Here is a 227,440-nt window from a genome sequence, read left to right as displayed (position 1 = left end):
AGGCCGCCCAGCACCATCGCCAGCTGCGTCTTTCCGGCACCGTTGGGGCCGGTCAACACCGTCGAGGCGGCACGGAGCAGGCACAGATCCGGCGCGGGGCCCGCCGCCGTGGCGATGCCCTCGCAGCGCAGCAGCGCGGGGTTGCTTCCCGCTTGCGGCCGGGCCGGAGGCAGCTCCGGGCGGCGCGGCCACTCCCGCGGGGTGATCTCGCGCAGCCCCTCGGCCCCCAGGTGCAGGCAGCGGGTGGCCAGATCGGCCCACAGCTCGGGGCGATGCTCCACGATCAGCAGCGTGGCCCCGGTGTGCGCCACCAGCTTATCGACGGCCCCCCGCACCTCCGCGCACCCTTGCGGGTCAAGGTTGGCCGTGGGTTCGTCGAGAAGCACCACGTCCGCGCCCATCGCCGCAACCCCCGCCAGGGCCAACCGCTGCTTCTGCCCGCCGGAAAGGTAGCGCGTGGGGGTATCCAGCGGCAGATCCAGGCCCACCAGGTTGAGGGCCCGGCGCACCCGGGGCCATATTTCCCCCTGCGGCACGCCCAGGTTCTCGCAGCCAAAGGCCACGTCATCGCCCACACGGCTGGCGATCACCTGGGAATCGGGATCCTGGAGCACCAGCCCCACCACCCCGTCCACCTCCAGGGAGCCGGTGAACTCCCCCTCGTCCTCCCCGCCGAGCAGCCCGGCGATCGCGCCCAGGAGGGTGGACTTGCCCGCCCCGGAATCCCCGGTGAGGATCACCCGCTCGCCGGGAGCAATATCCAGGTCGATGCCGCTCAGCGCCGGTTCTCTGCGCGTGGCGTGCCGCCAGGAGAAGCCCCGGGCGCGAACCGTTCCCCTCCCGGTCATACGGTGCCGCGTACTTCCCGCCCGGCGGCGAAGCGATCCAGCGCCCCCGTGCGCGCCAGTGCCCGCACCAGCCCGTAGCCCAGGGCACCGGCGAGCAGCGCCCCCGAGATCATCAGGCACACCAGGTAGATCGCGTTATATTCCAGGGAACGCGCCAGGTGACCGGCGGTGAATAATTCCAGGATAAAGACCCCGATCCCCGCGCCCACCCCCGCCAGCATGGCGGTGGGTAGCCGGAAGGAACGGTACGCAAAGAGTGCAAAGATCAACTCCGCCCCCAGGCCCTGCGCCAGGCCCGAATACACGGTGGACGCCCCCCACTGGCTGCCCAGCAGCGCGGAGGCCACCGCCGCCAACAGCTCCGTAAACAGCGCGGACCCCGGCTTGCGGATCACCAGCCCGCCGATCACCCCGCCAAGCAGCCACACCCCCGTGGCCAGGCCGCCCAGCCCCGGGGTGAGCGCGTTCATCGCCTCCAGCCACAGCGCGCCCGCGGAGTTCCACACCACAAAGATCAGCCCACAGGCCAGGCCCAGGATCGCGGCCACCACGATGTCCACCACGCGCCACTGAGACGTACTCTTGGCCATGATTTATCCTCCCTAGCGCCGGTACTAACCGGATCAGGTTCATACGGTTCGCCGCGCCCAGCGGCATCTCAGCCCGATGGCATACCGGGCACCCGTGTCTATATCTCTTCCGCCGTTATTGTAGGCGAAACTCCCCGCTAATCCAGATCCTCCACGCCCCAGGCGCTCCCCGCCTCGCCCCCGGCACGACGCCAGCGCACCACCAGCTCATCCTTGCGGCCAAAGCGCACCAGGTGCACGGCCACCACCTTCTCCAAGGTCGCGCAGGCCTCCTCCGTATCACACTCCAGGTGCATGAGCAGCACCCCCTCGCCCGCCACCAGAGAAACCTCGCCGCGCACCGGGCGCTCGGGATCGTCAAAAATCAACGCCCCCTGGCCCGCCGCCTCATCCCAATGGGCGGTGATCTTGCGGCCAAAGTGATCGGCCATCTGCTTGGCATAACGCGCGGGGCGCTCGGTACTCACCCGAGCCGTGGAAGTGGTCATACAAAGCAATGTACCCCTCATCCCGCCCCACCCCGCGCGCCCTCCCGTACCTTTTGTATGCTCCCCGCCACAGTATCCGGCCGCACCTCCCCTCCCAACCGGGTACCGTGGATCACCATGACGATTGATGCGCCCCATACCGCACTCGTCCTCGAAGGCGGGGGAATGCGAGCCTCCTACACCGCCGCCGTGGTGGACAGACTCCTAGCCGAGGACGTTCGCTTTGGCTGGGTGGGAGGCATCTCCGCCGGGGCCACCCACACCATCAACTACCTCTCCGGCGAGCGCGAACGCGCCCGCCACAGCTTTGTGGACTTTGCCGCCGACCCCCAGTTCGGCGGCATGACCTCCCTGCTGCGGGGGCGCGGCTACTTCAACGCGGAATACATCTACGGCCGCGCCCCCACCCTCAATCTCCCCGGCCCCCTGGATTACGAGGCCATCGCCCACCACCCCGCGGACTTCCGCATCGGGGCCGTGCAGGCGCACTCCGGGCGCTCCGTCTACTGGGGGCGGCAGGACATAGACGATTCTGAGGCCCTGCTGGCTCGCGCCCGCGCCTCCTCCACCCTCCCGCTGCTCATGCCCCTGCCGGAGATCGACGGCGTCTCCTACGTGGACGGAGCGCTCGGCCCCTCCGGCGGGATCCCCCTCGACGCCGCCGAGGCCGACGGCTACACCCGCTTCTTCGTGGTGCTCACCCACCCGCGCGGCTACACCAAGACACCCATCAAGCGCCCCGGCCTGCTGCGCAACCTCTTAAGCGATTACCCGGTGGTGGCCGAGCGCCTGATTACCCGCCACACAAGGTACAACCGCACCATCGCGCGGCTGCTGGAACTGGAAAAGCAGGGCCGGGCCTACCTCTTCTTCCCCACGGGCAGGCTGGTGGCCTCCACGGAACTCAACGGCAAGAAACTACAGGGCTCCTTCGACCGCGGGGCCCTGCAATCCGCCCGCGAGTGGCCGCAGTGGCGGCGCTTCTTAGAGGCGGAGGGGGCTTAAGAGCGGTTTTACCCCTGGCTTTTATCGTTGGCTCCCTAACTCCACGCGCTGCTCGCAACTGCGGGCAAAGTCCAGGTCATGCGTGGCCACGATGATGGTGGCGCCCTTCTCCGCCGCCTCGCGGAACAAGGTGCGCACCAACCCCTGATTATCCGCGTCCAGCGAGGCCGTGGGCTCATCGGCAAACCACACCTGGGCTCCCTTGTACAGCGCCCGCGCGATAGCCACGCGCTGTTTCTCCCCGCCGCTGAGCCGCGCGGCGGTCTCCCCCGCCCGGCCGGATAACCCCACGCGCGCTAAAACCTCATCGAGTTTGGAGTGGTCAGGGACGATCGTGCGGCCCCACAGGGAACTACGCATGGTGACGTTGAAGGCCACACTTTCCTCCTCCACCACGCCGTAATCCTGTTGAATAAAGGCGGCGGACTCCCGCCAAAAGCGGAGCCGCCGGGTATCCGACCACGCCGAGGATTCCTCCCCGTCCACATACACCGCCCCCCGATCTGGGGTTATCATCCCACCCAGGGTGTGCAGCAGGAGCGTCTTGCCGCTGCCGCTGGGCCCCACCAAAGCCGCGATGGTGCCGGGATTTACCTCCATGTTTATGCCCTGAAACACCACCTTATCCCCAAAGGAAAATCCTAGCCCCGCGCCGCGAATCATCATATCTATTCCCCTCTTTCCTTAAATTTTCCTCTGCATGGCGGCCGCGATAGATCTCTTTGCCATGGCGGAGTATGCCCACAAGGAGGCAAGCGCGATCCCCAGCGCCACGGCGGGCAGAAACACCGCACCGTGCTTTCCAAAGAGTACGGCCAGCACCGCAGATAACACCCCCAGCGCGCCAATGAGAATAACGTCTGTGCACACTGCGGAAAACGCGATTTTCCACCGGGGATAGCCCGCAAGATTCTGTAGCATATTCCGCTTTGCATTGAGCACCGAGTCAACCGCCGCTGCGCTCAGAATCAACATTATAAAGGTAATCAAGAGAACCGCGAGGGAAAGAACCATGACCCGTTCACGGTACTCCAACATCTTGGCGGGATACATAGCATTTTCACCAACATAATAGACGGAAAGATACTCTCCGATTTTACTATTATCGCGGGCACGGTACGCCGCATCAATATTGTTGGCCGCGATATTACCCATAGAAAGAACGGAGGTCAGGAAGCTATCGTTAAAATCCGCAATGGTGGAAACCTCCACCAAAACCATATCGTGTACCAGTTCCACCCCCTCCATGCTCGGAGATAGCATTCCGATACCGGAATGGGACTTTACGATGTGATACGTCCACCCCTCCGGCGGGGTATCCCCCTGCCGCAACCAAATCTCCGCAGGGATACTTTCCCGATACTTCCCCGGCAACTCCTCCCAGGCCACCACCTCATCACTTTCCACCCGACCAGAGAACCCTACGGCCTCCAACCATGCCGCATTGGCAAAGCCCAGCGCGCTGTCCTCTTCCGATAACCCCACGGACATGGACGGGGCAAGGAAGCTAAATACCACGGATCCCTCTTGCTGAAGCATCAGTCCCACCTCACCAAATTCAGCAAGATTATTCTCAAAATCCTCATCCGGAATATCCCCAACACCAAATCCAACGAATGGCTCAATTCCATAGGAAATGTCATGAGCCCGCCGCGCTTCTACAGAATCAGTGTAGGCAGAAATAACACAGGGGAAGGACAGGAGGATACACGCGATAGCCATCGCCTTTGAGGGGATAATGATCGGCCTCAATCGCCTCATCCACGCCGTGCGGCGCCCCGCCACCGCTATCTGGGGACGCACCATCCACAGGACAAGGAACAGAAAAACCAGAAGGGAAGCGGTGAGAAAGAAGAATATCTTTGCCGCCACTATCAATACCACACGGTTGAAGGGGGCACCCACGGAGAGAAAAATCACCAGACCGCCCAGAACCAAGACCGAAGAAAAGGGTAAAACAAGGGTAATCACGTCCCGCGAGATGATGGAGCGGGCCGACCGGCCAAAGAATAGTTCCTGCTGACGGCGCCTCCCCCGCACCCCCGCCCAGTACACCGCGAGGGCACCGAGCAGGAACAATAAGGCACACAGAGAAAATAAAATCATCGGCTGCCGCGCCAGATAAAACCGGAAGATGCTTGCCGCGGAGACCTCATCGATCCGGCCCAGTTCTGCGTTCATATCCTGGAGGCCCCGAGAGAATCCCTCCAGGTCAGCATCGCCCTCAAGCAGGAGATAAACGCCACCGGGCACCGAGTGTTCAAGGGCTTCCACCGAGGCAGTGGCCGAGGTTGATCCGTCCATACGCGGAACTTCTCCCGGAATCCCCTCCGTACCATGTTGAAAGAAAACAAACGTCTCCGATTCCGAGCGGCGAATCGGCTTCACCAACCCAAGCCCCAGTTCCTCATTCAATTCCACCAGGCGCTCGTGCGCGGCAGCGGCCGGAGCATCGCTCCGGGAGAAGTCAAGCTCCGCGATATACTTGGGTTCAAGCGCAAGGGAGGCGTTCTTATCGTCTAGTTCCGCCACCAAGAGAGCCAACACGGAGGTAATCGCCACGACGATGACCCCGCACAGAAGAACAGCCACTCGTTGAATATATTTATTCATGGAAAACCTCTTCTATTGATAGATAGAAAAAGGTTGGGCCACGCCCCACAGGACGAAACCCAACCACCCCTCAATCAGCAGAATCGGTAATAGTACTGATCGCGCGAGTTAGGAAGATTGTAGGCCCATTTGGCCGCATACGAAAACTTCCCCGGTTCAGTATCTACACTCCGCACCTTATTCCCATTAAGAATCACGGTACTCCCATGACACTTGCTGGGATGATTGAAATAGGATCGGACGTTATCGCTCCAGAATCCATATTCCCACCGGCCTCCGCCGTTCGGATACTCCACCCTCTTCCCTACGGCGAGAAATCGGAAGGGGCGGGGGTGATCGTTTTCCCGAATCTCCTTCAGAACGCCATCATCATATCCTGCGTAGTCGCTCTCCACGGAAGAATCAGAAATCCCCTCTTCCGCATGAACCGACGGAACCCACAGGCCAAAGAACAATCCAGAAGAAAGAATAGCCCCCGCGATCTTTTTTCCCATCACGGCAACCTCCTCATACGTGGGGCGGCACGCGGCCACCAACTTGGGTTGGATCGCACCCATACTTTTGATCGTCGAAACTGATAGTACAGCAGGGGAAAATAACACCGCAATAGTTTTCACTAAAGTTTATAGTTTAAATCATAGATTTTTCCATCGCTCCCCTCCAAGCCTCCTATAATTACTGGTCACCCCACCACCCACAGCCCCACAACCACCACTCCATCGCGCGTCCAAAGCCGCGTAGGACCTACCCCCCCATCACCCCCGGTTCGGCCCGTCGTTCGGCTCCTCCAGATATTCCCCCGTCTCGTAGTCATAACCCACGCGGTTGCCCTCCTCGTCGGTGCGCGCGTACCAATCCACCACCTCCTCGGCGGCGGAGTCGAAGCCCGCCCCCGTGGCGTATTCCTCCTCCCGGCTCGGCTCTACGGCCAGGGCAAAGTTGTCCCCGTATTCGCGCACGCCGTGCACTACGGCGTTGGCCACGGCGCGGCGTTGATAGTCCTGTCGGATCGCGGCGGGGTCGTGGCGCAGTTCCCGCAGGAGCGCCACCACCATGGCCACCAGAATCAGGGCAAAGGGCAGGGCGGTGATGGTGACGAGGTTTTGCAGGCCTTTGAGCGCGTTGTCTCCGCCGCTGAGCAGGATCACCACGGCGATTCCCGCCATGCACAGCGCCCAGAATGCGGTGACCGCACGGCGCGGTTTCGGGTTGCCCTGCTGGGAGAGCTGGGAATTGACCAGGGAGGCGGAGTCGGCGGTGGTGATGAAAAAGACCGCCAGCATCACGATCACGATGGGAGCCACGATCTGCGCCCCGGGGAGGTGATCGAGCACCACAAAGAAGATGCTTTCCGGGCTGGGCAGGGCGGCGGGATCATTACCGGGGGCGATAGTGCCGTCGCGGCGCTGCAACCAGATGGCGGTGCCGCCCAGGATGCTAAAGGCCAGGATGATGATGGTGGAGGGGATAAAAAGCACGCCAAAGATGAATTGGCGAATGGTGCGCCCGCGCGAGATCTTGGCCACGAATACTCCCACGAAGGGGGACCACGATACCCACCACGCCCAGTAAAAGGTGGTCCACCCGGAGAGGAATTGCTGCATCTCCTCCCCCTGGCCCATGTTGGCCGCCAGCATGTCCGGCATGGAGCCCAGGTAGGTCACCAGCACCCCGGGCAGCATGTTGATGAGGAAGGCGGTGGGTCCGACGAGGAAGAAGAACAGGGCGAGGCCCAGGGCCAATACCAGGTTGATGTTGGAGAGCCAGCGGATTCCCTTGGCCACCCCGGAGACGGCGGAGGCGATGGTGCCTATGGTCAACACCACGATCACCCCAATGGCCAGCGCGTTGCCCTCCGGAGACCAGCCGCTAACCACCTCCACCCCGGTGCTGATCTGCGCGGCCCCGATGCCGAGGGAGGCCGCCGTGCCAAAGAGAGTGGCGATGATCGCCAGGGAGTCGATGATCCGCGCGGGAACGGAGGTGGTGGAGCGGTGACCCACAAGCGGCATGAGGATGGAACTCATCAGCGGCACCCGCCCGCGCCGGTAGGAAACATATCCCACGCACAACCCCACCACGGCGTAGATCGCCCAGGCGTTGATGCCCCAGTGCAGGGCGGATTGGGCGAGCGCACCCAGCACGGCGTCCTGGGAGGCGGCGTCGTAAGCCCCGGGGCGGGGGCTGAGGTAGAAGCTCATTGGCTCGAAGGGGCCAAAGAAGATGATGGCGATGCCGATGCCCGCGGCAAAGAGCATGGCCGCCCAGGAGAGCGTGGAATACTCCGGTTCCTCCCCGTCCAGCCCCAGGGGAATGCGCCCGTACCGGGACACCGCGAGCACCAGCAGAACCACCACCAGGCCGATGGCCAGGCTGCTGAATACCCAGCCGAGGTTGAGCATGACCCAGTTCAGCGCGGCGGTAGAGACCCGCAGCACCTGTTCGGGGGCCAGCACGCCCCAGGTCACGAAGGCCAGGATCAGCCCGCCCACGGTGAGCGTGATGGGGCGGTCGATGCGGTAGCGAATCTTCTGGTCCTCCACGCTCACGCCGGGTACGAGGGCCGGGTGAATGCTGTGGGGGTAGGTCACCTCCCGCAGGAAGGCGCGGGCGCGCCCCGGGCGCTGGGGCTTTTGCGAGGGCTTTTGCGGGGCCCTTTCGGGCTGGGTGGCCGCCGGGACGGCGTCGTGAGTGTCGTGAGTATCAGACATATCTATCGAACATAGCCCGTCCCACCCGCCTAGTAGGATCGCGGGCATGGCCACACACGACCTTCATGAGACCATACGCATCATCGGCGCGCGCGAGCACAACCTGCGCGGGATTGACCTGGATCTGCCCAAACGCACGCTCACGGTGGTCACGGGGGTGTCCGGCTCCGGCAAGTCCTCGCTGGTGTTTTCCACCATCGCGGCGGAGTCGCAGCGGCTCATCAATGAGACGTATTCCTCCTTCGTGCAAGGCTTCATGCCCTCCCTACCCCGGCCGGACGTGGATCTGCTCCAGGGCATCACCACCGCCATCGTGGTGGATCAGGAGCCGCTGGGGGCCAACCCGCGCTCCACGGTGGGAACGGCTACCGACGCCACCGCCATGCTGCGCATTCTCTTCTCCCGCATGGGCAGCCCCAGCGCGGGCGGGCCCGGGGCATACTCCTTTAATGTGCCCTCGGTGAGCGCCTCCGGGGCCATCTCTGTCAACGGCAGCAAAAAGGAGCGCCAGGATTTTCACCGCACCGGCGGCATGTGCCCGCAGTGCGAGGGCACGGGACGCGTGACGGACTTTGACCTTGACGAGGTCTTTGATTCCTCCCTCAGCCTGGCGGACGGCGCGCTGAAGGTTCCCGGCTATAAAACCGGCGGATGGTCCTACCGCATGTACGCGGAGTCCGGCCTCTTCCCCGCGGATAAGCCCATCGGTTCTTTTAATAAAAAGGAATTGGCGGAGTTCCTGGATAAGGAACCCACCAAGATGGAGATCGCCGGGATCAACATGACCTACGAGGGGCTGCTTCCCCGGCTGCGGCGTTCCATGCTGGCCAAGGACCGGGAGGGAATGCAAAAGCACATCCGCGAGTTCGTGGATCGCGCCGTCACCTTCATCGCCTGCCCGGCCTGCGGCGGCACCCGCCTGGCCCCGCACGCCCTGGAATCCACCATCGAGGGCAAGAACATCGCGGATCTGTGCAGCATGGAGATCGCACAGCTGCGTACATGGGCCGAACGGCTAGAACACCCCAACCTTGCCCCGCTTATCGACGCCCTGCGCGCCACCCTCGATAACTTCGTCGCCGTGGGGTTGGGGTATCTCACCCTGGATCGCGCCACCGCCACGCTTTCCGGGGGCGAGGCCCAGCGCGCCAAGATGGTGCGTCACCTCGGCTCCGCGCTCACGGACATCACCTACGTGTTCGACGAGCCCACCGCCGAGCTCCACCCGCACGACGTGGAGAAGATGAATCGCCTGCTGGGCAGCCTGCGCGATAAGTCCAACACGGTGCTGGTGGTGGAGCACAACCCCCAAACCATTCTCGCCGCCGATCACGTGGTGGACATGGGGCCGGGGGCCGGCACCCAGGGCGGCACGGTGTGCTACTCCGGGCCTGTATCCGGCCTGGAGGCTGCGGGAACCATCACCGGCCAGCACCTCTTTGATCGCGGCCGGTTCAAGGAGCAAGTGCGTAAGCCCCAGGGTTTCCTGGAGATCCGCGAGGCCCGGCGCAATAACCTGCAAGGCGTGAACGTGAACGTACCTCTGGGCGTGCTCACCGCGATCACCGGCGTGGCGGGTTCCGGCAAGTCCTCCCTGGTGCGCTGCCTGCCCCGCGACGAGCACACCGTGTACATCGATCAGAGCGCCATCAAGGGATCTCGCCGCTCCAACCCCGGCACCTACACCGGCGTGCTCGATCCCATCCGCAAGGCCTTCGCCAAGGCCAACGGCGTCAAGCCGGGGCTGTTCTCTCCCAACTCCGATGGCGCCTGCCCCCCACTGCAAGGGGGCCGGGGTGATCTACGTGGACCTGGGCATCATGGCCGGGGTGGCTAGCCCGTGTGAGGTGTGCGAGGGCCGCCGCTTCGAGGAATCCGTTCTGGAATACACCTTTGGCGGTTTGACCATCGCGGACGCGCTGGAGCTTTCCGCAGACCAGGCCGCGGACTTCTTTGCCGCCACGGAGTCCAAGGTGCCCGCCGCCGCCAAGATCTGCCGCAGGCTGAGCGACGTCGGCCTTGGCTACATCACCCTCGGGCAGCCGCTCACCGAACTCTCCGATGGGGAGCGCCAGCGCCTCAAATTGGCCACGCACATGGCAGATAAGGCCACCCGCTACATCCTGGACGAGCCCTCGCGCGGCCTGCACCTGGCGGACGTGGAGAACCTGGTGAACGTGCTGGATCGCCTGGTGGATCAGGGGATCAGCGTGATCGTGGTGGAGCACTCCCTCTCCGTGATCTCTCGGGCGGATCACGTGATCGACCTCGGCCCCGGTGCCGGTTCCCAGGGTGGCCAGGTGGTGTTCAGCGGCACCCCGGCTGACCTCGCGGCCTCCGGGACGGTAACCGGGCAGTACCTGGCGGAGTTCGTGGGAGAACCAGGCGATGAAGCCTAAGTGGGGCGACGCCTCCCTGGGCGCCCTCGGGGTACTCGCGGCGCTGGTCTATCTCCTCACCGCCATTGAGCACCCCACCCCCGTGCTGTGCGTTCAGGCGGCGCTGGCGGTGGGGTTCATCGCGCCCCTGTTCCTATGGCGCACCCGGGTACTGCCCTCCGCCGTGGCCATGCTCGCCCTGCTCCTCGGGTGGGCGCTGTCCGTCCTCGCGGCGGTTCCCGCCAACACAGGGGTGCCGCCCTATCTCCTCGCCGCTCCCCTGGCGGTGTATTCCACCACCCGGTACCTTCACGATCGCCGCGTGGGGCTGGGGGCCTTGGTGGTCTGCCTCGTGGGTAGCCCGCTGAGCCCCGCGATGTGGCGGATCGCCGGGGTGGACGATCTGCGCTATCGCTCCGGGGCGGACTGGCTCGTTTTTGTCTCCTGGCACTGGGCGATCCTCGGGTGCGCGTACCTTTGGGCCCTATACCGGCGCAGCGGTCAGGAGCGCCGTGCCCAGGAGGAGAGGGCCGCCCGCCAGGGTGAGCGCATTCTCATCGCCCAGGAGATTCATGACGTTCTGGCGCACAGCCTCACGCTCATCACGGTGCAGTCCTCGGCCGGGATCGTCGCCGCGCGCAGCGACCCCGCTGCCGCCACGGACTCCCTGCGCACCATACGCGGGGTCAGCGCGGAAGCCCTCGCTCAGGTGCGCGGGATCGTCGCCACGCTGCGCAACGCCGATGTTCCGGCACACCACCCCGGCACCCTCGCGGAGGTGATCGAGCGGTTCCGTGAAGCAGGGCTCGCCATTAACACGGACTACCCGCCCGCTATCTTGTCCGAGATTCCGGTGCAACACGCCCTCGCGCTTCACCGGATTAGCACCGAGGCACTCACCAACGTGCTTCGCCACCAGGGAAAACAGGCCACGGTAACCTACCGCCTGCGCCGTGCTCCCCGCGCGCTGAGCATGACCATCGCCAGCACCGGCCCGCCCCAGCCCCATTCTTCCGGCACCGGCACCGGGATCGTCGGCATGCGCGAACGCGCCGAGTCCCTGGGCGGCCAACTGCACGCGGGCCCCACGGACAACGGCTGGCGGGTGTCCGCCTCTCTTCCTCTTCAGGAGGTCCCCCATGACTAGGCCCATCCGCGTGCTCATCGCGGACGATCAGCCGCTGCTCGCCTCCGCGCTGAGCACCATCGTAGGCGCGGAGCCGGACATCGCCGTGGTGGCCACCTGCCACGATGGCTCCCAGGCCCTCGACGCCGCGCACGCGCACCTCATCGACGTGGCGGTTCTGGACATTCGCATGCCCAACGTCACTGGCATCGAGGCCGCCCGCGCGCTGGTAGCCCGGAGGATCACGGTGCTGATGCTCACCACCTTCAACGAGGAATCCCTCATCCGGGAGTCCATCGCCGCCGGCGCGGCCGGGTTTCTGCTCAAGGACGCGGAACCGGAGGAACTCGCCCAGGCTATTCGCGCCGTCGCGCGCGGCGATTCCGTTTTGAGTTCCGGGGCCGCCGGGCACCTCTTCCGCGCGTACCGGCAGGCGGTAGCCGGGGCCGGAGACCTGCCACCCCAGCAGCGCCAAGGGCTGAGCCTGCTCACCCCCCGCGAACTCGATATTCTCACCCTCATCTCGGCGGGGAAAACCAACGCGGAGATCGCCCGGGAACTCGTCATCGGAGCCGCCACGGTGAAAACCCACGTCTCGCACCTGCTCTCCAAGCTTCACTGCCGCGACCGCGTGGCCCTCGTGGTGCTCGCGCACCGCGCGCGCCTGAGCCCTCCCTCCCCAGGGGGATAAAACTCCACCCGTATTTCCCCCTCTGCGGGGATCACGCGGCGTCGCCCGCGCGCAAAAATCGGCGGCATGACCTCATCTCTCGCTCTCTCCTGTCGCGGGCTCTCGGTGAACCTCGGCGGACAGCCAATCTTGCAAGACTTCGATCTTTCCGTGCGGCGCGGCCGCGTCCACGCCCTCGTGGGGCGCAACGGCGCGGGAAAATCCACCACCTACCGCGCCATCCTCGGGCTCATCGCCCCCGATGCCGGTTCCGTCACCGTTCTTGGGAAGTCGCGCACGCGCACCAGCCTGCGGCACATCGGCGCCAGCATCAACGGGCCCGCGCTCTACCCCCACCTTTCCGCGATGGATAACCTCATGATCCACTGCCGCCTCCTCGGGCTGCCGCGCGGCGAGGCCCGGCGCGCCCTGGCCGCCGTGGAATTACCCGATACCCGCAAGCGCGCCTCCGCGTTCAGCACAGGCATGAAGGCCCGGTTGGCGCTGGCCATCGCCGTGCTGGGGTCACCGGAGATTTTGCTTCTCGACGAACCCCACAACGGCCTCGATCCCCAGGGCATCGTGGAACTGCGGGGGTTCCTGCACCAGTGGGCCGCGCGCGGCGGGGCGGTGCTCATGAGTTCCCATCAACTCCACGAGGTAGCCCACATGACCGACGATCTCACGGTACTTTCCCAGGGGCGAGCCGCCTATTCCGGGCCCCTGGCGGAGTTCGCCGCACCCGAGCAGTTGGAGGAGCGATTCTTCTCCCTGACCGCACCCGGCGCGTCCAACCCGACGGGAACGGAGGGGCACTCATGATCCCCCTCACTCGTTCCCTGCGCGCGGAGTGGCTGCGCACCAAGGGCAGCGCGGTGATGTGGCTTCCGCTTTTGGGCCTGGTGATCGGGGTGCTCAGCGGCATGTCCGCCCTCTCCGTATCCGAGGCCCAGAACGCGAATGCCCTCCTCACCTGGCAGGGCCTCTATATCACCGGCATGTCCACGCCCCTCACCGCGCTCTTCGCCGGCCTGGTGGTGCGGCGCGAGCGCCGCACCCGATCCGGGGGCACCCGGTGGCGGCCCGTTTCTCCCCTGACGTTGCGCGCCGCGCAATGCGCCGTTCTCGCGGTCCTCCTAGGTGTGTTCCTGGCCCTATGCTTTGGTACCACCTGGGTGATCGCCCTTGCACGGGGATACCACGGCACCCACGAGATCCTGCTTGCCGGGGCGCTGTGCTGGCTGGCGCAGGCCGGAGTACTGGGGATGTTTTTGTTATTCGCTAAGGCCACGGGCCTGATCCCCGCCCTCTTGCTCTCCGCGGTGTGGCAGGCCCTGGGCGTTCTTTACTCGGAATCCACCCTGTGGTGGCTCTGCCCACCCGCGTGGCCGGTGCGGCTCCTGCTGCCCAGCCTGGGAACCCACGTCAACCTGGTTACCCTGGAGCCCGGGGAGGCTCCCCTCGCGGCGGAGCCGGTGTTCGTGGCGTGTTTCTTGTTCGCGGCCATAGCGCTCCTCGCCGCGATGGTCTTTGAGCCCACCCCGTTTTCCCTCCGGCCTCGCCGCCGCGTCCACAGGGCTGCCCCAGGGGGCTTCCTCTCCTATTCTCTCGGGCCACGCTCCCGCCCCACCGCGCTCGGCGCCCTGGGCGCGGCCTTTTCCGCTACCCGACGGCGCGGAATATACCTCCTCATTACGCTCACCGTCCTCGTGCTTTGCTATGCCGCCGTCAGGTATCCTGCGCCGCTTCTCACCGGGCTCACCACCTTTCTCCTCCTGCCCCTGGGCACCGCGCTCCTGCCGGTGATCGCGTGGGGTGCAGCCGCCCCGGCGTGGAATATCAGCGTGGCCCATAATCCCGCGTTGCGGGCCGCCTTCACCGCCTGGAACCTGATCGTCACCGACGCGCTGTGTCTCACCGCCGCCGGGCTCACCCTCGTCGCGGGCATATCCCCGGGCCAGGCGGCGCTCCGCGCCGTGCTGTGGTGCGCCACCGGGGCGGTCTTGGTATTGACCTGGCTGCTGCTCACCGTGCGATTCTCGGCGGCCGTCCCCCTGGGGTGCGCCGTGATCCTCACAATATTCTCCGTGACCTTGGGCGGCGATGTCCTGGCCGCCACGCCGCTGTGGCTGGCCGCGCTGCCCTCCTGGGGAGAATCGGCGCTCAGTGGTACTCGCCCGCTGCTCGCCATAGGCGTCTGCGGTGTTCTCTTGGTTGCCTTAGTGCCGCTGCTGCGCCGGGCGTATCGGCGGGTGGAGGGGCGGTGAGGGGCCTGGTTTCTTAGGGGTTCTGGTGCCTTAGTGGTTCTGGTGCTTTGGCGGCGTGCTTTTCCGCATTTTCCACGCCACTGTGTGACTGGTGGGGTGCGCTCCCGTCACGCACCGCAAGCACACCACCCAAAGCACACCTTTCCCTGCCACTGCGTGACCTCTGTGGTTCCCATCCACTCCCGTGCCCCACCAAAAGATCTTTCCTCGCCACCGTGTGACGGGAGTTACTCCCACCAGCCCCACGCCCCTCCTACTATGAAAGCCATGTCCACCCAGCATCACTTTGAGATCAAGGTTCCCGGCGGAAAGCTCGTGGTAGCGGACGTCACGGAGGACGGCCACTCCATCACCCAGGCCCGCATTTCCGGCGACTTCTTCCTCGAACCAGAAGAGGCCTTCCCCGCCATATCGGAGGCCCTGACTGGCGCGAAGATCACCGACACCACAGAGGAATTACAACAACGCCTCGATTCCGCCCTCGCCCCGCTTGAGGCCCAACTCCACGGCTTTTCCACCAGGGACATCGCCGCCGCCACCCGCCGCGCAGTGCTCGGGGCCGCGCACCTGAGCGATTATGAGTGGGAGGTGCTGCGCCCCGGCGTACTCCCCACGCCCCTGAACGTGGCTCTTGATGAATACCTGCTGCACGAGGTTGCCTCCGGGCGACGCGGCCCGATCCTGCGGTTCTGGGATTGGGAGGATCGCGCGGTGGTTTTTGGCTCTTACCAGAGTTACTCCAATGAATTGAACCAAGAGGGCGTGGATAAACACGGGATTATTCCGGTGCGGCGCATCTCCGGCGGCGGGGCCATGTTTATGGAGGGCGGAAACTGCGTGACCTATTCCCTCTACGTACCCGAGGCCACCGTGCGGGGCCTCAGTTACGTGGAATCGTATGAGTACCTCGATCAGTGGGTGCTGGCCGGGCTGCAATCCCTGGGGGTGAACGCCTGGTACGTGCCGATCAATGACATCACCTCGGATCACGGCAAGATCGGAGGCGCGGCCCAAAAGCGGGTACCCGGCGCGGTGCTGCACCACACCACCATGAGCTATGACATCGACGCCCAGAAAATGATGGAGGTGCTGCGCATAGGCAAGGTGAAAATCTCCGATAAAGGTATTCGCTCCGCCGCCAAGCGCGTGGATCCGCTGCGCAGGCAGACCGGCGTGAGTCGGGAGGAGGTCATCGCCGCGCTTATCGACGCCTTCCAAACCCGCTTCCCCTCCCACCCCGGGGAACTCAGCGCACAAGATATGGCTGCGGCGGAGAAACTGGTGGCGGAGAAGTTCAGCACGGAGGAGTGGACGCACCGGGTGCCGTAATCGCACTCATGGCCCAAGGAGGGCAAGGGGAACCACGGCCACTCCGTCCTGGCGGCGATAAGCGTGCCTGCCCGTGGTCACCACCACCTTGTCCGCCACTCGATCCCCAATTCTGTCCTCTAACCAGTGCAGATGCCGCACGTCACGGTCGTCCACGGCTTCCTTCATCTTGACCTCGATGGGAAGCACCTTGCGGTTATCCAACTCCACGATGAGGTCTATTTCCTGCCTCCCGCCCTTGGTGCGTAAGTGGTAGAGATGTGCGCGTAGGGGTTCGATCATCACGCGAACAGAAAGAGTGACCAGAGATTCAAACAGAAGTCCCAGGAGCGAACCATCCTTGGGGGTAAAAGTTCCACCCTCATATGCCAGCAAGGCCTCCTCATCAATCTTCATGAGGCGCGCCGCTATCGCCGGATCAACCATCTGGTGCTTAGGGGATTGCGTGGCCCGCGATAACGGAGCCAGTGCGGGAGACCATCCAGGAATAGGATCAAGAATAAAGATCCTTTCTAGCGTCTCCCGATATTCCAATGCAGCCGACTTGGACGGCTTATTACTTTCACCGGGCGTGGCCGCGTCCAATATCTCCGAGTATCCAGCAGTGGTGGAACTAGCCGCAGCATAGGCCTCCATCCATTTTCTTAACGCTTGCGGTCTACGGACGGTATGCCCGGTCTCAGTCATGTCATGGTCACAGATTCTTTCTATATACCCGTCCAGTTCCGCTAGTCGGACTTCATGGGGCAGATCTCTCATTCCTGGGAAACCCGATTGGATAATCTCTTCCACGTAGGTACTCAGCCCGCAATTCGCCACTCCCTTAATCTTTTCTCTTCGCCCGCTCACAAGTTCATTCATACTGACAGTCGGCGGACAAATCCCTCGTTCAAAAAAGGACAACGGCCTGAGCCTCATGCGCAGTATCCGCCCCGCACCGGAGTGTATTCGAACATTCCTTGTGGGCCCCGCCGATCCCGTAAGCAGAAAGCGCCCTCCGCGCCGATCCTCGTCCACACTATGACGCACCGCGTCCCAAATCGGAGGATAGAGCTGCCACTCGTCGATGAGCAGCGTATGGAGAGAATCTATCTCCCCTTCCACGTTGCCCTGCACACGTTCCATATCAATGCTTCGCGTCAGCCGCAGAACATCGTGTGCCCGTTGCAAGGCTGTGGCCGTTTTTCCCACCGCCTTAGCCCCCTCGATCGCTATCGCGGGAGCATACGGCAGGAGGCCATCCAGCACCTCATCTATCACTCGCCGGTTATACACCGTTTCCACCCGCTCTCACCTGTCTAAACTACCTCTCGCCCACTTCCTACGCTACCTCTGGACCACTTTCTAAACTACCTCTCGCCCACCCTGCACCCCGCTCCTCACCCGGCTTAGGGCGGCGTCGGCAAGCATGAGCCCTGCGCCGCGCCCGAGGTTTCGTTACCGTGGAGGGGAAACACAGCTGACTCCCCGACCCCAGCCAAGGAATCGCCCGTGCCTCATTCCCCCCTCAATCGCCCCGTTTTTGCTGCCTCCGCCTCCTTGATTCTCGCCTTCGTGGTGTGGGCGTGGTTGGCTCCGGGGCAGGCGGAGCGGGTGATCTTCGGGGCGATGGAGTGGGTTTCCACCAACCTCGGCTGGTATTACATTCTCACCGCCGGAATCGTGGTGGCGTTTGTTCTGTTGGTGGCGCTCTCGCGGATTGGCCGCACTAAGTTGGGCCCGGATCATTCGGAGCCGCGCTTTAATCTGTTTACGTGGGCCGCCATGCTTTTTGCGGCGGGCATCGGCGTGGACTTGATGTTCTTTGGGGTGTCCGGGCCCGCCACCAATTATCTCACTCCCCCGGACGTTTCGCCTTTGTCCGAGGAGGCCGCGCGCATGGCCCCCATCTGGACGATGTTCCATTATGGCGTGCCGGGCTGGGCGCTATATGCGCTCATGGGCATGGCCTTTGGCCTTTTTGCGTACCGCTATCACCTGCCGCTGTCGGTGCGTTCGGCGCTGGCCCCGATCTTTGGCAAGCGGATTCGCGGCCCCTTGGGCGATGGCGTGGAGGTGGCGGCCACCCTGGGCACTGTGTTCGGCGTGGCTACCTCCCTGGGGATCGGGGTGGTGTTCCTTAATTATGGTCTGAATTTCCTGTTTGGCCTGCCCACGGGCACGGTGGTGCAGGTGGCGCTGATCGTGCTCTCGGTGGCCATCACCATCGTGTCCACGGTCTCGGGCGTGGATAAGGGTATTCGCCGCCTTTCGGAGTTAAACGTGGTACTGGCCGTGGGGCTCATGGCCTGGGTGTTGTTTTCTGGGCGCACCAGTCATCTTCTGGACGCCTTGGTGCAAAACATCGGGGATTTCCTGAGTTCCTTCCCCTCGATGATGCTCAATACCTTTGCCTATACCTCGGGCACGGAGGCCTATCCGGCAGATCAGTGGCTGGCGGATTGGACGCTTTTCTTCTGGGCCTGGTGGATCGCCTGGGCGCCCTTCGTGGGCCTGTTCTTGGCGCGCATCTCGCGCGGCCGCAGCCTGCGGGAGTTCATCCTGGGCGTGCTGATTATCCCCTTCGGCTTCATCTTGCTGTGGGTCTCTATCTTCGGCAACGCCGCCCTGGCCGCCTTTGGCACCGAGCCCGGCCTGGCCCAGCGGATCGTGGACACCCCGGAATCCGGCTTTTTCGAGGTTTTGCAGCAGTACCCCGGAACCACGGTGACCATCGGCCTGGCGGTGCTCACCGGCCTGCTCTTCTACGTCACCTCGGCGGACTCGGGTTCGCTGGTGATGTCCACCATGACGTCGAAAGCCCCGGAGCACAACGGCGATGCCCCCGCGCCGGAGCAGGACGGCCCGCCCTGGCTGCGGATCGTGTGGGCGGTGATGACGGGCCTGCTCACCCTGGTCATGCTCTTCATCGGCGGGGTGTACACCTTGCAGGCGGCCACGGTGCTCATCGGCCTGCCGTTTTCCCTGGTGCTGTACCTGTTGATGTTTTCCCTGTGGAAGGTACTGCGCGGCGAGCGTTATTCCGCGCAGGCGCGCCGCCACGCGCTCGTGGGCGCGCAGCCCACCACGGAGCCGCGTGGTTCCTGGAAGCAACGCCTCACCCGGAAAATGACCTTCCCCACCGCCGAGCAGACCGCCCGCTTCATCGAGGACACCGCGCAGCCCGCCCTGGAGGCGGTGGGCGCGGAACTAGAGGAACTGGGGGTGGAGGTGCACTATCACCGTGGCAGGCACCCGGAGTACCCCATCCCGTACGCGGACCTGGTGGTGTGCTTCCCCGACCAGGATGACTTCAAGTACCAGGCGTACCCGGTGGCCCATGCGGTGCCCAACTTTGCCGCTAACCTGGCCGTGGTGCGTGACGTGTACTTCCGGGTGGAGATCTTCTCCGCCACGGGCTCGCGCGGGCACAGCATCATGGGATACACGCGCGATCAAGGTGATCGCGGATGTCCTGGATGCCTACGAGGCCCACATGAACTACATGACGCTGACCGGCGACGCCGGTGCCCCCACCGGGGAGATTCACGCCGCCGCGCCGCAGAAATGGGAGGAACAAGAATGACCAAGACCCTGTACATCAACGGCGAATGGGTGGGCGCCACCAACAACGCCACCCGCACCATCACCTGCCCGGCCGATGGCTCCGAGGTGGGCACCGTCTCCGAGGCCAGCCGGGAGGACACCGAGCGCGCCATCGCCGCCGCCCGCGCGGCCTTCGACGCCGGGGAGTGGCCCGCCCGCCCGGCCGCCGAGCGCGGCGACCTGCTCCTGGCCGTGGCCGAACAGATCAAGCAGCGCTGCGATGAGTTCGCCCGCGCCGAAGCCTTAGATACCGGCAAGCGCCTGGTGGAGGCCGAGGGCGATATGGACGATATCGCCGCCTGCTTCCGTTACTTTGGCAAGATCGCAGATCACCACCCCGGCCGCCTGGTGGACGCGGGAAATAACGCGGTGATCTCCCGGATCGTGTACGAGCCGGTGGGCGTGTGCGGCATGATTACCCCGTGGAACTTCCCGCTGCTTCAGGCCGCCTGGAAGATCGCCCCGGCCTTGGCGGCGGGCAATACCTTCATTCTCAAGCCCGCCGAGCTCACACCGCACACCTCCATTCTCATCATCGACGTGCTCGATAAGCTCGGCCTGCCCAAGGGGGTGGCCAACCTCGTGCTCGGCGCGGGAGCGGAGGCGGGCGCACCACTCTCCAAGCACCCCGACGTGGACATGGTCTCCTTTACCGGCGGGCTGGTCACCGGGCGGGCCATCGCGGCCGCCGCCGCCCCCACGGTGAAGAAGGTGGCGCTGGAACTGGGCGGCAAGAACCCCAACATCGTGTTCGCGGACTCAGACTTTGACGCCGCCCTGGATAACGCCCTCAACGCCGGGTTCCTGGACTCCGGCCTGGTGTGCTCTGCGGGCACCCGGCTCATCGTGCAGGATTCCATCGCCGAGCGCTTTACCGACGCCATGGTGGCCCGCGCCGGGCAGATCACCATGGGCGGCCCCTTTGACCAGGCCGCGCACACCGGCCCACTGATCTCCGCCGCGCACCGGGACAAGGTGACCGATTACGTCCGACGCGGCGTGGAGGCCGGGGCGCGGCTGCGCGTGGGCGGAGACTGGGGCGGCCCCGAGCACGAGGAGGGCTACTTCTACTCCCCCACCGTGCTCGATCAATGCACCGCCGAGAACCCCGCCGTGGTGGAAGAGGGCTTCGGCCCGGTGATCACCGTGGAGACCTTCAGCACCGAGGCCGAGGCCATCCGGCTTGCCAACCACACCCGCTACGGCCTGGCCGGGGCCGTGTGGACCTCCGACGCCGGGGTGGCCAACCGCGTCTCCCGCGCCCTGCGCCACGGCACCGTGTGGATTAACGACTACCACCCCTACCTCCCCCAGGCCGAGTGGGGCGGCTTTGGGGAATCCGGCACCGGGCGGGAACTCGGCCCCACCGGCCTCGACGAGTACCGCGAGGCCAAGCACATCTACCAGAACACCGAACCGGCCGTGACCGGCTGGTTCCCCGTGAAGGAGGATTAACATGAGCGATCAGACCTATGACTACATCGTGGTGGGCGGCGGCTCCGCCGGTGCCGCCCTGGCCTCCCGCCTCAGCGAGGACCCCGCCGTGACGGTGGCCCTACTGGAGGCCGGGCCGACGGACGTCGATAAGGCCGAGGTGCTAGACCTCCAGCGCTGGCCGGAACTCCTGGAATCCGGGTTCGACTGGGACTACCCCATCGAACCGCAGGAAAACGGCAACTCCTTCATGCGGCACGCCCGCGCCAAGGTGCTCGGTGGGTGTTCCTCCCACAACTCCTGCATCGCCTTCCACCCGCCCACCGAGGACATGGATCTCTGGGAGGAACTGGGAGCCACCGGCTGGAACGCTCAGACCATCCTGCCGCTGATTAAGCGCCTGGAAAACAACGCGCGCGGCGGCGAGCACGGCACCGAGGGCCCAGTGCACCTCATGGACGTGCCTCCGAATGACCCCGTGGGTGTGGCCCTGCTGGAGGCCTGCGCGCAGGCGGGCATTCCCACCGCCACCTTCAACGAGGGCGAGACGGTGGTCAACGGCGCGGGCTTCTTCCAGATCAACCGCAAGGCGGACGGCACCCGTTCCTCCTCCTCCGTCTCCTACCTCCACCCCGTGATGGACGAGCGAGACAACCTCACCGTACTCACCGACCACTGGGTTTCCCGCGTGCTCTTCTCCACCGGGGATGGGGAACCGCGCGCGGTGGGCGTGGAGTACTGCGATAACCCGCATAATCGACGCCGCGAACTGCGCGCCCGCCGGGAGGTGATCCTCTCCGCCGGGGCCATCGACACGCCCAAGCTGCTCATGCTCTCCGGGATCGGCCCCGCCGAACACCTGCGTGAGGTGGGCATCGACGTACTGGTGGAGTCCCCCGGCGTGGGCTCCGGCCTCCAAGACCACCCCGAGGCCGTGATCTCCTGGGAGGCCACCGAACCCATGACCCGGGACGCCACCCAATGGTGGGAGATCGGCATCTTCACCCCCATCGACGGCGATGACCTGCCGCTTCCCGACCTCATGATGCACTACGGCTCCGTGCCCTTTGACATGCACACCGCGCGCCACGGCTACCCCAGCGCGGACGAGTCCTTCGCGCTGACCCCCAACATCACCCACGCCCGCTCGCGCGGCACCGTGCGGCTACGCTCCCGCGACTACCGCGACAAGCCCAAGGTAGACCCCCGGTACTTCACCGACGAGCAAGGGTATGACATGCACATCGCCGTGGAGGGGATCAAGAAGGCCCGCGAGATCGTCTCCCAGCCCGCGATGGCGAAGTACGTGAAGCGGGAACTCTTCCCCGGCGCGGACGTGCGAACAGACGAGGAGATCGCGGAATATGTGGCCAAGACCCACAACACCGTGTACCACCCGGCGGGCTCCTGCCGCATGGGCGCGACAGACGACGCTGAAGCACCGCTTGACCCCGAGCTGCGGGTGAAGGGCGTGGCGGGGCTGCGCGTGTGCGACGCCTCCGCCATGCCGCAGCTGACCGCCGTGAACCCCAACATCACGGTCATGCTCATGGGCGAGCGGGCGGCGGACCTGATTCGGGGGGAGTAGGTTTTTGGGGTGCCGCCGGACGGGAGGCGCGGCTACCCTGAGGCGGGTGAGCATTATTTCTGAGATAAACGTGATCTCCCACCCGGCCACCCCCACCGTGGTGGTGCGAGGCACCGGGGTGCCCTTCGAGGGGCTGCGGGAGTTCTTCGACTCCGCGTTCGGGACGCTAGGTTCCCTGATCCAGCGCGGCGACCTCGTACCCACCGGCCCCGCCTTTGCCCTCTACCACGGTGCTCCCCCGGAGCCGCTGAACCTAGAGGTGGGATTCCCGGTGGCGACCGGGTTTACCGGGGGTGGCTCGGAAGATACCTCCTGTGTGGAGGCCAGCGAACTCCCCGACAGCCGGTGCGCCACCACCACCCTGCGCGGCGAGTATGACCTACTGGTCATAGGCCGGACGGGCCTTAGTGCGGTCAGTGGCGGACTTCGACTGATCGACGTAGGTTTCGACAACCTCCCACTGACGATACGCGGCAAGCGCCTCACACTGCTCACGCTGACGGTCGATCGCCAGGCCGTCCATCTCACGGTCTAGCGAGATGCGTAAGTAGATAGCCGCCTTGCGTGGCTAGTCAGAGGGGAGATCCATGACCTCCAGAATACCACTTAGACGTTAGTCCCGTTCGGAACTAATCTCATGGGAACCCCATATGAGACCAGAACTACTACAGCCCTAATGCATATCGATCAGCAATATGGACCAAGAAACCTCTCCCCATTGAGGTGAATCATGTGCGTGGGATCAGACGCGCACCATGCCTCGGTCTCCCATGCAAGGTCCGCCAGGAACTTCCGCATAGTTGGACGGTCCGGGAAGCAGGAGACATACACCAAGCCAGCAGTCGAGCCAGCGAACAAGGACTGAAGCTCCCCGTGGCGCTTGGCATCGACGGGGCCATGCGTCGACGCTGCTTCCATGAGGAACAACCAATTCTTGTCCTTTTGGTAGACCACAAGATCGGGGAGCTTACCGTGTTTGTCGACAGTGACACCTAATGATGCGAGCTTGTCCTCGTCGAAGTGCATGAGCTTCTCGTCCGCGTCACCGATGTACAACACCTCCCCGCCGGGAATGAAGTACGCACAGAAGTCGTCAATCATCTGCTTAATCAGCACGTTCTGCCCTCCACCACCAAGAGTGAGTTCCATACTCCCGGGCAACCGAACAGGGATGCGAGTGAGCGCGCGGGCAGCCTGGTACATCCAGCGGAGCCCTGGGGCTTCAGCAAGGTACTTTTCGAGCGCTTCGTCGAAGTCCAGTGTGCCATAAAGCCTAATGATCGATAGCGCCTGAGGGTTGAGACGGTAGTTGTTCGCGCTTGAGTTCGTTGGACGACCTGGGTCATCGTCGTTATAAATCACAAAGCCAGCATCACGAAACTGGTGCAGCGTCTGACGGCGATAGGTCTCGCGCGTATTCTCAGCAACCTCGAAGTTGAGGCGTTCTCGGATCCAATCGAGAATACCCCGCACGCCCAGCATGGGATTCGTCGCCTCAGACCACGACGAGGTCTCATCAAGCTGGGCAAGAGCCAGGAGAGTTCGTCCAGCCCTCTCATTCGTTCGAGCTTTGTCGAAGCCGAACGCTTCAAGTATCTTCCGCGCCTCGTCAAGCCGGGTCATGCGGGCACCCCGGTCTGGGCGAGCACGCTCTCGACGGTGTCATCAATCGCCTGCTGGTCATGCAAAGCAAGCCTCGACAATGTACGAAGCTGGGTTAAGGACGGGAATCGCATCTGACGCAGGTCGGTAGCGTTCACCTGTGTATGCCCCGAGAACACACGGAAGTAGTCGTCAACTCGGGTCGAGTTTAGAAAGACAGAAAGTCCAGCGGCAATCTGCGGGTCTAGCCCGTGACCGTCCTGATGAATGTAGTTGAGCTTGTTATCAAAAGCGACGCTCCCCTCAGAGTGCCACACTGCACTGACAACGCGGCGCTTTTCCTCTTTCGCAGAAAAGCGCTTGATTAGCACATAGTTGCCGCCGGGGACGAGAAGCTTCTTCATCGAGGCTGGATCGGCATGGAACCACTCCGGTTTCTTAGCACCGATCGGATGGTGGGCGATACCACCACGCAGGTGCGCGGCATTCACCATGGGGACCGCATCACTCACACGGTCACGATGAAGCATCTCCCGCGAGCGAAAATCTACGACCCGCCCCGTCGAAACTGTGAGTCCTAGCTCCTCCAACGTGCAGTGGGCGTAAGAAGTCATCCACGCAACCGCCTCGGCATCCTTCTCGGTCGCAGGGACGTGGATGAAATCCGGCGTAACAACGTCCGAGTACACCACGGTGCGCGAGGATGGCGGGTTGTTGTGGTCGTGGGAGGTGTGAACGACAACTTCCTCAGGAACTCGTCCCCGTGTTGCAGACACGATGATGGCCTCCTGAAGCACTCCAGTATCGCCAAACACCTTCGAGCGACTCTCGAAGGTGTGCATCGCGTCAATCCCAGCATTACGGATGAACTCGCGCCGGAACGCCGAGTAGTAGGTGCCGTTCATCCACGATCGAGGTGCAATAGCGACCTGTTGACCACCCTCAACTAACAGACGAATGCCCAGTGTGAGGAACGCCGCGTAGATGTTTGGGACAACGATGCCATTCCGCCGAATGAGGTTCTGCCCATCACTACCCGACCGGAGCTTTGCGTAGGGCGGGTTCTGGATTACCAAATCAAAGCGCTCATCGGTGGAGAGCGCCCATGTCAGAAAGTCTGCGTCGACGAGTTCTGCCGAGACACCGTCAATATGTTCGAGTTCCGACAGCGTCTCGTTCAGAGCCTCGTGCAGGACGCCGTCATTCTCGACGGCCACAATATGCACGGACACGTCTGGAGACTCACTTCGGATCCTCTCGACGAGGGCTGCCGATAGAATACCGACGCCAGCTCCAGGATCAAGCACACGGACGGTTCGACCCCCGGGCAGCCGAGGCAGACTAGCCATAATGCGCGCAGCCAGGTATGGAGTGAAATACTGACCGCGCTGGGCCTGCTCGTCAACGTAGAGGCGGGCTAGAGTCGCTCTGCGACGCTGCTCAACGACCTCCAGCAAGTTCACCTTCATCAGAGGTATCTACTTCTTCTTACTTCCAGACGTTAGCCCTGTACGGAATTCGACCACGTCCCCGTCCACCATCACATACTCTTTGCCCTCCTGCCGTACCTTGCCCGCAGCACGCGCCTCGGCCATGGAACCAGCAGCGTCAAGATCAGAGTAGGAAACGATCTCGGCCTTGATGAAGCCCTTTTCAAAGTCGGAGTGAATCACACCCGCCGCCTGGGGCGCGGTAGATCCCTTGCGGATGGTCCATGCCCGCGCCTCCTTCGGCCCGGCGGTGAGGTAAGTCTGCAAGCCCAGGGTGTCGAACCCGGCGCGGGCGAGCGTCGCCAGCCCCGGCTCTTCCTGCCCTACGGAGGCCAGCAGTTCCATGGCCTCCTCCTCGTCTAGTTCCAGCAGTTCCGCCTCGGTGGCGGCGTCGAGGAACACACAGTGGGCGGGGGCGACCAGTTCCCGCAGCTCGGCCTTTCGGGAATCAGAGGTCAGCACGCCCTCATCCGCATTGAACACATAAAGGAAGGGCTTGGCGGTCATCAGATGCAGTTCCCGCAGCGGAGCCAGTTCGATCTCCCCCGCCGCAGACGCCGCATAAAGGGTGCGATCATCCTCCAGGATCGCCTGCGCCTTTTTCGTAGCATCCACCAGCGCAGCCTTTTCCTTATCCTTGCGCGCCTCCTTTTCCAGGCGCGGCAGGGCCTTCTCAATGGTTTGAAGATCGGCCAGGATCAGTTCCATCTGAATCACGGAGATGTCAGCGGCGGGATCTACCTTGCCGTCCACGTGCACCACGTTATCGTCCTCAAAGGCGCGCACCACTTGGCAGATGGCGTCGGCCTCGCGGATATTCGCCAGGAAGGCGTTGCCCATGCCCTCCCCCTCGGAGGCACCCTTGACAATGCCTGCGATGTCTACAAAGGAGACGGTAGCGGGCAGGATTCGCTCGGAACCAAAGATCTCCGCCAAGCGGTTCAGGCGCGGATCGGGTAGTTCCACCAGACCTACGTTCGGCTCAATGGTGGCGAACGGGTAGTTGGCCGCCAGCACATCGTTGCGGGTCAGTGCATTGAACAAGGTGGACTTTCCGACGTTGGGCAGACCGACGATTCCAAGAGTAAGGCTCACGGAGACCTATTCTATCAAGCCTGGCTCACACGTCCGGTTCCAGCACCTCCAGCGGGTGCCAGGGCTGGGTGAAGGCGTCGGCGTCGCCCCGCGCTTTCTTAGTCACCACGGTGAACGCCGCAGATACCCCATCCCAGGGCCGCCGTGCCACGAGCCGTTCCATGCGCTGTGCTACCTCCCCATGAGGCTCGGCCCGGATGGCTGCAAAGAAAGGCCGCCAGTCCTCTATCCCGCCATAATCCAACACGGCGTTATATACCTCCGTGCCCCATGTTTCGATGGGGTCGCTCGGTTTGCTCACACTGTTGCGGAACATCAGCGGGTCGATCATGAGGCCGCCTCCGCGATCTTCTTACACACCGCTATCACTCGTTCCCAGTTCCACTTCGGGTCGATCCCCTTGTACCCAGGTATATCGTCAATTACGCCCGCATCTCGCGGATCAGGGTGGAATAGCAGTGCTAGTGTCTCCGTCAGCACCGGTGCTCCCGTACTGCTGCCTGCCCCGTAATAATGATCCAGCTCACACAAAACATGCCCGACTTGTGCAATCCCCAAAGCATTTCCCAACGCCGCCACATCAAGGTAATCGCGCACTTGATTACGCGACATCACCAAGTACGCCTTGATTCTTAACGTCTCCGGCAAAGTGGGAACCACCACCGTACTACCGCTGGGCAGGACTACTTGTTCTACCTCCAGGGCTTTTTCCCTACGCAGATTCCTCAGACCTGCTTGAAACCCGTCCAGCGTTCCCATGATCGTCATAGGTGGACGTGAAGCGCGCGAGGATTTTCTCCACTCCGGCATAGTCGCTAGGGCATCGTCCAAGGCCCGATACCTATTTTTCAGATCACGCACCACGTGATCGTGGTCTTGGGAAAATCTGTGACCAGCGTGGGGCGCTGCCGCCGTTCCACCAACTAGCACGGCATCGGGGATAACAGATTGAAGCCGCGCAGCGGATTCCAAAAGTTCCTGGAACTCTTCTTTCATTTTCCCCATCCTACGATCATTCCCTACCCCCGAGTAACCTCAACACTATGAGCAACCCGATGAGCCTCACGCTCTCCAGCCCCGCCCTCACCGCCATTCTCGCAGGTGCAGGCATCCTCCATTTCCTCAAGCCTCAGCCTTTCGATCAGATCGTGCCCGGCTGGGTGCCGGGTTCCGCCCGTCGGGCCACCTACCTCAGCGGTACGGCGGAACTGGCCGTCGCCGCAGGCCTCGCCTATCCCGCCACCCGCAAGCACGCCGCTAAGGCGGCAGCCGCGCTGTTCGTGGCGGTGTTCCCCGGCAATATCGAGATGGCCCGTCAGTGGGTTCCGCAGTCTCGTACTAAGGCCGCGATCTCCCTGCTGCGCCTGCCGCTGCAAGCCACGCTCGTTCAGAGCGCCCTCAAGATCGCCCGCTAACCACGCCACGGCTCACACCGCAACGTCACGACGCCGCAGCACCTCAGCACCACCCCCAAGCCCACAGTCTTACAGCCCCACCACCCAAACACACTAAGAACCCCCAAAGCACAACCCAACAAGCACCCACACATGCCCACACCACAGCCATTCGAACAGAAAACCACTAGCCCCGCCCTACCCCCATCGGGCAAAATGGCTCCTGTGACGGATGAGGAAGCAACGCAAGCAGACCCGGCAGCCCAGTCCACCGAGGAGTCTCCGCAGGTGCAGGGCCCGCCCCCGGTGGATCGCTCCGTCATCATCAGCGATTCTCTGCGCACCACCGCCCGGCTGTGCCTGCGGGTGCTCATCATCGTGGCCACGGCCTTTGTGGGGTCCATCATTCTGCGGGAGTTCTGGCAGGGCATCCTCCCGGTGATCCTGGCGATCATCGTGTGTACCGTGCTCTCTGGCCCCACCAATTGGCTGCGCCGCCACCGCGTGCCCGCAGCCTTAGCGGCCCTGCTCACGCTGCTTTCCTTTTTCCTGCTCATCAGCGCGGTCTTTGTGTTCATTGCACCAGACATTGTGCGCCAGTCCGGGGTGCTGTATCTTCAGGCCTTCGACGGCATCCAGCGCCTGCGCCTCTGGCTGGAGCAACCCCCGCTGAACATCGGTTCCTCGGAGTTGGACGTGGTGATCAATGAGGCCGCCACCTGGCTCCAGGAGCAGGCCGGGGCCATCGCAGGCGGGATACTCTCGGGTGTGTCCACCGTGACGTCGATAGCCGTCACCCTGGGTGTGGTGCTGGTGCTCACGTTCTTCTTCCTCAAGGACGGCCACCGTTTCCTGCCGTGGGTGCGCGGCATCGCGGGGCAGCGCCAGGGGTGGCACGCCACGGAGTTGCTGACGCGCGCCTGGCGCACCCTGGGTGGTTTTATCCGGGCGCAGGCGTTGGTATCCCTGGTGGACGCGATCTTCATCGGCCTGGGCCTGATCATCATCGGGGTACCCATGGCCCTCGCTTTGGCCGTGATTACCTTCGTGGCGGGTTTTATTCCCATCATCGGTGCGTTCACCGCCGGCGCGCTGGCGGTGCTCATCGCCTTGGTGTCTCTGGGCGTGCCGCAGGCGGTGGCTACCTTGGTTGTGGTGGTGGCGGTGCAGCAGTTGGAGGGCAATATCCTCTCCCCTATCTTGCAATCGCGCGCGATGAACCTGCATCCGGTGATTATCTTGGTTTCCGTGACCATCGGCGGCAGCATCTTCGGGATCGTTGGCGCGTTCCTCGCTGTGCCCGCCGCCGCGATGTTTGCGGTGGCTTTCCGCTATCTCCAGGACATCACCATGCTGCGCTCGGGCGAGAAGGCGCTAAGCGACGTCCCCTTTGTCACCAAGGAGGGGGCCGCTGTGGGCGAGATGAGTGTGGAGAGCGGCTGGGAGCTACGCACCCAGTATCACAGTTCTGCTGACGTAACGGCGCGCTAAGATTGATCGACGTGTCTCATATGACCCATCAAGCACGTACCGCCCCCGGCAAACTTGCCGCCGGGCTGCCCACGTGGTCGGGTGTGTCGATCATGGTGGCCGCCCTCCTCACGGGGTTGCTGCTGAGTATGCTCAACCACACCATCGGCGCGCCGTACATCATTCTCTTTGTGTTGGCCAGCCTGGTGGTGGCGCTGCTGACGGAGGTGCGCGGCCTCTTTATCACGGTGGCCTCTATTCCGCTTTCCTTTGCGGCGGTCACGGTGCTCACCTCCTGGTTCAACGGGCGTGCGCTCAGCCCCAATATCTCCGGGTTGTCCACCACCGCGCTGGTCACTGCGGTGTACCCGTTGCTTCAGCTCTTCCCGGTACTCTTTTTTGTCACCCTGGGCAGCGCCGCCATTGCCTTTTTGCGCATCTCTCTGTTGCGCCGTCGGGCGGCGGAGATGGAAAAGAAGGAGCGGGAGTTGCGGCGTCGTACCGCCAAGGCCGAACAGCGCAACCAGGAGACTGTCAGTAGGCTCAACTCCGCCTCCGCCGCCCGCCGTGTCCGATATAGCGCCCCCATTCAACACCCACCGCGCACGGCGGCTCCGCCGGAGGAATCCTCAGGTTCCCCCTGGCCTTCCGAGCGGGCCCGGGTCTCCTCCCGGCCGCGTCCTGCCACGCCTCATTCCCACCAGCAGCCGCGTCAGCAACCCCACGGCCGCCACGAGGCCCGCAGCGAGCAGCGCCGAACCCCCTATCCGGGCCAGCCCCGGGATAGTTATCCCAGCTCACGGCGCACCCCTCCGCAGCGGGATCGCTAAAGCACCCACCCCGGCATAAGCACGGCATAAACACATGCATGAATGCCAGGGTGGGTGTTTTTTCTTCGCCACCGTGTGACGGGAGTGATTCACTCCAGCCCCAGGCCCAAATAAAGCACCATTCCCCGCCATTGTGTGACGCCCGAGCACCCCACCGGCCACACAACCACCCCCGCAGGGCCCACCCCCACCAGGGCCTACACAACCGCCTATAAAAGCAGCCTGTGGCAGCAGCCTACGTCCGCGCCGGCCGCAGATCCCTCGGCAGGGCAAAGGTGATCTTCTCGCTGGCGGTGGTGATCTCCTCCACGGAGGTGTACCCGCGCTGTGCCAGGGATTCCACCACCTCGCGCACCAGGATCTCGGGCACGGACGCCCCGGAGGTCACGCCCACGGTGTCCACGCCGTCAAACCAGGAGTCCTCGATCTGGTTGGCGTAGTCGATCAGGTAGGCGGCCTGGGTTCCGTGTTGGAGGGCCACCTCCACCAGGCGTTTGGAGTTGGAGGAGTTCTGCGAGCCCACCACGATCATCAGTTGGCAGCGCTGCGCGATCGCCTTGACGGCCACCTGGCGGTTCTGGGTGGCGTAGCAAATATCGTCGCTCGGCGGGTCCTGGAGGTGCGGGAAGCGCTGGTGGAGTTTCTCGCGAATCTGCATGGTCTCGTCCACGGAGAGGGTGGTCTGGGAGAGCCAGATGAGTTTTTCCCCGTCCAGGAAGTCCGGGAGAGTGTCCACGCCGTCGAGCCCGTCCACCAGGTGCGTGACCTCGGGGGCCTCGCCTGCGGTGCCCTCCACCTCCTCGTGGCCCTCGTGGCCGATGAGCAGGATGTGGTAGCCGTCGCGGGCAAAGCGCTTGACCTCGTTGTGCACCTTGGTCACCAGGGGGCAGGTGGCGTCGAGGGTCTTAAGCTGTAGCCCCTTGGCCTCCCCACGCACCTGGGGGCTCACCCCGTGGGCGGAAAAGACGAGGTGGGAGCCCTCGGGTACCTCGTCGGTCTGGTCCACGAAGATGGCTCCGCGCTCGGAGAGGGTATCCACCACATAGCGGTTATGCACGATCTCTTTGCGCACGTAGACGGGGGCACCGTACTTTTCTAGGGCGCGCTCCACCGTTTCCACGGCACGGTCCACGCCCGCGCAGTAGCCGCGCGGGGCGGCGAGCAGCACCTTTTTGTCTCCGTCTGTCATGGTCGCGGTCATGGTGACCACAGTATCCAAAGCGGGGTTCACGGGCATAGACTAGGTGAGCATCTGTCCGCCACCATAGGGGAACGCATGGCTAAAACCGTCACCACCGCCCAGGCGCCGCTGCCGGTGCGCGAGGTCAATGCAATGGTCAAGGGCTGGATCGAGCGCCTGGGCCATATCTGGGTGGAGGGGCAACTCACCCAGGTGAACATGAAGCCCACCTGGAAGCTCTCCTACCTCACCCTGCGCGATACCCAGGCGGAAGCCTCCGTCCAGCTCACCTGCCCCACCTCCCTGCTGCGCGACGCCCCCTCTCCCCTCAAGGACGGCGACCGCGTGGTGGTGTACGGCAAGCCCGCCTTTTATGCCGGGCGCGGTTCTTTTTCCCTCTGGGCCACGGAGATCCGCCACGTGGGCGTGGGCGAGCTCCTGGCCCGCATCGAGCACCTGCGCCGCGCCCTGGCCGCCGAGGGGCTTTTCGACGCCTCCCGCAAGCACCCCCTGCCCTTCCTGCCCAACCGCGTGGGCCTGATTACCGGGCGCGGCTCCGCTGCGGAGCGCGACGTTCTCTCCGTGGCCCGTGATCGCTGGCCCGAGGTGGACTTCCGGGTCATCAATACCGCCGTGCAGGGGGCAAGCGCGGTGCCCGAAATTATTGAGGCGCTGCGTGACCTCGACGCCGACCCCGAGGTGGACGTCATCATCATCGCCCGAGGCGGCGGCTCCGTGGAGGATCTGCTGCCCTTCTCCGAGGAGGCCTTGCAGCGCGCGGTAGCCGCCGCAACAACCCCGGTGGTCTCTGCCATCGGGCACGAGCCGGATACCCCGGTGCTCGATAACGTGGCGGATCTGCGCGCCGCCACCCCCACGGACGCCGCCAAGCGCGTGGTGCCGGACGTGGCGGAGCAGCGCGCCCTGCTCGCGGAGCTGCGCGCGCGCTCGGCCGGGGCGCTGCGCGCGTGGGTGCGTCGGGAGCAAGAACGCCTGCACCAGGTGCGCTCGCGGCCGGTGCTGGCCGACCCTGCGACCCCCATCACCCACCGCCGCGAGGAGATCCAACGCGCCTTAGGCACCATGCGCCGGGACGTGACGCACCTGTTGGACGCGGAGCGCTCCCGGGTGGCGGCGCTGCGCGCCCAGGTCTCCGCACTAGGCCCCTCGGCCACGCTGGCGCGCGGCTACGCCGTGGTGCAGGTTCTTCCCCGCGACGGCTCCGAGGCCCAGGTGGTCACCACCATCGAGCAGTCTCCCCCCGGCAGCCAGCTGCGTATCCGCGTGGCCGACGGCTCCATCACCGCCGCCGGCATGTCCACCACCCCCGCGAACTAGGAGCAAAAACACGATGAGTAATCCCAATACCTTTGGCAGCGGCCAGGCCGCCGAACTCCCCGAGGTCTCCACCCTGAGCTATGAGCAGGCCCGCGACGAGCTGGTGGAGGTAGTCAAGATCCTCGAACTCGGGCAGATGGGCCTCGACGAATCACTGGCCTACTGGGAGCGCGGCGAGGCCCTGGCCGCCCGCTGCGAGGAGCACCTCGCCCGCGCCTCGGCCAAGGTGGAGGAGGCGCTGGCTCAGCGCGGTTCCTCTTCTGCTGCCGAAGCCCCCACGGCCCCCGATACCGATCTCAACGGCTGAGCCTTGGCCGTGGCCTCGATCAGGGTGCGGAACTCCTCCTCGGTGGCCGCGCCGCTGATGAGCAGGCGCGCGTCCCCCAGATCGGCCGCCCAGAGATCGCGCACCTCCCGATCCGGCGAGGTGTACACCTCCACAGGCGTGCCCGCGACGTCGATAGCCCGCTCGCGGTCGCGCACCTCGCCGTCATAACCGCGCACCGCCTCGGCCAGGGGCAGGTCGGTCTGGCTGAGTTGCAGGTACCCCTCCTTATCGGTGATGTACCCCACCACCGGCGCGGGCTGGCCGCCCAGCAGGGAGCGGCGCGCGGAGTTGGCCGTCCACCCCTCGGGCACCTCCGGCAGGCGCACCGGGAAGGAGGCACCGGCGGCCTCCATGTGCAAAAACGCCGAGGCGTCCGCTGTGGGCACCGGGCCGTTCTCCGGGTTGCCGGGATCGAAGGAACACAGGCCCGTGGCGCCCACCCCCACCACCATCATCACCACGATGGCACCGAGGGAGAGCATCATGTCTCGGCTGTCCTGGAAGAGCCTTGGTTTTTCTGCCACGCGCCCCAGTATCGCATTAGCCCGTGGCCCGCTGAAACCCACGCCGCCGCTCGCCGCGCCACCACTCGCGCGGATCTCGCCTGCACCCCGCACGGCCCCAACCCCAGAAAACGCAGGAAAAGTACGCGGCATTACCCTCATATGGGTGCAATATGTCTACCCCCGGCCCCCACAGTGCAACAATGTAGGGGTTCCTTGGTAGTACATTGCCCCACAGGAGGCCGCAGTACAGATGAATGAAAGCCGTCCAGAAAACCAGAAGAACATCGAGGTGCCTGATCGCAACCTCGCCATGGAACTGGTCCGGGTGACTGAGGCGGCAGCGCTCGCCTCCGGCCGGTGGGTGGGCCGCGGCATGAAGAACGAGGGCGACGGTGCCGCCGTGGATGCCATGCGCGAGCTCATCAACTCCGTGAACATGAACGGCGTGGTGGTCATCGGCGAGGGTGAAAAAGACGAGGCTCCCATGCTCTTCAACGGCGAGCACGTGGGCACCGGCTTCGGCGCGGAGGTGGACATCGCCGTAGACCCCGTGGACGGCACCACCCTCATGGCCGAGGGCCGCCCCAACGCCATCTCCGTGATCGCCGCCGCCGAGCGAGGCTCCATGTACGATCCCTCCGAGGTGTTCTACATGCGCAAGATCGCGGTGGGCCCCGAGGCCGCCGGGAAAATCGACATCGAGGCCCCCGTGGGCCACAACATCAACGCCGTGGCCAAGGCCAAGGGCCTGCACCCCTCCCAGGTCACCGTGGTGGTGCTGGATCGCCCCCGGCACACCGACCTCATCGCGGAGATCCGACGCGCCGGAGCCAAGGTGCGCCTTATCTCCGACGGCGATGTGGCCGGGGCCGTGGCCGCCGCCCAGGACGATGTCACCAACTCGGTGGACATCATGATGGGCACCGGGGGCACCCCGGAGGGCATCATCACCGCCTGCGCCATGAAGTGCATGGGCGGGGAGATCCAGGGCATGCTCGCCCCGCGCAACGACGAGGAGAAGAGCTGCGCGATCGCCGCCGGGCACAAGTTGGGCCAGGTGCTGGGCACTAATGACCTGGTGCGCTCGGATAACTGCTACTTTGCCGCCACCGGCGTGACCAATGGTGACATGCTGCGCGGGGTGACCTACCGCAGCAACGGCGCCACCACCCGCTCCCTGGTCATGCGATCCAAGTCCGGCACCCTGCGCTACATCGAGTCGCGCCACCAACTCTCCAAGCTCCAGGAGTACTCCGCCGTCGACTACCTCTCCGGCCTCTGAGAACGACCCCACACAGGCCTGAGGTAAGGATCACACCTACCCCGGTGGCGCTTATGCGCCATACTGGAATATGGACTAACGCACGCACTAAGTAAAGGTGATAGCAATGACCGAATACCGCATTGAGCATGACACCATGGGCGAGGTCAAGGTGCCCGTGGATGCCCTGTGGCGCGCCCAGACCCAGCGCGCCGTGGAGAACTTCCCCATCTCCGGACGCGGCCTGGAGGCCGCCCAGATCCGCGCGATGGGCCTGCTCAAGGCCGCCTGCGCCCAGGTGAACAAGGATTCCGGGGCCCTCGACGCCGAAAAGGCCGATGCCATCGTCGCCGCCGCCAAGGAGATCGCGGCAGGCAAGCACGACGATCAGTTCCCCATCGACGTGTTCCAGACCGGTTCCGGCACCTCCTCCAACATGAACACCAACGAGGTCATCGCCTCCCTGGCCAAGGTCGCCGGCGTGGAGGTACACCCCAACGACCACGTGAACAGGGGGCAGTCCTCCAACGACACCTTCCCCACCGCCACCCACGTGGCCGCCACCGAGGCCGCCGTGAAGGATCTCATTCCAGCGCTCAAGGTGCTGCGCGATTCTCTGGCCGCCAAGGCCGCCGAGTGGAAGGCCGTGGTCAAGTCCGGGCGCACGCACCTCATGGACGCCGTTCCCGTGACCCTGGGCCAGGAGTTCGGCGGCTACGCCCGCCAGATCGAGGCCGGCATCGAGCGCGTGGAGTCCACCCTGCCCCGCCTCGGCGAACTGGCCATCGGCGGCACCGCCGCCGGAACCGGGATTAATACCTCTGCGGACTTTGGGGCCAAGGTCACCGAGGAACTGCGCACGCTCACCGGCCTGGACGAGCTGCGCGAGGCCCGCGATCACTTTGAGGCCCAGGCCGCGCGCGACGCCCTGGTGGAATACTCCGGGGCCATGCGCACCGTGGCGGTCTCCCTGTACAAGATCGCCAACGATATTCGCCTGATGGGCTCCGGCCCCCTGACCGGCCTGGCGGAGATCCGCCTGCCCGATCTCCAGCCGGGTTCCTCCATCATGCCGGGCAAGGTGAACCCGGTGCTGTGCGAGACGGCCACCCAGGTTTCCGCGCAGGTGATCGGCAACGATGCCGCCATCGCCTTCGGCGGCACCCAGGGGCAGTTTGAGCTCAACGTGTTCATTCCGATGATGGCTCGCAATGTGCTGGAGTCCTCCCGCCTGCTGGCCAACACCGCGCGTGTGTTCGCCGAGCGCCTGGTGGACGGCATTGAGCCGAACGAGGAGCGCATGAAGACGCTGGCGGAGTCCTCCCCCTCCATCGTCACCCCGCTGAACTCCGCCATCGGCTATGAGGCCGCCGCCAAGGTGGCCAAGCACGCCCTGGCCAAGGGGATCACCATCCGCGCGGCCGTGATTGACCTCGGTTTTGTGGACGGCGAGAACCTCACCGAGGAGGAGCTGGATAAGCGCCTGGACGTGCTGGCGATGGCCAATACGGATCGGGATAGGCGCTAGTACCACCCCCATTTTCCCAAAAGAGCGGCACTCCCTGTACCAGGGGGTGCCGCTTGGTTGTTTCGCCGCCTCCTGGGTGGTGATGATTGCAGTATCGCCACGAACCCCAAAGCGCAGGTCTATTCCCGATTTATCGCCGCTTTCCCCCTCGCGATACCGCCCGCGCGATTCTCCAGCGCGGGAGAATACGGCACGAGTTCTTCGGCGCTCTTTCCCGTGGCAGTATCCCGGCGTACAGCCCCCGGCTCACCTCATACCGCTGCGCGATCTGCCGCAGTTCCTCGGCGGAATCAATTCGCGCAGGTCTTTCCTCCTCAGCCTCGGCGTAAGCCGTCAAGAGGAAAACGCAGGACACAGCGGTTAGCCGGAATCTCGTGCAGGGGTCGCCACCGGGTACACCAGGTGCAATTTTGCACGAAGTGCATTTTTAAGATACGTTTACGTCCCGTGAAGGAAGAAAGAACCTCCCTCCGGAAGAAGAAACGCCGCGCCACACTCCATGCCATCGAGGATCACGCCACCCGCCTGGTCTGCGAGCGCGGCTACGAGTCCGTGACGGTGGAAGACATCTGCTCCGCCGCCGAGGTATCCCGCCGCACCTTTTTCAACTACGTGGAGTCCAAAGAGATCGCCATCTTTGGCCGCCCGGCACGCCTTCCCCCGCCCGAGGCCCGCCACCGCTTCCTCCGCACCGAGCACCCGAATCTGGTGGCGGCGGTCGTCGATACGCTTTTCGACGCCTTCGTGGCCGAACAGGACGGCCAGCTGCTGCGGCGTCGCAAAGCGATACGCCAGGCACACCCGGAGATCTTTTATGCCCGGTTTGCCCAATCCCACGAGATCCACCAGGAGGTGGCCAGGATGGTCACCCAATACCTGAAGGAGCAGCCGCAGCGGCGTCGGCTGAGCGGCCCTGCCGAGCGGGAGGCGCACGCGGTGGTCACCCTCGCCGGGGCCTCCATGCAACTGGGGATGCGCCGGTGGATGAACGGCGATGAGAACACCGTGGAAGCACTACGCAGCGATATTCACGGCGCACTGACTGATTTAACAGCGATAGAGAAGGAATGATGACCAGCCAAGAAACACCACGCGAACAGCACCCTGAACACAAGCAGCGCCTACCCTGGATCATCGGCGCGCTCATGCTCGCCATGCTGATGAGTTCGCTCGGGCAGATGATCTTTTCCACCGCCCTGCCCACCATCGTGGGCGAGCTGGGTGGGGTCAACCACATGACCTGGGTGATCACGGGCTTCCTGCTCGGCCAGACCATCGCACTGCCGATCTTTGGCAAGCTCGGCGATCAGATCGGCCGCAAGGGGCTTTTCCTATTTGCCAACGCCCTCTTCGTGCTCGGCTCCCTTCTCGGTGGCCTCGCCCAATCCATGAGCGTGCTCATCGTGGCGCGCGTGCTCCAGGGCATCGCCGGTGGTGGCATGATGATCCTCTCCCAGGCAATCACCGCGGAGGTGACCACGCCGCGCGAGCGCGGCAAGTACATGGGCGTGATGGGTTCCGTGTTCGGCATCTCCGCCGTGCTCGGCCCCATCCTGGGCGGTTGGTTTACCGACGGCGTGGGCTGGCGCTGGGGGCTGTGGCTCAACGTTCCGATGGGCCTGCTGGCCATCGTGGCCATCTTCTTTCTCCTGCAACTGCCGCCCAAGCCCAAGCGCCTGCGCTTTGACTGGCTGGGGATGGTCACCATGTCCATCGCCACCGCCGCGCTGGTGCTCTTTGTCACCTGGGGTGGCAACGAATACGCCTGGGACTCCCCAATGATCCTCTCCCTGATCGCCACCGCCGTGGTAATAGGAGCGCTGTTCATCTTCGTGGAAAACCGCGCCCACGACCCGTTGGTTCCCCTGGGATTGTTCAAAAACCGCAACTTCGTACTCACCACCACGGCAGGCTTCGGCATCGGCATATTCATGTTCGGCTCCCTGGCCTACCTCCCCACCTACCTCCAGATGGTGCACGGCATGTCCCCCACCCGCGCGGGCCTCATGCTGCTGTGCATGATGGTAGGCCTGATGGGCACCTCCATCATCGTAGGCAACCTCGTATCCGCATTCGGACGCTACAAAGCCTTCCCCATCGCGGGCCTACTCATAGTCTCCGTGGCCATGACACTACTATCCACCCTAGAAGCCGATACCTCGCTGGTGATCATAGGCCTGTACATGTTCCTCTTCGGCTTCGGCATGGGATGCTCCATGCAGATCCTAGTGCTCATCGTCCAAAACTCCTTCCCCGTGGCAATGGTAGGCACGGTAACCGCCACCAACAACTTCTTCCGACAAATCGGCGGCTCAGTGGGCTCCGCCCTGGTAGGCGGCCTCTTCGTGGGCAACCTCACCACCCAGCTACAACGCAACCTCCCCGGCGCAGACTCCCTCAGCGGCGATAACACCGCACACCTCACCCCCGGCACACTCTCCACCCTCCCGGAACCCCTGCGCCAGGCCATCGAGGTCAGCTATAATGACGCCCTTACCCCCATTTTCCTACTACTCATGCCACTGGCGGTGCTCTGCTCGGCGGTGCTGATATGGGTCAAAGAAGATAAATTGAAAGAAACAATCTCCTAACACGGCACACAAGCCCCCGCCCCGCCCTAACCACGTGAGGTGGACGAGAAATAACGCAATCATCGCCGAGGCGCAGACGGCATCCCGCTTCGGTGGATAAAGCCGCAGCGACCGCGCAGAATCGCGCCAACCGCATAACGAGAAACGACCCCGCATAACCCACACAAAAAGCGGGGCTGGTTCCTCTTCAAGGCGAAAAACCAGCCCCGCCGGAAAACTGGCGTGGTTAGTTATCGGGCAGATCCTCCACCGCTATCTCGGGCTTGGGCAGGAGCTTTTCCCAGACATCGGTGTCTCGCCACTGCCCGGCCATCTCCCCGTAGGGCATCTTGGCCAGGTGGTGATAGGTGCCCACCTTGTCAAAGCCTCGGGATTCGTGCAGCTTGGCCGAGCCCTCGTTCTCCGGGAAGATCCAGGAGTGAATGGCCCACTTGCCCAGTTTGGTGCAGGTGTCCACCAGGTGATCGAGCAGCGCCCCGGCGATGCCGCGCCCCCTGGCCTCCGGGCCGATGTAGATGGAATCCTCCACCACCCCGCTAAACACCTGGCGGGAAGAAACGGGTGCGGCCGAAACCCAGCCAAGCACCTTGGCGTCATCGGACTCCTCCACCGCTACAAAGACGGTCTCCATGATCTTGGAGGTGCGGAACTTCTCCCAGGTAGGCGCCTTACGTTCATAGGTGGCGTGCCCCGTGTCCAGGCCATGTTCATAAATGGCCTGCACCTGCGGGAAGTCCCGTTCCTCGAACGCTCTAATCCTAAAGGAGGCTTGTGACATGATGACGATTGTGACGCTTTCCACCGCCACACGCAACCGAGGCCCGTGCGCTCCCCTTAACGATCCTCCAGGAGGTCTGTGACCAGCTCCGCGATCGCGGAGCGTTCCGAGCGGTGCAGGGTGATGTGGGCGAAGAGCTCGTGGCCCTTGAGCTTTTCAATCACCGCCTGCACGCCGTCGTGGCGGCCCACGCGGAGGTTATCGCGCTGGGCGACGTCGTGAGTAAGCACCACCCGCGAGCCCGCCCCCAGGCGGGAGAGCACGGTAAGCAGCACGTTGCGTTCCAGGGACTGCGCCTCGTCCACGATCACGAAGGAATCGTGCAGGCTACGCCCACGAATGTGCGTGAGCGGCAGGACTTCCAGCAGGCCGCGCGCGTGTATCTCCTCCACCACGTGCTCGGAAACCAACCCCGAGAGCGTGTCATACACCGCCTGGGCCCAGGGATTCATCTTCTCATCCTCCGAGCCGGGCAAAAATCCCAGGGACTGCCCGCCCACGGCGTAGAGGGGGCGGAATACCACGATCTTTTTATGCTCGCGGCGCTCCAATACCGCCTCTAGGCCCGAGCACAGAGCCAGGGCGGACTTTCCCGTGCCCGCGCGCCCGCCGAGGGAAACTATCCCCACCTCGGGATCGTTAAGCAGGGCCAGCGCCACCCGTTGCTCAGCGGAACGCCCGTGGAGGCCAAAGGCCTGCTGATCGCCCGGCACCAACACCAGACGGCCCACCGCCACGCGCGCCAGCGCGGACTGCGTGGCCGCCTGTAATCGCAGCCCGCAGTGCAGCGGCAGCGCGCGCACCGGGGTGCCCTCCTGCGTCTCCCCCTCTGGCAGCTCCACCTCACCGTGGGTAAAGAGGGCGTCGATAAGCTCCCCCGGCACATGCAGCGTACCCATGCCGGAGTAGCCGGTGAGCACCACGTCCTGGGCGTGGTATTCGTCCGCGTCCACCCCGATCGCCCCGGCTTTTACGCGCAGGGGCACGTCCTTGGTCACCAGCGTCACCTCGTGTCCCTCCTGCTGGAGGTGGAGCGCGCAGGCCAGAATACGCTGGTCGCCGCCCTCACCGCGCAGGGCTGTGGGCAGCACGGACTGATCCTGGTGGTTGAGTTCCACCCGCAGCGTGCCGCCTTCGGCGTTGGCGGGCACCGGCCTATCCAACCGCCCATACGTGCCGCGCAGCTCCTCTAGGTGGCGCAGGGCCTCGCGCGCAAACCAACCCAACTCCGGGTGCTGGCGCTTGGCCTCCAGTTCCGAGATCACCGCCAGCGGCAGGATCACGTGGTGCTCTGCGAACTTGGTCAGGCAGAAGGGATCGGAAAGCAGCACCGAGGTATCAATCACGTAGGTGTGGGCAGGCATGAGCGATTCCTTAGATCATGGGGAACGAGGAAGAACACCACACGCACGAGCCCCCGTGCCCAAGGGCTGGGACGGGGGCTGATCCGGCGCGAGGTGACCACGCCGCCGAGGGTAGAAAGCAAAGATGGATAGCAGTTAAACGCGGGGTGAACTTTTTGCGTATCGGACGTCCCCGCTAGGACTGCACCTCCACCTGGTATTGATCCTTCTCATCGCGCGCCCAGGAGATCTGGCCGCGCTCGAACTTCTGCGTCCAGCCCCGCTCCTCCGGCAGCGCCTCCTCCGCCGCCACCGGCAATCCCACCGGGGCGCTGAGCGCCCCCTCGCCCATCCAGATCCCGGCGATCTTCCCGCTGATCTTCTGCATTCCCGTGTCCGGGGAGTACACCAGGGAGACACCGTCGTTGAGTTCAACGAGGTAGCGCTGCTTATCCGCCGTGGTTACCGCAACCACCTCCACCCCCTCTTTTTCCGCCGTGGCCACGGCGCGCTCCACTTCCTCGGGCAGTTTCCCCTCCGTGGGGGCCGGGGAGGAAGCGGAGACGCTCGGTTCACCTCCGGGGCCGCCGCCGCGTGCCGTCCCCGCCACGTTCTCCGTGGGGGTACACCCGCTTAGGATGCCCGCTCCCAGCGCCAGCGCCGCCGCAGCCACGATCACGGTTCTGTTCATCGCTTCCTCCTGCGCTGATTCGCGCGCTTGCCCGGTGCTTTCCTTGTTCCCGGCGCACCATTCTTCTTATCCTGTGCTCTTCTGGCCTGTTTGGCCTTGGTTTTCTCCCTGGCGCTGCGTTTGGGGGCCGCCTGGCGGGAGGAGTTGCTGGTGCGCCCGCGTGCGATGCCCACAAAGTCCTGGATCGCGTCGCCGTCTCGCTCCTTGAGCCACACCAGGGCGATGCTCGTCTGCGGCACGGACTCGTCCAGCAATTCCAGGGGCACCACCTGCTTGCGGCTCAGAATCTTCAGCAACGGCCGAGGGGCTATCACCACGCCCACGTTCGCGGCCACCACCTGAAGCGCCGCGCGCACCGCTGCCACATCCGCCTCCCCGGACTCCGGCAGGCGATACTGCACCATCTCCCCGTCCAGCTCCACCGCCGGTACCGGCTGCCCCACCTCGGCAAAGACGCTCTCCTTGGGCACCGCCACCCCCCGCGCCTCGGAGTAGAGAACCACCCGGTGATACCGCTCGGTCATCCGGGCATCGGGCAGCCGCACCAAGGCCAGATCCACCGCGCCGGATTCCAGCAGGACCATCGGATCATCGCTATCGCGGGGCTCGATCCCCCCGTGCCGGGTGCGCTGCGCAAAGCGGTCAAACCACTTTCCCGGTTCCGTGCCGGTGACAAAAGCAAGGCGCAACATGCCGGTAATGCTACCGTGAGACACCATGAGCGAATCTCATCAGGATCAGCGCACCCCCTCCGGCACCGCAATGAAGCCCCAGACTGCGGCTAAAAAACTCGGCATTTACCTGCCCGCCGCACCGGAGGAGTTTCAAGGCACCGCGATTACCCACGCGCGCCTGCGCGAATTACAGAACAACCCTCCCGAGTGGCTAGCGGAGCTGCGCCGCACCGGCCCACACCCGCGCCCGGTGGTGGCCCAAAAGCTGGGCATTACCATCGCCGCCTTGAAGAGGCACGACATGGACAAGCCGCTCACCACCCAGGAGATTAAGGAGCTGCTCGCCCACCAGCCGGAGTGGCTGGGCCGGGAACGCACCGCTCTGGCGGAGGGACGTGCCACGGAAGAGGAAGCAGACGGCAAGCGCTCTTCCTAGCCCGCCCCTCGATCCAATAAACCCCCGCCGAGTGTGGGAGCGGGGGGTTGGACGGAGGTTGCCCCCACCCACGGCCGGGGGCCGGGGAGGGGAGCCTAGCCCAGCATCTTCCAGTCCTCGATGCCCTCGTACAGCGGGTAGTGCTCGGCGATCTTGCCCACGCGGGCGCGCAGCGCCTCCACGTCCGCGTTCTGGCCCGCCGCCAGGGCGGTGCCGATGATGTCCGCCACCTCCTCGAAGGCCGTGGCGTCCAGGCCCCGGGTGGCCAGCGCCGAGGTGCCGATGCGCAGGCCCGAGGACACTGCCGGCGGGCGCGGATCGAAGGGCACGGCGTTACGGTTCACGGTGATCCCCACCTGGTGCAGCAGATCCTCCGCCTGCTGCCCGTCCAGATTGGAGTTACGCAGATCCGCCAGCACCAGGTGGACGTCGGTGCCGCCGGTGAGCACGTCCACCCCGGCCTCGCGGCAATCTGCGGCGGTCAGGCGCTCGGCCACCAGGCGCGCGCCCTCCAGGGTGCGGGCCTGGCGATCCTTAAACTCCTCGGTCCCGGCGATCTTCAGCGCCGTGGCCTTGGCCGCCACCACGTGCATGAGCGGGCCGCCCTGCTGGCCGGGGAACACCGCAGAGTTGAGCTTCTTGGCCCACTCCTCCTTGGCCAGGATCAGGCCAGAGCGCGGCCCGCCCAGGGTCTTGTGCACGGTGCTCGAAACGATGTCCGAGTGCGGTACCGGGGAGGGGTGCAGGCCCGCCGCCACCAGGCCCGCAAAGTGCGCCATGTCCGTCCACAGCACGGCCCCCACCTCGTCGGCGATGGATCGGAAGGCCGCGAAGTCGATGGTGCGCGGGTAGGCGGACCATCCGGCGATGAGCACCTTGGGGCGGTGCTCCAGGGCCAGTTCCCGCACCCGATCCATATCAATGCGCATGGTCTCCGGGTCCACCTCATAAGCCACCACGTCATAGAGGCGCCCGGAGAAATTGATCTTCATGCCGTGGGTGAGGTGCCCGCCGTGGGCCAGGGAGAGGCCCATGATCTTATCACCGGGGCGGGCGGCGGCGTGCAAAACGGCGGCATTGGCCTGCGCCCCGGAGTGCGGCTGCACGTTGGCGTATTCCGCGCCAAACAGAGCGGTGGCACGATCCCGCGCGAGGTCCTCGATCACGTCCACGTGCTCGCAGCCGCCGTAGTAGCGGCGGCCCGGATACCCCTCGGCGTACTTGTTGGTGAGCACCGATCCCTGTGCCTCCAGCACCGCGCGCGGCACAAAGTTCTCCGAGGCGATCATTTCCAGGGTGCTGCGCTGGCGGTTCAACTCACCCGAGATCGCCGCCGCGACCTCCAGGTCTAGCTCCGCCAGGGGGGTTGTGCGCACGTCCTTGCTCATCGCGGCCTGAGCCACCTTTCCGTAGAATGCAGAGTCTTCTCCTGAAAGTGTAGCGGTATCCCGGCCCATTGCTCATCTCTTTCATGCACGCAGGGCACAATGGTGGGCATGTCGCGTGCCACCGTCGCCAGCCCCTACCTCGATTTTGATCGCTCCCAGTGGGGCCAGCTGCGCCAATCCATGCCCCTGGTGCTCACCGAGGAAGAGGTGGTACAGCTGCGCGGCATCGGAGAAAACATCGACCTCGCGGAGGTGGCGGAGGTATATCTGCCGCTCAGCCGCCTCATCCACCTCCAGGTGGCCGCGCGCCAGAAGCTCAGCGACGCCACCGAGACCTTCCTCGACGGCACCCAGCGCTCCCCCAGCGGCCACGAGCACCCGCCGTTCATCATCGGCCTGGCCGGCTCCGTGGCCGTGGGCAAATCCACCACCGCTCGCGTGCTCCAGGTTCTTCTCCAGCGCTGGGAATCCCACCCCAAGGTGGATCTGGTCACCACAGACGGCTTCCTCTACCCCGCCGCCGAACTCCGCCAGCGCCGCATGATGAACCGCAAGGGCTTCCCCGAGTCCTATGACCGCCGCGCCCTGCTGCGCTTTGTCACCGAGGTGAAATCCGGGGTCCCGGAGGCCCACGCCCCCGTGTACTCCCACCACCTCTACGACCGTGTCCCCGACGAGCACTACGTGGTGCGCCGCCCGGACATCCTGATCCTTGAGGGGCTCAACGTGCTCCAAACCGGCCCCACGCTCATGGTCTCCGATCTCTTCGACTTCTCCGTGTACGTGGACGCGCGCACCTCCGTGATCGAGCAGTGGTACATCGATCGCTTCCTCACCATGCGCGAGGGGGCTTTCCGACGCCCCGGCGCGCACTTCCGGCACTTCGCGGAGCTTGACGACGCCGCCGCTACCGACGCCGCCCGCGAGATCTGGCAATCCATCAACCTGCCCAACCTGGTGGAAAACATCCTGCCCACCCGCGTGCGTGCCTCCCTGGTGCTCACCAAGGACAGCGATCATCGTGTACAGCGGGTGCGGTTGAGGAAGATTTAGGAAAGTGCAAGTTCTTCTTGTTCTAAGTCACGCAGTGTCACGCCATGAGCGTTCTTCCAAAAGGCCTTACCGCTGGTAGATGATCCGGTCAGAAAATCAGAGGCCGCTGACGGTGAACTAAACAAAGTGTCCTGCACAAGAACATATTCTGAATTGATCCTCTCGGCGTATTTCGTGCGGTTCACTCTAGCGGCGTCCGGGACAGAACGAGTCATGTCCGGTCGGAGCTTCAACCCAGCCAACACAATGAACCCGTCAGCGGTCTGCCGCCCGCGCCCTGAGGCACCAGATCCATCGAGGTAGAGCAGCGGCTCAGCCGCCTCGTTAGAATTTATTTTGGCTTCATCGACGGGGTCAAACAAACGATAACCAAGTGAACGAATAGCGATCTTTGCAAACTCAATGAACTCAATGAGTTCCGCTTCCTTCTCTTCCGTAACATTTCCGGGCGACGGATCATTGCCGTTTGTGGTACACACCCTGCCTGCCGCGACCGCTTGCCGGTAAAAAGCGTTTTCCAGATACGATATTTCGGTAGGCCCCAGGGAATCATCCGAGGCAATAATCATGATGGCATGCGTCAAATAGTCTAATTTTTCCTCTCCCACATGCTCAACCACTCTCCCCAATACACCATTACCATTCTTGCGTTCCCTCGCTTGACCGATGTAAGCCCTCTCCTCGCCAGTCTCACTATCCGTACCAAGCAGAATATAAACGCCGGTTTGATTGAGTTCGGGACGATTCTTACTCCTCGCTAGATCGGTACGCGGAATCAGGTATACTCGCCCGATCCAGTTAGTCAAGGAAGATTTAATCCGTCCAGATGGTGAGCCGTCCATCAAGAACAAAGTCACCGTCTTTGCCACCGCCATCATCAGCCTCCCGGAAAGCGGCCACACGTACAGACAAAATTGTAGCTAGCGTGCCTCCCCCAAGAAGCAATGTATATGGCCGCTGGGACAAACGTGCTACGTATATTTCACGACGTCACCACTGAGGAGCGGCCCGCCAGCATGTCAATCCGCCCTCAACTCAAACGCTCTTCCACCCACTCCACCAGGGGCTCAAGTTCGCCGAGGTCCACCCGATCCACGTCCTTGTTATAGGCCTGGATCATCGCGCGTTCGTTTTCTGACTTCCCCGGCTTGAACCGCAGCGCCGCCACGATGCCGCGCATGATCTGACGGTGCACGGTAGAAATGCGCGAGTAGTACAGCGCACCGGGGAGATAGAAGCACTGCGTGTGTTCCGCTTTGGCCCCTAGTATTCCGGCCATCTGGTCCTTGCGGCGGGCCTCCTCCACCAGGGTCATCCCCACCGCCACGCAGGCCACGGGTCGTTCCCCGAGGTCATGGTGGGCCACGTATGCTGCCGCCGCAATGCTGGGGCCAAAGACCGGGGAAAGTACGATGAGCGGGCCGCCTTCCTGCGGTGCCACTCCGGTTTCCGGGATTTTCTGGGCGGTGGTGCCCAGTCGCTGCGCCAGGGCCTCGGCATAGCGTCGGGTGGCACCATAGGTGGATTCGTAGAGCACCTGGGCCTGAGGTATCACGGCGTAAAGAACCTACTTTCCAAATCGGCGGGTGCGCTTGGAGTATTCGCGCAGGGCTCGCAGGAAATCGATGCGGCGGAAGGCCGGCCAGTACGTGTCGGTGAACCAGATTTCCGAGTACGCGGCCTGCCACAGCAGGAAGCCGGAGAGGCGCTGTTCCCCGGAGGTGCGGATCACCAGGTCGGGATCCGGCTGCCCGGAGGTGTAGAGGTGGCGGGAGATGGAGTCCGCCGTGACCTTCTCCGCGAGTTGTTCCGGTGGGGTGCCCTCCGCAACCTCGTGTTCCACCAAGGCTCGCACCGCGTCCACGATCTCTTGGCGGCCCCCGTAGCCCACCGCCACGTTCACGGCCACCCCGGTGTGCCGCTGGGTGGTTTCCACCGCGCGGGAGATGCGCCGGGCTACCTCGGTGGGCAATAAATCGAGGTGGCCCACTAGGCGCACGCGGCAGTTATTGTCCGGCTGAGCCAGCTCGTCCACCACGTCCGCGATGATATCTAGGAGCATGCCCAGCTCCTCGGGGCTGCGGCGCAGGTTCTCGGTGGAGAGCAGGTACACGGTGACCAGTTCCACCTGGGTATCCCGGCACCAGCGCACCATTTCCCCGATCTTGCGCGCCCCCACGCGGTGCCCGTGGCTGACGTCCTCGAAACCCGCCTCGCGGGCCCAGCGTCGGTTGCCGTCGCACATCACGGCCACGTGGCGGGGCTGCGGCAGCCCCTTGAGTTCAAGGCGTAGCCGCGCCTCGTAGAGCGGGTACAGCAAGCGGCGCGGGAGGACATTCACTCGCACCAGTGTACCCTCCCGCCCCTCCTCGGAGCGCGGCGGCCGCACGCGGTTAGAGCCAGTACTTCTTCTTGCGATCCAGCACCCCGGCCTCGGCCATCGCCTTATCCAGGGTCTCCTCGTCGAAGGGATCGATGCCGTGTTCTTCCGCGAACATGCGGCGGCGGTTCATGCGGCTAAAGCGGCGGTGAAAGGCCCAGCCCAGGTACAGCACGGCCGCGAGCAGCACCACCAGCACCAGCAGCCCGATGGGTGAGGCCTTGCCGAAGTCCGCGCCCAGCGGGCCAGTGCCGTTCTGGGCCAGCGTCATCATGGCAGTGGCTTGGGCAGAAAGGTCAGACACCATCATCACGGTTCACAGTGTATTGCGCGCCCCGCGCTAGTCCAAGCCCTCGATGCCGGCAAAGAGATCGGTCTCCGGCAGGGTGCTGGGCACCCTGGTGGCGGCCAGCTCGAACTCCTCGGTGGGCCAGAGCCGGGCCTGATCCTTGGCGCTGGTGATGAGGAATCCACCCTGGGGGTCCACCTGGGTGGCGTGGGCGCGCAGGGCGGCGTCGCGAGCCTCAAAGTAGTCCGCGCAGGGTACCTGGGTGGTCACCCGCGCCATGATGTCCACCTGGTTCTCCTCCATGAGGGTCAGCATCTCCGTGTAGGGGCTTTCCGCCTCACGCTCCACCAGCAGATCGTGGAAGGCCTTGATCTTCTCATAGGCAAAGCCGTGCGTGTAGTAGAGCTTGAGCGGCTCCCAGGGTTGCTGCTCCTCACCGGTTTTCTGGGACGTGGTGGGGAACTTAGGATCGCCCGCCTTGTCCCAGGCGATCATGGAGGCCTCGTGCACCTTCAGGTGATCGGGGTGGGGGTAGCCGCCGTTTTCGTCGTAGGTGATGATGACGTGCGGGCGGAAGTCCCGGATAATCTCCACTAATTCCGCGGCAATATCCTCGCCGCTTTCGAGGGCAAAGGAACCCTCCGGCAGCGGGGGCAACGGGTCCCCCTCGGGCAGGCCGGAGTCTACGTGCCCCAGCCAGCGGTGTTCGATGCCTAAGACGCGGGCGGCCTCCGCCATTTCTTCCCGGCGTACCTCGCGGATCCGTTCCCGGATTCCGGGGCGATCCATCGCGGGGTTCAAGATGTCGCCACGCTCGCCGCCCGTGCAGGTCACCACCATCACCCGGTGGCCCTCGGCGGCGTATTTCGCCATCGTGGCCGCTCCCTTGGAGGCCTCGTCATCGGGGTGGGCGTGGATAGCCAAAAGGCGCAGTCCGCTCACGTTGTTCCCTTTCCTTTCCTTCTTTGGTATCGGTGTTCCCATAGTAGGCCCCCTCGATTGCCTTGGCACCGATATAAATCGGCTAGTCTAGACGGGACTGTCCGCACACGTTTTGCACTGGTGGTGGGAAACTATGGCCTCACAGCCTTTTGAGCGTCCGCAATCCCGGTACGGTGCCGCGCGCCCCGCCCGGGGATCGAACGGCATCAGCGGGAAGATCGTCGCCGTGGTGATGGTGCTGCTTCTCATCGCGCTCGTCATCGTGGTGGCGCGTTTCCTGGCCACGCGCGACGACGCCACCGTCAAGGCCTCCATGACCAACTTTGAGCGGGTGGACGATGCCACCATGCACCTGGATATTGACGTCACGCGCAACCAGCCCGATGTGCCCAGTTACTGTATTGTCACCGCGATGAATTATGACAAGGCGGAGGTGGGCCGCCGGGAGGTGTTGATCTCGGCCGGTGGGCCGGAAACGCAACGCATGGCCGTGGAGATTCCCACGCGCGATAGGGCTGTTTCCGGCAGCGTCTATGGCTGTTCCACCCAGATTCCCGCCTACATGGATCTTTAAATTTTTGAGCGAAAGGACGCGCCTCATGGCAGAAGAGCAAAAGCAGTACATCACCCCGGAGACCAAGGCCAAGCTGGAATCCGAGCTTCAGGCCCTCATCGACCACCGCCCGGTGGTGGCCGCCGAGATTAACGAGCGCCGCGAGGAGGGTGACCTCAAGGAGAACGCGGGCTACGACGCCGCCCGCGAGATGCAGGATCAGGAAGAGGCCCGCATCAAGCAGATCTCCGAGATTCTGGCGAACTCCACCACGGAGCGCTCCAGCATGATCGAGGGCGTGGCCCACGTGGGCTCCGTGGTGCACGTGTACTACAACGGCGACGAGAACGATAAGGAGACCTTCCTCATCGGTACCCGCGCCGCCGCCTCCGATAACAAGGATCTGGAAACGTATTCCGAGCAGTCTCCCCTGGGGGCCGCCCTCCTGGGCGCCCAGGAGGGTGAGACCCGCGAGTACACCGCCCCCAACGGCAATACCCTCACGGTCACCATCGTCTCCGCGGCTCCTTATGACTCCGATAAGGCTGCCACCCCCCGCACCTCCCAGTAAACGTTCTTTCCCCGAGAGGACTTTCTCAGCCATGACCTTCTCCCGTTCCACCGCCCTGGCCGCCGCGTTGGCCGCCTCCGCCCTCGCGATCACCGCGTGCAGCCCGCCGCACCAGCAGGATTCCGAGGCCAAGGTGGCCACCGCCACGAGCTTCTCCGCTGCCCCGCAGCAAGCGGCCTCCTCCTCGACCGCCCACGCCGCCCCCACCAGCACCTCCCCCTCGGAGGCCCGGGCCAACGCCACGCAGTTCATCGACTGCACCCGGACCCCCACCGTGGAGCCCAGCCAGGTACAGTTGGATTGCTTTGGCACCAACCAGATCACCGCGCTGGACTGGGAGTGGGAGAATGATTCCGCCACCGGCCGGGGAATCCAGATCAATCCCAATGGTTCCACCGAGGACGTCACCCTGGAACTCAGCGATCCCGTTTCCATGGACGGCGCCCAGGTATTCTCCCAGGTGCGCCTCAACGGGCAGCCGTTGGCGGCCTCCTAAACGCTGCCCCAGCCTCAAGACAAAAAGGGCGCTGCCTCTCTCCGGCCGGAGAGAGGCAGCGCCCTCTTCTTTATCCCGTGGACTAATCGTTGCGCAGGTAGCTCAGCAGGCGCAGGATCTCGGTGTAGAGCCACACCAGGGTCACGGCCAGGCCCAGGGCCACGCCCCAGGCGTTCTTGGCCGGGGCACCCGCGCGGATCAGGCGATCCGCCTGGTCAAAGTCCTGGAGGAAGGACAGCGCCGCGAGGACGATGCACACCAGGGAGAACACGATGGCCAGCGGGCCGCCATCGCGCAGCGGGTTGAAGTCAAAGATCAGGGCGGTGATCAGGTTGCCCAGGGCCAGCACCGCGATGCCCACGATGACGCCGGTGACAATGCGGTTGAACTTGGGGGTGACCTTCACCGCGCCGGTGCGGTACACCACCAGCATGCCGATGAACACGCCCACGGTGCCCAGGATCGCCTGGCCGATGATCGCCATGTCTGCGTTGGCCGAGCCCGTCGCGCCCGAGGTGAAGCCGGTGTTGGCGAAGAGGAAGGAGAACCCGCCCACAAAGAGGCCCTCAAAGGCGGCGTAGATCAGGGTGATGGCGGCGGAGCCAAAGCTCTTGCTAAAAGCGGAGACCAGGACGGTGATGAAACCGCCGATGGCGCCCACGCCGGTGAGCATGACGGCCAGGTTCGGGTTACTCATGCCGATGGTGAAGTTCACCGCGCCTAGGGCGATGATAATGGCGAGCGTGATGCCGGTCTTGGACACCACGTCGTCGATAGTCATGGGGCGCTCGGCGGTGGCCTGCTGGTAGCCGCCCTCGCGCAGGTCGCGCTCGGTGGATTCGGTGAGATTACTAAATACCGGGTTGCTGCTTCTCATAGCGGTTCCCCAGTCCTTTCCTTAGCTTGAAGCATGTCACCATCTAGAACGCCGCGCACACCTTCAAAGTTCCCCACCCCCGTTTTGCCTGCTGAGGTTACCCAAACTAGCATGAGTTCAACATCTTGAACTCTGGAATCAAATTAAGGTGAAACGTGGTGACAACCTCCGTCGATAAGCCCGCGCGGCCCCAGCCGCGCCTCACGAGCCTGCTGGGCCCCGCCTTCGTGGCCGCCATTGCCTACGTCGATCCCGGCAACGTGGCCGCCAACCTCTCCGCCGGCGCGGAGTACGGCTACCTCCTGCTGTGGGTGCTCGTGCTCGCCAACCTCATGGCCGCCCTCGTGCAGTACCTTTCCGCCAAGCTCGCGCTGGTCACGGGGCGTAGCCTCACCGCAGAGCTGGCCGAACGCCTCCCCCGCACCCCCCGCTGGCTCTACTGGGGGCAGGCGGAGATCATCGTGGCGGCCACCGACATCGCGGAGGTCATCGGCGGGGCCGTGGCCCTCCACCTCCTCTTTGGTACCCCGCTCCTGCTCAGCGGGCTCATCGTCTCCGCCGTCTCGCTGACCATGCTGATCCTCCAGGGCGGGCGCACCCAGCGCAGCTTCGAGGCCGTGATCGTGGGCTTCCTGGCCATCATCACCATCGGCTTCGTCTCCGGGCTCTTCGTCTCCGGGCTTGACCTCGGCAGCATGGCCGAGGGGCTCGTGCCCCGCTTCCAGGGCACCCCCACCATACTCCTGGCCGCCAGTATGCTCGGCGCCACCGTCATGCCCCATGCCATTTACCTCCACTCCGGGCTCGTCCGCGATCACCGCTTCCGGCCCGAGGGCGAACACGGCATGCGCCGCCACCTGCGCGCCACCAAGATCGACGTGGGGCTGGCGCTCAGCGTGGCCGGCAGCGTAAACATCGCCATGCTCTGCCTGGCCGCCCAGGCGCTGCGCGGCGTGGAGGGCACGGACACCATCGAGGGCGCACACCAGGCCGTCACCCAGCACCTGGGCACGGGCATCGGCGTGATCTTCGCCATCGGGCTGCTGGCCTCCGGGCTGGCCTCCACCTCCGTGGGCTGCTACGCGGGCGATATGGTGATGCGCGACCTCCTGAAGTTCCGCGTCCCCCTGGTAGCACGCCGCTGCATCACCCTGATCCCCGCGCTCATCATCCTCGTCTCCGGCGCGGAACCCACCTGGGCGCTCGTGCTCAGCCAGGTGGTTTTGAGCATCGGCATTCCCTTTGCTCTCATTCCGCTCGCCTGGCTCACCGCACGTTCCCGGGTGATGGGCAGATGGGCCAACCCCACACCCCTCAACATCGCCGCCGCGGTGGTCTGCGCGGCCATCGTGGCGCTCAATATCGCGCTCATTTGGCTCACTCTCACCGGGCAGGCTTAGGCTTTTGATTATCGACGCCCCGTACCTTTCCGGCTTGCTTTATAGGCTTTTCCGGGGAGCCGAATGAACCATTTTAATGTGAGAAATCCAACATTTTCTTAAGAGATATTTCAGGCTAGCCTAGCCTAGCCTAATGTTCCTCATTAAACATTCCATCAATAAAGCGGTGGTGGGCATTGCCGCCGTTGCCCTCTGCGCAACAGCCACCCCCACCACTGCCTCTGCCCACGAGGGGCACCACCCCCACGTGGTATTCATCCTCCCCGGACAGACCGTGGGCGCCCTACCCTACGGCCCCCTGCAATCCGCGCTAGGCGCCAGCGGATTCGACGCCCGCACCCTCGACCTCCAGGGCACCGATCTGCGTGCCGACGCCGCACGCCTCGCCCAGGAGATCGACCAGGTGCGCGCGGCCGACCCCGAGGCCACCATCTCACTCGTGGGCCACAGCGCCGGCGGCATGAGCGCACGCCACTACCTCAAAAACCTCGGCGGACACGCCCAGGTGAGCAACTACATCGCCATCGGAAGCCCCCAATACGGCAGCCCCAGCGCCTGCCTCCAACCCGGCACCGCCCGCGACCTCTGCCCCGGCTCGGACTTCCTGCGCGCCCTCAACGAGCAAGACGACACCCCCGGAAACACCGCCTACTACTCCCTGCGCTCCGAGCGGGAATGGGCCGACGGCCGCCTCGACGGCGGTCAATGCCGGATGGCCCCCATCCCCCTTCCCTTCCCCTTGTCCCTGCTCGGCGGCGGGTTCCACCACTCCCTCGAACCGCTGCAACACGAAACCGCCGGGGCCGTCATCGCCGCCCTCAACGGCACCTGCACCGGGGAATACGCGGAGGAAGAAATAGATTCCATCGCGGCCAAGGACACCCTATTCCAAAACGGAATCTAGGTACTCGCCGAGATAGGGCAGCGCGAATCTCACGTGCCCGTAACTGCCGAGAACAATAAGATCGCGCTCAATAAGGTTGCGCCGCCACACGGAAATACCCGAGGGAGACTTCCCCATTGCCCGCGCAATCTCCCCGGTGGGGATATTCTCCCCATGCTCTCCACGCAACCGCGCCATCTCTCGCAAAAATCCCCATTCCCCGTGCGGGACCGCCTTGAGCGCGATCTTGTGTACCTGGTTCCCCATATGGCGAGGAAGATCGGGGGCTATCACCTCCACATGGCTCAGGGTGATCTCGCTTGACTGCTCCACGGCGGCGCGCGTCCAGCTCAACGCCCCCACCAACTGCACCAGGTACGGGTAGCCCTGGGCCAGACTCGCCGCGCGCCGAGCGGCCTCCTGCGCAAAAGGACGTCCGTGTTCCTGCGCCGTGGTGGTGAGCGCACGAGCCACCTCCTCCCCGTGGAGCAACCCCAGCTCCAGGCGATTTGCCCGCCGCATAAAGGTCGTTCCCGGGTGCTCTAAGAGAGACTCAATACCCGCCGTAAGCCCGGCAGCGGCAAAGGCTACGTCATATTCGTCCCGCATGAGATCCTGAATCGCCATGGCCAGGTGCGCCAACTGTTCCGGGTGCGCGGCCTGTACCTCATCGAGGGGCATCAACACTCCCGCCTCATGTTCTCGCGCCGCCGCAGAGAGCGCCCTCAGTTCCCCGATCAGAGAGGGCTCAGGGCGTAGACGATCGCGGGTTACCTCGCTATTAATCGAGCCGGTGATCGTGCGTTTGGCTTCCGCCCCGGAACGCCGGTAATCCAGCTCCGCGAGCGCCTGGGGAATAGCAGTACGCACGAGGTGATTCACCAGGGAATCATCGGCTAGGCGCGCACCACCACCCACCCCATGCCCTTAGCCGCCTCCTCAAACTCGTTGAGTAGCACCGTTTTTCCCACCCCGCGAGCGCCGCTGACCAGCACCGCCCGGTTCATGCTCCCTACCCCTCGTACAGGCCGGTGAGGAAGGAATGAAGCTCGAAGCCACGTCCGATCAACTCCTGTGGCGAGGTGCCGAAACTGGGCCGGAACGGGTTTCTCTCAGGAATCATGGCTCCCCCAGAAGCAGTTTTAGATCTTTTAGAACTTGAGAATCATTTTAGAACTTTTAGAACTCGGCGGGACGGCTATGTGACTGGTTTTGTAGACACCGTTAGAAGCCCCTCCCCTACCTATTCCCCCTGTTCATAGTGCCCCCAGTCGGACTCGAACCGACACTGAGCAGATTTTAAGTCTGCTGCCTCTGCCAATTGGGCTATAGGGGCCTCACCGCGCCGTATCCGCACGCGGCGCTTCGATGAAGTATAGCGCGTCGGCGCACCTCAGCATCACTCAGGCTCGCGCAGGCTGTCGATGATCCCGTCCAGAATGTCCTTCTCGGAGATCACAAAGCCCCTGGCCTGGGTTTCCCGCTGGATCATCGCCATGATTTCCTGGACGATGATGGAGCCGGAGCCGATCACGTCGGCCCGTCCCTGGTGGATCACCGGGTTCATGCCCCGCTCGGCGGAGGGGGTGGCGGCTAGTTGGTCGGTGAGTACCCGCAAGGCCTCAAAGTTCAGTTCGGAGCAGTGGATCATGGAGGGGTCGTAGCGTTCTAGGCCCTGGGCGAGGGCGGAGAGCGTGGTGAAGGTGCCCGCGCAGCCCACAAAGGTGGTGGCCTGGGAGATGGGCACCAGTGTGGTCACCATGTCCAGGCGTTCGCGGATGTAGTCGCGCGCCACCTCAATCTCGGAGGGGGTGGGCGGGTCGCTGCGCATGATGCGCTCAGTGAGTCGCACGCAGCCCATCTGCACGGAGGTGGAGCCGGCGATCTCACCGCTGTGGGTGCCCACCACGAACTCGGTGGAGCCGCCGCCGAGGTCGATCACGCAGAAGGGTTCTCTGCTGGCGGGGAGGTCGTGTACGGCCCCTCGGAAGGAGAGGAAGGCCTCCTCTTCCCCGGAGATGACCTCGGCTTGGGCTCCGGGCTGAATGTGGCCCAGGAGTTCGGCGGTCATGGAGAAGAATTCTTCGCGGTTTTCCGCGTCTCGGGTGGCGGAGGTGGCCACCATGCGCACGCGCTGCACCTTCTCGAACTTCATGATGTCCACGTAGTTTTCTAGGGCCGCTCGGGTGCGGGCCAGGGCTTCCGGGTGGAGTTCCCCGGTGGCGTCTACCCCTTGGCCCAGGCGCACGATCTCCATGGTGCGATGAATCTCATGCGGAGTTCCGTCCACGATCTCGCTAATGAGCAGGCGGATGGAGTTGGTTCCGCAGTCGATGGCGGCTAGTCGTCCCATGTGTGGCGCTCCTATGCTCGGGAGAAATCAAACTGGGTGAGGTCGATGCCCAGTTCCTCGGTGGTGGGCCAGTCGGCGGGTATGGCGGTGCCGCGCAGGTTGCCGTGCTCGGCGGCCATGGCCACGGCCTCGGTTCCCAGGCGCAGCCTGCTCGGCCCCTCGGCCAGGGCGTAGGCGATGAGCACGTGGAGGCACTTCACCCGCTCGGGCATGCCACCCCCGGAAAAGTCGGTGCCGAGGTCCTCGATGGCGTTGCGGGTGGCGAGGTAGTGCTCGTGGGCCGCGCGGTAGTCGGCGGCCAGGTCGGCGTCTTCCTCTAGTCGCTTGGTCATCCACGTCATCACGTGCGCCACCTCTAGGCGGGAGGCCTCGGCCGTGAGCCGGGGGTCGGTGAGGTAGTACAGCGTGGGAAAGGGGGTGCCGTCCTCTAGGCGAGGCGCGGTGGTGACCACGGCGGGGGCGCCGTCCGGGGTGCGGTAGGCGATGTCGAGCACCCCCCGGGGGGCGCGTCCCAGTTGCTGGGAAACGGTGGCGAGGTCGGCGTCGCTAGCTGTCATGCGGATCAGTCTAGGGGACGTCCCCCTCGATGGGCATGTGCGTATCCACTTCCCCGGCTTCCAGCGGCTCCGGGGCGGGGTTCGCCTCGCTGGGCACGGAGATGGAATCCCAGAGCACCTCCCACCACTCCCGCGGGCCCTCTTCCGCCTCGGACTCGGCGGAGTCCGCGCCGGTGCTCATCGCGGGATCGAGGATACGGAAGGCGGTCTCCCCTTCCTCGATCACGCCCAGGCGCTTGCGCGCCTCCTCGCGCTGGTAGGCCTCGGACTGATACTGATCCACCTCCTGCAACAGGCGTTCCTTTTCCTCTTGCTTCTGCGCGATCGCCTCGGTGGTGCGCGCGATGTCGGTGCGTCCCTGGAAGTAATTGCGCAGCGGCACCGCCACGGCGCCGAGGATCAGGATCGCCACCAGCACGATCACCGCGGTCTCCGCGATACTCAGCCGCATGGCGGGCAGGCGGAGGCGGGCGCGCGGGCCGTCGGGATCGGAACTGCGGTGTGCTACCGGAACGCGCCCGCGCTGGCGCTTGGATTTCCGGTCGGTGGATGCCATAGGTTTCTCATCTTAGCGCGAGGATCGAGTCCAATGCGCTGGCACTCACGCTCACCTCCGCCTCTCCCACCTTGAGCAGCGCCATTCCGGGATAGGGTGGGGTCAGCACCGTCACCCGCGCCTCGGGCAGCACACCGTGTTCACTGAGGTAGCGCAACAGGGCGGGGTCGCGGTCCCGCACCCGCTCCACGGTGACGCTCTCCCCCGGCGCAACGTGAGAGAGCGCCACCGTTCCGGGTTCGTCCACCGCGCCGTCGGCCCCGGGGATGGGGTCTCCGTGCGGGTCGCGCTGCGGGTGCCCCAGGGCGGCGTCGATACACTCGACGAAGGTGTCGGAGACGGCGTGTTCTAGCACCTCGGCCTCGTCGTGTACCTCGTCGAGGCGGTAGCCAAGGTACTGCACCAGGAAGGACTCGATGAGCCGGTGGCGGCGCACCAGCTGCACGGCGAGGCGGCGGCCCTGCTCGGTCAGGGCAATGTCCCCGTAGGGGGCATGATCCACAAGGCCGGAGGCCACCAGCCGCTTGATGGCTTCCGACGCCGTGGAGCGGCGCTGGCCCAGGGCATCGGCGAGGTCAGAGAGCGTGGCCCCTTGGCCGTCCCATTCCTGCCGGTCATAGATCGTTTTCAGGTAATCCTGGGAGCGTTCCGGCAGGTCAGTGATGTGCATGGCCGCCATTGTATCCAGTGCGGTATTCAGTGCACCCGCCACACCCCTCCCGCCTTGATTATTTTTATGACGTAAATCATAATTCCCACATGGATATTTCTTTTGTAAAGAAAATCGTCTCGTTCCTCCTCACCGCAGCCCTCGTCCTCCCCTCGCTCCCGGCCTACGCCGCCACCCCGATCTTTGACCCCCATGATCCCTTCTATCTCCCGCCCGCCGAGCTTCCCGCCGCTGGCGAGATCATCCGCGCGGCCCCCGCCCCCGACCTTCAACCCCCGGGGTGGCCCGCCACCACGCGGCGCATACTTTACTCCTCCACGCTCATCACGGAGCAGCCCGCGGCCGTCTCCGGCACACTCCTCGAACCCACCCTGCCTTGGACGGGGCCGGGGCCTCGGCCCACCCTCGTGATCGCCCCCGGCACCCGTGGGGCCGGCGACGCCTGCGCGCCCTCGCGCGGCCTGTTCTCGATCAACGCCCAGACCGCCGCCCTGGGCATCAATTATGAACTCCCCATCGCCCACCTGGGCCTGCTCGCCGGGGTGCGCGTGGTCATGACGGACTACGTGGGGCTGGGCACCCCCGGCGCGCATACCTACGCCCACAATCGGGAGGAGGGGCGCGCCGTTCTCGACGCCGCCCGCGCCGCGCTGCGCGCCACCGGCTCCCCCGCCGAGGCCCCGGTGGGGCTGTGGGGGTATTCCCAGGGCGGTGGGGCCACCGCGGCCGCGGCCGAACTCGCCTCCGCTTATGCCCCGGAACTCCACATCGCGGGAACCTTCGCCGGTGCCCCGCCCGCAAATCTGCCCGTGGTCATCAACTCCATCGAGGGCAACTCCATCTTCGGTGTGCTGGGCATGGCGGTGGCGGGATTTGCGGAGCGCAACCCCTCAATTTTCCGCGAGGAGATAGCCCCCTTGCTCAACGAGGAGGGGCGGCGATACTTCGCCCACACGCCCGAGATGTGCATACCCGATGCCATGGCGGCCTGGGGCGGACGGCGCAGCCGGGAGCTGACCACCACGGGAGAATCCTTCTTTGAGGTGGCGGCGCGCTCGCCGATCCTGTGGCAGGCGCTCACCGCGCAGAACCTGGGCCAAGCCGCCCCCACCGGCCCGGTATTGATCCGCTCCGGGATCAACGATGACACCATTCCCCATTCCCAGGTGCGCGACCTCGCCGCCACCTACTGCGCCGCCGGAGTGCCCGTCTCCTTTTCCACCGATCCGCTCCCCACCACCCTGCCCGGATCGACGCTCAATCACGCGCTGCCCCTTTTTCAGGGGATAGAGCCTAGCCTCGCGTATCTCCTGGAGCGGTTCCGGGGCGCTCCCGCGCCCAACGATTGCCGGGATCTCTTACCGCCGGGCTAGGCGCGTTCCCCGGCGGCTGCGCTTAGCGGTGAGCGGGGAGCTGCTTTTCCACCACGTCGATGGGCACAAAGAAAGTGTCGCGGGGAGTCTTTCCGCTCTTGATGAGGCCAACCACACGCCCCTGGCTATCCGTGATGGCCCCGCCGGAGTCTCCACCCATGCTGCCCACCTGAGCGTTAATGGCCATGCTCGGGTACGCACCGCCGAGACGGACTCGGCGGTCACTAGAGTACGTCCCCGTGGTGCGGCTCATGCTGCCCACCGCCTTCAGGGGCTCCCCGAGCTTGAGCGTAGAGGCGTCCCGCGTGCCATTCACGCCGATGACGCGGACTCCATCCGCAATGCGGATACGAATCGCATCAATCGGTTCCGAGCCCTCGGAATTACCCATTCCATCGATCGTGCCAATCACCTGCCCGCCCATGTTGGTAACGCGCGTACCGATGGTCCACACGTTGTTGCCGCAGTGTTTGGCGGTATAGGCGGTCTTATCAGATACCACCGTCACCGAGCAGTGCGAACGGGTGGTCTTAATCATTCCCCCCCTGATGGAGGGTCGAGGCAGTCCGTGCGGCAGCCGGGGAAACGGAACAGAGCACCGCCATCACCGTGGCCAAGCCGGCTGCAGTCACCCGCTTCATTGTCATCATGCTGAAAATATCCGATCACTCTATGGCAAGACTCCTGGCACCAGGGATATATATCCCTGATTGCGCATAGCCGAGAAACCATAGCCGTGAATCATCAGGCGCTCAAACTATGCAAGACCATTTTTCGTATTTCCCTAGTTTCCACCCACCCAATAGAAGACCTTATGCTCCCCAGGCCAGGCCGAACCACAAAAAGGTGGGCAAGCCATGCGCTCGCCCACCCAGGGTAAAGCTATATCTGCCTAGCCACGAAAACGCGGGAAGGCGTCGCGGCCCGCGTACACGGCGGCCTCGCCCAGCTCCTGCTCGATGCGCAGCAGCTGGTTGTACTTGGCCACGCGCTCGGAGCGGGCCGGGGCACCCGTCTTGATCTGGCCGCAGGACAGCGCCACCGCCAGGTCCGCGATGGTGGTGTCCTCGGTCTCGCCGGAGCGGTGGGACATCATGGTGCGGTAGCCGTTGCGGTGCGCCAGCTCCACGGCGTCGAAGGTCTCGGTGAGGGTACCAATCTGGTTGACCTTCACCAGCAGGGCGTTGGCGGCCTTCTTCTCGATCCCCTCGCGCAGGCGGGCGGGGTTGGTGACAAAGAAGTCATCGCCCACGATCTGCACCTTGTCGCCAATGGCGGCGGTCAGCGCGGTGTAACCCTCCCAGTCATCCTCCTGGAGCGGGTCCTCGATGGAAACGATCGGGTACTCATCGATCAGCTGCTCGTAGACCTTGGCCATCTCCTCGGCGGAGTGCTGCCCACCCTCGAAGTGATAAGCACCGTCCTTGTAGAACTCGGAGGAGGCCACGTCCAGGGCCAGGGCCACGTCCTCGCCCGGCTTGAAGCCCGCCTTCTTAATGGCCTCCACGATCAGATCCAGGGCCTCCTTGGTGGAGCCCACGGAGGGGGCAAAACCACCCTCGTCGCCCAGGCCGGTGGACAGGCCCTTGGACTTAATCACGGACTTCAGGGCGTGGTACACCTCCGCGCCCGTGCGCAGGGCCTCGGCAAAGGTCTCCGCGCCGATGGGGGCGATCATGAACTCCTGGACGTCCACGCCGGAATCCGCGTGCGCGCCGCCGTTGACGATGTTCATCATGGGCACCGGAAGCACGTGGGCGTTCGGGCCACCGATGTAGCGGTACAGCGGCAGGCCCGCCGACTCCGCGGCCGCCTTGGCCGTGGCGATGGACACGCCCAGGATCGCGTTGGCGCCCAGACGGGACTTATTCTCGGTGCCGTCGAGGTCGATCATGGCCTGGTCGATCAGGCGCTGATCGTCGGCCTCCATGCCGGCGATCTCATCCACGATCTCCTCGTTGATGTTCTCCACGGCCTTGAGCACACCCTTGCCCAGGTAGCGCTCCCCCCCATCGCGCAGCTCGTGGGCCTCGTGAACGCCGGTGGAGGCCCCGGAGGGCACCCCGGCCACGCCGTGAGCGCCGTCATCCAGGAATACCTCCGCCTCAACGGTCGGGTTACCGCGGGAATCCATGATCTCGCGGGCAAAAACGTGCATAATATCAGCCACCGTGGCCTCCTATTGCCATGTCAAACGGTATTTTTCTGCTTCCGGGGGCGGCCCTGGGCGCGCCTTCCCTGCTCAATTGTTCCAGAAAATCGCCGCGCGTGGGTGTCTGAGTATGCCCGAACATGTTTGGCTTCTCGACGCCGCCGGCCGCCGCAGCCACCTCCGCTAGGACGCGGGCTGGCTTAGAGCGTAGGAGTTCGCCGCGTTGCGCACATTGACGAGGTATTCCTGCGACATGTTGTAGGAGTGGATCGCGTACTCCCACTGCTCCGCCTGGCTCAGATCCCGGCCGTGGCACAGCAGGTTCGCAGCGGAGAGGGCGGCATCGTCGATCTGCTGGGGATCGGCCGTGCCATCCCCGCTGGCGTCACGCCCGAAGCGCGACCACGACTCCGGGATAAACTGCATGGGCCCCACGGCGCGATCGTATTCGGTATCGCCGTCGAGGCGGCCACCGTCCGTATCCGGGATCTCCGCCACCCCGGGGGAACCATCGAGCGCGATGCCCACGATCGGCGGACTGACCACGCCGTCCTCCCCGATGCTGGAATGGTGGAACCACTTCCCCGAGTACGTGCCGTGGCGGGTCTCCACGTATCCCAGGCCCGCGAGCGTGGTCCACCGCAGGTGGCACTGCGGCCAGGCCTCGGCGGCGATGAGTTCCGCGTTGCCATAGGCCCGCAGGGCCGCCTCCGGGATCCCCGTCTGCTCGGCGAGGGGCTGGGCCCAAAAGCCCAACTTATCCGAGGTGCGCCCCTCGGCGTGCACGTCAATGACCGGTACCTCCGCCCCCGCGTTCGGTGGGGTGGTATCCGGGATCGGCTGCAAAGTACGCCCCACCGGGGAGTCGCTGAACACGGAGAAGGCCCAGGCGACGAGGGAGATGATGAGCACGACAGCCAGGATCACGCCGCACCCGCAACCCGCCGCTCTGCGTCCTTCACTCGCCATGACGGTCGATCGTAGCGCAGCGCTCCCTGTTCTTTCCCTCCGCCCATAGCCGCTCCTGCTCGGCCACCGGCACCACGCCCACCGTGCCGTCAAAGAGGTACGGCGCCCGCGAACGCATCTTGCGCACAAAGCTCATGGCCACGTCATCCAGGTCAAAGGCCCCGCGCTGCTCCGCAATCCGGGCATGAAAAAGAACCTGCAAGAGGACGTCGCCAAGCTCCGCACACAGGGCCGCATCGCCGCCGCCCGCGCGCACCTCCTGGGCCACCTCCCCGGCCTCCTCCAGGAGGTAAGGGATCAGGCTGGCGTGGGTTTGCTCCCGCTCCCACTGCCCCACCTCGCGGGCACGGGCCATCACGGCGCGGGCCTGGAAGAGGGCATCGCCCCGGCTCGGAGCGATCAGCACCTCGCAATCGTGAGGTATCTCATCCTCCCTGGTTGTCAGCAGCGTCCCCCCGCCGGGCTTCAGGTGCCGCCCCAGCAGGCGCACCACGGCGTGGGGAACCTCCTCGGTGCCGCGCACCGGCCCCTCGCAGCGCTCCCACACGTCCAGGGGAACCTGCTCGGGCCAGCGGGCGTCGAGAAGCACGGCGAACATGGGGCTACTGCTGCTCGCGCCCCTTGCCACCGATCTTGTCATCGATGGCGTTGCGCACCTTATCCACCTGATCGGCCTTATCCTCGCCCAGCTTGCTCTTGGCAAAATCGGCGGCCTTATCCAGCACCTGATCGGTCTGCTCCTCCGCCTTATCGGAGTTCAGAAACTCCGTGGCCTTCTTCTTCGCCTCGTCCATGAAACCCATGATTATTCATCCTTTCCTGAGCGTTTTATGCACTAACACCCCACCACGGTACGGGATGATGGACGTGCGGGTTTATCTCCGCTACCCCCATCCGATAAATTGGGTGGGTGACTGTAGGAAGCCCCCAGGAAGAACGCACCCGCTCCGTCCCCATGTGGACGCTCGTGGCGCTCATCATCGGTTCCACGGTGGGCGCCGGGATCTTCTCCCTCCCCCAAAACATCGCCTCCGTGACCGCCCCCGGCGCCATGCTCATCAGCTGGCTCATCGCCGGGGTGGGAATGCTCTCCGTGGCTTTCGTCTTTCACATTCTCGCCCGCCGCAAGCCCCACCTCAACTCCGGAGTGTACGCCTACGCCCGCGCCGGGCTGGGAGACTTCATCGGCTTTGCCTCCGGCTGGGGCTACTGGCTGGGCTCCGTGATCGCGCAGGTGGGATACGCCACCCTCTTTTTCACCACCCTGGGGCACTATGTTCCCCTCTTCTCCGAGCAGCACCGCTTTGCCACCGCCCTGGCCGTATCCGCGCTGACCTGGATCATCTTCGCGGTGCTGGCGCGCGGCGTGCAGCAGGCCGCCATGCTCAACACCGTGACCACCGTGGCCAAGCTGCTGCCCATCGTCTCCTTCATCCTGTTCACCGCCTTCCTGGGCTTTAGCTGGGAGCGCTTCACCCTGGACTTCTGGGGGCAAAACAGCGGGGCCAGCGTGTTCGAGCAGATTCAGGGCACCATGCTCTTTACCGTGTGGGTGTTCATCGGCATCGAGGGGGCCTCGGTATATTCCCGCCAGTCCCGCTCCCGGCGCGACGTGGGCCGCGCCACGGTGATCGGCTTCCTCTCCGTCCTCGCGCTCCTGGTCAGCGTGTCCACCTTCTCCTTCGGCGTGCTCACCCAGGAGGAACTCGCGGCCCTGCCGGATAACTCGATGGCCTCCGTGCTGGAGGTGGTGGTGGGCCCGTGGGGGGCGGGCTTCGTCTCCGCCGGGCTGTGCCTATCCGTGCTCGGGGCCTATGTTTCCTGGCAGATGCTCTGCGCCGAGCCGCTCATGCTCATGGCTGCCGACGGCCTCCTGCCCCGCAAGGTCGGCGCCACCAACGCCGCGGGCGCGCCCTGGATGGCGCAGCTGGTATCCACCGCCGTGATCCAGATGTTCGTGGTGGTGTTCTTCCTCAACGAGACCACCTACGTCTCCATGGTGCAATTGGCCACCATCTTGTACCTGCTGCCCTATCTCTTCTCCGCGCTGTACCTGGTGCTGCTCTCGGCCCGGGGGCGCGGGCTGACCCACCCCCGGGCGGGCATGGCCTTTAACGATTCCGGCCCCGCCATGACCACCCGGGACAACCAGCGGCACCTACTGGTGGGGGCGGTGGCGCTGGTGTATTCCCTGTGGCTCTTCTACGCCGCCGATCCCACCTACGTGCTCTTTGGTGCGCTCGCCCTGCTTCCCGGCCTGGTGCCGTACATTCTCACCCGGCTGCGCCGCCGCGAGCCGCTGTTTAGCCCCTTCGAGTGGGCCGTGGTGACGGTGGTGGTGCTGGCCTCCGCCGTGGCGGTGTGGGGGCTGGGCACGGGGGCGCTGAGCCTGTAGGACGGCGGCGTGGGCGTTAGCTCGCCTATAGTGGCTCACGTAAGGGAGATAAATCACAACGCTTAAGGGTGTGACCCCGCAATGCCACGAGGAATACATGCACGACGCCCCCGACCCATCGCCCTCATTTTCCTAGCGACCGCCTCCACAGCTGCACTTGCCGCCTGTTCCACCGAGAGCGACCAGCCCCTCCTGGACGCCGCAGAAGAGGCGGCCAAAGAGCGCGATACCGATACCGTGATCCTCACCCTACCCACCGTGTACGGCGAAGAGTGGGAAGATGTACGTCGCACTGTGTTCCGATGCGCCACAGGATCGGGTAGCGGAGGCGCTGGGCGGTCAAAGAAGATTCCCTGCCGGAATTACAGCAGGACGAGAACGCCCTGCTACGCATCAACGGCTCCGAGGTCAAGGCCGAAACACACCCCACCGAGACCTTCCTCCTGTGCAGCGGCAGCGCCGCCCCCGCCTACCGGCTGGGGGAGGAAAGCGTGTCCATCCGTGACGGCAGGCAGCTTTCCTCCCCCAACTCCCGGTGGTGGCTGCACAGTGTCTCCAATACGGAGCCGCTGCTCTAACTCTTACCCCTCGTGGGTGACCTTGCCGCGCAGCACGGTGGCGGCCACCCTGGTGTGGAACTCCATTCCGGCAAAGGGGGTGTTCTCCGCCTTGGAGGCCAGCTCGCTCGGCTCCACCGTCCAGGGCTGATCCTCGGTCACCACGGTGAGGTTGGCGGGTTCGCCCACCTCCAGGGGGCGGCCGTGGCCGGGCAGCTTGGTAATCTGCGCGGGGCGCTCGCTCATCACCTTGGCCACCCAGCGCCAATCCGCCAGGCCCTCGCGGACGAAGATCTCCGCGATGATCGCCAGGGAGGTCTCCAGGCCCAGCATTCCGGGCAGGGCGTGGTCGAACTCGCAGCACTTGTTCACCGCGGCGTGGGGGGCGTGGTCGGTGGCCACGCAGTCGAGCACGCCGTCGAGAAGCGCCTGGCGCAGGGCCGCCACGTCGGAATCCTCACGCAGGGGCGGGTTGACCTTGTTGACGGGATCGTAGGTTTCCAGGCGGGCGTCGGTGAGCAGCAGGTGGTGCGGGGTGACCTCGGCGGAGACCTCGATCCCCTGCTCCTTGGCCCATTTGAGCAGGCTCACGGTGCCCGCGGTGGAGGCGTGGCAGATGTGCACGCGCCCGCCGTAGTCTCGGCTCAGCAGCAGGTCACGGGCCACGATGGACTCCTCGGCGGCGCGCGGCCAGCCGCGCAGGCCCAGGCGGGCGGCGGTGGGGCCCTCGTGCGCCACGGCGGCCTCGGTGAGCGCCGGGTCCTCGCAGTGCTGAGCCAGCAGGACGTCGTGAGCCTTGGAGTATTCCACGGCGCGGCGCATGAGCGCGGAGTTGTCCACGCAGGTACCGTCGTCGGAGAATACGCGCACCCGGGACTGGGACTGCGCCATCATGCCCAGTTCCGCGAGTTCCTTGCCCTCGCGGTTCTTGGTGATCGCTCCCACCGGGTGTACGTCGCACAGTCCGGCCTCCTGGCCCTTGGCCCACACGGCGTCGGCCAGCACCGGCTGGTCGATCACGGGGGTGGTATTGGCCATGGTGAACACGGCGGTAAACCCGCCGCGCGCGGCGGCCTGGGAGCCGGTGGCAATGGTCTCTGCGTCCTCGCGGCCCGGCTCGCGGAAGTGCACGTGCATGTCCACCAGGCCGGGCAGCAGGACGCCGCCCTTGCCCTCCACCACGCGGTCGGCGGTGGCGTCCCCGGCGTCCAGGGAGGAGATGACGCCGTCGGTGACCAGGACGTTCACCGGCTCGCCCTCGCCGTACACGCGCACCTCGCGGATCAACAGGGTGCCGGACTCCGGCGCGTTGAGCGGGCCGGTCTGCGGATAATCGGTTGCCATGATGTGATTGTCTCCTTGTGTTATTCGCCCAGAACGGTGGCAAAGAGCACGGCCATGCGCACGTGCACGCCATTGGTCACCTGTTGCAGCACCACGGCCTGCTCGGAATCTGCTACATCATAGCCAATTTCCATGCCGCGCAGCATGGGCCCGGGGTGCATGACCAGCGCACCCTTGGGCATTTTTGCTAATCGACGCTCGCTGAGCCCATAGCCCGCCGCATACTCGCGGGCGGAGGGGAAGAACCCGCCGCGCATGCGCTCCTGCTGCACGCGCAGCATCATCACGGCGTCGGCGTCGGTGATCTCCGTATCCAGGTCATAGGAGGTCTCCACCGGCCAGGTCTCCACGCCCACGGGCAGGAGAGTGGGCGGGGCCACCAGCACCACCTGGGCGCCGACCTTGCTGAGCAGTTCCACGTTGGAGCGCACCACGCGCGAGTGCAGGCAATCGCCCGCGATAACCACCTTGCGATCCTTGAGTCCGCCGAGCTTCTGGCGGATCGTCAGGGCGTCGAGAAGCGCCTGGGTGGGGTGGGCGTGCTGGCCATCGCCGGCGTTAATCACGGAGGGGCCCTCGCCGCCGGGGGCCACCCACTGCGCCAGCTGGGCGGCCGCCCCGGAGCAGGGGTGGCGCATGATGATGGCCTCGGCGCCCACGGCCTTGAGCGTGAGGCCGGTATCGCGCAGGGATTCGCCCTTTTGCACCGAGGAGGAGGACGCGGAGATATTCACGGTATCCGCGCTGAGCCACTTGGCCGCCAATTCAAAGGAAGAGCGCGTGCGCGTGGAGTTCTCATAAAAGAGCGTGAATACCGTCTTGCCGCGCAGGGTGGGGAGCTTTTTGACCTCCCGCTCGGCGAGGAGCTTCTGGAAGTTATCTGCCTCATCGAGCAGGGAGGTAATCTCCTCCGCGCTGAGATCGGCAATGCTGAGTAGGTGCTTCATCGGGCGTTCTCCTCGCTGTTTTCCGCATTGTTCGCGCGGCGCAACAGCACCGCGTCACGGCCGTCGTTCTCATCGAGCAGCACGTCGATGTCCTCGCTCAGCGAGGTGGGCACGCTCTTGCCCACGAAGTCCGCGCGGATAGGCAGGCGACGGTGCCCACGATCCACCAGCACCGCCAGCTTCACGGAGTCGGGGCGGCCTAGTTCGCGCAGGGCGTCGAGCGCGGCGCGCACCGAGCGGCCAAAGAACAGCACGTCGTCCACGAGCACCACCGTGGCGCCGTCGATCCCCTCGGCGGGAATATCGGTGCGGTGCAGGGTGCGGTGCGGCCCGCTGGCGAGGTCATCGCGGTACAGGGTGATGTCTACCGCCCCCACCGCGACTTTTTCCCCCGAGAACTCTTCGATGCACTGGGCCAGGCGCTGCGCGAGGGGCACTCCCCTTGTGGGAATGCCTAGCAGCACCACCCGATCCCCCTGGTTGGATCCCAGCGCGGTTTTTTCAATGATCTGGTGCGCGATGCGCGCCACGGTGCGCTTGATGTCCGCTGCGCTCAGCAGCTCTACCTCGTGTCCGTGTGTGCTCATCGTGACCTCCTTCCCCGCCTCTCTGTGCGGCTATTTAAAGGATGTCTCAATATGAGGCGAGAAAATAACACACCTTTCCTCGCCTCACTTCACGCTAGCACAGCGCTTTATCCCACACCACTAATCATGGCTTATCTCTCAGTGAATAAATACCTCGCGGAGATCCTTTCCCGTCATTGGTTCGCGCGCCAGCACCAGGATTGTGTCATCCCCGGCAATGGTGCCCACCACCTCCGGCAGGCCCGCCGTATCAATCCCGCTGGCCAGGTATTGCGCCGCGCCCGGGGGCGTGCGCAGCAACACCCCAAAATTCACCACTTCCAGGCCAATCATGGTGCGCGCCACCAGTTTGCGCAGCCGCTCCCTGGGACCCGCGCAATGCAGGGCGGCGTCCGCCTCACGCTGCATATACACCGCGTGCCCGGCGGCGTTTTTCACCTTGCGCACACCCAATTCCTCTAGGTCTCGGGATAAGGTGGATTGTGCTACCTTAACTCCCACCTCCTTTAATAACGCAGATAATTGCGCCTGGCTGGTCACATCGTGGCGTTCCACCAAGCGGATAATCATGGAATGCCGGGCCATCCTCGTTGGCGTTTCTGGCATTTTATTTTCTCCAAAGAGTTTTATTGCATCGCGAGGAATAACTCCGCAGCGCCGGGGCGCGCCACCCGCACGCTCCCGGGCACCGGGGCTATTTACGCGGTGACCACCGTGCCGGTGACTCCGCTGAGTGCCTCCTTGGCGCAGGCCAGCGATGTAATAATGGCCTTGCGCTGAGGGTGGCCCTCCACAAATTGCAGGCAGGATTCCACCTTGGGCAGCATGGAGCCGGGAGCGAACTGCCCGGCCTCGATGTGCTCGCGCGCCTCGGCAGCGGTGAGCTGCGCCAGATCGCGCTGCTGCGGGGTGTGGAAGTCCAGGGCCACCTTTTCCACGGCGGTGAGGATAATCAACACGTCCGCGTCCACCTGCTCGGCGATCACGGCGGCGCAGCGATCCTTATCAATCACCGCCGCCACACCGGTGAGGCCATCGCGGCCCTCCACCACGGGAATACCGCCGCCACCGGCGGAGATCACCACGGCGCCGCTTTCCACCAGGCCCGCGATCACGGGGGACTCCACGATCCGCTGGGGCTGCGGGGAGGCCACCACGCGGCGCCAACCGCGCCCGGAATCCTCCGCGTACTGATGCCCCGTTTCCGCCGCCAGGCGCCGGGCCTCGTCCTCGGTGTAGAACCCGCCCACCGGCTTGCTCAGGTTCTCAAAGGCGGGGTCGCTGGCGGACACCACGGTCTGGGTAATCACCGAGGCACAGGGCTTGTTCAGCCCCCGGTGTGCCAGCTCGTTTTCCAGGGCCTGCTGAAGGTGATAGCCGATGTAGCCCTGGGACATGGCGGAACACTCCGGGAAGGGCACCACGGGGGTAGCGCCGCCGTGCTGGGCGGAGTAATCCGTGGCCACCTTGAGCATGCCCACCTGGGGCCCGTTGCCGTGGGTGACGATCACCTCGTGGCCCTCCTCCAACAGATCCACGATGGCGTGGGCCGTGGAGGTAATCAACCGCAATTGCTCCTCGGGGTCATTGCCCAGGGCGTTGCCGCCGAGAGCAATCACCATTCTCTGCGTGCTCATCGCAATACTCCTCCCCTGTTCTAGGGTTGTTAGGACAGGGTGGCGTACATGATGGCCTTGATGGAGTGCATGCGGTTCTCCGCCTCATCAAAGACGCGGGACTGCGGCCCCTCAAAGACCTCGTCGGTGACCTCCATCTCGGTGATCCCGAACTTCTCCGCGATCTCCGCCCCCACGGTGGTGGCGGTGTCATGGAAGGCGGGCAGGCAGTGCATGAAGATGGCGTCCTCGTGGGCCTTGGCCATGAGTTCCGCGGTCACCCGGTAGGGCTCCAGCAGCGCGATGCGCTCCTTCCACAGCTCCTCCGATTCCTCGCCCATGGAGACCCAAATATCCGTGTAGATGGCGTGCGCACCGGCCACGGAGGCCTCGGGGTCGTCGCTCAGCGTGACGCTGCCGCCGCTTTCCTTGGCGATCTCCCGGCAGCGCTCCACCAGATCCGCCTCCGGCATCTGCTCCTTGGGGCCGCAGGCCACAAAGTGCAGGCCCAGCTTCGCGCACACCACCATCAGGGAGTTGGCCACGTTGTTGTGCGCATCTCCCATGAACACGAGCTTGAGGCCCTTCAGCCCCTGGGGGAAATTCTCGGAGACGGTGAGCATGTCCGCGATCATCTGGGTGGGGTGGAACTGCGTGGTCAGGCCGTTCCACACGGGTACCCCGGCGTACTCGGCCAGGATCTCCACGTTCTTCTGATCGAAGCCCCGGTACTCGATGCCGTCATACATCCGGCCCAGAACGCGGGCGGTGTCCTCGATGGACTCCTTCTTGCCCATCTGCGAGCTGCCGGGATCGAGGTAGGTCACCCCCATGCCCAGATCCATGCCACCCACCTCGAAGGAGCAGCGGGTGCGCGTGGAGGTCTTTTCAAAGAGCAAGACGATGTTCTTGCCCTCCAGGTAGCGGTGCGGGGTGCCGGTGAGCTTGAGGTTCTTGAACTGGCGGGAGAGGTCGATGAGGTAGCGGATCTCCTCCGGGGTGAAGTCCAGGAGGGTGAGCAGGTGACGGCCGCTGAGGTTGACGGGCATGATGGCTCCTTTCGGGGAAAGAGTGAGACGGATTATCTAGTATTCGACGGGTTCGCGGGTGATGGGGCAGGTCATGCAGTGACCGCCGCCGCGCCCACGGCCCAGCTCGGCCGAGGCGATCTCGATGACCTCGATCCCGGCCTCGCGCAGGAGGGCATTGGTGTGCACGTTGCGGTCATAGCCCAGCACCACTCCGGGTTCTAGGGCCACGACGTTGTTGCCGTCATCCCACTGCTCGCGCTGCGCGGCAAAGGAGTTGCCGCCGGTGGGGATCACCCGCAGCTCCGGCAGGCTCAGGGCCTGGGCCACCACGTCCACGAAGGGCTTGGTCTCCGCGCGCACCTCCACGCCGCCGTCCGCGGCGGGATACAGGCTGATGGGGCGGATAGAGTCCACCACCTCCTTGTAGGCGGTGACGGTATCCAGGTTCAGGAAGCTAAACACCGTGTCCAGGTGCATGGAGGCCCGATCCGGGGCCATGGAGGCCACGATCACGCGCTGGGCGGCCCCCTTGGCAAAGAGCGCGGCCGCCATCTGGGAGATGGCCTGCCAGGAGGAGCGCTCCCCCATGCCCACCAGCACCACGCCCTTGCCCAGCGGCATGATGTCCCCACCCTCCAGGGTGGACAGGCCGTGATCCTGCGGATCCTGGGAATCGGAGCCGTACCAGAACTCGAAGTCCTCCTCCGCAAAGAGCGGGTGGAAGCGGTAGATCGCCTGATCCAGCAGGGTTTCCTGGCGGCGGGCGGGCCAGAACATGGGGTTTAGGCATACCCCGCCAAAGACCCAGGCCGAGGTGTCCCTGGTGAACTGGGTGTTGGGCAGCGGGTTGAGCAGGAACTCCGTGCCCGCGTGCGCCTTGGCGATCTCCTCGGTGATCTGCCCGGAGAAGTCCTGGGGCAGATCCTCATAGGCGATGCCGCCGATGAGGTATCGGGCCAGGTCCGCCGGGGCCATCTCCCCGAGCCAGGAGCGCAGTTCCGCGCCCACGCCGTAGCCCACCTGGTTGTGGGAGAGCTTGCGCTCCAGGAGCCACTGCCGGGCCTCCGGCTGGGCCACCACCTCCGTGAGCAGGGCGTGCTTTTCTAGCACCTCGATGCCCCGGGAGGTCATCTCCTCCTGGAAGCGGCGGTGATCTTCCACTGCTTTTTCCACCCAGAGGACGTCGTCGAAAAGCAGGTCGGCGGCGTTGCTCGGGGTGAGTCGCTCGTGGGCTAGGCCGGGTTCGCAGACCATCACTCGGCGGAGCTTGCCCACCTCCGACCATGCGCCCATCGCAATAGACATATCCTTCAAACCTTTCTCTCGCTCATCTTCTCACTGGGGAATGACTCATGGGGTCAGCGCGATGCTGCCGCTTGCGATGCCGATTACTCCAAGCACGGCCCCGATCACGAGGACGATAAGAATAATGTATTCAAACCAGGCGAGGTACGGGCGCGCATGCGATTCCTTCTTGGCCCAGAGGTACACCCCCAGGCCCGGCAGGTAGAGCAGCGCGGCCAGCAGGAGATTCTGCGTTCCGGCCGCGTACACCAGCCAGATGCCGTACCCCGTGGCCACGGCGGCGATCGCCGCATCGCGCCAGCGGGCCCGGTGTTCCTCCGGGGCGTAGCCCTCCCCGCGCAGCGTCACCAGCAGCGCATACAGCGCGGAAAGCAGGTACGGCACGAGGATGAGGGCGGCCGCCAGGGTGGCCAGGCTCAGGTACACATCGGAGGAAAAGTACGTCAGCAGGAGGCAGACCTGGGTGACGATGTTGGTCACCCACAGCGCCCGGGATGGGGCGCCCCGGTCATTGAGGCGTCCGAAGAAGGACGGCATCGTGCCATCAGAGCCCGGCACCTGCATGGTTTCCCCGCACAGGAGAATCCACGCCAGCACCGCACCCATCAGGGAGATCACCACGGCCGCGCTGATAAACCAGGAGCCCCACGGGCCCACCACCTCCGAGAGGACATCGCCCATGGAGGCATCGGGAAGCTGCGCGAGTTCCGCGCGTTCCATGATTCCCAGGGACAGGAGGTTCACGGCGATGAGGATGGCGAGCATGAACACAAAGCCCACGACGGTGGCCTTGCCGACGTCGCTGCGACGCCGCGCCCGCTGAGAGTAAATGGAGGCACCCTCGATGCCGATGAACACCCACACGGTGACCATCATCATGGCCTTGCTCTGTTCCATCACGCTGCCCAGGCCGGACTCCTGACCCCAGAAGTCATGCACGAAGAGGTCATAGCGGAACCCCACCGCCACGATCACGATGAACGTGACCAGCGGCACCACCTTGGCCACCGTGGTGATGGCGTTGACCAGGGCGGCCGTTTGCACGCCGCGCAGAATCAGGGCGTGGGTGAGCCAGAGCAGTATGGACGCGCACAATACCGCGGGAATGGTATTTCCCCCCTGGAAGATCGGGAAGAACTTTCCCAGGGTGGAAAAGAGCAATACCAAATACCCCACGTTACCGATGAGCGCGGAGAGCCAATAGCCCCACGCGGAGTTAAACCCCATATAGCTGCCGAACCCGGCACGGGCATAGGCATAAATCCCGTTATCCAGATTCGGCTTGCGCAGGGAGAGGAACTGATACACCAGGGCCAGGCAGATCATGCCCGTGCCCGTGATGGCCCAGCCGATGATGATCGGTCCCGCCGCTGCTGCGGCGGCAATATTTTGCGGCAAAGAAAAAACTCCGCCGCCAATCATTGAACCAACCACGAGCGCGAGGAGAGCAAAGAAAGACAAGCCCTTGTTGGCGTTATCCGTTTTCACGGCGCTTCTCCTTTTCTTTTACCTTCCGCCTCATGGGCGGTTCATAAAATACGCTATACCCTGCGGTAATAGCGCACAAGAATCAGAAGCGAACAAACGCCAAAAACGGGGAATATCATGCATGAAAATGAAAATACATCCACCCCCGGCCCCCAAACCCCGGCCTCATCGCCACAACCCCCAGGTCGCGGCGATAGGCAGTACCCATAATGAGCGATAGGTCACACCAATCAGTATGCGCCCCCGCGCGGCCCTATTCGCTGACGGAGACCACCGCCCTCCCCCGCTTCGCCCCCGCAGAACCGCCGCGCACGTTCACCGCCGGGACGTCGAAAAGCGAGGTCACGGCGTCCGCCGCCCACTGCAACAACTCCTCGTCGCGCAGCCTCGGGTCCGTCACCTTCGGCCCCGCCTTGGGGAAGGGCAACTGAATAGCCTTCGCCGCCGCCCGATACGTCGCCCCCGGATACAGCCGCCGCAACCGCACCTGCTTGGAATCAGGCAACTGCACCGGGTGCACCTTGATCCGGGTTCCCTGCACCCCAATATCGGTAATCCCGGCAGCGCGGGCCTGGTAACGCAGCCTCGCCACCGCGAGCAGCCGCAGCACCTCGCGCGGCACCTCGCCAAAGCGATCCCTCATCTCCACCACGATGGCCCGCAAATCCTCCTCCGAGGAGGAGGCGGCGATCTTGCGATACGCCTCCAGGCGCAACCGCTCGGAATTGATATACCCCTCCGGGATATGCGCGTCCACCGGCAGATCAATGCGAATCTCCTTGGGCCCCTGCTCCGTGGCGTCCAGGGGCCGCCCGCTGGCCAGGGCGCGGTACGTCTCCACCGCCTCCCCCACCAGGCGCATGTACAGGTCAAAGCCCACCCCCGCGATGTGCCCGGACTGCTCCGCGCCCAGCACGTTACCGGCACCGCGCATCTCTAAGTCCTTCATGGCCACCGCCATGCCCGCGCCCAGATCGTTATTCTGCGCGATCGTCGAGAGCCGATCATAGGAGGTCTCCGTGAGCGTGGCCCCGCGCGGATACAAAAAGTACGCATAGCCGCGCTCGCGGGAACGCCCCACCCGGCCGCGCAGCTGATGCAGCTGAGACAGCCCCATGTGATGCGCATTCTCCACGATGAGGGTGTTGGCGTTGGCAATATCCAGGCCCGTTTCCACGATGGTGGTGCACACCAGCACGTCATACTCCCGATCCCAAAAGCCCTGCACCGTGCGCTCCAGGATCTCCTCGCTCATCTGCCCGTGCGCCACCACGATGCGGGCCTCCGGCACCAACTCCCGCAACTCCCGCGCCTTCTTCTCAATATCGCGCACCTTGTTGTGGATATAAAACACCTGGCCATCACGCAGCAACTCCCGCCGAATCGCCGCTGCTACCTGCTGGCTCTCCTCCGCGCCCACATACGTGAGCACGGGGTGGCGATCCTCCGGCGGGGTCAAGATGGTGGACATCTCCCTGATCCCGGACATGGACATCTCCAGGGTGCGCGGAATCGGCGTGGCGGACATGGTGAGCACGTCCACGTGGCTGCGCAGCGCCTTGATGTGCTCCTTGTGCTCCACACCAAAACGCTGCTCCTCGTCCACCACGATGAGCCCCAGGTTCTTCCAGTTCACGCCCGTCTGCAACAGCCGGTGCGTGCCCACCACCACATCCACGGTGCCATCGGCCAGGCCCGCCACGATCTCCCTGGCCTCCGCCGTGGAGGTAAAGCGCGAAAGCCCCCGGATATTCACCGCAAAGCCCTCCATGCGCTCCTCAAAGGTCTTGAGGTGCTGCTGCGCCAACAGCGTGGTGGGCACCAACACCGCCACCTGACGGCCGTCCTGCACCGCCTTAAACGCCGCGCGCACCGCCACCTCGGTCTTTCCGTAGCCCACGTCGCCCACCACCACGCGATCCATCGGGGTGGAGCGCTCCATGTCCTCCTTGACGGCGTCGATAGCCGCCATCTGATCCTCCGTCTCCACGTAGGGGAAGTTATCCTCCATCTCCCGCTGCCACGGCGAATCCGGGGCGAAGGCATGGCCGGGGGCGGACTGGCGCTTGGCATATAACTCCACCAACTCGCTGGCGATCTCGCGCACCGCCGCGCGCGCCTTCTTCTTAGTGTTCTTCCAATCCGAGCCGCCCATCTTGGACAGCGTGGGGGCCTCACCCCCGGTGTACTTGCTCAGCAAGTCCAGCGAATCCATGGGCACCCACAGCTGATCGGCGGGCTGACCTCGCTTCGACGCCGCATACTCCAACACGATGTACTCGCGCCGCGACGTCTCGTCCCCCGCCTTGATGCTGCGCTCGGCCATCTTGATGAACCGCCCGATGCCGTGCGTCTCATGCACCACGTAGTCGCCCGTTTTCAGCGCCAACGGATCCACGCGATGACGACGCCGCGCCGGGCGACGCTTCGCGCCGGCAATATCGCCCACGCGGTTGCCCGTGAGATCCGTCTCCGTGAGCACCACCGCCTCAGAAAACACCAGGCCCGCGTGGCTGAGCGCCTGATACAGGGTCACCTCCCCCGCGCGCGGCTCCCAGGCCAGGGTGGCCACATGCGTGCGAATCCCCTGCTCCGCAAAGCGCTCCACCATGCGCTTGATCGCCCCGCTCGTGGGCGTGATGTACGCCGCGCGCCCGCCGCCGTTGGTGTGCGCCAGCAGCAGACCCATCATCTCCTCGATCTTGGGCAGATCGCCGCGCGGGGCCGGGGCCGCCTCGAAGTCCAGGGGCAGGGTATCCTCCTCCAGGCCCTCCATCATGCCGGGGGGAGAAAACGTCCACCACGGCACCCCGGCCCGGCGCGCGCTGGCGCGCAGGGACTCAAAGGAACGATACGAACTCGCCGTGAGATCCAGGCCCTGCGCGGAAATCGGGGCGGCCCCCTGCGCCCCCATCGCCGCGGCCTCCCACCCGGCCTCCAGGAACTCCCGATCCGTGGCCTCCAGATCCGCGATGCGGGAACGCACCTTCTCCGGGGTCACCCACACCATGTGCGCGCCCTGCGGGACTATCTCCGGCAACACCGCCAGCGGGGAATCGCTGAGCACCGAGAGCAGGGCCTCCATACCATCGGCGGGCTGCCCCGCCGCGATCTTGCTCAACAACTCCACCAGCGTGGGATTGCCCGGATACCGCCTGGCCAACTCCTCCGCCCGCGCCGCCACCTGGGGGGTGATGGGCAACTCGCGGGCCGGATACAGCTCCACCCCCGGCACCCGGCCCTCGGGCAGGGTGCGCTGATCCGCCACGGAGAACTGGCGGATCTCCGAGACCTCATCGCCCCACAACTCCACGCGCACCGGGTAATCTCCCGTGGTGGGAAACACGTCCACCATGCCGCCGCGCACGGCAAACTGGCCGCGCTTGGCCACCATGTCCACGTGCTCGTAGGCGCGGAGCACCAGTTGCTCGGTGAATTCCCCCAGGGCGTACTCCTCTCCCTCACGCACGACGATCGGGGCGCGCCCCTCCACCTCCTTCAGGAAGGGCTGGCTCATCGCCCGCGCGGCGGCCACGATCACCCGGTACCGCGAGCAGTTCTGTATCACCTCCGCGCGGCGACCCACGATGTCCACCCCGGGGCTCAACCGCTCGTGCGGCAGCGTCTCCCAGGAGGGGAACCACGCCACCTTATCCCCCAGCATGGCGCGCAACTCGGCGCTGAGGTCCTCCGCCTCCCGGCCCGTGGCCGTGACCACGATGACCGGCGCCTTCCTCGACAACGCCGCGATAACCCAGGGGCGCGCCTGATCCAGGCCGGTAAGGTGTAACTCCTGCTCCCCCACGTGGGTGAGCATTCCCTGAATCTTGGGGTCCTCGCCAACAACCTTGAGCAGGCCCGCCAGGGCGGGGGCTTGCGCGGTACCGTGGTCTGCCACCGTCACTATTCCTTACTTCCTCAGATAACTTCGTTCGGGTTCCCCGACTCACCGCGAGGCGGCGCGGCACACCGCACCCGCCCGGATTGTCCCACTCTACGCGCCCGCTTTTCGACGCCCTCTCCCAACCTTCCGGGGCCTCCCGGCGCTGTGCCGGGGCACGGCAATTGCGCCCGGTGCTGCACCATGCGCTACAGTGTATAAGCGCGCGTGACCGAGCGTTCACCCGCTATTCCCCATGGTGTAATCGGCAACACTACGGTTTTTGGTACCGTCATTCTAGGTTCGAGTCCTGGTGGGGAAGCCAATCGGGGGGGATTCACCACCAAAACCTTTTTCTGTTTATGCAGTTCAGGAACGTGCGTCGAGTGTGGCTAAAACGGTGATTATGATCGCTATGGGGCGGCGTGCGGGATTTTGCGGGATCGTGAGAGCCGAGTTCCTCCTCAAGCACCTTTACCCGGCCATAAAACGCATAAAATCACTCCCCGCAATCGGAATGCCGGGGAGTGATCCGCGGGTGCTCCCTGCGCACCACGCCATAAGTAGCCCGGAAGATTAGCCCAGGAGTTCCCGAATCTCGTTGATCGGGGTGTAGTAGGAGCGATTCTTCCGGTTGCCGCCCGCCAGCACGCCCACCAGCTCATCTTTCTCGTTGAGCAGCGCGCCGCCGGAGTTACCACCAAAGGTCTGGATATCGGCGGTAATCAGGTAGGAGGGATACTTGTTATCGCTCTGGAGAGAGCGCCACGTGGGGGTGGTGTCCACCATCGTGCCCATGCCGCGATTCCCGGGGGCATAAAAGGTCACCCGATCGCCCTCTTTCAGGGCAGCGGAATCCCCCACCCCGGCGTAGGCGCCGCTGATCTTCACCCCCGGCGCGAGGTCGATCTTGACCACGTCTAGTTCCTGCCCCTCGGGCAGATCGGAGCCGAGGGCGGAGATGGTGCCCACCGTGTGTCCGGTGCGGGCCTTGACCTCATCGCCCACCTTCCACATGTCATCGCCGCAGTGCAAAGCGGTGTAGGCGGTGGAAGTATCGGCGATGCTGAGGGAGCATCCCGCCCCGTAGTAGGAATAGATGGCGGCCCCTTGGCGCAGCGGGACGGCCGCGTTGGCGGTGGCCGCCGTGGCTAGCGGCGTCATGGCCACGGACAGGGCGGCCATCAGGCCCGCCAGGCGCGAGGCGCGCTTCTCCTTGGACAACAGGGCATCACCATGTCGATCATCCTTCCTCCGTGTCCGCCGTGGCGCGCGGCCGGACTCCACAACCGGGCTCCACAATCGGGCTCCGTGTATTTTTCGCGGCTAACCTTACATCACGCATCACATTCCCCCAATACCAAGAAAAGAGGTCTAGTAAAAAAATTCCTTTAGGAGACTTAATAATGTCCAGGACACACGCCCCGGCTCCCCCGCCACGGGGGTAAAAAGTGCTGCCATACCAAAAACTCACAGGAAGGACACAGAGATAATCTCATCTCCGACCGTAAGACGCACCACACCCTAAAAAACAAGAACGCTACGCCACCGCAATCTCCCCCGCACCACCGGCAACAGGAGATTATCCCGCCCCGCGCCCAACCACCAGGGAACCATCGGATATTCCCCGGACGCCCATAATTTCCCAGCCCACCGCAAGAAAGGTCAATTATGTGCGGCCGTCCCCACACGGCGCTGGCCGCGGGGGTATTCCACCCCCTGTTTCCGCATGCACTCCCCGCCCTGGCGATGAAAGATAGTTCCCTGAATAGAAAGTTCCCAGGCAAGTAAAGAAACAACCATGCCCACCTATCCCTTCGCGGAGCACCTCGCCTTCGTCCGTGCCCGCTCCCCCTTCTACTGCCAGCTCTACCGCGATCTCCCGGACAACCCCTCGCTCGGAGAGCTCCCGATCGTCGATGTGGCGTCGTTCTGGCGGGCCAACCACCCGGAGAACAACGCCGTGCTCACCGCGCCGCCATCGGACGCTCTGGTGCTGCGCAGCGGCGGCACCACCGGAAACCCCAAGTTTTCCTGGTGGTCCACCCAGGAGTGGCGGGAGTTTTGCGCAGCCTTCGGCCAGGGGCTCGCGGACACCGGCATCCGGCCCGGGGCGCGGGTAGCCAACCTCTTCTACGCGGGCGATCTCTACGCGAGTTTTACCTTTATCCTCGACTCCCTGGCGCAGTGCCCCATCGCCACCACCCGGTTTCCCTTCGGCGGGGCGCTGAGCCCCGAATACCTGGCGCACGCCCTGGCTGAGTTCAAGATCACCACCATTGCGGCCCTGCCCAGCACCGTCATCACCGTGGCCGAACACCTGGAGGCCCGCGGCCGCGCCCTCCCCGAGGTAGAACTGATCCTGGTGGGCGGGGAACTCCTTTTTGGGGATCGCCTTCCCCTCCTGCGCACCGCGTTCCCCCACGCCCGCGTGCATTCCGTGGGGTACGCCAGCGTGGACGCCGGCCTGTTGGGCAGGCCGGTTGCGGGGGACGATCGGCGCGTGCATGGCGGCTGGCGGCCCTATACCCTCACGGAGATCGTCGATGAGGATTCCGGCGCGCCCATCACCGAGCCGGGTAGGCCCGGCGCGCTGGTGGTCACGGACTTGCGACGCCGCCTCATGCCCATCGTGCGGTATCCCGTGGGGGATAGGGCCCAGTGGGTAAACCACGCGGACGCAACTTTCCGCCTCATGGGGCGCACGAGCGACGCCCTGCGCATCGCGTACGTGACGATGTACACCGAGGACGTACACGCCGTGGTTGAGCACGTAGATTCCGCCCGCGACATCACCGCCCTGCAACTGGTGGCCGTGCGCAAGAACGGTCTCGACGGGCTCGTGCTGCGGGCGGCCACGGCCCACCCCGATCCCCTCCGCCACGCGGCCCTGGGCAAGAGCATGATCGACGCCGTGCTGCGCGCCCGGCCCGCCTACGCGCAGGCCGTGGATCATCACCAGGTGCTTCCCCTGGCGGTGGAGTGGGTGCACTACCGCGATCTGGCCACTCACCCGCGTTCGGGCAAGCTCCTGCGCGTGGTCGAGCAAAGGCCGCTGGCATGAGCGCGCCGGTGATCCTGCGCAACCGGGCCTTCGCCGCCGTGTGGGTGGGCCAGTTCCTCACCCAGGCGGCCGCGCGGGTCTTTCAGGTGGGCGTGGTGTGGTGGATCGTGAGCAGCGTCGGCGGAATGAATCCCGGCCGCCAGTCCGGGGTGATCCTCATGGCCGCCACCGTGCCCGCCGTGGCCCTCGTGCCGGTTGTGTCCCGCCTCATCGCCCGGTATGACCACCGCGGCCTGCTTGCCGCGATGGCGGGGGCGGCAGGGTTATTGGCCGGGGTGGGCGCAGTACTCAGCCACAGCTGGGCGCTGCCCTTCGAGGTGCTCTGCGTTCTCGCACTGTTGCTGGCCTCCTGCCAGGCCGTCTTTGATCCCTGCCTCACCACCTCCATTCCCGAACTGGTGGATGATGAGGACATGGAGCCCGCCACCGGATTCCAGCTGGCCACCCAGTCCATCGCCAGCCTCAGCGGCGGGTTCTTGGGCCCCCTGGTGGTGGAGGCCACGGGCCTTTCCGGCCTGCTGGGGCTCTGCGCTGCGGCCTACCTGGTGGCCGCCGTGCTCATCGCCACGCGCCGTTTCCCTCATCGGGCGTCCGGCGGTCACTCGAAGGCTCAACCGGCACCCCGTCCGGGCCGCGTGCTGCGTCGGCTGCCCTCGGTGCGCCACATGCTGCTGTGCTTTACCGCCGCGAACTTCTTTAGCACGGCGGTCTTTGTGCTCCTTCCGCTCTTTGCCCGCAGCACCCTCCAGGCCACGGGGGCCACCGTCTCCGCCTTCGAGGCGGCCCTGGGCGCGGGAACCATGCTGGGGGCCGCCCTGGGGCCCCGGCTTCGGCTGCGATTGAGCACCATCGGCGGTGGCGGGCTGGCGCTGGCCGCCCTGGGGCTTGCCGCCCCGGGCCTCCTCCCACGCCCGTGGGTCGCCGTGGTGGGCCTGGTAGTGGCCGGGGCGTGCATCGGGGCCATCGGGGTGCGCTTTGTCTCCTACTTTCAGCGCCGCGTCCCGGCCGCGGATAAGCCGGCGTTCTTCGCCGTCATGCAGGCGCTCATCAGCGCCACCCTGCCGGTATCCTCCCTGGTCTTTGGCTCGCTGGGGGACGTGCTTCCGGTGCGCCTCCTGCTGTTGATTCAGGGGGCCGGGCTGCTTCCCGTGGCCCTGGCCGCCTGGCGGGTGGCCTCCCGCTTGAAAGAGGAAAAGGACAAGCGCGCATGATCGCCACCGTGCAGGACGCCCCCGCCCTGATCCGCCTGTTCCAGGAGGTCTACGGCGGCCACTACCCCCTCGCCCTGGGCCGGGATCTCGCGGAAACCCAGCGCCTCTTGGCGCTGCCCTCTACCCATTGGCGGGTGATCCGCGATGAACACGGCGGCCTGATCGCCTCCGCCGTGGTGCTGGTGGACACCGAGCGGCGAGTGGGGCTGCTCGGCGGGATCGCGGTGCACCCGGATCACGGCGGGCGCGGCCTGGCCCACCGTGTTTCCGCCGCCGCGTGTCAGGCCGCCTTTGCCAGCGGAACCCTGGATTCCGCCTACTCCACCGTGCGGCTGTGCTCCCCGCGCGCGCAGGAGGTGGTGATGGATCAGGGTTTTCACCCCACCGGTGTGCTGCCCGGCGCGGCCAGGTTGGCGCGGCAGGAAAGCCTGGGGTTCTTCGTGCGTCACGCGCCGGGTGCGGTGGAACGCAGGTCGGCTCCGTCGGTTCTTCCCGCCGGGCTCATGCCTCTATACTCGCGCGCCCTGCGCAATCTCTCCCTCGCGGACGCGCATCCCCCGCTGGCAAACCTGGATCACACTGCCGTTTCTCCAACACCGGCCACGGTTTCGCTGCACCCGGTGGATCAACACCGATACCTCGCCACGGCTACCACAGCCGCCGGGCTTACCGTGCACCTCGCCCTGGATCTCAACGCCGCCGCCAGTAGCGCGCACCTGCGAGAGGTGCGGCCGCACCCCGGCGTTTTGCCTCTTATCGCCCCCGCTCTCTACGCGGAGTTGCAGCGCAAGGGCATCACCTACGTGGAGGCCTCGGTGCCCCTGGATCGCACCGGCGCCGTCACCGACGTTCAAGCGTACCTGGCGGCGGGCATGGCCCCGGCGGCGTACTACCCCGCCGCCCGCCGCCGTGCCGATAGCCTCCATGACCTCGTGATCCTCGCCCACTCCCACATCGCCGTGGAGGAATGTGCGGTGCGTCCCTGCGCGGAGGTCGCCGCCTTTCTCTCCCCCAAGGAAACAGAAACAGCATGACTCCCCCTTACCTCGCCCCCCTGCGGGTTCCCGATCCGCAGGCGCTGCCGCATCTCCAAGAGCTGTGCGATCTGCGCGCCCCCTACACCCTCACCCCGGATTCCGTGCGCCTCTTCGACCTCGCCATGCAGGAGATTAACGCCTGGCACCGCGCGCGCAACGAGTTCTGGCGCAGCCTCACAGAGGCCGATCCCCATGCCGCCCCGCCCATTCCCGCCGCCTTCTTCAAGCGGCACGAAACTCTCTCCGTCCCGCGCGAGCAGGTGGCCGTGCACCTGACCTCCTCGGGCACCAGCGGGCAGAAGTCCCAGATGTTCTTCGACCGGTGGTCCATCTCCTCGGCGCAGCGCATGGTGGCGTTCATCTTTGATCACTACGGCTGGCACACCCCGCAGCAGGAGGTGGATTACCTCCTGCTGAGCTACGAACCCCAGCGCAACCTCAAGGTGGGCACCTCCTTTACCAACACCTACCTCTGCGATTTCGCCCCCGCCCGGCACGTCACCTACGCCCTGCGCTGTTGCAGTGCGGCAGGCGACACCCCCGCGCACGAGTTCGATCCCTTCGGCTCGATCCGCGCCATCGAGCGCGCAGCTGCCGACGCCGTCCCGCTGCGCATCTTCGGCTTCCCGGCCTTTCTCACCGCCATCCTGCGGCGCAGGGAGGCCCTGGGATACCGCCCGCTGCGGCTGGCCCCGGAATCCCTGGTATTCCTGGGCGGGGGGTGGAAAAACCACGCGGACAAGCAGATCCCCCGGGAGGAACTGCGCGCCCTCATCACCCGCACGCTGGGTATCGCGCCCGAGCGTATCCGGGATAGTTTCGGCTCCGTGGAACACTGCGTGCCCGTGGTGGAATGCCCCCGGCACCGCCTGCACCTGCCGGTGTGGTCCCGCGCGGTGATCCGGGACGTCGCCACGCTTGCCCCCTTACCGCACGGGCGGCGCGGATTCCTGCACCTGATGAGCCCGTATATCACCTCCGTTCCGGCGCACAGCGTGCTCATGGGGGACATCGCCAGCGCCCACCCCGCCGAGGAATGCGGCTGCGGGGCGCACACGGACTGGATCGCCCTGCACGGCCGCGCCGGGGTAAGCCGCAACCGCAGTTGCGCCATCGCCGCCGCCGAACTGTTGAAAGGACGCGCATGACTCACCTCTGGCAAGGGGAAACCCTCACCGATGACCAAGCGTTTTCCCGCCTGGATGACCTCGACGCGCTCACCCGCCAAGCGCTTGCCACCCCGCTTGCACCCCGGGTGGTTCTCGATGCCTGCGCGGCGCTCAGCGAGCAACTCGCCGCCGATTCCCCGCTGCGCGCCCGCCTGGGATTCCTCGGCCCCGCCACGCTAGACGCGCTGGTGGCGTCTCTTTCCCGCAGCACCCTTGAGAGTCGCCTGCTCCGGGAGCTGGACGATCGCGTCCACCCCAACCGCCTGGGCCGCCCGGACGCGCACCGCACAATCTACGAGGCCTGGGTTCCCCTCGGATTACTCGTGCACGTAGCCCCCGGCAACGCCCCAGCCGTGGGGGCGCTCAGCGTGGTGGAGGGGCTGCTCACGGGGAACATGAACGTGCTCAAAACCGCCAGCGGGCAGCGCGATGCCTCCGTGGCGATCCTCTCCGCGCTGGCGGAGGCGGACCCCACCGGGGCCATCGCGCGTCGCATCATCGTGCTCTCCTTTTCCTCCCGGCAACAGGACTGGCTGGCGGCGCTGTGCCGCCACGCCGACGGGATCGCCGCCTGGGGCGGCGAGGAAGCCATCGACGCGCTGCGCGCCCTGGCCCCGGCCGGGTGCCGCGTGGTGGCCTGGGGCCACCGCATCTCCTTCGCCTACCTCACCGCCCAGGCCGCCTATGATGACGCCACGCTCGACGCCGTGGTGGCGGATACCTGCGCCCTGGCCCAGCAGGCCTGTTCCAGCCCCCAGGTGATCTACCTCGACACCCAGGACTTCGCTGAGGTCACGGGCCTAAGCGAACGCCTGGCCGCCCGGCTCGGCGGCATCGCCCCCTCCGACCTCACCCCCTCCGAGGCCGAGCGCGCGGAGATCACCACCGTGCAGCGCGTGGCGGAACTAGAGCAACACCTGGGCCTCACCCAGGTCTACGCCGATCCCGCCGGGCGGTGGCGGGTGATCGCGGATCGTCGTCAAGCATTAACCGCCTCCCCGCTCTACCGCAGCCTGTGGGTCAAGCCCCTGCCCCGCGAGCAGATCGTGGAGGTGCTGCACCCCATGCGCCGCTACCTGCAAACCGCCGCCGTGACCGGTACCCCGGCCGAGGTCGCGGACCTCTCCCGCCGGCTCATCACCGCCGGGGTCACCCGCGTCACCTCCTGCGGAAGCATGATCGCAGGCTATCCTGGCGAACCGCACGACGGCCTCTACCCCCTCCAGCGCTATTCGCGGCGGGTCTCCGTGCACCGCACCGAGGAGGCATATCGCACCATCGCAGCCCTTGACGATCTCCTTCCCCAGCCCGATCCGGTGCGCCCACGGGGGCTTCCGCTCATCGGCAAGGCCGAGGTGCAGGACTCGCTGCCGCACCTGCCCGCCGCCGCCACCGAACTTCTCTTCCAGTCCGGGGGCTCCTCCGGCGCCCCCGCCCTCTCCGCCTACACCTACCGGGATTACACCGATCAGATGCGCGCGGTGGCGGAGGGTCTGCTCGCCTCGGGCTTCGACCCCGCCACCGAGCGGGTGGCCAACCTCTTTGTGGGCGGGAACATGTACGGCGGCTTCTTGAGCTTCTTCACCACCCTGGAACACCTCGGCGCCGCGCAACTGCCCATCGCCATGCCCGCCGACCCGGATTACGCCCGCATCGCGGAACTGGTGATCCGCCACCGCGCCACCACGCTCTTTGGCATGCCCTCCCACCTGTGGCGGCTGCTTCACGAGCAGCGCGAGGCGTTCCTGCGGTACGGCGGTATTCGCGCCCTCTACTACGGCGGGGAGCACCTCCACCCCACCCAGCGCGAGGTACTGCGCGAGGAGTTTGGGATCACCACCATCCGCTCGGCCACCTACGGCAGCACCGACCTCGGCCCCCTGGGATACCAGTGCCAGCACTGCACCGGCTCCGTCCACCACCTGCACGCCAGCCTCGTGGACGCGGAGGTGCTGCACCCCGACCGCGACGAGCCCATGATCCCCGGCGAACCCGGCAGGCTGGTGTTCACCTCCCTGCTGCGCACCGGCCAAAACCTACGCTGCTACGAGATCGGGGATCTGGGCCGCCTCGTGCCCAGGCCCTGCGACTGCGGCAGCCTGCTGCCGCGCGTGGAACTCCTGGGCCGCTACGGCGACGTGATCCGCGTGGGCAGCCGCTCCTTCCACTACCAGGCGTTTGTAGACGCCCTGGCCCAGCGCTGCGGCTACGCCGGGGACGTGCAGGTACAGGTGGAGTGGCGCGGCGACCGCGAGCACGTTGTGGTGCTTATCGACGCCACCGCCTGCCGCTTCTCTGCGGAGACAGCGCGGGAGGCTTTGCTTGATAACGTCCCCCACCTTAGGCTCGCCTGTAAAGAGGGGTTAATGAGCGTGGAAGCGCGCGTGATTTCCCCCGAGGAATTTGAATACGCCGCCTCTAGCCGAAAGCTGAAAAGGTTGGTGGATAGGCGGGGGTGATAAAGGGGAGCCTGGAGTATCCTTGGGGCCATTATTAAAGGAGGCTCCACACTATCTCTGTTCTATCCACGCCCCAGCACCCTGCCGTCGAGGCACGCAATGTGACTGTCTGCCAGGGTGGCGGGGCGATTCTCTCCCACCTCGATCTCTTGGCCTACCCCGGAGAAAGCATATCTATCATGGGCCGCAGCGGCGAGGGCAAGACCACCCTGCTGCACACGCTCGCCGGACTGCTCACCCCGGAGGAGGGCAACGTGTACGTCAGCGGACGCAGCCTCTCCGGGCTGTCCGCCGGGGAGTACGACACCCTGCGTCTTTCCGAGATCGGCTACGTTTTCCAGTTCTCCGAGCTGGTTCCGGAACTTACCCTAGTAGAAAACGTCATGCTGCCCCGCTATGTCCGGGGAGAGCCGCGCAAGGAGTTGCGGCGGAACGCACTGGACTTGCTGGCGAGCGTGGGTATTGACCACGATACCGCGCACCGACGCCCGGCCTTTGTTTCCGGCGGCCAGGCGCAGCGGGCGGCTATTGCGCGAGCCCTGTCCATCGAGCCCACCGTTCTGCTTGCCGACGAGCCCACGGGCGCCCTTGACCCCGCAACCTCCGAATCTGTGCTTGCCGCATTGCTGGAACAAACGCGGTGCATGGGGACATGCCTCATCATGGTGACACACGATGAGGAGGTCAGCCGCACCACGCACCGCCGTCTGGAACTTCGAGGAGGGAGGTTGCATGAGCGCTCCGCGTAATTCTGGCATGGTATGGCGCTCGATACGTCTGGGCGCCACCATCAGCCTGCGTTCCCGTTCCCTCGGACGCATAGCGGTGATCGCCGCCACCTCCGTGGCAGTGATGTTCCTCTGCCTCGCCTCCGCGCTGCCTCAGATGATCTCGGATCGTGCAGAACGCGCCGAGGCCCGCCTGCCGCGCACTGAGTTCCTTGCCGAGGAAAGCGTGCCCTACGCCCAGGTCTCTTCCCGGCTCGCCCTCCCCGAGGGGAACGAGATGACGACTTTCCTCGTGGCACCCGGCAACGCCCCGGTAACGGAGGTTCCACCGCCGCCGTGGGACTGGCGATCCTGGCGGCCTCGCTCACCACAGTGATGACCACGCAATTGGCCACGTATCTTACGGACGTCATCGACAGCAACGGACCCGGGCCCCTGGTGTCCACGAATAACGCAGAAAGCGTTATGGCTGCGGTTCCCGGCGCTATTCCTATACACGACCCCGCAAAGGAGGGCCCGCTCGTTGCCGATTGCGCCGCCCTGGCCCAAGCAAAAAAGGTGGAATTGGACTGCAATCCGGGATATAAGGTGCCCATAGACAAGGTGGAGCGGCCAGATATTGTTTCCTACCCCACGGGAGTATTTTCCTTTAATGGCACTCTCTTGGATCAACCCGTGGCACCCCAGGAAACCAATCTCCTCTATTATCCTGACCTTTCGCCAGAACAGGTGACGGAACTATTAAAGGTAGACCCCTTGGCCTTTGTGGTCTCCAAGCCGGTCAAGGACGCCGCCCGCCTTTACAGGCGCGGCCACGTAATCGAGCTGTACCGCATAGCGGGCTGGTGGACGGTGATCGCCTGCACCGTGTTCACCATCGTCGCGGCCGCCACCACGGCGTCCGGGCGCAGGCGGCTCACCGCCGCCCTGGGAGTGGTGGGTATCAATGCCTCGCTGCAACGCCGCGCCTGGTTCCTTTATGCCCTGGTTCCCCTGGTAGTGGCGGCCGGGATCAGCGCGATCACGGCCACCATCACGGACATCGCGTTCATCAACGTGGTGGAGATCAGCGAGGTTCTTGACCCCGGCCAGGTCACCGAACCGCTCCTCATCGCGGGCGCGGTGGCCCTGCTCTCCGGGGTGATCTACGCGCGCATTGCGGCTCGCGCGGCGCGCAGCCGCATAGACGTGGCCGATCTACGCTCGGAATAGGCGTGAGGACGTTTCCGCTACGCGGGTTCTCTTCCCCGCACGGCGGGAACGCTCAGGCGGCCCCTGCGGGGAGATCGCGCAACCGCGCGATGCTCTCGTCAATGCGGATCAGGTCATCGCGGCGGAGCATTTCCGCCTCGATGACCTCCAGCAGCCGTTCTGGAACGTGGTGCCTCCGCTGGGCTGCCGCCCACAAGCCCAGGTCAAGCCCGTACCAGGTGTCCCCGTAGGCACCGTTGTGCACCACTTCCCCTTTTTCTTCCTCGCTGAGAATGTCCCAGAGATATTGCAAGGCCGCTAGGGCCACCAGATCATCGGCATATAATTCCGCGAGGCGATCCCGCGTCCTCGGCTGATTCATCAGGCTGATGCTATCCATGTTGTCCTCCCGTACCGCTCTCTAAGCGGAGAGGAACCTCCACTCTCACGCTGCGATCCAGATTCAAGATTACTCCGTCTCCCATCACAGGATAGGCCGTCCGGAATATAACTTGCCCGTATCGGCGGTAATACTGCACCTCCACCATCACTCTGTGGTCTTTGAACACAACCACCTTCCGTAACGTTCTCCGATCCCCGCGCACAGCGCTCCAATCAGGGGATCGCAGGGTGCCACGCACCGCCTCTATGACATTTTCATCCGTCCAGGCCAACGGAAACTCCGTTTTCCCTACCCGATTTACCCCGTGACGGTGTCCACCCTTGCGCTCATCGTCTGGTTCCCCATCCAGCACATGCCGTGCTTCTTTCTCCCCAATAACGGGACGGGGATCGCTCGCAGAAACATCCCTGCGGCGTTCCCCAGCGGCAGTCCATAGCCAGTAAACATTCTCCATGTCCCCGAACCCCCATTCTTGAGCAGAAGATTAGCACCTCCTACCCATGCCCATGCCCCATCGCCAGCGCGGCCCGCTCCCCCGGCGGGACGATCACAAATTGCCCCATCATGCCGGAGTCCTCGTGCAGGAGCATGTGGCAGTGGTACATGTACGCCCAATGCGGATCGGGGTAGTGCCCAAACTCCACCGCCAGGCGCGCGGTGGCCCCGGGCGGCAGGGCCACGGTGTCCTTCCACCCGGAGGTGAATACCTCTACGTCCGTGCCGTCGAGGGAGAGCACCTTGAAGGTGGCGTCGTGAATGTGGAAGTTGTGGATCCAGTCGGCGTTTTCGTTGGTCACCGTCCAGATTTCGGGGCGGTCGTGGTCAATGGTCACGTCCACGCGGTTCATGTCCATGGATTGCCCGTTGATTTGGAAGGTGTTGAGCACAAACTCCCGCTCCACCGCGCCGTTCACCGCTACCTCGCGGGCGGCGTCGGGAGCCAGAACATCGGGCACAGCGGCACCCGAGGCAAGGCGATCCGCCGCCCTGATCTCTAGCAAATCAAAGGAGTCTTGGAGGCCAAAGTCCAAGCTGTACTCGTCCTCCGGCACCCCAAAGTTGTCGGGGAAGGGTGTGGAGGTGAGCGTGACGGTCTCCCCCGCCTCCAGGTTCACCACGATCTCGGCGCGCTCGCCGGGGCTGATCGGCAGGTGGGTGGCCTCGATGGGCTCGGGCAGAAAGCCGGAGTCGGTGGCCACCACGCGGAAGGGGCGTTCGTCAGAAAAGCCCAGGCGGTAGAAGCGCATGGTGGCGGCGTTGAGTAGGCGCAGCCGCAGGGTGGAGGTGGTGGCGTCAAAGTAGGCGTGGGTGATGCCGTTGACGGTGGGGGTATCGCCCTTAAGTCCAAGGTCGGGGTCGGATACCTCGTCGAGGCGACCGTCCTCATCAAACTTCTGATCCATGATGGCCAGCGGGATGTCATCCACGCCGTATTCGGAGGGCAGCGCCAGGGAGTCGGAGGCCTCGTCTTCGATGAGGATCATGCCCGCCAGCCCCCGGTAGGAGTGCAGGGCGGTGCGCTCGTGCGGGTGGGGGTGGTACCAGAGGGTTGCGGCGGGTTGTTCCACCCGCCACTGGGGCGTCCAGGTCTGGCCCGGTTCGATGGGTTGATGGGGCCCGCCGTCGGCAATGGCGGGGAGTTTCATGCCATGCCAGTGGAGCGTGGTCATCTCGTCCAGGCCGTTGTGGACGTTCATGCGCACGTCCTCGCCGCGCCGCAGGCGCAGGGTGGGGCCCAGGTGCCCGCCGTTGAAGCCCCAGGCGGGGGTGGTGGTGTCGGGGAGGATCTGCGCGTCCACAGCCCCGGCGCGCAGGTCGAAGGTGCGCACGGCGTCGATAAGCTCCCCCTGGGCCAGCTGGGGAATGGGGAGGGGCCGGGCCTGCCCGGAGTAGCCACGCGGGGTGGGTTGTCCGGTGGAGCAGGCGTGCAGCACGGGGGCGGCCGCCAGGGTCAGCATGGTGAGGCCCGCGCCGCGTAGGAATGTTCTTCTTTCCACCGTTACCTCCTGCTGGTTGGTGCAAAAACTCGCCTTCTACCCAGGCTACCCCCGGCCCCCACCCCAGGCGTTATGCTGTGCTGGTTACCGCTTTCCGCTACCCCGTCGGAGGGACCTTTTCCGTGACCACTGCTTCTACCCCTGATTGTGCCGTCGTCGTTCTGGCCGCCGGTGCCGGCACGCGCATGAAGTCCGCCACCCAAAAGACGCTGCATTGCATCGGCGGGCGCAGCCTGCTTTCCCACAGCCTGCATGCCGCCGCCGCGATCCAGCCCGAGCACCTGGTGGCGGTGGTGGGGCACCAGCGTGAGCAGGTAAGCCCCGCGGCCGAGGCGATCGCGCAGGAGTTGGGCCGCCCGGTGGTGCAGGCGGTGCAGGAGGAGCAGAAGGGCACCGGGCACGCGGTGCAGTGCGCGCTGTCCGCGATCCCGGATTTCCAGGGCACCGTGATCGTCACCAACGGCGATGTGCCCCTGCTGCGCCCGGAGACCCTGCGCAGGCTGCACGAGGCGCACACGCAGTCCCCCACCGCCGTCACGGTGCTCACCCTGGAGCTGGAGGATCCCACCGGGTATGGGCGCATCGTGCGCAACGAGGAGGGGCAGGTGACCAGCATCGTGGAGCAGAAGGATGCTTCCGACGCCGAGCGCGCGATCCGCGAGGTGAACTCGGGCGTGTTCGCCTTTGACTCGGATGTGCTGCGCTACGGGCTGGCTCACTTGGATTCCGATAACGCCCAGGGCGAGCTGTACCTCACCGACGTGCTGGGTATCGCCCGCGAGGAGGGCCACACCGTGCGCGCGCACCTGGCGGACGATGCCCGCGAACTCGCCGGCGTGAACGACCGCGTTCAGCTGGCTGCTGCGGGGCAGGAACTCAACCGCCGCACCGTGGAGGCCGCCATGCGCGGCGGGGTGACCGTGATCGACCCCGCCACCACCCGCATTGACGTCACCGTCACCCTGGGCCAGGACATCACCATCGAGCCCGGCACCCAATTGCGCGGCACCACGAGCGTGGGCGACGGCGCGCTCATCGGGCCGGACAGCACGCTTATCGACGTCTCCGTGGGCCGCGACGCCTCGGTGGTGCGCACCCACGCGCTTTCCTCCACCATTGGGGAAGGCGCCACCGTGGGGCCGTTTACCTACCTTCGCCCCGGTACCCGCCTGGGCGAGGAGGGCAAGCTCGGGGGCTTCGTGGAGACCAAGAACGCCACCATCGGGCGCGGCTCCAAGGTGCCGCACCTGACCTACGTGGGCGATGCCACCATCGGGGAGCAGTCCAATATCGGGGCGTCGAGCGTGTTCGTGAACTACGACGGCGTGGAGAAGCATCACACCGTGGTGGGCGATCACGTGCGCACTGGCTCGGACACCATGTTCATCGCCCCGGTGACGGTGGGTGATGGGGTGTACTCCGGGGCGGGTACAGTAATCAAGGAGGATGTCCCCGCGGGGGCGTTGGTGGTCTCCGGCGGGCGCCAACGCAACATCGAGGGATGGGTGGAGCGCAAGCGGCCTGGATCACCTGCCGCCCGGGCCGCCCAGCGGGCGCGCGAGGCTGAGCAATCACAGCCATCGCCGTCCGCCTCCGATCACTCCGGCACCGACCAGGAAGGTTAAAGCACAGTCCCATGACTGCTCACTGGAAGCAAACCCACAAGAACATGATGCTGTTTTCCGGGCGTGCCCACCCGGAGCTTGGTCAGGAGGTGGCCAAGGAACTCGGCATCGAGCTGACCCCCACCACGGCCCGTGACTTTGCCAACGGCGAGATCTTCGTGCGCTTTGAGGAGTCGGTGCGCGGCTCGGACTGCTACGTGCTGCAATCTCACACCCAGCCGCTGAATAAGTGGCTGATGGAGCAGCTCATCATGATCGACGCCCTCAAGCGTGGTTCCGCTCGCACCATCACCGCGATCCTGCCCTTCTACCCCTATGCCCGCCAGGATAAGAAGCACCGGGGGCGCGAGCCCATCTCCGCTCGCCTGGTGGCCGATCTGCTGCGCACGGCGGGCGCGGATCGCATTGTCTCCGTGGATCTGCACACCGATCAGATCCAGGGATTCTTCGACGGCCCCGTGGATCACATGCACGCCATGCCGATCCTCACCGATTACATCTCCGGCAAGTACTCGCTGAAGGATCTGTGCGTGGTCTCCCCGGACGCGGGCCGCGTCAAGACCGCCGAGAAGTGGGCCAACGTGCTTGGCGACGCCCCCATGGCCTTCGTGCACAAGACCCGCAGCCTGGACGTGGCCAATCAGGTGGTAGCCAACCGCGTGGTGGGTGACGTGGAGGGCAAGGACTGCATCCTCATCGACGACATGATTGATACCGGCGGGACCATCGCCGGAGCCGTGGGGATCCTCAAGGAAGCCGGCGCGCGTTCCGTGGTGATCGCCTGCACCCACGGCGTGTTCTCCGACCCCGCCCGCGAGCGCCTTTCCCAGTGCGGGGCGGAGGAGATCATCACCACCGACACCCTGCCTCAGTCCACGGAGGGGTGGAGCAACCTCACCGTTTTGTCCATCGCCCCGCTGCTGGCTCAGACGATCAACGAGATCTTTGAGAACGGCTCCGTGACGCACCTCTTCGAGGGGCAGGCCTAGTACTCACGATAAGCGGGGTGGGCGCTCCCACCCCGCTTTAGTTATGCCTTTGGCGCGGGAAGCACTCCGCCGTTGCCCTGGCGGCACAGGTGCGCCGCCATGAGCAGCGAGGCCGGGATAAACAGGAACAGGCCCAACCCCAGGGTAAAGACGGTGCCCAGGATGAATACCGCTCCACCGATCACGTAGAGGAGCGCCAGGGGGAGGAAGTTGCGCCACACCAGCGCCGAGCCCCGTTGCACCGCCTCCCCGATGCCACGGCCATCGGCCACGTACCACGTCCAGGCCAGGGTGAGCAGCTGCGTGAACACCACCACGGCGAATTGAATGAGCCAACCAAGGAACCCGCCCAGGATGTACCAGAAGCTCCGATCCTCCCCGGCGGTGCCGCTGCCCGCCGGGATCAGCGCGCCAAAAAGGTACTCCACCGCCCACCAGAACACCGAGCCCACCACGGATACCAGGATCACCTTCCAGTAATGCGTGTTCTGGAAGAAATGCCGGTAGCCGATCTTCTCCCGGCTCACCTGGGCCAGCGCCCCGGCGTAGAGGCAGGGAGTAATCAACAGCGGGATCAGGGAGATGCCCGGTCCAAAGCCCTCGGGAAGTTCCATCTCCTGCGGCCATTCGAAGGTGAACTCCCGGCCGAGCAGCGTCTCTGCGCCCCACAGGATTACCCCCAACAGGATCAAGGTGGCGAGCAGCGCGATAAACATCAGGAGGGTGCCGAGTATCCACACCCGTGGGTTATGCCAGGCGGTAGAAAATCCCCAGTTCATGGCCTCTAAGATATTGAGCCTGCCGCGCTTTGTTCCCTTGCGTGTGTTCTTTTGCGCCTGGGCGATGGACTCGCCCCGATCCTCAAAACTCACCGTAGATTCATTCCTGTTTTCTATCCTTGGATAATTCCCGGCAATGGTAACGCCGCCCCGGCGCCCCCCACAAGGGCAAGCGGCGCCTTTGCCCAATCCAGGCGGCAGTGCTAGCCTTGGGCTTTGTCTCGGCGAGGGCCTGCGGGCCGTTATCGACGCGATTGTGAGTATCACCTTAAGGTTTATCCTGCGGAGACTCGGCGAGCGCACGAGTGGGCCGCAGTTTTTTATTGCGGTCGGCTCCCCTGTGACTATTCAAGAACTACCGATGGGAGACCCCTCATGGCTAAGTACCCCACCCTGGAAGCCCAGAACCGCACCGAGTTTGGCAAGGGCGCCGCGCGCCGCCTGCGCCGCGCCTGGCAGATCCCCGGCGTGATCTACGGCCCCGAGCTGGCCGAGCCCGTACACTTTGCCGTTCCCCTGCTGGAGATGCAGGCCCTGGTGCGCAACAACGGCGTGAACGCCATCGTGGAGATGGACATCGACGGCGAGAAGTACCTCACCATGGTCAAGCACGTGGATCAGAACGTGCTCACCCTGGACATTGACCACATTGACCTCCTGGCCATCAAGCGCGGCGAGAAGGTTGAGGTGGAGGTTCCCGTGGTGCTTGAGGGCGAGCCCGCCGCCGGCACCATGTCCATCCAGGACGCCGACGTGCTCCTGGTGGAGGCCGACGTGCTCAACATCCCCGAGGAGATCACCGTCTCCATCGAGGGCCTGGAGGTGGACACCAAGATCACCGCCGGCGAGCTGAACCTGCCGGAGGACATCACCCTGGTGGCCGACGAGGAGACCGTGATCGTCTCCATCACCTACCCCGAGGTGGACGAGGAGCTGGAGGAGGCCGCCGAGGCTGCCGAGGAAGGCGGCGCGGAGGCCGGTGCCGAATCCGCCGAGGAGACCGAGGAGTAATCCCCCTCCCCTGCTATCCCGGTGCGCACCCCGCACCGGGATTTTTCTTGGTCTGCGCTACCCTCAAAAACCATGACTACCTCCCTCGTGGTGGGGCTGGGCAATCCCGGCCCTCGGTACGCCCGCACCCGGCACAACCTCGGCGCGATGGTGCTGGAGGAATTGCTCTCCCGACGCCCCGGTGCCCGGCTGAGCGTGCACCGCAAGACCAACACGGAGGTTTACTCCCAGGGTGGCCTGATCTTGGCGCGCCCGCGCTCCATGATGAACCTCTCCGGCGGCCCCGTGTCCGCGCTGGCTGGGTTCTTCCGGGTGGCCCCGGAACGGATCGTGGTGCTTCACGACGAGCTCGACATGGACTTCGGGCAGGTCAAGGCCCGCCCCGGCGGGGGCGATCACGGGCACAACGGCCTGCGTTCCATCACCAAGGCCCTGGGCACCCGGGAGTACGTGCGGCTGAGCTGCGGGATCGGCCGCCCACCGGGGCGCATGGACCCGGCGGCTTTTGTGCTCAAACCCTTCTCCCGCACAGAGCAGGAGCACCTGCCGATTCTGTGCGCCGACGCCGCCGATGAGGCAGAAAGGGTGCTAACCTAAGAAACTATGCGCCTGGCCACATTGCGATCTCCCGATGACGGCACCCACGCCTCCCTCATTCACCCCGATCTCACCTCCGCCACCGTGCTGCCCGATTACCCCACCGTGCGGCATCTCCTAGAACAGGAGCACTGGGAGGAGATCGCCCGCACCGCCACCGGCCCGCAGCGCATCGTGCGTCCCGCCGACCTCGCCCCCGTGATCCCCCGCCCCGGGAAGATCATCTGCGTGGGCCTCAACTACGCCCGGCACATCGAGGAGATGGGGCACGAGCGCCCGGACGTTCCTACCTTCTTCATCAAGTTCCCCGAGGCCCTGGCCGGGCCTTACGACGACGTGGTGCTGCCGCCGTGGGCGCAGCAAGCGGCGGACTTCGAGGGGGAATTAGCTGTGATCGTCGGTAAGCGGGCGCGCCGCGTCACCGCCGCCGAGGCCACGGAATACATCGCCGGGTACGCCATGATGAATGACTACTCCCTGCGGGATTATCAGTACCGCACCCTGCAATGGCACCAGGGAAAGTCCCTGGAAAAGTCCAGTGGCTTTGGCCCCTGGCTGACCACCCGCGAGGATTTCCGGCCCGGTGCGCTCTTGCAGACATGGCTCAACGAGCATCCCATGCAGAAGGCTCCCACGGACGATCTGGTGTTCACCCCGCAGGCGTTGATCGAATACCTCAGCCACCTGTACCCGCTGGAACCGGGCGACGTGATCGTCACCGGCACCCCGGCGGGCGTGGGCCACGCGCGCTCCCCCAAGCGTTATCTACGAGACGGCGATACCGTGCGAGTGCGCGTGGAGGGCCTGGGCGAGATTGCCAATACCACGATCTTTGAAAGGGAGTAATGCGCGTTTCCAAAGCGATGGCAACCAAGGTGATCTGGATATTGGTTCTCGCTCTCATGCTGGCGGGCGAGGCGAACGATGGTATTGACGCCCGCCATCACTTCCTTTCCCCCACGCTGGGAGTTATTACCATTGCCGCCACCGTGGCATGGGCGCTCTGGGGATTTTATATAAGCAGAAGCACGCGGGCGGACGTCTTTATCAAGCAGACCTTTACTTTGCTCTTGCCTATCTTCCTCTTAGTAGCCGCCATGAACATCAGCTTTTGGTACTGGATCGGGCTTTTGTTCTTTATATTCCTTGTATGGGCACTACTAGTAAGTAATGAAGGCTTCCTCACCTGGGCAAAGAACCTCGAATCAGAGAACACGGAGGGATAGAAAACATGCGCGGCTATAAAGCGATCTTGTTCAATATCGTCTGGTTGGTGGCCGTGGCTCTCCCCGCCTTTGGGACGGCGGACGAGGGAATGAATAAGCAGTACCACTCCCTGTCCACCGTCATCGGAGCGTTCGCTATGGCGGCGGCCGCCGTGAGCACCCTGTGGGCGGTACGCAATGTCTTTCACACCAGCCCGGATAGGTTTATCCAGGAGACGTTCCTGGTGTTCGCCTCGATCTACGCGATCGAGGCCACCCTGTACATCGGCGGCCGGGAGTGGATCGCCATTGTGTTCTGGCTGGCCGTGGTGTTCATGCTCCTGGTGAATAACGCGCGGTTCCTCGCCTGGGCCCGAGGCCTCGACGAGGAGGCCCGGGTTAGTTCTGCGGAGGCTGCGGCGGACGGCCGCTCGGCGGGGTAGCGCCGTCGGCACCGGGTGACCCTGCCGGGGGCTGGCCCTGCGGCGGGGTGCCGCCGGGGCCACCCGGTCCGCCGTCACCGGGGCCGCCCTCGCCAGGCATGGGCGCGGCGTCGCTCATCTCTTGCTCGGTGGTGGGGTCGATGGCGACGTCGATAGTCAAGGTGTAGCCGCCCTGCACGGAGCCGCTGACGGCGGGCACCTGATCCTCCCACCCGTCGCTGAACACGTTATCGGTTTCCAGGGTGATGGCCGCGAAGTTGGACACGGAATCCGTGTAGCGGGAGTCCGCGTAGGTGGCGGTGGCCACCTCCTCGGGCACCACGAGTTGGGAGGTGAGCACGTTGTTGTTCACGTCCGTGATGGAGGCGGAGTCCGGGAATACCTCGAAGTGGAGGTGCGGCCAGCGCCCGGCGTAGCAGCCGGGGACGATGGTCTGGAAGGTCACGGTCCCCTTGCTGTCTGCCACCTGCACGCCGCGCAGGTAGGTTTTTTCCAGCAGGGCGTCGTCATACATGGAGTAGCGTCCCTCGGCGTCGCAATGCCAGATGTACACGGCGGCCCCGGCGTAGGGGGCGTTGTTGTTGGAGAGGTCGATGAGGTTCATGGTCACGGTGAGCGGCACGCCGTCGGCGGTGGCTCCCCCGCCGATGGAGGAGCGGATGTCGGAGCGCTCCACCCCGCTGATATCCAGCACGTCCGGCCCGTTGGAGCCGTCGCCGGGGTAGGGCCCCGCGGTTTCGGTTTTCATCTCTGCGGGAACGCTGGTGGCACCGGCCTCTCCCGTGGAGGTGGACGCGGCGCCGGTGCTGCTGGAGGAACCGGAGTCTGGCGCGCAGGCGGCCAGGGCAAAGACGCCGGCGCCCAGGCCCAGGCTGCCCAGGATCTTGCGGCGGCTCATCCGGTGCCGAGGTCAAAGGCCAGGCCCTGATCCTCGGGGCCTTCGTTTTGTCGGTCGAGGCGGCGGCCCTCGAAGGTGTGGATCTTGCCGTCGGCGGCGGGGCCGCGATCTTCGGCGGAGGGATAGGGGCGGAAACGGAACACGGAGAGGTCCTTCTCATGGGAAACGGTGGAACGTCCCTCATGGTACGAACCTACTCTGTATGGTTACCGAGTGCTTCCTGTGAGTTTACCGAGCGATTGCATCACCTCTGCTGCCGGTGCCTCCCGCGCCTCCCGATAATTCTCCCCCGCCAGGCAATAAGCGTAATCCTCCTCCCCACGCAGGGGCTTGAGCAGAGCGTTGAAGTGCGGGTAGGAGGGTGGAAGGTCTGGGTGGGAACGGGTAAAGGCCGTGGCCAGGCCCCGTGCATAACGCCCGGAGAAGGCGCGAGTGGATACCGCTTCCGCCTCCCCGCGCGCCAGCAGCGCCCGGTTGGCCGCCGAGGTGCCCGCCTCCGGGCACCGCAGAAAGGCCGTTCCGCAGGATACCGCGCGCACGCCCGGCCAGGTCAAAGCCTCGGCCACCGTCTCCGGTGTGGAAAGCCCCCCGGCCGCCACCAAGGGTGTTTCCGGTACCACCCCGTACACCGCCGCCACCAACTCGCTCAGCGGGCGGGTATCCGGCTGCTCCATCACCGTCCAGGTGGAGCGGTGCCCGCCCGCTTCCGGCCCCTGCACCACCAGCGCGTCCGCCCCCGCGCCCGAGGCCACGGCGGCGTCGCGCTCGTTGGTCACCGTCACCCACGCCTCCACTCCATAAGAGTGCAGGCAATCGATCTCATGCGGGGAGAAGATGCCAAAGGTGCTGCTCACCACGGCGGGGCCGTGACCGGCCCGGGCGGCGTCGATAAGCACCCCGAACTTTGCGTCCCAGCCCATCGTGTAATCCACCGCCGGAAGCCCCGGGGTGGGCAGGATCGGCGCGAGCGAATCGGCTAAAGCCTCCAGCGGGCCGAGGTCCCGGTACGGCTGCTGCGGGCAAAAGAGGTTCACGCCGTAGCGCGGGGCCGTGACCTCCTGCATGTCCTGGGAAAGCTGCTCCGCGCTGATCGTCCCGGAGGCCAGGAAGCCCAGGCCACCGACGCTCGCCGCTGCGGAGACCAGCGCCGGGGCGGAGGGGCCACCGGCCATCGGGGCCGCGATGATGGGCGTAGAAATATCGTCAAGGAGGCTCATGCCCGACCAGCGTATGTGAAAGAATGAACCAGTGGCAGTTATCTCTCGGATCATGGACATTTTCCGCTCCCCCCGCGCCGCGCAGGAGGCCCACCTCCACGGGGCGCAATGGCTCATCATCGGGCTCGGCAACCCCGGCCCCCGCTACGCACACACCCGGCACAACGTGGGCTACCTGGCTATCGACGCCCTCCGGGGCATCACCCCCCTGCTGCCCTACCCGGGCGCACCCGCCACCGCCTGCCGCACCACCATCGACGCCATCCCCGTGGCCCTGCTGCGCTCCACCACGTACATGAACGAATCCGGGCAGGCCGTGGCTCCGCTGGCCCGGGAACTGGGGCTGCCCCCGGAACGCATCGTGGTGCTCCACGACGAACTCGACCTCCCCACCGGCACCACCCGTCTGCGCCAGGGCGGGGCGGAAAACGGGCACAATGGGCTGAAATCTCTCAGCGCGGAACTGGGCACGCGCGATTACCTGCGCGTGCGCATGGGAATCTCCCGCCCCCCGAAAGGAACCCCCGTGGTGGACTACGTATTAGGCACGATGGACGATACCCCGGAACTGCACTCCGGGATCGAGCACGCCGCCGAGGCCGCGCGGCTCATCGTCAGCCAGGGGCTCGCCCGCGCCCAGAACGAGATCCACCGACGCTAAATTACTTGACGACGCCCCGCTACGGGCGCGCCGCCTCCCGCTCCAACTCCCCGATCATGCGCACCAACGTATCCACCGAGCGCTGATTCGGGCTAAACACGCCCTCGCGGACGTCGGTAAAAATGCTGAAATCGAGCTGGGTCCGCAGCATGGGACACTGGAAATTGGCCATGATCGCGCGCCAATGCTCCACCGCGCGGATACCGCCCGTGGCGCTATAACCAATGAAGCCGATGGGCTTGCCCTGCCACTCCGCACCCAGGGAATCCACGGCGTTCTTCATCGCACCCGGCACCGAGTGGTTGTACTCCGGGGTGACAAAGAGGAACGCATCGCAGGCGTCAATGGCACGCGACCACTCCTGCACCTGCTCATTCCCATACTCCTTGTTGGCCATCGCGGGCAGCACCTCGGAGGCATACAGGGGTAGGTCAAAGTCCTTGAGGTCAATCAGGGTGAACTCGGTGGCCTCCTTCTCCGGCTGCTCCCGCGCCACTCCTAGCGCCCACTGGCCAACCTGATCTCCCAACCGCCCCTCGCGGATGGAACCAACAATGATGCCGATCTTCATGGCACTCCTTTTCTGCTGTGGTATAGCGACCCGCTCAGCCTACCCTGCGGAGCGAATGAGGGTGGACTGAGCCACAGAGCATGGAATACCAGGGAAAATATACGAACTATACCACCCGGTTGGGGGTGATTTTTCAGAATCTTTACATAGACCATTGACCAAGTGGTGTGTGGCACATAAGTTAATTTTTGCCCATAAGGACACCCTAACCCTCCTGTGGGAAAGGTCTTGATATGAAAGCAAAAAAGATCAGCTCTGCGCTCCTCACGGTAGCCACTGCTGCCGCTCTTCTTGCCCCGGCCTCGTACGCCGCCCAGGGATACCGAGGCACCAAAACGCATGGCTGCCAGGCATACATTGACGGTTCGAAAGCCTGGACCAACTGTCAGCCGGCCACGAAGGGCGGCCAGGTGTCCACCAAGGTCTGGTGCACGGCACAGCCCACTCGGCTCAGCAATTGGTCCTACGTGGGCGTCGGATCGAATGTTACTCGCATCGCCACCGTAGGCTGCGCCTCCAACGTCCACAGCGGCCAAACCCTCTGGCAGTAACGGCTAATTAAGGAGGACATGGTGCGCTCACGCCTCATCACTCATCTCATCGCGGGATTACCCATCCCCGCGATATGGCTCATCTTCTGCCTCATCATGAGGGACGTCTGGTTTACCTCTTATAACGGTCTCACCATGTCCCTATGGACTCCCCTGGTCTTTACCGGTGGAATCATCTGTGCCATCGCCGCCTGGCAGGAGGCCAGCCGCCTTGCCCATCACAGCACGGCGATCTGGCTGAGCACACCGCGCTCCTGGTTCGTGGTGCGCCTCCGGGAAATCCTCGGAGGCTACCTCCTCTCCGTTCTGCTCCCCACCCTGCTTTCCCAGGGAGCCATGCTCCTCATCGGGGCTATCCTCTCCCTTCCAGGGTACCTCGATCTTCGCTACGGAGCCTATGCCCTGGCCTTTAGCTTCATACTGTATTTATTAGGTGCGCTCACCGCCCACCTGCGCTTCGGCCCCCTGCGCAGCGCGATCATCGCCCTATTTCTTGGCCTCTACGCCGGCATGTACATCGCACTCACCACGGCAGAAGTGGACACCTGGGATGTTTTCCGTCCTTCCTCGTGGGAAGTCATTGTAATTTGCGCATTCATTCTGTTCATCGCGGTACCGCTTACCACGGCTCGCCGCACCATCACCGCGCGGGCCTCCCGTACCACCGCCATCGTGGGCGTCGCCCTCACCGTCGCCGCGATTTTCAGCATGGGTGGCGTGCAGACCAGCGGCTACGTCCGCACGGACTATGAGAATATCCTCTGCGAGGATTCGGGCGAGGACACCCTGTGCATTTGGCGGGAGGACTCCTTTAAGTGGGACGATATTCGCGCTTATCTTCAGCGCACCCGCGATCTGCGCGCGGCAGCGGGATTACCCGCCACGCCCATTCTTGCCATTGAGCCGGGTATCCCCCAGGATCGCGCCAAAACCCCGGAGGAGGTGGAAAAGAAGGAATACCTCCTCACCTATATCTTTGCCCTCGGCGGGAATACTCCCAGCTGGCCCGCCGCCCAGAGTTTTGCCGATTTTCTCCGCCAATGGCCGGACGCCTGCTCCCTCGAAGCACCGGAGCAGTCCGATCTGCTCTATGACCTGCTGACCAATTTCCTCTACGGGGACATCGCCTACACCGGCTTTAGCACCTCCGATCCCGAGCGCGATGGCACCCGCCTGGATTATTCCCGGGAACTCGCCCAGCTCAGCGAGGAAGAACAACTCACCCGCCTAGCCTCCGCGCTCTCTTCCTTTACCGCCACCTGTTCCTATGACCCCGAGGAGTTTCGTGCTCATGGATAATCACCCCGCCTTCTCCTGCACCGGGATCGTCGCCGGTTATCGCCGCAAGGAAGTGCTCCACGGCCTTAGTTTTGATATTCCCGCCCACTCCATCACGGGCCTGCTCAGCCCCAACGGTGCTGGCAAGAGCACCCTGCTACGGATTCTGGCCAACATCGCCTCCCCGAGTGCCGGTGAGATCCGCATGGGCGGCCTTAATCCCGCCCTGCGCTCAGAGCGCAACGATATTCGCCGTAACCTGGGGTTCTTGCCGCAGAACTTCTCCGTGGACGAGCGCATGAGCGTGCAGGAGTTCGTGCGCTACTGCCTATGGATGCGGGAATACCCCGCCGCGCGGCGCGCGGAGGCCGCCGAGAGCGCCATCGCCGCCGTGGGCCTAGAGAACAGCAGTGACACGCGGATCAAGGAACTCTCCGGGGGTATGCGCCAGCGGGCAGGCATCGCGGCGAGCATCGCCGGTTCCCCCAAGTTCATTATTCTGGACGAACCCACGGCTGGCCTAGACCCGGAGCAGCGCTACGAGTTCCGCCAGTTACTCTCCCGCCTGCGCGATCAAGACGATCCCCCCACGATTCTGCTCAGCACACACCTAGTGGAGGACGTAGCCTCCTGCGCGGATCACATTCTGGTACTAGGCGAGGGCACCATTCGGCACAGCGGCCCGGCACGAGCACTCACCGACTCAGGGGACCGCTCCATCGACGCCCTGGAAAGCGCCTATCGCAGGCTGCTCAGCGGGATGAAGAACACCACGACGCCGGAAGCCTAAGCCATGTACCGCAGTTTCCTCTCTTCCCGGCGGGTTTATACCGCCCTGGCGCTTAGCGCCGTGGCCTGCGTGCTACTACTCCTGCTCTTTCCCACCTCGTATGGCATTTATGGTGCCAACGGTATCCGCGATACCCCGCTTACCCGTCTACTCCCAGTGGTATTGGGCGCGCTCGCGGCTAGCACGGTACACCCGGTGGCCCCCGCGATGGAGGCCACCGCTCCTACTCGCCTGCTGCGGATACGTGTACTCAGCCTCGGCGGGATCATGCTCACTCAGTTTCTACTGCTTATTATCAGCATGGCGACCATACAGGCCATCGCGGGCGTCGGCCTCACCGCCCGCGATGTAGCCATGTATCTTTCCGCCACCGCCTTCTGGCAGGGGCTATGCTGCCTGAGCGCGGCTTTCTCCTCCCGCATGGTGGCCTGGGCCCCGCCCCTAACCGTGCTGCTCTTCCTGCTTTTATACCCCTGGCGGGACATCGATCACCCGGTGGAGTGGAACATATTGCTCACGATCAATCCGTTCACCGTGACGCTCGGAGGGTTCTTCCTGCTTGGCGGCCTGCTCGCCCTAGGAACGGTGGACACCGCCAGGCTGGACGCCCGTCGCTAAGCAAAAACCTACCTGTACAACTCCTGCCCGATGATCTTGCCGATCTCCATGCTGCCGTTGATCGAGGGGTGGTTGGTGAGGTTGGTAGGTACCGCCGGGTCATACATACCTACCACCCACCTGTCCTCGGGTTTGGGGGCGCAGGTGCCGTGCCTCCGGGTGAGTTCCAGGGTGTCGATGAAGCGCAGGCCGTTGGCCTCGGCGGCGTGCCGCGCGGCGTTGCGCAGGTGATCCTGAATGAGGTCGGCCCCAGGGGCGGGCAGCGCCGCAGGCTGATCGGGCACGGGATTGATGAGGCACAGGCGATCGTCGGCGGCCATTTCCGGGTATCCCGCGATGACCACTTCGGCGTCGGGGGCGGCCTGGGCCACTCGATTCTTGATCGTGGCGTACACGCCCTGCATCATGCTGGGGGCCAGGTTCTGCGCGTTGGCGATGGAGGCGGCCACGTCCACCCACTGGAAGGTGTCGAGGCCTCCGTACATAATCACCACGCGCTCGGTGCCGGGGCCGATGTTCCCGGCGAGGATCGCCTCCTCCACCACGGCGGGAAGTTCCACCAGGGGCATCATGCCGCCCGTTCCGTTGCAAGACCAGTCCGCCAGGCTTTTATTCGTGGCCTGTGCCGCGGAGTGTGGCCAGTTGCGGGTGTCCTTCTTGCAGGTGGGTTTGAGCTGGTAGCCGTTTTCCGTGTGCTCACCGTTACCGGGAGCGATGGGGCCGATGGCGGTGAAGGAATCACCAAAGGTAACAATCTGCTGCGCACCCTCCGGCGGGGTGCCCCAGACGGCGGGCACGGCTGAGCCGAGGGACATCGCGGGCTGAGCGGTGGCGAGAGGAGCGCTCGCCATGACGATGCCGAGGGCAACGGCGGCCGCTTTCCGCACGAAAAGGTTTTTCTTCATGAACGTTTTCTTCATGAACGTATAGTATAAGACCATTGGGTTTTGGTAAACCTCACGGAGCGCCTTCGCCGTGATCGCCGGCTTGGACGCTGGGAGACCCACCCTCACGAGGCATTAACCCTGAACACACATCATCAAGCCTCCGAGCATATAGAGACCATATAGAACAGGCAATCACCCGCTAAATCGCGCCCGGGGGAAGAGAATGCCTACGCCATGCCAACCCGGTGGCTAACGCCAAAAGCACCAGGCAGAGTTCCCACGGAATCACCCACTCCTTAGCGGTGGAGAAGTACTGGGAGAATGCCGCCTCCGGGGCGAGATGCTGGGCCAGCACAATGGTGACCATGAGCGCTCCGGGGGCGAGGACAGACCACACCGCTCCGGCGGCATAGAGCGCCACCACCCCCAGCAAACCTAACACCACAGGAGTCCCCAGCAAGGGCAGAAGAGGAGGAATACCTGTATAGCGGGCATCAACGTAAAGGTGCCACGCCACCGCAGCAAGGCTGGGAAGAAAGCCCACCCCTAAGGAGAAAATAGTGTGTACCACCCGTGAACATAAGGAACCCACCGCCTCCCGGCCGGAGAAACGCGGGACGCACACCAGCGGCAGGCACATGGCGAGAAAGGCGGGAAAGATTTCCGGGGCTCCCACTGCCCGCGTGGGTTGACCCGGCTCCACGCTTACCCCCACCGAGACCGTTGCCAACGCCACCGAGGCAGTCATGGCTACCAGCACGAGCACAAGCGTCGCAGGAATACCACGCACATGCATAAAGCCCCGCACGACCCCGCTCATGGGGTGCCATCCCAACGGCAGGCGTAAATATCCTCCTCGTGGCGGGCCATGATGGACTCCACCTCTTGGGCCGAGAACCTCACCCCGGCGCTCCAGGAGTCATCGAGCAGGGCCTCGTACTCAGCCAGATACAAAACATTATTTCTGAGGTTCATCACGGCATCGCGATTCCGCCCTCCTTCGACCACACACAGCCGTGAGCAATAAGGGAATTAACTGCGCTGTAGGCCACCCCTTCCTCCGTGGAGGCTGGAATGGTGTTTACCGAAAAGGGGCCGGTGAAGATGTCCACAAAACCCTCCCCTGCGCGAGAATCATCGCGGTCCACCACAGCGCGATCATTGACCTCGCGGAGGCTCTCACCCAGCCCCGCCTGCCGCAGGCGAGTCACCACCGCATCCACGTCCGCCTGAGCCGGAAGGTGCGCGGCGTGCAGGCACACCTGCACCCCCTGATTCTCATGGCATCGCTGCTCTAGCCCGGGATCTACCACATAGATCTCCGGGCGCCACACAAAGGCGGTAGCCACCACGGCACACAGCGCCAGGCCCCAGGTGAGGTGGCCTATGCCCCCACGCAACCTGGATTGCACCAGGTAGCCCAGAAAAAGCACCGCCACCACCGTGGCTAGCACCGCAAAGATCGCCGTAAAAGGGCTGGTGACAAAGCGGGTATCCGCCTCAACCCCACGCACGGGAACCACCAATCCCCAGGGCCGCCACAATGGTTCCACCGTGATCCCCAGAAGCAGGAAAGTCACGATAACCACCAGGGGTACCACCATCATGCGGCCCACGAGCATTCCCACGGCATACCCACAGCACGCGAGCAGAGCTATACCCGCGACCGCGATCATGACGTCGGTAAGGTGTATGTGGCCCCAAGAGGCGTAACGCGCACCCCGAATAAATACGGGAAGCAGCCCCACCGCGTACCCGATGAGAGAGAAAGCCGTCACCGCGCCCGCCTGCGTGAGAAAATCCCACGCCCCTGCACGGGGATGCACCGGGGTGTGCAGCATCGAACCTCGTGGGTGGGTCAGCACCGCCAGGAAAGCACTGAGACCGACCAGCGCGGTACCCGGAAGCCACAGTCTTTCATGGAGGGCCACGGAGAGGTGCTGCCATACCGGGAAACTTGTGTGCAAGAGATCCATCGTGGCCAGAAAACCTCCCACCGCCATGAGGAGGAAAGGCGCGAGGACGTGCGTCTTAGGCGGGGAAACCATGATCTTCCCCTCTCCCCAGGACAATGCGTTCATAAAAGGCCTCGAAGGAGGAACCGTACCCCTCGCTGGTTTGCTGCGCCAAGAGATCCCGGCTGCTGCCGGAGGCCTGAATCTTCCCTTCCGAAAGAATCGCCACCTGGGCCTCCATAGCCTGAATATCCTCCGTGAGGTGGGTTGACATCACCACGGAGGTGCCCAGCCCCGCGATCATCCGGCGCGTCCTCATGCGCTGAGAAGGATCTAAGCCCACCGTGGGTTCGTCGAGAAGCAATAGCGAGGGATCGTTGATGACCCCCGCGCCAATAGCCACCTGCTGCAGCTCCCCTCCGCTGAGGGTACGTACCCTGTGTCGTTGAAGTGCGCCCAAATCCAGGCGCTCCACCGCCGTATCCACCCGGCGCGGGATCTCCCCACGCGGCACCCCACTCAGCCAGGCGGGGTAGCTGAGAAGATCCCGCACCCGTGCGAGACCCGGCAGACTGGGGTTTTGTGGAACGTACCCTATGCCGGAACCGCCCTCCGCAAAGGTAATAGCGCCTTCCTGCACCGGGAGGATACCCGCCAGGCATTTGATAAGGGTGCTCTTGCCGGAACCATTGGGACCCAGCAGCACGGTGACGCCGCTGCTCACCTCCCAGTCCAGCCCGCAGAGAACCTCCGCCTTCCGATAGCGGAAGGAGAGCCCCTTGATGCTCACACAGGCCAAAAGAGTCTCCTTATCTAGAGGCACGTGGTGGTACGCGCTGACTGCCCAAATGCCCCGCTGCTGGAACTGAACTCCGAGTAGTACTTCCCCTTGCCATTACCGCAAGAGCCATAGATCATGCTCACCCTGCCATGAATCCCTTAGAGCCCACTATGTCATCGGGGAAGTTACTGCGATCTTCCTTGATCCGACCGGTACCCCACAGGGCGTTACCGCAACCCGCCCGGCCCACCGTGGCATCGTTAGCGGCATCGGGAACATCAGTACGAATGTGGCACCCTCCGGCGGCATGGGCTGACTCCACCCCGGCCACGAACATCCCCCCAGCCACAGCCATCACCGCGGCAGCGGCCGATGCGATTGGCTTGTATTTTTTGCTGATTAGCATCGCAAATACCTCCAAAGTATGAGGAAATTACTTCCCTAAAGCTAGAGGCCTACCCCCCATCAGTCCATAAAAAATGATATGCGCCACTGACATTCGATGCCACCCCACCGCCCCCGCACCACCCCCGCTGGGTACCCTAATACCCTATGAGCACCGCCGCAGAAGCCTTCCGCCGCCGCACCTTCGCCGTGATCGCCCACCCGGACGCCGGCAAGTCCACCCTCACCGAGGCATTAGCGCTGCACGCGCACATGATCGCGGAGGCCGGCGCGGTACACGGCAAGGCCGGGCGCAAGTCCACCGTCTCGGACTGGATGGAAATGGAGAAGGATCGCGGTATCTCCATTGCCTCCTCGGCCCTGCAATTCGAGTACTCCCCGGACGGCCACGAGGGCGAGCCGTACATGATTAACCTGGTGGACACCCCCGGCCACGCGGACTTCTCCGAGGACACGTACCGCGTGCTCATGGCGGTGGACGCGGCGGTCATGCTTATCGACGCCGCCAAGGGCCTCGAACCCCAGACCCTTCAGCTCTTCCGGGTGTGCAAGGCGCGCGGCCTGCCCATCATCACCGTGATTAATAAGTGGGATCGCGTGGGCCGCTCCCCCCTGGAGCTGGTGGACGAGATCGTCTCCGAGATCGGGCTGCAACCCACGCCGCTGTTTTGGCCCGTGGGCGAGGCCGGAGACTTCCGGGGGCTAGCCCGGGTGGAGGACTCCGGCGAGGTGAGCCAATACATTCACTTCACCCGCACCGCAGGCGGGGCCAGCATCGCCCCGGAGGAACACTACGATCCCCAGGCTGCCGCCGCGCGCGAGGGAGACGTGTGGGATACCGCCCAGGAGGAGGCCGAGCTGCTGGCGGCGGACGGCGCCCTGCACGATCAGGAGCTCTTTGAAAACTGCGAGACCTCCCCCCTCATCTTCGCCTCCGCCATGCTGAACTTCGGCGTGCACCAGATCCTCGATACCCTCTGCGCCCTGGCCCCCGCCCCCCGCGCACGGAATGCCGATGAGAAGGCCGTGGCGGCGTCAACAAGCGCGATGGATACCCACCGCGAGGTGACCGATCCGTTCTCCGGGGTGGTGTTCAAGGTGCAGGCGGGCATGGATCGCAATCACCGCGATACGCTGGCCTTCATGCGCGTGGTGTCCGGGGAGTTCGAGCGCGGAATGCAGGTCACCCACGCGCAATCCGGGCGCGCCTTTTCCACCAAGTACGCGCTCACGGTGTTTGGCCGCACCCGCGAGACGGTGGAAACGGCCTTTCCCGGTGACATCGTGGGCCTGGTCAACGCCGGCGCACTAGCCCCCGGAGACACAATCTTTTCCGGGCGCAAGGTGCAGTACCCGCCCATGCCGCAGTTCGCCCCCGAACACTTCCGCACCCTGCGCGCGAAGTCCCTGGGCAAGTACAAACAGTTCCGCAAGGCCCTCGATCAACTCACCGCCGAGGGCGTGGTGCAGATCCTGCGTAACGACGCCCGCGGCGACGCCGCCCCGGTGATGGCGGCGGTGGGCCCCATGCAGTTCGAGGTCATGCAGGCCCGCATGCTCAACGAATACGGAGTAGAGACGCAGGCCGACCCGGTGCCCTACAAGGTGGCCCGGCGCACCGACGCCGAATCCGCCCCCGGCCTGGGCCGCCAGCGCGGCGTGGAGATCTTCACCCGCACGGACGGGGAACTGGTGGCGCTCTTTGGCGATAAGTGGAAACTGGCCTTTGTGCAGCGCGAACACCCCGAATTCACCCTGGAACCGATGGTGGCGGACGATTAATCATGCGGTGGTTTCGGCGGCGCACCACCCCTCCCCTGCCCCGCGCTCCGCGCGAGGCCGTGAAGATTCTAGCCGCGCACCTGCACGTGCACACGGCGGAGTCCCTGGTGGTACTCACCACCTCCCCGGCAGCGCTGCGGGAGGCGAGGAAAGCCCTCGAAGCAGGCGCGGCGGCGCGCCTGGCCTGCCCGGATTCCCGGGACGTCACGCTCATGCCCGGCGAGGGCAATCCATCACTTGACCCGGACGAGGGGTGGCTGATCCCCCTGCCTGCGGAATCACGAGAGTTTCTGAGCGCCCTCACCACGGATCAACCCGGCGCGTGGGAGGTGCCGGGGACGAACGTGGGGGTGGTGGCGGAATAAACCCCCGAGAATACAAAAAGTGCTCCCCGGTACGCGTACCCGGAGAGCACTCAACACTATCAAATAGCGTACGCTTCCTACTCCTCGAAGCGCTGCACCACGTAGGAGCCGTCCTCTGCCTGGGCGATGCCGATGCCGATCTTGTTCAGCTCGGGGTCAAGCAGGTTCTCGCGTGCACCGGGGTTCTGCAACCAGAAGTCCAGCACCTCTTCGGCGGTGGGGGCGCTGTTAAACCAGGCGATGTTCTCCACCTCGGCGTCCTCGGAGTGGCTCACCGTGTGGTTATCGCGCAGTTCCTCGGCCCACTGCTGGGCGTTCCAGCCGAGGAAGGAATCGTAACGCAGGGGCGAGACATCGTACTCCGCGCGGTGCTGGTTAGTAAGATCGAAGATTTCTTGAGCCAGGCTCGCCAGAGCGGACTGCCCGGTGGACTGGTAAGAATCATACGCCGAGCTTTCCTCGGCTCCGGCTACGGCGGTGCCGCTCAACGCGGCAGCCAGCGCAATCGCGCTGGCCAGACCTTTTGCCACGTAGCTCTTGGTCATGGTGACAACCCCTTTCATTGGACTCCCCCACCCTACTCTACTCTATAGGGATCGGCCAGTGCTCGCCATCTTTCGCGTACTGACTCCCCCATCCTACCCACCTCCTCAACGAAAGTCATGCCACATACCAATTCCACCTATGACGGATTTCACAATATGCCCCGGGCCGCTACACTCGGAGGCCACGGAATCATTGTTGAACAATCTTCAAGAGGAGGGCTGCTCCCCGTGTCCCACATTGACCTCAACGCCGACCTCGGAGAAACCACCGCTGGCAACCCCGTGGCCGATGACGCCGCCATGATCTCTCTGGTCTCCAGCGCCAACGTCGCCTGCGGTTTTCACGCCGGTGACCCCCACTCCATCGCCTCCACCGTGCGCCGCGCCGCCGAGCACGGCGTGAACGTCGGCGCGCACGTAGGATACCAGGACGCCCCCGGCTTCGGCCGCCGCTTCATCGACTACGCGCCTATGGAACTGGCCGATGAGGTGCTTTATCAGATCGGCGCGCTCTCCGCCCTGGCCGCCGCCCACGGCACCAAGGTCTCCTACGTCAAGCCGCACGGGGCGCTCTATAACGCCATTGTGCACCACAAAGAGCAGGCCCAGGCCGTGATCGACGGCGTGCGGGCCTTCGGGGATCTCCCCCTCATGCTGCTGCCCGGCGGGGTGGCCGTGAACCTGGCGGAGGGCCGGGGCATGACCGTGATCCGCGAGGCCTTTGCCGATCGCGGCTACAACCCCGATGGCACGCTGCTGAGCCGCCGCGAGCCCGGCGCGGTGCTGGGCAGCGCCGAGGAGGTGCTGGCGCGCGTGCGCCAGGTGGCCGCCAGCGGGAGCGTCACGGCCGTCGATGGCACGGAGGTGCCCGTGGACGCGCAGTCGGTGTGCGTGCACGGGGATTCCCCCGGCGCGGTGGAGATGACACGAGCCATCGTGGCGGGCCTGCGGGCAGACGGCGTGAGCATCCGCAGCTTTATCGAGGGGTAGCGCATGAGTACTGCAATTCACCGCGTGGGCACCCGCGCCCTCCTCGTGGAAGTTGGGGAGCTTGACCTCGCCCTGCGCTGGCACTCCCACCTCACCGCGCACCCGGTGCCGGGGCAGGTGGAACTCATCGCCGCCGCCACCACCGTGCTGGTGGTTACCGAGTCCCCGCGCCACGCCCGCCAGGCCGCGAACCTGCTCGCTGCCTTAGAACCCCAAGAAACCACCGCCCAAACCCCGCGTGAGGTGGAGGTAGAGGTGGTCTACGATGGCCCCGACCTCGCCCACACGGCCGAGTTGCTGGGTACCTCCACCGAGGAACTCATCGCCTGGCATACGGAAACGCCGTGGCGGGCTGCCTTTGGCGGCTTCGCCCCCGGCTTTACCTACTGCGTGCCCCTCGATCCCACCCAGGCCCGGCGGGTGCCCCGGTTGGAAAGCCCGCGCACCCAGGTTCCCCACGGCGCGGTGGGGCTGGCGGATTCCTTCTCCGCCGTCTATCCCCGCACCTCCCCGGGCGGGTGGCGGCTGCTGGGGCACTCCCCCACCCCCATGTGGGACTCCGCCGCCACCCCACCGGCGGCGATCCGCCCCGGAGATACGGTGCGTTATCGCGCGGTGCGGGAATCCATCGAGGTGGCCGAGCCCGCCGCTGCGGCGTCGATAAGCGGGATCCACCTGCCCGCGCTCACGCTGGATGATCCGGGCCTGTTGAGCCTCGTCCAGGATCAGGGGCGCGGCGGGCACGGTGACCTCGGCGTAACCGAGTCTGGGGCGGCGGATCGGGCCAGCGCCTATGCCGCCAATAGCGCGGTGGGCAATCCCGCTGGCAGCGCGGTGATAGAGAACATCGGCGGGCTGCGGCTGAGCGCGCTGGTCGATGCCACGGTGGCCGTGACCGGTGCACAGGCCGAGGTCACCATCAACGGCCGTGCCGTCCCTCTGGGCGCCCCGCGTGTGCTTCCGGCCGGGGCTACGCTGACCATCGGCGCGGCCAGCGCGGGCCAGCGCTCCTACCTCGCGGTGCGCGGCGGATTGGCTGCCCCGCAGGTGCTGGGATCGCGCTCTGCGGACGTGCTCTCCGGGCTGGGGCCCGCCCCCCTGGAGGCCGGGCAGATCCTGCGGGTACACCCCCACCGCCGGGGCGGCGCCGCGCGCCCCACTGTCAATCCGCTGCGCGTGCGGCCCGGGGAGGCGGCCGTGCTGCGGTGCGTGGCCGGGCCGCGTGATTCCTGGTTCGAGGGCGGGTTCTCCGCGCTCACAGAGCAGGAATGGACCGTCACGCCCTACTCCAACCGCGTGGGCCTGCGCCTGGACGGCACCCCGCTGCGCCGCGCCCACGAGGGCGAGCTGGCCAGCGAGGGCGTGGTGGCCGGGTGCATTCAGGTGCCTCCCCAGGGCACGCCGGTGGTGTTCCTGCGCGATCACCCCGTCACCGGCGGCTATCCCATTATCGCCACCGTTATTCCCGAGGATTTAGACCTCGCCGCCCAATTACCCGCGGGCGCCACCGTGCGCTTTACGCACTATCAGCCGGATCAAGGAGCCTAACCATGAGCGAGATCACCCCCCTGTCCACCGTTCTCATCGCCAATCGCGGCGAGATCGCCGTGCGCATCGCCCGCGTGGCTGCCGACCTCGGCATGAGGTCCATCGCCGTGTACTCCGATGCCGACGCCGAGGCCCCGCACGCGCTGGCGGCCGACGAGGCCTACCGCCTCCCCGGAACCTCCCCGGCGGAGACGTACCTCAACGCCCCGGCCATCATCGACATCGCCGTGCGCGCGGGCGCGAACTGCATTCACCCCGGCTACGGCTTCCTCTCGGAGAACTCCTCCTTTGCCCGCGACGTCATCGCGGCGGGCATGACCTGGATCGGCCCGCGCCCGGAAACGATCGACTCCCTGGGCGATAAGGTCTCGGCCCGCCGCATCGCGGAGTCCGTGGGCGCGCCGCTGGCTCCCGGCACCTCCGACCCGGTGGATTCCTGGGAGCAGGCCCGCGACTTCGCCGAGGAGCACGGCCTGCCCATCGCCATCAAAGCGGCCTTCGGCGGCGGCGGGCGCGGCCTGAAGGTGGTCTCCGAGGCCAGCGAGATCGAGGACGCCTTCCTCTCCGCTGGGCGCGAGGCCACGGAGGCCTTTGGGCGCGGGGAGTGCTTTGTGGAGAAGTTCCTCACCAAGCCCCGCCACGTGGAGGCCCAGGTGTTGGCGGATAGCCACGGGAACGTGGCCGTGCTGGGCACCCGGGATTGCTCCACGCAGCGGCGCTTCCAGAAGCTCGTGGAGGAGGCTCCCGCGCCCTTCCTCACCGATAAGCAGCGCACCGCGATCATCGAGGGCGCGCGCGAGGTGTGCCGCGCGGCCGGGTATCTGGGGGCGGGCACGGTGGAGTTCATCGTCTCCGAGGACGGCACCGTCTCCTTCCTGGAGGTCAACACCCGCGTCCAGGTGGAGCACCCCGTCACCGAGGCCGTGACCGGCCTGGACATCATCGCGGAGCAGTTCCGCATTGCCGCAGGCCACCCCCTTTCCTTCGAGGGCGATCCCACCTCCAACGGGCACGCCTTTGAGTTCCGCATCAATGCGGAGGACGTCGCCCACGGCTTCGTGCCCTGCCCCGGCACCATCACCGCCTTCGAGCCGCCGCTGGGCCCCGGTATCCGCGTGGACACGGGCGTGCGCGCGGGCTTTAGCATTCCGGGCGTGTACGATTCCCTGCTGGCCAAGCTGATCGTGTGGGGCCCCACCCGCGAGGTCGCCCTGGTGCGCGCCCGCCGCGCCCTGCGCGAGTTCCGCATCGAGGGCGTGCGCACGGTGCTGCCCTTCCAGCGCGACATCGTGGAGCACCCGGCGTTGATCGGGGACAGCCTGGACATCTACACGAACTGGGTGGACAAGGAATACACCCCCACCTTTGGGGATTCCGCCGAGGCCATCGAGGAGGCCTACACCGAGCGCACCACCGTGACCATCGAGATCGACGGCCGCCTGCACTCCGTGGGGCTGCCTGCGCACCTGTTCACCAGCGCGGCAGCCGCGCCCGCGACGGCGAGCAAGGGGGCGGCGGCCACGGGGGCGTCGGAAAGCGGCAGGAGCGGCGATGAGGTGGTCTGCCCCTACACCGGCACGCTGGTGGCGTGGAAGGTGGAGGACGGCGAGGAGGTCACCGAGGGCCAGGCCGTGGCCACGGTGGAGGCGATGAAGATGGAATCCAACGTGACCGCCCCGCGCTCCGGTACCATTCATCTTCTGACCTCCCCTGGCGATGCCGTGGAACGCGGCACCGCCCTGGCTCGGATCGAATAGAGGAACCCATGAGAGCAGCGCAGGCGGCCGCCGGGCTGCGTCGCGCGATTTCCGCCGGGGAATACCGCCCCGGCGATCAACTCCGCGAGATAGAGATGACCCGGCGGCTGGGTATTTCCCGCAACACGCTGCGGGAGGCGTTTAGCATGCTCGCCGCCGAGGGGCTGGTGGTGCGCGAGCCGAATCGCGGGGTGTTCATCGCCTCCCCCACCGCCGCCGACGTCCACGCTCTCTATGCCGCGCGCATGATTATCGAGCCCGCCGCGCTGCGCTGGGGCGATCGGGTATCGGTGGAAACCCTCGACGCCACCGTGGCCGAGGCGGAGAACGCTTATCGACGCCGCGATCTGCCGCTGGTGGCGCAGGCTAACCAGCGCTTTCACCAGGAGATCGTGGTCGGTTCCGGGGCTTGCCTGCTAACGGAGACGATGCAGCAGATCCTGGCCCAGATGCGGCTGGTATTTCTTGCCGCCGAGCGCCTGGAGCCGGACTTTCACGCCCGGTTCATCGCGGATAACCGGGCGGTGGTCTCCTCCCTGCGCGAGGGGGATTCCGCGCAGGCTGCGGAATTGCTGCGAGCCTCCTTGGAACGCACCTGCGAGGTGGTGCTGGGATTGATGGAGGCCCCGGCCTAACCCCCGCTTTATCACCACAGCGCCGCGAGGCCGGATAGCGAGTTCCACCCCAGGTAGATGGTGAGCACCCACACCACCGTGCCCAGGATCTTGAGCCACATCGGGTAGGAGTACCCACGCAGCAGGTCGCTGCGCCGCCAGGTCACCCACAGCACCACGGCGAAGCCCACCGGGAGGATCAGCCCGTTGAAGGCGCCGGCGAAGATGAGCAGGGTCTGTGGGGCGGAGTTCAGGAGGAAGTACGCCACGGCGCACACCACGATGAACGCCACGGTGGCCAACGAGCGCACCTTGGCGGGGGTGTTCTGGGTGGTCACGAAGCTGATTGAGGTATAGGAGGCCCCGATCACCGAGGTCAGGCCCGCAGCCCAGAGCACCACGCCAAAGAGGCGCAGGCCGATCTCCCCGGCGGCGTGGTAGAAGGCATCGGCCGCCGTGTTATCACTGGCCAGGGTCACACCCGTGGCCACCACGCCCAGCACGGCCAGGAAGAGCAGCACGCGCATCACGCCGGTGACGATGATCCCCAGCACGGAACCCCGGGTGATCTGGGAAAGATTCTCCGGGCCGGTGAAGCCGCTATCAATCATGCGGTGGGCCCCGGCGAAGGTGATGTATCCGCCCACGGTGCCGCCCACCAGCGTGGTAATCACCAGGAAATCCACCTCCTCGGGAGCCACGGTGTTCTTCAGGGCCTCGCCCACGGGCGGGGCGGAGGCGATGGCCACATAGAGCATGAGCAGGATCATCAGCGCGCCCAGGCCCGCCACGATCCGATCCAGCGCCATGCCCGCGCGCTTGGAGAGGAATACCAGCACGGCCACCAGCGCGGAGACCGCTCCGCCGATCTTGGGATCTACCCCCAGCATGGCATTGGTCCCCAGCCCGGCCCCAGCAATGTTGCCGATGTTGAACACCAGGCCGCCGGCAAAGACGCAGGCCGCCATGATCCAGCCGAGGCCGGGCAGCACGGTATTGCCCAGCTCGTTGGCGCGCAGGCCGGTGATTCCCAGGACGCGCCACACGTTCATCTGAATGGCCACGTCCACCAGGATGGACACGAGGATGGCAAAGGCAAAGGCCGCGCCCATCTGCACAGTGAACACGCTGGTCTGCGTGAGAAATCCGGGGCCGATGGCGCTGGTGGCCATGAGGAACATGGCTCCGAGAATGGCGGTGCGCCCGGCGCTGTTGCGCGCACGGGACGCGGCGCGGGCATGGCTCTTCTCCGGTGTTTGGCTCATAGCACTCCCTCTCTTTGTGTGGCGTGTGGCACGAGATTGTTGTTGAACAATCTACACAACACGGCCCGAATGTTGCACTCGCTACCCCCGCCTGGTAAAAATAAACCGTCCAGACGGTACAGTTTTAGGAGCATTCATGAGCCCCATACAGCGATGGAGCAGCCTGGCGGTGCTGGTCAGCGCCGTGCTTCTGCTCGTCATCGATTCCACCGTGCTATACCTCGCGGTTCCCTCGCTTACCCGAGACCTCGCCCCCACCGCCACCCAGGTGCTATGGATCGGCGATATTTACTCCCTCGTACTCGCGGGCCTGCTGGTCACCATGGGCAACCTCGCGGATCGCATCGGCCGCAAACGCCTGCTCCTCATCGGCAGCGTGGCCTTTGGCGCGGCCTCCCTCATGGCGGCCTTCGCCCCCACCCCCGAGGTCCTCATCGCCGCCCGCCTCCTGCTGGGCATGGCCGGGGCCACCATCATGCCCTCCACGCTCTCGCTGATCCGCACCATCTTCACCGACCCCACCGAGCGCACCCGCGCCATCGCCATATGGTCCGCGGCCTCCGCCAGCGGCATCGCGCTCGGCCCGCTCATCGGGGGTGCGCTGCTTGAGCACTTCTGGTGGGGATCGGTATTCCTCATCAATATCCCGGTCATCCTCGCCGTGGTGATCCTGGGGGCCTGGCTGCTGCCGGAATCCCGCAACCCCTCCCCCGGCCCCTTCGACCTCATCTCCAGCGCCCTGTCCATGCTGGCGATCATTCCGCTGGTGTACACCGTCAAGCAGCTCGGCGGAGGCTCCTTCGGCCCGGTACCGGCCGCGATCCTCGCCGTGGGGCTGCTGAGCGGTTACCTTTTTATCCGCCGCCAACGCCGCGTGGACTCTCCCATGATCGAGGTAGACCTCTTTAAAAACCCAGCCTTTAGCGGGGCTGTGCTGGTGAACCTCATCTCCGTGTTCGCCCTCAGCGGCGCGCTGTTCTTCTACTCCCAGTATCTCCAACTGGTGCGCGAACTCAGCCCCTTCCAGGCCGGGCTGGCGGAATTGCCGGTGGCCATCGCCGCCATGCTGGCCGCGGTCTTCGTGGGATCCCTCCTGACCCGCCTGGGGCGGGGCCGCGCCATCGCGGTAGCCCTGCTCATTGGCGCCGTGGGCTTGGCCCTGGTGGCCATCACCGAGGGCGCGGAGAACCTGACCTGGCTGCTGCTGGCCGTGGTTCCCCTGGGCTTGGGCGTGGGGATCGCGGAAACGCTCAGCGTGGACGCGGTGGTCTCCGCCGTGCCCCCGAACAAGGCCGGGGCGGCCTCCTCCATCGCGGAGACCGCCTACGAACTCGGCGTGGCTCTCGGTATCGCCATTCTCGGCTCCCTCATCGCCGTGCTGTACCGCGTCCACCTCACCCTGCCCGCCGAGACCGACCCCGCCCTGGCCCGCCAGGCGGAGGACTCGCTGGCCACCGCCGCGCACCTCTTCGATGCCGGAAGCGAGGCCCTGCACGCGGCCCGGGAGGCCTTTGTTTCCGCCATGCAGTCCACCACCCTCGTCGCGGCGGCCATTATGTTGGGCGCTGCCGCCGTAGCCTACTTCTTGATCCCCAACGATAAGAACGCCGTAGCGGCGGAGCACTAATTCCATTCCGGCGAAAGGACACATCACATGGCTCGCACCACCCGTACACCGGAGGAAACCAGGGCGCTCATCCTTCAGGCCGCAGCCCGTCTGATCCGCCAACAGGGCCCCACCGTCTCCCTGGCAGCCATAGCCAAGGAGGCCCAGGTGTCCAAGGGTGGGCTGCTCTACCACTTCCCCACCAAAGATGACCTGCTTCATGGGCTGGTCACGGAGTTTGTGCAGCGCTTCCGCACCCAGGTGGAACGGGAGGACGAGCGATCCGGGGACGCCTCCCCGGGGCACCTCACCCGCGCCTATATCCGCGCCATCTTCGCGGGCGTCCACGATCCCGGCGCGCTCCACGACGAGCTCGCCCTGGCCGCGCATCTGCTCTCCGAGCCGGAACTACGCGAGGTCACCCAGCGCGACGCCGCGCGGTGGCGCGAGCAGTTGCACGCCGACGGCCTCCCCGAACACACCGTGCGGCTCATCATCGCCGCCACCGACGGCAGCAGTTCCGGCCCGCTATGGGGAGCGATCCTCACGACTGAGGATCTGAAGCACCTGGAACGCGACCTCCTCGCACTGACCTACCCCGAGGAACCCACCGTGACGTCGTATAGCGTCACAGCCCCCAGCCCCACCAGGAACACCCCCACCGCGTAGCCCGCCAGACGGATCGAGGTCAGCGGGTTCATGCGCGCCCATTCAAAGAGCCGCCCCACCGGGGAGTAGGGGTAACGGCGCACCCAGGCCACCGCGAAGGCGCTGAGAATGGGCAGGCTCAACGCGATGGTGGCGTAGACCACCATGCCCAGGTAGCGCTGGGCCACGCCGAGGTCTCCGGCGGAGACCACCCCGATGCCCAGATAGAAGGGCACGGAGGTGGCCGATTGCACCACCCCGAGCACAAAGCCCACCACCGGCGTCATGGCCGCGGGCCCGCGCAGCGGCCCCAACACGCGGCGCACCAGCCCCACCGTACCCTCCCCCGAGCTGCGCGCGGTGGCGATCAGGGAGAACAGGCCGAAGCCCACGAGGACGAGCGCATACACCGGGGATTCCAGGGCGTGCCGGATCACGTCGCCCAGGCCGTCGAAAAGCAAAAGTATGAGCAGGGAGTAGAGGAATACCCCCAGCCAGTCCCCCAGCACCAGCAGCGTGGCCACCGCGTCGAAGCGTCCGCCGCGCGGCAGGAGCACGCCGAGCGCCACCAGGACGCCGATGAGCAGGACGTTGACGGAGTCGGCAAAGGCCATGGAGGCGGCTTGCAGGATCACGGATCTCCTTGCGGGCAAGTTCAGGCGGATTCGGACATATTCAGGCGGGGCGGGCGCTGCCGCTGCCACTACTCTAAGCCACCCGCCCCTCATGTCCCGCCGCAGGTCAGCGCAGGCGTCCCACGAACGCAAAAATGCACATAGCGGGAAAAGTTGCGGCATATCAGAATCTTTGCATAAACTATGCAAAGTTCTTGTTCCCGTTGCAGAAAGACCCTCATGTCACGCTTCCTCTACCGGCTGGGCAACCTCGCCTACCGGAAAAAATGGCCCTTCCTCGCCTTCTGGCTGGTGATCCTCGTCGCCCTGGGCGGCCTCGCCGGAGCCTTTGCCAAGTCCCCCGCCAGCTCCTTTTCCATTCCCGGCCTTCAGGCCGTGGAAACCCAGGAGCGCATGCAGGAACTCTTCCCCGATTCTGGCGACGCCCTGACCACCCCCAGCGGCACCGTGGTGCTGCACACCAAAGACGGCGCCACCCTGGACGATCCCCAGGTGGCAGCCCAGATCGATGAACTGTTCCAGGAACTCAAGGACACCGGGGCGCTCACCGATACGGACTCCCTGGTCAACCCCGCCCTGGCGGCCCAGGGCCTCACCGCCCAGATGACCCCTCAGCTTGAGGCGCAGGGGCTGCCCGCCGAGCAGATCGCCAAGAACATCGCCGCGATCAGCCCCTTAAGCGAGGACGGCACCACCGGCACCGCCAGCATCACGTTCGACGCCGCCACCACCCAGGACGTGGAATCCGATGACCTGGAGGCCGTGGAAAACGCCCTGAACAACGCCAACAGCGATGACCTTGAGGTCACCTACAGCGGCACCGCCTTCAGCGGCGCCGGCGAGCTGGACATGACCTCCGAGCTCATTGGCCTAGCCGTGGCCGCCGTGGTGCTGCTCATCACCTTCGGCTCCATCGTGGCCGCCGGCATGCCCATCGTCTCCGCCATCATCGGCGTGGGCATCGGCATCCTGGGCGTGCAACTGGCCACCCTCATCAGCGATGACATCAATGACATGACCCCCACCCTGGCCTCCATGATCGGCCTGGCCGTGGGCATCGACTACGCCCTGTTCATCGCCTCGCGCTTCCGCAACGATATGATCGCGCTCATCAAGCGCAAGAACACCGACCTCAACGACCTCAGCCCCAAGGAATTCTCCCAGCACATTCGCCAGCTCTCCGCCGCCGAGCGCGCGCACGCCATGGGCATGGCTACCGGCACCGCGGGTTCCTCGGTGGTCTTTGCGGGCCTGACCGTGCTCATCGCCCTCGCCGCGCTCTCCATCATCAACATTCCCTTCCTTACCTGGATGGCCCTGGCCGCCTCGCTGACCGTGGCCATCGCGGTGATGATCTCCCTGTCCTTCCTCCCCGCGCTGCTCAGCCTGCTGGGCACCCGCGTGTTCTCCGGGCGCATCCCCGGCCCCTCGGTGCCGGACCCCGATAACGCCAAACCCACGATGGGCCGCCGCTGGGCGCAGCACATCGGCAAGCGTCCCTGGCTCTCCCTGGTCAGCGGCGTGGTGCTGCTCGGCCTGCTGGCGATCCCCATGATGAACATGCGCCTGGCCATGCCCACCGACGGCTCCTCCGCCCCCGGCACCCCGCAGCGCGAGGCGTACGAGACGATGTCCGAGGCCTTCGGCCCCGGCCGCAACGCCCCCATGGTCGCCCTGGTGGAGGCCGGTGATCTCCCCGAACAAGATCGCATGCCCGCCTTTGCGCAGGCCATGGAGCAATTTAACGCCACCGAGGGCGTGGTCAACGCCCAGGTCGCCGGCCTGAGCGAGGACGGCACCGCCGCCCAGATCCTCATCACCCCGGCCGGGGGCGCCACGGACGAGTCCACCTCCAATACCCTCACGCAGTTGCGCAAGGCGGAGGCCGATTACCGCGCGGAGACCGGCGCGAGCTACGGCATCACGGGCTCCACGCCCATCTTCGACGACATGTCTGACCGCCTCTCCAGCGTGCTGCTGCCCTACATCGCCATCGTGCTCACCCTGGCCTTCCTGGTGCTTATGATCGTGTTCCGCTCGGTGTGGGTGCCGCTGATCGCCGCCCTGGGCTTCGGCCTCTCCGTGGCCGCCACCTTTGGCGTGACGGTGGCGCTCTTCCAGGAGGGCTGGCTGGGCATCGTCAATGACCCGCAGCCGCTGCTGAGCTTCCTGCCCATCATGCTCATCGGCCTGGTCTTTGGCCTGGCGATGGACTACCAGGTGTTCCTGGTCACCCGCATGCGCGAGGATTATCACCACGGCATGAGCGCGGCCGAGGCCACGGAGAGCGGCTTCCGCCACGGGGCGCGCGTGGTCACCGCCGCCGCCCTCATCATGATGAGCGTGTTCGCGGCCTTCACCTTGCAGGACACCGCCTTCATCAAGACGATGGGCTTCGCGCTGGCCACCGCGGTGTTCTTCGACGCCTTCGTGGTTCGCATGATGATTATCCCGGCCACCATGTATCTCCTGGGCGACCGCGCCTGGAAGATCCCCGGCTGGTTGGATCGCATCCTGCCTAATGTGGATGTGGAGGGCGCGGCCCTGGCCTCCATCCGGGACCAGGCCGAACCCACCGCGCAATCCACCCAGCCCGAGAAGAATCAACAGTAAGGCATCATCATGACGAGCCTGAGGGAAACAAAGAAAGCCGCCACCCGCGCAGCACTCGCGGAATCCGCCGCCCACATCGCCCTGTCCCAGGGCGCGGAGGGGCTCACGGTGGCCGCCATCGCCGAGGAGGCGGGTGTTTCCCCACGCACCTTCCACAATTACTTCTCCTCCCGGGAGGAGGCTCTGTTTCACGCCATCGCGCGCCGCGTGGAGGCGTTCATGGAGGACCTCGATGACCTACCCCCCGGCCTCACCTTCCTCAACGCGATGGAAGAGGTAGCCATTCGCGGGCTGCACCGCGATCCCTCGCACTTTGCCTCCCTATCCTCACTCACTCGCCTGGGCGAGGTGGGGGAGATCCTGGGCAAGGGGGAAATGAAGAACTCCCTGGAGCAGGAGTTTGATTGCCTCATCGAGAAGTTTCTTGCCCACTTCCCCGGCTTGAGCGAGTTTGAGGCCAAGGTCACCCTCGGCGCCACCTCGCACGCCGTGGCCATCGCCCTGCTGAAGTTCTACCAGCAGCCCACGCAGGATCTTCACGAGGGCGAGCGCCTGATCCATCAGGCCTTCGAGGTTCTGCGCGGCCTGGGCTAGCCCCTCCCCGGCCCCCACGTATCATCGCGGGCATGAGCAACCTCATCGCCCGCGCCCAGGGGAACGCCGCGCTGCGCCGGATGGGCGGCCCCCTGGAATTCACTGGCCCGTCCGCCGCAGACGATACCCCCGACGCCCCGGTGTCCGTCAGCATCGGCAGGCGCGCCGTGCGCGGCACGCGGGTGGCGGAGGTCTCCGGGGATGCCTGGCGCTGGCACACGGCCACCCGCAGCGGCACCGAGCCCGCACGCCAGGAACTGCTCGATCAGGCGGGGCTGCTTTTCGACGCCGCCCCGGCCGTGATCGCCCCGCGCACCACCACCCCCGGATCGAGCATGGTGGTAGCCCTCCACCTCGATGCCACCGGGGCTCCCCTGCGCCCGGCGCTCATCGAGGGGCTGGCCGCCCACCCCGCCCGGGGGCGCGAGGAGATTCGGGGCTTTGCCCTGCTGCGCGGCCTCCCCCTGGTGGAGGAGGAGCACGCCCTGATCCTGGACGGGCAGCCCATCTTCTTCGACGGCGCGGCCGCCCTCCAGGTGCCCGACGCCGGCTCCCCCACCCTGGCCCAGGTGTATTCCGACGCCGCGTACCTCTCCATCGAGCACCAGTTCTTCTTTCACGCTCAACACCCCGCCCAGCAGGTACGCCTTGATCTTTCCGCCGGCACCGCCGAGGGCATGAGGGCGCAGGTGCTCGGCACCTTCCGCGAGGATTCCTTTACCTGGGGGTGGGCCGATCCCCGCCTCCCGGATCAGGCCCAGGCCCCCAGCCGCGCGCTCCTGGCCTTCGGCCAGCAGCACGGCATTCTCCCCCTGGTCAGCCCCCGGATTCCGCTGGCTCAGGCCACCCGCTGGGATCTCGCGGTGATCGCCAAGCCAATCCTGGGGGCGTGGACGCACGCCGTGGCGGGCCTGGTCCCCGGGGTGACCGCCCTGCTGTTGCTGGAGGCCCCGCATCTTCACCTGCCGCCGCTGCGCCCGGAGGTGGCCCGGGAGGTCACCGCCACGCCGTTGCCCACCTTTGCCGACCCCCAGCGCGCCCTTCGCTCCTACACCACCGCCCGGGGTGCGCTCTAGATGGAGGAGATTCCCCGCAGCGAACTCCTCGCCCGCCGCCTCATCGCGCAGGGCCTAGCGGGTTCCGCCGCGCGCCCCGGCTACGCCAATGCCCTCGACGTCGCCCGCCGCGTGCTGGCGCTCCAGGGGCAGACCTACCAGGCGGGGATCCGCGCGCTCGCGCTGCGCAGCGGGCTTAGCGACGCCGACGTGCTCGACGAGGTGGCCGCCCTTAGGGTGGTGCGCTCCTGGCCGCAGCGCGGCACCCTGCACTTCCTCGCGGCCGAGGACGCGCGCTGGCTCAGCCGCCTGCTCTACCCCAGGGTGGCGGGGAGCCAGCGCGGGCACCGCGTGCGGCTGGGGCTCAGCGACGCCGACGTGAACCGGGCGCGCGACGCCCTTCACTCAGCCCTGATGGCGCGCGACCGCACGCCCCTGCCCCGCGCGGAGGCCTACGCGGTGTTTTGTGAGGCGGGCATCGATCCCGATCAAGGCCGTGGTTCCCACCTCCTGCGCATCTTCAGCGGCGAGGGCGACGTGGTGCAGGCCCCCGCCTGGGCACCGCGGAGACGTTCCTGCACGTGGATCACCTGCCGGGCGTCGCTCTGGCGTACTCCGGTGAGGAGGCTCTGGTGGAACTGGGCTCGCGCTACGCTACCGGGCACGGGCCGGTGGCGGTGGCGGATCTCATGGCCTGGTCCCGGCTCTCCAAGACCCAGGCCACGGCGGCCCTTGCCCAGGCCCGGGGGCACCACGCGGGTGCGCTGCGAGGGCGTGGACTACTGGATGGCCGCCTGGCAGGAGCGCGTCACCACGGCCGAGGTGGAGGCGGCGCTGAGCCTGCGCCTGGAGCTGCCCGCCTTCGATGAATACCTGCTGGGTTACGCCAATAAACAGATGGTGCTGCCGGAACACCTGCGCGATAACGTGCTCACCCGCAACGGCCTGAGTTGGCCGTGGGTGATGGAGGGCGGGGTGGCCGTGGCCAGCCTGCGCACCGCCTAAAAGTGAAGTAGACGGGCGTAGGCCTCCTCGTCCACGTCCGCAAAGGTTGCGGGGTGGAAGGCGGCGCGGTGATCCTTATCCACCAGAATCGCGCGCACGCCCTCGGCAAAGTTCTCCTCCCGGCGCAGCACGGCGGCCAGGCGGGCCTCGTTATCGATGCCCTGGTTCACGTCCACCTCGCTGTTGGCGGCAAACAGCGCGGTGGCGGCCACCACGGAGGCGGGGTTGGCCTCCCGCAGGGATTCCTCCACCACCTCCCACAACTCGGGGTATCGGCGCGCGGCGGCCTCCGCCTCCCGCCACGAGGAGTGGCCAAAGGCCTCCTCGATGCCGGGAAGCAGGGCCAGCAGGCGGTTCTCCCCCTCCGGCGGCCGCTCCCTGCCCGCCAAGGCCACCGCCACGCCCCGTTCCAGAATCTCCTGGCGCACCTCGTCCAGCTCCGCCGCGGGCACAAAGTGGGTGGCCAGCCCCGTCCAGAGCATTTCCGTGGGATTGAGCCGCCAGGAGGTGATCCCCAGGAAGGCCCCCAGGGCCTGGCTGCTGCCGGGGAGGTGCTGCAGCACCCAGCTCATGCCCACGTCGGTGATGTATCCGATCAGCATCTCCGGCATGGAAGCAAAGGCCTTCTCCGTGATCACGCGGTGCGAGCCGTGGGCGCTGATCCCCAGCCCGCCGCCCATGACCACGCCGTCGATCAGCGCCACATAGGGCTTGGGGTAAGCCGCCAGGGCCTTGTTCATGGCGTATTCCTCGGCAAAGAACTCGTCGATGTGCCGCACGTTGCCCGCCATGATCTGCTCGCGGGCGTAGCGCACGTCACCGCCCGCGCAGAATCCCTTGGGCGCGGCGGATTCTATGAGCACCTGGGTGATCGCCGGATCGTCCCGCCAGCGTTCCAGGGCCCGCGCGATGGCCCGCACCATCTCCGGGTTGAGGCTGTTGAGCGCCTTGGGGCGATTGAGGCGAATGATTCCGGTAGTCTGTTCCACAAGCGTGAGAACGGGAGGCGTCGTATCGGTCATGCCTCCCAGTGTTCCACATCACCCAACGCAGGACACGGAGAGTAATTAATGGAACACCGGCTCGTGGCGGTAGACATGGACGGCACCTTCCTTGACGGGCAGGGAAAAATCCCCGAGGCCTTCTGGGATCTTTATCCCCGGCTCGTGCGGGCAGGGATCACCCTGGTTCCCGCCTCCGGCCGCCAACTAGCCACCCTCCAGGATCTCTTTGGCCCCCTAGGGAAGGATCTCCACTTCATCGCGGAAAACGGCACCGTGGTCTACGCCGAGGGAAAGATCATCTCCACCACCCCCATGCGGGCGCACTCCGCCCGCGCGCTCATCGACGCCGCCTACGCCTCCCCCACCCGCATGGAGACGGTGGTGTGCACCCCCACGATGGCCTATGTGGATCGCCCGGACATCGTGGACGAGGTGGCCAAGTATTACCACCGCGTGAGCGCCGTGAAGGATCTGCACGAGGCCGTGGACGATTCCGTCATCAAAATGGCCTTTTACACCGAGGCGGACGCGGAAACCGTGGCGCTGCCCATGCTGCACGCCGCCGCCCCGGAGGAGCAGCCGGCGGTATCCGGCAAGCACTGGATCGACGTGATGAGCCCCGAGGCCAACAAGGGCCGCGCCCTTGAGCAGCTAAGCGAGGCCCTGGGGATTCCGCTGAACCGCACGATCGCCTTTGGCGATTACCTCAACGATCTGGAAATGCTCCGCACCGCGGGCACCGCCTACGCCATGAGCAACGCCCACCCCCGGATCAAGGAGGCCGCCGATCACATCGCCCCGCCCAACACGGAGGCCGGGGTGCTCACGGTGCTCGAAGGCCTCGTGGATTAGCCCACCCGGTAAAGCGGGGTTCCCCGCTCCACCTCGCCGGAGGCGAGCACATCGCCAAACTCCCCGGCCATGACCACCACGGGACAGGTGAGATCGTAGCCCGCGGCGGCGATGGCGGGGGCGTCGATAGTTACCACCGGCTCCCCGGCGCGCACCTGATCCCCCTTGGCCTTGTGCACCTCAAAGCCCTTGCCCTCTAGTTCCACGGTGTCAATGCCCACGTGCACCAGGATTCCGGCACCGGCCTCGTCCATCACGATGAAGGCGTGCGGAAGAACCTGCTTCAGGGTTCCGCCCAGGGGAGCAGCGACCTCGATGGTGCCCTCGGCGGGCGGCACCACGGCCACGCCCTTGCCCACCATGCCGGAGGCAAAGACCTCGTCCTTGACCTCGCTCAACGCGATGACGGTGCCCGCCAGGGGCGCGATAACCTCGCTCATAGCTGCTCCTCAATATCCTCTGCGATCATTTCCGCCTGCGGCCCCACCACCACTTGCACCACGGAACCGGCGGCAACCACCCCGATGGCTCCGGCGGCGCGCAGGGCGGCCTCGTCCACCGCGGAGGCATCTCCCACCACCGTGCGCAGGCGGGTAATGCAGCCCTCGATCTCTTCGATATTGTCCGTGCCACCCAGGCCCGCGATGATGCCCTCGGTGTTGATCTGCGCCATAGAAAACTCCTCTGCGTGCGCCTCATATATAGCAGGTACCAGCATATACACTGAGCCTGTTCCTCATCGTTGAAGCTCCCCAAGGAGTAGCCATGTCTACCAAGAAAAAGGGAAAGAGCATGCAGGTGCTCCAGCGGCTAGGCCGCTCCCTCATGCTGCCGATCGCCACCCTGCCGGTGGCCGCGCTCATGGCGCGCGCGGGCCAACCCGACCTGCTCGGCCGCTGGCCGGAGATCACCGTGCTCAACTGGCTCGCCCACCTGCTCGGCGGGGCGGGTAACGCGATCATGAGCAACCTGCCCATCCTCTTCGCGGTGGGCATCGCCATCGGCTTCGTTAAAAAGGCCGATGGCTCCACCGCCCTGGCCGCCGTGGTGGGATACCTCATGCTCACCGGCACCTTTGAGGCCATGTCCCCGCTGGTGCTCGAAGGTGTAACGGACGCCAACGGGGAACAGGCCGTGGTGAACTACAACGTCTTTGGCGGCGTGGTCATCGGGCTCATCGCGGCCCTGGAATGGCAGCGCTTCCACCGCACCAAGCTGCCGGACTGGCTGGGATTTTTCAGCGGCAAGCGCCTGGTGCCCATGATCGTGGGGCTTAGCGCCGTACTCGTGGCGATCCCCATGCTGCTCATCTACCCCTACTTCGACGCCGCGCTGACCTGGGCCGGAGAGGCGGCACAGAATAACGACGTCCTCGGGGGCTTCCTCTACGGCCTGGCCAACCGCTCGCTCATTCCGCTGGGCCTGCACCACCTGCTCAACTTCGTGCCCTGGTTCATCCTGGGTTCCTATCCCAACCCCTCCGGCAACATCGTGCACGGCGATATCGCCCGCTTCCTCGCCGGCGACCCCACGGCGGGCAGCTTCATGACCGGCTTCTTCCCCATCATGATGTTCGCCCTGCCCGCCGCCTGCCTGGCCTTTTATCACACGGCTCGGCCAGCCCAGAAGAAGATCGTGGGCGGGGCGATGTTCTCCCTGGCGCTCACGGCCTTCCTCACCGGCATCACAGAGCCCATCGAGTTCTCCTTCATGTTCGCCGCCATGCCTCTATACATCCTGCACGCGGCGCTCACCGGCACCTCCCTGGCGCTGATGAACTTCCTGGGCGCCAAGATGGGCTTCGGGTTTTCCGCAGGCGCCACCGACCTGCTCCTCAACTGGGGCATCGGCACCCACCCCTGGCTGATCCTGGTGGTGGGCCTGGGCTACGGGGTGCTCTACTACGCGCTCTTCCGCTTCCTCATCACCAAGTTCGACCTGATGACGCCGGGGCGCAACCCGGAGGAGGACCCGGATCCTGCTCCTACTCCCGACGCCCCCAGCCAGGACGGCGAGCGAGGAACCGGCCCGGAGGCTACTTCTTCTTAGTCTTCTTGCTCTTGCCCGCCTCCAGCTTGGCGGCCACGTCCGGCACATAACGGAAATCCTCGCGCGGGGGCCGCTGATAATCGCGGTCGGACGTGGGGCGCTGCGGAATCTCCGGCAACTCGCGCTCGATCTTCTCATAGGGCACGGTGGAAAGCAGGTGCGAGATCACGTTGATCCGCGAGCGCTTCTTATCCTCCGACTCCACCGTGTACCAAGGCGCGGCCGGAATATCGGTGTGCACAAACATCTCATCCTTGGCGCGGGAATACTCCTCCCACCGGGTGATGGACTGCAAATCCATCGGGGAAAGCTTCCAGCGGCGCAGCGGATCATCACGCCGGGACTCAAAACGCGCGATCTGCTCCTCATCGGACACGGAGAACCAGTACTTGCGCAGCATAATCCCGTCCTCCACCAGCAGCCGCTCAAAGATCGGGGCCTGGTGCAAAAATCGACGGTACTCGTCCGAGGTACAAAAGCCCATCACCCGCTCCACCCCGGCGCGGTTATACCAGGAGCGATCAAAGATCACGATCTCCCCGGCCGTGGGCAACTTTTCCACGTAGCGCTGAAAATACCACTGGCCCTTCTCCCGAGAGGTGGGCGCGGGCAGGGCCTCAATCCGGCAGGTGCGTGGATTGAGGTATTGGGTGATCCTCTTGATGGCGGAGCCCTTGCCCGCGGCGTCGCGCCCCTCCATCACGATCACCAGCCGCGCGCCGGTCTCCACCACCCATTGCTGCATGTCCACCAACTCCGCCTGAAGGCGCTTGAGTTCCTTCTCATAGGCCTTCTTATTCAACTTGGGCGGGCTGGTGCTGTGCGGTTCCTCATGGCTCATAAGGAACCAGTTTAGCGGGGGCTAGTCCACGGCAAACTCGGCCATGCGATCCCACTCGGTCTTGCCCGGAATCGTGGTGTTGATGATCTTGGGCGTCTCCAGCAGCAACTCCGGGAAGAGCTCGCAGGCGTCCTTGAAGTGCTGGGAGTTCACGTGAGCCTCGGCTGCGTCGTCCTGGAAGGCCTCCAGGAGCACGTACACGCCGGGGTCATCGGTGCTGCGATACCAGTCGAAGAAGATGTTGCCCTCCTCGGCGCGGGTGGCCTCGGTGAACTCCGCGACCTTGTCCCGGAAGTTCTCCAGGTATTCGGGCTTGGGGCGGTACACAACGTTAATCAAAATCATGGGGCCCAGGGTACGCGACGCGCCTCGGCTACGCATGCTCATTAAATCCGGATCGCCACACCCGGCATCGTCAAGACATAACTTCTAAAAGGATCACACCTTCAACCAAATTAACACACATGAAACACAAGATAAAGCGTCAGTGCTCATATAGTTCACCATATTCCTTCTCGATCCAGAGCACGTAATAGACATTCTTCATCTTCACCCCAGCCATCGGCAAATTACCTAAATGTCGGTAAACCCTGAACTTATCCTGATCGCTAAACTTCTCGGGCACGGCTGGGCGAATGCTCTTCTTTGGAATCGACTCGCTACCGAGACCGTGTCTGGGGTGTTGCGACAACTCCATCCACGTCATCTTCGATCGCTCATGCCACTTGCAGGTAAAATCCTTGCATTGTTTGGGGGTAAGCTCCTGGAATCCCCAATCCTTCTGAAGAAAACGAAACGATAAGACAGGATACTCCCCGCGAGGATCATGCTTATCTGGCTCAAGTTGCCCCGGATCCCGACCGCCATCCCTACACGGAGGAGTCCCCCTCCTTTTCTTTCCGCTCATTGCTGGCAGAAAAACTCTTTTAAATCTGCGTCGGTGATCTCACTGTTACGATCACCGCCAGTGAAACCCCTTATCCACGGCAGCTCCCGATGCGTCTTATTCCGTAACGCCCAGGCCGAGTAGACGGCATACTTCTGCCACGTCTCAACGAGGGAATCCTCCACCACCGCAAACCTATCCCAATTAAAGTTATCGGAGACAAATTTATCTGGATCAATGGGGTTCTTCCCAAAACTTTTCAGCTCATGGTACACGTCTGGAACCACGGGGCCGTGAGCCCACGCCTGCATCGGCTCAGGGAACAAAGAGACGTCACCGCTATTGTTCATAAAAACGCCCTTCGCATAATAAAGCAACTTCTGCAACTTAAGCGGAGTGAGATCAGCGTCCTCCGATTCCTCCGCCCACGCGACAAACCACTGCGCAATATCCATTGCGCTAAGCCCTGTACCAGCCATCGCGTTCCCCTCCGTTTTCTCCACGCATTTACCACACAACATCGCTAACGCGCAGGCAGAAAATGCACAACCAAACCCCCTGGTATCCGGTGTTGTTCACCGCCGCCCCTAGACTCACATGATAGACCTTTGTCCGCTAAAAATCATACCCGTGTGCCAATCACTCGAATCTCTCGTCCCCGCTGCGCCGCAGGGCTTCTTCCAACGCCGGTGCTAGTTCCTGCGCGCGGCGCTGCTCCACCCCCGCCACGGCGGCAAAGCCATCTAATAACTCGTCGCCGTAGTTGTGCCCGTGGCTCTGTGGCACGTTCTGGCTCACGGGAAGATCCGCCGCCACCTGGAGAAAGGTGATAAACGGAATCCATCTCATTCCCGGGAGGCGATCAAACCCCGCGGGTTCGCGCAGCCAGTCCGGTTCCCTCAGCATGAGGGAGGGCGACCACCACACGATCGGATCGGAGGGGTGCTGGATATAGAGCACGCGGGTAGGCCCCCACTGCTCGTTCTCGCCGCTAAAGGAGCACACCTGCTCGGCGTTCTGGGCAAAGCGCACCACCAGGCCGCCGGAGTATTCGGGGCTGACCTGGGTGGTGCCGGGATCGCGGCGCTCGATGAAGCTCGACCACAGGGGGTTGAAGTCCGGCGGGCCGGTGAGCAGGATTCCATCTACCGAGGAGGAAATGTCGCGCATACCGGAGAAGGCGGATTCCACCGCCGTGGAACCCAGGGATTCCCCGTAGAGGTAGAGCTTGGGGCGATCGTCGGCGGGCAGGGAGTTCCACCAGTCCACCACGGGGGTAATAAGGGCCTTGCCGGCCTCCTGCACGGCGTCGCCGCCGGTGAAGAAGTGAAACGCCGAGGGGAGGTAGGAGTACTGCGCGGAGGCCACGGCGGTGTTCCCGCCGTAGAGCAGCTCGAAGGCCTGGGCCGCGCGCAGGTTGACCCAGCCGGTGCCGGTGGGCAGTACCAGCAGCAGGGCCTCGCGCTCGCGGGCTCCGGTGCGCTCCAATTCGTCGATAAGCATCTGGGCGCGCTCGCGCACCTCCGGCTCGTTGCGCAGGCCCGCGTAAATGCGCACGGGCTCGCGGGCGGGCTCGCCGGTGACCTCGGAAAGTTCCTTGGCCCGCAGGCCACCATCGACGAATCTCATGCCGTAACTTCCCAGGCCGTCGAAGGCCACGGTGGATTCCGGGGAGCCGGAGCGCTCCGGCTCCTGGGGTTGTTCCACGCCCTCCTCGGGGTCCTTGTTGCTCACGGAGAACACCCGCTCCCCCGCACCCACGATCACGCCGGGGATGACCTGGTTAATCATCAGCAGGCACACGAAGATCGCCGCGCCCCACCCCAGGGTGCTGCGCACCGGGGCGCGCAGCCGCGAGGGGGCGGCGCGCGTGAGCAACCGGGCCAGGCCCCGCACCGCCGCCCCCACCGCCAGGGTGAGGCCGAAGACCGCGAAGCCCACCGGGAGCACCAGCAAGAATTCCCAGAGCGAGTACGCCTGGGCTCCGGTGAGGTGAGCCACCCCGCGCTGCCAGCCCAGGGAGAACACCACCGCTCCGATCACGCCCACCCAGGCCACCACGGGAACCACCACGCGCAGCACCCGGCGCACGCGGGTAGGAATAGCGTCGAGCCGCGCGCGCAGGCGGGGGGCGTAGCGCGGGGAGAACCAGCGGTGCCAAATCCGGTAGGCGCCCTCACCCAGGGCGTAGCCGATCCCCGCGCCCAAGCCACACACCAGGCCCTGATAGAAGAAGTCGCGGGGCAGCAGCGAGGGCGTGAGCCCCAGGATAAACATGATCGCCGCCCCCACCATGCCCCAGGGGTGCAGCCGGATTCTCCGTATCATCAGCCCTCTAGTTCCTCCGCCGCTTCCAGCCAGGCGGCCTCGGCCTCCTCATGCTGCTCGCGCAGCGCGCGCACCTGGGAGTCCAGCTCCGAAAGCCGTGCCGTGTCCGGGCTCGCGGCGGCGGCTACCTCGGCCATCTCTTCCTCGCCCCGGGCGATCTTCTGCGCCAGGGTGGACATCTCGCGCTCTAGTTTGTTCATCTTCTTGGTCAACTGACGGTGTTCCTGGCTGCTGAGCCGCCCTGGTGCAAAGGACGCGGCGGGAGGCGCGGCCGCCGGGTGCTTCTCCCCCAGGTCGAGCGGGCCCGCCCCCTCGGCGGCGGCCTCCTGAGCGCGCCGCTGTAGGTATTGTTCGATCCCTCCGGGGAGGTTGGTCAGTTTCCCGTCCCCAAACAGTGCCCAGGTGCTGTCCGCGATGCGCTCGATGAGGTAGCGATCGTGCGAGATCACCACCAGGGTTCCCGGCCAACCGTCCAGCAGCGATTCCAGCTCCTGCAAGGTATCAATGTCGAGGTCGTTGGTGGGCTCGTCGAGGAGCAGCACGTTTGGCTCCGCCATGAGCACGCGGGTGAGTTGCAGGCGACGCCGCTCCCCGCCCGAGAGGTCACCCACGGGGGTGCGCTGACGCTTGGCGGAAAAGCCTAAGCGCTCGGCCAGTTGGGAGGCGGAGAGTTCCTTATCCCCCAGGTGAACGTAGGTGGCCACGTCCTCCACGGCGTCGATGAGCCGACGCTGGGGATCGAGGTCATCGAGTTCCTGGCGCAGCCACCCCAGGCGCACGGTGGTTCCCTGCTTGCGCTGGCCTCCGGCCAGCGGGTGCTCCCCGGCCAGGGTGCGCAGCAGGGTGGTCTTGCCCGAGCCGTTCACCCCCACCAGGCCGATGCGCTCGCCGGGAGCCAGACGCCAGGTCAGGCCATCCACGAGCACGCGGCCGTCGGGGGTTTCCACGCGCGCGTCCTCCAGGTCAATCACCCGGTTACCCAGGCGGCGCTTGGAAAAGGCCATGAGTTCCACGCTGTCGCGGGGGGCGGGCACGTCCGCGATCAGGGCCTCGGCGGCCTCGATGCGGTAGCGCGGCTTAGAGGTGCGCGCCGGCGCTCCGCGCCGCAGCCAGGCGAGTTCCTTGCGGGCGAGGTTGCGGCGGCGGGCCTCGGCGGCGTCGGCCTGGCGGGCGCGCTCGGCGCGGGCAAAGATCCAATCATTGTAGCCGCCCTCGTACACGTCCACCTGGCCGTCGTGTACCTCCCAGGTGCGGGTGGCCACGGTGTCGAGGAACCAGCGGTCGTGGGTGACCACCACCAGCGCCACCTTGCGGGAGAGCAAGTGGGAGGCCAGCCACTGCACGCCCTCCACGTCGAGGTGGTTGGTGGGCTCGTCGAGCACCACCAGGTCGAGGTCGCGCACCAGCGCGGCGGCGAGGTTCACGCGGCGGCGTTCCCCGCCGGAGAGCGAGCCCACCGGGGTATCCAGGCCCAGGTTTGCCACGCCCAGCCCGCCGAGCACCGCACGCACCTTGGCGTTGGAGGCCCACTCGAAGGTTTCCAGGCCCAAAGGCGCGAGCACCACCTGCGCCACGGTGGCGTCGGGGTCCAGCTCGGCGCGCTGGGTGACCACCGCCATGCGCAGATCGCTCACGTGGGAAACGCGCCCGGAGTCCGGTTCTTCCAGCCCCGTGAGCACCTCCAGCAGGCTGGTTTTGCCGCCGCCGTTGAGCCCCACCACGCCGATGCGTTCCCCGCTTTGCACGCCGAGGGACACGCCGTCAAGCAGGGTTTTTAGGCCGTACGAGAGGGAGACATTCTCCATATTGATGAGGTTCGCCATAAGGGTTCTTATCTTAGGGCACCCCTGCCACCCCCGCATTATTGATAGTGATTGTCATTATTAACTAGGCTACTCACCCATGAAACGCATCGCGGCGCTCGCCGCCACCCTCAGCACCGGAGCCCTCCTCACCGCCTGCGTCGGCTCCACCACCCCTACCCACGACGGCCCCGCCGAGGTGAGCGAGGTCTCCTCCCTCCACCCCCGCCTCACCTACACCCACGACGGCGGCCTGACCACCCTGGACGCCATCACCGGCGAAACCCTCGCCGCCACCCCGCGCGAGGGATTCCTGCGCCTCAACCCCAGCGGCGACGGCCGCACCCTGCTCGTGAGCGCGGGCGACGAATACCTTCTCTACGACACCGCCGCCCAACGCGTGGACCACGGCGACCACTCCCACTTCTATTCCGGCGATCCCGCGCTCACCTCCACCACCTTCGAGGCACCCCACGCCGGGCACGTGGTGGCCCACGGCGGGCGCACCGCCCTCTTCTCCGACGGCGAGGGCACCATCTCCGTCCTCCCCACGGACTCCTTCACCCAGGCCTCCCCCGCCGAACCCACCCTCGTTTCCACCGGGACCGCCCATCACGGCGTGGCCGTCCCCCTAGGCGAGAACCTCCTCACCACCACCGGCACCGAGGAATCCCGCTCCATCGTTCGGCTTATCGACGCCTCGGGCACCACCGAGGCGGAAACCTCCGACTGCCCCGGCGTACACGGGGAGGCCGTGGCCGCCGAGGAGCACGTGGTGTTCGGCTGCGAGAACGCGCCGGTGATCTTCGATGGCACCGCATTCCACAAGGTGCCCGCCGAGCACGAATACCAGCGCTCCGGGAACCTTGCGGGCCACCCCGAATCCCCCTACGTGCTGGCCGATTACAAGACCGACGCCGCCGCCACGCACGAGCACCCCACCGCCGTGGCGATCATCGACACCCGCGACGCCTCCCTGCGCACCGTAGACCTGGGGGCCTCCTACTGGTTCCGCTCCCTGGGGCGCGACAAGGAGGGCAACGGCGTGGTGCTCACCACCGACGGCGCGCTGAAGATCATCGACATGGAGCACGGCGAGGTGCTGCACGATATTCCGGTGATCGAGCCCTGGGAGGAAAAGGAGGACTGGCAGGAACCCGGCCCGATCCTCAAGGTAACTGACTCCACCGCCTACGTCAGCGACGCCACCGGGGGCCTCGTCCTAGTGGATCTGACCTCCGGGGAGGTGATAGCCCGGCACGAGTTGGAACACACCCCGGTGGAGATGGAGGTGACGGGGGTATGAGATGGAGTGAGGGGCGGCAAATCTCCGTAGAAAGTATTGACGGTCACCTATAGTGGCGCATATCATCAGACCACCAATCGTCCTGTAGACGGGGTTGCACGGCCTCCTTAAAAATACCCCTCACCTGCTGCCCACCGATCTCCGATACCCCGGAGCCAAGGACGCGCTCATTCCACCTCATTTATCTTTTTGAGAGGAAGCGCCATGATCCGGTGGATTATCCGCGCCGCTGCCCTGGTTCTCTCCCTGGTGTGTGGGGTATTAGCGCTCCAAAGCTTCGCCTTTCAGCAGGAACACCAACCCTTTGGCACCACCACGGCGCTGAGCCTGCGCATCAACGAGAGCACCCTGCCCAAGGAGGAGGTGGCCACCAGCCTGCACCGCGTGGTCGAGGAGCACGGCGTTTCCCTGCTCCGGGAGACGAGCAAGGAGGCCCCCGAGGGTGACACCGCCCACGATATTTTCTTCTTTGGCGCTCGCCCTCCGGCCACGGCGGTATCCCTGGACGGGGACTCTATCCAGTGGTTCTCCCGGCACAGTCACGGCTCCCTCCTGCCGTACACGGCGCTGGGCACCACTCCCCTCTCCGGGCGCTATGTGCTCTCTTCCTCCCCCGAGACCCGTGCCGCCCTGGACGCATGGGCCCGGGAGCACCAGGCGAGCATCGAGTGGGAGAACCCCACCTCCCCCATCCGCCTGGTGTATGCGTACCTCATTCACAACGGGGCGGGCAACGCCGCCCTGGCCACATTCCTCACGCTCACCGCCGCGCTCTCCGCGTGGTTGTTGGGCAGGGAACGCGGACGCAGCCTCCGCCTCCTCGGTGGCGTACCCCGCCAGCGTATTCACCGCGAGGACTCCCTCTCCATCACAGCACTGCTGGCCCCCGGGTTCTTGGTAGGCAGCCTCGCCTGCCTATTCTGGGTGGTGTCCGCCCACGGGTCGGAGCAACTTCCCCTGGTCTGGTCTCGCGTTCTCCTCGTGCAGGGAGCGGCCTTTGCTCTGGCCCTAGCGTCCTTCGTACTGCTCAGCGCGGTGGGGCGGCCCAGCGTTGACGCTCTGGCCCACCGCCACATACCGCACGGGTTCCGGCGCATGGGTTTGGTCTTGCACGGCGCGACCCTGGTGGTAGCCCTCCTCGTAGTGCCCAGCACCGCCACCCTCGCGCTCCATTCGCATCGCCTGGCCCAGGATCACGCCCTGTGGGAGGCCATGAAGGGCACGGTGCGGGTATCGTTCTCTGATTCCACCAGCCTCCTTGACACCCCGGAGGGACCCCGCAACGTGGCGGCGGCGCTGCAAGAACTCAGCGACTCCGACAACCTCAGAATCTCCCTCACCCTTGATTCCTCCATCTCCTACTCGCGCGAGGAGATGGACGGCTTCCGGCACGTCATCATCACCGATGAGGCCTGGCTGCATGCCTTCGGCATCTCCCCCGATGACCTCACGGAGGTCTCGCTTCCCCAGGCCGCCCCCACCTTTGCGCAGGGCTGGTTGGGCAAAGATCAGCAACTTTCCCTCCTCTCCCGCGATGGCACCGATAACGCCGGGCTGCGCTACTACCTCAATGGCGCCACCCCCGTTCCCGCGATGGAGGCCGGGGTGGTGCTCGGGGGCAACACCACTCAGGCCACGGATTCCCTCCTCGTGGTCACCGATGCCCCACTCGCCTCCTTCAGCGTCGAGGGGTTTCTCCTTCCCACCCTGTCCTCGGGAAACATCGTCTCCGCCGAGGAAGGGGCCCTCCGGGAAGCCTTGGCCCGCCACCATCTTGATCCCTACGTCTACTCCGTGGACTCCATCGCGCAGCTCTCCCTGGATCAGGCGCGGAAGTTCCAGGAGGAATCCCGCATGTACTTCCTCACCGTCGTGCTTATCCTGGCCGCGATCTTCCTCAGCGGGACACAGAACGCCGCCCTCTGGGCAACCCGCAACGCCCGGAGAATCACCACGCGCCACCTCGCGGGGCACCCCTACCTCGCCATGATCGGCGCCCCGCTGCGTATCGACGCCCTCCGCGCCTCCCTCATCGTGGCGCTCGCGGGCGCCCTCACCTTTGTGCTGCGTCACCCCGATCCCCTGATTCTGTTGGCCTCCGGGGCGGCGGTGCTCGTGTTGAGTCTCGCCGCCAGCGCCCTGTTCTACCGCGCCTGTGCCGCCCAGGCCTTCCGCCGCACCGTCGCCCGTCACCCCTAGGAGACTCCCATGAACATTGACACCCGTGACCTCGGCATCACCCTCGCGGGCAGCACCATCCTCAGCCACCTCGATCTCCACCTGGAACCGGGCCGCATGGTGGCCCTCACGGGCCCCTCGGGCTGTGGAAAGAGCACCCTCCTGGCCTGCCTGGGGCTCATTCAGCGCCCCACCACGGGAAAGGTACTCGTCGATGGGGTGGATACCACCTCCTGGAAAGACCGCGAGCGTACCCGCTTCTGGGGAGAGCACGCGGCCTTCATCTACCAGGATTACGGCATCATCGAGGAGGAAAGCGCGCGCTATAACGTCACCCTGCGCCGAGGGTATGGTGCGGTGGCCGACGCCGCATTGGCCAGCGTCGGGTTAGCAAACAAGGCCAAGGCCACCGCCGCCACGCTCTCTGGTGGAGAGAAACAACGCCTGGGCATCGCGCGGGCCATTTATAAGGAATCCTCCGTCATCTACGCCGATGAACCCACCGCCTCCCTGGACGCGCGCAACCGCGCCACGGTCACCTCGCTGCTCCGCGAGCGGGCCCAAGCCGGGGCCCTGGTGCTCATAGCCACGCACGATGAGGCCCTGGCCGGTCTCTGCGATCAGCAGATTTCCCTGGCCTAGAGCACCCGCGCCCCCGGCACCGGCCCGTGGGCTACCACCGCGCGGCTGGCCAGGTTCTGGGCCAGCAGCCCCTCCGCCACCGCTTCCGCCGTGGCCTCGTCCCGGCACAGGAATGCCAACGTGGGCCCGGAACCAGAAACCACGCACCGCAGGGCCTCCAACTCCACCGCCGCGCCGTGGGCCACCCGCAGCCTGGGCATGAGTTGCAGCGCGGCGGGTTCCAGATCATTGTGCATGTGCACCGCCACCGCCAGGGGATCGCCGCTGGCCAGGGCCTTGGTCACGGCGGTGACGTCCAGGTGGGGCGCGGCCTCCGGGCGGGCGTAGCGCAGATCGTCCAGCTTCTTGAACACCGCAGGGGTGGATAGCCCCTCGCGAGAGAGAGCGAACACCCAGTGGTAGCGCCCCTTGCTCAGCACGGGAGTGAGGTTCTCCCCTCGCCCGCGCCCCCAGGCGGTGCCGCCCATGAGGGTAAAAGGCACGTCCGAGCCGAGTTCCGCGGCGATCTCATAGAGTTCTTCCTCTGGAAGGGCCGGGTACTCCGGGCTAAAGAGCGCGGCGGTGGCGCGCAGGGCGGCCGCCGCGTCCGCCGAGCCCCCGGCCATGCCCCCGGCGGTGGGAATCCCCTTGTGCAGGTGCATGAAAAGGGCCGGTGCCCAGGAAAGCCCGTGGCGCTTCCGATAGCGCGCCACCACGGCCTCGGCCGCGCGCACCGCGAGGTTGGTGGAGTCCGTGGGCACCTTCTGCGCGTCCAGGCCCGTCACCCGCACCCCGCGCACGTGCGGGCCGCTTTCCACCCGGCGGGCGGGCACGGCCTCCACGGCGAGGTCATCGTGCAGGCTCACCGCCTGGAACACCGTGGAAAGTTCATGGAACCCATCCGCGCGGGCCTCCCCCACCCCCAAAAAGACGTTCACCTTGCCGTGCGCGCGGGCGCGCACCACCCGCCGCCTCACTTAAGCGCTCCTAGGCGGATGAAGTCCGCCACATCCAGTTTTTCCCCGCGCGCTTGTGAGTCGATCCCGGCGGCGAGCAGACGCTCCTCGGCCGCCGCCCCGGAGCCGTACACCCCGGAAAGCGCGGCGCGGAGGGTCTTGCGGCGCTGAGCAAAGGCGGCGTCGATAAGCGGAAACACGGCGCGGCGGGTGTCCTCGGTGAGGGGCCAGGGAGAATCCGCGCCGAAGCAATCTATGCGCACCAGGCCGGAGTCAATGCGAGGGGCGGGCCAAAAGACGTTCTTGCCGATGGCCCCGGCGCGGCGCACCTGCCCATAAAAGCTCGCCTTGACGGAGGGCACGCCGTACACGCGGGAGCCGGGGCTTGCTGCCAGACGGTCGGCCACCTCGGCCTGCACCATCACCAGCACGCGGCGCAGCGTGGTGAAGGTGGCCAGCAGGTGCAGCAGCACCGGCACGGAGACGTTATAGGGCAGGTTGGCCACCAGCGCCGTGGGGGGCTCCGGCACGTCCTCGGGGCGCACCCGCAGGGCATCGCGGTGCACCACCGTGAGTTTCGCGGCGTGATCGGGGGCGAACTCGCGGGCGGTGTCCGGCAGGCGCCGGGCCAGGCGCTCGTCGATCTCGATGGCGGTGACCTGGCTGGCGGTATCCAGCAGCGCCAGGGTGAGGGAGCCCAGGCCCGGGCCCACCTCGATCACCCGATCCTCGGGTTGCAGTTCCGCCGCCGCGACGATCCGGCGCACCGTATTCGGATCGTGCACAAAGTTCTGCCCCAGCTTCTTGGTGGGGCTCACCCCCAGTTCCTCCGCGAGGCGGCGGATTTCCACGGGCCCGAGCAAACGGGCGGCACGCTCCCCCATGCCTAGCGGATACCGAGCTTGGCGGTGCAGGCGGGCCACGCGCCCCAGCCCTGGGCGGCCTGCACCTTCTCCGCCACGGCGATCTGCTGCTCGCGGGTGGCCATGTGCGCCTCGGGGGCGTATTCCGTGCCGCCGTACCCCGCCCAGGTGGAGGGGGTGAATTGCAGGCCGCCGGAGAAGCCGTTGCCGGTGTTGATGGACCAATCGCCCCCGGCCTCGCACTGGGCCAGGCTGTCCCACACGCCACCCTGGGGCACGGCAGGGGCGGAGGCATTACTAGAACCCACGCTCACCGGGGCCTTGGCCTCCTTGGTTCCGCGCGCGATCACGCGGGGAGCCGCCGGGGTCTTTTCCTCCTGGCGGATCACCTTGTTCTCCTTCTCCTTGCCGTTCACGCGCACGATGGCGCGGGTGATCTCCCGCAGTCCGGTGGAACCCTCCTCCACCACGGACTCCTCCCCCTGGGGCAGTTCCGCGTTATCCACGTATTCCACCGGGGGCTCGATCTCCTCGGTGGACTTTTCCTCCACCTTTTCCACGCGATCGATCGCTATGCTGAGGTTCTTACTCAGCGGGGTGTCCAGGGCCGGGCGCACCACGTCATGTTCCCCCAGGGTGATGCCGCGCTGCTCCAGCACGTCGCCCACGGTCTTGGCAGCCAGGGAGGTGTAACTGGTGGCGGGGCCGTCATGAATGGCCACGATCTTGGGCGAGGTGACCTCCAGCTTCATGCCATCGGTCACGCGGCTGGAGCCCTCTGCGGCCACCACGGAGCCGGGATCAATCTCCGGGTGCTCGCTGAGCAGATCCTCCACCGTGAGCGCGGTGGAGCGAATGTCCTGCTCCTCGCCGTCGATCACCAGCGCCACGGGCTTAGCGGTGCGCACCGTGATGGTGCCGGAGTCCGCCACCTTCTCCGAGGGGGCCGGGTACACCAGATCCCCCGCGCCCACCTCCACCCCGGCCTCCTCCAGGGCGCCGGCGATGTCCTTGGAAATGGTGGTCAGTTCCGTGCGCTCACCGTTGAGGTCTAGCACCACGGACTTCTGCCCCTGCGCCACCACCACGCCGCCCACCACCATCGTGGCCAGCACGCCACCCGTGGCCATGCGCAACGGCATGGAGTGGCTGTTATTGATGCGGCGGATCGTCGAGGTGCGCTTCCGTGACTTCGCAGACTTCACAGTCTTCACAGTGGTTCTCATTCTCCCGTGTTCTCCCGCGTCCCCCTGCGGGGGCCGTTCCAACCCGAATAACAATACGGTAACGCTCCCCCACTGTCCAGCACCCCCGCCACGATTCGATAAGAGTCACGCGAGACGATGCCGCAGGTCAGAGCACATACACCACACAAACCACAACAGCCCCAGGCGTGCCGACGCCCCCGTCTCAAGCCCCTACTCCAGGCCATACACGGCGCTGAAAGTCCCCGCAACCTCCTCCGCCAACTCCTCCGCGGCCTGGCCGCGCGCCTGCGCCACGCACCGGGCCGTGTGCCCCACCAGGGCGGGCTCGTTGCGCGCGCCCCGATAGGGCTCCGGGATCATGTACGGCGCGTCCGTTTCCACCAGGACCTGCCCGCGCGGGGCCAGGGCGGCGGCCGCACGGAGTTCCTCGTTGCGCTTGAAGGTGACGTTGCCCGCAAAGCTCAGCACCCAGCCGCGCTCAATGGCCGCGCGCGCCGTGGGCAGCGGGGAGGAGAAGCAGTGCAGGATCACCGCCGGCGGGGCCGGGGAATCATCCAAGATGCGCAGCAGGTGCTCGTCGCCCTCCCGATTATGGATCATCAGGGCCTTGCCGCTGCGCACCGCCAGATCCACGTGCCAGCGCAGCGCCTCCTCCTGCACGTCCAACGCCGCGGTTCCCTCGGGATCGTGCCGGAGCCAATAGGTATCCACCCCCGTTTCCCCGATAGCCACGCAGCGAGGATCCCCCGCCATCTCCGTTAACCGACGCCGCGCCGCCGCGTCCAACCCCCCAGCCCGGGTGGGGTGAATGGCGCAGGCGGCGTACACGCGCTCGTCCCAGTGCGCGGCCAGCAGGGCCTGCTCAGCCTCCGCCAGGCCGTCACCCACCGTGCAGATCCGCTCCACCCCGGCCTCGGCAGCCCGGTCCACCACGGCGCGCACCTCCTCCGGAGTGGTGGCCCCGCAGGAGGCCAGGTGGGTGTGCGCATCCACCAGGCGCGGGAGAAAGGGAGCGGGCTGCGGAACGGGACGGGGCTTCTTTTTTGCCATGCGCCCCGTCTTACCAGAAGGGCCCGGCTCTCAGCGCCTCATGCGGTCTAGCCAAGGCGCTGCACGGCGTACGTCCCCTCGTCCTCCCCGTAGCTCCAACCCGCCCCCATCATGCTCGCGCCCTCATCGAGGATATTGAGCCGGTGAAGCGGGGAGTTGATCCAAGAATCCATGACCTCTTCCGGGGCTACCTCGCGGTGGAACCACGCGAGGTTTTCCGCAAAATTCCCCTCCGCGTGCGTTATATCCCCTTCCGCGCGTAGTTTATCCGCCCACGCCTGGGATTCCTCCACCATGTGTTGATCGCAGCGCAAGGAACCAAGGCCCCGGCTTTCCCGGTACTCGTTGGTCAGGCGCACGATAGTGGCTACCTCATAATCAGAACAAGTGAAAGCATGTGCGGTGGTGGAGGAAGATCCCATAACCCCCGCAGCCGCCACCGCACCCATCAATAATGCACTGGCAGAATGACGAATAGAAATCACCGCAAATACTTCCTTTCCCTTTATAATTCCCAATCTCTATTCAGGCGCCATAATAACCCAACAATCCCTCTCCTGCTGATGGAAAAAGTATGGTATAAATTCCCAAAAAAATGAGGATAACCCAACCCTATCGCCCCACCTCTCACCCATTACCCTCGCCCCACCCTTACCCCGCAGAACGTCTCCTCCCGCACTCATAAAGACGGGGTAGGCGGATACGAAAGTATCTTTCCGTAACCTTCGGCACAGTCATGGTTCCTAGATAAAAAGACCATTCACTGTGCCGCAGGCACCCCCTCCCCCTCAATCCCCCGATTACGTAGCCGCCTGCACCGGGGCCCACGCGGGGCCGGTTTCCGCCAGCTCGGGATCGAGCTTCTGGATCAGCGGCTTGGGCTTGTCCAGCGCCGTCCCTGGCACCACCTCCACCCGCTCCCAGCGCGCCTGCTGGGTGGCGTAATCCCCGGAGATGATGGGATAACTCTGCCCTTCTTCCGGCAGTCCGGTGCCCACCAACTCCACGGGGGCATCGTCGGTCACCTCGCTCACCTGCGGTTGCGCGGCCCAGATGCCCTCGCGGCCCAGGGTCTCGTGTACGCGCTGCGCGGTGGCGGGCAGGTAGGGGGTGAGCATGACGTTGCAGTCGCTGACCACCTGCAAGGCCGTCCACAAGACGGTGGCCAGGCGCTCGCGCTGCGCCTCATACTTGGCCAGTTTCCAGGGCTCCTGGGCCGCAATGTAGGCATTGGCCTCGCCCACCACGTGCATGGCGGCGGTGATCCCGGCCTTGAACTTGGATTGCTCCAGGCACTCTCCCACGGTGTCCAGGGAGTCCTGGGCCAGGCGCAGGATCTCCTCGTCCTCCTCCGTGAGCGCACCGGGGGCGGGCACCTCCCCAAAGTTCTTGTGCGCCATAGAAACGGTGCGGTTGACCAGGTTGCCCCAGCCGTTAGCCAGCTCGTTGTTGATGCGGCGCACGAACTCGTCCCAGGTGAAGTCCGTGTCCATGTTCTCCGGGCCCGCCACGGCAATGAAGTAGCGCAGCGGGTCCGGGCCGAACTCCTCCAGGAAGTCCTTGACGTAGATCACCACGCCCTTGGAGGAGGAGAACTTGGAGCCGGACATGGTGAGGAACTCCGAGGAGACCACCTCCGTGGGCAGGTTGAGTTCCCCATAGGCGTGCAGGGCACCGCCCTTGGCGCCCTTGCCCGCGTAGCCCAGGAGTTCCGCGGGCCAGATCTGGGAGTGGAAGGTGATGTTGTCCTTGCCCATGAAGTAATAGCCCTCGGCCTGGGGGTCCTGCCAGAACTTCTTCCAAGCCTCCGGCTCCCCGGAACGCCAGGCCCACTCGATCGAGGCGGAAAGGTAGCCGATCACCGCGTCGAACCACACGTAGAGCTTCTTGGCGTTGTTGTCCTGCCAGCCCTCCACCGGGACGGGGATTCCCCAATCAATATCGCGGGTCATGGCGCGGGGATGGAGATCGCGCAGGAGGTTAAGGGAGAACTTGAGCACGTTGGGCCGCCAGGATTCGCGCGTGCTCAGCCACTTTTCTAGGGCGTCGGCAAGCGCGGGGAGGTCGAGCAGAAAGTGCTCGGTCTCGATGAATTCCGGGGTTTCTCCGTCGATCTTGGACACCGGCTTAATCAAATCCACCGGGTCAAGCTGGTTGCCGCAGTTATCGCACTGGTCGCCGCGCGCGCCTTCGGCACCGCAGATGGGGCAGGTGCCCTCGATGTAGCGATCCGGCAGGGTGCGCCCCGTCTTGGGCGAGACCGCGCCCATGGTGGTCCGCTTAATCATGTAGCCGTTCTCATACAGGCCCCGGAACAGTTCCTGCACCACGGCGTAATGGTTACGGGTGGTGGTGCGGGTGAAGAGGTCATAGGAAAGGCCCAGGCCCGCGAGGTCCTGGACGATCTGGCGGTTATAGCGATCCGCCAGCTCCTTCACGGACACCCCCTCCTTGTCCGCCTGCACCAAAAGCGGCGTGCCGTGCTCGTCCGTGCCGGAGACCATGAGCACCTCGGCCCCCCGCATGCGCTGATAGCGGGCGAACACGTCCGAGGGGACTCCAAAGCCCGCCACATGGCCGATGTGGCGCGGGCCGTTGGCATAGGGCCAGGCAACAGAAACGAGCACGGTTTTGGTCATGCGCTCTAGCCTAATTTATCTGCCCCCGCGCGCCCACTCCCGGCGCGCTCCTGGCGCTTGGTGCGCCGCGCTAGGCGACGCGCCCGCAGCTGCTCGCGCTGCACGTACTCGCGGTGAATACGGCGCTCGCGGGCCAGGGCGCGGGCAAAGCGCTGCTGCTCGCGGTAGTCCAAATAGATGACGTCGTTGCGCAGGTCCTTCACCAGCGCGAACATCAGGGCGATCACGATCACCAGGAAGGGCGCCGCCGCCACGATGGTGACGTTTTGCAGGTTGCTCAGCACGTCATCGCCGCCGGAGACCAGGAGCGTCAGCCCAATCAGGGCCGTGAGCAGGCCCCAGGAGGCGGAGACCAGGGGGTGCGCGTCCGTGCGCCCGTACTGGGACATCGAGCCCATCACGGTGGAGGCGGAGTCCGCCGAGGTGATAAAGAAGGTGCCCAGCAGGATCACCGCCACCACCCCCATGATCTGCCCGGCGGGAAGGTTGTGCAGGAGGTTGAACAGCTGGTTCTCCGCGGAGCCATCGCCCCACACGGATTGGCCCTCGCGCTCCATGGTGATGGCGGTGCCGCCGAAGATGGCAAACCACACGGTGGACACGCCGGCGGGAATGAGCAGCACGCCCACGCAGAACTCCCGGATGGAGCGCCCCCGGGAGATGCGCGCCAGGAACATGCCCACGAAGGGAGACCAGGAGATCCACCAGGCCCAGTAGAAGATGGTCCAGCTAGAAAGCCACTCGCCGTCGGAGTTGGTGGCGGTGCGCGAGGCCATGGAGAAGAACTCCGAGAGGTACCCGCCCACGGAGCCCGGAATGAGGTTGAGCACGGCCACGGTGGGGCCCAGCACGAATACCACGATGGCCAGGATCGCCGCGAGGATCATGTTCGCGTTGGAGAGGTACTGAATCCCCTTGCCCACGCCGGAGATCGCGGAGAGCAGGAACGCCAGGGTAAGCACGGAAACGATGCCGATGATCGTCCACGTCCCTGGGGAATCCACGATGCCCGCGGCGGACAGGCCCGCGCCGATCTGAATGGCGCCCACGCCCAGGGAGCAGGCGGTGCCAAAGACGGTGGCGAAGATCGCCAGGGCGTCGATGAGCTGCCCCAGCCAGCCCTTGGCGCGGCGCTCCCCGATCAGGGGAATGAAGGCGGAGGAGATGAGCTGCCTGCGCCCGATGCGGAACGTGGAGTACGCGATGGCCAGGCCCACGATGGCGTAGATCGCCCAGGGGTGCAGCGTCCAGTGGAACATGGCGGAGGCCATCGCGGAGTTAACGTCCTCGGCCGGGTGCCCGGGCACGCCCTGGCGGTAGAAGGTCAGCGGCTCCGATGCCCCGTAGAACATCAGGCCGATGCCCATTCCGGCCGCGAACATCATGGCGATCCAGGACACGGAGCTAAACTCCGGTTCCTCGTCAATGCGCCCCAGCTTGATGGTGCCGAACTTGCTGAGCGCGATCACCGCCACAAAGGCCACGAATACGGTGCCAAAGAGCACAAAGGCCCAGCCGAAGTTGGTGACCACAAAGTCCAGCGCGCTTTGGGCAAAGGCGGCAAAGGAATCGGAGCCCACCAGGCCCCACACCACGATGGCCAAGGCCACCGCGCCCGCTCCCCCCACCACGGGCCAGTTAATCGCCTTATCTTCCCCCTCGGATTCGAGGGTGATATCCGCTTCAGCGTAGTCATCGAGGCCCTCGCTAATAGCGGAGTGGCCCTGGATCATGGCCGCTAATTGCTCGGTGGCGGAACTCGCCCCGGCCTCCCTTTCCTCACTGTCATGCGGATTAGTCATGCCCTCCACCATTAAGCAGAATGAGCGATATATCAAACCTAAAACCACAATAGGCGCGCCTGAATAAACATCACGGACAGAATCGTTATCCTTTTGTGATCCCTATAATCCCCAGCGCACGGCCGTCATCGCCCGGAGAAAAATAACAGGATAGTAACTTTTTCCTGAGAGTTTCTGTGTCGCGGCTGGATTAGCCGCGAGCGGCCAGGGCGGCGTCGTAAAGCTCCCTGGTGCGTACCCCGTGCGCGGCGGCCAGATCCTTGCACACCGCCTTGAGCCGCTCCCCCGCACCCACCCGCTCCAGCACCTCCGGAACCAGGGATTCCACGTCCACCTCCGCCTCCCTCGCGGCGTCGAGCACCACGGTCACCTCTCCGCGCACCCACTCGGCGGCCCACCGCGCCACCTCCCCCAGCGGGCCCCGGCGCACCTCCTCGTAGGTCTTGGTCAGCTCCCGGCACACCGCCACCCGGCGCTCAGGCCCCAGGATCTCCGCCGCCAGGGCCAGCGTCTCCGCCACCCGGTGCGGGGACTCGAAGAAGCACACGGCGCGCTTCTCTCCGCGCAGGGATTCCAGCCAGGTTCGGCGCGCGCCGTCGCGGCGCGGGGCGAAGCCGTCGAAGATGAAGCGCCCCACGTCCAGGCCGGAGAGCGCCAGGGCCGTGGGCACCGCCGAGGGGCCGGGTACGCAGCTGACCGGCACCCCGGCGTCGAGGGCCGCGGAGACCAGGCGCAGGCCGGGGTCGGAAACCACCGGCATACCCGCGTCCGTGACCACCGCCACGGTGCCGGTGCGCGCGGCGGCCAGCAGCATCTCCACGCGCTGCTCCTCGTTGTGATCGAAGTTTGAGACCACGCGCCCGCCGATCTCCACGCCCAGGGCCTGGGCCAGGGCGCGGGTGCGGCGGGTATCCTCGGCCGCCACCACGTCCGCGCGCTCCAGCAGGCGGCACAGGCGGGGCGTGGCGTCGCCGATATTGCCCAGGGGCGTGGCGGCCAGCACCACCCCGGTGGGCAGCGAGGCATCGAGGTACGCGGAGTGCAGGGGGGTGTGGGAGGACGTCATGGGTACAGCATCGCACATTCTCCTGCCCACCCCTTAGACTCTGACGGGTGAGCACGCTGACCCCCCTGCCCCGCTTCCAGCGCCCCGATCCCCCCGCGCCGGTAACCCGCCCCTGGGGCCGCCCCGAGGCCTATTCGTTCGGCCTCATCGGCGCGCTGGCGCTCCTCACCCGCTTCCTCGGCCTCTCCTCCACCGCCGTCAAGGGCACGCCGGTTTTTGATGAGAAGCACTACGTGCCGCAGGCCTGGGACATGGTGCGCAGCACCGTCAACCCCCTCATCGGGGGCATCGAGAACAACCCGGCCTTTGGTTTGGTGGTGCACCCGCCCCTGGGCAAGCAGATCATCGCGCTGGGCGAGCTCCTCTTTGGTTACACCCCCCTGGGGTGGCGGGTCATGGCCGCGCTCTTCGGCTGCCTCATCGTGGTGGCGCTCATGGGGTTTGTGCGCAGCCTGAGCAATTCCTGGCAGATCGCGGCCTTCGCCGGGCTGCTCGCCACCTTCGACGGCGTGCTGCTGGTGGTCTCCCGATACGGCATGCTCGACGTGTTCCAGGTGCTGTTTATTCTGCTTGCCGCCTGGGCGCTGGTGCTCGATCACCGCCAGATGCACGCGCGCCTGCATACCGCCTGGGCCACGAGCACTCTCGGGGATTCCCCCTACGGGCCGCGCCTGGGGTACCGCTGGTGGCGCTTCGCCGCGGGCATCGCCCTGGGCCTCGCGCTGGGGGTCAAGTGGTCCGGCCTCTACTACATCGCGTTCTTCGGCCTGCTCAGCGTGTTCGGGGATCTTGCCTTACGACGCCGCTACGGCGCCACCCGCCCCGTCCTCGGCGCGCTGCTGCGCGATACCCTCCCCGCGCTGGCCTCCCTGGTGCTGCTGCCCGCCGCGCTCTACCTGTGGACGTGGCGGGCCTGGTTCGCCTCGGAGACCTCCGTGTACCGCCACGCCGCCGCCGATGGCACCATCGCCGCCTCCGAGCACTCCTGGCTCACCGCCCTGCCTGATACCGCCGCCAGCTGGCTGTACTACCACCTCTCCGTGCTGGACTTTCACGCCCAGCTCACCTCCTCCGGCGGCCACCACCACCCCTGGGACTCCAAGCCCTGGGCCTGGCTCGTCTCCGGGCGGCCCATCCTGTATTTTTCCTCCACCGGCATCGAATGCGGGGGCGGCACCTGCCGCCGCATGGTGTACCTCTTTGGCACCCCGGCCATCTGGTGGCTGACCATTCCAGTGCTGCTCTGGGCGCTGTGGTGCCTGCTGATCCGCCGCGACCACCGCTTCCTCGTGCCCCTGGTGGGCTTCGCCGCAGGCTTTTTGCCCTGGCTTGCCTCCTTCGACCGGCAGATGTATTTCTTCTACGCCGCCCCCCTGGTGCCGTTTAGCATCGCCATGATCGCGCTGGTACTCGGCCAATTGACTGGGCGCGGCGGGCAGGTGGGCCGGGGTTCCCTGCGTGACCTGGCCGGGGGCACGCTGCACCGGGGAACCTTCGCCGTGATCGTATATGTGGCGGCGGTGATCGCCATGTTCCTGTACTTCTCCCCGCTGTTCTACGGGTACGTGATACCGGATAGTTACTTCGACTCGATGATGTGGCTGCCCAGCTGGCGGTAGGTTTAGCTCAGCAGCCCCGCGCGCCAGCGCTCCCAGCCTCCGCTGCTCACCCACGCCCACGCCGCCGTGGCCGTGGTGATCCCCAGGGCCACCACCCCCAGTATCTGCTCCCTGGTGGTGGTGCCCAGCAGAAAATCCCTCATGCCGAAGCCCAGGCTGAACATCGTCCACGCCCCCAAAAGCGGCAGCACCCCCAGCAGCAGGCGCGGCAGCCACGCCCCCAGCAGCAGCGCGGCAGCCAGGGCCAAGCGCACGGCGGCGGCCTGGGCGAGCAGGTGCGCCAGGGTGGGATCGGCGGCGGGGCTGAGCACCTGGCCACCCTCGGTGGTTTCCAGCAGCCCCCCGGTATCGGCCAGCAGCCGCACCGCCGCCACCACGTGCAGCACCGCCACGAGCACCAGCGCCAGGCGCGCCACCGCGAGGGAGGCCAGGCGCGCGCCCGCGTGCCGACGCCACTCCGGTTCCACCTCTGCCAGGATCGCTCGGGTGAGTTCCTCCCCCGGCTCCTGGTCGGTGGGCGAGGGTACAGGTTGGAGCCGGGCGGCGCGGCGGTAAAAGGCCTGGCACTGCTCGCAATGATCGAGGTGGGCCTCCACAACATCGTTATCCAGGTGGCCCGCCTCCCCGTCAAGCCGGGCGGAGAGTTCCGCCTGGATGGCCTCGTGCGCGATCATCGGGTGAGCACCCCATCCACGCTGGCCCGCCCGGAGCCAAAGACCACGATCATCAGCAGGGAAACCAGCATGACCACCGGGTATTCCAGGGCCTCGATGCTGGGGGTGAGGTGCACAAAGTAAATGGCCGCCACCATCAGCAGCGCCAGGGCCCCGGCCACCACCGTGGTGAGCAGGCCGATCACCAGCAGCGCGCCCCCGGCCAGTTGCGCGATCCCCGCGATCCAGGCGGAAAGGGCGGGCTGGGGCACCCCCCAGGCGCTAAACTGCCCGGTGGTCTCCGTGATCCCGGTGACCATGAGGATCTTCCACCCGTGGGCCACAAAGATCAGCCCCAGCACCGCCCGAAAAATCAGCAGCGCGCCATCGCGCATCACCGGCCTGTCCATGGCCTATAGGCTACCTTCCCTGCCGGGCCAATTGCGCGTCCACGCTCCCCTCGCGGCCCGCTCGCCAGCCCACCAGGGCCATCGCCAGGCTGCTCGCCAGCAGCGCCCACAGGATCGGCTCCCAGCGCCCCACGGCCTCGTGCACCACGCCCACCAACAGCGGGCCGGCCGCCGCCAGCAGATAGCCCACGGATTGCACAAAGGCCGAAAGCCGCGCGGTGACCTCCGGCGCGCCGGTGCGCGCCGGCATGAGCGCCAGGGCCATGAGGAAGCAGAAGCCACCCACGCCCAGCAGCGCCGACCACAGATACGGCGCGGCCAGCGGGGCGCAGATCAGGCCCAGGTAGCCGACGGCCGTGCAGGCCGCGAAGCCCACGATCACCCAGTGCGCGTGCGCGCTGCGCGCCACGATCCTTGGCACCACCACGCCGCCGATGATGCCCAGGCCGCCCACCAGAGCCAGGCCCACGGAGGCCACCTCGGCGCTGGCCCCGGCGTCCGCCAGAATGGTGGGCAGCCACCCCATCTGGACATAGGCGTTCATGGATTGCAGACCAAAGAACATCATGATGGATACCGCCAGCGGGGAGCGCCACAGGGAGCCCGCGATGGGGGCCGGGGCTCGGGAGGGCTTCGGAGCCGCCTGTGCCGAGCGCAGCAGCCACAGCCACACCGGCAATTGCAGGGCCGCCACCCCCGCCCAGATCCACAGCACGCCGCGCCAGGAGTCCGTGAGCATGGGCGAGAGTGGGCCTAAGAACATGCCCACGCTCAGCACGGTGGTGTAGATCGTCATCAGGCGCACCGCCTGGCGCCCACCCACGCTTTTGACCCAGGCGGGCAGCAGCACGTTCACCAGGGCGATGCCGATGACCACCAGGCCGGTCAGGGCGATGAACCCCCACATGTCCCCCATCACCGGGCGCAGCGCCTGGCCGATCACCTCCAGTGCCATCGCCAACACCAGCGTGCCCGTGAGTCCCAGCCGCCGCGAGAGCGGCACCGCCGCCACCCCAAAGAGCGCGAAGCAAATCCCCGGCAGGGAGGTAAGCAGGCCGGACAGGCTGCTGGGAGCCTGGTAAGCGGCGCTGATCTGATCCAGCACCGAGCCCACCGCCACGATCGCGGGGCGCAGGCTCAAGGCGGCCAGCCCCACCGCCAAGGCCAGGATAAGGGAGCGGTGTTGTTCACGACGTGCGGTCAAGATACCTCCCTGTATTTTGTTGGGTACCCCCGCACTCTAACCCTCCCGGAACCCCGCGTCTCACTCAGGAGTCCAATACGATCATGACCACCACCGACGGCACCGTGCTTTGCCCCGACGGCCTGCGCCGCCCACCCTGGGCCACCGGCTCCGACCTCCTGCGCGACTACTACGACACCGAATGGGGCATGCCCGTCCGCGACGACCAGGGCATGTACGAACGCCTCACCCTGGAATCCTTCCAGTCCGGCCTCTCCTGGGCCACGATCCTGGTCAAGCGCCCCGCCTTCCGCCGCGCCTTCGATCACTTCGACCCGGAGGCCGTGGCGCGTTACGGTTCCTCGGAGATAACAAGGCTGCTTAACGACGCCTCCATCGTGCGCAACTGCCGCAAGATCGAGGCCGCCATTAATAATGCCCAGGCCACACTGAACCTACGTCCCGTGGGAGGGCTAGCGGAACTGGTGTGGTCATTCCAACCCACCACCACCCCGGCCCCGCGAACAATGGCGGAGGTGCCCACCCGCTCCCCCGAATCCGAGGCGCTTGCGGCGGCATTGAAAAAGGCTGGCTTCCGCTTCGTGGGGCCCACCACCATGTACGCCCTCATGGAGGCCGTGGGGGTGGTGGATACGCACCTGGTGGGATCGTGGCGGCGCGGGAGTTCAGGGGTGTGGGGGTAGGTGTTGAGCGGCTGTTGCGCTGCCTTTAGCTGCTCAGCGCGGCGGGTTCTCCCACACGGGATAGATTTTCCACGGGTCGCCGCCGCCGGGCCTATTCCATTCCGGGATCAATTCCATGGCCTGCCAGCGTCCGTCCGGGCGCTGCTGCCAGCAGATACTGGTGGAGCGGTACCCCTCGCAGATCACGGGGCCATCATAGGGGGAGATGATCTTGGTGGTGGCTTCTCTCCGGGCGGCCATCAGTGGGTTTTCCACGGGCGGGAGTTCCTTGATCGGCTTAGCACCGGCGGGCAAGGTGGCTCCCAGCATGAGGCTTGCGGCCATCACGCTCATCGCACAATAACGCTGTGACTTCTTCGTATCTCTCTCATCGGTGACCGTCACACAAGGGTTAGGTCAACTTTAAGTTGACGCTCGCGTCAACCCAAGGTTAACATCTCCTCATGGACAGCATACGAGAGGCCCAACGCGCCATTGAGGCCGCACAACAGCAACTCCGCCAGGCCGTCCACGCCGCTCGCGCACAGGGATCCTCCTGGACAGAGATCGGCGCAGCACTCGGAGTATCCCGCCAGGCTGCCTTCAAGCGCTTTGGCAAACCCATTGACCCCAGAACAGGAGAACCCATGCCCACCCGCCCCACCACGACCATCACCGCCAACACAGAACGCCTCTTCCGCCTCATCAATAACAGCGAATGGGAGGGCGTGACCGGCCTCCTCCATCCCGATGTTCGCTCGGAACTCACCCCCACGGTCATTCTGGAGGCCTGGGCAAAATGCATTGGAGACTACGGCTCCTTTATCGAGTGCCGCAATACCCTCGTCACCACCGCCAGCCGCACCAATGGCACCGAACCCCTTTCCGGGAACATCGTGGGTTCCGCCGTGGGCGTGACCACCCTCCAGTTCGAGGCCGGGGAGTTCCTGGGGCGCATATCCTTTGATTCCGATGACCGCATCGACGGAATATTCGTCCTCCCTACCGACGCCACCGAAAGCGTTTTTTAACACCATGTCCCCCTACTTTCGCGCACTGCTCGTCTTTATGGTCACCTATCCCATCGCGAGCATTATTTTTCAAACTTATGGCGTGACCGCGCTCATGTTCCCCTTTAGCGCGGTAATCATGACGTACACCTACTCCTCCGCGCGGCGAGAAAATAAGCACCGTGGAGAATCGGAGAAACCATCACCCGAGGAAAAGGGGCATCGCAACACGACATAAGAAGTAAGGCCGAGCTTAATTTCCCATAGGTCCAGCCTTGCCTTTCCGAGATGTTCCTTGCAAACTAAGCACTATAGCACCGATAAAAATAGCTATAACATATTGACTTAACCTTGAATAATCCGTATCCAGAAAAACCATAGAATAAGAAAAAAGCGATAGAGCCACGGAGAAAAATAGAAACATCACAAGGGTGGGAAGCTCTAAATCGTCAGAGCTAAAGGGAGCACGCCGTTTGACCATGCCCACGATCACACAAGTAATTACTATAACAGCGGGCATCATAGCAAAATCAATGAGATGATTCTGCACGACCCCCACCGCAAGGACCGCCGAGGCCAGCAAAGCCATGCCGAGCGTGAGGACAAAGAAACATTTTCTCCATGCCGCGTTACTCATGGGCGCGATTATGGCACACAAACCCACGAAACGCAGAGAGGAGACCAGCAAGCCAACCTGGAGCGAGCCATTCTACTCGATAACAACTAGCCGCTTCACGGGGAGTCCAAATGACAGCATGAGGCTTGAACCAAAGAGGGAGACTAGAGAATCGGATACACGAGCCCAAACCGTTCACAAACCACAGCCAGCAATTCATCAAAATTTTCTCCAGAATCCGACCAGAAACGTTTATGACCAGCACGCCAGTACTCGAACGATCTATCCCCTTCCCCCTCAAGGTATGCGTGTTCAGGGGTAACCTCACAAAATTTAACCACCTCAACCGCAGTGTTTTCAATAAGCGCAACCGGCTTTCCAGCACCATCTAAGATAATGCTCAGCTGCCCTCCACAGGTAGTGACTCTCCTACAGCAAGGTAGTCACTGTATCTGCTAGCCGTAGCCATTTTAGTACCTTACTCTACTAAAGAGGAGAGATCATCCGCCAGCCGTGAAGAGTCCCCAAATGCCCACGCCTCCGGCGTGTTCATGTGGCGGAGTTCGGGAACGGCACCTATTGCTCTCAGCCAAAATTCGGCGATCATTGCTTATATCCTCCCGAACGCTGACCAGCGCTCTTTATGTTTACTTCCACATACAGATTCTCACAGCCCCGAAACTCCCCTACCGGGGGATCGAAAAAACACTACCTTCGTGCATTTTTATCACGAAGGTAGTGTTAGTGGTGGAGCTAAGGGGAATCGAACCCCTGACCTTTGCATTGCGAACGCAACGCTCTACCAACTGAGCTATAGCCCCAATGCCCTAATACTCTACTCCCCATCCACGGATTCCACGAACCCGCAGGTCATCTACACCGCGGCCCGGTGTTCGTAGCCGTGCTCGGCCACGCCGCTCCGCTCCTCGGCGCTCAGGGAGCGCGTCTCCAGGTGGTAGAAGTCGGGGCTTTCGTCGTCCATCTCCACCACCACGGCGCCGGGGCGCAGGAGTTGACGGGGGATCTTCAGCGCCTCGTCGTCGCGGTGCTGCACGCCCATGCGGGCGCGGCGCAGTTGGCGTATGCGGCGGCGTCGCAAGGCCTCCTCCTGGCGCACCTGGGCGCGTAGGGCGAGGAGGTAGATGAGCAGCAGGAGGGCGAAGGCGCCCGGCGCGGCCCATACCCAGCCGCCGAAGATCACGGCCAGGATCAGGGCCAGGGCGGTCACTCCGCCCAGGCCCATGAGGGTGCGCTGGCGGCGTTGGTAACGGTCGGCGGAGTTGGCGGCGTCGGTTTCCGGGTCCCAGCCGCCGCGCCCGCGCCTGCTGGCGGCAAATTCTAGTTCTTCCTCGCTGAGTTCCTCTTCGGGCTCTTCCTCGGCCTCGGGTGTTTCCTCCGAGGGGGCATCGTCAGCAGATTCTGCCCCCGTGCGGTAGAGCAGGTCCTCCGGGGTGGTGTGGGTCTTGTCCACCTCGTAGGTATCGCCCTCCTCGGTGTCCTCCACCTCCGGGGACTCCTCCGCGGCAGCCTCGGTTTCCTCGGCTCCTGCCTCCAGCTCGTGCACCACGTCCCCCTCCAGGTACACCTCGGGCACCTCCTCGTGCTCCTCGGCGCGATCAGCGCGCTCGGGCTGCACCTCCTCGGAGGCCACCACCTCGTAGTCCTCGGCGGGCTTTTCCTCGGTGTAGTGAATGTCCTCGGCCTTGATCTTGGGTTTGCGGCGCGCGCCCCCGGTGATGGTGCTGCCACCCTCGTAGACCACGCGGGTTTCTTCCAGGGCCTCTCCGGTCTTGCGGATCGGCTTGTTATTTCGCTGGAGGAGTGGGATCAGCACAAAGAGCCAGAGCACGATGATGAGGAGGATCAGCAGGCCACCGGTCACGAGATTGCACCTTCCAGGGTAGGGGAAAACGCTTGTAGGATAGCCTCCCGCGCGGGTCGCGCCGCTGAGGCGCGCCGATCAGCGGATAAACCCCGTGCGCCGCAGCCTGCTCACGCAGTCCCCCGAGTACTCCCCCGCCACCTGGGCTACAAAGTGGTGGTCGCGCCAGGCGCCGTCGATATGCAGGTTGCCGCGCAAGTATCCCTCCTCGCGGAAGCCGTTGCGGTGCAGGACTTTGCCGGAGGCGGGGTTGCTGGGTAGGTAGGTGGCGGTGACGCGGTGCAGCCCGAGGGCCTGGAAGGCGTAATCGGTGCCCAGGGCGCAGGCGGCGGTGGCCACGCCCCTCCCCGTGCGCCCCTTATCCACCCAGTACCCCACCCAGCATTCGCAGGCCGCGCCGCGTTGTATGCCGCCGAGGGTGAGTTGCCCGCTGAACTCCCCGTCCACCTCGATCGCCAGCGGCGCGGTCACCCCTTCCCTGGCGCTGCGGCGTAGTTGCCGGTAGTAGCGCCACCACTGCCACGGGGTGTGGTGATCGGCCCAGTCGCCGCGCAGGGTGGGTTCCACGGGGCGCAGGTAGGGTTCGTTGGCGATGCGCTGCCGACACCACTGGGGTCCGTCGCTAAGCCGAAGCGGCCGCAGCCGCACGGTAGCGCCGTCGAGCAGCACCGCGCTCATGAGCCCTGGGAGAGGAAGAGAACCTCCACGATGTCGCCGGGGCGGATCTCCGCGGCGGCGTCGGGAATACGGATCATGGCGTTGGCGGCGGAGAGCCCCGCCAGCAGGTGCGCGGGCGCGCCGGTGGCCCCGCCGAGCCCCTCCACGAGGTAATCGTGGGTCTCGGCGTCGCGCATGAGGCGGGCGCGCACGAATCCCCGGCGCCCCGGGATCGAGGCGACGTGGTTGAGCGCCCGGGCGCGCACCACCCGGCGCTGGGCGTTGCGCTTACCCAGGCACAAGCGCACCAGGGGGCGCACGAACATCTCGAAGATCACCAGCGCGGAGACGGGATTGGAGGGCAACAGGAACACGGGCACGCGATCATCGCCCAGCAGGCCAAAACCCTGCACGGAGCCGGGGTGCATGGCCACGCGGGTGGTATCAATATCGCCCAGTTCATCCAGCACGGCGCGCACGCGCTGCGAGCCGGTGCCGCCCACCGCCCCGGAAATGACCAGGATCTCGCTGCGCATCATCTGGCCCTCGATGATCTCGCGCAGGCGGCGGCTTTCCCCCTCCGCGATGCCCACGCGGTGTACATCTGCGCCCGCTTCCTTGGCGGCGGCGGAAAGGGAATAGGAGTTGACGTCGTAGACCTGCCCCAGGCCGGGGTCGCGGTGAATGTCCACCAGCTCCGCGCCCACGGAGATCAGCGAGACGCGGGGGCGCGGGTACACCAGCACCTTGGAGCGGCCCACCGCCGCGAGCAGGCCGATCTGGGCGGGTCCCAACACCGCGCCGGAGGAAACGGCCACGTCTCCCTTGTTAATGTCGTCGCCCGCGCGGCGCACGAAGTCCCCGGAGCGCACGGGGCGCTGGGCGGAGACGCGCTTGCGCCCGCGGTCGCTCCAGTCGAGGGGGAGGACGGCGTCGGCAAGCGTGGGCAGGGGCGCACCGGTGTGCACGCGCACGGCCTGCTTGGGTTGCAGGCGCAGGGGCTGCTGGGAACCCGCGGCCACCTCCCCCACCACGGGGAGGGACTTTTCCACCGGCACCAGCGGCCCGGCGGAGGAACTCAAGCCCGGCTCGCCGCCCACGTCCACGGCGCGCACGGCGTAGCCATCGATGGCCGCCTGGGGAAAGCCGGGCAGGGGGCTCGTGGCCTGCACCTCCTCGGCGCACATGAGGCCGAGCGCGTCCGCAATGGAAATGCGCACCGGCTCCGGCGTCACCGCAGCGTCCGCCACCAGGGCTAACTGCTCGTCCACGGACCGCACTCGCCGCCTCCTTCTCCTTGTGCCCTCGTTATCTTAGCCGGGGTGTTAGTCCTCGTGGCGGGCCAGGATCTCCGCGATGGCCTTCTTCAGTCCCGGCCCATACACCGGGTGGCTGAGCCCAAAGTCCACGCAGGCCGGGATATAACCGCCGGGATTGCCCAGGTCGTGCCGGGTGCCCTCGTGGATCACCACGTGCACCGGGTGTCCCTCGGTGATCAGCAGCTCGATGGCGTCGGTGAGCTGCAACTCCCCGCCCTTGCCGGGGGTGATGCGGCGCAGGGCGTCAAAGATCGCGCGATCGAGCAGGTACCGGCCGGTGGCCACGAAGTTCGAGGGGGCCTGCGCGGGCTCCGGCTTTTCCACCATGCCCACCACGCGCTTGACGTCCCCGCGCTGCGTGTCCTGCACGTCAAAGACGCCGTAGTTGTACACCTCCTCGTGCGGCACCACGAAGGCGCACAGCACCGAGCCACCGTATTCGGCGCGCACGGCCGCCATCTTCTCCATCACCCCCACCGGGAGCACCAGGTCATCGGGCAGCATGACGGCCACCACGTCCTCGTCCGCGTCGAGCACGGCCTCGGCTAGGCCCACGGCGTGCCCCAGGCCCAGCGGGCGCTCCTGGGTGACGGGCACCGCGTCAATGATCCCGCTGGCGTGGCGCACCTTGCGCAACTGCTCATCCTTACCGCGAGCATGCAGCGTTTCCTCCAGCTCGGGCGCGGGGGCAAAGTGCGCCAACACCCCCTCCTTCTGGGGCGCGGTGATAACGGCTAGCCGCGAGGCCCCCAGGGCAGCGGCCTCGTCCGCGATGAGTTCGATGCCCGGGGTGTCCACCACCGGGAGCAGTTCCTTGGGCACCGTCTTGGTGGCGGGCAGAAAGCGGGTGCCCAGCCCGGCGGCGGGAACAACAACCGTTTTGACCGCGTGCGGGTGTTCCGAAGTGGGTGCATTCATAACCTCACACCCTACCCATGTGTGGCCCCGCCACCATGCAGCGCCACGGTAGCCTGGGGCAAGTGAGCAAAGAAGAACTCCGCCGCACCCTGCTCCGCGCGCGACGCACCCGCCCGCACAAGCAGCGTGACGACGCCGCCCTGGCCGCCCAGTGCCTGCTCCTGCTGGAATCCTGCGGCCCCGGCCCCGTGGCGGCCTACCACCCACTGCCCAGCGAACCCGGCTACCGCACGCTGCTGCCCCTGCTGCGCGCCACCACGCGCCGAATCCTGCTCCCCATCACCCGCCCCAACAAGGCCCTGGACTGGGCTTTCGACGCCCCCACCGCCCCCGGTCCCCTGGGAATCTCCGAACCCACCGGGCCCCGTTACGGCGTCTCCGCGCTCCGGGACTGCGCGCTGATCCTGGTGCCCACCCTCGGCCTCACCCCGCAGGGGCACCGGCTAGGCAAGGGCGGCGGCTACTATGACCGCACCCTGGCCGCCCTGGGCACCCCGCGCCCGCCCGTGGCGGCCCTGGCCTACCCGGAGGAGATCCGCGCCGATATTCCCGTGGCGGCCCACGACGAGCCCGTGGATTACCTCGTGGAACCGGGCGGGTGGCATGCCCAGTCCAAGGGGGTATGTTCTCCCGGCTCCTCCTCATCCTGAGCACCCCCGGCTGGCGGCGCGCAGCCCTGCTGCGGCGCAGCGCGGCGGCGGTGCTCCTGATCCTCGCCCTTGTTCTCGCGCTCAAGCCCCAGGGCAGCCCCGCCCTCTTTTTCCGCGCGGAGGTGGATACCGGCCGGGAGATCACCGCCGAGCACGTGGAGATACGCTGCGTACCGGCCGAGTTGCTGCCCGCCACCGCGCTGCGCCACCCCGAGGAGGCCCTGGGCAAGGTGCTCATCGCCCCGGCGGTGCCCGGCGAGCCGGTCACCCCCTCGCACCTGCTCACCCCGGCCGATTTGGACGGCAAGGTGGCGGTTCCGGTGCCGCTTTCCGCGCCGGAAATAATGCACCACGGGGACGTGGTTTCCGTGGTGGCTCAGGGTGAGGAAGCCCGCCCGGACGTCATTGCTGCGGAAGCCACGGTACTCTTGCCACCTGGCCCGGATAATCCCACGGCGCTGCTTTCTCTGCCGGAGAAAGAGGCCGCCCTGGTGGCCTCCGCAGCCCTATCTGCCCCGCTCACGGTATTCTTTACCAGGGTAGGATACAGTTCTGTCAATTAATGATTTTTTAGGAGGCGCTCCCATGCTGAAGGGTTTTAAAGACTTTATTCTGCGCGGTAATGTCATCGAATTAGCCGTGGCCGTGGTCATCGGCTCCGCTTTTACCGCGATTGTCACCTCTTTTACCGATAACATCATCAACCCCCTGATCGCCGCCCTGGGCACCAGCCCGGACGTCGATGGCCTGGCCATCGAGCTGCGCGCGGGCGACGCCGCCACCCGCATCGACTTCGGCGCCGTGATCACCGCAGGCCTGAACTTCCTCATCATCGCCGCCGTGGTGTACTTCATCCTGGTGGCCCCCATGAACAAGCTCAACGAGATGCAGGCCAAGCGCCACGGGGTCGAGGAGGACGAGGAGGAGAAGGTCTCCATCGAGGCGGGCCTGCTCTCCGAGATCCGCGATCTGCTCAAGGAGCAGGACACCGCCACCGGGGGCGGCGCTCACCGCGCCGAGTAATGCGGCGGCCGCTGGCGGCGGTACTCCTCCTCGCTGCGTTGTTCAAAGAACAGGCGGTGCGGGGTATCCGCCTGGCGGTCAATGTCCCGCGCCGTACTGGGGCGCACTTTTCTGCGCTTGGGCCTCATGGGGCTTAGGGGAGCTCGTCAATGACGTGGTGCACCAGGGGGGCCAGGGTGGCCATGCCGTCGCGGATCGCCGGGCGCGATCCCGCGAGGTTCACGATCACCGTGGAACCGGAAACCCCGGAGATTCCCCGCGAGGTCGCCGCGTCCACCGCGCCACACCCCAGCCCAGAGGAGCGCAGCGCCTGAGCGATGCCGGGCACCAATTGATCCAGCACCGCGCGGGTGGCCTCCGGGGTCTTATCCCTGGGCCCCACCCCCGTGCCGCCCACGGTGAGCACCAGATCTACCCCGCCCACCACGGCGGTCTCGATGGCCTCGCGGATGCGGGACTTCTTGGACTTCACCGTCACGATCCCGCCCACGCTAAACTCCGCCTCCGCCAGCAGCTCGGCCACCAGCGCACCGGTATCGGCGTCCTCTTCGTCGCTGACCAGCACCACCAGCGCCTTGTGTTGCGCTCTCGGTTGGTCTTCTCGATCCGCGGCCAGCAGGTAGCCCAAGTCCGGTTCCAGGTCGGGCAGGGACGAGGACAGTGAAGCCAGGCGATGTTCCATATCGAATAACTTAGCTGTCCGTGAGCGTTACCTCTACCGAATGGGGCTCCGAATCCCCTTGCGAGAGCACCTCCAAGGTCACGGTCTCCCCAAAATCATGGGACCGTGCAGCGGCGATGAGGGAATCGGAGGAATCAATCAGGCGATCGTTGAGTTTGGTCACCACATCGCCTTCCTTTAGCCCGGCCCGCTCCGCGGGCCCGCCCGGGTTCACCCCACTAATCACCGCGCCCTTCACCGAGGTCTGCGGCGCCACGCCGAGGTCATCGCGCAGCACGCTCACCCCCAGCATGGGCTGGGTGGCCTTGCCCTCGCGAACCAATTGATCGGCCACGCGCTTGGCAAAGGAGGAGGGAATGGCAAAGCCCAGGCCAATGGAACCGGCCTGATCCGTGCCGCTGCTCAGCGAGGCGATCACGGAGTTCATCCCAATGAGGTTGCCGCTCATATCCACCAGGGGGCCGCCCGAGTTGCCGGGGTTAATGGCGGCGTCGGTCTGAATGGCGTCGATCAGCGAGGATTCCCCGCCCGCCGCGGAGGCCCGCACCGGGCGGTCCAGCGCGGAAACGATGCCCGTGGTCACGGTGGAGGAGAGCCCCAGCGGGGAGCCGATGGCGATCACGGACTGCCCCACCTGCACCTGATCGGAGTCCCCGAAGGATATGGCGGGGAGATCCTTGACGTCGCGGATCTTGATCACGGCGATGTCCGTGGCGGCGTCGGCCCCCACGAGGTCGGCGGGGTGAGTGCTGCCGTCATTCAGCGTCGCCTGCAATTGGGAGTTGCGGTCCCCCGCCACGTGCGCGTTGGTGAGCACCAGGCCGTCGGAGGAGATGATCGCGCCGGAGCCCTCCTCCCCACCCATCATGCTGGCCACCTGAATGGAGACCACGGAGGGCAACACCGACTGCGCCACCTGCTCCACCGAACCGGCGGGGGCCTCCCGGTTGGCCGTCTGCTGCATATTCGGCTGATTCAAGGAGTTCACCACCTGGGTGTCCTCCTGCTTCTGGCTGACCACCACGCCGGTGACCGCGCCCGCCGCCACGGCGGAAACCGTCATCAGGGCTATGGTGGGTAGCACGCCAAAGGCCATCTTTTTCTTGGCCCGTGGCTCCTCTTCCCCGGAAGGCTGCTCTATCACCAGGGTGTCATCCTCCCAACCCCAGTTCTGCCCATTGTGTGCGTTGCGCCTGTCATCGTTGTTCATGGCACCCGATTATGCACCCCCACGCTGTTTCTTGGCTGCCAGATCAGTCCTGGCTCCATGAGAGATTCTGCACGTTTCCTGTATGAATACTGCATAAAAAATAGTGCCCCTTGCGGCTTTGCGCAGGGGGCACGGAGAAGAATTGGAGCTTAGAACTGCTCCACGTCCACCAGGCCGAGCTGAGCGGCCTTGACCAGGCGGCGCGGGATGCGCACGGTCTGGCCGTCAATGGTCACTTCCTGGAGGGCAACGTTGTTGGCCTTCCACTGCGAGCGGCGCGCATGGGTGTTGGCGCGAGACTTGCGGAACTTAGGTACTGCCATTTTCCTCTTCCCTCCTTACCTTAAGCCTGGGTCTTCTTCTTGCGGCGGGCCATGCCGCCGAAGCGACGCTGGAACTTCTCCACGCGGCCGGCGGTGTCCATGACGCGCTGCGCGCCGGTCCAGAACGGGTGCGACTCGCTGGTCACGTCCACCACGATGAGCGGGTACTCGTTGCCGTCCTCCCACTCCACGGTGCGGCTGCTGGTGGCGGTGGAACGGGTCAGGAACTTCTGGCCGGTGCCAGCGTCCTGGAACACCACCGGGTGGTAATCCGGGTGGATATCCTTCTTCATATCTCTCGATTCCTAAGGTTGTACACTGGGTCGGTTCTCCCCCGCCTCGGTGGCGGCAGAGAGATCGTGCCCAGGTTGGCTCGTATAAATCCTCTAGCACCCTACCTCATGGGCGGGTTTTTCTAAAATGCCAGCGCCACAGGATCGCCGCCGCTACCGCCTGCACCACTCCGCCGAGCACCACGCCCACGAGGTCAAACCCCTCCACCCGCGCCAGGGGCGGCAGGAGGTTATTGACCACGTGCATGCCCCCATGCGTGGCCACCGCCGCCCACATGGAGCCGGTGATGATCCGCAGCACCCCCGCCAACAGCCCCATGCCCAGCGGCAAGACCAGATACACCAGGCGATCACCCCAGTTACCCTGACCCCCGGAAGAGGCCAGATGGATCACGGTAAAGGCCGCCGTGGTCCAGGCCAGGGTCAACCGGGGGCGATGCCGGGTCACTCCCGCCAGCCAACCCCGATAGATCAATTCCTCGGGAAAGCCCTGCAATACGTAGGCCACCGCCGCCACGTACACCAGGCTGAGCGCCAGTTCCGCCCCCGTGGGGTATTGGGCGTAGTACTCCGTGGTGAACTGCCCATTGAGGTACCCGATTCCACCGCGCAGCGCGTACGCCACCAACATGAGCGGCACGATGATGGCGGTGCCCAGCCAGAAGGCCCGGCCCCCGGGAAGAAGTTGCCGCAGCGTACCGCGCTCCACCCAGCGCACCCACCCGGCCACCAGGCCCACCACCAGCAGCGCCACCAGGCAGAACTGCCCGATCCGCGCCACCACCTGCCCCGCTTCGCTCGTCGCAAAGCTCACCGCCGCAAAACCGCCAGGGCGTTCGCACCCAGGATCATCGCCGCCGCCACCGCCGCGCGCAGAAGCAGGCCCCACCAGGTCACCGGAATACGGGTATGAGGAAACATCATGGGTTCAAGTCAAACCCCCGCCACCGCGCACCGCAAGGGCCCCCGGTCATGAAAAATCATGACCGGGGTCATGGGTTACCGCCGGTAGCGTGGGGATATGCCCGCCGTGTCCCGCCGCCATCTCCACATGCTCTTCGGTTCCTCCCTTGTCCTATATATATCGGCCTTTCTCCCGCCCTCTCCCGGGCTGGCGCTGGCGGTTCCCCTCACCGCGCTCGCGGGTTACTTCGCCGCCAACTGGGCATCCAGCGTGGCCATGCTCATTCTGGCCGTCTTGACCCTGCTGCTCAGCCTGGGTACCCCGGCGGCCCTGGTGTTCTGCGGCATCGTCGTGGGACTCACGGCGAGCGCACACATGTACCTCGGCACCGGGCGCGTGTTCCCCGAGGCCCTGGCCGTGACCGTGCTGCTGGGCTTCGGGTACGCCTTTGCCGCACAGGTGCGCCACGGCATCGCGGTGAACCAGCGCCTGCGCCAGCAGGCCACCGCGCAGCGCGATCTCCTTCTTTCCCGCGAGCGCGAGCGCATGGCGCGTTCCCTCCACGACGGCCTGGGCCACCGCCTCACCGCCGTCATCTTGAGCCTTGATCTATGCCGCCGCACCCTGCCCCCGCATACCGAGCTAAACCGGGCGCGCACCATGACGGCCCAGGCTCTCGATGACATGCGCGCCACCGTCCGCGCGCTCACTCCCGTGGAATTACGCGAGGGCGACCTCACCCAGGCCCTGCACACGCTGGCGGAGTCCTTCTCCTCCACCGCGCTGCGCGTCCAGGTCAACGCCACGGGCACGGCACAGCCGCCGGAACCCGTGGCCCTGCTCGCGCTGCGCTTTACCCAGGAGGCGCTGGCCAACGTGGCGCGCCACAGCAGCGCCCACAACGTCCTCGTTTCCTTCAACTCCCAGGAAGGCAGATTCCTCATCACCGCCCGCGACGACGGCTCCCCCTCCTCCGATGCGCCCGGCTATGGCATTTCCTCCCTCCGCCACCGCGCCCAGGAACTCGGCGGGCGGGTCGCCGCCCGCGCCACGGCACAGGGCTTTACGCTCAGCATGGAGGTGCCATGCGGGTAGTGCTGATCGACGATCACGAGGTGGTGCTCCACGGCCTGCGCATGGTGCTCGAAACCTTCCCCGGCATCGTGGTCACGGACGCGGTCATGCCCGGGTATGGCGGCTTGGACGTGGTGCGCGCCTTACTTCCCACCCCGGTGCTCGTCTTAACTACCTTCGGCCAATCCGCCCTGGTCTCCTCCCTGATCGAGGCCGGGGCCAGCGGCTATATCCTCAAAGGGGCTTCTCCCGAGGAACTGGTGGCCGCCATGCGTGCGGCCGTGGAGGGCGGCCTAGCGCTCGACCCCAAGGTGGCGCGCTACGCCCATGATCGGCTTGCTGTACTCACCCGCGCGGAGCTGTCCGTGGCGAGGGAGATCGCCCGGGAGTTGTTCCTGGCCGAGGGAACGGTGAAGAATCATGTTTCCTCCCTGCTGCGCAAGTTGCGCGCCCGGGATCGCACCAACCTCGCGCTTCTCCTGGCCCGGCAATTAGGAGATTTAGGCCAGGGGCACTAGGATTGCCTCTTGCTGTTGTCGAAAAACATTCGTCTTCGCCCCCGTCTGCTGACTTTTAGTGCTTTGACGTGGGCGGCTAGGAGAAAGTTACACCCATGTCGGCTATTTGCCAGGTCACGGGACGCAAGCCGCAGTTCGGCAAGTCCGTCTCGCACTCGCACCGCCGTACGTCGCGCCGTTGGAACCCCAACATCCAGCGTCGTCGGTTCTACCTGCCCTCCGAGGGCCGTACCATCACCCTGAACGTGTCCACCAAGGGCCTCAAGGTCATCGACCGCGATGGCATCGAGGCCGTGGTGGCCAAGATTCGAGCACGTGGGGAGAAGATCTAAAAGATGGCACGTAATGACGTTCGTCCGATCATCAAGCTGAAGTCTACGGCTGGCACCGGTTACACCTATGTCACCCGTAAGAACAAGCGCAATAACCCGGATCGCATCACGCTGAAGAAGTACGATCCGGTAGCCCGCAAGCACGTCGAGTTCCGCGAGGAGCGATAATTCATGGCTAAGAAGTCCAAGATTGCCAAGAATGAGCAGCGCAAGGACATTGTCGCCCGCTACGCGGAGCGCCGCGCCGAGCTCAAGGCCATTATCAAGAACCCGAACTCGTCCGATGAGGAGCGCCTGGACGCGCAGTTCGAGCTGAACCGTCAGCCGCGCGACGCCTCCCCCGTCCGTGTTCGCAACCGTGATTCCCACGACGGCCGTCCGCGCGGCTACCTCCGCAAGTTCGGCCTTTCTCGCGTGCGCATGCGCGAGATGGCTCACCGCGGTGAGCTGCCGGGTGTCCGTAAGTCCAGCTGGTAGGAGTTGTGCATCAATGAAGCGTAACAACGCAAAGCGCGCTCGCGTCGAGCAGAGCCGCCGCCCCAAGAAGAACCCGCTGAAGGCAGCGGGCATCGAAACGGTGGACTACAAGGACATCAACACCCTTCGTCAGTTCATCTCCGATCGCCACAAGATTCGTTCGCGCCGCGTCACGGGCCTAACCCCGAAGCAGCAGCGCGAGGTCGCCACCGCCGTGAAGAACGCGCGCGAGATGGCTCTCCTGCCGTTCACCAGTCGCTAACTGGGAAGAATCACAACAGCGGGTTAACCCCGCCCACTCCTAGAGTGGGCGGGGTACTGCCGTTTATGCTGGTACTCATGCACCCCTCGCTCACCGATCTCCTAGACCAGGCCCCCGCCTGCTCCGATTCCGCCCACCTGCGCGGCTTCATCGCGGAATCCCAGGATCTGGCCCGCAATGCCCTGCACCACGGGGAGGCCGCCGTATCCGTGGCCCGCTGGTATTCCCAGGTCACCACCGCCCTTCTCGGCTCCCCCGCCCTGGCCCAGGAACCACCCGTAACCCCGGTGGGGGCGCTCGCGCGCGAGGAGGCCCTCCCCTCCACCCCGCTGCTCTGGGTGAGTCCCCACACCCCCAGCGCCCAGGCCGGGTTTTGGGAGATGGGCCGGGATTTAAGCCACGTCCCGTCCGCGCCGTCGTTAGCCCAGGCCCTCCGGCAACGCCCCCCGGCCATGCGCACCATCGACGGCCTCCCCGACCTCGACGCCCCCGTGAATATCCAGGAACACCTCCTCGACCCCGCCGCCGCGCTAAGGCTCTGCGCCAGCCTCACCGAGGAGGAATCCCAGGCCTTAAACCAGGCCTGGATCACCGGCATGGAGTTAGAAGCCCAGCGCTGGCGCGATCGCGTTCCCACCACGCTCACCGCGCGCGAGCTGCCCGCCCTCCAGCGCAGCGCCTTCGGCGACGCCGCCCGATCGGTCTCCCTCGTGATCCGCTCTGTGGCCGCACGCAATAACATCACCATCGACACCAACGTTTAAAAGGAGCCAGCGTTATGGCAGGAGCCGTGGGACGCCCCCGGAAAAATAGCCCGCGCCGTCGCGGCAACACCGCGCGCGAGGAAATCCTCGACGCCGCCTCGGAACTCTTTACCGTGCAGGGCTTTGCCACCACCTCCACGCATCAGATCGCCGATGCCGTGGGGATCAGGCAGGCCTCCCTGTACTACCACTTCCCCTCCAAGGCGGAGATCTTTTTGACCCTCCTAAAATCCACCATCGAGCCCTCCGCCGACCTCGCGGAGTACCTGGGGGCCACGGAGGCCTCCGCCCCGCAGCGGCTGTGGTCCCTGGTGGCGGCGGAATCCCGGCTTCTGTTATCGAGCAGGTGGAACGTGGGGCGGCTGTACCAGCTCCCCATCGCCGCCTCGGAGGAATTTGCGGAGTATCACTCCCAGCGCAAGGGACTGCGCACCACCTTCGAGGGGCTGGCCGCGGACATCGTGGGAGCCCAGGACCCCCGCTGCATGCTGCCCTTTCACATCGCCATGTCCGTGATTGAGATGCGGGATAACACCGGCGTGGCCCCCCACCAGGGCGAGGGCCTACCCCCCACCGCCGTCATGCTGGCGGACGCCGCCCTCGATGTGTTGCACACCCCCCTGCCCGAGGAGCGCGTGGAGCGCACCCTCGAACTGCTTAGTGCGCGAAGTGCCGCGCGCCCGTGAGGTACATCGTCACCCCGGCCTTCTTGGCGGCCTCGATGACCTCCTCGTCCCTGATGGAGCCCCCGGGCTGCACCACGGCCTTGACCCCGGCCTGAGCCAGAACCTCAAAGCCATCGGAGAAGGGGAAGAAGGCGTCGGAGGCCGCCACGGCTCCCTCCGTGCGGTTGCCCTCCCCCAGGGTGTTGGCGCGCTCCACGGCCAACTTGGCGGAGTCCACGCGGTTGACCTGCCCCATGCCCACGCCCACGGTGGCGCCCTCGCGGGCGATCAGGATGGCGTTGGACTTCACGGCCCGCACGGTGCGCCAGGCGAACTCCAGCTCCTTGAGCAATGCCTCGGAGCCCTCGCCGGCCACCAACGTCCAGGAGGCGGGGTCGTCTCCTGAAGCGTCGATGGCGTCGCTGCGCTGCACCAGCAGGCCGCCGGAGATTTGCTTGATCTCCTTGGCCCCGCGCTCGGGGGCCTCGGCCTCAAGGAGGCGCAGGTTCTTTTTGGTCTTGAGCAGTTCCAGCGCGTCCTCGGTGTAGGAGGGGGCGATGACCACCTCGGTGAAGATCGGCTTGATCTGCTCCGCCATCGCCAGGGTGACCTCCCGATTGGCGGCGATCACCCCGCCGTAAGCGGAGAGCGGGTCGCAGGCGTGGGCGGCGGCGTGGGCGGCGGCGATGTCCTGGGCCACCGCGATGCCGCAGGGGTTGGCGTGCTTGATGATCGCCACGCAGGGCTCGGCGTGATCCCAGGCGGCACGCCAGGCGGCGTCGGCGTCCTGGTAGTTGTTATAGCTCATCTCCTTGCCGTGGTGCTGGGTGGCACCGGCCAGGCCGCCCTGGGCCACGTACAGCGCGGCGTCCTGGTGCGGGTTCTCCCCGTAGCGCAGCTCGTGGGCCAGGCGGTAGGAGGCCCCCACCCATTGCCCCTCGGAGATCCAGGTGGCCACGGCGATGTCGTACTCGGCGGTGTGGCGGAAGGCCTCGGCGGCAAGCGCCCGGCGCTCGTCGAGAGTAAAACCGCCCTCGGCCACCGCGCGAGCGACCTCCCCGTAGCTGGCGGGGTTGACCACCACGGCCACGGAGGGGTGATTCTTGGCCGCCGCGCGCACCATCGAAGGCCCGCCGATGTCGATCTGCTCCACGCAGGCATCAAAGTCCTCCCCGGAGGCCACCGTCTGGCTAAACGGGTAGAGGTTCACCACCACCAGCTCGAAGGGCTCCACGCCCAGGTCATCAAGCTGGTTCAGGTGCTCGGGCTTGCGGGTATCGGCGAGGATTCCGGCGTGCACGCGCGGGTGCAGCGTCTTAACCCTGCCCTCCAGGCACTCCGGGAATCCGGTGAGATCCTCCACGCGGGTCACCGGCAGCCCGGCCTGCGCCACGGTGGCGGCGGTGGAGCCGGTGGAGACGATCTCCACCCCGGATTCGTGCAGGGCCGTGGCCAGTTCCACCAGGCCCGTCTTGTCATAGACGCTCAGCAAGGCACGCTTGATGCCCTTGCGGCTTTCACTCATCTGAGATTCTCCTGTTGCTGTGCGGACAGCACCCGCACAATGAGTTGGCGTTCAACGGTCTTAATGCGCTCGTGCAGCGTAGCCTCGTCGTCCCCCGGCTCCACCCGCACCGGCTCCTGCGCGATGATCGGGCCGGTGTCCACTCCCTCGTCCACGTAGTGCACGGTGGAGCCGGTGACCTTCACCCCGTAGGCCAGGGCGTCGCGCACGGCGTGCGCCCCGGGGAAGGCCGGCAGGAGCGCGGGGTGGGTGTTGATGGTGCGCCCCCCAAAGCGCTCCAGGAAGGCGGGCCCCAGGATCTTCATGAAGCCCGCGGAAACCACCAGGTCGGGGGAACCCACGGCGTCGGCAAGCGTGACATTCCAGGCCTGGCGGTCCGCCTGCATGGCAACAACCTCGGTGGGCACCCCCGCCGCCTCCCCGCGCTCAATGGCGCGGCAGGGTTGATCGGCAATCACCTTGACCACCCGATAATCCCCCTGGTGATCCAGGATCGCCTGGAGCAACGTTCCGCTGCCGGATACCAAAACCACAATATTAAATGTCACGCGCTCAGCCTACCCGCCGCTTTGCGCACCAGCCCAGCCGCGACCCCCACCCCGGCCACCCACACAAAGACCAGCGCCGCCGCCAGCCACTCCATCGGCCCCGTCGCGCCATAAACCCCCATCTCCCCGCCGGCCAGGAAGGCACCCACCAGGGTCAGCACCCCGGCGCAACCCCCCGCGGACACCGCCTCGCGCCAGGTGGGCACGCGCCGCCACCACAGCGCCACCGCCGCGCCCGCCGGGATCAGAAGCAGCGCCATCGCCCAGGGTGCTGCGGACGCCGGAACCGCAAACAGCGGCAGCGGGGGCAGCGGCACCACGTGCACGCTAAAGAGGCTTATCGACGCCTCCCCGGCATGAAACTCCGCGCCCACCAGCACCGCCGCCGCCGCGATCATCGCGTTGGGCAGGTACAGCAGGCTCACCGCCACCGCGCCGGGGCTGGTGGCCTGCCAGTTCCACGCCACCGTGGCGATCCACACCACCGCCGCCGCGCCCAGAAGATAAAGGAGATACCGCACCGCGTCCTTGGCCCACTGCGGCCACGGGGTATATCCCAGCGCGAGCGCCGCGGCGTGCACGAGCAGGGTACTCAGAAACGCCCAGGGCGAGGGAACATCCACGGGGTAGACCGTGCGGGCGTCGAAAAGCATGAGCCAGGCGATCCCCGTCAGCAGCAGCGGCACCCCCAGCAGCAGGCCCACCTCGAACCTGCGGGTGGGGCGCGCACGGCTGAGCAACCAGATCATGCCCATCGCGGGCAGCAGCGGCATGAGGCCCAGCGTGATGCCGTCGAGCCGGATAGGGGCCATATTCGCCATCAGCCATAGCTGCGCCACCGTGGCGGGCATGGCCGCCAGTGAGGTGGAGGTAACGAGCAGGCCCGTCATGGCGATGACCACGATGGCCAGGAGCACCACCACGTGCGGCAATAAGACCGTGGGCAGGTAGCGCTGCGTGGTCTTTTCCTGCGGAGATGCGGGCGCGGTGACCTCGCGGCGGGTGCGGCGCCGGGTGCTTCCGGGGCGTCTATTGCTGCTGGTTTTCTTGCTCACCGTGCCAGCATATAACTGAAATATTGGGAAGCAGGTTGCCCCGCTCCCATCGAGACGCTATCGTTACACCTCGTAGATAACGAAAAGGTCACGATTTGCTAACGTGGCGTTACACCGACAGATGGAAGTGAACGAGTTGGGCAAGCACCACAAATTCAATCCCTCGCAGACCACCAAGGGCCGCATCGCCCTGATGGCCGTGGCTACGGGCGCTGTCTCTACCGCTGGTGCGGGCGGGGCCGCCGCCGCTCAGCACACCAGCACCCACTCCGTGGATTACACCTTGGCTAATGACGCCGAGGATCTTCCCGCTTCCTCCCCCCAGATCCTGGCGATCTCCGAGTTCAAGCCGGCCACCGGCATCGAGGATCAGCTGGGCAAGGCCGTCAAGTATGCCTCCGAGCGTGCGGAGGCCGCCAAGGCCGCCCTGGCCCCGGTGGAAACCTCCTCTGGCCTGCCCCTCGATGAGGGTTCCACCGCCGTGACCAACGCCCTGGGGGCCGTCGCCCCCGCCATCGGCGCCTTCACCTCCGGCTTCGAGCTGCGCTGGGGTACCTTCCACAAGGGCATCGACATCGCCAACGCCGAGGGCACCCCCATCAAGGCCGTCCTGGACGGCACCGTGATCGACTCCGGCCCCGCTTCCGGGTTTGGCCAGTGGATCCGCATCCGCCACGATGACGGCACCGTCACCGTCTACGGCCACATGTCCACCCTGGCCGTGGGCGTGGGCGAGCGCGTGACCGCCGGCCAGACCATCGCGGGCATGGGCAGCCTGGGCTTCTCCACCGGCTCCCATCTTCACTTCGAGGTGCACCCCGCGGGCGGCGACGCCATCGACCCCGTGCCGTGGCTCGCCGCGCACGGCATCACCCTATAACTTCTCCATCGGCAATCCGCCGATCAGCATCAGGCGCACTGTCCCGGCCGACCCAAAATCAATGGTCACCGTGGAATGTGCGCCTATTCCGTCTGCGGCGATCACGGTGCCCAGGCCGTACTTGGCGTGGTTCACGCGGTCCCCCACCACCAGGCTGAGGCTCGTGTTCTTCTTACGCTGCGGGGGCGCCTTCTTCTCCCCGCCCCGCCACTCGATAAGGTCGGAGGGAATCTCCTGCAAAAAACGGCTGGGCGGATTGTTGATCGGGTTACCCCAGGCCGAGCGCAGCGTGGCCCGGGTGAGGTACAGCCGCTCCCGCGCGCGGGTAATGCCCACGTATGCCAGGCGACGCTCCTCCGCCAGCTCCCTCGGATCCCCCAGGGCACGCAGGTGCGGGAACTGGCCGTCCTCCCAGCCGATGAGGAACACCGCCGGAAACTCCAGGCCCTTGGCGGTATGCAGCGTCATCAGCGTGACCATGCCCTGCTCCTCGTCGGGAATCTGATCCGCGTCCGCCACCAGGGAAACCCTTTCCAGGAACGCCTGAAGGCTGCCGTCAAAGTCCTCCCGATGATGCGCCTCGGAGGAGAACTCACGCCCCACCGAGACCAACTCGTTGAGGTTATCCAGGCGCGCGCCGTCCTGGGGATCGTTCGAGCCCTCTAGTTCCGCGCGGTAGCCGGTGACGTCCAGGATCTCATTGATGAGTTCCCCGATGTTCTCGGACATGTTCTCCCGCAGGCTGGTCATCATCTGCACGAAGCGCCCCACCGCGTTGCGGCCCCTGGCGCCGAGCATGTCCACCTCGCCCGCCGCAGCGTCCTCCAAAGCCGCGCCGAAGGACGTGTTCTCCTGTTCCGCGTGCAGGGCGATGAAGGACTGGGCGCGCTCCCCGATGCCGCGCTTGGGGGTGTTCACGATGCGCCTCATGCTCACCGTATCCTCCGGGTTATCCAGCACCCGCAGGTACGCCACCACGTCGCGGATCTCCCTGCGTTCGTAGAAGCGCGTGCCGCCCACCACCTTGTAGGGCACCCCGGTGCGGATGAACACGTCCTCCACGGCCCGAGAGGAATTATTGGTGCGATACATCACCGCAATGTCGGAATAATTCATGCCGCTATCCACCAGGCGATCCACCTCGGCGGCGATGTACCGGGCCTCATCGTGCTCGTTATCCGCCACGTAGCCCAGGATCTTCTCGCCCTTGCCCAGGGCCGTCCACAGGCGCTTATCCCGCCGGTTCTCATTCTGCGCGATCACCGCGTTGGCGGCGTCCAGGATGGTCTGCGTGGAGCGGTAGTTCTGCTCCAGCAACACCGTGCGGGCGTTGGGGAAATCCCGCTCGAACTCCTCGATATTGCGGATCGTGGCCCCACGGAAAGCGTAAATGGACTGGTCGGAATCGCCCACCACGCATAATTCGCTGGCGTCCTCGCCCCGCCCCACCAGGGTGGAAACCAGCTCGTATTGGGCGTGGTTGGTGTCCTGGTATTCGTCGATGAGCACGTGGCGGAAGCGGCGTCGATAGTAGTCCGTGACCTGCGGATACTCCCGGAATATCCGCACCACCTCTCCGATCAAGTCATCGAAGTCCACGGCGTTGGCCTGCCGCAGGCGCGCCTGGTATTCCGCGTACACCTGGGCCAGCGTGCCCTCCTCCGGCTCGGTGAGTTCATTCTTGGCATGGGAAATGGCCGCGCCCAGCACCCTGGGGCTAAACCGCTTGGGGTCCAGGCTCATCTCTTTGGCGATCATGCCCAGCAGGCGGCGGGAATCATCGGCGTCGTAGATGGTGAAGTTCTGCTTCAGCCCCGCCAGTTCCGCCTGCTGGCGCAAGATCCGCACGCACACCGAGTGGAAGGTGGACACCCACATGCGCTGCGCGATCGGCCCCAGGCGATCCCGCATCTCCGCCGCCGCCTTATTGGTAAAGGTGATGGCCAGAATCTGCCCCGGCTGCACCCCCCGGTGCAGGAGGTAGTCAATCCGCTGGGTGAGCACCGCCGTCTTTCCCGAGCCCGCGCCCGCCACGATCAACAGCGGCGAGTCCGTGTGCTCCACCGCCGCGCGTTGCTGTTCGTTGAGAGAATAATTCATGATGTCTACCAACCTACCCGGCGGCCGTGGCAGGATAGTTCCATGAACACCGAGGACGAGATTCAGCGCTACCGCGAGGAAATTAACCGCCTAGACCAGGAGATTCTGGACGCCGTGAAGCGCCGCACCGAGATCTCCCGGATCATCGGCCGCACCCGCCGCGATTCCGGGGGCACGCGCCTCGTCCACGCCCGCGAGGTGGCCATTATCAACCATTTCCGTGAGGAAATCGGGGAGGAAGGCCCCGCCCTGGCCGCTATTCTGCTGCGCATGGGGCGGGGAAGATTAGGCTAGACTCCATGACCGCTTGGCAGAAACTCCAGTCCCGCCCCACCGACCTCGACCTGCGCGACCTCTTCCGCGACCCCCAGCGCGCAGCCCACCTCACCTTCGACGCCGCCGGGCTCCACGTCGATCTTTCCAAGAACCTTATCGACGCCCCCACCCTCACCGACCTCCTCGCCCTCGCCGAGGAGGCGGGCGTGCGCGAGCGCACCGAGGCGATGTTTAACGGCGAGCACATCAACACCACCGAGGATCGCGCCGTGCTGCACACCGCGCTGCGGCTCCCCGCCTCCGCCGACCTCGCCGTGGACGGCCAGGACATCGCCGCCGACGTCCACGAGGTGCTCGGGCGCATGCGGGACTTCGCCACCGCCCTGCGCTCGGGGGCGTGGCTGGGGCACACCGGCCACACGATCAAGAAGGTGGTGAACATCGGCATCGGCGGCTCCGACCTCGGCCCCGCGATGGTCACCAAGGCGCTGCGTACCTACGCCACGGCGGGCATCACCGCGGAGTTCGTCTCCAACATCGACCCCGCCGATATGGCGGCCACCCTTGATGGGCTCGACCCCCACTCCACGCTCTTCATCGTGGCCTCCAAGACCTTCACCACCCAGGAGACGCTGACCAACGCCCAGGTGGCCAAGCAGTGGCTTCTCGACGCCTTCGGGGACGAGGCCGCCGTGGCCAAGCACTTCGTGGCCGTGTCCACCAACGCGGAGAAGGTGGCCGAGTTCGGCATTGATACCGCCAACATGTTTGGATTCTGGGACTGGGTGGGCGGCCGTTACTCCGTGGACTCCGCCATTGGCCTGTCCATCATGGCGGTGATCGGCCCCCGGGACTTCATGCGCTTCCTGGAGGGCTTTCACGCGATGGACGAGCACTTCCGCACCACGCCCTTCGAACGCAACGTGCCGGTGCTCATGGCCATGCTGAATATCTGGTACACCAACTTCCTCGGCGCCCAGACCCACGCGGTGCTCCCCTATTCCCAGGACCTCTCCCGCTTCCCCGCCTATCTTCAGCAACTGACCATGGAGTCCAACGGCAAGTCCGTGGATCGCCAGGGCAACCCCGTGAAACACAGCACCGGAGAAATTTTCTGGGGCGAGCCGGGCACCAACGGCCAGCACGCCTTCTTCCAGCTCATGCACCAGGGCACGCGCCTCATCCCGGCGGACTTCATCGGCTTCACTCGCCCCAAGGACGGCGAGAAGGCCATGCACGACCTGCTCATGGGCAATTTCTTCGCCCAGACCAAGGTGCTGGCCTTTGGCACGCAGGGCGATCTCCCCCCGCACCGCGTGATGCCGGGCAACCGCCCCTCCACCACCATCCTGGCCGAGGAACTCACCCCCTCCTCCCTGGGGGCTCTCATCGCCCTCTACGAGCACATCACCTTCGTGCAGGGCACCGTGTGGAACATCAACTCCTTCGATCAATGGGGCGTGGAGCTGGGCAAGAAGCAGGCCAATGATCTGGCCCCCGCCGTCTCCGGCCGCGAGGAACCCGATACCGGCGATTCCTCCACCGATGGCCTCATCTCCTGGTACCGCTGTAAGTAATCGCCCCAGGTATAGGACCACCGGGCGAACTGTGGCTTCGCCAGGGGGCCTTCCGGGAGGGTGGCGGCGGTGGTGCCGTCTTTAAACGTCCAGCGACACACCCCGGAATGCGTCATGAACATCCTGGCCTCGTCGAAGGTCAGCATGTTGTGGTGCTTCCGGCACAGGGAGGCGAGGTTGCTCAGGGCCGTGGGCCCGCCCACCTCGTACTCGATGACGTGGTGTAATTCCGTGCGCTGGGCGGAGCACCCCGGATAACGGCACCCGCCGTCGCGCAGCCGCACCGCGGCGGCCAGCACCGTGGAGGGATCGTGGCCCGCCACCTCGCGCACCGCGCCAAGGTCGCTGCGATGGGTGATCCGCTTGGCCCAGAACCTCCCCTGCGCGGCCATGAGATCGCCTACGCCCACCATGTGCAGGGGCTTCCCCTCCGTGCCAAAGAGGTGGAGGTTCACCCGGAACTCCCCGGCCCCCGTGGCCAGGTGGAAAAGCGCCTCCGAGAGCGAGCACTTCTCCCGCTGGGCGATAGCGTTAAGCGCCTGGTACACGGCGTGCGCCTGATCCCGGGGCAGCCGGAGATCAAAGCGGGAGAAGCCCGCCTCATGCCGCAGCACGCGCGGAGGAGTTTCCCGCGCATAGAAGTTGGGCACCAGGGAATCCACAAAGGCGCGCAACCTGCGCACGATGGCGCGGCGATGGGGCAACGATTGCAGGGGCACCTGTGGGGTGAGGTAGTCGGCCAGGTGGGCGTCGATAGCCTCCCAGTGTTCCTCCGGCACTCCCCGCAAGCTGAAGGCCACGCCCACTATCCGATCCATGTCCAGCAGCCCGGCCCCGGCGGCCTTGGCGTACAGGCGCGGCAGCCGACGCAACATCGCGGCGGCGTAGATGCGGTTGCGCACCAAGGAGGGGCTACACCCCATGCGCGGGGCGAGCGATTCCACGGCCTGGCTGAACTCGTGGTCCTCCGAGTCCGGCACGAGCGCCTCCCAGAAGGCCAGTTCCTCCTTATTTATGCGCACAAAGCGCCGCGCCACCGCGTCCTCCGGCACGGTGCATAGGTAGCAGGGCTCGCTCGGTATCAGGCGCTCCGCCCACGCGGTATCCAGCGCTTCATCGGCAAAACTGACGGTCATTTCTCCCCCTCGTGTACTTCCCCTGCCACGAGGGTACCCCATTCCTCCACAAAATGCGACCATGTGTTCGACGTTCATCCGTGCCCACCCTCCACGGCATGAGCCAGCAGGACGTCCCCCGAGGTGCCCCCGTTCACGATCCTCTCGTTCTGGACCGCACTTATCCTGCTGGACGCTCACCGTGGTGCGTCCTACCCGCTGAGCACAGCCTAGAACATCTTTTGGTATAAGAATATAGGGTGCTTGCCCATCACATTGTGCGGGCGCGGAAAATTTTAAAATCGCAGGCCACGCGGGGTAATCCGCGCGCCCGCCGCACGGAGATCAGCCAAAAGTGGGTGGGTAAGGGCCGGTTTTCCATCGATTTTCTCCACCGCGCCGCCGCCACGCAGCGCCGCCACCACCTCCCCCGGCTCCCCCAGTACAACCAGACTTTTCCCGCGCAGATATGCCCGCAGACGGCCGTCGGAAAGCACCACCAGGGCGCCGGAGGAGCGCGAGAGCCCCGCCCTTGGCCAGGGCAGTGCCGCGCCGAAAGGATTGGCCGGATCGCTCGCCGCCAGCACCACCGTGGGCTCAGAGGGGGCGTCGCGCAGCATGTCGATCACCGCCGGGGAGGAGAACTGCGCCGCGCCCAGCCCCTCGATGAACATGCCGCGCATGGCCTTGCCCGCCTCCTCGTAGCGGGAGAGCACCTTGTAGGCGCGGGCGAAGTTCCCGCCCTCGGCCGTGACGCTGCCGCGCGCCACCACCCCATAGCGCCGCAGCCACTGGTCCTCCATGATGACCTCGCCGGGGCGCGTGCGGCTCCAGCGGCCCAGGGTGTCGGCGGGCGTGCGACGCCGCACCTCCCCCGTATCCCGGGCGCGCAGCCGGGAGAAGGAATCCGGGCTCACCGCCCCCATGCCCACCAGCGACCACAGCGTGCCGCGCAGCGTCGCGGAATCCAGCGAGACCTTGTGCAGCAACTCCTGGAATAGGTACGCGCGATCGAAGGCCCCCAGCACCTCCTCCTGCTCGGGGCTGAGTTCGGGAAGCTCGGGGGCGTAGTCATAGGGCAGCAGCATGACCCCGGAACCGGCCCCCACGATGCGCACCTCTCCAGAAGAGGTCAGCTCGTCGAGCATCGGCGGAGCGTAGTCCGCCACCCGCGCCGGCAGCGCCCGTTCCTCCCACTCCCGCGCGGTCAGGCTCACCCCGGCAAGCTGCTCGATCACCTCGTAGAGCCCGTCGATACCGCGCAGGGGCGTGGTGATGTGCTGCCAGTCCAGCAGGAAGTTCGCGTACTTCTCCGGGCTCACCGGCTCCGTGGCCCGGCGGGCCCGCGCCAGGGAGAGTCGGCGCAGGCGGTCCAGCACGTCCGGGTCGCAATATTCCTGCTCCTCTACCACGTGCCGGAATCGCCCGCGCACCAGCGGCAACTCCGCCAACGTCTCCGGGTTCACGCCCAGTGCCTCGCGTGCTTCCGACGCCGTGAAGGGCCCGTGGTGACGCGCCCACCGGGAAAGCAATTGCGCGGGTTGGTCGAGGATCAGGGCGTCCGCTGCCTGGGCGAAGTGGGGCCTCCCGGCCAGGTCAATGCGGATGACCCGCTCCCCTAGTTCTGTGGCCAGGGCCTCGTTTTCCGGGGTGATCGGCGCGGGGCCCGCCTCGCGGAGGCGATCGGCAAACTCCTCGGGGGTGCGCGGCAGGCGGGGCTGCTCGGCCAGGAGTTCGGGATCGAGGATCTCGCGCAGGTCCGTCTCCCCCAGCAGGGAGGAGAGCAGAGCGGAGTCGAGGTGGCTTTCCGCCTGGGGGCGGTCGCCCTCGTACATGAAGGCCCCGGTGTAGGTAAAGAGCATGGTGGCGGCGAAGGGGCTGGGGCTGGTGGTGGTCACCTCCACGATCCTCACCCGCTTCCGGACGATGTCTCGGTGGAGTTCCTCGAGGGCGGGGAGATCGTAGACGTCCTGGAGGCATTCGCGCACGGTCTCCAGGACGATGGGAAAGGAGGGGTAGCGGCGGGCGGCGTCGAGGAGTTTCGCCGCGCGGTGGCGTTGCTGCCACAGCGGGGAGCGCCGTCCGGGGTGTCGGCGCGGCAGCAGCAGGGCGCGGGCGGCGCATTCGCGGAAACGCGCGGCGAAGAGCGCGGACTCGCTGACCTTGGCGGCCACCTCGGCGGCGGGGTCCTGGAGGGCAAAGAGGGCCGCGGTGGGCGGGGCCTCGGTGGATACCCGCATCACGATTCCCTCGTCGGTGGCGTATTCCGCCCCGATGGCCAGCGCCCAGGCGGCGTTGACCCCGCGCCCGTAGGGGCTGTGCAGGATCGCGCGCCAGTCTCCCAGCTCGTCGCGGAAGCGTTCCAGCACCAGGGTGCGCTCGTCGGGGATCACCTTGGTGGCTTCGTGCTGATCCCGGAGGTATTCCTCGATGTCACGGCGGGCCTGGGGGCTCAGGTTCGCGCTTATCGACGCCACCTCCCGCCGCGCCGCGCCAACCGCGCGGCCGAGCTCGGCGGGGCGGCCGGTTTGATCGCCGTTCCAGAAGGGCAGCCGCCCGGTGTGCCCCGGCGCGGGGCTGACCAGCACCTGATCCCTGGTGATCTCCTCGATCCGCCAACTGCTCGCACCCAGGGTGAACACGTCACCCACTCGGGATTCGTACACCATCTCCTCGTCTAGCTCCCCCACCCGGCGCGCACCCTGATCGCCGCCGAGGAGGAACACCCCGAAGAGCCCGCGATCGGGGATCGTGCCGCCCGAGGTCACGGCGGTGCGCTGCGCGCTGGGGCGGGCCTTGAGCACCCCCTCGCTGAGCACGAGGTGCGGTTTGAGTTCCGCGAAGTCCGTGGCCGGGTAGTAGCCGGTGACCAGGTTGATGACGGAGTCGAAGGCCTCCCTGGGCAGGTCGCGGTAGGGGTAGGCGCGCCGCACCGTGGCGTACCACTCCTCCACCGGGGTGTCGCGCTGGGAGGCCTCCGCGATGGTCTGCTGGGCCAGCACGTCCAGGGGATTGCGCGGAACGTGGATCTCCTCGATGCGGCCCTGGCCCATGCGGGAGACGATCACCGCCATCTGGAAAAGATCGGCGGGGTGCTGGGGGTAAAACTCCCCGGTGGAGACCTCCCCCACCGCGTGCCCGGCGCGCCCCACCCGCTGCAACCCGGCTGCCACGGAGAGCGGGGAATCCACCTGGATCACCAGGTCCACGGCCCCCATGTCGATGCCCAGTTCGAGGGAGGAGGTGGCCACCACCGCGCGGAGCCGCCCGGCCTTGAGCGCCGCCTCGATCTCGGCTCGTTCCTCGGTGGATACGGAACCATGATGGGCGCGGGCGATGAACGTGGGCGCGTGACCTGCGGTGTCGGTGTGCTTCATCAGTTGGGCGGGATCGCGCCGCAGGGGCGGTGAGAGGGCTTCCGGCTCGTGGTGCTCGGCGTAGAGTTCGTTGATCCTCGAGGTGAGCTTTTCCGCCGCGCGCCGCGAGTTCACGAACACGAGCGTGGATCGGGCGGACATCACCTGCCGGTACACGTTGGCCGCCAGTTCCTCCACGTCGATCCCGTGGACCCGCAGGTTCCACCTCTTGCGGGAGGGCGGGGCGATGATCTCCACGTCCCTGCCCAGGAAGGCCGCCACGGTTTCCAGCGGGCGCACCGTGGCGGAAAGCCCGATGCGCTGGAAGTTCGCGCGCTTGGCCAGGCGTTCCAGGCTCAGGGCCAGGTGGGTGCCGCGCTTGCTTCCGGCCAGGGCGTGAACCTCGTCCACGATGACGGTGTGCACGGTGTCCAGGATCGCGGCGGCGCGAGAGGTAAGCATGAGGTACGCGGATTCCGGGGTGGTGATGAGAATGTCCGGCGGGTTGCGCACGAGTTTTCGGCGTTCCGATTGCGGGGTGTCCCCCGAGCGCACCCCCACCGTAATGCCCAGACCCATCTCCTCGATGGGGCGGCGCAGGTTGCGCTCCACGTCCGCGCCCAGGGCTTTGAGCGGGGAGATATAGAGAACCTTGACGCCGGGCGGGGCGTCGATAAGCCTGCTGATCGCGGTGAGGAAGGCCGCGAGCGTCTTGCCCGAGCCGGTGGGGGCCACCACGAGCGCGTTGCGTCCGCGGCCGATGGCCTCCCAGGCCTGCTCCTGCACCGGGGTGGGTGAGCCCAGGCGCTGCTGAAACCAGGCAGAGACGCGCGGGTGAAAACGATCAAAAGCGGCCATGCCTAAATCTAACCAAAGGGATAAAATAACGGGCATGACTGTGCTTTCTGACGCCCGCCTCACCCACCACCTCGCCCAGGGGGCCGCGGAGATCCTCAAGGGCATCCGCAACGTGGGGCTCCTGGGCGGCAGGAACCTCGGGGACGCCGGGGACGAGCTGGCCCAAAGCTGGATCTCCCGCGTGCTGGAGCAGCACCGCCCCGGTGACGGCTTCCTCTCCGAGGAGGCCTCCGACGACCTCGACCGCCTGGGCAAGGAGCGCGTGTGGATCGTCGATCCCCTCGACGGCACCAAGGAGTTTGCCACCGGCCGCCAGGACTGGGCCGTGCACATCGCCCTGGTGGAAAACGGCGTGCCCATTCACGCCGCCGTGGGGCTGCCGGACCTCGGGGTGGTGTTTGATTCCAGCGACGTGCGCGCCGTCGCCGGGCCCTACGCCCGCAAGATCGCGGTGTCGCGGCGCCGTCCGCCGGCGATCGCCACCGCCGTGGCCGAGGCCCTGGGCTTTGACCTCATGCCCCTGGGCTCGGCGGGGGCCAAGGCCATGCACGTGCTCCTGGGCGATTGCGACGCCTACGTTCACGCCGGTGGTCAGTACGAATGGGATCAGGCCGCCCCCGTGGGCGTGGCCAAGGCCGCGGGGCTGCACTGCTCGCGGCTCGACGGCAGCGAACTCACCTATAACAACAAGGACACCTACATTCCCGATCTGCTGATCTGCCGACCCGAATTGGCGGAGGAGATCTTGAACGTGGTGGCGCAGCAAGGGTAACTTAAACTTCCATGAAAATTACCCGCTCCCTCCTCGGGGTCGCCCTCGCCCTCACCGCCTTCGCCCCCGCCGCGCACGCCAGCACCACCATCCAGCAGGGTGCCGCGATCCACGCCACGGAGGGGTACATGTGCACGCTCAGCATCGTCGATGAGCACACCGCCTACACCGCCCTGCACTGCGGGGAGGGCACCTGGAGCGTGGGCGATACCATCTATTCCCTCCACACCGGGAAGGCCCTGGGCACCATCACCGGATTGGGTTCCGATCTCTCCCTCCCCCTCGACGTCGTGCAGATCGCCCTCAACCCGGACGTCCAGGTGACCGGGCACGTGGGGCGGGGCGACTCCGCGGCGCTCCGCAACGGCGACTACGCGCAATTCCGCTCCTCCGATAACTACAGCACCGGGATCATCACGGAGGCCACGCCCCGGCGCATCATCCTGAGCGACAACAAATACCCCAGCATCCTCATCAACTCCAACGTGGTCACCTACGCCGGGAACTCCGGCGGGCCGCTCATGGATCGGGACGGCAACGTGGTGGGCGTGCTCGCCGCGGGCAACCAGCAGGACGATTCCCTGTTTACCCCCCTGCACCTGATCGAGCGGGAGTTTGGGGAGGAATAACCCTCAGCTCATAATCGCCAACGCGATCCACGAGTTCACGGTCGTGCGTCACCACGATCACCACGGCCCCCTGCTCGGCGCAGGATCGTATGACCTCGGCCATCTGTTCCATCGCCTCAAGGTCCAGCCCGGAGGTCGGTTCGTCAAAGACGATGACCTCCGCCTCCGCGATCCGCGCGGTCGCCACCGCCAGGCGCTGCCGCTGCCCACCGGAGAGGCTCAGCGGGTGCCGGTCCTCCAGTCCCGCCAACCCGAGCGAGGCGAGCAGCGCTCGGAAGTCTCGCCTGCCACGCAGGCCAAGCCGCAACTCGTCCTCGACGCTTTCGCCGAATAACTGGCGGTTGACGTCTTGCATGACCGCCGCGCACACCGCCCGGCGCCGCCGGGGAGAAAGTTCCTTCCCGTCCAGCCGCACCTTCCCCTTGGCCTTGTGGAGGCCAACGACCATGCGCAGCAGCGTGGACTTCCCCGCGCCGTTGCGGCCCGTCACGCACGTCACCGCGCCTCGGGGAAACCGCGCGTTCTCCACGGTCAGTCCGTCGCCGCCGAGCGACGCCGGGGGAAGCGGATTCTCCGGGGGCTCCTCGAATGAGCGAAGCCCCGCCCGGGGCATGGCCCAGAATTCCTCGGCGGGGAGGTCACTGACGATGCGCCCGCCCTCCATCCGCACCACCCGGTCCACCACGCCCACGAGGTGATGCAGCCGGTGCTCGGCGATGATGAGCGTCGCCCCAGATTCCCGCAGATCCCGCACCGCCTCGGCGAAGTGGCGGGTGCTCGCGGCGTCGAGGTTCGCGGTCGGCTCGTCGAGCAGGTAGAGCCGCGGCCGGGACACCACGGCGGCGGCGAGCGCCACCCGTTGCCGTTCGCCGCCGCTGAGTTCCGTCATGCCGCGCCCCAGCAGGCCGGTGAGCTCAAAGCGCTCGGCGGCCTCGTCTATTCTTCTGAGAATGTCCTCCCTGGGCAGCCCCGCGTTCGATGCCCCAAGGGCGATCTCGGAGAGCACGTCCGTGGCAAAGAATTGGGTGCGGGGATTCTGGAACACGGTGGCAGCGATGCGGCCCGTGACGGCGAGGTCGGCCGTGGCCGGGTCGATCCCGCCGACCTCGACGCTCCCGGACAGGCTCCCGGGATACACGTGCGGAACGAGTCCGTTGAGCACGCGCAGTAGCGAGGACTTCCCCGCCCCGGAGCGCCCGGTGATAAGAACCGCCTCGCCAGGATCGACCCTAAGGTTCACGTCGTCGAGGAGGACGGTCTGCTCGGTGGTGAGGGTGAGGCCACGGGCGTGAACAACCGGGCGGGATGAATGCATCTTCTAACCTCCGATGGATTGTTGGACGGCAAGCGCACCCACCGCGACCGCGATGAGAAGGAGCAGCGCATCCGCCCACCGCAGCCGCAGGAGCACGACGGGGGTGGGCGTGCGCGTGCTTCCCAGGCCCCGAAGCAGCGCAGAGGCGGAAAGTTCGTCCCCGGTGCGCACGGAACTCGCCACGAGCGGCAGCACCGCCCGGCGAACCGCCGTCACCGGGTGCAGGAACAACGCCGGCCCCGAGGACACGATGCCCCGGAGGACGAGATTATCGCGGATAGTGCGGGCATCGTCCACGACCACCGGCAGAAACCGCACAGCGACGACCGCCGGAACCACCAGCACCCGGGGCACCCTCGCCCACCCCAGCGCCGAGAGGAGCGAGCCGGTGGTGATCCCGCCGAGCAGCACCCACGACAACAACCCCACGAGGAGGAAGCGGTAGGTAAAGGTGAACGCGAAAGCCACCAGGGCAGGCAAGGCGGCGTAGACCAACACCGCCTCAAGGGCGAGGACGATAGCAGCGAGAACAGGCCGCCTCGCGGACAGCAGGGCCACCGCGACAATCACCGCCCCGACCATCTCAAGCGGCTCCGTTCCCACGGCCAGCAGGGAGACGTTGATGATAACAAGGGCAACGAGGGCGGCGCGAGGATCAAAGGCCCGCACGAGAAAAATAGGATCGCAGGACGCGCTGGCCGATCCACCCGCCGATGAGCGCGGCGACGAAGAGAATCACAATCATCGCGACGATCATCGGCATGGAGAGGAAATCGCTGAAGCGCTGGGCCCACTCGGGATCGGAGTGCTCGGCGTACCGGGCGACGATGTCATCGCGCATGAACAACAGAGGCAACAAAGAACCGATGGGATAGATGCCAAAGATGCCGTAGCCGAGAATCGTGCGCCGGGCGTCCCGGTAGCCCCCGCTGCGGATAATCAGGTCCGCGAGGAGGCCGAGGAGGAAGGCAATCGGCACACCCACAAAGGCGTCGCCAAGCAGCCCGGAGATGAGGCTCAGCAGCGTGGCCGTGATAGTCACGAGGCCAAAGCCCTGGACGCGCCTGATGAACAGCGCGAAAGGGATGCCATTGATGATGACCGCGGTGACGGCCCCGAAGGGTTGAACCTCCGGGCCGAACACCCCGATGGCGTTGCACAGAACGTTGATGACCGCGAGGATCACCGTGAAGATACCGACGGTGACGAGGTCACGGCCGGAGAGAGGGGTTCTCATGGGTATGATTCCTTTCGTACCTAGTTTGATTGTCGATCCTAGTTTGATTGTCGATCGGCCGCGAGGTTCCAGCGGCCGGCTTCCTCGCGGAGGGACCAGAACCGCCGGTAGCGCTCGTCGCCCCGGGCGAGTTCCTCGTGGGTGCCCCGGGCCGCGATCCGCCCGCCCTCAAGCAGGAGGATCTGGTCTGCGCCGCGAATGGTCTCTAGCTGGTGGGCGACCACCACCACGGTTGCCTCGCGGGATAGATCCGCGAGGGCCTCGGTCACGGCCCGGCGGGTCGTGGGGTCAAGAGCGCTGCTCGGCTCGTCGCATACAACAAGCGGGGCCTTGCGCAGTAGCGCCCGAGCAATGGACACGCGCTGCCGCTCGCCCCCGGAAAGTAGGCTTCCTCCCTCACCGACGCGGGTATCCCAGCCCTCGGCGAGGCGATCGGCGATCTCCGTGACGTGCGCCCGGTCGGCTGCCGCGCGGATCTCCTCCGGGCTCGCCGAGGGGTCACCGAGGGCGATGTTCGCCCACAGGGTGTCGTCGAAGAGATAGACGTCCTGGAAGATCATCGATATATGGCCATAGAGGTCGGTCGTCGTCATATCCCGTAGATCCACGCCGCCGATCTCCACGGAGCCGGAATCGACGTCCCATAGCCGGGCGATGAGCCGGACGATGGTCGTCTTGCCGGAACCCGAGGGGCCGACGAGCGCGGTGTACGTTCGATCCGGGACCGTGAGATCCACGCCGTCGAGCACCCGGTGTTCGCCATAGCTGAAGCGAACGTCGCGGAGGCGGACGTCGGCGCGCTCCGGGAAGGCCACCGCCTCGGCGGGCTCCGGCAGACCGGGCGTGGTCAGCAGCGCGCGGACGTCGTCGATCTCCTCCTTCGACTGGTGCAGGGCCGTGGACATGGACGACACCACCCGCAGCGGCCCGACGGCGAGGGCAACGAGGCCGACGAGCGCCACCGCCGTCACGGCATCGCCGCCTCCGGTGGCCGTCCACACCGCGAGCGCCGAGACCGCGCCGAGGATGAACTGGAGGACAAACCCCTGGAGCACCATCCCGCCGACGGACAGCCACAACGCCCGGCGGCCCAGCTCCCGCTGCCGATCAATCGCCCGGTGCAGCGGCGGATAGTCCGCAGCGATGCCGGAGGAGCGCAAAACCTGCTGGCCTCGAGCGAACTCCAGCAGCCGGGAATCCGTATCCGCACGAACCCCCCGAACCCGCTCCTCCCCCGCGGATTCCCACCGGGCGGCAACCCGGGAGGACAGGTACACGACCGGCCCGGCGGCCATGAGCGCCAACCCGACCCGCCAGTCCAGCAGCAGCGCCCCGACGGCGATCGTCGCCGGGGCCGTGATGCTCACGGTGAGGGGAACGAGCACGTCCATCGCCGCCGTGGCCACGAAGAGCGTTCCCCGCACCGCGGAGTGAGACGCTCGGCCCTGCGACTCCGGGCCAAACCAGCTCAGCGGTAGGCGAAGCAGCGTACTCCCCAGGCCCCGGTGCATCGAGCGGATCACGCCGAGCGAGCCGGTGAACCCGGAGCTCGTGGCGACGGCCATGATGACGGAATGGAGAAGCAACGCAACGCCAAGAACAATGAGCGCCCGGACCGTTGCGGGCCAATCGGCGCGGAAAAGCGCGGTGAAAACGGGAACCATGAGCAGGATCGCGATGCCCTGTGTGATTCCGGCCGCGACGGCGAGGGCGAGGACCCGGTGCATACGCCGGGTATCCTGGCCATCGGTAAGGGCAAGCAACGAGCGGATCATCGGGTGGCCTCCTGTTCGGTGGATTGTTCCATGTCTTCCCACATGCGGGCGTACAGGCCGCCGCGAGCCAGAAGCTCGCCATGCGTCCCGGACTCGACCACGGCCCCCCGATCCATGACGAGGATGCGATCCGCGTCCGCGATGGTGGTGAGACGGTGGGCGATGACCACAACCGTCCGGCCGCGCGTGAGTCGAGTGAGCCCCTCCTGGACGGCGGTCTCGGATTCGGGGTCGGTCGCGGACGTGGCCTCGTCGAGAATGAGCACCGGGTTGTCCGCGAGCAGCGCGCGGGCGATGCCAATGCGCTGAGCCTCTCCGCCGGAGAGGCGGGCGTCCTCGCCAATCACCGAGTCATACCCACGGGGCAGGGCGAGAATGCGCTCGTGGATATTCGCCGCCCGCGCGGCCTCAATGACCCGTTCCTTTGGCGCGTCCGGGGCGCTGAGACGAATGTTGTCGATGACGGACATGGACAGCAGTCCCGTGTCCTGAAACACGGTGCCGACGGTGCGCCGCAGCACCTCTGGATCCATATCCCGCACGTCCACACCGCCGACGGCCACGGAGCCCGCGTCCGCGTCCCGGAACCGAGCGATGAGGGCGGCCAGGGTGGACTTACCCGACCCGGACGGTCCGACGAGGGCGGTGACGCCACCGGCGGGGATCTCCGCCGTCACCCCGTCCACCGCCGGGGTATCCGTGCCATAAGAGAAAGTAACGTCCCGCAAGGTGACGCTATAGGGCCGCTCCGGGCGCCGGGGGGAATCGGTCACCGGTAGCTCGGGCTCGTCAAGGATCTCGACAACGCGCCCGGCGGCGTCGATAGCCTGGGTGCGGGCCTGGTTGCCGAGGGCGAGGGTCTGAAGGCTCGCCGGCAGGAGCATGGCGATGACGGTGACCACGAGCACGTCCGCCGGACGGCTCCACCCCGCGTGAACGAACCACGCGCCGAAGGCCAACTCGACCGCCCCAGCGAAGGCCGCGGACAGAAAGACCACGGCAACGGACTGAGCACGCATCTGCGGGGCAACCAACGCCGCAAAGTTGCGCAGGAAGGCATCCGAGCGCTCGGTGAACCGGCGCGACCCCTCCTCCCCGTGGTTGAAGATCTTGAGCACGGCCACGCCGTTGACGTACTCCACCACCGCGTCAGAAACCCCGGCGAGGCCCTCATGGATACGGTCCATGACCTCCCGGTTGGAGCCCCGGGCCAGAACGCTGAACACCACGGCGTAGAGCACGCCGGGGATCAGGGCTACGAGGCCAAGCCGCCAGTCAAGAAGGAAACACACGACGACACCCGCAAGCGGAGTAAGCACGCCCGCGACGATCTCCACAACGGTGTGGGCGACGAGCTGGTGCAGCGAATCAACGTCATTCTGGACGGCCTGGCGCACCCGCCCCGAGGAGCGATCATCGAACCACCCGAGGGGCAGCCGAGACAGCTTCGCCGCGAGCGTGAGCCGCAGGCGAGCTTGGAGGCGCACGTCCGCGAAGTGCGTAATCATCAGGGCCACGGCGCCAAAGAGAGCGCTGAGCCCAAGGCCGGTGAGGAACCACAGGAGGGGGCCGGCGACGGCGACGTCACCGCCAAGGAGGCGATCAGTCAGGGTAGCCAACGCCACATAAGTCACGATGGTCATCGCGGAACCGATCCCCTGGAGGATCACGCCGGCTGCGAGGGCGGGCAGCACCGGGCGCAAGATACGGGTTGTGGTCATGGTTATCTCTTTCTCTGTAGGGTGCGGGCGGCATGACGGAGAACTCCGCCGCAACACATCTGGGCTAGTTCCGGGCGATCAATATGGTGCATGTGATCCCCGGGCACGAGGACAGGTCCGAGGACGTCAGGGGACAGGCGCTGCCACCCTGCAACAGAAGCAGTAATCAACTCTTCATCGGCGTATCCTTTCACCACGACGATTGATGACTGGGTCGTAGCACTTCCCGGGGGTGGTGGGGAGTATGTCTCAATGAGGCGGTAGTCCTCGCGAATCGCCGGGAGGTACAACGCCGCGAGCTCGGGTTCGGCGAGAGCCCGGGCGGTGTCCGGGCTGCTGCGAGACAACGCCTCAACGAGGGCACCGTCCGCCCCAAGGTGCAGGGTGCCGCCACCCGCGTGATCCGGGGAGGTCTGCCCGCTGACGACGAGCGTCGTCCCCTCGCCCCCGCCCGCACGCTGCCAGGCGAGCAGCGTCTCATAGGCGAGGATCGCTCCGAGGGAATGGCCCGCGAGTATGAGGGGAGACGCGGCGTCGAGAGCGGCGGCTATTTCCTCGGCGAGGTCGCGCATCGTCGCCGGGTGCGCGTCGCCCAACCGATGATCCCGGCCGGGATACGTCACCCCGAGCACCCGAGCCTGCGATCCCGCGATCCGGCCCCACGGTGCGTACTGCCGGGGGCTTCCCCCGGCGTGTGGGAATACCACGATGGTGGATGAGGGTGCCGCCGAGCCCGGCACGGGGACGAGGATATTTCTCATCAGTGCGCCTCCTGCGGTGGGTCCATCCGCACCGGCGGCGTGGAGCGGATGTCCACGGGCGCCGGGAGGGCGGAGGAGACGCGCAGCCACCACCGCAGCACGAACACCGTGCGCCGGCTCTCCCCCGCGCCCGCATCGAGGAGCCCGGCGACCGCGCGACGAATGCCCTCTGGCCATGCGGTTTCCACGAGTTCACCCCAGGTGGGCGGGACGGGTCCCCGCCCCCACTCCTGCGCAACCGCGCCGTTCGGGTCAGTAAGTGCCCCACCTGCGATGTGCGGGCGCTGCGACCAGCGAGGGAGTGTGCCAACACCGTCCCACGTCAGTTCCCCATCGGCAGTCTCGACGACCGCCGCAGCGACCGGCTGGGAGTGATTGTCCGGGTCACGTGGATCCATGCGGTGATCCAGCAGGATGTCAACGGGTACTCTCCCCCACATCCCAGAGATAAGCCACCGGCCCGGTGCAGCCCCGGGGGCGATGCGCGCGTCTCCCAGAGGCACCGCGCCCACTGCCTCGGCGAGCAACAGCGCCGCCCGGTCAAGAACCTGATGGCTCGTGCGGAGCAGGACGTGGGTGACGGTCGATCGTAAGATAAGCGAGCGAACCGCGTCGATGAACGCTCGGACGGAACCAAGGTGCTCGTAGAAGCCGGTGACCCGGTAGGTCGTATCGTGCTCGCGGGCCAGGGAGGTCAACGCGGCAACGGTACCCGGATCAACCGGCAGCTCCTGGAGCACAGGGATCCCGGCGCGGAGGAACCCTGCGGCAAGGGCGTCCCCCTGCCCACCGACCACCCCGCTGCGCACGGCGATAACGGCCACTGCCGTATCCCGGGGAAATCCGGGAAGGCTCGGTACCTCGGTGGTGTCACCGACGGCGAAGTACCGTACCCCCAGGTCGCGGGCGAGGGCTTGGCCGGTTCGCCCGCCAGTGCCGACGATCGCCGTCAGCGGTGCTGGTGAATCAGGGCCCGCGAGCGCCTCCGCGTAGCGGGCACCGAAGCCCGCTCCGACGACCACGGCTCCCCGGGAATCGAGATCATAGGTGAACGTCACGTCGCCGGTCCACGCGGCCCCGCTCGCATACGCCCACCGGGCTCCCTGCTGCGCCTCAGCGAATAGCCTCAGAGCCGCCTCCGCAGCAAAGTTTCCGGTCGCTCGGTAGCTGTCCGCGCATTGATAGTCAGCGGTCACGGTCTCGTGCCCCGCCCGGATGCGCACGGCGATGCGGAAGTACCGCTCTAGCTCGCTCTCCCTCCGGGATGCGGCGGCAACATCCTCAGCCGTGGCTTCCCCTGCGATAAGACGGCGGAGTTCTCGCACAGTCTCCGGGGCGTCCATGACGTTGATTCCCCGCAGATACGCGACACCAGCCATGCGGGCGGCGTCCACGTATTCCTCGTCGAGATGCACGCTAAGCGAAGCCCCATTCGGGGGGCGCCATCCTGCTGCGGATGGTCCGCAGGCCTCGCCCTTGACCACGGCGCCATCACGCCACACCGCTCCCGGCCAGCCACCGTCGGCGGAAAGCGAGTCAATGTATTCGCGCAGCGTCGCCGTCGTCAGCGGCTGGCGCCCGCCGACGGCGATCTCCACTCGCGCGCGGCTCGGATCTGCCACCAGCCGCAGCGCCGCCGTCAGCATCGCTCCGGTTAATCCCGGTTGCACACCGGCACCGAGGAGGACGCTTCGCCCGGCACGCCGCGCGGCCCCGTCGAGCTCAGCGATGATCCGCTCCGAGCCGTGAGCGTCCACGACGTGCAGGCCCAACGACAGCGCCGCACGGGCCAGCGGTATGGTGCTTACCGACGAAGGCCCCACCGCGTTAATGAGCACGGCCAGGTCTCCTTCGATAAGGGTGGCACCCAGCGCCGCCCTCGGATCATCCTTGAGATCGAGCAACGCCGTCTCCACGGTCGGCCCGGGTTGACCGTCGGTACACGCCGCGACGGTGGCCGCGAGGCGATTGACGTCACGACCGAGGAGCACCACGCGGTCCCCCTGGCCAAGCACGCGGATCAGCCGCGCCGCCGCTGCGGACCCCACTGCCCCGGTAGCGCCACTCACGAGCACCGTTTTGGTCATCGCTCCTCCCCCGATCCCCACCACGGTGTCCTCGCCAGCACCAGGTCTGCTACCGCCGGTGCATGTGCGGCGTCGAGACAAGTGAAGTGGTCACCGTCGATGTCTATGATCTCAAGGCCGCCCTGGCACTCTTGAGTCCAGAACGCCGTCATGTCCTCTCCGAGGTCCGGCAGGAAGGACAGCGGATCCCGCTGCCGCAGGAATGTCACCGGCACGGTCACCGGCGGCTCGGACCATGCCGCCACCGCCGCGAGACTGTGAACGTACACCTGCCGCAGAGCGGCGAGGGATTCCTGGGACCACGCCCGCCCGGCCTCCGTGCGGAGGAACCTACCGATCCGCTCGTTCGATGTCCGTGGCACGCGGGCCAGCTGCGCGCGCAGGTTCTCACTGGCGTAGCCGTGGAGTACCTCGGCGGTCATGTCACCGTGCCCGTCTCGTCGGGCCGCGCGCAGCGCGCCACCGAGGGCGTCCTCGTCAATGTCTATGCCCATGTCCTGCGGCCTGCACTTCATAAGGCGGGCGAAGGAGAAGTCCAGAAGGATCTCATCGCGCACGGTGAAGGGGATCCTGTAGGAACTCATGACCGTCGCGGCGGCCTCCACCCCGCACGCGGCGAGACGGTCGGCTATCCCGGCGGCGAGGAGCCCTCCCATGCAATACCCGATGACGTGTACTCGCTGCGCCTCGGTCTCCAAGACGCTCGCAGCATACCGCTCGGCAAGATCGTGGAATAGCGTCTCCGGCGGGGTAGTGAGGTAGTTGTCTCCGGCGGAGCGCTCGATGCCCAACACCGGCCCCGCGCCGCGCTCTGTCAGTTCCCGGAGGAGCTCCGCGTACGGGGCGATGCCGCCGGAACCGTCGTGGACCATCACCGTGAGATCGGTCATCCCGGCCTCGGTGCAGGGCAGCAGCCACGTGAGGCGAGGGCCGCCCGTGGGAGACGGCGCCTCGTGCGCTGTTTCTTTCGGCACGGTAAGACCAAGTACGCGGCGGCAGCCATCAATTGTGGGGTCGGCGACGATGGCACGCAGCGTCTCGTCCCAGCTCGGTAGATCCTCCCGATCGATCGCCCGGCGCATCTGCCCGATGCACCGTGCGAGCAGCAGGCTATCGCCGCCGAGATCATAGAAGTCAGCGTCCCCGGTCAACGGCTCGGACGGATCGAGGCCGAGGACTCGCCGCCAGGCATCGGTCACCGGATCCACCGACGCGGCTACCCGCGAGCTGGTCGGGCGCGTCTCCGACACCAGGGCAGCGACGGCGGCGCGATCCCGCTTCCCGTTCGCTGTCAGGGGCAAGGCCTCAACCACCCCGATCCGTCGAGGCCGCATCTGTTCAGGCAACATCTCCGCGGCGTCAAGCGCGTCCTTGGGGTTTGACTTCCGCGCGATAAAAGCGTGTTGCGCCCCGAGTTCCAACGCCGACCCCGGTTCCGGAAACACCGCGACGGTCGTCAGCGGTGAGGCGTCGAGCGCCTTCCGCCACTGTTCGAGGGTGAAAAACGGCGAACCCGTGATCAGGCGGTCATCGGTCGCTTCGCCCAGACCCTCCTTGAACTCCATTGAGGCCATGAGGGGAGCGTTCGTCGCCGTCGAGTCGATGGCGACGAACAACCCGCCCGGGGCAAGCATGTGATCGATCCGTCCCAGTGCGTCGCCGATATTCCGGGCGTTGTGCACCACGTTTGCGCACAGCACCACATCTACCGATCCCGGCTCCACACCCTGTTCATCGGGATCAGCGTTGATGTCGAATAAAGCGGTACGCACCTGCGGCCACTCCTGCTCGGCGGCCCCGGTGAAGTACCGGGACACGTCCGTGAACAGGTAGTCCACGCCGGTCTCTGGTAACTCCTTGATCACCTCGGCGGTCGTCCCGCCAACACCCGCACCGATCTCCAAGATTCGACACGTCTGCGGAGAAAGGCTCCGCGCATGGTGCGCAACCGCCGCCGCGCACACCCGGTTGAGGTATGAGGCCAGGAGGTTTTCCCCGTAGGCGGCGCGAGCCACGGACATATCCCCCGCGGGGAACAGAAGGGAAAGGGGGTCCACGCTGCCTTCTAGCAAGCCCGGCAGCTCGTTCAGGCAGGATCGCAAATAGTCTAGCTGGCGGCGGCCGTAGCCTAGCCTCTCGTCGAGGCGGTAAATCTCCGCCCAGTGATCCTCCGTGGCGATCCCCGGCTCCACCACGGACACTCGCCCGTCAGCACGCCGCAGGCGACCCGCGCGCTCCAACTCCTCTATCCACCTGTCGATGAGAGTGCCGCGGGCCTGGGCACCCGTGCCCGCGACGATCTCATCTCGGCTCGCGGTTCCGTCTGGGGAACCAAGGGTCACTCGTGCAATCTGCGCGGTCATGGCGTCAAGCGCGGCGGCGGTCACCAACTCGTGTATCCGCCGAAAGTCCCGGCTCTGGTCCTCGTTGAGTCCCTCCGCCCGGCTCCGGGCGGTGACCGCAGCCGCCAGTGCGCCCAGGGGCGAGGTGGCCTCGGGCACGACGACGGCAACGAGTTCCTTCCGATCCCCCTCACCCGTCACTGCGGCAAGAGCATCGGCAACCCCTTCGATCTGTCGCAACCCAGCCTCGACCTCACCGAGTTCGATACGGTGACCACGGATCTTTATCTGGCCATCATCGACCCGACCGCAGAATTCGATCTCTCCGTCCGGCAGGTACCGTCCGATGTCCCCGGTGCGATAACACCTCTCCCCGGTACCGGGATGCTGGCCAAACGCTGCTTCCGTGCGCTCTGGATCGCCGAGGTATCCCTCGGCCACCCCATCCCCGGCGATGACGATCTCTCCGCGCTGACCGATCGCCGCGCGACCACCGCTCCGATCCAGAACCCACACAGCCTGGTGGCCGAGCGCGCGCCCATAAGGTACTGAGCGGCACGTGGCGTCCTGCTCCGGGGTGCAGCGGTGGGCGATTGACCAGATGGATCCCTCGGTAGCACCCCCCAGAGCGTCGATGATCGCCTTCGGGGCGAAGGCCCGCACGCGGGCGGGTTGATTCACCGGTACTCGATCTCCAGAGACGAGAACCGCGCGCAGCGGTATCTCTTCGGTGGCGCCGTCTGCATCGCCCAGATGATCGAGCAGGATCGTCAGTTGCGCGGGCACAGAGTTCCACAGCGTGACGCCGTGCCGACGGAGATCCCGCGCCCACGTCTCCGGGTCTGGGACCGTACCGCACGCTGGCACCACCACGGTGCCCCCTGCCCCGAGCACCCCAAAGATGTTAAATATCGCGAGATCGAAAGAGGGGCGGGATACTGCGAGGACGCGATCTTCGTCCGTGAGTCCCAGACGCTCCTCCATCTCATCGAGGGTTGCGCATACCTGGCGGTGGGTTACCGTCACCCCCTTCGGAGTGCCCGTCGAGCCGGAGGTGAAGATGACGTACGCGAGTTCGTCGGTCAGCGGCTCGGCCAGCGCCCTCCGCACCGCGTCCCGCCACTCTGTTGCGTCTCCCTCGCGGGCCGCCCACAGCGTAGCGTCGTCAATAACTGGAACTTCCTCCGTATATGCCCGCCGCACTATGTCCAGCACGGCGCGGATCCGGGGTTTCGGCCAGTCCGGGTCGAGCGGCACGAAGGCACGTCCCGTGAGCAGCGCGGCGAGTTGCGCCGCTATCTGTTCCTCCCCCGGTGGGAGGAGCACCGCAACCGGCGCGCGGCCTCCGGGAAGCCCCTCAGCGATCCGCACCGCCGTCGCGCACAACTCGCCCCGGGACATCGTGCGGTCCCCGTGGATGATCGCCGGAGATTCCGGGGCGTCAAGCGCCGCGCGCAGGAACCGGCCGTGGAGCAGCCGCCCGTTCATCGATCGGGTTCGCACTACTGGCTCCGGTTGGCGGGGGGAAGGCACGTCTAGATCCCCTGCGGCGAGTCGATCGAGGGTGTCCTGGACATCGGCAAAGAGGGCATCCAGCACCGCTGGGTGGAAACCACCGTCACGCGAGTCCCAGTCCATCGTGACCGCCTCTCCGTCCGGGGAAAGCTGCACGTCAAGGAGCACCTGCGGGGTCTTACTGATCGCTGTGCCGGGCACCGCCCGGAGGATCTGCGGGGGTTCGGCGGTGTCCACCCCTACGGTTGAGGTGAAAACAATGGGGATACGGCCGCGGTCCTCCCCACCTGCGCGACGCAGGTCGCGCAGGACGCGCACGCCCGGGTAGGCCGCGTGATCGAGGGCATCAAAAAGCCTGCGTTGGAGAGCCTTCACCGTTGGCGCGAGTTCTCCTCCCAAAGGTAGATCGAGGACCACAGTCGAGGTGAAGTCACCGACGATCCTCTCCATTTCCGCTGCGGAAGGGCCATCCTCCAGGGGAGCGCGGTTCACGGTCGTGAGGGTGACCAGGGCGGAATCTTGTTCTTGTGCATACCCACTAATCCCGATGTCCGCATACCGCTGTGCGGCTGTGGCGAACGCCGCGAGCACCAGCCCGGAGGGAGTGACCGCCAACCCAGCGGCTGTATCGCACAGTCCACGCCAGGCTTCCGCGTCCAGACGATGACTGCGGCGTGTCGTCCCCCCGAGTCCCGTCGCGTCGGGATCCGGGGAAAAAATCAACGCCGGCGGCAGGGAATCCAGCCGATCCCGCCACCAACGGGCGTCCCGATCTTGCTCTGCACGCCCCTCTGGTGTTTCTGCGTGTCGGGCGCGAGCCTCCAGGCACTGCCGGAATGTCATTGCCGGGGCTTCGAGGGGTGCGGATGGGTTCCGTAGGCAGTGGTCAAGGTCCCGGACAAGGGACCGGATACCTACGTAGTCCGTGACGATGAGATCCACCGAGAGATGCAGTACCGGATCGCCGGAGCCGACGGTGAGCGTAAGCTCCACCATCGGTGCCTGACCGACGGGGAAATTCCGTTCCTGTGCCTCGGCACGAACAATGTCTCGCGCAGTCTCCGGGTCTGGTGCGGTGACTCCGGTGCCGGTCTCCCCAGTAGAAACGTCGATCACGCGCACGTGAGCCTCGGCGGTATGGTCAATACGTTGACGCCCCTCGCGATCGACGAGCGCCCGAAGCATCTCGTGGGCATCGACTACTTTCCGCCACGCGCGACGCACCGCCCCAACGGGATCAGCTGCCGAAGCCGCGTCCAGTCGGTCAAGGGGCAGCGCGAACTCGCTATAGCCCTGGCAGGCGACCCCACCATCCTCGTAGGCCGTCGTACGGCCCATGAGGTAGCTGGCCTGCACGTCGGTGAGATCGAACCAGCCCTCCGGCGCGTCTGGGCGGGTGGGCTCTCCCGCCGTACCGATCACCGCGTCGCGGAAGGTGCCGAAGTCGGGCATGGTCAGCAGGGTGCGAAGCGCGACGTTGATCCCGCGCGCCCGCAGGGTACTGATGCAGCGTGTGGCGGCAAGCGAGTCGCCTCCGGCTCGGAAGAAGTTGGTGTCCTCGGTGACCCGATCGAGCCCCAGGGCCTGCGCCCAAGCCTCGGCGAGAACCGCTGCATCCCCACTCGGAAGGTCGGTGAGTTCTGCAACGGTGCGCCGAACCACCCGGCGCGCGACCTCCTCGGGCATAACCTGGACGAGATAATCGGCGGTGAGGTGCAGGCCGCCACCGTCGTCGGCGACCTGGAGATCGAGGACCACCTGCGGCGTCGTGGAGGACGCCTCAATCTGGGTGCCAAAACTTCGCTCGCGCAACGAACGCTCCGGTTGGGAAGTAAGGCCCAGGGCGCACGTGAATACGACCGGGAAGAGCCCGGCCACGGGGTCGCCGCTGGTTTGCACCGCGCGGGCGGCGAGGCGCAGCGTATCGCGTGCCGGGTCGTCTGCGCCGGCTACCGCGTCCTGTGCGGAGCGCTCCGCGACCGCGCGGTCTCCGGCGCTCAGGCCATGCAGCGCAGCGAGGCTGAGGCTCGTGAAGTCTCCGAGTACCCGATCGATGCCCGGCGCGGAAAGATCCCGGTCGAAGCGGGTGAGGTTGATGGTGTGGCTATCCTCACCTGTCTCTGCGGAGAGGGCACGGCCGAAGGCGGCGAGGACACCGGCCGCCGGGGTGATACGGCGGGTGGCGAAGCCCGCGCGGATTTTCTCCCACGCCGCGGCGTCGATGTCCGCGCCAACCCGGGCCATTGAGGAGTCGGTGAACTGGGCGAGTGTCTGGCGATCGGGGACGAACGGGGCCGGGGGAAGCTGCTCTATCACGGTGTCTAGGCGTTCGTCCAGTTCGGTGGGGCTGAGCATCCGTCCCTGCCACGGAACGGGGGCCGCAGGATCGGTGAGCCACGGTCGCTCCGAGAGGTATGCGGCGGCGGAGGCGGTATCATCTCCACGTACCTTCGGGTCGGTATAGCGCTCCTCGATCTCGTTCATGAGCAGCATCATCGACGCCCCGTCGAGCAGGAGGTTATTCATCGACACCGCGATGGTCGCTCCGTCCGGCCCGAGGGACACGCGCACCGCCAGCGGCCCCTCCGCACGCGGATCGGGCGCGCGGTCTCGCAGTTCCGTAACAGCGTCGTCGGTGACGGCCCACGAATTCAAGGAGTGCTCGGCCGTGATTCGGGCTACGGGCGCGCCGTCTGGCCCATCCACTATGACCGTACGAAGAACCGGGTGGCGGCGCACGGCCGTGCGCACGGCCGCCTCCAGGCGGGAGGTGTCCACTGCGGGGGCGTGGAATACGAATAGGCAGCGGGCGGGGGCACCTCCGAGAAGCTGCTCGCTGTCTCCACCGGCCAGGTAGGCCTGCTGGACTCGGGTGAGGGGGTGCGTATCCACGCCGCGGCGCCCACCGGCCACCCGGCGACGCAGCTCACCGAAGGTCGGGTTGTTAAAGACGTCCACGGCGCGGAGGCCGGTCACTCCGGCCTCACGCAGATCCGCAAGCACCCGCGTCGCGGCGAGGGAGTCCCCACCGACAGCGAAGAAATCCGTGTCGTCGGAGATATCGCCGCCGGGGAGGTCGGGCAGGTGTCGGCGCCAGCTCGCCGTGAGCGCTGTGGTGACCTCACGCCGATCCGACGCTGCGGGAACCGTGGTCGCGGCCGATGTATCGGCCCCGGTGTCTGCGGCCACTGCGCGCAGAATGACGCTGTGTCCGTCCTCTGCTTCGAAGTAGCGAAGGCTCAGGCCGGCCTCAGCTACCAGTGCTGACCACTCGGCGGCGGGGAGCAACCCCCCGCGATCGTCGGCGTCCCCGAGCATCGCCGGATTCACCAGCGCCGCGGAAACGAGCGTCGCCGCCGTCGCGTGTTCGGCCTCGATGACATGCACTTCCGCGCCCCGCGCCAGCGGCACCGCCGCGAGCTCGGCGCGCAGGCGTGAGTCCCGGTGCAGGGTACCGCAGGCCACCACGACGTCCGCAGGGGAAGGCAGGTCGGCGGCGTCGAGGACGCACGTCCGCCCGTTGACCGTAGCGATGTCCGCTATGAACTCGTCGGGTTCCACGACGATCCAGCTATCCGCCCCCTCTGGGGTGGCTCCACCGATCCCGTACCCGAGTTCCACGACGTTTACTCGATCTCCATGCTCGGCGCGGCGGAGCACCCGCTCGTTCAGGGCGTCCAGCGCCCTTGCGACCGTGGGCTGAGCCGCCGCGAGAGCGCGCGGGGAGAGCACCGGGTGATCGAGGATCGCAAAACGCCGCGCACGGCCACGGACGATGTCCGCGAGTAACTGTGCATCCTGGGCGGACCAGGCAACGGGGGCATCGGCACACCCGGCCGCCTCTGGCCCATCGGTGACAAACCGCCGCCATGCCGCGACGACGGGTGCCGCCCAGGGCACGAGGTCGGTCGAGGCATCGAGACGCGCCATCGCGTCCTTGAGGAGGGCGGACACAGTAGCGGGTTCAGTGCGGGAGACGGTGCCTCCTAGTCGGCCGACTAGCTCGCAGAACATCTCGTCTACTGCGCCCCGGTCGAGTACCCCAACAGGCATGTCCCAGCGGATCTCCACGGTCGCTTCGTCGAGCGTCGTGAGCTGGCAGTCGATGAGCACTCCGGGGGTCCGCGTCAGCGACCAGTCCACGCGTACCTCACGGGAGGCTGGAACGAGAGCGGCGTCATACCCCACCACGGACGTGAACACCACCGGGTAGCGGCCTGTCCGGCCGTTGCTGACAATCTGCATGCTTCCCCCCGTAAGCGCGGCCGCTAGTGCGGCGTGTGTGGCGGCAGGATCGGCCACCGCCGGGCACGCGCACACGCCCAACCGGGAAAAGGCCCCCAGAACCTCGCGGTCATCACCGTCCGGGCGGTAACTCAGCGGGACGACGATACCCACCTCCTTCATGCCCGACCGCTGCGCGAGGAGAGAACCAAACTCCGAGAGAACCACCGCAGAGATGGTTGCCTCGGATCGTTCGAGAGCAGCGAGGGGAACGCGCGCCCGGATGCTCTCGAAGGTTGCGAGCGGGGTGTTCGCATCGAGGTGGGACGCCGCAGCAAGGGGAAGCACCGGGGGCTCAGGCGTGACCGTTCGGAGTCCGGTAAACCCGTCTTCCTCGGCGGTGAGGGCGTAGCAGTGCCGGGCAAATGCCTCGGCGGAGGGGTTCACCCTCGCCACCAGGTCCGGGTTCTCCCCAGACAACGCAGCGGTAAGGGCGCCGAGGATGACGGCGAGGCTGCGTCCATCAAGGGCCAGGTAGTTGATGAGCACTCCGACCTCGCGCACTTTTTCTCCGGGGAGCACAAGTTCCAACGGCACCCTGGGGGTGGCGGAGGAAAGGTACCCACGGAGATCCGCAGAGCGGTGAAGCACCGTGACGAGCAGGGCATCGCGGGGCTGCACGACGTGCTGAGCATCATCGCCATCACGGATGACTCGCAACCCAGCCCAGCGGGTGACAAGCCCCTCCGCCGCGCCCCTGACCTGCTCAGAGGTGAAAACGACGCCGGCGCTACTGAGGATCGCCGCATACGCGGTGGCGGCGCGGACTGTCCCTTGGATACCGTCGGTCCCCAACGCATAGGCTCGCTGGAGCGGGGTGAGGGGAAACCGGGCGCCGACATCGGCCATGTGGTCTCGGCGCTCTGCTTCCTCGTCGCCCCTGTTCTCCATGCGTCCCGCCGCCTCCACGGCGGCAGCAAACCTGTCGAACGTCGGGTTGCCGAATAAGTCCGCGGCCGTCACCCGGTAGCCAAGCGCCCGCAGACGCGAGCACACGGAGGTCGCACCGACGCTGTCGCCGCCAAGGGCAAAGAAGTTCGATTCCCCAGCATGGTCCGTCGTCCCGAGCACGGCGGCCCAGGCTGCGGCCACATCGGCCTCTATCTCTGGGGCGCGAGGGGCTGCGTCTTTGTCTTTTCCTTCCTCATCGGTCAGGACTCGCTCGGCCCACGCGCGGTCGATCTTTCCATTCGCGGTGAGTCGTAATTGTGGCACAACGGTCACATCGCGCGGCACCATAAATCCCGGCAGGGTCGCGGCGAGAGCCTCACGCACTCGGTCAGCGGTCTGCGCGTTTCCCGCGGCCGCCACGAGCGCGCGCAACGCTGTGTTCCCCGGCTCGGGGAGAACCACGGCCGCCTCGACGCCGTCAAGGGCCCGCAGGTGGTGCTCGACATCCCCGAGTTCCACCCGGTGCCCACGGATCTTTACCTGGTTGTCTCTCCGACCGACGAAGAACAGCAGGTCATCATCGCCCCAATAGCCATGATCGCCAGTGCGGTACCACCGGGAACCGTCGGTGTCGGTGATGAATCGTTCGGCGGTCAGATCCGGCCGGCTGAGGTACCCCGTGGCGAGGCTCAACCCGCCAATCCACAGCTCCCCCACCACGCCGCCCGGCACGTCGCGCCCGGCGGCATCGACGATCCGGTACGCCTGCCCCGGGAGGGGGCGGCCATAGGGCACAGAGGGCCAGGCCGGATCAAGATCCTCGGGTCCATCGATAACGTGCGCGTTAGACCAGATCCCGCCCTCGGTGGCGCCGCCCATAGCAACGACGCGTGCCCCACCCGGGATCGCGGTGACGGCGCGGACGCGCGCGGGCAGTGTGGGCGATACCCAGTCGCCGGAAACGAGCACCAGCCGCAAGGGCAAATCCGGCCCCTCCTCGGCGGCGACGGTGAGCATCTCCGCAAGAGCGGGGGCGCTGTTCCACGTGGTCACGCCGTGTCTGCGAATAAGTTCGCACCAGGCAAAGGCATCGCGGTGATCGTCCTGTGCGATGCACACCACGGTGCCCCCTGCACCGAGAAGACCGAAGATATCAAAGACGCTGAGATCGAAGTCTAAGGAGGATACTGCAAGGACGCTGTCCTGCGGCCCGATTCCGTGGCGGTCTACCACGGCAGCGACGGTGTTCGCCGCCGCGCGGTGGGTCATCACGACGCCTTTGGGCGTGCCCGTCGAGCCAGACGTGAAGATGACGTACGCACGGTCCTCGCCGTCTACGGCACGCGGCAAATCAGCCGGGGTCTCCCCGGCGGTGTACGCCTCGGGAGCCACCTGATCGATGACCGCCGCCGGCTGCGCGGCCTCCGTGATGGCGCGTAGCCGCTCATCCGGGGTATCGACACTCACCGGCAGGTAGCCCGCCCCGAGGTATAACGTGGCGAGCACTGCCGTGATCTGGTCTCGGCCCTTCGGCAGGCGGATCAGCACGAGATCCCCCGGGGCGACCCGGCCCACTAGTTCCGCCGCGAGACGCAGAGCCGCATGGTGGAGTTCGGCATAGGTAAGGTTCGCACCGAGGGCGGAATCGATGACGGCTGTGGCTCTCGGGCGCTCCTCCACCTGCCGCAGCCACGCCCCGTGGAGGGTGGAGGCGGCAGAGTCCACCGGCGGCACGGAGTTCAGGGCGTCGCGCCGCTCAGTGCCGGATAGCCGCACGAACTCGTCCATCGGTCGATCATCGCACCCGGCGTCCCGCTTTTCCGACGCCGCGATCCGTTCCAGCGCGTCGGTTACCGTCCCCAGCAACTCCGGTCCGAAGGTATTGGGGAAAGCGCCGTCGCGCACGTCGAGGGCCACACAGACCTCCTCCGAAGTGAGGCGGAGGATCTGTAGATCGACGAGAACCTGCGGTGTCACCGACCCCGTTGCCGTGAGTTGCCCGAAGGTTTCCAGCACGTCATGAGGGAATAACACCTCTTCCCCACCACACGTAAGCACGAACGGCAGACTCCCGCTGTGGCCCTCACTCTGGCGAAGCAGGGCGCGCACCTCCTCCGTGGAATCCAGCCCAGTGCGAATACGGCGGCGCAGCTCGGCGCTCGCCTCCCGGGAGGCCTCCCCAAGGGTTCTACCGATCGCCGATGGCGGGCGCACAGCCCACATCCGCGTTCGATCCAAGACGTCTCCGGGAGTACTGCGAGCGTCGAGGCCGGGAACGATGACCGTGAAGTCCTCGCTTCCGCACCACAGGCCGAGCGCGTGCCGATACACCGCAAGCAGGAGCCCGGATCGGGTGGCTCCCGCCGCCTCCGCGATGACCCCGATCCTTGCCCACGACTCCGGGCCAAGCCTGCGGACGTGCCTGGTCACAGTTCGTTCCGGGGTGCCGACGAGCGGAATGTTCGGGCCCTCGGGAAGGTGATCCGTAGCCCGAGGCAGCGTTCCCGCTGGCGCGATCTTTTCTTTCTGTTTCTCGCGCCCAGCGATGTCCGCGAAGGTCACCCACGGCCTGGTCACACCGGAGGATCGATAAGCGGCAGCCAACTCCCGGACGATGATGCCCGTGCCGGCGAGGTCCGCGACCGCGAGAGAGATGCCGATGTGAAGAATCCCCCACTCGTGGCCGTCATCGGTGCGCCAGCGGAGGATGTCTAGCCACCCGGACTCCCCGGCCGCATGGTTGGCGTGCCTGCCGAGGATCTCTCGACGGTGGCCAGCCAGATACGCGGTGAGTTCCTCGTGGGTTCCCGCCCCCTCGGTTTCCACGATGGTCAGCGGCGGACGCGCCTCCTGGCCGGCATCGATATGCCTGCCCTCAACGATGGTGGAGCGCAGCACCGGGTGGCGGCGCAGGGCGGCGACGGCGGTTCGCAGCCGGTGGCCATCGATGGGATCGCCGATGAACTCAAAGAGGGCGAGGCAATCGACGCCGCCGTAGAGCTGATCCTCTTCGCGTCCCGAGAGATACGCCCTTTGCGTACCGGTGAGCGGACGGCTCGTGACATGGTCACGATCCTCGCCGCTACCATGGCCAGGCGTGACTTGTGGTGACTTCACAGCATTCCTCCGCGATATAAAATATGAGTCACACGATAAGCGGTATGACTTTTGACAGTAAAGATTCTTGTGGTGCACATCACCGATGGGGCTACACGCCAGCACTGACATCCACCCCCATCCGCACCGACGCACCCCGCCAGGCATACAAGTGCACCGAACCAATAATTTCAAGTACATGAATTTATTATTTCAATGATCTAGAATGCTATCAGAATCCATCCCCGCAATCAGCGATATTGATCCACATCACACATTCCTAAGGAGGAGCACGTGAATGCCCGCTGGCTCACCGCCGTCGTCGCCCTCTCGGCGGCACTCATGACACTCGACATGACCGTCGTCACCATCGCCCTGCCCAACATCACCCGAGAGTTCTCCACCGGCCTTGAGGACGCCCAGTGGATCGTCAACGCCTACGTCCTCGTCTTTGCCGCGCTACTCCTCGGCGTCGGGGCGCTCTCCGATCACATACCTCGACATCGGCTGTTCATACTCGGCCACCTCATCTTCGGGGCGTCGTCCCTGCTTTGCGCGCTGTCCGGCTCCGCCGGGATCCTGATCGCGGGGCGGGTGTGCCAGGCTATCGGCGCGACGCTCGTATTCGGCACCTGCATGCCCCTTATCGCCGACGCCCACGAAGGAAACGACGCCGCCCGCTCCCGCGCTGTCGGCGCGTTCATGGCCGCGGGCGCGGCGGCAGCGGCCCTCGGCCCGCTACTCGGTGGGCTCCTCGTCAACGGCGGAGGCTGGCGCTGGATCTTCGCCGTGAACATCCCGGTCAGCATCATCGCCATCATCGTCATGGCTCTCGTCGCACCGGGCACTGCGGGCGCGCGGCGGAAAACCACCGGGAGAGACTGGGTTTCCACCGCGCTCGTCGCCCTCGGACTATTCGGAGCAAACTACGCCCTCATCGCCGCCCCCAACGAAGGCTGGTCGGCCGCGAACGTCCTCGCGGCGGGCGTCGCCTCCGTCCTTTTCCTCGTGGCATTCGCCGTCATCCAGCTGCGCGCGGGCGAGGATGCCCTGCTCGATCTCCGCCTGTTTGCCGTGCCCTCTTTCAGCGCGGCGATCATCCTGTCCTTCACCGGCCGCCTGGTGACCTTTGGCCTGCTGACGTACCTGATCTTCTGGCTCTCCGGGGTCCAGGGGCTCTCCCCGATCGGGGTGGGCCTCGTCCTCCTCGCGCTCGCCCTGCCGATGGTCATCATCGCGGCACCGTCCTCAGCCCTAGAAAAGACGGGCAGAGTCAACATCGTCACGGGGGTGGCGATGCTCATCACCGCCCTCGGCCTGCTCTGGGCAGCTCTTACCCTCGGGCCGGATACCACGTGGCGCTCCGTGATCGGCCCGCTGCTCGTCATGGGCATCGGCGCCGGGCTGGCCATGCCTCATATGATGAACATCGCCATCGGGGTCGTGCCCGCCTCCCGCGCCGGCGCGGCCACCGGAGCGGCCAACAGCGCCTTCCCCCTGGGCACCGCCGCCGGCGTGGCGATCTTCGGGGCGATCCTGACCTCCCGCATCGACGCGCTGGCCTGGGCACCCGCCTCGGTCCGGGAGGCCGCGACCGCCGGACAGATTGACCTGCTGCGCGGCGCCCGCGTTCAGGAGATCACGGAGGCTTTCATGGCTGGGCTAGATACGATCCTCGTCACCGGTGCCACGGTGTCCGTGGTATGCGGCCTCATCTGCTTCTTCTCGATCCGGCAGAAAGATCGGTACATCGCCCCGGAGAGCGCATAGGCTATTTTTGGTGCCCCAGAGAGGATTCGAACCTCCGACACCCGCTTTAGGAGAGCGGTGCTCTATCCACTGAGCTACTGGGGCCTGCTAGGCAGCCTACTCTATGGGCGCTCGTACCTCAGAAACCGGTACCGCAGATCATCGCCCTGCCACCCCGAATCGCTCACCCGCACCATGTCGGCGGGCACGGCGGGCGCATGCACCGGGGTGTCCACGCTCACCCGCGTATCCACCAGCGTCACCTCCACCACGTCCACGTTCCCGATGGTGGCGGCGTAGATCTCCCCGCCGCCGATGATCCACCCCTCCCCCGGTATCTCCGTGGTCACCCGCGCCCCGCGCGACCACTCCCCCGCCTCCCGGCGGGAGAGCACAATGTTTTCGCGCCCCGGTAGCGGCTTGGTGGGCAGGGATTCCCAGGTGCGCCGCCCCATGATGACGGGTGCGCCCAGGGTGACCTCCTTGAAGTGGCGCAGGTCTGCCGGGAGATGCCAGGGCATGCCGGAGCCGTCACCGATCACGCCCTCCCGATCCTGAGCCCAGATCGCTCCGAGCATTACACGGACACCTGCGCGCTGATCGTGGGGTGAGGGTTATAGCCCACCACCTCAATGTCGGAGAAGTCATAGTCAAACAGGGAGGCGGCCTTGCGCAGTTTCAGTTGCGGGTAGGGGCGCGGCTCCCGCTCTAATTGCCGGGCCACCTGCTCGCGGTGGTTGTTATAAACGTGGCAGTCCCCGCCCGTCCAGATGAACTCGCCCACGTCCAGGCCCGCCTGCTGGGCGAACATGTGGGTGAGCAGGGAGTAGGAGGCGATGTTAAAGGGCACGCCCAGGAACATGTCCGCGGAGCGCTGGTAGAGCTGGCAGCTCAGTTTTCCCTCGGCCACGTAGAGCTGGAAGAACAGGTGGCAGGGCGGCAGGGCCATGTTTTCTAGTTCCGCCACGTTCCAGGCGGAGACCACGTTGCGGCGGGAATCCGGGTTGGTTTTGAGCGTCTCCAGCGCCCGGGAGATCTGGTCGATGTGGCCGCCGCCGGGGGTGGGCCAGCTGCGCCACTGCACTCCGTAGACGGGGCCTAGTTCGCCGTTCTTATCCGCCCACTCGTTCCAGATGCGGATGCCGTGTTCTTGGAGCCAGCGCACGTTGGAGTCTCCCCGCAGGAACCACAGCAGTTCCCCCACCACGGCCTTGAAGTACACCTTCTTGGTGGTCAGCAGCGGAAAGGAGTCAGCGAGATTGTAGCGTAGTTGGGCGCCGAAGAGGCTGGTGGTTCCGGTTCCCGTGCGGTCGCCCTTATCAGTACCCTCCGCCATGATGCGGCGCAGCAGGTCCTCGTAGGGGGTGGAGATCGTCATGGCGCCCAAGCCTACCGCTGTTCGCTAGAATCTCCCCCATGCAGAAAGCCGTGAACCGTCGTACCCTGCTCAAAGGCGCGGGCGTGGCCCTGGCGGGTGCCAGCGCCCTGGCCGCCACGCCGCACCGCACCGTGGTGGATTTCTCCGCCGGGGTGCCGTCTGCCGAGGCCATTAAGCAAGCCGGGCATATCGGCGCGGTGCGCTATGTTTCGCGCCCGCGCGCGGAGTGGATGAGGGCCAAGCCGGTGACGCTCGCGGAGACTCAGCATCTGGATACCGCCAGCGTGTACCAGTACGGCAAGGCGGAGACGGCGGACTGGCGGCAGGGTGCTCTCGGCGCGGCGGAGCACGTACCCCAGGCCATCGCTTTCCACGTCGCCGCCGGGGGCCCGCGCAATCGCCCCATCTACATGGCTATCGACGATAACCCCTCCCGCGCCGAGTACGAGCGGCTCATTCTCCCCTACCTCACCGCCGCCACGGTCGCCCTGGAGGCAGGCGGCTACCGATTGGGCGTGTATGCCAATCACCCCACTATTCAGTGGTGCCTAGAGGACGGCCTGGGCGAGTTCTTCTGGCAGCACGATTGGGGCTCGAACGGAAAAATCCACCCCAAGGCCACCATTCATCAGGTGGCGGGGTGGCAGTCCACGATCGAGGGCGTGACCGTGGACATCAACAACGTGTATGCCGCTGACTGGGGTCAGTGGCGCGCCGCTATTCGGCCTTGAGCAGGTCGATCACAAAGACCAGGGTTCGCCCGGAGAGCGGGTGTCCGCCGCCGGCAGGGCCGTAGGCCTGCTCGGGCGGGCAGATCAGCAGGCGACGCCCGCCTACCTTCATGCCGGGGATTCCCTCCTGCCAGCCCGCGATGAGGCGGTCGAGGGAAAACTCGATGCTTTGTTTACGATCCCAGGAGGAATCAAACTCCTGTCCGGTTTCAAAGTCCACTCCCACGTAGTGAACCTCCACGGTGCCGCCGGGCTGAGCCTCCGCGCCTTCGCCCACCACCAGGTCCTCAATGTGCAGGGTCTCGGGGGCAGGGCCAGCCGGGATGTCTATCTGCGGCTTTTCCATAGGGTAAAAGTCTCCTTGGTCTTGGGTACGGGAACTCACAGCCCATTCATACGTAAAAGGGCCGAAGAGCCATGGAAACCATTATAAATGGTTACTAGGCTCCTCGGCCCTCGCGCCACTCCTAGCGGGATTCGCGCGGGGTGACGGTGCGCAGCGTCTCGCCGGTGTAGATCTGGCGCGGGCGGTTGATCTTGGTGTTCATTTCCAGCTGCTCGCGGTAGTGGGCGATCCAGCCGGGCAGGCGGCCGATGGCAAAGAGCACGGTGAAGAAGTCCGTGGGGAAGCCCATGGCGCGGTAGATCAGGCCGGTGTAGAAGTCCACGTTCGGGTAGAGCTTGCGGGAGATGAAGTAGTCATCGCTCAGCGCGATCTCCTCCAGCTTCATCGCCAGGTCGAGCAGATGATCCCCGCCCAGGTGCTCCAGCACCTCGTGCGCGGTCTCCTTGACGATGGCCGCGCGCGGGTCGTAGTTCTTGTACACGCGGTGGCCGAAGCCCATCAGGCGGATGCCCTTTTCCTTGTTCTTCACGCGGTTCATGAAGTCCGTGGCGTCGCCGCCGTGGTTGTTCTGGATGTCCTCCAGCATTTCCAGCACGGCCTGGTTGGCGCCGCCGTGCAGCGGGCCGGACAGGGCGTTGATGCCGCCGGCGATGGAGACGAACATGTTGGCCTGGGCGGAGCCGATCATGCGCACGGTAGAGGTGGAGCAGTTCTGCTCGTGATCGGCGTGGAGGATCAGGAGCTTATCCAGGGCCTTGACCATCACCGGGTCTACCTCGTAGTGCTCGGTGGGGTAGCCGAACATCATGCGCAGGAAGTTCTCGCGCGCGTTCAGGGTGTTATCCGGGTAGAGGTAGGGCACACCCTTGGAGGCACGGTAGGCGTAGGCCGCCAGCATGGGCACCTTGGCCATGAGGCGCACGGTGGCCTTGTCCAGCTGCTCCTCGTCCAGGGGATCGAGCTGATCCTGGTAGTAGGTGGAGAGGATGTTCACGGAGGAGGCCAGCACGGACATGGGGTGCGCGTTGCGCGGGAATACGCGGAACTGGGCCTTGAAGTCCTCGTCGAGGAGCGTGTGGTGGCGGATCTCGTCGTTGAACTTGTGCAGTTCCTCCGCGGTGGGCAGTTCCCCCTTGATGAGGAGGTAGGAAACCTCGTTGAAGGTGGCATTTTCCGCGAGGTCGGCGATGTCGTAGCCGCGGTAGCGCAGCACGCCGGCGTCGCCGTCGATGTACGTAATCTTGGATTCGGTGGAGCCGGTGCTCACGTAACCGGGATCGAAGGTGACATAGCCCGTCTCGGAGAGCATCTTGCCCAGCTCGATGCCGGAGTTGCCCTCGGTGGCGGGCTTGATGCTCATCTCGTATTCCCCACCGGGGTAGTGAAGAACGGCCTTGTCGTTGCTGTTGGTAGCCACAGTTATCCCTTTCTCGATTACTTGGACAATCTAAACCGTACACTCAAATCAAGTTTGAGGCGATTGGTGCGCCTTTGCACAGGGTAGCAGACCCTGTGATATTCACAACACGGCCCGTTCGGGCTATGGTATAACCATTCCGTCCATCCGATAGAAAGTCACTCCATGTTCACCCTGCCCCCCGAACTTCTGCCCAGCGACGGCCGCTTTGGTTGTGGCCCCTCCAAGGTGCGCCCGGAACAGATCGAGGCCCTCTCCGCCCCCACCATCATGGGCACCTCGCACCGCCAACCCGCCGTGAAGAACGTGGTGGGGTCGATCCGCGAGGGACTCTCCTCCCTCTTCCGCCTCCCCGAGGGCTATGAGATCGTGCTGTCCCTGGGCGGTGCCACCGCCTTCTGGGACGCCGCCACCTTCGGCCTGATCGAGCGGCGCTCGGGACACCTCACCTATGGGGAGTTCTCCGGGAAGTTCGCCACCGCCGCGCGCAAGGCCCCCTGGTTGCAGGATCCCGCCATCGTCGAGTCCGCCCCCGGCACCGCCCCGCGCCCGCGCCCCATCGAGGACGTGGACGTGATCGCCTGGGCGCACAATGAGACGTCCACCGGCGCGATGGTGCCGGTGGAGCGCCCGGACGGCGAGACCCTCGTGGTGGTGGATGCCACCTCGGGCGCGGGCGGTCTGCCCGTGGACATGGCCCAGGCGGACGTGTACTACTTCTCCCCGCAGAAGTGCTTTGCCGCCGATGGTGGCCTGTGGCTGGCCGCCATGAGCCCCGCCGCCATCGAGCGCATCGAGCGGCTCCACGCGGAGCGCTTCATTCCGGCTTTCCTGGATCTCCAGACGTCCGTGGAAAACTCGCGCAAGAATCAGACCTACAACACCCCGGCGGTGGCCACCCTCCTCATGTTGGACGCCCAGGTGCAGTGGATGCTGGGTGAGGGCGGGCTGGACGCGATGGTGGAGCGCACCACGGCGTCGTCAAGCGCCCTGTATTCCTGGGCGGAGGCACACCCGCACGCCAGCCCCTTCGTGGCCGATCCCGCCTCCCGTTCCCTAGTGGTGGGCACCATCGACTTCGATGAGACTATCGACGCCGCCGCGCTCGCCGCCACGCTGCGCGCCAACGGGATCGTGGACGTGGAGCCCTACCGCAAGCTGGGCCGCAACCAGCTGCGCGTGGGCATGTTCCCGGCCATCGAGCCCGCTGACGTGGTGACTTTGACCAAGGCCGTGGACGCCATCCTGGAAGCCGGGGTTAACTAAGTTACAGTGTTGTAGTAAGCACTTCATCTCAAGGAGGCCAGATGCGCGAGCTGCACCTTGTCCGCGGCGAATCCACCGGGAGCACCCTGGTGCTCAGCGAGTCCCCGGAGGGGGAGCGCTTTAGCCTCGCCGTCGATGAGGTGCGCGCCATGCTCACGTCCGCCGAGGATAAGGGCGAACCCCGCGCGCTGCCGTTGCGTCCCCGCGATATTCAGGATCGGATTCGCGGCGGGGCCACGATCGCCCAGGTGGCGGAGCAGATGGAGGTCACCGAGGCCCGCGTGGAGCCCTACGCCCACCCGGTGCTGCTGGAACGCGCGCGGATCGCGGAGCTGGCCAAAAACTCCCACCCCGTGCGTGAGGACGGCCCGGCGCGCCTGAGCCTGTGGGAGGTTTTGGCCACGGCCCTCGCGGCGCGCGGCGAGGATCTTGCCACCAGCACCTGGGACGCCCACCGCGAGGCCGGGGGCCAGTGGATCGTGGCGGTGGCCTGGGGCGAGCACCGCGCGGAGTGGACGCTGCAAAACCACGCCTCTTCTTCCGCCACCACGGTGGCGCGCAACCCGCTGGCCTCGGAGTTGATGAGCCCGCCGCGGCTGACTCCCGTGGCGGAAGAGCCCGAGCCCCAGGCGGAGGAGGCCATGCCCGAGGAAACGCCCGCGCCGCCCAAGAAGCGCCGCAAGGCCGTCACCCCGCACTGGGAGGATGTCCTTCTGGGGGTCCGCACGAACACCAAGCGCCCCCGGTCATGAGCAGGCACGAGCGCCCGGTGACGCTGTGGTTCGTCTCCACCCCCGATCCCGCCTCGGTGCTCGCGGAGGAGCCGCGCGCCGATCGCGGGTTTGGGCGTAAGTATTTGGCCCAGCTCAATCCCTCCTGGCCGGTCACCCCCATCGGACAGTTTCCCTTTAATCGTTCGGCCCCGGCGTCTCGCGGGGAGTTCTACATCGCGGCGTTTCCGGGGGTGGCGCTGGTGCACACCCTGGTGGAGGATGCCTCGCGGCTCTCGCGCCTGGATTCCTCGTTGCGCTCCTCGATCCCGGCGCGCGACGTGTACGCCATCAGCGCCGGAACGGACGATTTTGGGGCCTTTGCCCACTGGCACGAGGGGGCGCTTCAGCGCAGCCTGGGGGCCCGGCGCGAGGAGTTGTTCGAGGACATCGGCCTTCCCGAGCCGTTTGAGGGCCCGTACTGGGCGGGCCAGCGCGCCACCCAGCCGGGGGGCATAGCCCTGCCCTTTATCCCCGCCGATCTGGCCCGCGAGGCGCAGCGCTCCTGGCTGGGGGTGGACGTCTCCCCCGAGGGGCCGGATATTCAGGTGGCGGGCTTTGCCATCGACGGCCGTCCGGAGCCCAGGGTGGATGAGCCGAGGGGCAGCCGCATGAGTATCGGAGAGTGGGCCGCGGACGCCACGGCCAAGCTCGGCCTGGGCCCGACCACGAAGCAGTACGACGATTACGAGCGGCAGAAGGAGGGCGATGAGTTCGCCCGCATGGCGGAGGGGATTACCCGCCGCGTGCGTTCGTGGTGGAAGTTCCGCCGCTAACTTCCCCACGAAAATTCCACGGAAATCCCCAGAAACCCTAGACAATCATCAGGTTACCCGGTAACTTACTCGGTAAGCACCGAGGAGGTAGCCCATGAGCATAAGAAATGCCCTGCTCAGCCTCTTGGCCGAGCAACCCCGCCCCGTGGGGCAACTACGAAGTTTGTTTGAGGATTCCACCGCCCACACCTGGCCCATCAACGTGGGCCAGGTGTACCAAACCGCCAAGCGGCTTGAACGCGATGGCCTCGTCGAAAAAACCGGAGACTCCCCCGAGGCCTATGCCCTCACCCCAGCCGGCCGCGCGGAACTGCACCGCTGGTGGGAACAGCCCGAACACAAGACCCCCGACGAGCGCGACGCCCTGGTCATCAAGGTGGCCATGGCGGCGCTTCGCCCGGAGGTCTCTCTCACCGAGCTCCTGGACGCCCAGCGCCAGGCCACCATGAGGCGACTACGCGAACTCACCAAGGAAAAAGCCCAGGCTCCTCCCGGCGCGCCGTGGCTGCTCCGCGAACGCCAGATCTTGGAGCTAGAAGCCGAGCTGCGCTGGATCGACCTCATCGAAGCCCACCCCACCCAAGGAGAACCGCAATGAACCCCACCGCCTTGACCCTGGAGAACGTCACCCGCCTTCATCAGGACGGCCCCACCACCGTCACCGCCCTGGATCGCGTCTCACTCTCCCTCGAACCGGGCGAGTTGGTGGCCATCACCGGCCGTTCTGGCTCCGGAAAGTCCACCCTGCTCAACGTGGCGGGCACCCTCGATGCCCCCACCTCCGGCCGGGTGCTCATTCAGGGGGTGGACACCTCGGATCTCAGCCCCACCGCCGCCGCGCATCTGCGCCGCACGCACGTGGGCTACGTGTTCCAGGAACTCAACCTCATTACCACGCTCACCGCCGCCGAGAACATCGCCCTGCCCCTGGAACTCGGGGGCACCAAGCGCGGACAGGCCCGCGAGCAGGCGCTCGCGGCTCTTGAGGAGCTGGATCTCACCCACTTGGCGGATCGCTTCCCCGCCGAGATTTCCGGTGGGCAGGCCCAGCGCATCGCCATCGCCCGCGCGCTCATCGGTGAGCGCAGGCTTTTGCTTGCCGACGAACCCACCGGAGCCCTCGATACCGCCACCGGGGAGGCCGTCATGGGGATCATTCGCCGCCGCGTGGAGGCCGGGGCCGGGTGCCTGCTGGTCACCCACGAGCCGCGCTTTGCCGCCTGGGCGGATCGCACCATCTACCTGCGCGACGGCGCCATCGTCGGAAAGGAGTAAAACTATGCCTAGCTTGATCGTTCCCGCCCGCCTCGCCCGCAGGGACATCGCCAAGCACCGCTGGCGCTCCCTGGTGGCCGTGCTCTTCTTTGCCTTGCCCATCGCCCTGGTTACGCTGCTGGGGTTTATGAACACCAGCGCCACCTACTCCTACGGCGACGGGCAGTCCGGCATCACGCTCGCGGAGGAGGGCACCGGCACCGACATGGAGAGGATCCGCGCGGTATTTCCCGACGAGGAGCTGGTGGCAAAGGCTCATGCCCTCGCCACCGTGCATTCCGGAGAGGCCATGGCGTATCTGGACGTTACGTATGCCTCCAACGGAGCAGATACCCTCACCATTCCAGAGGAAGCGGCGCGGGCGCTGGGTGTGGGAGAGGGCGATACCGTGGAGGTGCAGGCCCCCTGGGAGGAGGTCGCGCGCCCCTTGGCCGTGGAGTTGGGGAGCACCCGAGCCACGCTGCGGCTCTCCGTTCCCGCGGAGGAGATCGTCTCCGCCGATTTCCCCGCACCCGTGAGCTGGTACGGCACCAATCCCCACCTCGATGCCATCACCGCCGACGTGCAGGCGCACCCCGTCACGCACAGCGGGCCGGAACCCTCCACCCTCGTGCGGGATATTCTGCGGGGATCCACCGCCTTTGAAACCGCCAGCCTGGTCACCCTCGGGCTGCTCGCCCTCATCGTGCTGGCGGCCATGATCTCCCCGATCTTCGCCGTGGCGGCCCGCCGCCAGTACCACTCCATGCGGCTGCTCAGTATCAACGGCGCCGCCCCCGCGCAGCTTCGCTGGACGCTCTACTTTGAGGCGCTGGCGATCTCGGCGGTGGGCATCGTCCTGGGCCTGGCGCTGGGCATAGCCGGCTTCTTCCTCGTGGCCGCCACGAGCGATTACATCGTCACGGGCTTTGTTGTTCCCCTCGACATCATCGCCCTTTCCATCGCTTCCTCCCTCTTCTGCGCCTTGGCCGCCGCCGTGATCCCGGCCGTGCGGGCCTCGCGCCTGCGCTCCGGGGACGAGGCCCGCCTGCGCTGGCGCTGGCCGATGAGCATCGGCCCCGCGATCCTGGTGTTCGGGCTGTTGCTCACCCTCTCCGGGTCCGATTGGTCCGTGGTGGGCTATGGGATCTTTGGCATCGGCGCGGTCACCAGCACCCCGGCCCTGCTGTGGTTGCTCTCCCGCTGGGCCGCTCGCGGCCCGGTGCCGCTGCGCCTGGCCCTGCGCGATCTGTTCCGGCAGGTGCATCGCACCGCCCCGGCCATCGCCGCGATCCTGGGGCTGAGCTTTGTCATCGGGGTGATGTCCCTGGGCAGCACGTATCAATACGTGCAGGGGGATGGAAGCAACCCCATGCCCGTGGTCAACGCCAGGGCGAACGTGTACCTGGCCGATAGCGCGCCCGTGGAAAAGGAGATCCGGGAACTCTCCCAGGCCATCGGCGGGGTGCCGCCGGTGTACGTGTACAAGGATCTCGATGACAAGACCCTGGTCATCGACCCCGCCCGCCTGCCCGATTATCTGCGCTACACCACCACGGACATGGACGCCGGGGACATGGCCGAGGCCCAGCGCGCCCTGGAGCGCGGCGAGGTGGTGGAGAGCCAGTTCGGTGAAAGGATGAGCGCCCCGCGCGAGGGGCAGCGCACCTACCTCGACCGCGCCATCTTCTTCCCGGAGCGGGAACTCACCATGCGCCAGGAGTTCTCCGCCCGGCGCACCAGACAGGAACTCATCGAGGTTTCTTTCACCCCCGATCACCTCTACCGGCTCCGGGAGCACTACATCTTCCCCCTCACCCTGCTCTCCCTCGCCTGCCTGGCCGTGATGATCCTGCTGGCCGCGCTCTCCGTGGGCGAGACCCGCGCCGATCTCGTCACCATGTGGGCCGTCGGCGCGCCGCCGCGCCTGCTCTCCCGGATCTCCGCCATGCAGTCGCTGCTCATCGCCGTCATCGGGGTGGCCTCGGGGCTCCTCGCCACCCTGGTGGTCCAGGCCACCGCACGCGGCGGCGGCCTCTCGGAAGTACCGTGGTCGCTGTGGTTGCTCCTGCTCGTCGCGGTGCCGCTGCTCGGCTGGGCTAGCGGCGGAATAACTGCCGCTGTCTCTCATAGAAGGCGATCGCGGCGGAGGTAGCCACGTTGAGCGAGTCCGTGCCGGGGGCCATGGGTATCCGGGCGCGGACGTCGGTGGCGCGCATGGCGTGTTCGGTCAGGCCCGGGCCTTCCGCGCCCACCAGCAGCGCCACTTTCTCGGCGCCGTCGAGGGCCTCGGCCAGATGCACGGCCCGGGGGTGCGGGGTCATGGACACCAACCGGAATCCCGCCCGGCGCACCTCGTCGAGGCTGCGTTGCCAGGTGGTGAAGGTGCCGTCGAGATGGGCGAAAGGCAGCCGCAGCACGTGGCCCATGGAAACGCGCACGGAGCGTCGGTACAGCGGGTCGGCGCAGCCGTTGCCAAAGAGCACCCCGTCTACCCCCATGCCGGCGGCGTTGCGGAAGATCGCGCCGATGTTTTCGTGATCGCCCACGCCCTCCAGCACGGCGATGGTGCGCGCGCCGTCGAGCACCTGCTTCGGGGTGAGTGCGGGCACGCGCGCGGCGGTGGCCACCAGGCCGCGGTGCATGTCAAAACCCACCACGGCGGCCAGCGTCTCCCGGCTGACCTCGTAGACGGGGATCTCCGAAGGCACGCTTAAGGCGTCGAGCTTGGCGGGAAAGCCCACCACCTGTCGCACGGGGTAGGCGGAGTCCAGCAGCCTGCCCACCACCAGCGGCCCCTCGGCCACCACCAGGTCCGTGCGTTCGGTGTTGAGGTGGCGGATGTCGTCCAGGCGGGGGTCGGCGGGGTCGTCGATGCGTATTCTCATGGTTTATCCCTGAATCAGCGTCATGACCGGATCGACGGCAAAGTACACCACAAACAACGCGGAAACCAGCCACATGATCCAGTGCACCCGGCGGGCTTTCCCGGCGGCCACGGACATCGCCGTGAAGGTGATGAAGCCCACGCCGATGCCGTTGGCAATGGAATAGGTAAAGGGCATGACCACGATGGTGAGGAAGGCCGGGAGGGCCACCTCGAAGCTCCCCCATTCGATATCGCGCACCTGCGCCATCATCATCGCGCCCACCACCACGAGCACGGGGGCGGCGGCCTCGATCGGCACCACGGAGTACAGCGGGGTCAGGAACATCGCGGCCAGGAAGAGCAGGCCCGTGACCACGTTGGCCAGCCCGGTGCGCGCGCCGTCGCCCACGCCGGCGGCGGAGTCCGCGAAAACGGTATTGGAGGAGGTGGAGGCCACGCCGCCGACCACCGCTCCCGCGCCTTCTACCACCAGGGCGCGCTTGAGGTGGGGCAGGTTCCCTTGCTTATCGACGAGCCCCGCCTGCTTGCCCAGCGCGGTCATGGTACCCATCGCGTCAAAGAAGTTCGCCAACACCAGCGTGAAGATCAGCAGCGAGGCGGACAGCGCCCCGATCCGGGCGAAGGCCCCGAAGAGATCCACCTGCCCCACGATGGACAGATCCGGCAGCCCGCCCAGGGTCTCCGGGAGGGTAGGCACCGCGAGGGACCAATCCTCGGTGGGCTTGAGCAGAGCCTCGGCCACCATTGCTATCGCGGCGGTGAGCACGATGCCGATGAAAAGCCCGCCGCGCACGCGGCGCACCACCAGCGCCCCGCACAGCAGCACGCCCAGGACAAAGACGAACGTGGGCCAGGTGGAGATCGAGCCGCCCACGCCCAGGCCCACCGGCACGGTGGTGCCCGCGGCGTCCGGCACGCGGGTGACAAAGCCCGCGTCCACCAGTCCCACCAAGGCGATGAAAGCCCCGATCCCCACGCCGATGGCGGCCTTCATGGGGGCCGGGATCGCATTGAACACGGCCTCGCGGAATCCGCTGACCGCCAGGATCACGATGACGATGCCATCGAGCACCACCAGGCCCATCGCCTCCGGCCAGGTCAGCCCCTCCCCCGCCACCAGGGTCACAGCCACCAGCGTGTTGATGCCCAACCCGGCGGCGATGCCGAAGGGATACCGGGCGATCAGACCAAAGGCGATGGTCATCACGCCCGCGGCCAGGGCGGTGGCGGCGGCCACCCGGGGGATCCCCAGGGTATCGCCGTTGCTATCGGCGGTGGTGCCCAGGATCAGTGGGTTGAGCACCACGATGTAGGCCATGGCGAAGAAGGTAACCACGCCCGCCCGAACCTCGGTGCCCAGGGTGGAGCCGCGCTCGGTGATGTGGAAGTAACGATCCAAAGTGGTGGCCATAGCGTGCTTTCTCGTGCGGTGGTGGTTTAGAAGATCGGGCGCTCGTCGTCGAAGGCGCGCGCCGTGGGGTGGGAGCTTTCCCGTGGGGTCTCCGAGTGCGCCCCGCACCCATAGGAGGCATGCACCAGGTGGCCATCGGCAGAGTACTCGTTGGCGCACACCCCAAAGTTCTTGCCCCATTGCTCCCCGATGCCCAGATAAAAGGCGCAGTTCCCGCAGTGCAGGGCCGCTTTTTCCGCGAACTCACTCGTAGGGCCAAAGTCCCCGGTGCGCCAGCGCTGCACCGCCTCCGTTAATCCGGCCTCGCTGAGTTCGTGGCCCTGCGGGGTGGAGTTGAGGCGCTTATCACCGGGCTCCGGGGGCATGAGATCGCCGGGGTGGAGGTCCCCCGGCTGGACGCGCTCCGCCCAGGGCACCCATTGCGGTGCCCGCAGCGCCTCCCCGTGCGGGGCGGGTACCAGGGATACCTCGTTGACCGTGACCTTGCGGCTGCCCGGCGCGCAGGCCACCACCACCTGCCACTCCCACCCGGCGTAGCCGGGAATATCGGCGGCAAATCGGTGAATGGCCGCGTTGCGATCCACCGGCTGCACCCCCACGTGGTCGCCGGCCTCCTCCCCCAGGTCCACCAGGGCCTCGGCGGCCACGTCGGTGGCGCGGCGCGAGAACAGCGGGTTCTTTGTGCGATCTTTCTTTCCGTATCGTTGGGTGGGCACGAAGCCCATTATCGCCCACCGATACCCCGCCGAACTAATTAGACTGGATTTTCATGGCCGCAAGGAAGAAAGGCAAGCACCGCTCCCTGGTGCAGATTCTCGCGCTGATCATCACCGTGGTGATCGTGATCGTGGCGCTGTACTTGTTCCAAACCTGGTGGAATAACCGGCCCGATCCCGAGCCACAGGATATTCGCCTCACCGCCACCGTGGGCGAGCAGAGCATGGAGCTCTCCCCCTACATGGTGTGCGAGGTGGGGGCCACCTGCGAGGGCGGCGAGGTGCCCACGATCGGGGTGGGGGAAGAGGACGCGCTGGTGCTGGATCTCCCGGAGCCGGTGTATGACCACCATTGGAGCCTGCTCACCATTTATGATGACCCCGCCTATAACGATGAGAAGGTCTACGAGGGCCACCAGCAGCGCTCGGTGAGCGTGCCCGGCTCGGTGGAGCCCGCCGAGGAGGGCTCGCCGCGCCCGCGCCTCATGGTGGTGGAGGTGAACTCCGCGCTCATTGGGCAGGACGATCAGGGGGAGCCCACCCCGTTTTCTACGGTGTGGTCCGTGGGCAACGCGGAGGTTCCCCGCTCCTAGGCGTCGAGTTCCTTGGCCACGGCGCGGAGGATCTCCGCGACCTGGTGGCCGGTTTTGCGATCGGGGAAGCGCCCGGCGCGCAGATCCGGCTGCACGCGGGCCTCCAGCAGGGAGACCACGTCCGCGATCATGCTGTTGAGCTGATCGGGGCTGTAGCGGTGGTGTGGCTTGCGGGGCTTATCCAGAACCTTGATGCGCAGCGCCTGGGGGCCTTTGCGCCCGGAGGCGAAGTCAAACTCGATGCGCTGGCCGGGGTATAGTTCCGTGACCCCCTCCGGTAACACCTGCTTGCCCACGTAGACGTCCTCGTCGCCGGGGTTGGACACAAAGCCAAACCCTCGCTCGGCGTCATACCACTTCACTTTTCCTACCGGCATGAGCAGTCACCCCTATTTCTCTCGGACACCACTTTTTAACGAAATAAAACATCATACACCCCGCGAGTCACAACCGCACCACCGCAACCTTGGCGTGTTGCGGATCACATATCTTTTCCGCACCCCGCTGACCAGGAACATTCCTGTGCCTGCCGCCCGCCTCTCGGGAAAAATTGGCGCTCCGGACGAAAAAACGTGACAAAAACGTTATAAATCGTTAGCCTCTATCCCCAGGTGCGGTTCGCCCCGGGCGGGCCGCCTGATTGTGAACGAGTGTGCCACCGGGTACCACGATCTCATCCATTCAACGGCGTAAAGCGCCACAGAGAGGAAAACTCAGACCATGGGACGCCATACCGCCATGACCACCTCGATCTTTACCAAGCTGGCCCTTGGGTCCATTGCCGTGGGCACCGCCTCTGCCCTGATCGCCCCCGCCGCCTCCGCCGCTCCCGATTCCGATTGGGACGCCCTAGCGCAGTGCGAGGCCGGCGGCGACTGGTCCATCAACACGGGTAACGGTTACCACGGTGGCCTTCAGTTCAACCCGCAGACCTGGACCGCCCACGGCGGCGGCGAGTTCGCCCCCACCGCCAACCAGGCAACCCGCGAGGAGCAGATCGTGGTGGCCGAGCGCGTGCTGGCCAGCCAGGGCTGGGGCGCATGGCCCGCCTGTTCCCAGCGCCTGGGCCTGAACTCCGCCCCCTCCGAGCGCACCGCGCCGTCTGCGCGCGCCGTGGAGGCCGTGCCCGCCGAGGCCCCCACCGTGGCCGAGGACATCGCCATTCCGGCCGAGGTGTCCAGCGACCAGGTGACCATCACCGAGATTTCCTCCGGCGAGCCGCTTGCGCCCGCCACCCAGCTGTACTTCCTGGCCATCACCGCCCTGCAAAAGGCCGGCCTGGAGGTGCCGGAGGAGCTCACCGATCTGTTCTTCCAGTACTCCAACGACGCGGATGCCTTCTATGAGGAGGCCACCGCCCTCGTCGAGCCGATGCTGGCCGAGACCGGCCTGGATCAGTACGTGGCGGAGGGCACCGACTCCCTGGAGTCCGCCCTCAAGCAGATCATCACCCTGTTCTAAGCCGCATGAAGGTGGGGCCGCTGTTGCGATAACAGCGGCCCCACCTTTGGTATTTCTTACTTGTTGATGCGGGTGTAGGGGTGGACGTACCCCAGCTCCCCCTGCGGGATCGGAAGTGAAAGCTCGTCGCCGAAGGGGCTCGACGCCCCGGCGTAGCGGCCAATAAGCTCCGTTACCACATGGCCTTCGCCCTCGAAGTGCTGCGGCCAACCCGGATCGACGTACCCTTTTTTCTCAACCTTAGACATACGCCTATTCTGTCAAAGTTCCCCGCAAAAGGTAACTCGTTCTCCCCCTCCTCTTACACCCATGCCGCTTTCCTATCAGACCTGGCTCCAGGGGCGCAGCCCGCAGCAGCTCGCCTCCCTGTTGAGGCTGCGCCCGGATACCGCGCTGCCCGTTCCCCCCTCAGTGGCCTCGCTGGCCACCCGGCTACGGATTCGTTCCTCGGTGGCCCGCGCGCTGCGCCGCCTCACCGCGGTGGAACTCTCCGCCGCGGAGGCCGCTACCGAGGCGGGGGCGGAGTTTCAGCCGGTGGAGCGCGCCCGGATCGTCGATCGCCTGGCCGCGTACCTGCCCGGCACCACGAGCACCACCGTGGCGTCGAAGGCACTGGATCGGTTAGAGGAGGCCGGCCTGCTCTACGGGGACGAGCGGGTCATGCTCCTCAAGGAGGTTGTGGGCAGCCTTCCCCCGGATTGGCGGCTGCTGGGGGACACCGCCTTGACCGAGGCGGAGATCGCTCGCCGCATTGAGGGCCTCGATCCCACCCGCCGCGCCATGCTCGATACCCTGGCCGCCTCGGCGGGCATGGGGCTAACCCGAGACGACGATCTGGTGGCCTCCGGGTTGGTCGTCCGGGTGGACGAGCACACGGTGCGCCTGCCGCTGGCGGTGCGCAGGGTGCTGAGCGGGGCCAGCCCCGCGCACGTTCCGCTTGCCCCGCCCGCGGGGCGGCCGATCGCGGATACCCGGGCTATCGACGAAGCCGGCGTGGCCGCCGGGCTCGACGCCGTGCGCCTGATCGCCCAGATCATCAAGGCCCTGGGTGATCGCCCCCTGGTGCTGCTGCGCGGCGGCGGAATCGGGGTCCGCGAGACCCGCCGCCTGGCCCGCGATCTCCGCATCGAGGTGCCGCTTACCAAGCGGCTCCTCTGCTTGGCGCAGGCCGCGGGCCTGGTGGATACCGGAGAGCCCGATCCCCTCCCGGAGGGGGATCACCAGTATGCGGCCCCTACCCCGCAGGCAGATGCGTGGCTTGCGGCCGAACCCGCCCAACGTCTGGAGGCTCTGGTGGCCGGGTGGCGGGCCTCGCGCTGGGCGTACTGGGCCGGGGAGAAGATCCTCGATGAGGAGGACCCCCGCCTGCCCACCCTGCGCGGAATCGTGCTCGCCCCCTACCTCGCGGCACCCGCCCACCTCAGTACACCGGAGGCCGCCAGCGCCGCGCTCTTTCACGCGCCGGTGATCGCCAGCGGCCTCTCCCCGGAGACGCTGACGCAGCTGCGCGAGGAGGCCGAATGGATGGGGGCTGTGGCCCACGGGGCGGCCACCGCTCTGGTCCGCCCCGGCGCGAACGCGGCCAGCCTCGTCCCCGCCACCGTGGATCAGGTGATCCTCCAGGCGGACATGACGGCCCTGGCTCCCGGCCCGCTGGAATACCGAGTGGAGGCGGGGCTGAGCCTCATGGCGGATCTGGAGTCGCCGGGCTTGGCCTCGGTGTACCGCTTCAGCGAGGACTCCGTGCGCCGGGCCTTCGATGCCGGGCGCAGCAGCCGCGATCTCCTCTCCTTTCTTTCCGCGCATTCCCTGGGATCGCTGCCGCAGGCCCTCGCCTATCTGATCGAGGAGATGGGTTCCCGCCACGGCGCGCTGCGCGGCGGCGCCGCCCTGTGTTATCTGCGCTGCGAGGATCCCACCATGCTCAGCGCCGCGATCCACGCCAGTTCCTCCTTGCGCGCCCTGGCGCCCACGGTGGCGATCTCCGAGGCTCCCCTGGGGCAGGTGATCGCGGAGTTGCAGGCGGCGGGGCTGCGCCCGGCGGCCGAGGATGCTGCTGGGATCAGCATTGACCTGCGCCCCACTCCCTCGAGGATCACCGCCTCGGGGTCGCGGCGGCGGGCGCGCGGCAGGGGCACGCCGAGGCTCACCGAGGAGCGCATCGCGGGGGTCGTCGATAAGCTGCTGGCCTCCGGGGAGGCACCGGAGGCCAGCGAGGAGGAGGATCACGTGGCCGTGCTGGGGGCGGCGGCGCGCGGCGCGCGCACCGTGGTGGTGGGCTATGTGGACGCAAGCGGCGGCGCGGTGCGGCGCACGCTGCGGCCCCTGCGGATCACCGCCGGGCACATGGACGCGATGGATCCGGCCACGGGCACGGCGCACCGCATTGGCCTGCACCGCGTGACCTCGGTGCGGCTAGTACCATGAAAAGGTCATGCCCCTGATTAGATAAGGAATCGCGTGCCCGGCCCCCTCATCGTGCAATCGGATAAGACCGTGCTCCTGGAAACCGCGCACCCGCAGGCCGATGCGGCCCGCGCCGCCCTGGCGCCCTTTGCGGAGTTGGAGCGCGCCCCGGAGCACGTGCACACCTACCGGATCACCCCGCTGGCCCTGTGGAACGCGCGGGCTGCGGGCCACGACGCCGAGCAGGCCATCGACGTCCTGGAGCGCTACGCCCGTTTCCCCGTGCCCCAGGCGCTGCTCATCGACGTCGCGGAGACCATGTCCCGCTACGGGCGCACTCGCCTGTACAAGGACCCCGCCCACGGCCTCGTGCTGGAGGCGGAGGATCCCGCGATCCTGGAGGAGCTGCTGCGGCATAAGAAGATCGCGCCCATGCTGGGCACCCGCCTGGACGAAGGCAGCATCATCGTGCACCCCTCCGAGCGCGGCCGCCTCAAGCAGGAGTTGCTCAAGGTCGGCTGGCCCGCGGAGGATCGCGCGGGCTACGTGGACGGGGAGTCCCACCCGCTCGCTCTGACTACGGATTGGCGGCTGCGGGACTATCAGCGCCACGCCACGGAGGCCTTCTGGGCAGGTGGCTCCGGCGTGGTGGTGCTGCCCTGCGGCTCCGGCAAGACCATCGTGGGGGCCGCCACGATGGCCAAGGCGCAGGCCACCACCCTTATTCTTGTCACCAACACGGTGGCCGGGCGGCAGTGGCGCGACGAGCTGCTGCGCCGTACCACCCTCACGGCGGAGGAGATCGGGGAATACTCCGGGGAGAAAAAGGAGATCCGCCCCATCACCATCGCCACCTATCAGGTGGTCACCCGCAAGTACAAGGGAGAGTACCGGGCCCTGGAGCTCTTCGACTCTCGCGACTGGGGGCTTATCATTTACGACGAGGTGCATCTTCTCCCCGCCCCCGTGTTCCGCATGACCTCGGACTTGCAGTCGCGGCGTCGGCTCGGCCTCACCGCCACCCTGGTGCGCGAGGACGGCCGGGAGGGGGACGTCTTTTCCCTCATCGGCCCGCAGCGTTACGAGGCCCCCTGGAAGGATCTGGAAAATTCCGGCTTCATCGCCACCGCCCGCTGCACCGAGGTGCGCACCACGATGAGCCCGGAGGAACGCATGCTCTACGCCACCGCCCCGGCCCGCGAGCATTACCGGATCGCCGCCTGCTCCGACGCCAAGGACGAGGTTGTGGCGGCCCTGCTGCGCAGGCACGCGGGACAGCCCACCCTCATCATCGGCGCCTACATCGAGCAGATTCAGCAGATCACCGCGCGGCATCAGATCCCGCTTATCGACGGCTCCACCAGCACCGCCAGGAGGGAAAGGTACTTCGAGCAGTTCCGCACCGGGGAGATCAGCCGCCTAGTGGTGTCCAAGGTGGCGAACTTTTCCATCGACCTCCCCGAGGCCAGCGTGGCCATTCAGGTATCCGGCACCTTTGGTTCCCGTCAGGAGGAGGCCCAGCGCCTGGGCAGGCTGCTGCGCCCCAAGGCAGAGGGCGGGGAGGCGCACTTTTATACCGTGGTGACCCGCGATAGCCTAGACGCCCAGTACGCCGTGCACCGCCAGCGCTTCCTCGCCGAGCAGGGCTACGCTTATCACATCATCGACGCCGCCGACGTGACCTAAAGAGGAGACACCGTGCCATTTTCCTTCACCGTGGATGAGGCCTGGGCCAAGAAAAACAACGAGCTGCTGCGTGATACCCGCCGCCTGCGCCTCAGCGCCTTCCTCCTGGGTGCCGTGCTGCTCGCCGCGGGCCTGGGTATTGCCAACTTTGTGGGTGGCGTGGGCGGGATCATCGTGGCCGGAATCTTTGCGGTGCTCGCCATCGTCTTCGTCATCATCGGCATCATCGCCCCCGCCAAGGTGGGCGGCGCGCAGCAACTCTACGACGCCTATCCCCTGACTCCGGCGATCATCGCGGAGGTCAATGCCCGCGACATCGTGCTCATGGCCCTGGTGAACACCAGCCTCGATCCGCACAAGCCCCCGCGCTGGGGCCTCGCCCTGCGCACCGTGACCTCCATCAAAGGCCACGAGCGCAAACAGGGAACCCGCGTGCCCGCCGTGGCCGTGGCCGGACGGCGCACCACCCGCAACGAGGGCTTCTGGGACGAGGTCACCCCCATGCCCATCGCCTGGGGTACCCCCGACCCCGACGTCGTCACCGCCGCCCGCAAGGCCATACCGCACCAGCAGTGGGACATCCTGGAAAAGAACCTCAAGAACCTGGACAAGGTCAAGGCCACCCGGCTGAACCTCCTGGTGCTCTAGGCGCTTTGTTCTTCTATCCGGCGAGTGGCCTCCGCCATCGCCTCCTCGCTCTTGCAAAAGCAAAAGCGGTAATAGCCCTCCCAGTTCTCGGGGACGTCGCTCAGCGCACCCACCGGGAGCGCCACCACCCCCTCCGGCAGCGCCCCCTCATGGGGCTCATGCGCCACCAGGAAGTACGATCCGCGCGTGGGGTGCACCCGCCAGCCGTTTCTTTCCAGCGCATCCGCCAGTAATGCCCTGCGGCGGGTGAGCTTTCCCTGCCACTGCGTGACCCATGTGTTCTCCTCCCGTAACACATGGGCCACCGCCGCCTGAAACGGGGTGGTGCTCACAAAGGTGAGATACTGCTTAGCCTTGGTCACCGCCCCCACCAGGTCCGACGGCCCCAACACCCACCCCGTTTTCCACCCGGTGACGTTGAAGGTCTTAGCCGCCGAGGACACCGTGATCGTGCGATCCTCCAGTCCCGGGACGCTCGCGGTGGGAAGGAACCCCTCCCCTGGCGCAAGCAGACGTTCATAGACTTCATCGGAGATCACCGTGAGGTTATGCTCCTTGACTAGCGCGGCTAAGGCTCTGAGCTGCTCCTCCGAGAAAATCGCGCCCGTGGGGTTATGCGGATTATTCACGATGATCGCCCTTGTGCGCGGGCCCACGGCGGCCTCGATCGCCGCCACGTCTATCCCCCACGTCCCCTCCTGCGTTAGCCTCAACGGGACGCTGCGGCGCAGCCCACCCGCGAAAGAGATAGCCGCCGCGTAGGCATCATAAAAGGGATCGAGAACGATCACCTCATCCCCCGGATTCACCGTGGCCAAGACCGCCGCCATGATTCCCTCCGTGGCGCCCGACGTCACGCAAACCTGGGAATCAGGATTCCACCGCTGTCCCAAACGTGCACGACGCTCCTCGCTGATGGCTTGGCGCAATTCCGGGATCCCGGTTAACGGAGCGTATTGATTATGCCCTCGGGCTATCTCCTCTTGCGCGATCCTGAGCATGCCCACAGGGCCGTCTTCGTCTGGGAAGCCCTGGGCGAGATTAACAGCTCCTGTTTGCCGCGCACGAGCGGATAATTCCGCGAAGATCGTCTGACTCATCGAGGCCACGCGATTAGAAATCATCATTTCAGAGTAACAACAAGAAGGCGTGGGTGGAAAGAACTGTTTCTTTCCACCCACGCCTTACTTTGCTTTTATTAATTTTTAGTGTTGGCGGCAACCTACTCTCCCACACCCCAACGAATGCAGTACCATCAGCATGAAATGGGCTTAGCTCACCGGGTTCGAAAAGGGACCGGGCGTTTCCCCACCACCATCAACCACCAA

Annotated in this window: 210 protein-coding genes, 4 tRNA genes, 1 rRNA gene, 6 pseudogenes and 1 riboswitch (1 of these 222 cut by a window edge); of the genes and pseudogenes, 98 read left to right on the top strand and 123 right to left on the bottom strand. The window is 65.9% G+C overall.

The window, feature by feature from the left end:
• The 3 genes from Cocul_RS08530 to Cocul_RS08520 form a co-directional block, all read right to left on the bottom strand.
• Window positions 1–848: the 5' portion of an ABC transporter ATP-binding protein gene (locus Cocul_RS08530; RefSeq protein ID WP_055122857.1), read on the bottom strand. Its footprint begins 508 nt before the window's first position; 848 of the gene's 1,356 nt are visible here — the first part of the coding sequence; its start codon is at window positions 846–848; the stop codon falls past the left edge of the window.
• Window positions 845–1,438, bottom strand: a complete 594-nt coding sequence (locus Cocul_RS08525) for an ECF transporter S component (protein WP_055122856.1) — start codon at window positions 1,436–1,438, stop codon at window positions 845–847. Before Cocul_RS08525 ends, Cocul_RS08530 begins: the two co-directional genes overlap by 4 nt.
• Window positions 1,431–1,544, bottom strand: a riboswitch (TPP riboswitch). It overlaps the preceding gene by 8 nt.
• Window positions 1,545–1,575: 31 nt before the next feature.
• Complete coding sequence (locus tag Cocul_RS08520; protein ID WP_055122855.1) at window positions 1,576–1,926, bottom strand: DUF2218 domain-containing protein; 351 nt, start codon at window positions 1,924–1,926, stop codon at window positions 1,576–1,578.
• A gap of 117 nt (window positions 1,927–2,043) precedes the next feature.
• On the opposite strand from Cocul_RS08520, the gene Cocul_RS08515 reads away from it, so the two are divergent.
• Window positions 2,044–2,931 carry a patatin-like phospholipase family protein gene (locus Cocul_RS08515; protein WP_055122854.1) on the top strand — a complete coding sequence of 296 codons (888 nt, stop codon included), beginning with the start codon at window positions 2,044–2,046 and terminating at the stop codon, window positions 2,929–2,931.
• Between the two features lie 21 nt (window positions 2,932–2,952).
• On the opposite strand, the gene Cocul_RS08510 is transcribed toward Cocul_RS08515, so the two are convergent.
• The 4 genes from Cocul_RS08510 to Cocul_RS08495 form a co-directional block, all read right to left on the bottom strand.
• Complete coding sequence (locus tag Cocul_RS08510; RefSeq protein ID WP_055122853.1) at window positions 2,953–3,597, bottom strand: ABC transporter ATP-binding protein; 645 nt, start codon at window positions 3,595–3,597, stop codon at window positions 2,953–2,955.
• An 18-nt stretch (window positions 3,598–3,615) separates the two neighbouring features.
• Window positions 3,616–5,544, bottom strand: a complete 1,929-nt coding sequence (locus Cocul_RS08505; RefSeq protein WP_150114427.1) for an ABC transporter permease — start codon at window positions 5,542–5,544, stop codon at window positions 3,616–3,618.
• A gap of 74 nt (window positions 5,545–5,618) precedes the next feature.
• Window positions 5,619–6,161 (bottom strand): lactococcin 972 family bacteriocin, encoded by a 543-nt coding sequence (locus tag Cocul_RS08500; protein ID WP_245622181.1) that lies wholly within the window; start codon window positions 6,159–6,161, stop codon window positions 5,619–5,621.
• Window positions 6,162–6,299: 138 nt separating this feature from the next.
• Window positions 6,300–8,255: a BCCT family transporter gene (locus Cocul_RS08495; RefSeq protein ID WP_245622179.1), complete on the bottom strand. Its 1,956-nt coding sequence runs from the start codon at window positions 8,253–8,255 to the stop codon at window positions 6,300–6,302.
• Between the two features lie 46 nt (window positions 8,256–8,301).
• Here Cocul_RS08495 and Cocul_RS08490 point away from each other — a divergent pair.
• The 6 genes and pseudogenes from Cocul_RS08490 to lplB all read left to right on the top strand — a co-directional run bounded on the left by Cocul_RS08490 (window position 8,302) and on the right by lplB (window position 16,025).
• Window positions 8,302–10,654, top strand: a pseudogene (locus Cocul_RS08490) (ATP-binding cassette domain-containing protein).
• Entirely contained in the window at window positions 10,644–11,780 is a 1,137-nt protein-coding gene (locus Cocul_RS08485; RefSeq protein WP_055122851.1) for a sensor histidine kinase, read from the top strand. Before Cocul_RS08490 ends, Cocul_RS08485 begins: the two are co-directional and overlap by 11 nt.
• Window positions 11,773–12,450, top strand: a complete 678-nt coding sequence (locus Cocul_RS08480) for a response regulator (protein WP_055122850.1) — start codon at window positions 11,773–11,775, stop codon at window positions 12,448–12,450. Before Cocul_RS08485 ends, Cocul_RS08480 begins: the two co-directional genes overlap by 8 nt.
• A 66-nt stretch (window positions 12,451–12,516) precedes the next feature.
• A complete protein-coding gene (locus Cocul_RS08475; protein WP_055122849.1) occupies window positions 12,517–13,251 on the top strand; it encodes an ABC transporter ATP-binding protein in 735 nt (244 codons plus the stop codon).
• Window positions 13,248–14,696 (top strand): lantibiotic immunity ABC transporter MutE/EpiE family permease subunit, encoded by a 1,449-nt coding sequence (locus tag Cocul_RS08470; RefSeq protein WP_055122848.1) that lies wholly within the window; start codon window positions 13,248–13,250, stop codon window positions 14,694–14,696. The genes Cocul_RS08475 and Cocul_RS08470 overlap by 4 nt, the downstream gene beginning before the upstream one ends.
• A 267-nt stretch (window positions 14,697–14,963) precedes the next feature.
• Window positions 14,964–16,025, top strand: a complete 1,062-nt coding sequence (gene lplB / locus Cocul_RS08465; RefSeq protein ID WP_055122847.1) for a lipoate-protein ligase small subunit — start codon at window positions 14,964–14,966, stop codon at window positions 16,023–16,025.
• A 6-nt stretch (window positions 16,026–16,031) separates the two neighbouring features.
• On the opposite strand, the gene Cocul_RS08460 is transcribed toward lplB, so the two are convergent.
• Entirely contained in the window at window positions 16,032–17,273 is a 1,242-nt protein-coding gene (locus tag Cocul_RS08460) for an ATP-binding protein (RefSeq protein ID WP_281176085.1), read from the bottom strand.
• Window positions 17,274–17,516: 243 nt separating this feature from the next.
• On the opposite strand from Cocul_RS08460, the pseudogene betT reads away from it, so the two are divergent.
• The 3 genes and pseudogenes from betT to Cocul_RS08445 all read left to right on the top strand — a co-directional run bounded on the left by betT (window position 17,517) and on the right by Cocul_RS08445 (window position 22,632).
• Window positions 17,517–19,590, top strand: a pseudogene (betT, locus tag Cocul_RS08455) (choline BCCT transporter BetT).
• Window positions 19,587–21,065 carry an aldehyde dehydrogenase family protein gene (locus Cocul_RS08450; RefSeq protein ID WP_055122846.1) on the top strand — a complete coding sequence of 493 codons (1,479 nt, stop codon included), beginning with the start codon at window positions 19,587–19,589 and terminating at the stop codon, window positions 21,063–21,065. Before betT ends, Cocul_RS08450 begins: the two are co-directional and overlap by 4 nt.
• Before the next feature lies 1 nt (window position 21,066).
• Window positions 21,067–22,632: a GMC family oxidoreductase gene (locus Cocul_RS08445; RefSeq protein WP_055122845.1), complete on the top strand. Its 1,566-nt coding sequence runs from the start codon at window positions 21,067–21,069 to the stop codon at window positions 22,630–22,632.
• A gap of 379 nt (window positions 22,633–23,011) precedes the next feature.
• Here Cocul_RS08445 and Cocul_RS11960 read toward each other — a convergent pair whose 3' ends face one another.
• From Cocul_RS11960 to Cocul_RS08415, 6 genes are all read right to left on the bottom strand, one after another.
• Window positions 23,012–23,155: a recombinase family protein gene (locus Cocul_RS11960; RefSeq protein WP_245622177.1), complete on the bottom strand. Its 144-nt coding sequence runs from the start codon at window positions 23,153–23,155 to the stop codon at window positions 23,012–23,014.
• Between the two features lie 164 nt (window positions 23,156–23,319).
• Window positions 23,320–24,255, bottom strand: coding sequence for a BsuBI/PstI family type II restriction endonuclease (locus Cocul_RS08435; RefSeq protein WP_055122843.1), 936 nt, complete (start codon window positions 24,253–24,255; stop codon window positions 23,320–23,322).
• Complete coding sequence (locus Cocul_RS08430) at window positions 24,252–25,703, bottom strand: Eco57I restriction-modification methylase domain-containing protein (RefSeq protein WP_055122842.1); 1,452 nt, start codon at window positions 25,701–25,703, stop codon at window positions 24,252–24,254. Before Cocul_RS08430 ends, Cocul_RS08435 begins: the two co-directional genes overlap by 4 nt.
• 9 nt (window positions 25,704–25,712) lie before the next feature.
• Window positions 25,713–26,819 (bottom strand): redox-regulated ATPase YchF, encoded by a 1,107-nt coding sequence (ychF, locus tag Cocul_RS08425; RefSeq protein ID WP_055122841.1) that lies wholly within the window; start codon window positions 26,817–26,819, stop codon window positions 25,713–25,715.
• A 25-nt stretch (window positions 26,820–26,844) separates the two neighbouring features.
• Complete coding sequence (locus Cocul_RS08420; protein WP_055122840.1) at window positions 26,845–27,150, bottom strand: hypothetical protein; 306 nt, start codon at window positions 27,148–27,150, stop codon at window positions 26,845–26,847.
• On the bottom strand, window positions 27,147–27,815 hold the full coding sequence (locus Cocul_RS08415; protein ID WP_055123078.1) for a hypothetical protein: 669 nt from the start codon (window positions 27,813–27,815) through the stop codon (window positions 27,147–27,149). Before Cocul_RS08415 ends, Cocul_RS08420 begins: the two co-directional genes overlap by 4 nt.
• 47 nt (window positions 27,816–27,862) lie before the next feature.
• On the opposite strand from Cocul_RS08415, the gene Cocul_RS08410 reads away from it, so the two are divergent.
• From Cocul_RS08410 to Cocul_RS08400, 3 genes are all read left to right on the top strand, one after another.
• On the top strand, window positions 27,863–28,234 hold the full coding sequence (locus tag Cocul_RS08410) for a DoxX family protein (RefSeq protein WP_245622175.1): 372 nt from the start codon (window positions 27,863–27,865) through the stop codon (window positions 28,232–28,234).
• Window positions 28,235–28,429: 195 nt separating this feature from the next.
• The gene (locus tag Cocul_RS08405; protein WP_425388784.1) at window positions 28,430–29,704 is read left to right on the top strand and encodes an AI-2E family transporter; all 1,275 of its coding nucleotides are present in this window, start codon (window positions 28,430–28,432) and stop codon (window positions 29,702–29,704) included.
• A 20-nt stretch (window positions 29,705–29,724) separates the two neighbouring features.
• Window positions 29,725–30,513: a DUF6542 domain-containing protein gene (locus tag Cocul_RS08400; protein WP_342669520.1), complete on the top strand. Its 789-nt coding sequence runs from the start codon at window positions 29,725–29,727 to the stop codon at window positions 30,511–30,513.
• Window positions 30,514–30,748: 235 nt separating this feature from the next.
• On the opposite strand, the gene Cocul_RS08395 is transcribed toward Cocul_RS08400, so the two are convergent.
• Window positions 30,749–31,702, bottom strand: a complete 954-nt coding sequence (locus Cocul_RS08395) for a 4-hydroxy-3-methylbut-2-enyl diphosphate reductase (protein ID WP_425388787.1) — start codon at window positions 31,700–31,702, stop codon at window positions 30,749–30,751.
• A gap of 87 nt (window positions 31,703–31,789) precedes the next feature.
• Here Cocul_RS08395 and xseA point away from each other — a divergent pair, with 87 nt between their 5' ends.
• The gene (gene xseA, locus Cocul_RS08390; RefSeq protein WP_055122836.1) at window positions 31,790–33,031 is read left to right on the top strand and encodes an exodeoxyribonuclease VII large subunit; all 1,242 of its coding nucleotides are present in this window, start codon (window positions 31,790–31,792) and stop codon (window positions 33,029–33,031) included.
• Between the two features lie 13 nt (window positions 33,032–33,044).
• Window positions 33,045–33,338: an exodeoxyribonuclease VII small subunit gene (locus Cocul_RS08385; protein ID WP_055122835.1), complete on the top strand. Its 294-nt coding sequence runs from the start codon at window positions 33,045–33,047 to the stop codon at window positions 33,336–33,338.
• Here Cocul_RS08385 and Cocul_RS08380 read toward each other — a convergent pair.
• Window positions 33,275–33,883: a DUF4245 domain-containing protein gene (locus Cocul_RS08380; RefSeq protein WP_281176083.1), complete on the bottom strand. Its 609-nt coding sequence runs from the start codon at window positions 33,881–33,883 to the stop codon at window positions 33,275–33,277. The genes Cocul_RS08385 and Cocul_RS08380 overlap by 64 nt on opposite strands.
• A 232-nt stretch (window positions 33,884–34,115) precedes the next feature.
• On the opposite strand from Cocul_RS08380, the gene glpX reads away from it, so the two are divergent.
• From glpX to Cocul_RS08360, 4 genes are all read left to right on the top strand, one after another.
• A complete protein-coding gene (gene glpX, locus Cocul_RS08375) occupies window positions 34,116–35,147 on the top strand; it encodes a class II fructose-bisphosphatase (protein ID WP_055122833.1) in 1,032 nt (343 codons plus the stop codon).
• Window positions 35,148–35,253: 106 nt separating this feature from the next.
• Entirely contained in the window at window positions 35,254–36,654 is a 1,401-nt protein-coding gene (locus Cocul_RS08370; RefSeq protein ID WP_055122832.1) for a class II fumarate hydratase, read from the top strand.
• Between the two features lie 447 nt (window positions 36,655–37,101).
• Window positions 37,102–37,725 carry a TetR/AcrR family transcriptional regulator gene (locus Cocul_RS12500; protein WP_055122831.1) on the top strand — a complete coding sequence of 208 codons (624 nt, stop codon included), beginning with the start codon at window positions 37,102–37,104 and terminating at the stop codon, window positions 37,723–37,725.
• On the top strand, window positions 37,725–39,245 hold the full coding sequence (locus Cocul_RS08360; protein WP_055122830.1) for an MDR family MFS transporter: 1,521 nt from the start codon (window positions 37,725–37,727) through the stop codon (window positions 39,243–39,245). Before Cocul_RS12500 ends, Cocul_RS08360 begins: the two co-directional genes overlap by 1 nt.
• Window positions 39,246–39,471: 226 nt before the next feature.
• Here the strand turns inward: Cocul_RS08360 and Cocul_RS08355 are convergent, their stop codons facing one another.
• From Cocul_RS08355 to Cocul_RS08340, 4 genes are all read right to left on the bottom strand, one after another.
• The gene (locus Cocul_RS08355; RefSeq protein ID WP_055123076.1) at window positions 39,472–40,023 is read right to left on the bottom strand and encodes a GNAT family N-acetyltransferase; all 552 of its coding nucleotides are present in this window, start codon (window positions 40,021–40,023) and stop codon (window positions 39,472–39,474) included.
• Window positions 40,024–40,079: 56 nt separating this feature from the next.
• Window positions 40,080–41,387, bottom strand: a complete 1,308-nt coding sequence (gene phoH2, locus Cocul_RS08350) for an RNA 5'-3' helicase PhoH2 (RefSeq protein WP_055122829.1) — start codon at window positions 41,385–41,387, stop codon at window positions 40,080–40,082.
• 175 nt (window positions 41,388–41,562) lie between these two features.
• Complete coding sequence (locus Cocul_RS08345) at window positions 41,563–42,057, bottom strand: LGFP repeat-containing protein (protein ID WP_055122828.1); 495 nt, start codon at window positions 42,055–42,057, stop codon at window positions 41,563–41,565.
• On the bottom strand, window positions 42,054–42,749 hold the full coding sequence (locus Cocul_RS08340) for a LysR family transcriptional regulator substrate-binding protein (protein ID WP_055123075.1): 696 nt from the start codon (window positions 42,747–42,749) through the stop codon (window positions 42,054–42,056). The genes Cocul_RS08345 and Cocul_RS08340 overlap by 4 nt, the downstream gene beginning before the upstream one ends.
• Before the next feature lie 25 nt (window positions 42,750–42,774).
• Here Cocul_RS08340 and Cocul_RS08335 point away from each other — a divergent pair, with 25 nt between their 5' ends.
• Window positions 42,775–43,167 (top strand): DUF5997 family protein, encoded by a 393-nt coding sequence (locus Cocul_RS08335; RefSeq protein WP_055122827.1) that lies wholly within the window; start codon window positions 42,775–42,777, stop codon window positions 43,165–43,167.
• A 95-nt stretch (window positions 43,168–43,262) separates the two neighbouring features.
• On the opposite strand, the gene glyA is transcribed toward Cocul_RS08335, so the two are convergent.
• The gene (gene glyA, locus Cocul_RS08330) at window positions 43,263–44,555 is read right to left on the bottom strand and encodes a serine hydroxymethyltransferase (protein WP_055122826.1); all 1,293 of its coding nucleotides are present in this window, start codon (window positions 44,553–44,555) and stop codon (window positions 43,263–43,265) included.
• A gap of 108 nt (window positions 44,556–44,663) precedes the next feature.
• On the opposite strand from glyA, the gene coaA reads away from it, so the two are divergent.
• Complete coding sequence (gene coaA / locus Cocul_RS08325) at window positions 44,664–45,608, top strand: type I pantothenate kinase (RefSeq protein WP_055123074.1); 945 nt, start codon at window positions 44,664–44,666, stop codon at window positions 45,606–45,608.
• Here the strand turns inward: coaA and Cocul_RS08320 are convergent.
• From Cocul_RS08320 to mca, 5 genes are all read right to left on the bottom strand, one after another.
• Entirely contained in the window at window positions 45,605–46,486 is an 882-nt protein-coding gene (locus Cocul_RS08320) for a GIY-YIG nuclease family protein (RefSeq protein WP_245622173.1), read from the bottom strand. The genes coaA and Cocul_RS08320 overlap by 4 nt on opposite strands.
• Before the next feature lie 152 nt (window positions 46,487–46,638).
• Window positions 46,639–47,163 carry a flavodoxin domain-containing protein gene (locus Cocul_RS08315; RefSeq protein WP_245622171.1) on the bottom strand — a complete coding sequence of 175 codons (525 nt, stop codon included), beginning with the start codon at window positions 47,161–47,163 and terminating at the stop codon, window positions 46,639–46,641.
• Window positions 47,164–47,175: 12 nt separating this feature from the next.
• Window positions 47,176–47,949, bottom strand: a complete 774-nt coding sequence (locus Cocul_RS08310; protein ID WP_055123071.1) for an isoprenyl transferase — start codon at window positions 47,947–47,949, stop codon at window positions 47,176–47,178.
• Between the two features lie 52 nt (window positions 47,950–48,001).
• Window positions 48,002–48,298, bottom strand: a complete 297-nt coding sequence (locus Cocul_RS08305; protein ID WP_055122825.1) for a hypothetical protein — start codon at window positions 48,296–48,298, stop codon at window positions 48,002–48,004.
• 30 nt (window positions 48,299–48,328) lie between these two features.
• Complete coding sequence (mca, locus tag Cocul_RS08300) at window positions 48,329–49,219, bottom strand: mycothiol conjugate amidase Mca (protein ID WP_055122824.1); 891 nt, start codon at window positions 49,217–49,219, stop codon at window positions 48,329–48,331.
• Between the two features lie 133 nt (window positions 49,220–49,352).
• Between mca and Cocul_RS08295 the strand changes: the two genes are divergently transcribed.
• From Cocul_RS08295 to Cocul_RS13030, 3 genes are read left to right on the top strand one after another with little or no spacing between them, the layout of a single operon-like run.
• Window positions 49,353–49,793 (top strand): DUF4307 domain-containing protein, encoded by a 441-nt coding sequence (locus Cocul_RS08295; protein WP_055122823.1) that lies wholly within the window; start codon window positions 49,353–49,355, stop codon window positions 49,791–49,793.
• A 25-nt stretch (window positions 49,794–49,818) separates the two neighbouring features.
• Window positions 49,819–50,343: a transcription elongation factor GreA gene (greA, locus tag Cocul_RS08290; RefSeq protein WP_055122822.1), complete on the top strand. Its 525-nt coding sequence runs from the start codon at window positions 49,819–49,821 to the stop codon at window positions 50,341–50,343.
• Between the two features lie 31 nt (window positions 50,344–50,374).
• The gene (locus Cocul_RS13030; RefSeq protein ID WP_055122821.1) at window positions 50,375–50,839 is read left to right on the top strand and encodes a hypothetical protein; all 465 of its coding nucleotides are present in this window, start codon (window positions 50,375–50,377) and stop codon (window positions 50,837–50,839) included.
• An 82-nt stretch (window positions 50,840–50,921) separates the two neighbouring features.
• On the opposite strand, the gene Cocul_RS08280 is transcribed toward Cocul_RS13030, so the two are convergent.
• Window positions 50,922–51,716 carry a Bax inhibitor-1/YccA family protein gene (locus tag Cocul_RS08280; protein WP_055122820.1) on the bottom strand — a complete coding sequence of 265 codons (795 nt, stop codon included), beginning with the start codon at window positions 51,714–51,716 and terminating at the stop codon, window positions 50,922–50,924.
• Between the two features lie 158 nt (window positions 51,717–51,874).
• Between Cocul_RS08280 and Cocul_RS08275 the strand changes: the two genes are divergently transcribed.
• Window positions 51,875–53,116 carry an Nramp family divalent metal transporter gene (locus tag Cocul_RS08275; protein ID WP_055122819.1) on the top strand — a complete coding sequence of 414 codons (1,242 nt, stop codon included), beginning with the start codon at window positions 51,875–51,877 and terminating at the stop codon, window positions 53,114–53,116.
• 133 nt (window positions 53,117–53,249) lie between these two features.
• Entirely contained in the window at window positions 53,250–54,020 is a 771-nt protein-coding gene (locus Cocul_RS08270) for an esterase/lipase family protein (RefSeq protein WP_069723606.1), read from the top strand.
• Here Cocul_RS08270 and Cocul_RS08265 read toward each other — a convergent pair.
• The 7 genes from Cocul_RS08265 to Cocul_RS08240 form a co-directional block, all read right to left on the bottom strand.
• A complete protein-coding gene (locus Cocul_RS08265) occupies window positions 54,000–54,881 on the bottom strand; it encodes an ATP-binding protein (RefSeq protein WP_245622169.1) in 882 nt (293 codons plus the stop codon). The two genes, Cocul_RS08270 and Cocul_RS08265, sit on opposite strands and share 21 nt — an antisense overlap.
• 14 nt (window positions 54,882–54,895) lie before the next feature.
• The gene (locus tag Cocul_RS12875; RefSeq protein ID WP_245622168.1) at window positions 54,896–55,006 is read right to left on the bottom strand and encodes an ATP-binding protein; all 111 of its coding nucleotides are present in this window, start codon (window positions 55,004–55,006) and stop codon (window positions 54,896–54,898) included.
• Window positions 55,007–55,261: 255 nt separating this feature from the next.
• Window positions 55,262–55,335 (bottom strand) — tRNA-Leu (locus tag Cocul_RS08260).
• Window positions 55,336–55,398: 63 nt separating this feature from the next.
• On the bottom strand, window positions 55,399–56,352 hold the full coding sequence (locus tag Cocul_RS08255; RefSeq protein WP_055122818.1) for a Ppx/GppA phosphatase family protein: 954 nt from the start codon (window positions 56,350–56,352) through the stop codon (window positions 55,399–55,401).
• Window positions 56,353–56,363: 11 nt separating this feature from the next.
• Window positions 56,364–56,909: a DUF501 domain-containing protein gene (locus Cocul_RS08250; RefSeq protein WP_055122817.1), complete on the bottom strand. Its 546-nt coding sequence runs from the start codon at window positions 56,907–56,909 to the stop codon at window positions 56,364–56,366.
• Window positions 56,910–56,919: 10 nt separating this feature from the next.
• Window positions 56,920–57,465, bottom strand: coding sequence for a septum formation initiator family protein (locus Cocul_RS08245; protein WP_055122816.1), 546 nt, complete (start codon window positions 57,463–57,465; stop codon window positions 56,920–56,922).
• Window positions 57,466–57,472: 7 nt separating this feature from the next.
• Window positions 57,473–58,135, bottom strand: coding sequence for a metal-dependent transcriptional regulator (locus Cocul_RS08240; protein ID WP_055123069.1), 663 nt, complete (start codon window positions 58,133–58,135; stop codon window positions 57,473–57,475).
• An 89-nt stretch (window positions 58,136–58,224) separates the two neighbouring features.
• Here Cocul_RS08240 and Cocul_RS08235 point away from each other — a divergent pair, with 89 nt between their 5' ends.
• Window positions 58,225–59,508: a lipase family protein gene (locus Cocul_RS08235; RefSeq protein ID WP_055122815.1), complete on the top strand. Its 1,284-nt coding sequence runs from the start codon at window positions 58,225–58,227 to the stop codon at window positions 59,506–59,508.
• A 22-nt stretch (window positions 59,509–59,530) separates the two neighbouring features.
• On the opposite strand, the gene Cocul_RS08230 is transcribed toward Cocul_RS08235, so the two are convergent.
• The 5 genes from Cocul_RS08230 to Cocul_RS08210 form a co-directional block, all read right to left on the bottom strand.
• Window positions 59,531–60,046: a S1 family serine peptidase gene (locus Cocul_RS08230; protein WP_055122814.1), complete on the bottom strand. Its 516-nt coding sequence runs from the start codon at window positions 60,044–60,046 to the stop codon at window positions 59,531–59,533.
• Between the two features lie 354 nt (window positions 60,047–60,400).
• On the bottom strand, window positions 60,401–61,678 hold the full coding sequence (eno, locus tag Cocul_RS08225) for a phosphopyruvate hydratase (protein WP_055122813.1): 1,278 nt from the start codon (window positions 61,676–61,678) through the stop codon (window positions 60,401–60,403).
• A gap of 165 nt (window positions 61,679–61,843) precedes the next feature.
• On the bottom strand, window positions 61,844–62,629 hold the full coding sequence (locus Cocul_RS08220) for a lytic transglycosylase domain-containing protein (RefSeq protein WP_055122812.1): 786 nt from the start codon (window positions 62,627–62,629) through the stop codon (window positions 61,844–61,846).
• On the bottom strand, window positions 62,619–63,227 hold the full coding sequence (locus tag Cocul_RS08215) for a MazG nucleotide pyrophosphohydrolase domain-containing protein (RefSeq protein WP_055122811.1): 609 nt from the start codon (window positions 63,225–63,227) through the stop codon (window positions 62,619–62,621). The genes Cocul_RS08220 and Cocul_RS08215 overlap by 11 nt, the downstream gene beginning before the upstream one ends.
• A gap of 4 nt (window positions 63,228–63,231) precedes the next feature.
• Window positions 63,232–63,432 (bottom strand): antitoxin, encoded by a 201-nt coding sequence (locus Cocul_RS08210; RefSeq protein WP_055122810.1) that lies wholly within the window; start codon window positions 63,430–63,432, stop codon window positions 63,232–63,234.
• Between the two features lie 107 nt (window positions 63,433–63,539).
• Between Cocul_RS08210 and Cocul_RS08205 the strand changes: the two genes are divergently transcribed.
• Window positions 63,540–65,024, top strand: coding sequence for an amino acid permease (locus Cocul_RS08205; protein WP_281176081.1), 1,485 nt, complete (start codon window positions 63,540–63,542; stop codon window positions 65,022–65,024).
• Between the two features lie 581 nt (window positions 65,025–65,605).
• Here Cocul_RS08205 and Cocul_RS08200 read toward each other — a convergent pair.
• The 9 genes from Cocul_RS08200 to mfd all read right to left on the bottom strand — a co-directional run bounded on the left by Cocul_RS08200 (window position 65,606) and on the right by mfd (window position 77,716).
• Complete coding sequence (locus Cocul_RS08200) at window positions 65,606–66,925, bottom strand: dihydroorotase (RefSeq protein ID WP_055122808.1); 1,320 nt, start codon at window positions 66,923–66,925, stop codon at window positions 65,606–65,608.
• A 20-nt stretch (window positions 66,926–66,945) separates the two neighbouring features.
• Entirely contained in the window at window positions 66,946–67,872 is a 927-nt protein-coding gene (locus Cocul_RS08195) for an aspartate carbamoyltransferase catalytic subunit (RefSeq protein ID WP_055122807.1), read from the bottom strand.
• A complete protein-coding gene (pyrR, locus tag Cocul_RS08190) occupies window positions 67,869–68,459 on the bottom strand; it encodes a bifunctional pyr operon transcriptional regulator/uracil phosphoribosyltransferase PyrR (RefSeq protein ID WP_055122806.1) in 591 nt (196 codons plus the stop codon). Before pyrR ends, Cocul_RS08195 begins: the two co-directional genes overlap by 4 nt.
• A gap of 138 nt (window positions 68,460–68,597) precedes the next feature.
• A complete protein-coding gene (locus Cocul_RS08185; RefSeq protein WP_055122805.1) occupies window positions 68,598–69,065 on the bottom strand; it encodes an arginine repressor in 468 nt (155 codons plus the stop codon).
• 92 nt (window positions 69,066–69,157) lie between these two features.
• The gene (gene arcC / locus Cocul_RS08180) at window positions 69,158–70,096 is read right to left on the bottom strand and encodes a carbamate kinase (RefSeq protein WP_055122804.1); all 939 of its coding nucleotides are present in this window, start codon (window positions 70,094–70,096) and stop codon (window positions 69,158–69,160) included.
• A 29-nt stretch (window positions 70,097–70,125) separates the two neighbouring features.
• Window positions 70,126–71,124 carry an ornithine carbamoyltransferase gene (gene argF / locus Cocul_RS08175; RefSeq protein ID WP_055122803.1) on the bottom strand — a complete coding sequence of 333 codons (999 nt, stop codon included), beginning with the start codon at window positions 71,122–71,124 and terminating at the stop codon, window positions 70,126–70,128.
• Window positions 71,125–71,160: 36 nt separating this feature from the next.
• The gene (locus Cocul_RS08170; protein ID WP_055122802.1) at window positions 71,161–72,411 is read right to left on the bottom strand and encodes an arginine deiminase; all 1,251 of its coding nucleotides are present in this window, start codon (window positions 72,409–72,411) and stop codon (window positions 71,161–71,163) included.
• 45 nt (window positions 72,412–72,456) lie between these two features.
• Window positions 72,457–73,899, bottom strand: coding sequence for an arginine-ornithine antiporter (arcD, locus tag Cocul_RS08165; RefSeq protein ID WP_055122801.1), 1,443 nt, complete (start codon window positions 73,897–73,899; stop codon window positions 72,457–72,459).
• A 253-nt stretch (window positions 73,900–74,152) separates the two neighbouring features.
• Entirely contained in the window at window positions 74,153–77,716 is a 3,564-nt protein-coding gene (gene mfd / locus Cocul_RS08160; protein WP_150114445.1) for a transcription-repair coupling factor, read from the bottom strand.
• Between the two features lie 313 nt (window positions 77,717–78,029).
• Here mfd and Cocul_RS08155 point away from each other — a divergent pair.
• A tRNA-Gln gene (locus tag Cocul_RS08155) sits at window positions 78,030–78,104 on the top strand.
• Window positions 78,105–78,355: 251 nt separating this feature from the next.
• On the opposite strand, the gene Cocul_RS08150 is transcribed toward Cocul_RS08155, so the two are convergent.
• Window positions 78,356–79,003 carry a S1 family peptidase gene (locus Cocul_RS08150; protein ID WP_055122800.1) on the bottom strand — a complete coding sequence of 216 codons (648 nt, stop codon included), beginning with the start codon at window positions 79,001–79,003 and terminating at the stop codon, window positions 78,356–78,358.
• Window positions 79,004–79,580: 577 nt separating this feature from the next.
• Between Cocul_RS08150 and Cocul_RS08145 the strand changes: the two genes are divergently transcribed.
• The 8 genes from Cocul_RS08145 to Cocul_RS08110 all read left to right on the top strand — a co-directional run bounded on the left by Cocul_RS08145 (window position 79,581) and on the right by Cocul_RS08110 (window position 88,659).
• Window positions 79,581–80,843 carry a phenylacetate--CoA ligase family protein gene (locus Cocul_RS08145; RefSeq protein WP_055122799.1) on the top strand — a complete coding sequence of 421 codons (1,263 nt, stop codon included), beginning with the start codon at window positions 79,581–79,583 and terminating at the stop codon, window positions 80,841–80,843.
• Window positions 80,840–82,054: an MFS transporter gene (locus tag Cocul_RS08140; RefSeq protein ID WP_069723605.1), complete on the top strand. Its 1,215-nt coding sequence runs from the start codon at window positions 80,840–80,842 to the stop codon at window positions 82,052–82,054. The genes Cocul_RS08145 and Cocul_RS08140 overlap by 4 nt, the downstream gene beginning before the upstream one ends.
• Entirely contained in the window at window positions 82,051–83,088 is a 1,038-nt protein-coding gene (locus Cocul_RS08135; RefSeq protein WP_055122797.1) for a GNAT family N-acetyltransferase, read from the top strand. Before Cocul_RS08140 ends, Cocul_RS08135 begins: the two co-directional genes overlap by 4 nt.
• Window positions 83,085–84,239 carry a LuxE/PaaK family acyltransferase gene (locus Cocul_RS08130; RefSeq protein ID WP_055122796.1) on the top strand — a complete coding sequence of 385 codons (1,155 nt, stop codon included), beginning with the start codon at window positions 83,085–83,087 and terminating at the stop codon, window positions 84,237–84,239. The genes Cocul_RS08135 and Cocul_RS08130 overlap by 4 nt, the downstream gene beginning before the upstream one ends.
• Window positions 84,236–86,719: an acyl-CoA reductase gene (locus Cocul_RS08125; RefSeq protein WP_055122795.1), complete on the top strand. Its 2,484-nt coding sequence runs from the start codon at window positions 84,236–84,238 to the stop codon at window positions 86,717–86,719. The genes Cocul_RS08130 and Cocul_RS08125 overlap by 4 nt, the downstream gene beginning before the upstream one ends.
• A 101-nt stretch (window positions 86,720–86,820) precedes the next feature.
• Window positions 86,821–87,468, top strand: a complete 648-nt coding sequence (locus tag Cocul_RS08120) for an ABC transporter ATP-binding protein (RefSeq protein WP_069723604.1) — start codon at window positions 86,821–86,823, stop codon at window positions 87,466–87,468.
• On the top strand, window positions 87,452–87,823 hold the full coding sequence (locus Cocul_RS08115) for a hypothetical protein (protein ID WP_150114425.1): 372 nt from the start codon (window positions 87,452–87,454) through the stop codon (window positions 87,821–87,823). The genes Cocul_RS08120 and Cocul_RS08115 overlap by 17 nt, the downstream gene beginning before the upstream one ends.
• The gene (locus Cocul_RS08110; protein WP_055122792.1) at window positions 87,784–88,659 is read left to right on the top strand and encodes a hypothetical protein; all 876 of its coding nucleotides are present in this window, start codon (window positions 87,784–87,786) and stop codon (window positions 88,657–88,659) included. The genes Cocul_RS08115 and Cocul_RS08110 overlap by 40 nt, the downstream gene beginning before the upstream one ends.
• 52 nt (window positions 88,660–88,711) lie before the next feature.
• Here Cocul_RS08110 and Cocul_RS08105 read toward each other — a convergent pair whose 3' ends face one another.
• Together Cocul_RS08105 and Cocul_RS08100 are read right to left on the bottom strand one after the other, a co-directional pair.
• Window positions 88,712–89,038 carry a hypothetical protein gene (locus Cocul_RS08105; RefSeq protein WP_055122791.1) on the bottom strand — a complete coding sequence of 109 codons (327 nt, stop codon included), beginning with the start codon at window positions 89,036–89,038 and terminating at the stop codon, window positions 88,712–88,714.
• Between the two features lie 497 nt (window positions 89,039–89,535).
• Window positions 89,536–90,999: a multicopper oxidase family protein gene (locus tag Cocul_RS08100; RefSeq protein ID WP_055122790.1), complete on the bottom strand. Its 1,464-nt coding sequence runs from the start codon at window positions 90,997–90,999 to the stop codon at window positions 89,536–89,538.
• Window positions 91,000–91,160: 161 nt separating this feature from the next.
• Here Cocul_RS08100 and glmU point away from each other — a divergent pair, with 161 nt between their 5' ends.
• Both glmU and Cocul_RS08090 read left to right on the top strand, forming a co-directional pair.
• A complete protein-coding gene (glmU, locus tag Cocul_RS08095; RefSeq protein WP_082422271.1) occupies window positions 91,161–92,663 on the top strand; it encodes a bifunctional UDP-N-acetylglucosamine diphosphorylase/glucosamine-1-phosphate N-acetyltransferase GlmU in 1,503 nt (500 codons plus the stop codon).
• Window positions 92,664–92,674: 11 nt separating this feature from the next.
• A complete protein-coding gene (locus tag Cocul_RS08090) occupies window positions 92,675–93,652 on the top strand; it encodes a ribose-phosphate diphosphokinase (protein ID WP_055122788.1) in 978 nt (325 codons plus the stop codon).
• 41 nt (window positions 93,653–93,693) lie between these two features.
• Here the strand turns inward: Cocul_RS08090 and Cocul_RS08085 are convergent, their stop codons facing one another.
• Complete coding sequence (locus tag Cocul_RS08085) at window positions 93,694–94,524, bottom strand: hypothetical protein (RefSeq protein WP_055122787.1); 831 nt, start codon at window positions 94,522–94,524, stop codon at window positions 93,694–93,696.
• Between the two features lie 282 nt (window positions 94,525–94,806).
• On the opposite strand from Cocul_RS08085, the gene Cocul_RS08080 reads away from it, so the two are divergent.
• The 5 genes from Cocul_RS08080 to Cocul_RS08060 all read left to right on the top strand — a co-directional run bounded on the left by Cocul_RS08080 (window position 94,807) and on the right by Cocul_RS08060 (window position 97,687).
• A complete protein-coding gene (locus tag Cocul_RS08080; protein ID WP_055122786.1) occupies window positions 94,807–95,442 on the top strand; it encodes a 50S ribosomal protein L25/general stress protein Ctc in 636 nt (211 codons plus the stop codon).
• Window positions 95,443–95,514: 72 nt separating this feature from the next.
• Window positions 95,515–96,039, top strand: a complete 525-nt coding sequence (gene pth, locus Cocul_RS08075) for an aminoacyl-tRNA hydrolase (RefSeq protein WP_055122785.1) — start codon at window positions 95,515–95,517, stop codon at window positions 96,037–96,039.
• 6 nt (window positions 96,040–96,045) lie between these two features.
• On the top strand, window positions 96,046–96,885 hold the full coding sequence (locus Cocul_RS08070; RefSeq protein ID WP_055122784.1) for a fumarylacetoacetate hydrolase family protein: 840 nt from the start codon (window positions 96,046–96,048) through the stop codon (window positions 96,883–96,885).
• Window positions 96,885–97,265: a hypothetical protein gene (locus tag Cocul_RS08065; RefSeq protein WP_055122783.1), complete on the top strand. Its 381-nt coding sequence runs from the start codon at window positions 96,885–96,887 to the stop codon at window positions 97,263–97,265. The genes Cocul_RS08070 and Cocul_RS08065 overlap by 1 nt, the downstream gene beginning before the upstream one ends.
• 5 nt (window positions 97,266–97,270) lie before the next feature.
• A complete protein-coding gene (locus tag Cocul_RS08060; protein WP_055122782.1) occupies window positions 97,271–97,687 on the top strand; it encodes a hypothetical protein in 417 nt (138 codons plus the stop codon).
• Here Cocul_RS08060 and Cocul_RS13025 read toward each other — a convergent pair.
• Both Cocul_RS13025 and Cocul_RS08050 read right to left on the bottom strand, forming a co-directional pair.
• Window positions 97,644–98,728, bottom strand: a pseudogene (locus Cocul_RS13025) (dioxygenase family protein). The gene Cocul_RS08060 and the pseudogene Cocul_RS13025 overlap by 44 nt on opposite strands.
• A 63-nt stretch (window positions 98,729–98,791) precedes the next feature.
• A complete protein-coding gene (locus tag Cocul_RS08050) occupies window positions 98,792–99,802 on the bottom strand; it encodes an NAD(P)H-dependent flavin oxidoreductase (protein ID WP_055122781.1) in 1,011 nt (336 codons plus the stop codon).
• 52 nt (window positions 99,803–99,854) lie between these two features.
• Between Cocul_RS08050 and pth (Cocul_RS08045) the strand changes: the two genes are divergently transcribed.
• On the top strand, window positions 99,855–100,463 hold the full coding sequence (gene pth, locus Cocul_RS08045; RefSeq protein WP_055122780.1) for an aminoacyl-tRNA hydrolase: 609 nt from the start codon (window positions 99,855–99,857) through the stop codon (window positions 100,461–100,463).
• A gap of 19 nt (window positions 100,464–100,482) precedes the next feature.
• Here the strand turns inward: pth (Cocul_RS08045) and Cocul_RS08040 are convergent, their stop codons facing one another.
• Window positions 100,483–101,034: an NADPH-dependent FMN reductase gene (locus Cocul_RS08040; protein WP_055122779.1), complete on the bottom strand. Its 552-nt coding sequence runs from the start codon at window positions 101,032–101,034 to the stop codon at window positions 100,483–100,485.
• A gap of 569 nt (window positions 101,035–101,603) precedes the next feature.
• Between Cocul_RS08040 and Cocul_RS08030 the strand changes: the two genes are divergently transcribed.
• From Cocul_RS08030 to Cocul_RS08020, 3 genes are read left to right on the top strand one after another with little or no spacing between them, the layout of a single operon-like run.
• A complete protein-coding gene (locus tag Cocul_RS08030) occupies window positions 101,604–102,884 on the top strand; it encodes a hypothetical protein (RefSeq protein ID WP_055122777.1) in 1,281 nt (426 codons plus the stop codon).
• Window positions 102,877–103,653 carry an ABC transporter ATP-binding protein gene (locus Cocul_RS08025; protein ID WP_160318508.1) on the top strand — a complete coding sequence of 259 codons (777 nt, stop codon included), beginning with the start codon at window positions 102,877–102,879 and terminating at the stop codon, window positions 103,651–103,653. The genes Cocul_RS08030 and Cocul_RS08025 overlap by 8 nt, the downstream gene beginning before the upstream one ends.
• Window positions 103,654–103,656: 3 nt before the next feature.
• Window positions 103,657–104,271: a hypothetical protein gene (locus Cocul_RS08020; protein ID WP_055122775.1), complete on the top strand. Its 615-nt coding sequence runs from the start codon at window positions 103,657–103,659 to the stop codon at window positions 104,269–104,271.
• 8 nt (window positions 104,272–104,279) lie between these two features.
• Here the strand turns inward: Cocul_RS08020 and Cocul_RS08015 are convergent, their stop codons facing one another.
• The 5 genes from Cocul_RS08015 to Cocul_RS08000 all read right to left on the bottom strand — a co-directional run bounded on the left by Cocul_RS08015 (window position 104,280) and on the right by Cocul_RS08000 (window position 107,903).
• Window positions 104,280–105,191 carry a GDSL-type esterase/lipase family protein gene (locus tag Cocul_RS08015; RefSeq protein WP_160318507.1) on the bottom strand — a complete coding sequence of 304 codons (912 nt, stop codon included), beginning with the start codon at window positions 105,189–105,191 and terminating at the stop codon, window positions 104,280–104,282.
• A 166-nt stretch (window positions 105,192–105,357) separates the two neighbouring features.
• A complete protein-coding gene (locus tag Cocul_RS08010; RefSeq protein ID WP_055122773.1) occupies window positions 105,358–105,978 on the bottom strand; it encodes a hypothetical protein in 621 nt (206 codons plus the stop codon).
• Window positions 105,975–106,136 (bottom strand): hypothetical protein, encoded by a 162-nt coding sequence (locus tag Cocul_RS12495; RefSeq protein ID WP_160318506.1) that lies wholly within the window; start codon window positions 106,134–106,136, stop codon window positions 105,975–105,977. Before Cocul_RS12495 ends, Cocul_RS08010 begins: the two co-directional genes overlap by 4 nt.
• On the bottom strand, window positions 106,133–107,206 hold the full coding sequence (locus tag Cocul_RS08005; protein WP_055122772.1) for a hypothetical protein: 1,074 nt from the start codon (window positions 107,204–107,206) through the stop codon (window positions 106,133–106,135). Before Cocul_RS08005 ends, Cocul_RS12495 begins: the two co-directional genes overlap by 4 nt.
• Entirely contained in the window at window positions 107,190–107,903 is a 714-nt protein-coding gene (locus tag Cocul_RS08000) for an ABC transporter ATP-binding protein (protein ID WP_055122771.1), read from the bottom strand. Before Cocul_RS08000 ends, Cocul_RS08005 begins: the two co-directional genes overlap by 17 nt.
• A 543-nt stretch (window positions 107,904–108,446) precedes the next feature.
• On the opposite strand from Cocul_RS08000, the gene Cocul_RS07990 reads away from it, so the two are divergent.
• Together Cocul_RS07990 and Cocul_RS07985 are read left to right on the top strand one after the other, a co-directional pair.
• Entirely contained in the window at window positions 108,447–110,081 is a 1,635-nt protein-coding gene (locus Cocul_RS07990; protein WP_055122769.1) for a peptide chain release factor 3, read from the top strand.
• Between the two features lie 2 nt (window positions 110,082–110,083).
• A complete protein-coding gene (locus Cocul_RS07985) occupies window positions 110,084–110,446 on the top strand; it encodes a hypothetical protein (RefSeq protein WP_055122768.1) in 363 nt (120 codons plus the stop codon).
• A 77-nt stretch (window positions 110,447–110,523) separates the two neighbouring features.
• On the opposite strand, the gene Cocul_RS07980 is transcribed toward Cocul_RS07985, so the two are convergent.
• Window positions 110,524–110,991 (bottom strand): CAP domain-containing protein, encoded by a 468-nt coding sequence (locus Cocul_RS07980; RefSeq protein WP_055122767.1) that lies wholly within the window; start codon window positions 110,989–110,991, stop codon window positions 110,524–110,526.
• 228 nt (window positions 110,992–111,219) lie between these two features.
• Between Cocul_RS07980 and Cocul_RS07975 the strand changes: the two genes are divergently transcribed.
• The 4 genes from Cocul_RS07975 to Cocul_RS07960 are packed head-to-tail and all read left to right on the top strand — an operon-like array spanning window position 111,220 to window position 115,921.
• Entirely contained in the window at window positions 111,220–111,981 is a 762-nt protein-coding gene (locus Cocul_RS07975) for a LamB/YcsF family protein (RefSeq protein WP_055122766.1), read from the top strand.
• Window positions 111,982–111,984: 3 nt separating this feature from the next.
• Window positions 111,985–113,529 carry a 5-oxoprolinase subunit B/C family protein gene (locus Cocul_RS07970; protein ID WP_055122765.1) on the top strand — a complete coding sequence of 515 codons (1,545 nt, stop codon included), beginning with the start codon at window positions 111,985–111,987 and terminating at the stop codon, window positions 113,527–113,529.
• Window positions 113,530–113,531: 2 nt separating this feature from the next.
• Window positions 113,532–115,286 carry an acetyl/propionyl/methylcrotonyl-CoA carboxylase subunit alpha gene (locus tag Cocul_RS07965; protein WP_055122764.1) on the top strand — a complete coding sequence of 585 codons (1,755 nt, stop codon included), beginning with the start codon at window positions 113,532–113,534 and terminating at the stop codon, window positions 115,284–115,286.
• 8 nt (window positions 115,287–115,294) lie between these two features.
• Window positions 115,295–115,921 (top strand): GntR family transcriptional regulator, encoded by a 627-nt coding sequence (locus tag Cocul_RS07960; protein WP_055122763.1) that lies wholly within the window; start codon window positions 115,295–115,297, stop codon window positions 115,919–115,921.
• An 11-nt stretch (window positions 115,922–115,932) separates the two neighbouring features.
• On the opposite strand, the gene Cocul_RS07955 is transcribed toward Cocul_RS07960, so the two are convergent.
• The gene (locus Cocul_RS07955) at window positions 115,933–117,165 is read right to left on the bottom strand and encodes an NRAMP family divalent metal transporter (protein WP_055122762.1); all 1,233 of its coding nucleotides are present in this window, start codon (window positions 117,163–117,165) and stop codon (window positions 115,933–115,935) included.
• A gap of 136 nt (window positions 117,166–117,301) precedes the next feature.
• Between Cocul_RS07955 and Cocul_RS07950 the strand changes: the two genes are divergently transcribed.
• A complete protein-coding gene (locus tag Cocul_RS07950; protein ID WP_055122761.1) occupies window positions 117,302–118,792 on the top strand; it encodes an MFS transporter in 1,491 nt (496 codons plus the stop codon).
• A gap of 27 nt (window positions 118,793–118,819) precedes the next feature.
• On the top strand, window positions 118,820–119,440 hold the full coding sequence (locus Cocul_RS07945; protein WP_082422242.1) for a TetR/AcrR family transcriptional regulator: 621 nt from the start codon (window positions 118,820–118,822) through the stop codon (window positions 119,438–119,440).
• Here the strand turns inward: Cocul_RS07945 and Cocul_RS07940 are convergent.
• On the bottom strand, window positions 119,365–120,054 hold the full coding sequence (locus Cocul_RS07940; protein ID WP_211257117.1) for a hypothetical protein: 690 nt from the start codon (window positions 120,052–120,054) through the stop codon (window positions 119,365–119,367). The two genes, Cocul_RS07945 and Cocul_RS07940, sit on opposite strands and share 76 nt — an antisense overlap.
• Window positions 120,055–120,273: 219 nt before the next feature.
• Here Cocul_RS07940 and Cocul_RS07935 point away from each other — a divergent pair, with 219 nt between their 5' ends.
• From Cocul_RS07935 to Cocul_RS07920, 4 genes are read left to right on the top strand one after another with little or no spacing between them, the layout of a single operon-like run.
• A complete protein-coding gene (locus Cocul_RS07935; RefSeq protein WP_055122760.1) occupies window positions 120,274–122,667 on the top strand; it encodes an MMPL family transporter in 2,394 nt (797 codons plus the stop codon).
• Between the two features lie 9 nt (window positions 122,668–122,676).
• On the top strand, window positions 122,677–123,261 hold the full coding sequence (locus Cocul_RS07930) for a TetR/AcrR family transcriptional regulator (protein ID WP_055122759.1): 585 nt from the start codon (window positions 122,677–122,679) through the stop codon (window positions 123,259–123,261).
• Window positions 123,262–123,293: 32 nt separating this feature from the next.
• Window positions 123,294–124,337, top strand: coding sequence for a DUF6882 domain-containing protein (locus Cocul_RS07925; RefSeq protein ID WP_055122758.1), 1,044 nt, complete (start codon window positions 123,294–123,296; stop codon window positions 124,335–124,337).
• The gene (locus tag Cocul_RS07920; protein ID WP_082422241.1) at window positions 124,338–125,321 is read left to right on the top strand and encodes a DNA glycosylase AlkZ-like family protein; all 984 of its coding nucleotides are present in this window, start codon (window positions 124,338–124,340) and stop codon (window positions 125,319–125,321) included.
• On the opposite strand, the gene Cocul_RS07915 is transcribed toward Cocul_RS07920, so the two are convergent.
• Window positions 125,318–126,343 carry a 3-hydroxyisobutyryl-CoA hydrolase gene (locus Cocul_RS07915; RefSeq protein WP_055122757.1) on the bottom strand — a complete coding sequence of 342 codons (1,026 nt, stop codon included), beginning with the start codon at window positions 126,341–126,343 and terminating at the stop codon, window positions 125,318–125,320. The two genes, Cocul_RS07920 and Cocul_RS07915, sit on opposite strands and share 4 nt — an antisense overlap.
• A gap of 48 nt (window positions 126,344–126,391) precedes the next feature.
• On the opposite strand from Cocul_RS07915, the gene Cocul_RS07910 reads away from it, so the two are divergent.
• Window positions 126,392–127,177, top strand: coding sequence for a Cof-type HAD-IIB family hydrolase (locus tag Cocul_RS07910; protein WP_055122756.1), 786 nt, complete (start codon window positions 126,392–126,394; stop codon window positions 127,175–127,177).
• On the opposite strand, the gene Cocul_RS07905 is transcribed toward Cocul_RS07910, so the two are convergent.
• The gene (locus tag Cocul_RS07905; protein ID WP_055122755.1) at window positions 127,174–127,617 is read right to left on the bottom strand and encodes a PTS sugar transporter subunit IIA; all 444 of its coding nucleotides are present in this window, start codon (window positions 127,615–127,617) and stop codon (window positions 127,174–127,176) included. The two genes, Cocul_RS07910 and Cocul_RS07905, sit on opposite strands and share 4 nt — an antisense overlap.
• A complete protein-coding gene (locus Cocul_RS07900) occupies window positions 127,614–127,850 on the bottom strand; it encodes a PTS sugar transporter subunit IIB (RefSeq protein ID WP_055122754.1) in 237 nt (78 codons plus the stop codon). The genes Cocul_RS07905 and Cocul_RS07900 overlap by 4 nt, the downstream gene beginning before the upstream one ends.
• Window positions 127,851–127,942: 92 nt before the next feature.
• Between Cocul_RS07900 and Cocul_RS07895 the strand changes: the two genes are divergently transcribed.
• The gene (locus Cocul_RS07895; protein WP_245622164.1) at window positions 127,943–129,226 is read left to right on the top strand and encodes a PTS transporter subunit EIIC; all 1,284 of its coding nucleotides are present in this window, start codon (window positions 127,943–127,945) and stop codon (window positions 129,224–129,226) included.
• Here the strand turns inward: Cocul_RS07895 and ppk2 are convergent.
• The 5 genes from ppk2 to Cocul_RS07865 form a co-directional block, all read right to left on the bottom strand.
• Window positions 129,213–130,067, bottom strand: a complete 855-nt coding sequence (gene ppk2, locus Cocul_RS07890; RefSeq protein ID WP_055122753.1) for a polyphosphate kinase 2 — start codon at window positions 130,065–130,067, stop codon at window positions 129,213–129,215. The genes Cocul_RS07895 and ppk2 overlap by 14 nt on opposite strands.
• A gap of 21 nt (window positions 130,068–130,088) precedes the next feature.
• Window positions 130,089–130,412 (bottom strand): putative quinol monooxygenase, encoded by a 324-nt coding sequence (locus Cocul_RS07885; RefSeq protein ID WP_055122752.1) that lies wholly within the window; start codon window positions 130,410–130,412, stop codon window positions 130,089–130,091.
• Window positions 130,413–130,970: 558 nt separating this feature from the next.
• Entirely contained in the window at window positions 130,971–131,408 is a 438-nt protein-coding gene (locus Cocul_RS07875) for a Panacea domain-containing protein (RefSeq protein ID WP_245622162.1), read from the bottom strand.
• 184 nt (window positions 131,409–131,592) lie between these two features.
• The gene (locus Cocul_RS07870) at window positions 131,593–133,281 is read right to left on the bottom strand and encodes an alpha/beta hydrolase (protein ID WP_055122750.1); all 1,689 of its coding nucleotides are present in this window, start codon (window positions 133,279–133,281) and stop codon (window positions 131,593–131,595) included.
• Window positions 133,281–135,104: an ABC-F family ATP-binding cassette domain-containing protein gene (locus Cocul_RS07865; protein WP_055122749.1), complete on the bottom strand. Its 1,824-nt coding sequence runs from the start codon at window positions 135,102–135,104 to the stop codon at window positions 133,281–133,283. Before Cocul_RS07865 ends, Cocul_RS07870 begins: the two co-directional genes overlap by 1 nt.
• Window positions 135,105–135,183: 79 nt before the next feature.
• Here Cocul_RS07865 and Cocul_RS07860 point away from each other — a divergent pair, with 79 nt between their 5' ends.
• The 3 genes from Cocul_RS07860 to Cocul_RS07850 all read left to right on the top strand — a co-directional run bounded on the left by Cocul_RS07860 (window position 135,184) and on the right by Cocul_RS07850 (window position 139,209).
• On the top strand, window positions 135,184–136,389 hold the full coding sequence (locus Cocul_RS07860) for a hypothetical protein (protein ID WP_055122748.1): 1,206 nt from the start codon (window positions 135,184–135,186) through the stop codon (window positions 136,387–136,389).
• Window positions 136,390–136,593: 204 nt separating this feature from the next.
• Window positions 136,594–138,588: a hypothetical protein gene (locus Cocul_RS07855; RefSeq protein WP_055122747.1), complete on the top strand. Its 1,995-nt coding sequence runs from the start codon at window positions 136,594–136,596 to the stop codon at window positions 138,586–138,588.
• A 9-nt stretch (window positions 138,589–138,597) separates the two neighbouring features.
• Window positions 138,598–139,209 (top strand): ABC transporter ATP-binding protein, encoded by a 612-nt coding sequence (locus tag Cocul_RS07850; protein ID WP_055122746.1) that lies wholly within the window; start codon window positions 138,598–138,600, stop codon window positions 139,207–139,209.
• Here Cocul_RS07850 and Cocul_RS07845 read toward each other — a convergent pair.
• The 8 genes from Cocul_RS07845 to rsmI form a co-directional block, all read right to left on the bottom strand.
• Window positions 139,206–140,165, bottom strand: coding sequence for a 4-(cytidine 5'-diphospho)-2-C-methyl-D-erythritol kinase (locus Cocul_RS07845; protein ID WP_055122745.1), 960 nt, complete (start codon window positions 140,163–140,165; stop codon window positions 139,206–139,208). The two genes, Cocul_RS07850 and Cocul_RS07845, sit on opposite strands and share 4 nt — an antisense overlap.
• Window positions 140,162–141,028 carry a 16S rRNA (adenine(1518)-N(6)/adenine(1519)-N(6))-dimethyltransferase RsmA gene (gene rsmA, locus Cocul_RS07840; RefSeq protein ID WP_055122744.1) on the bottom strand — a complete coding sequence of 289 codons (867 nt, stop codon included), beginning with the start codon at window positions 141,026–141,028 and terminating at the stop codon, window positions 140,162–140,164. The genes Cocul_RS07845 and rsmA overlap by 4 nt, the downstream gene beginning before the upstream one ends.
• Window positions 141,029–141,030: 2 nt before the next feature.
• Complete coding sequence (locus tag Cocul_RS07835; RefSeq protein ID WP_055122743.1) at window positions 141,031–142,233, bottom strand: resuscitation-promoting factor; 1,203 nt, start codon at window positions 142,231–142,233, stop codon at window positions 141,031–141,033.
• Between the two features lie 192 nt (window positions 142,234–142,425).
• Window positions 142,426–143,265: a TatD family hydrolase gene (locus Cocul_RS07830; RefSeq protein WP_055122742.1), complete on the bottom strand. Its 840-nt coding sequence runs from the start codon at window positions 143,263–143,265 to the stop codon at window positions 142,426–142,428.
• A 47-nt stretch (window positions 143,266–143,312) separates the two neighbouring features.
• On the bottom strand, window positions 143,313–143,687 hold the full coding sequence (locus Cocul_RS07825; protein WP_150114424.1) for a CAP domain-containing protein: 375 nt from the start codon (window positions 143,685–143,687) through the stop codon (window positions 143,313–143,315).
• Window positions 143,688–144,065: 378 nt separating this feature from the next.
• Window positions 144,066–145,904 carry a methionine--tRNA ligase gene (gene metG / locus Cocul_RS07820; protein WP_055122740.1) on the bottom strand — a complete coding sequence of 613 codons (1,839 nt, stop codon included), beginning with the start codon at window positions 145,902–145,904 and terminating at the stop codon, window positions 144,066–144,068.
• A gap of 5 nt (window positions 145,905–145,909) precedes the next feature.
• Entirely contained in the window at window positions 145,910–147,706 is a 1,797-nt protein-coding gene (locus Cocul_RS07815; RefSeq protein WP_055123064.1) for a BCCT family transporter, read from the bottom strand.
• Between the two features lie 190 nt (window positions 147,707–147,896).
• Window positions 147,897–148,772 (bottom strand): 16S rRNA (cytidine(1402)-2'-O)-methyltransferase, encoded by an 876-nt coding sequence (rsmI, locus tag Cocul_RS07810; protein WP_150114423.1) that lies wholly within the window; start codon window positions 148,770–148,772, stop codon window positions 147,897–147,899.
• Window positions 148,773–148,819: 47 nt separating this feature from the next.
• Between rsmI and Cocul_RS07805 the strand changes: the two genes are divergently transcribed.
• Window positions 148,820–150,391, top strand: a complete 1,572-nt coding sequence (locus tag Cocul_RS07805; RefSeq protein ID WP_055122739.1) for a dolichyl-phosphate-mannose--protein mannosyltransferase — start codon at window positions 148,820–148,822, stop codon at window positions 150,389–150,391.
• Between the two features lie 2 nt (window positions 150,392–150,393).
• Here the strand turns inward: Cocul_RS07805 and Cocul_RS07800 are convergent, their stop codons facing one another.
• Genes Cocul_RS07800 through Cocul_RS07790 form a run of 3 tightly spaced genes read right to left on the bottom strand, consistent with a single transcriptional unit; the run spans window position 150,394 to window position 152,658 of the window.
• A complete protein-coding gene (locus Cocul_RS07800; protein ID WP_055122738.1) occupies window positions 150,394–151,065 on the bottom strand; it encodes a zf-HC2 domain-containing protein in 672 nt (223 codons plus the stop codon).
• Window positions 151,062–151,454, bottom strand: a complete 393-nt coding sequence (locus Cocul_RS07795) for a DoxX family protein (RefSeq protein WP_055122737.1) — start codon at window positions 151,452–151,454, stop codon at window positions 151,062–151,064. The genes Cocul_RS07800 and Cocul_RS07795 overlap by 4 nt, the downstream gene beginning before the upstream one ends.
• A gap of 10 nt (window positions 151,455–151,464) precedes the next feature.
• Window positions 151,465–152,658: an MFS transporter gene (locus Cocul_RS07790; RefSeq protein WP_055122736.1), complete on the bottom strand. Its 1,194-nt coding sequence runs from the start codon at window positions 152,656–152,658 to the stop codon at window positions 151,465–151,467.
• An 83-nt stretch (window positions 152,659–152,741) separates the two neighbouring features.
• Here Cocul_RS07790 and Cocul_RS07785 point away from each other — a divergent pair, with 83 nt between their 5' ends.
• Window positions 152,742–153,341 (top strand): DNA-3-methyladenine glycosylase I, encoded by a 600-nt coding sequence (locus Cocul_RS07785; RefSeq protein WP_055122735.1) that lies wholly within the window; start codon window positions 152,742–152,744, stop codon window positions 153,339–153,341.
• Between the two features lie 33 nt (window positions 153,342–153,374).
• On the opposite strand, the gene Cocul_RS07780 is transcribed toward Cocul_RS07785, so the two are convergent.
• The gene (locus Cocul_RS07780; protein ID WP_160318505.1) at window positions 153,375–153,668 is read right to left on the bottom strand and encodes a hypothetical protein; all 294 of its coding nucleotides are present in this window, start codon (window positions 153,666–153,668) and stop codon (window positions 153,375–153,377) included.
• 116 nt (window positions 153,669–153,784) lie between these two features.
• Between Cocul_RS07780 and Cocul_RS07775 the strand changes: the two genes are divergently transcribed.
• Both Cocul_RS07775 and Cocul_RS07770 read left to right on the top strand, forming a co-directional pair.
• The gene (locus Cocul_RS07775; protein WP_069723603.1) at window positions 153,785–154,351 is read left to right on the top strand and encodes a hypothetical protein; all 567 of its coding nucleotides are present in this window, start codon (window positions 153,785–153,787) and stop codon (window positions 154,349–154,351) included.
• A 4-nt stretch (window positions 154,352–154,355) separates the two neighbouring features.
• Entirely contained in the window at window positions 154,356–154,568 is a 213-nt protein-coding gene (locus tag Cocul_RS07770; RefSeq protein ID WP_055122732.1) for a hypothetical protein, read from the top strand.
• A gap of 15 nt (window positions 154,569–154,583) precedes the next feature.
• On the opposite strand, the gene Cocul_RS12360 is transcribed toward Cocul_RS07770, so the two are convergent.
• The 7 genes from Cocul_RS12360 to Cocul_RS07745 all read right to left on the bottom strand — a co-directional run bounded on the left by Cocul_RS12360 (window position 154,584) and on the right by Cocul_RS07745 (window position 159,722).
• The gene (locus Cocul_RS12360; protein ID WP_150114421.1) at window positions 154,584–154,967 is read right to left on the bottom strand and encodes a hypothetical protein; all 384 of its coding nucleotides are present in this window, start codon (window positions 154,965–154,967) and stop codon (window positions 154,584–154,586) included.
• A 143-nt stretch (window positions 154,968–155,110) separates the two neighbouring features.
• Window positions 155,111–155,350: an ASCH domain-containing protein gene (locus Cocul_RS13170; RefSeq protein ID WP_211257121.1), complete on the bottom strand. Its 240-nt coding sequence runs from the start codon at window positions 155,348–155,350 to the stop codon at window positions 155,111–155,113.
• A 341-nt stretch (window positions 155,351–155,691) separates the two neighbouring features.
• Window positions 155,692–155,767, bottom strand: a tRNA-Ala gene (locus tag Cocul_RS07765).
• A gap of 53 nt (window positions 155,768–155,820) precedes the next feature.
• Window positions 155,821–156,828: a divisome protein SepX/GlpR gene (gene sepX, locus Cocul_RS07760; RefSeq protein ID WP_055122731.1), complete on the bottom strand. Its 1,008-nt coding sequence runs from the start codon at window positions 156,826–156,828 to the stop codon at window positions 155,821–155,823.
• A gap of 78 nt (window positions 156,829–156,906) precedes the next feature.
• Window positions 156,907–157,506, bottom strand: a complete 600-nt coding sequence (locus tag Cocul_RS07755) for a GNAT family N-acetyltransferase (protein WP_055122730.1) — start codon at window positions 157,504–157,506, stop codon at window positions 156,907–156,909.
• A complete protein-coding gene (glp, locus tag Cocul_RS07750) occupies window positions 157,503–158,765 on the bottom strand; it encodes a molybdotransferase-like divisome protein Glp (protein ID WP_055122729.1) in 1,263 nt (420 codons plus the stop codon). Before glp ends, Cocul_RS07755 begins: the two co-directional genes overlap by 4 nt.
• A gap of 45 nt (window positions 158,766–158,810) precedes the next feature.
• Window positions 158,811–159,722: a UTP--glucose-1-phosphate uridylyltransferase gene (locus tag Cocul_RS07745; RefSeq protein WP_055122728.1), complete on the bottom strand. Its 912-nt coding sequence runs from the start codon at window positions 159,720–159,722 to the stop codon at window positions 158,811–158,813.
• 62 nt (window positions 159,723–159,784) lie between these two features.
• Between Cocul_RS07745 and Cocul_RS07740 the strand changes: the two genes are divergently transcribed.
• From Cocul_RS07740 to mscL, 3 genes are read left to right on the top strand one after another with little or no spacing between them, the layout of a single operon-like run.
• A complete protein-coding gene (locus Cocul_RS07740; RefSeq protein WP_160318504.1) occupies window positions 159,785–160,372 on the top strand; it encodes a 5-formyltetrahydrofolate cyclo-ligase in 588 nt (195 codons plus the stop codon).
• Complete coding sequence (locus Cocul_RS07735; RefSeq protein WP_055122726.1) at window positions 160,345–160,935, top strand: SAF domain-containing protein; 591 nt, start codon at window positions 160,345–160,347, stop codon at window positions 160,933–160,935. Before Cocul_RS07740 ends, Cocul_RS07735 begins: the two co-directional genes overlap by 28 nt.
• Window positions 160,936–160,957: 22 nt before the next feature.
• Window positions 160,958–161,395 carry a large-conductance mechanosensitive channel protein MscL gene (gene mscL / locus Cocul_RS07730; RefSeq protein ID WP_055122725.1) on the top strand — a complete coding sequence of 146 codons (438 nt, stop codon included), beginning with the start codon at window positions 160,958–160,960 and terminating at the stop codon, window positions 161,393–161,395.
• Here mscL and Cocul_RS12490 read toward each other — a convergent pair.
• The 6 genes from Cocul_RS12490 to Cocul_RS07705 all read right to left on the bottom strand — a co-directional run bounded on the left by Cocul_RS12490 (window position 161,380) and on the right by Cocul_RS07705 (window position 164,717).
• Window positions 161,380–161,523: a hypothetical protein gene (locus Cocul_RS12490; RefSeq protein WP_160318503.1), complete on the bottom strand. Its 144-nt coding sequence runs from the start codon at window positions 161,521–161,523 to the stop codon at window positions 161,380–161,382. The two genes, mscL and Cocul_RS12490, sit on opposite strands and share 16 nt — an antisense overlap.
• A gap of 5 nt (window positions 161,524–161,528) precedes the next feature.
• On the bottom strand, window positions 161,529–162,077 hold the full coding sequence (locus Cocul_RS07725) for a MogA/MoaB family molybdenum cofactor biosynthesis protein (protein WP_055122724.1): 549 nt from the start codon (window positions 162,075–162,077) through the stop codon (window positions 161,529–161,531).
• 10 nt (window positions 162,078–162,087) lie between these two features.
• Entirely contained in the window at window positions 162,088–163,287 is a 1,200-nt protein-coding gene (locus Cocul_RS07720; RefSeq protein ID WP_425388783.1) for a S1C family serine protease, read from the bottom strand.
• Between the two features lie 149 nt (window positions 163,288–163,436).
• A complete protein-coding gene (gene rpmF, locus Cocul_RS07715; protein ID WP_055122723.1) occupies window positions 163,437–163,610 on the bottom strand; it encodes a 50S ribosomal protein L32 in 174 nt (57 codons plus the stop codon).
• 20 nt (window positions 163,611–163,630) lie between these two features.
• Complete coding sequence (locus tag Cocul_RS07710; RefSeq protein WP_018119121.1) at window positions 163,631–163,903, bottom strand: type B 50S ribosomal protein L31; 273 nt, start codon at window positions 163,901–163,903, stop codon at window positions 163,631–163,633.
• A gap of 106 nt (window positions 163,904–164,009) precedes the next feature.
• Entirely contained in the window at window positions 164,010–164,717 is a 708-nt protein-coding gene (locus Cocul_RS07705) for a CPBP family intramembrane glutamic endopeptidase (protein WP_055122722.1), read from the bottom strand.
• A gap of 207 nt (window positions 164,718–164,924) precedes the next feature.
• On the opposite strand from Cocul_RS07705, the gene Cocul_RS07700 reads away from it, so the two are divergent.
• The 8 genes from Cocul_RS07700 (at window position 164,925) to Cocul_RS07665 (ending at window position 168,920) form a co-directional block, all read left to right on the top strand.
• On the top strand, window positions 164,925–165,902 hold the full coding sequence (locus Cocul_RS07700) for a sensor histidine kinase (protein ID WP_055122721.1): 978 nt from the start codon (window positions 164,925–164,927) through the stop codon (window positions 165,900–165,902).
• Window positions 165,893–166,399 (top strand): response regulator transcription factor, encoded by a 507-nt coding sequence (locus tag Cocul_RS07695; RefSeq protein ID WP_055122720.1) that lies wholly within the window; start codon window positions 165,893–165,895, stop codon window positions 166,397–166,399. The genes Cocul_RS07700 and Cocul_RS07695 overlap by 10 nt, the downstream gene beginning before the upstream one ends.
• 95 nt (window positions 166,400–166,494) lie before the next feature.
• Window positions 166,495–166,731: a 50S ribosomal protein L28 gene (gene rpmB, locus Cocul_RS07690; protein WP_018119125.1), complete on the top strand. Its 237-nt coding sequence runs from the start codon at window positions 166,495–166,497 to the stop codon at window positions 166,729–166,731.
• Window positions 166,732–166,734: 3 nt separating this feature from the next.
• Window positions 166,735–166,899, top strand: a complete 165-nt coding sequence (gene rpmG / locus Cocul_RS07685) for a 50S ribosomal protein L33 (protein WP_055122719.1) — start codon at window positions 166,735–166,737, stop codon at window positions 166,897–166,899.
• 3 nt (window positions 166,900–166,902) lie between these two features.
• Complete coding sequence (gene rpsN / locus Cocul_RS07680; protein WP_055122718.1) at window positions 166,903–167,208, top strand: 30S ribosomal protein S14; 306 nt, start codon at window positions 166,903–166,905, stop codon at window positions 167,206–167,208.
• Window positions 167,209–167,221: 13 nt separating this feature from the next.
• Window positions 167,222–167,470, top strand: a complete 249-nt coding sequence (rpsR, locus tag Cocul_RS07675; protein ID WP_018119127.1) for a 30S ribosomal protein S18 — start codon at window positions 167,222–167,224, stop codon at window positions 167,468–167,470.
• A gap of 77 nt (window positions 167,471–167,547) precedes the next feature.
• The gene (locus Cocul_RS07670) at window positions 167,548–168,234 is read left to right on the top strand and encodes a hypothetical protein (protein ID WP_150114420.1); all 687 of its coding nucleotides are present in this window, start codon (window positions 167,548–167,550) and stop codon (window positions 168,232–168,234) included.
• A gap of 14 nt (window positions 168,235–168,248) precedes the next feature.
• Window positions 168,249–168,920, top strand: coding sequence for a TetR/AcrR family transcriptional regulator (locus Cocul_RS07665; RefSeq protein WP_055122716.1), 672 nt, complete (start codon window positions 168,249–168,251; stop codon window positions 168,918–168,920).
• Here Cocul_RS07665 and purH read toward each other — a convergent pair.
• From purH to Cocul_RS07650, 3 genes are read right to left on the bottom strand one after another with little or no spacing between them, the layout of a single operon-like run.
• On the bottom strand, window positions 168,892–170,424 hold the full coding sequence (gene purH, locus Cocul_RS07660) for a bifunctional phosphoribosylaminoimidazolecarboxamide formyltransferase/IMP cyclohydrolase (protein ID WP_055122715.1): 1,533 nt from the start codon (window positions 170,422–170,424) through the stop codon (window positions 168,892–168,894). The two genes, Cocul_RS07665 and purH, sit on opposite strands and share 29 nt — an antisense overlap.
• Window positions 170,421–170,972 carry a phosphoribosylglycinamide formyltransferase gene (gene purN, locus Cocul_RS07655; protein WP_055122714.1) on the bottom strand — a complete coding sequence of 184 codons (552 nt, stop codon included), beginning with the start codon at window positions 170,970–170,972 and terminating at the stop codon, window positions 170,421–170,423. The genes purH and purN overlap by 4 nt, the downstream gene beginning before the upstream one ends.
• Window positions 170,969–172,027 (bottom strand): cell division protein PerM, encoded by a 1,059-nt coding sequence (locus Cocul_RS07650; RefSeq protein ID WP_055122713.1) that lies wholly within the window; start codon window positions 172,025–172,027, stop codon window positions 170,969–170,971. Before Cocul_RS07650 ends, purN begins: the two co-directional genes overlap by 4 nt.
• Window positions 172,028–172,148: 121 nt before the next feature.
• Here Cocul_RS07650 and Cocul_RS07645 point away from each other — a divergent pair, with 121 nt between their 5' ends.
• Window positions 172,149–172,907 (top strand): M23 family metallopeptidase, encoded by a 759-nt coding sequence (locus Cocul_RS07645; protein ID WP_055122712.1) that lies wholly within the window; start codon window positions 172,149–172,151, stop codon window positions 172,905–172,907.
• Here Cocul_RS07645 and Cocul_RS07640 read toward each other — a convergent pair.
• A complete protein-coding gene (locus Cocul_RS07640; protein ID WP_055122711.1) occupies window positions 172,902–175,007 on the bottom strand; it encodes a UvrD-helicase domain-containing protein in 2,106 nt (701 codons plus the stop codon). The genes Cocul_RS07645 and Cocul_RS07640 overlap by 6 nt on opposite strands.
• A 42-nt stretch (window positions 175,008–175,049) precedes the next feature.
• On the opposite strand from Cocul_RS07640, the gene Cocul_RS07635 reads away from it, so the two are divergent.
• Together Cocul_RS07635 and pgi are read left to right on the top strand one after the other, a co-directional pair.
• Window positions 175,050–175,301, top strand: a complete 252-nt coding sequence (locus tag Cocul_RS07635; RefSeq protein WP_055122710.1) for a chorismate mutase — start codon at window positions 175,050–175,052, stop codon at window positions 175,299–175,301.
• A 5-nt stretch (window positions 175,302–175,306) separates the two neighbouring features.
• Window positions 175,307–176,860: a glucose-6-phosphate isomerase gene (pgi, locus tag Cocul_RS07630; protein ID WP_055122709.1), complete on the top strand. Its 1,554-nt coding sequence runs from the start codon at window positions 175,307–175,309 to the stop codon at window positions 176,858–176,860.
• Between the two features lie 152 nt (window positions 176,861–177,012).
• Here the strand turns inward: pgi and Cocul_RS12860 are convergent.
• Together Cocul_RS12860 and Cocul_RS07625 are read right to left on the bottom strand one after the other, a co-directional pair.
• Window positions 177,013–177,996, bottom strand: a pseudogene (locus Cocul_RS12860) (HNH endonuclease signature motif containing protein); the annotation flags it as partial.
• 275 nt (window positions 177,997–178,271) lie between these two features.
• A complete protein-coding gene (locus Cocul_RS07625) occupies window positions 178,272–182,189 on the bottom strand; it encodes a DEAD/DEAH box helicase (RefSeq protein ID WP_055122708.1) in 3,918 nt (1,305 codons plus the stop codon).
• A gap of 34 nt (window positions 182,190–182,223) precedes the next feature.
• Here Cocul_RS07625 and Cocul_RS07620 point away from each other — a divergent pair, with 34 nt between their 5' ends.
• Both Cocul_RS07620 and Cocul_RS07615 read left to right on the top strand, forming a co-directional pair.
• The gene (locus Cocul_RS07620; protein ID WP_055122707.1) at window positions 182,224–182,961 is read left to right on the top strand and encodes a 3'(2'),5'-bisphosphate nucleotidase CysQ; all 738 of its coding nucleotides are present in this window, start codon (window positions 182,224–182,226) and stop codon (window positions 182,959–182,961) included.
• Between the two features lie 11 nt (window positions 182,962–182,972).
• On the top strand, window positions 182,973–183,590 hold the full coding sequence (locus Cocul_RS07615; RefSeq protein WP_055122706.1) for a trypsin-like serine protease: 618 nt from the start codon (window positions 182,973–182,975) through the stop codon (window positions 183,588–183,590).
• On the opposite strand, the gene Cocul_RS13165 is transcribed toward Cocul_RS07615, so the two are convergent.
• The 9 genes and pseudogenes from Cocul_RS13165 to Cocul_RS07575 all read right to left on the bottom strand — a co-directional run bounded on the left by Cocul_RS13165 (window position 183,547) and on the right by Cocul_RS07575 (window position 204,635).
• Window positions 183,547–184,203, bottom strand: coding sequence for an ATP-binding cassette domain-containing protein (locus Cocul_RS13165; RefSeq protein WP_425388786.1), 657 nt, complete (start codon window positions 184,201–184,203; stop codon window positions 183,547–183,549). The two genes, Cocul_RS07615 and Cocul_RS13165, sit on opposite strands and share 44 nt — an antisense overlap.
• Before the next feature lie 111 nt (window positions 184,204–184,314).
• Window positions 184,315–184,827 (bottom strand): annotated as a pseudogene (locus tag Cocul_RS13160) (ABC transporter ATP-binding protein); the annotation flags it as partial.
• An 81-nt stretch (window positions 184,828–184,908) separates the two neighbouring features.
• On the bottom strand, window positions 184,909–185,574 hold the full coding sequence (locus Cocul_RS07605) for a CbiQ family ECF transporter T component (RefSeq protein ID WP_245622160.1): 666 nt from the start codon (window positions 185,572–185,574) through the stop codon (window positions 184,909–184,911).
• Window positions 185,561–186,142, bottom strand: coding sequence for an MptD family putative ECF transporter S component (locus Cocul_RS07600; protein WP_055122703.1), 582 nt, complete (start codon window positions 186,140–186,142; stop codon window positions 185,561–185,563). Before Cocul_RS07600 ends, Cocul_RS07605 begins: the two co-directional genes overlap by 14 nt.
• Before the next feature lie 38 nt (window positions 186,143–186,180).
• The gene (locus tag Cocul_RS07595) at window positions 186,181–187,917 is read right to left on the bottom strand and encodes an ABC transporter ATP-binding protein (RefSeq protein ID WP_055122702.1); all 1,737 of its coding nucleotides are present in this window, start codon (window positions 187,915–187,917) and stop codon (window positions 186,181–186,183) included.
• Window positions 187,914–189,638, bottom strand: coding sequence for an ABC transporter ATP-binding protein (locus tag Cocul_RS07590; RefSeq protein WP_082422238.1), 1,725 nt, complete (start codon window positions 189,636–189,638; stop codon window positions 187,914–187,916). The genes Cocul_RS07595 and Cocul_RS07590 overlap by 4 nt, the downstream gene beginning before the upstream one ends.
• 2 nt (window positions 189,639–189,640) lie before the next feature.
• Window positions 189,641–190,399, bottom strand: a complete 759-nt coding sequence (locus Cocul_RS07585; RefSeq protein ID WP_055122701.1) for a thioesterase II family protein — start codon at window positions 190,397–190,399, stop codon at window positions 189,641–189,643.
• Window positions 190,399–192,468: a Gfo/Idh/MocA family oxidoreductase gene (locus tag Cocul_RS07580; RefSeq protein ID WP_160318501.1), complete on the bottom strand. Its 2,070-nt coding sequence runs from the start codon at window positions 192,466–192,468 to the stop codon at window positions 190,399–190,401. Before Cocul_RS07580 ends, Cocul_RS07585 begins: the two co-directional genes overlap by 1 nt.
• 14 nt (window positions 192,469–192,482) lie before the next feature.
• Window positions 192,483–204,635, bottom strand: coding sequence for a non-ribosomal peptide synthetase (locus Cocul_RS07575; protein WP_160318500.1), 12,153 nt, complete (start codon window positions 204,633–204,635; stop codon window positions 192,483–192,485).
• Between the two features lie 273 nt (window positions 204,636–204,908).
• Here Cocul_RS07575 and Cocul_RS07565 point away from each other — a divergent pair, with 273 nt between their 5' ends.
• Entirely contained in the window at window positions 204,909–206,384 is a 1,476-nt protein-coding gene (locus Cocul_RS07565; RefSeq protein ID WP_082422235.1) for an MFS transporter, read from the top strand.
• 8 nt (window positions 206,385–206,392) lie between these two features.
• Here the strand turns inward: Cocul_RS07565 and Cocul_RS07560 are convergent.
• The 3 genes from Cocul_RS07560 to Cocul_RS07550 form a co-directional block, all read right to left on the bottom strand.
• Window positions 206,393–206,468: transfer RNA gene (locus Cocul_RS07560), tRNA-Arg, on the bottom strand.
• Window positions 206,469–206,485: 17 nt separating this feature from the next.
• A complete protein-coding gene (locus tag Cocul_RS07555) occupies window positions 206,486–206,941 on the bottom strand; it encodes a dihydrofolate reductase (protein ID WP_055122697.1) in 456 nt (151 codons plus the stop codon).
• A complete protein-coding gene (locus Cocul_RS07550) occupies window positions 206,941–207,741 on the bottom strand; it encodes a thymidylate synthase (protein WP_055122696.1) in 801 nt (266 codons plus the stop codon). The genes Cocul_RS07555 and Cocul_RS07550 overlap by 1 nt, the downstream gene beginning before the upstream one ends.
• Before the next feature lie 38 nt (window positions 207,742–207,779).
• Between Cocul_RS07550 and Cocul_RS07545 the strand changes: the two are divergent.
• Window positions 207,780–208,451 (top strand): annotated as a pseudogene (locus tag Cocul_RS07545) (DUF1906 domain-containing protein); the annotation flags it as partial.
• Between the two features lie 7 nt (window positions 208,452–208,458).
• On the opposite strand, the gene Cocul_RS07540 reads toward Cocul_RS07545, so the two are convergent.
• Together Cocul_RS07540 and Cocul_RS07535 are read right to left on the bottom strand one after the other, a co-directional pair.
• A complete protein-coding gene (locus Cocul_RS07540; protein ID WP_055122694.1) occupies window positions 208,459–208,818 on the bottom strand; it encodes an FKBP-type peptidyl-prolyl cis-trans isomerase in 360 nt (119 codons plus the stop codon).
• A 121-nt stretch (window positions 208,819–208,939) separates the two neighbouring features.
• Complete coding sequence (locus tag Cocul_RS07535) at window positions 208,940–210,235, bottom strand: citrate synthase (protein ID WP_082422234.1); 1,296 nt, start codon at window positions 210,233–210,235, stop codon at window positions 208,940–208,942.
• Window positions 210,236–210,400: 165 nt separating this feature from the next.
• Between Cocul_RS07535 and serC the strand changes: the two genes are divergently transcribed.
• The 6 genes from serC to Cocul_RS07505 all read left to right on the top strand — a co-directional run bounded on the left by serC (window position 210,401) and on the right by Cocul_RS07505 (window position 216,456).
• On the top strand, window positions 210,401–211,501 hold the full coding sequence (gene serC, locus Cocul_RS07530; protein ID WP_055122693.1) for a phosphoserine transaminase: 1,101 nt from the start codon (window positions 210,401–210,403) through the stop codon (window positions 211,499–211,501).
• Window positions 211,502–211,542: 41 nt separating this feature from the next.
• A complete protein-coding gene (sepH, locus tag Cocul_RS07525) occupies window positions 211,543–212,253 on the top strand; it encodes a septation protein SepH (RefSeq protein ID WP_055122692.1) in 711 nt (236 codons plus the stop codon).
• Window positions 212,250–213,047 carry a DUF6928 family protein gene (locus Cocul_RS07520; RefSeq protein ID WP_082422233.1) on the top strand — a complete coding sequence of 266 codons (798 nt, stop codon included), beginning with the start codon at window positions 212,250–212,252 and terminating at the stop codon, window positions 213,045–213,047. Before sepH ends, Cocul_RS07520 begins: the two co-directional genes overlap by 4 nt.
• Before the next feature lie 94 nt (window positions 213,048–213,141).
• Window positions 213,142–213,645 carry a PadR family transcriptional regulator gene (locus Cocul_RS07515; protein WP_055122690.1) on the top strand — a complete coding sequence of 168 codons (504 nt, stop codon included), beginning with the start codon at window positions 213,142–213,144 and terminating at the stop codon, window positions 213,643–213,645.
• On the top strand, window positions 213,642–214,322 hold the full coding sequence (locus Cocul_RS07510) for an ABC transporter ATP-binding protein (protein ID WP_055122689.1): 681 nt from the start codon (window positions 213,642–213,644) through the stop codon (window positions 214,320–214,322). The genes Cocul_RS07515 and Cocul_RS07510 overlap by 4 nt, the downstream gene beginning before the upstream one ends.
• Before the next feature lie 4 nt (window positions 214,323–214,326).
• Window positions 214,327–216,456, top strand: a complete 2,130-nt coding sequence (locus Cocul_RS07505) for an FtsX-like permease family protein (protein ID WP_055122688.1) — start codon at window positions 214,327–214,329, stop codon at window positions 216,454–216,456.
• On the opposite strand, the gene Cocul_RS07500 is transcribed toward Cocul_RS07505, so the two are convergent.
• Genes Cocul_RS07500 through Cocul_RS07490 form a run of 3 tightly spaced genes read right to left on the bottom strand, consistent with a single transcriptional unit; the run spans window position 216,401 to window position 219,327 of the window.
• On the bottom strand, window positions 216,401–217,189 hold the full coding sequence (locus Cocul_RS07500; RefSeq protein ID WP_055122687.1) for a TrmH family RNA methyltransferase: 789 nt from the start codon (window positions 217,187–217,189) through the stop codon (window positions 216,401–216,403). The genes Cocul_RS07505 and Cocul_RS07500 overlap by 56 nt on opposite strands.
• A 3-nt stretch (window positions 217,190–217,192) precedes the next feature.
• Window positions 217,193–218,602 carry an NCS2 family permease gene (locus Cocul_RS07495; RefSeq protein WP_055122686.1) on the bottom strand — a complete coding sequence of 470 codons (1,410 nt, stop codon included), beginning with the start codon at window positions 218,600–218,602 and terminating at the stop codon, window positions 217,193–217,195.
• A 26-nt stretch (window positions 218,603–218,628) separates the two neighbouring features.
• Window positions 218,629–219,327: a DUF3027 domain-containing protein gene (locus tag Cocul_RS07490; RefSeq protein ID WP_055122685.1), complete on the bottom strand. Its 699-nt coding sequence runs from the start codon at window positions 219,325–219,327 to the stop codon at window positions 218,629–218,631.
• Window positions 219,328–219,371: 44 nt separating this feature from the next.
• On the opposite strand from Cocul_RS07490, the gene Cocul_RS07485 reads away from it, so the two are divergent.
• Window positions 219,372–219,911, top strand: coding sequence for a DUF2771 domain-containing protein (locus tag Cocul_RS07485; protein ID WP_055122684.1), 540 nt, complete (start codon window positions 219,372–219,374; stop codon window positions 219,909–219,911).
• Here Cocul_RS07485 and Cocul_RS07480 read toward each other — a convergent pair.
• Window positions 219,908–220,288 (bottom strand): cold-shock protein, encoded by a 381-nt coding sequence (locus Cocul_RS07480; RefSeq protein WP_055122683.1) that lies wholly within the window; start codon window positions 220,286–220,288, stop codon window positions 219,908–219,910. The genes Cocul_RS07485 and Cocul_RS07480 overlap by 4 nt on opposite strands.
• A gap of 343 nt (window positions 220,289–220,631) precedes the next feature.
• On the opposite strand from Cocul_RS07480, the gene Cocul_RS07475 reads away from it, so the two are divergent.
• Entirely contained in the window at window positions 220,632–221,372 is a 741-nt protein-coding gene (locus Cocul_RS07475) for a resuscitation-promoting factor Rpf1 domain-containing protein (RefSeq protein ID WP_055122682.1), read from the top strand.
• A 56-nt stretch (window positions 221,373–221,428) separates the two neighbouring features.
• On the opposite strand, the gene Cocul_RS07470 is transcribed toward Cocul_RS07475, so the two are convergent.
• Window positions 221,429–221,620: a hypothetical protein gene (locus Cocul_RS07470; protein ID WP_055122681.1), complete on the bottom strand. Its 192-nt coding sequence runs from the start codon at window positions 221,618–221,620 to the stop codon at window positions 221,429–221,431.
• A gap of 61 nt (window positions 221,621–221,681) precedes the next feature.
• Here Cocul_RS07470 and Cocul_RS07465 point away from each other — a divergent pair, with 61 nt between their 5' ends.
• From Cocul_RS07465 to Cocul_RS07455, 3 genes are read left to right on the top strand one after another with little or no spacing between them, the layout of a single operon-like run.
• Entirely contained in the window at window positions 221,682–223,799 is a 2,118-nt protein-coding gene (locus tag Cocul_RS07465; RefSeq protein ID WP_055122680.1) for a helicase-associated domain-containing protein, read from the top strand.
• A 33-nt stretch (window positions 223,800–223,832) separates the two neighbouring features.
• A complete protein-coding gene (locus tag Cocul_RS07460) occupies window positions 223,833–225,464 on the top strand; it encodes a DNA repair helicase XPB (RefSeq protein WP_055122679.1) in 1,632 nt (543 codons plus the stop codon).
• A 12-nt stretch (window positions 225,465–225,476) separates the two neighbouring features.
• Window positions 225,477–226,112: a DUF3239 domain-containing protein gene (locus Cocul_RS07455; protein WP_055122678.1), complete on the top strand. Its 636-nt coding sequence runs from the start codon at window positions 225,477–225,479 to the stop codon at window positions 226,110–226,112.
• Here the strand turns inward: Cocul_RS07455 and Cocul_RS07450 are convergent.
• Both Cocul_RS07450 and rrf read right to left on the bottom strand, forming a co-directional pair.
• Window positions 226,109–227,236, bottom strand: a complete 1,128-nt coding sequence (locus Cocul_RS07450) for an aminotransferase class I/II-fold pyridoxal phosphate-dependent enzyme (RefSeq protein ID WP_245622156.1) — start codon at window positions 227,234–227,236, stop codon at window positions 226,109–226,111. The two genes, Cocul_RS07455 and Cocul_RS07450, sit on opposite strands and share 4 nt — an antisense overlap.
• A gap of 86 nt (window positions 227,237–227,322) precedes the next feature.
• Window positions 227,323–227,440: ribosomal RNA gene (gene rrf / locus Cocul_RS07445) — 5S ribosomal RNA — on the bottom strand.

The organism is Corynebacterium oculi (genome assembly GCF_001412105.1).
GTDB lineage: Bacteria > Actinomycetota > Actinomycetes > Mycobacteriales > Mycobacteriaceae > Corynebacterium > Corynebacterium oculi.
Note: the sequence above shows the minus strand (reverse complement) of the source record. Positions and strands in the feature narration are given on the sequence as shown.

Coding starts and splice junctions, on each gene's coding strand:
- Cocul_RS07520 (WP_082422233.1), top strand. CDS start 212,250: ATGAGCAGGCACGAGCGCCCGGTGACGCTGTGGTTCGTCTCCACCCCC.
- Cocul_RS07955 (WP_055122762.1), bottom strand. CDS start 117,165: ATGAGCCAAACACCGGAGAAGAGCCATGCCCGCGCCGCGTCCCGTGCG.
- Cocul_RS08385 (WP_055122835.1), top strand. CDS start 33,045: ATGAGTAATCCCAATACCTTTGGCAGCGGCCAGGCCGCCGAACTCCCC.
- serC (WP_055122693.1), top strand. CDS start 210,401: ATGTTCACCCTGCCCCCCGAACTTCTGCCCAGCGACGGCCGCTTTGGT.
- Cocul_RS07830 (WP_055122742.1), bottom strand. CDS start 143,265: ATGGCAAAAAAGAAGCCCCGTCCCGTTCCGCAGCCCGCTCCCTTTCTC.
- rpmG (WP_055122719.1), top strand. CDS start 166,735: ATGGCACGTAATGACGTTCGTCCGATCATCAAGCTGAAGTCTACGGCT.
- Cocul_RS07825 (WP_150114424.1), bottom strand. CDS start 143,687: ATGGGATCTTCCTCCACCACCGCACATGCTTTCACTTGTTCTGATTAT.
- rsmA (WP_055122744.1), bottom strand. CDS start 141,028: ATGGGGGAGCGTGCCGCCCGTTTGCTCGGGCCCGTGGAAATCCGCCGC.
- Cocul_RS08280 (WP_055122820.1), bottom strand. CDS start 51,716: ATGAGAAGCAGCAACCCGGTATTTAGTAATCTCACCGAATCCACCGAG.
- Cocul_RS08255 (WP_055122818.1), bottom strand. CDS start 56,352: ATGGGACGACTAGCCGCCATCGACTGCGGAACCAACTCCATCCGCCTG.
- Cocul_RS07865 (WP_055122749.1), bottom strand. CDS start 135,104: ATGGCGAACCTCATCAATATGGAGAATGTCTCCCTCTCGTACGGCCTA.
- Cocul_RS08320 (WP_245622173.1), bottom strand. CDS start 46,486: ATGATGGCGGTGGCAAAGACGGTGACTTTGTTCTTGATGGACGGCTCA.
- Cocul_RS07860 (WP_055122748.1), top strand. CDS start 135,184: ATGAAACGCATCGCGGCGCTCGCCGCCACCCTCAGCACCGGAGCCCTC.
- Cocul_RS08475 (WP_055122849.1), top strand. CDS start 12,517: ATGACCTCATCTCTCGCTCTCTCCTGTCGCGGGCTCTCGGTGAACCTC.
- Cocul_RS08505 (WP_150114427.1), bottom strand. CDS start 5,544: ATGAATAAATATATTCAACGAGTGGCTGTTCTTCTGTGCGGGGTCATC.
- Cocul_RS08420 (WP_055122840.1), bottom strand. CDS start 27,150: ATGATCGACCCGCTGATGTTCCGCAACAGTGTGAGCAAACCGAGCGAC.
- Cocul_RS08065 (WP_055122783.1), top strand. CDS start 96,885: ATGCGCGTTTCCAAAGCGATGGCAACCAAGGTGATCTGGATATTGGTT.
- Cocul_RS07665 (WP_055122716.1), top strand. CDS start 168,249: ATGGCAGGAGCCGTGGGACGCCCCCGGAAAAATAGCCCGCGCCGTCGC.
- Cocul_RS07590 (WP_082422238.1), bottom strand. CDS start 189,638: ATGACCACAACCCGTATCTTGCGCCCGGTGCTGCCCGCCCTCGCAGCC.
- Cocul_RS08230 (WP_055122814.1), bottom strand. CDS start 60,046: ATGATTAAGACCACCCGTTCGCACTGCTCGGTGACGGTGGTATCTGAT.
- Cocul_RS07720 (WP_425388783.1), bottom strand. CDS start 163,287: ATGAACAACGATGACAGGCGCAACGCACACAATGGGCAGAACTGGGGT.
- Cocul_RS07875 (WP_245622162.1), bottom strand. CDS start 131,408: ATGGATATTGCGCAGTGGTTTGTCGCGTGGGCGGAGGAATCGGAGGAC.
- Cocul_RS08030 (WP_055122777.1), top strand. CDS start 101,604: ATGGTGCGCTCACGCCTCATCACTCATCTCATCGCGGGATTACCCATC.
- Cocul_RS07910 (WP_055122756.1), top strand. CDS start 126,392: ATGGAACACCGGCTCGTGGCGGTAGACATGGACGGCACCTTCCTTGAC.
- Cocul_RS07755 (WP_055122730.1), bottom strand. CDS start 157,506: ATGAGCGCGGTGCTGCTCGACGGCGCTACCGTGCGGCTGCGGCCGCTT.
- Cocul_RS08430 (WP_055122842.1), bottom strand. CDS start 25,703: ATGAAGGTGAACTTGCTGGAGGTCGTTGAGCAGCGTCGCAGAGCGACT.
- Cocul_RS08405 (WP_425388784.1), top strand. CDS start 28,430: ATGGCTCCTGTGACGGATGAGGAAGCAACGCAAGCAGACCCGGCAGCC.
- Cocul_RS12490 (WP_160318503.1), bottom strand. CDS start 161,523: ATGAGGCCCAAGCGCAGAAAAGTGCGCCCCAGTACGGCGCGGGACATT.
- xseA (WP_055122836.1), top strand. CDS start 31,790: ATGGCTAAAACCGTCACCACCGCCCAGGCGCCGCTGCCGGTGCGCGAG.
- Cocul_RS07960 (WP_055122763.1), top strand. CDS start 115,295: ATGAGAGCAGCGCAGGCGGCCGCCGGGCTGCGTCGCGCGATTTCCGCC.
- Cocul_RS07950 (WP_055122761.1), top strand. CDS start 117,302: ATGAGCCCCATACAGCGATGGAGCAGCCTGGCGGTGCTGGTCAGCGCC.
- Cocul_RS07635 (WP_055122710.1), top strand. CDS start 175,050: ATGAACACCGAGGACGAGATTCAGCGCTACCGCGAGGAAATTAACCGC.
- Cocul_RS07770 (WP_055122732.1), top strand. CDS start 154,356: ATGTCCCCCTACTTTCGCGCACTGCTCGTCTTTATGGTCACCTATCCC.
- ppk2 (WP_055122753.1), bottom strand. CDS start 130,067: ATGAGCCATGAGGAACCGCACAGCACCAGCCCGCCCAAGTTGAATAAG.
- Cocul_RS07700 (WP_055122721.1), top strand. CDS start 164,925: ATGCCCGCCGTGTCCCGCCGCCATCTCCACATGCTCTTCGGTTCCTCC.
- Cocul_RS08295 (WP_055122823.1), top strand. CDS start 49,353: ATGGCCTCACAGCCTTTTGAGCGTCCGCAATCCCGGTACGGTGCCGCG.
- Cocul_RS07550 (WP_055122696.1), bottom strand. CDS start 207,741: ATGACGATCTCCACCCCCTACGAGGACCTGCTGCGCCGCATCATGGCG.
- Cocul_RS11960 (WP_245622177.1), bottom strand. CDS start 23,155: ATGGACGGCCTGGCGATCGACCGTCAGCGTGAGCAGTGTGAGGCGCTT.
- Cocul_RS07505 (WP_055122688.1), top strand. CDS start 214,327: ATGCCTAGCTTGATCGTTCCCGCCCGCCTCGCCCGCAGGGACATCGCC.
- Cocul_RS08215 (WP_055122811.1), bottom strand. CDS start 63,227: ATGTTCGCCGTGCTTCTCGACGCCCGCTGGCCCGAGCAGGTTCCCCTG.
- Cocul_RS08445 (WP_055122845.1), top strand. CDS start 21,067: ATGAGCGATCAGACCTATGACTACATCGTGGTGGGCGGCGGCTCCGCC.
- Cocul_RS08105 (WP_055122791.1), bottom strand. CDS start 89,038: ATGGATAGCATCAGCCTGATGAATCAGCCGAGGACGCGGGATCGCCTC.
- Cocul_RS07485 (WP_055122684.1), top strand. CDS start 219,372: ATGGCCGCAAGGAAGAAAGGCAAGCACCGCTCCCTGGTGCAGATTCTC.
- Cocul_RS07670 (WP_150114420.1), top strand. CDS start 167,548: ATGCACCCCTCGCTCACCGATCTCCTAGACCAGGCCCCCGCCTGCTCC.
- Cocul_RS07925 (WP_055122758.1), top strand. CDS start 123,294: ATGAGCAACCTCATCGCCCGCGCCCAGGGGAACGCCGCGCTGCGCCGG.
- Cocul_RS08050 (WP_055122781.1), bottom strand. CDS start 99,802: ATGAGCCTCCTTGACGATATTTCTACGCCCATCATCGCGGCCCCGATG.
- Cocul_RS08235 (WP_055122815.1), top strand. CDS start 58,225: ATGGATATTTCTTTTGTAAAGAAAATCGTCTCGTTCCTCCTCACCGCA.
- Cocul_RS08360 (WP_055122830.1), top strand. CDS start 37,725: ATGACCAGCCAAGAAACACCACGCGAACAGCACCCTGAACACAAGCAG.
- arcC (WP_055122804.1), bottom strand. CDS start 70,096: ATGAGCACGCAGAGAATGGTGATTGCTCTCGGCGGCAACGCCCTGGGC.
- Cocul_RS07710 (WP_018119121.1), bottom strand. CDS start 163,903: ATGAAGAAGGATATCCACCCGGATTACCACCCGGTGGTGTTCCAGGAC.
- Cocul_RS08305 (WP_055122825.1), bottom strand. CDS start 48,298: ATGATGGTGTCTGACCTTTCTGCCCAAGCCACTGCCATGATGACGCTG.
- Cocul_RS07500 (WP_055122687.1), bottom strand. CDS start 217,189: ATGAGAATACGCATCGACGACCCCGCCGACCCCCGCCTGGACGACATC.
- Cocul_RS08410 (WP_245622175.1), top strand. CDS start 27,863: ATGAGCAACCCGATGAGCCTCACGCTCTCCAGCCCCGCCCTCACCGCC.
- Cocul_RS07695 (WP_055122720.1), top strand. CDS start 165,893: ATGCGGGTAGTGCTGATCGACGATCACGAGGTGGTGCTCCACGGCCTG.
- Cocul_RS07965 (WP_055122764.1), top strand. CDS start 113,532: ATGAGCGAGATCACCCCCCTGTCCACCGTTCTCATCGCCAATCGCGGC.
- Cocul_RS08170 (WP_055122802.1), bottom strand. CDS start 72,411: ATGTCTATTGCGATGGGCGCATGGTCGGAGGTGGGCAAGCTCCGCCGA.
- Cocul_RS08340 (WP_055123075.1), bottom strand. CDS start 42,749: ATGTTGCGCCTTGCTTTTGTCACCGGCACGGAACCGGGAAAGTGGTTT.
- Cocul_RS08010 (WP_055122773.1), bottom strand. CDS start 105,978: ATGAGCGGGGTCGTGCGGGGCTTTATGCATGTGCGTGGTATTCCTGCG.
- Cocul_RS08200 (WP_055122808.1), bottom strand. CDS start 66,925: ATGGCAACCGATTATCCGCAGACCGGCCCGCTCAACGCGCCGGAGTCC.
- Cocul_RS08210 (WP_055122810.1), bottom strand. CDS start 63,432: ATGGGTTTCATGGACGAGGCGAAGAAGAAGGCCACGGAGTTTCTGAAC.
- Cocul_RS07595 (WP_055122702.1), bottom strand. CDS start 187,917: ATGATCCGCTCGTTGCTTGCCCTTACCGATGGCCAGGATACCCGGCGT.
- greA (WP_055122822.1), top strand. CDS start 49,819: ATGGCAGAAGAGCAAAAGCAGTACATCACCCCGGAGACCAAGGCCAAG.
- Cocul_RS07510 (WP_055122689.1), top strand. CDS start 213,642: ATGAACCCCACCGCCTTGACCCTGGAGAACGTCACCCGCCTTCATCAG.
- Cocul_RS07915 (WP_055122757.1), bottom strand. CDS start 126,343: ATGACCGATACGACGCCTCCCGTTCTCACGCTTGTGGAACAGACTACC.
- Cocul_RS07735 (WP_055122726.1), top strand. CDS start 160,345: ATGTTCTCCCGGCTCCTCCTCATCCTGAGCACCCCCGGCTGGCGGCGC.
- Cocul_RS07785 (WP_055122735.1), top strand. CDS start 152,742: ATGACCACCACCGACGGCACCGTGCTTTGCCCCGACGGCCTGCGCCGC.
- Cocul_RS07900 (WP_055122754.1), bottom strand. CDS start 127,850: ATGGCGCAGATCAACACCGAGGGCATCATCGCGGGCCTGGGTGGCACG.
- Cocul_RS07905 (WP_055122755.1), bottom strand. CDS start 127,617: ATGAGCGAGGTTATCGCGCCCCTGGCGGGCACCGTCATCGCGTTGAGC.
- Cocul_RS07490 (WP_055122685.1), bottom strand. CDS start 219,327: ATGGGCTTCGTGCCCACCCAACGATACGGAAAGAAAGATCGCACAAAG.
- Cocul_RS07775 (WP_069723603.1), top strand. CDS start 153,785: ATGGACAGCATACGAGAGGCCCAACGCGCCATTGAGGCCGCACAACAG.
- Cocul_RS08145 (WP_055122799.1), top strand. CDS start 79,581: ATGCCCACCTATCCCTTCGCGGAGCACCTCGCCTTCGTCCGTGCCCGC.
- Cocul_RS07480 (WP_055122683.1), bottom strand. CDS start 220,288: ATGCCGGTAGGAAAAGTGAAGTGGTATGACGCCGAGCGAGGGTTTGGC.
- Cocul_RS08015 (WP_160318507.1), bottom strand. CDS start 105,191: ATGAAGAAAACGTTCATGAAGAAAAACCTTTTCGTGCGGAAAGCGGCC.
- Cocul_RS07835 (WP_055122743.1), bottom strand. CDS start 142,233: ATGAGAACCACTGTGAAGACTGTGAAGTCTGCGAAGTCACGGAAGCGC.
- Cocul_RS13030 (WP_055122821.1), top strand. CDS start 50,375: ATGACCTTCTCCCGTTCCACCGCCCTGGCCGCCGCGTTGGCCGCCTCC.
- Cocul_RS08245 (WP_055122816.1), bottom strand. CDS start 57,465: ATGGCATCCACCGACCGGAAATCCAAGCGCCAGCGCGGGCGCGTTCCG.
- Cocul_RS08370 (WP_055122832.1), top strand. CDS start 35,254: ATGACCGAATACCGCATTGAGCATGACACCATGGGCGAGGTCAAGGTG.
- Cocul_RS08335 (WP_055122827.1), top strand. CDS start 42,775: ATGAGCGAATCTCATCAGGATCAGCGCACCCCCTCCGGCACCGCAATG.
- purH (WP_055122715.1), bottom strand. CDS start 170,424: ATGAGTGAAAGCCGCAAGGGCATCAAGCGTGCCTTGCTGAGCGTCTAT.
- Cocul_RS07980 (WP_055122767.1), bottom strand. CDS start 110,991: ATGACCAAGAGCTACGTGGCAAAAGGTCTGGCCAGCGCGATTGCGCTG.
- Cocul_RS08480 (WP_055122850.1), top strand. CDS start 11,773: ATGACTAGGCCCATCCGCGTGCTCATCGCGGACGATCAGCCGCTGCTC.
- Cocul_RS07515 (WP_055122690.1), top strand. CDS start 213,142: ATGAGCATAAGAAATGCCCTGCTCAGCCTCTTGGCCGAGCAACCCCGC.
- Cocul_RS08470 (WP_055122848.1), top strand. CDS start 13,248: ATGATCCCCCTCACTCGTTCCCTGCGCGCGGAGTGGCTGCGCACCAAG.
- Cocul_RS07540 (WP_055122694.1), bottom strand. CDS start 208,818: ATGGAAAAGCCGCAGATAGACATCCCGGCTGGCCCTGCCCCCGAGACC.
- glpX (WP_055122833.1), top strand. CDS start 34,116: ATGAATGAAAGCCGTCCAGAAAACCAGAAGAACATCGAGGTGCCTGAT.
- Cocul_RS08135 (WP_055122797.1), top strand. CDS start 82,051: ATGATCGCCACCGTGCAGGACGCCCCCGCCCTGATCCGCCTGTTCCAG.
- Cocul_RS08450 (WP_055122846.1), top strand. CDS start 19,587: ATGACCAAGACCCTGTACATCAACGGCGAATGGGTGGGCGCCACCAAC.
- Cocul_RS07725 (WP_055122724.1), bottom strand. CDS start 162,077: ATGGAACATCGCCTGGCTTCACTGTCCTCGTCCCTGCCCGACCTGGAA.
- Cocul_RS07885 (WP_055122752.1), bottom strand. CDS start 130,412: ATGATTTTGATTAACGTTGTGTACCGCCCCAAGCCCGAATACCTGGAG.
- Cocul_RS08140 (WP_069723605.1), top strand. CDS start 80,840: ATGAGCGCGCCGGTGATCCTGCGCAACCGGGCCTTCGCCGCCGTGTGG.
- Cocul_RS07465 (WP_055122680.1), top strand. CDS start 221,682: ATGCCGCTTTCCTATCAGACCTGGCTCCAGGGGCGCAGCCCGCAGCAG.
- Cocul_RS08415 (WP_055123078.1), bottom strand. CDS start 27,815: ATGAAAGAAGAGTTCCAGGAACTTTTGGAATCCGCTGCGCGGCTTCAA.
- Cocul_RS08020 (WP_055122775.1), top strand. CDS start 103,657: ATGTACCGCAGTTTCCTCTCTTCCCGGCGGGTTTATACCGCCCTGGCG.
- rpsR (WP_018119127.1), top strand. CDS start 167,222: ATGAAGCGTAACAACGCAAAGCGCGCTCGCGTCGAGCAGAGCCGCCGC.
- Cocul_RS07745 (WP_055122728.1), bottom strand. CDS start 159,722: ATGAATGCACCCACTTCGGAACACCCGCACGCGGTCAAAACGGTTGTT.
- Cocul_RS07850 (WP_055122746.1), top strand. CDS start 138,598: ATGAACATTGACACCCGTGACCTCGGCATCACCCTCGCGGGCAGCACC.
- rpsN (WP_055122718.1), top strand. CDS start 166,903: ATGGCTAAGAAGTCCAAGATTGCCAAGAATGAGCAGCGCAAGGACATT.
- Cocul_RS08515 (WP_055122854.1), top strand. CDS start 2,044: ATGACGATTGATGCGCCCCATACCGCACTCGTCCTCGAAGGCGGGGGA.
- pyrR (WP_055122806.1), bottom strand. CDS start 68,459: ATGAGCACACACGGACACGAGGTAGAGCTGCTGAGCGCAGCGGACATC.
- Cocul_RS08100 (WP_055122790.1), bottom strand. CDS start 90,999: ATGCTGACCCTGGCGGCCGCCCCCGTGCTGCACGCCTGCTCCACCGGA.
- rsmI (WP_150114423.1), bottom strand. CDS start 148,772: ATGACGTCCTCCCACACCCCCCTGCACTCCGCGTACCTCGATGCCTCG.
- Cocul_RS07450 (WP_245622156.1), bottom strand. CDS start 227,236: ATGATTTCTAATCGCGTGGCCTCGATGAGTCAGACGATCTTCGCGGAA.
- Cocul_RS07895 (WP_245622164.1), top strand. CDS start 127,943: ATGTCTACCAAGAAAAAGGGAAAGAGCATGCAGGTGCTCCAGCGGCTA.
- Cocul_RS08400 (WP_342669520.1), top strand. CDS start 29,725: ATGACCCATCAAGCACGTACCGCCCCCGGCAAACTTGCCGCCGGGCTG.
- Cocul_RS07475 (WP_055122682.1), top strand. CDS start 220,632: ATGGGACGCCATACCGCCATGACCACCTCGATCTTTACCAAGCTGGCC.
- Cocul_RS07795 (WP_055122737.1), bottom strand. CDS start 151,454: ATGGACAGGCCGGTGATGCGCGATGGCGCGCTGCTGATTTTTCGGGCG.
- Cocul_RS07555 (WP_055122697.1), bottom strand. CDS start 206,941: ATGCTCGGAGCGATCTGGGCTCAGGATCGGGAGGGCGTGATCGGTGAC.
- Cocul_RS12875 (WP_245622168.1), bottom strand. CDS start 55,006: ATGAACCGGGCGGTGCTGGTCAGCGGCGCTCGCGGGGTGGGAAAAACG.
- Cocul_RS07855 (WP_055122747.1), top strand. CDS start 136,594: ATGATCCGGTGGATTATCCGCGCCGCTGCCCTGGTTCTCTCCCTGGTG.
- Cocul_RS07970 (WP_055122765.1), top strand. CDS start 111,985: ATGAGTACTGCAATTCACCGCGTGGGCACCCGCGCCCTCCTCGTGGAA.
- rpmB (WP_018119125.1), top strand. CDS start 166,495: ATGTCGGCTATTTGCCAGGTCACGGGACGCAAGCCGCAGTTCGGCAAG.
- Cocul_RS08395 (WP_425388787.1), bottom strand. CDS start 31,702: ATGACAGACGGAGACAAAAAGGTGCTGCTCGCCGCCCCGCGCGGCTAC.
- Cocul_RS07870 (WP_055122750.1), bottom strand. CDS start 133,281: ATGATACGGAGAATCCGGCTGCACCCCTGGGGCATGGTGGGGGCGGCG.
- Cocul_RS08060 (WP_055122782.1), top strand. CDS start 97,271: ATGCGCGGCTATAAAGCGATCTTGTTCAATATCGTCTGGTTGGTGGCC.
- Cocul_RS07930 (WP_055122759.1), top strand. CDS start 122,677: ATGACGAGCCTGAGGGAAACAAAGAAAGCCGCCACCCGCGCAGCACTC.
- pth (WP_055122785.1), top strand. CDS start 95,515: ATGACTACCTCCCTCGTGGTGGGGCTGGGCAATCCCGGCCCTCGGTAC.
- Cocul_RS08025 (WP_160318508.1), top strand. CDS start 102,877: ATGGATAATCACCCCGCCTTCTCCTGCACCGGGATCGTCGCCGGTTAT.
- Cocul_RS07800 (WP_055122738.1), bottom strand. CDS start 151,065: ATGATCGCGCACGAGGCCATCCAGGCGGAACTCTCCGCCCGGCTTGAC.
- Cocul_RS08040 (WP_055122779.1), bottom strand. CDS start 101,034: ATGAAGATCGGCATCATTGTTGGTTCCATCCGCGAGGGGCGGTTGGGA.
- Cocul_RS08195 (WP_055122807.1), bottom strand. CDS start 67,872: ATGAAGCACCTACTCAGCATTGCCGATCTCAGCGCGGAGGAGATTACC.
- pgi (WP_055122709.1), top strand. CDS start 175,307: ATGACCGCTTGGCAGAAACTCCAGTCCCGCCCCACCGACCTCGACCTG.
- Cocul_RS07945 (WP_082422242.1), top strand. CDS start 118,820: ATGGCTCGCACCACCCGTACACCGGAGGAAACCAGGGCGCTCATCCTT.
- Cocul_RS07625 (WP_055122708.1), bottom strand. CDS start 182,189: ATGGCCGCTTTTGATCGTTTTCACCCGCGCGTCTCTGCCTGGTTTCAG.
- Cocul_RS07985 (WP_055122768.1), top strand. CDS start 110,084: ATGCGGTGGTTTCGGCGGCGCACCACCCCTCCCCTGCCCCGCGCTCCG.
- sepH (WP_055122692.1), top strand. CDS start 211,543: ATGCGCGAGCTGCACCTTGTCCGCGGCGAATCCACCGGGAGCACCCTG.
- rpmF (WP_055122723.1), bottom strand. CDS start 163,610: ATGGCAGTACCTAAGTTCCGCAAGTCTCGCGCCAACACCCATGCGCGC.
- Cocul_RS07815 (WP_055123064.1), bottom strand. CDS start 147,706: ATGACTAATCCGCATGACAGTGAGGAAAGGGAGGCCGGGGCGAGTTCC.
- mfd (WP_150114445.1), bottom strand. CDS start 77,716: ATGCTCACCCACGTGGGGGAGCAGGAGTTACACCTTACCGGCCTGGAT.
- Cocul_RS07600 (WP_055122703.1), bottom strand. CDS start 186,142: ATGAGAACCCCTCTCTCCGGCCGTGACCTCGTCACCGTCGGTATCTTC.
- glyA (WP_055122826.1), bottom strand. CDS start 44,555: ATGAGCAAGGACGTGCGCACAACCCCCCTGGCGGAGCTAGACCTGGAG.
- Cocul_RS08130 (WP_055122796.1), top strand. CDS start 83,085: ATGACTCCCCCTTACCTCGCCCCCCTGCGGGTTCCCGATCCGCAGGCG.
- Cocul_RS07615 (WP_055122706.1), top strand. CDS start 182,973: ATGAAAATTACCCGCTCCCTCCTCGGGGTCGCCCTCGCCCTCACCGCC.
- Cocul_RS08495 (WP_245622179.1), bottom strand. CDS start 8,255: ATGTCTGATACTCACGACACTCACGACGCCGTCCCGGCGGCCACCCAG.
- Cocul_RS13165 (WP_425388786.1), bottom strand. CDS start 184,203: ATGCCCCGGGCGGGGCTTCGCTCATTCGAGGAGCCCCCGGAGAATCCG.
- Cocul_RS08510 (WP_055122853.1), bottom strand. CDS start 3,597: ATGATGATTCGCGGCGCGGGGCTAGGATTTTCCTTTGGGGATAAGGTG.
- Cocul_RS08520 (WP_055122855.1), bottom strand. CDS start 1,926: ATGACCACTTCCACGGCTCGGGTGAGTACCGAGCGCCCCGCGCGTTAT.
- coaA (WP_055123074.1), top strand. CDS start 44,664: ATGTCGCGTGCCACCGTCGCCAGCCCCTACCTCGATTTTGATCGCTCC.
- Cocul_RS07470 (WP_055122681.1), bottom strand. CDS start 221,620: ATGTCTAAGGTTGAGAAAAAAGGGTACGTCGATCCGGGTTGGCCGCAG.
- Cocul_RS08090 (WP_055122788.1), top strand. CDS start 92,675: ATGACTGCTCACTGGAAGCAAACCCACAAGAACATGATGCTGTTTTCC.
- Cocul_RS08250 (WP_055122817.1), bottom strand. CDS start 56,909: ATGACAGCTAGCGACGCCGACCTCGCCACCGTTTCCCAGCAACTGGGA.
- Cocul_RS08435 (WP_055122843.1), bottom strand. CDS start 24,255: ATGACCCGGCTTGACGAGGCGCGGAAGATACTTGAAGCGTTCGGCTTC.
- Cocul_RS08485 (WP_055122851.1), top strand. CDS start 10,644: ATGAAGCCTAAGTGGGGCGACGCCTCCCTGGGCGCCCTCGGGGTACTC.
- Cocul_RS07495 (WP_055122686.1), bottom strand. CDS start 218,602: ATGGCCACCACTTTGGATCGTTACTTCCACATCACCGAGCGCGGCTCC.
- Cocul_RS07990 (WP_055122769.1), top strand. CDS start 108,447: ATGAGCACCGCCGCAGAAGCCTTCCGCCGCCGCACCTTCGCCGTGATC.
- Cocul_RS08345 (WP_055122828.1), bottom strand. CDS start 42,057: ATGAACAGAACCGTGATCGTGGCTGCGGCGGCGCTGGCGCTGGGAGCG.
- argF (WP_055122803.1), bottom strand. CDS start 71,124: ATGCCCGTCAACCTCAGCGGCCGTCACCTGCTCACCCTCCTGGACTTC.
- Cocul_RS08185 (WP_055122805.1), bottom strand. CDS start 69,065: ATGCCAGAAACGCCAACGAGGATGGCCCGGCATTCCATGATTATCCGC.
- lplB (WP_055122847.1), top strand. CDS start 14,964: ATGTCCACCCAGCATCACTTTGAGATCAAGGTTCCCGGCGGAAAGCTC.
- Cocul_RS08070 (WP_055122784.1), top strand. CDS start 96,046: ATGCGCCTGGCCACATTGCGATCTCCCGATGACGGCACCCACGCCTCC.
- Cocul_RS08115 (WP_150114425.1), top strand. CDS start 87,452: ATGAGCGCTCCGCGTAATTCTGGCATGGTATGGCGCTCGATACGTCTG.
- Cocul_RS08355 (WP_055123076.1), bottom strand. CDS start 40,023: ATGTCACAAGCCTCCTTTAGGATTAGAGCGTTCGAGGAACGGGACTTC.
- Cocul_RS08270 (WP_069723606.1), top strand. CDS start 53,250: ATGTTCCTCATTAAACATTCCATCAATAAAGCGGTGGTGGGCATTGCC.
- Cocul_RS08220 (WP_055122812.1), bottom strand. CDS start 62,629: ATGGCGAGTGAAGGACGCAGAGCGGCGGGTTGCGGGTGCGGCGTGATC.
- Cocul_RS08080 (WP_055122786.1), top strand. CDS start 94,807: ATGGCTAAGTACCCCACCCTGGAAGCCCAGAACCGCACCGAGTTTGGC.
- Cocul_RS07585 (WP_055122701.1), bottom strand. CDS start 190,399: ATGAGAAATATCCTCGTCCCCGTGCCGGGCTCGGCGGCACCCTCATCC.
- Cocul_RS07920 (WP_082422241.1), top strand. CDS start 124,338: ATGGAGGAGATTCCCCGCAGCGAACTCCTCGCCCGCCGCCTCATCGCG.
- Cocul_RS07935 (WP_055122760.1), top strand. CDS start 120,274: ATGTCACGCTTCCTCTACCGGCTGGGCAACCTCGCCTACCGGAAAAAA.
- mscL (WP_055122725.1), top strand. CDS start 160,958: ATGCTGAAGGGTTTTAAAGACTTTATTCTGCGCGGTAATGTCATCGAA.
- Cocul_RS07620 (WP_055122707.1), top strand. CDS start 182,224: ATGACTGTGCTTTCTGACGCCCGCCTCACCCACCACCTCGCCCAGGGG.
- pth (WP_055122780.1), top strand. CDS start 99,855: ATGGACATTTTCCGCTCCCCCCGCGCCGCGCAGGAGGCCCACCTCCAC.
- Cocul_RS08525 (WP_055122856.1), bottom strand. CDS start 1,438: ATGGCCAAGAGTACGTCTCAGTGGCGCGTGGTGGACATCGTGGTGGCC.
- Cocul_RS08240 (WP_055123069.1), bottom strand. CDS start 58,135: ATGCACATCACTGACCTGCCGGAACGCTCCCAGGATTACCTGAAAACG.
- Cocul_RS07640 (WP_055122711.1), bottom strand. CDS start 175,007: ATGAATTATTCTCTCAACGAACAGCAACGCGCGGCGGTGGAGCACACG.
- Cocul_RS08125 (WP_055122795.1), top strand. CDS start 84,236: ATGACTCACCTCTGGCAAGGGGAAACCCTCACCGATGACCAAGCGTTT.
- Cocul_RS08005 (WP_055122772.1), bottom strand. CDS start 107,206: ATGGTTTCCCCGCCTAAGACGCACGTCCTCGCGCCTTTCCTCCTCATG.
- Cocul_RS07645 (WP_055122712.1), top strand. CDS start 172,149: ATGGAAGTGAACGAGTTGGGCAAGCACCACAAATTCAATCCCTCGCAG.
- Cocul_RS12360 (WP_150114421.1), bottom strand. CDS start 154,967: ATGAGTAACGCGGCATGGAGAAAATGTTTCTTTGTCCTCACGCTCGGC.
- phoH2 (WP_055122829.1), bottom strand. CDS start 41,387: ATGCCTGCCCACACCTACGTGATTGATACCTCGGTGCTGCTTTCCGAT.
- metG (WP_055122740.1), bottom strand. CDS start 145,904: ATGACCAAAACCGTGCTCGTTTCTGTTGCCTGGCCCTATGCCAACGGC.